This is a genomic window from Pseudomonas sp. zfem004 (genome assembly GCF_032621715.1).
Taxonomy (GTDB): Bacteria; Pseudomonadota; Gammaproteobacteria; order Pseudomonadales; family Pseudomonadaceae; genus Aquipseudomonas; species Aquipseudomonas sichuanensis.
In genome coordinates this window covers 57672-282762 of the sequence record NZ_JAVYJF010000002.1, presented here as the reverse complement: position 1 = coordinate 282762, position 225091 = coordinate 57672, and the positions used below count along the sequence as shown (strand labels likewise).

Genomic DNA, 225091 nt, shown 5'->3' with positions numbered 1-225091 from the left:
CTGGCGATCACCGTGACCATGATCAGCGTCGACCTGCTGGTGATGGCCGGCTACACCGGGCTGGCTTCGCGGGTTCTGCGCCTGCTGCGTACGCCTAAGCAGCAAAAGCGTATGAACCGTACCTTCGCCGGCTTGTTCATCGGCGCCGCGACCTTCCTCGCCACCCTGCGCCGCGCACCGATCTGAGTCATTTTTGCGGTGGCCGGTCGACCAGCCCCTTGAGCAGGTCGATCGGCAACGGGAAGACGATGGTCGAGCTCTTGTCCCCGGCGATGGTGCCCAGCGTCTGCATGTAACGCAGCTGCATCGCCCCAGGCTCCTTGCCCAGCATCTGCGCCGCCTGCATCAGCTTCTCCGAGGCCTGCAGCTCACCCTCCGCGTGGATCACCTTGGCCCGCCGCTCGCGTTCGGCTTCTGCCTGGCGGGCGATGGCGCGGATCATCGATTCGTTCAGGTCGACATGCTTGATCTCGACGTTGGCCACCTTGATGCCCCAGGCATCGGTCTGCGCGTCGAGCACTTCGCGGATATCGCCGTTGAGCTGCTCGCGCTCGGCCAGCAGTTCGTCCAGCTCGTGCTTGCCAAGCACCGCACGCAGAGTGGTCTGGGCCAGCTGGCTGGTGGCCGCGAGGAAGTCCTCGACCTGGATGATCGCCTTCTGTGGGTCGAGCACACGGAAGTACAGCACCGCGTTGACCTTGACGGAGACGTTGTCGCGGGTGATCACGTCCTGCGGCGGCACGTCGAGCACCACCGTGCGCAGGTCGACCCGCACCATCTGCTGGATCCCCGGAATCAGGATGATCAGCCCCGGGCCTTTGACCTGCCAGAAGCGCCCCAGCTGGAACACCACGCCGCGCTCGTATTCGCGCAGGATGCGCAGCGCCGACAGCAGCAGTAGCGCCACCAGCACGAGCAGTGTGCCGAAACCGAATTGCATGAACATCGTCACTCTCCTGGCGCCGTTGGCGCGGTGGCGCTGACTTCCAGCGTCAGGCCGTTGCGTGCGGTCACCCGCACATGCTGGCCGGGTGAAAGCGGTGTGGCGCACCGCGCCTGCCATTGTTCGCCCTGGGCCTGTACCGAGCCGCGGAACGGGTTGTCCGACTGCACCAAGGTCACTGTGACCAGGCTGCCCACCAGCCCAGCGTCACCACTGACCAGGGCCCTGCGGCGTGCCTTGATCGCCATGCCCAGCACGCCACCGAGCAACAATGCCGAGAGCACGGCCAGGCTGGCGATCAGCGCCAGCGGAATGCCGAAGCCGGGGGCGTCGGTGTCCATCAGGATGACGGCGCCGGCAACGAACGCGACGATGCCGCCGAAACCGACCACGCCGAAGCTGGGCAGGAACGCCTCGGCGACCATGAACGCCAGCCCGAGCAGGATCAGCGCCACGCCGGCATGGCTCACCGGCAGCAGCTGCAGCGCATACAGCGCCAGCAGCAGGCAGATGCCGCCGACCACCCCGCCGACCCCGGTGCCGGGGTTGATGAATTCGAACAGCAGGCCGTACACCCCGATCATGATCAGGATCAGCGCCACGCTGGGGTTGGTGATCACGGCCAGCAGGCGCGTGCGCCAGTCCGGCAGGTGCTCGACCACACTGGCGCCGACGGTTTTCAGCTGTACGGTCTGGCCGGCGGCAACCAGGCTCTGGCCATCGAGCTGGCGCAGCAGCTCCGGCAGGTCGCTGGCCACCTGGTCGATCACTTTCAGGCGCAGGGCCTCGCTGGCCGACAGGCTGACCGCCTCGCGCACGGCCTTTTCCGCCCAGTCAGCATTGCGCCCACGCAGTTGGGCCAGGCCACGGATGTAGGCCGCGGCGTCGTTGACCTGCTTGCGGGCGAGGGTGTCTTCGTTGTTGTCGGCGGCCTTCTCGGGTTTGCCAGGCATGCCGATCTGCACCGGCGTGGCGGCGCCAAGGTTGGTGCCGGGGGCCATGGCTGCGATATGGCTGGCGTACAGGATGTAGGTGCCGGCGCTGGCCGCCCGGGCGCCGCTGGGGGACACGTAGGTGGCCACCGGCACGGGGCTGGCGAGGATGGCCTTGATGATCTGGCGCATGGCGCTGTCGAGCCCACCGGGGGTGTCGAGGCGGATTACCAGCAATTGCGCGCCCTGCGCCTGTGCCTGTTCAAGCCCGCGCAGCAGATAGTCGGCGCTGGCCGGGCCGATGGCGTCGTCGATGCTCAGCAGCCACACGCAGCCCCCGGGCGCGGCGTGCCCGCCCGGGGCAAAGCCGAGCATCAGCAGCAACAGCAGCACGCGCCAGCCGTGAGCGATCACCTGTCGTCACCTCATGGAGGCCTGTGATGGAAGTTTAGCTGTGGCCGCTTGCCTGCGGCCTAAACTTCAAGGTGGGGGCGAAACCGGAGGTGCATCATGCGTATGGCCAAGACCCTTCAGCAGCGCCTGGACCAGGCCAACTGCGACTACGACATTGTTCCCCATCCACATTCGGCCACCAGCCTTGAGTCAGCCCGCACGGCAGGCGTACCTGCCGAACGGGTCGCCAAGTCGGTGATGCTCGATGACCGCCATGGCAACTACATCATGGCCGTGCTGCCGGCCAACCGGCACCTGGACATGACCGAGGTGCGGATGACCGGCGCCTGGCAGCTGACCCGTGAAAGTGCGCTACCGATGTTGTTCGGTGATTGCGAACGTGGCGCCGTGCCGGCACTGGGCGATGCCTATGGCATGAAAATGCTGCTCGATTCGAGCCTTACCCGCCAAGGCGATGTCTACCTTGAGGCGGGTGACCACGATCACCTGATTCACATGAGCATGGAGCAATACCTGAAACTGGTGCCGCACGCCGAAGTGCGCGAACTGAGCTGATGCTCGCAACCAACGCCGGGCTGGCGTCGTGGACGATCGGCCCGGCCCAAGGAGTGAACCATGGAAGCGCCGATCCACAAGTTTTCCGAACTGTTCAAGCAACTTGGCCTGCCCGACGACCCTGTCGGTATCGACCAGTTCATCACCAGCCACTCGCCCCTCAAGGGTGATGTGAAGCTGGTCGACGCACCCTTCTGGAACGATGCCCAGCGAGGCTTTCTGAGGGACAGCATCAATGAGGATGCCGATTGGGCGGAGCTGTTCGACCAGCTCAATGAAGCCTTGCGTCGCCCCCGTAAATAAAGCGCCGAGCGGCACCTGATGGGTGACGGGGCCGTTGCTATGCTCAGGAAAACAACAAGGGGATGGCGCGATGAAAGATCCCTACGCACCGGGTTTCTGGTGCACCGTGACGATCCTGGGCACCCTGACCGCCGGTTACTTCTACGGTATCCGGCACACCCAGCAGATGAACCAGGCCGTGCAGTTCCTGTATGCCGCCGCCGCCGTCACCGCGGCGGTTGCCTTGTGCGGGCTGGCGTGGATCGCCTGGGAACACCTGCACCTGAACAAGCGCGAAGTCGCCCAGGGCCGAACGTTGCTGACCATCTGGAACACCAAGGTCGCCCTGCGCCGGGTCGAAACCGTGTTCGACCGCTACTTCTGGGGCAGTTACTGGCATTCCGGGCGGACCTTCGAAGAGGTCATGGGCGAGCTCAAGGGCACGCCGCTGGAGCAGAGCCTCGACGCCCTCAAATTGCAGTGCCGTGAGCTCGACCGGGAAATTCACGATCACCAGCATCACTGGCTGGCCAATGCCCGCGACCTGTCCAGCGTAGCCACGGCCATGGCCCGCGAGCGCTATCAGCTGGACCTGTGCGACGCGCCGATACGTGATGGCGGCAATACCGCCGTGCTCAATCGCGATCTGGAAGTGCTGGTTTACACCTGGTCGGCGCGCCTGCGCAGCTTCGACCATCAGCTGGACGAGCTGGAGCGCGCCTATCACTAGAGAGGGGGGTCATTCGCCGCGGATGTACTGCTCCAGTTGCTGGATCAGGTTGGCCTGCTCGGCGATGGTTTCCTTCACCAGGTCACCGATCGACAGCAGCCCCAACAGCGCGCTGCCATCCACTACCGGCAGGTGGCGCAGGTGGCGATCGGTCATCAGTTGCATGCAGTGATCGAGTTTTTCCTTCGGCCCTACAGTGACCACCGGCGCGCTCATGATTTCGCGCACGGGCGTGGCGGCTGAAGAGCGCCCTTTGAGCACCAGCTTGCGGGCATAGTCGCGTTCGCTGACGATCCCCACCACCCGGTTGTCCTCCACCACCGGCAGTGCGCCGACGTTTTTCTCCGCCAGCATTTTCAAGGCATCCAGTACCGAGTCATCAGGGCCAATGGTGTAGACGGTCTGATGCTGGGCCTTGGTCTTGAGGATTTGTTCGACGTTTTTCATGCGAGCCTCGGTGGGTGAAAAAGCGCTGTGTCGGAGTAAATAAAGCATCCGGCACGGCGCTCTGCACGGCAATGCAGGAAACGGCATCGAGACGATTGAAAAACGTCATGGTTGCAGGCCCATGAAAAAAGGCGGCCAGAAGGCTAATGCAATTGGGGCCGCTTTGCGGCCCTTCGCGGGTAAACCCGCTCCCACAGGATTACGCGAAACCTGTGGGAGCGGGTTTACCCGCGAAGGGCTGCAAAGCAGCCCCATTAGTAGCGATGAAACGTTATCTGACCGGCATTAGCCCATAGGCCGCCTTAGCATTCCTGCGCAGTCTGCACTCAGACCAGGCCTTTGGGGCTCGGGCCGAAGCGGTTGTTGCCAGGGGTGCCGTCAAAGAACAGGAATACCAGGCCAACGATCGGCACCAGCAGCCACCAGCCGCGGTGATCGCTGTCGTGCAGGCGGCGCACTGCCACGGCAATGCTCGGCAGCATCAGCACCAGGGCGTACACCAGGCTCAGCAGCGGGTTGGTGCCGAGGACGTTATCGAGGTAGCCGAAGGCGATCGTGATCAGGAAGTTGATCAGCACGAACAACCAGTATTCCTTGCGGCGTGCACGGCCTTTGAACACTGCGTACTTCTTCAGGACTTCGAGGTAGGGAATGCCGTTGCTCACTCCGACGCTACCCGCGAAGCCACCGTTGGTGGCAGTGGCGGCCTGGGATGCGCCGCAGCCTGGGCAGCTCGCGGCCGATTGATGGATCTGTTTGGCGCAGCCACGGCAGAACACCATGCTCATTTGTTTTCCCTCACATTTGGATTAGCTTGCGGATTTCAGGCCGACCAGGCGCAGCAGCGAGATGCCTGCCATGACAACGCCGGCGATTGCCAGGCCGTTGCCGGGTTTGTTCTGGTTGATGCTGACGACACCGAGGACCAGGCTTGCGCTTGTGAGCAGGCCTGGGCCCAGGAGGGTTTCGCCCTCCCGGTCGAAATCATCGAACAGGGTCATGAAACACAGAATGCCAAGCATCAGGGAAACGCTACCCATCCACGGCGATTCGCTGCGGGCAGGTTTCGTGGAGGATGTTGCGTGCTGTGGAGCAACGCATTGGGGGGCAGGCAGGTGCCGTCTTGTGCAGCTGCATGGCACAGCCGCGGCAATAACCATTGCCATCGCAAATCCCTTTGTGGCGTTCGCCGAACGCATCCCTGTTCGCATACCGTGTCACCCGTCCGGGTGGCCGGCGCAGAGGTTACTATATATTTCATGAGTGGCGAAATAGTGGCGTCAGAAAATTCGCGATCCACCCCGTAGCAACGAAAAAAGGCGCCTGCAGGCGCCTTCCGGTTTTAACCCCGAGGCTCAGAGCTTCGGCATCTGCCCGATCCGCGCCACCATCTCGCTGACGATCTGCAAATCGAGCATGAACTGCTCCACGGTCTTGAACTCGTTGTCGTTGTGCCCGGTGTACTTCACGTCCGGCATGGCCAGGCCGAACTGCACGCCGTTGGGCAGGTCATGTACCGAGGTGGCGCCGGCAGAGGTGCCGAACTCGTGCTTCATGCCCAGGTTCTCGCTGGCCACCGCAAGCAGGGCCTTGACCCATTCGCCCTGCGGGTTGCGGTACATCGGCTCGTCCAGGCTGTAGTCGAACGCCACAGCGGTCTTGCTCTTGGCAGTCCAGCTGTCGAGCTTGCCGGAGATCTCGCCCTTGAGCGTGTCCAGCGCCTTGCCTTTGGGGATGCGCAGGTTCACCGCCAGCTTCAACGCCTTGTCATCCAGGCCGACGAAGGTCAGCGAGGTGGTCAGCGGGCCCATGAACGCATCCTTGAAGCCAACGCCGAGCTTGTTGCCCAGGTAGTCCAGGCCCCAGTTGTCGGCGGCGTAGCGGGCGGCGTCGGTGATGTGGTTGTGCTTGAGCGGCACCTCTTTGCCCAGGCCATTGAGGAACACCAGCATGCGCGCCACCGGGTTGACCCCCGACTCGGGCTCGGAGGAGTGCGCCGACACGCCGGTCACGGTCAGCAGCACCTGCTTGCCGTCGACCTTGGCGTCGATGCTGAAGTTGCCACCGTTGTGTTTGACGAAAGCAGCACCGGCCTTGTTCAGGGCCTTGGCCAGGTCGGCCGGCTTGTCGCTGAGCAGGGTCGCCACCGAGTTGCCGGGGATCTGGTTGGTGGCCAGGCCACCGGTCAGGTTCACCACCTCGGCGCCCTTGCCGCTACCGGCACGCTTGGCGAAGGTGGCCATGACCGTGCCGTAGCCTTTCTCGGCGATCACCACCGGGTAGCCGCCGTCCAGTGCCAGGTTGTAGTCGGGCGTGGCATTGCGTTCGAAGTAGTAGGGGATGGCGTCGCCGGTGGTTTCCTCGGTGGTGTCCACCAGCAGCTTGAACTGGCGGGCCAGCGGCAGCTTCTCGTCCTTGGCCACTTTCAGCGCATAGAGCGCGACGACGATGCCGTTCTTGTCATCCTCGGTGCCACGGCCGTACATGCGGTCGCCCACCAGGGTGACCTTGAACGGGTCGAGCTTGGTGCCGTCGGCCAGCTTCCAGTTGGCCGGGGTGACCGGTACCACGTCGGCATGGGCGTGGATGCCGATGACTTCCTTGCCTTCGCCGAGGGAGATCTCGTAGACACGGTTGTCGATGTTGCGGAAGGTCAGGCCGAAGCCCTCGGCCAGGGCCTTGATCTTGTCGGCGATCTTGAGGAACTCGGGGTTCTCGTGCTGCGCCACGCCCTCTTTGCGGTAGGTGGGGATCTCCACCAGCTCGCGCAGGGTTTCGGTGGCGGCCTTGCCGTACTTGATGCGGGTGTACAGGCCGAGCAGGCGGTTGATCTCGTCCTGTTGTTCGGCGGCCAGCGGCTTGCCGGCCAGGTACAGCTTGAGGGTTTCGTCGAGCTTGTCGGCCTTGGCCAGGTCACTGCCGGCCAGCTTGCCGAGGAATTGCTTGAAGTCGGCCGGGTCGCTGCCGTCGTAGGCCTTGATGATGGCGGCGGACTGTTGCTGGGACAGGTTGGCCTGGGCCGGGATCGAGAACATGGCCACGCTGGCCAACAGCAGCGACGCGGCGGATAGCTTGGTAAATGGCATGGTTGTGCGCATTCCTTTGCAAGTGTTGGAGGGTGCCCGTTTACGCAAACGGAAGATGCCCACGCTAACACCAAAGACTGCCTGCGGGGGAGAGGTGGCAATGTGCACTCAGTCGCAAATCGGCAGGCACAAAAAAAGCCCCGCCGGTGTGAACCGGGCGGGGCTTCTTTGCGCGCTGTCAGTAATGCAGGGGTGCCGCTGACAGCGTGAAATTCATGGCGCACTCGGCGGGATTCGAACCCACGACCCCTGCCTTCGGAGGGCAGTACTCTATCCAGCTGAGCTACGAGTGCAACGGGCCGCATGATACCCATCTGCGCAGGTGGCGTCCATCGCCTTGATATGAGGGTGTTTTTCCAGGGAGGCCGATCGCGGGACAAGCCCGCTCCCACGCAGGGAACCTGATCTATCCATATGCAATCTTGGTATTTCTCACGGCGCTGTTATGCCCGCTATCTTCTGGTCACAACTTGTTATAACAAGTCAGCCGACAGAGACGACCATGGCCGAACTGCTCCCACTTTCTCCCGTACCGCTCTACACCCAGCTCAAGGAATTGCTGCGCGAACGCATCCTCGACGGCAGCTACCCGCCGCACAGCCGCATGCCCTCGGAAAACGAGCTGGGCAAGGCCTTCGACGTCAGCCGCATCACCGTGCGCCAGGCCCTGGGCGACCTGCAGAAGGAAGGGCTGATCTTCAAGATTCATGGCAAGGGCACCTTCGTCGCCAAGCCCAAGGCGTTCCAGAACGTCAGCACCCTGCAGGGCCTGGCCGAGTCGATGACGCAGATGGGCTATGAAGTGCTCAACCGCCTGCGCAGTTTTCGCCATGTCCCGGCCAGTGCGCTGGTGGCGCAGCGGCTGCAGGTCGAGGAGGGCAGCCTGGTCACCGAGATCCGCCGCGTGCGCCTGATCAACCGCGAGCCGGTGTCGCTGGAAATCACCTGGCTGCCGCACAACGTCGGCGAGAAGCTGGAGAAGGCCGACCTGGTCACCCGCGACATCTTCCTGTTGCTGGAGAACGACTGCGGCCTCGCCCTCGGCCATGCCGACCTGGCCATTGATGCGGTGCTCGCCGACAGCGACCTGACCCAGGCGTTGGAGGTGGAAGAGGGCTCGCCGATCATGCGTATCGAGCGCCTCACCCACACCGCCGACGGCGCCCCGCTGGACTTCGAACACCTCTATTACCGTGGCGATGCGTTCCAGTACCGCCTGCGTATCGACCGCCAGAAGGGAGGCAAGGCATGACCATCCAGACCCAGGACTACGACATCGTCGTCATCGGTGGCGGCACCGCCGGGCCCATGGCCGCGATCAAGGCCAAGGAGCAGGACAAGACCTTGCGCGTGCTGTTGCTGGACAAGGCCAACGTCAAGCGCAGCGGCGCCATCAGCATGGGCATGGACGGCCTGAACAACGCCATTATTCCCGGGCATGCCACGCCCGAGCAGTACACCAAGGAAATCACCGTCGCCAATGACGGCATCGTCAACCAGGCTGCGGTGCATGCCTATGCCACCAAGAGCTTCGAGACCATCGAGCAGCTCGACCGCTGGGGCGTGAAGTTCGAGAAGGACGAAACCGGCGACTACGCGGTGAAGAAGGTTCACCACATGGGCGCTTATGTGCTGCCCATGCCCGAGGGCCACGACATCAAGAAGGTGCTGTACCGCCAGCTCAAGCGCGCCCGGGTGGAGATCAGCAATCGCATGGTGTGCACCCGCGTGCTGCTCGATGCCGAGGGCGCGGCGGCGGGGGTGCTCGGTTTCGACTGCCGCAGCGGTGAGTTCCGGGTGATCCGCGCCAAGGCGGTTGTGCTCGCCTGCGGCGCCGCCGGGCGCTTGGGCTTGCCGTCGTCGGGCTACCTGATGGGCACCTACGAGAACCCCACCAATGCCGGTGACGGCTATGCCATGGCCTACCACGCCGGGGCGGAGCTGGCGAACCTGGAGTGCTTCCAGATCAACCCGCTGATCAAGGACTACAACGGCCCGGCCTGCGCCTACGTCACCGGCCCCCTGGGCGGCTACACCGCCAACAGCAAGGGCGAGCGCTTCATCGAGTGCGACTACTGGAGCGGGCAGATGATGTGGGAGTTCCACCAGGAGCTCGAAGGCGGCAACGGCCCGGTGTTTCTCAAGCTCGACCATCTGGCCGAGGAGACCATCCAGAACATCGAGGAAATCCTGCACAGCAACGAGCGGCCGAGTCGAGGCCAGTTCCACGCCGGGCGCGGCACCGACTACCGCCAGCACATGGTCGAGATGCACATCTCCGAGATCGGCTTCTGCTCCGGGCATTCGGCCTCGGGGGTGTGGGTCAACGAGAAGGCCGAAACCAGCGTCAAGGGCCTGTACGCCGCCGGCGACATGGCTGCGGTACCGCACAACTACATGCTCGGCGCTTTCACCTATGGCTGGTTCGCCGGAGTGAATGCCGCGCAGTACGTGGCCGGGCGTGAATTCGCCGAGGTCGATACGCAGCAGGTCGAACGCGAACAGGCGCGGGTGTTCGCACCCTTGCAGCGTGAGCATGGCCTGCCGCCGGCCCAGGTCGAGTACAAGCTGCGACGCATGGTCAACGACTACCTGCAGCCGCCCAAGGTGACCAAGAAGATGGAAATCGGCCTGGCGCGCTTCGCTGAGATCGAACGCGATCTTGAGCAGATGAAGGCCAACAACCCCCATGAGCTGATGCGTGCCATGGAAGTTTCGGTGATCCGCGACTGCGCCGAGATGGCTGCGCGCGCGTCACTGTTCCGCAAGGAGAGCCGCTGGGGACTGTACCACCACCGGGTCGATTTCCCCGAGCGCAATGATGGTGAGTGGTTCGTGCATTGCCATCTGAAGAAGGGTGAGGACGGTGAGATGACCAGTTTCAAGAAAGCGGTGGAGCCGTACCTGATCCCGCTGGATGCCGAGGAACAGACCGCGTACGACCGGCTGCGTGTAAAGACCGATGCCGCCTAGGCGACACCGAACCCTGTGGGAGCGGGTTTACCCGCGAAACAGGCGACGCGGTGCATGGCACCGGCTTCGCCGGTGTTCGCGGGTAAACCCGCTCCCACAGGGACATGTGCAAGTTTCTAGATAAAGGGCGCCCAAGAAGGCCCCAAGGACCCCGTGAAAATGGCCTACCAACCCCAGGAAATCTTCTTTCGCAGCAGCGCCCCGGTGACCATCGACGAAGACAAGTGCATCGCCGAAAAAGGCTGCACGGTCTGCGTCGAGGTCTGCCCCATGGACCTTTTGGCCATCAACCCGGCCACGCAGAAGGCCTACATGGCCTTCGACGAATGCTGGTACTGCATGCCCTGCGAAAAAGACTGCCCCACCGGCGCGGTGAAGGTCGATATCCCGTACCTGCTGCGCTGAACCCGAACCAACCGCCATCCGGCCGAACCACCGGACGCCCACCTGCAATGCCCCTCGTTTCCCACCACCCATGCCGGGCGGCGGAGACGACTCCAATACCTAGAACGATTCGAGGGGAATACCCATGCGCCTTGTAGCAACCGTGGCCGGCCTTGCGCTGGCAATCACCGGCCTGAACGCCAGCGCCGAAACCATCCGTATCGCCATCGGCACCCAGGACACCACCATCAACTGCGCCACCGGCGGCCTGTTGATCCGCGAGCTGGGCCTGCTCGACAAATACCTGCCCCATGACGGCAAGTACAAGGACGCCCAGTACCAGGTCGAGTGGAAGAACTTCACCAGCGGCGCGCCGCTGACCAACGAGATGGTCGCCGGCAAGCTCGACTTCGGCGCCATGGCCGACTTCCCCGGCTCGTTCAACGGCGTCGCCCACCTCGACGCCGGCAAGCGCAGCCTGTTCATCAGCGTGCTGTCCGGCAGCGTGCATGGCAGCGGCAACGGCATCGTGGTGCCGGCCGCCTCCAGCGTGCAGTCGCTGGCCGAACTCAAGGGCAAGACCATCTCCGTGCCGTTCGCCTCCACCGCCCACGGCATGCTGCTGCGCGCCGTCGCCGCCCAAGGCTGGGACCCGCAGAAGGACGTGAAGATCATTGCCCAGGCCCCGGAGATCGCCGGCTCCGCCCTGCGCAGCAACCGCATCGAGGCCCACGCCGACTTCGTGCCCTTCGCCGAGCTGTTCCCCAACCGCGGCTTCGCCCGCAAGATCTACGACGGTGCCCAGGCCAACGCGCCGACCTTCCATGGCGCGCTGGTGGACGCCGACTACGCGAAAAAGTACCCGGAAGTGGTCACCGCCTACCTGCGTGCCAGCCTCGAAGCCGACCGCCTGCTCGCCGCCGAGCCCGAGAAGTACAGCGAGCTTATCGAAAAGGTCACCGGTATCGAGGCCGAGGTGAACTACCTGTTCCACGGCCCGCTCGGCCTGCAGACCCGCGACCTCACCTGGAAGCCTGAGTACCGCCAGGCCGTGGCCACCTCCTTCGACACCCTCAAGCTGTTGAAGAAGACCGACCGTGGCCTGGACACCGCGCAGTTCATCGACGACCAGTACATCCGCAGCGCTTACAAGCAGGCCGGGCAGGACTACGACAAGGCGCTGAAAAACTACGACCCGTTGCCCCTCAAGGCCGTTGATGCCGCCACCGGCAAAGCCATCACCGACTTCAGCCGCCTGGCGCAGATCTGGGTGCGCGGCGAGGCCAAGGTACGCCACTACGCCTCCCCGGAGGCCGCGCTCGCCGCCCTGGCCCAGCTGGAGCAGGAGGGCAAGGACATCCGCGCGATCTACGCCCAGGCCGCCGACAGCGGCATCAAGCTGCTGGCCAACCAGGCCTGGTTCGTGCGCAACGGCCAGGGCCAACTGGCGGCCTTCCTGCTCAAGGACCAGGCCGAGCAGTACGCCAAGGCCCATGGCGGCGAGGCGCTGGACTTCGTCCAGGCCAACCAAAAGCTACTGGCCCAGCGCTGACCGGGAGCCGCCGCCATGACCCGTGACCTTGCGCGCTGGCCCCTGCGCCTGGCTTCGCTGCTGGCCTGCCTGCTGTTCTGGCAACTGGCCGCGCGCCACAAGCTGGACCTGCTGCTGTTCACCTTCACCTACGTGCCTACACCCGGCGCGGTGCTCGACGCCGCCTGGCAACTGCTGGCCTCCAACGCCCTGCTGGCGCACCTGGGCAGCAGCCTGGCGCGGGTGTTCGCCGGCTACGGCGTGGCGGCGCTGCTGGGAGTGAGCCTGGGCCTGTTGATCGGCCGCTCGAAGTGGCTTGAGGACACGCTGATGCCGCCGCTGGAAGTGCTGCGGCCGATCCCGGCGGTGGCCTGGATCCCGCTGGCGATCCTGATGTTCCCCTCATCGGAGCTGTCCATGGTGTTCATCACCTTCACCGGCGCAGTGTTCCCGATCCTGCTCAACACCGTGCACGGCGTCGAGGCGATCGACCCGCGCCTGGTGGCCTCGGCGCGCAGCCTGGGCGCCGGGCGCTGGGCGATCCTGCGCGAAGTGGTGCTGCCGGGCGCGCTGCCGAGCATCGTCACGGGGCTGGCCATCGGCATGGGCACCTCGTGGTTCTGCCTGGTGACCGCCGAGATGATCGCCGGGCAGTTCGGTATCGGTTACTACACCTGGGAGTCCTACACCTTGCAGAACTACCCCGACATCATCGTCGGCATGCTGCTGATCGGCGTGCTGGGCATGGGCAGCAGCGCGCTGGTCAAACGCCTGGGTGCGCTGGCCACGCCCTGGATACGGAGGAGCGCTTGATGAGCAGCCATCAACAAGTGCCTGGGCGTATCGAAGCGCAGGGGTTGTCGATTCGCCTGGGCCATGGGCGTGACGCGTTCGAAGCGGTGCAGGCGCTGGACTTTGCCATCGCCCCGGGCGAGTTCGTGTGCATCCTCGGGCCGTCCGGCTGCGGCAAGTCCACGTTGCTCGGCGCCTTGGCCGGGCACCTGACGCCGGCCGCCGGCCAATTGCGGGTGGACGGGCAAGCGGTCGAGGGCCCTTCGCCGCAACGGGGCATGGTGTTCCAGCATCACACCCTGCTGCCGTGGCGCAGCGTGCTCGACAACGTCGCCTTCGGCTTGAAGATGCAGGGGCAGGGCAAGGCCGAGCGCCAGCATCAGGCCGCCGAGATGCTGCAACTGGTCGGCCTGGCTGACTTCGCCCAACGCTGGCCCAGCCAGTTGTCCGGCGGCATGCAGCAGCGCGCCGAGATCGCCCGGGTGCTGATCAACCGCCCGCGCCTGCTGCTGATGGACGAACCCTTTGGCGCCCTCGACGCACAGACCCGTGCGCGCATGCAGGAACTGCTGCTGGATATCTGGGCGCGCATCCGCACCACGGTGGTGTTCGTCACCCATGACATCGACGAGGCGCTGTTCCTTGCCGACCGCATCCTGGTGATGAGCCCCCGGCCTGGGCGCTTTATCGAAGACCTGCGGCTGGACTTCGCCCGCCCGCGGCGAGCAAGCCTGCTGACCAGCCCCGAATTCACCCACCTCAAACGCCATTGCCTGGCGCTGCTGCGCCATGAAGAAGGCCGCGAACTGCCGCGCCTGACACCGTTGGGCCTACCCGACACCGACCATCCTCCGCTGCGGATTGCGCTATGACCGAACGAATCACCGACAACCCCGACATCATCGACCTGCTGCCACGCCTGAACGACCTCGATGCCGGCGTGCGACGCATCGCCCTGATCGAACTGGCCGACCTGGAAGCCCCGGACGGCCTGCCCTGGCTCACCGATGCGCTGCTGGTCGATGCCGACGCCGACGTGCGCGCCGAAGCCGCGCGCTTGCTCGAAGCCTGGGAGGCGCCGGAAGTGGTGCAGGGCCTGTGCGCCGCATTGGCCGACCCCGCCGAGCCGGTGCGCCTGGCGGCCGCCCAAAGCCTGAGCGAGCTCAAGACCCAGGAGGCCGGGCAGCTGATCCTGCCCTGGGCCACCCATGCCGATGCCTTCGTGCGGGCCAGCGCGCTGCGCGCCCTGCGCGAACTGCGCCTGGAGGACGCCGCTGTGCCTGCGTTGAAGGCGTTGGCGGATGTGGATGCCAGCGTGCGCCGTGAAGCGGTGGGCATCCTGGGCTGGCTCAAGCATGCGCCGGCCTTGCCCGCGCTGGCGCAACTGGCGGCCGAAGAGCCGGATACCGAGGTGCGGCGCGCCGCCATTGGCGCGTTGGGCCTGGCCCGGGATGCCCGTGTGCTGCCGGCGCTGATCGGTGCCTTGGCCGATGAGGCCTGGCAGGTGCGTGAAGAGGCGGCGACCACTCTGGGGAAGGTCGGCCAGGCTGAAGCGGGCCAGGCCTTGATCGCGGCGCTGGCCGACAGCTACTGGCAGGTCCGCTTGCGCGCGGCGCGGGCCTTGGGCCGGCTGCGCCATGGGGCCGCGCTGGATGGGCTGGCGCAGTTGCTTGGCCATGGCATCGCCAACCTGCGCAAGGAGGCGGCGCTGGCGCTGGGGGAGCTGGGTGAAGCCCGGGCCTTGCCGGCGTTGCAGGCGGCCGAGGCCGACAGCGATCCGGAAGTGCGCAAGGCGGTGCGCATCGCCTTGGCGCAGTTGCAGGGGGCGGCGTGATGGACGTGCCCAGCGCCTTGCGCAACCGCCGCGAACGCGGTGAATTGCTGCTGCAGTGGGGCGAGGTTGAGCAGGTGATCAGCCACGCCCGGCTGCGCGGTGCCTGCCCCTGCTCACAGTGCCGGGCGGCGCGGCTGAAGGGCGCGATTTCGCTGGTGGGCGAGGATGTGCGGGTGGCGCGGATCGAGGCCCAGGGGTATGGGGTGCAGCTGGTGTTCAGCGATGGGCATGAGCGGGGGATTTATCCTTGGGCCTATCTTCGTGAGCTGGGCTGAAATCAATCGCGGGGCAAGCCCGCTCCCACGGGCCTGTCGCGGGGCAAGCCGGCTTCCATGGGCCTGTCGTGGGAGCGGGCTTGCCCCGCGATAGGGCCGGCACAGGCTTAAAGCGCAATCAACTCCGGCCGCAACCCTTCCACCCTTTGCACCACCGGCCGCAGATACCCGCCATCCCCGGTTATCTGGTGCAGCACCTTCTCGCGCAAGCCATGCAGCGCCACCCCGGTGCGTTGGCGCGGATGCGGCAGCCCAATCTCCACCACCGCCTTGATCCGCCCCGGCCGCGGTTCCAGCACCACCACCCGGTCGGCCAGGTAGGTCGCCTCTTCGGCATCGTGGGTCACCAGCAGAATGGTCACCCCCGAACGCTCACGTATCGCCAGCAACTCGTCCTGCAACTGCTGGCGGGTCAGTGCATCCAGGGCGCCGAACGGTTCGTCGAGCAGCAGGATGCGCGGGCTGGCCACCAGCCCCCGGGCGATCGCCACGCGCTGGGCCATGCCACCGGAGAGCTGGTGCGGGTAGGCCGATTCGAAACCGACCAGCCCCACCAGTTGCACGAACTCATGCACCCGACGGGCGCGCTCGCCCTGGGTGAGCTTGTCGTTGACCAACCCAAGGGCGATGTTCTGCTCCACCGTCAGCCAGGGGAACAGCCGGTGCTCCTGGAACACGATGCCGCGCTCGCCGCCGATACCACTGACGGGCTTGCCATCGACGCGGATCTGGCCGCTGTAGTCGTTGTCCAGGCCCACCAGCAGGCGCAGCAGGGTGGACTTGCCGCAGCCCGACGAGCCGACGATGGCGATGAATTCGCCTTGCTCGATCGACAGGTCGAAGTCGCGAATGGCTTCGAACGGCTGGCCGTCCACGCTGAAGGTCTTGCCGACTTTTTCGAAGCTGACCAGCGGCGGTGTGGCATCAGCTTGGTTGGCCGCGTGCAGGGCCGGGGTGATGAAGGCGTTCATGCGGATCTCCAGCGCGTGGCGCGCGATTCGAGGCGTTGGCCAAGGTGGCCGAGCAGGGCGCCGACCAGGCCGATCAGGACCATGGCGGCCATCACCTGGTCCATGCGGAACAATTGCTGGGCACCGATCATCAGGCTGGCGATGCCGCCGTCCGAGGGCATGAAGTATTCGGCGCCGATGGTGCCCAGCCAGGCGTAGATCAGCGACAGCCGCAGGCCGGCGAAGATCGCCGGCGCAGCGCCCGGCAGCACCAGCAGGCGCAGGCGTTGTACCAAGCCCAGGCGCAGCGCCTGGGCCGCCTCGCCCAGCTGCGGCGACAGGCTGGCGATGCCGCGCTGGGTGGCGATCAGCAGCGGGAAGAACGCCGCGAGGGCGACGAACACCAGCTTGGCGCCTTCCCCCAGGCCGAACCAGGCGGTAAGCAACGGGACCCAGGCAAACAGCGCCACCTGGCGCAGCGCCGACATGCTCGGGCCGAGCAGGCGTTCGCTGTATTGCGACAAGCCCAGCAGCAGCCCCAGGGCAAAGCCCGCGCCGCCACCGAGCAGCAACCCAGCCAGGGTGCGTTGCAGGCTAAGCAGCAAGGCTTCGCTCAGCGAGCCATCCTGCAGCCCGGCGTACAGGCTGCGCAGCACATCCAGCGGTGAGGCGAGGATGTTGGCGTCTACCCAGCCGAAACTGTTGGCAGCCTGCCACAGGGCCAACAACGCCGCTGGCAGCAGCAGGCTCTGCCAGCCCTTGGTAATGCCGCCACGCAGCTGCTCGCCGGTGGCCGGTTGCGGCCAGTACAGCAGGCTGCGCTCCAGGCGCGAGAAGCCCCGATCCATCAGCGCGCCGACCAGGCCGATCAGCAGGATGCAGAGGAACACCAGGTCGAGCATGAACAGCTGGCGGCCCCAGACCATCAGGTAGCCGATGCCTTCACTGGAGGCCAGCAGCTCGACCGCCAGCAGCGAGGTCCAGCCGGTGGCCAGGGCCAGGCGTACGCCGGCGAGAAAGGCGGGCAGGGCAGCCGGCAGCAGCAGGCGCAGGAACAACAGGTGCGCTGGCAGGCGCAAGGTGGCGGCGGCTTCGCGCAGCTTGGGTTGTGCGTCGCGCACGCCGACCAGGGTGTGCAGGGTGACCGGTACCACCACCGCCTTGACCAGCACCACCAGCTTGAGCACTTCGCCAATGCCGAAGAACAGCATGAACAGCGGGATCCAGGCCAGCGTGGGGATTTGCGCCAGGGCCACGAAGGTCGGCAGCACCAGTGTCTGCGCCCGCCGCGAAGCACCCAGCCAGGTGCCCAGCAGCAGGCCACTGGCGATGCCCGCCAGCAAACCCCACAGCAGGCGTTGCAAGCTTATCCACAGATGGCTCCACAACTCCCCGGAGCCAAACTCCAAGGCGCTCTGCCAGACCAGCGACGGCGCCGGCAGGATCTGCTCGCTCATCCAGTGCTCGTGGCTGGCCACCCCCCACAACGCCGCCAACAGCAACGGCACGACCCAAGGCAGGGCGGCATGGCTGTGCGTGGCGAAAGGGCCGTTCAGTGGCCCCAGAAGCCATCCGGGCTTGCTCAAAACTCCGCTCATCAGGCCATCTCCCAAACCGTTCCTTGTTTATTCATTTATGGAATTAAAAATTCACACAAATAACATTCAAGAGATAAGAGCATGCGCCCCCTGCATCGGGAAGCCCTGATCCGTTGCGTTTTCCTCATATTTTCCATGCGCTGTCTGCAAGCCGCCCCAAGACCCGCATGGCCGCTGATTTATGCCTTCTGGTTACTGAAGAATGACGTATTGATCTTTGTAGGTTCTAACCCAACCCGCCTAGCTTCTGGCCAAAGCGCCGGCCATCGCCGGTGGCAGCTTGCCAAGGAGCCTTGCCATGAAAACCCCCTTTCGCCATCTGCTCACTCCGCTGCTCGCCGGCTTGCTGAGCGCCTTGCCGCTGGCGGCGCTGGCCGCGCAGCCCGACGTGATCCGGATTGCCGTGCCCGACCTCAGCGCCGGCAGCAAGCCCAGCGCCGGTGGCGTGGTCGATGTGTTGCGCGACCAGCAGTTGCTGGAAAAAGAGTTTGCCAAGGACGGCATCCGTATCGACTGGCGCTTCTTCAAGGGCGCCGGCCCCGTGGTCAACGAGGCGTTGGCCAACGGCCAGGCCGACTTCGCCTACCTGGGTGACCTGGCCGCGATCATCGGCAAGGCCAATGGCCTGGACACCCGCGTGCTGTCGGCCGGGGTGCGCGGGGTGAAGAGCTACCTCGGCGTGGTGCCGGGCTCGGGCATCCACAGCCTGGCGGACCTCAAGGGCAAGCGCGTGGCGGTGTTCCGCGGTACCGCCAACCAGCTGTCGTTCGCCAGCGCCCTGGCCAGCCAGGGGCTGACCGAGCGTGAGCTGAAAGTCATCAACCTGGACTTCAACGCCGCCAACGCTGCGCTGGCGGCCAAGCAGATCGACGCCACCTGGGGCCTGTCCAACCTGTTGTCGCTGCGCGAACGCGGCCTGGTCGAGCTGCCGGTCAACTCCCGCGACCTCAAGGGCGCCGGCAGCACCCAGGCGGTGCTGCTGGGTACCGGCGACTTCATCCGCCAGCACCCCGAACTGGTGCAGCGCCTGGTCAATGCCCAGCTGCAGGCGGTGAAGTGGCTGCGCGACGAGCACAACCGCGACGCCTACATCGACCTCGTGGCCAACACCGCCAACTGGCCGAAGAGCATCCTGCGCGATGACCTGGCCGAGGAAAACTTGGCCGCCTATTTCGACCCGCGCCTGGACGCCGGCTTCGTCGGCCTGCTGCAACAGGGCGTGGACCTGGCCGCCAAGGAGCGCCTGATCCGCCGGGATTTCCAGGTAAGCGACTGGGTAGAACCGCGCTTCCTCGATGCCGCCCTGCAACAGGACCAGGCCGTGCAGGCCGCCCGCTGAATTTCAAACCCCGACAAAAACCCTGAGGACCACGACCATGAGCAACGCCGCACTGGCTAACGCGCCACACACCCTTGAGCTGGATATCCACCCCGTCGCCGGGCGCATCGGCGCCGAGATCCGTGGCGTCAAACTGTCCGCCGACCTCGACCCGGCCACCATCGACGCGATTCAGGCGGCGCTGGTGCAGCACAAGGTGATCTTCTTCCGCGGCCAGGACCACCTCGATGACATCGGCCAGGAGGCCTTCGCCCAGCTGCTGGGCGAGCCGATCGCCCACCCCACGGTGCCGGTGGTGGACGGCACCAGTTACTTGCTCCAGCTCGATGGCGCCGAGGGCCAGCGGGCCAATTCCTGGCACACCGACGTGACCTTCGTCGACGCCTACCCCAAGGCCTCGATCCTGCGCAGCGTAGTTGCCCCGGCCTCTGGTGGCGACACGGTGTGGGCCAACACCGCCGCCGCTTACCAAGAGCTGCCAGAACCCCTGCGGGCGCTGGCCGACCAGTTGTGGGCGGTGCACAGCAACGAGTACGACTACGCCAGCGTGAAGCCGGACGTGGACCCAGCCAAGCTCGAGCGCTACCGCAAGGTGTTCACCTCGACGGTGTACGAAACCGAGCACCCGGTGGTGCGGGTGCACCCGATCAGCGGCGAGCGGGCGCTGCAGCTGGGGCATTTCGTCAAACGCATCAAGGGCTATTCACTGGCCGATTCGCAGCACCTGTTCGCGGTGCTGCAGGGGCATGTGACGCGCCTGGAGAACACCGTGCGCTGGCGCTGGCAGGCGGGGGATGTGGCGATCTGGGATAACCGCGCGACCCAGCACTACGCGGTGGACGACTATGGCACCCAGCCGCGCGTGGTGCGCCGGGTCACCCTGGCGGGTGAGGTGCCGGTGGGGGTGGATGGGCAACTGAGCCGGACTACTCGCAAAGGCTGAGGCCATGAAAAGGGCCGCTTTGCGGCCCTTCGCGGGTAAACCCGCTCCCACACAGATTGCACTGAGCCTGTGGGAGCGGGTTTACCCGCGAAGGGCTGCAAAGCAGCCCCAATAAGTGCGATGAAGTGCTAACTGACAGGCATTAGCCACTTGCGGCTCTTCCCGTTCACTACGGGGTTTACTTGTCACCCTCGTGGGTCAGCTCCAGCACCCGATCCACCAGCTTGTAGATGCCGCCGGCGGCTTCGCTGATCGACTTGGCCAGCATGTAGGCCGGGGTGGTCACCAACTTGCGTTGGGTGTCTTCGACGATGTCATGCACATCGCACTCCTGGTGGGTGCCGCCCATCTTCACCACGGCTGCGCTGGTGCCGGCGTCGTTACCGATGGTGCAGACCACGCCCGGGCCATAGATCTTGGCGGCCAGGGCTGGCGAGATGCACATCAGGCCGACCGGCTTGCAGGCATCGGCGAAGGCTTCGGCCAGGGCCAGCACGTCGGGGTTCACGCTGCAATTGGTGCCTTCGACGGCGAAGTTGGAGAGGTTCTTCGCGGCGCCGAAACCGCCGGGTACGATCAGTGCATCGAAGTCTTCGACCTTGGCCTCGCGAATGTCCTTCACCTCGCCCCGGGCAATGCGTGCCGACTCGACCAGCACGTTGCGCGACTCGGGCATCTGTTCGCCGGTCAGGTGATCGATCACATGCATCTGCGCGATGTTCGGTGCGAAGCACTGCACCTGGGCGCCGCGCTGGTCGAGGCGCAGCAAGGTGATCACGCTCTCGTGGATTTCGGCGCCGTCATACACGCCACAGCCGGAAAGGATCACCGCAACTTTCTTCGTCATGCTCATTACTCCAGTGTCGAGGCGCTAAATGTCCTCTAGTTTGGCAGATGTGGCCATAGGGGTTAGGGCAGGCGCGGCCTAATCTCTTGCGACACCCTTGGAGACTGCCGCCGATGGACCTGATTCTGCTGGCTGTGCCGATGTTCTTTGTGCTGATCGCCGTGGAGCTGGTCGCCGACCGCGTGCGCGGCCAGCGCAACTACCAACTGGCCGATTCGATCAACAGCTTGAGCACCGGCGTGCTGTCGACCAGTACCGGCCTTTTGACCAAGGGCGTCGGGCTGCTCAGCTATGCCCTGGCCTGGGAACACCTGGCGCTGCTGCGCCCGCCGGCCGAGGCCTGGTGGGTGTGGGTGGGCGCCTTCGTGCTCTATGACTTCTGCTATTACTGGCTGCACCGCCTGGGCCACGAGCGCAACGTGCTGTGGGCGGCGCATTCGGTGCATCACCAGAGCGAGGAATACAACCTCACCACGGCGCTGCGCCAGACCAGCAGCGGCTTCATCTTCTCGTGGATCTTCTACCTGCCGCTGGCGCTGCTCGGCGTGCCGCCGGTGGTGTTCATCACCGTGGCGTCGCTGAACCTGCTGTATCAGTTCTGGGTGCACACCCGCCATGTGCCCAAGCTGGGCTGGCTCGAATGGGTGCTGATCACGCCGTCCAACCATCGTGTCCACCATGCGCAGAATCCTCGCTACTTGGATTGCAACTACGGCGGTGTGTTCATCTTCTGGGACCGGCTGTTCGGCACCTTCCAGGAGGAGGACGACGATGAGCCGGTGATCTTCGGCGTGACCACGCCGCTGGCCAGCTGGAACCCGCTGTGGGCCAACCTGCAGTTCTATGCGCAGCTCTGGGCGGATGCCCGGCGTACCGGCCGCCTGTGGGACAAGCTGCGCATCTGGTTCATGCCCACCGGTTGGCGCCCGGCAGATGTGGCGGCGGCTGACCCGCACCCCAAGCAGGACCTGGCGCGCTTTCGCAAGTTCGCCATCGCGCTGCACGGCATGCAGCAGCTGTACGTGGTTGTGCAGTTCGCGGTCTACGTGGCGCTGGGCAGTTACTTGATGGACGTGGCCGAGCGGGTGCCGTTCGCCGCGCTGTTGCTGGGCTGGGCGGTGATGGCGTTCGGTTTGTTCGCGTTGGGCGCGGCGCTGGAAGATCGGCCCTGGGCAGGGCGCATGGAGTTGCTGCGGCTGCTGCTGAATGCGCCGGCACTGTATCTGGCCGGCGCTTCGGGGTTAGTGCTGGTCACGCCCCTGGCCTGGGGACTGCTCCTGGCTTACAGCTTGCTCAGCTTGGGCTTCCTGGCCTTGTGCCGCCGCGCGGCGCTCGGCGCGCTGGGTACGGAAGCGCCGGCGCAGCCAGAGCAGCAGGCCCAGGCCCAGCAGGGTGCCGAGCACCCATAGCTCGTACTTCTTGATGCTGCCCAGCATGCCTTCGAGGATGGCGCCGAAGTGGTAGGCGGCAAGCCCCAGGGCCAGGGCCCAGACGGCGGCGCCAATGCCATTGAGCAGCAGGTAGCGGCGTGGCGGGTAGCCGGACAGGCCGATGGCCACCGGCATCACCGTGCGCAGGCCGTAGACGAAGCGAAAACTCAGGACCCACAGGTCGGGGTGGCGGCGGATGTGTTCCAGCGCCCGGTCACCCATGGCCTGCCAGCGCGGCTTGCGGGCGAGGATCTTGCGCCCGTGGCGGCGGCCCATGAAGTACCACAGTTGATCGCCTGCATAGCTGCCGCAGAACGCCACCAGCACCACCAGCTTGATGTCCATGTATTCGCGGAACGCCAGAAAACCTGCGAGCACGAGAATGGTCTCGCCTTCGAAGAACGTGCCGAGAAACAGGGCGAAATAGCCGAAATCGTTCAGGAATTGTTGAAGCATTTTCTGACGTGCTGGCGAAATGAACGCGCAGCCTACCCCTTCGTGCCCGTTCGGGAAAGTGTCCAAATGTGTCTCGACGTGAACATTTCCTACAAGGACAATGCCTGCGGCCACAAGTCGCAGGGTTGCCCTAGGGTGTAACACAGGCGTCATAATGGCCGCTTATAACTGTCGCGCTCGCCCGCCTGCGCGGGCTCAGGAGTCTGCCGTGAGCTTTACCCCCGCCAACCGTCTGTTTCCTGCCACCCGCCTGCGTCGCAACCGCCGGGACGACTTTTCCCGTCGCCTGGTTCGCGAAAACACCCTGACCGTCGATGACCTGATCCTGCCGGTATTCGTACTGGACGGCGAGAACCGCCGTGAAGAAGTCCCCTCGATGCCGGGCGTCGAACGTCTGTCGATCGACCTGCTGCTCGAAGCCGCACAGGGCTGGGTTGAGCTGGGCATTCCGGCGCTGGCGCTGTTCCCGGTAACCCCGACCGAGAAGAAATCCCTCGATGGCGCCGAAGCCTGGAACCCGGACGGTATCGCCCAGCGTGCCACCCGCGCCCTGCGCGCGCGCTTCCCGGAGCTGGGGGTGATCACCGACGTGGCGCTGGACCCGTTCACCACCCACGGCCAGGACGGCATCCTCGATGAAGAGGGTTACGTTCAGAACGACATCACCGTCGATGCCCTGGTGCGCCAGGCCCTGTCCCACGCCGACGCCGGCGCCCAGGTCGTCGCCCCGTCCGACATGATGGACGGCCGTCTCGGAGCGATCCGCGAGGCCCTGGAACTGGCCGGTCACGTCAACGTGCGCATCATGGCCTACTCGGCCAAGTACGCCAGCGCCTATTACGGCCCGTTCCGCGACGCGGTCGGTTCGGCGCTGAACCTGGGCAAGGCCAACAAAGCGTCCTACCAGATGGACCCGGCCAACAGCAACGAAGCCCTGCACGAAGTGGCCCTGGACCTGGCCGAAGGCGCCGACATGGTCATGGTCAAGCCGGGCATGCCGTACCTGGACATCGTCCAGCGGGTAAAAGCCGAGTTCAAGGTGCCGACCTTCGCCTACCAGGTCAGTGGCGAGTACGCCATGCACATGGCCGCGATCCAGAACGGCTGGCTGAGTGAAGCCGTGATCCTCGAATCCCTTACCGCATTCAAACGGGCAGGTGCCGATGGCATCCTGACTTATTTCGCCGTGCGCGCCGCTCAAATGTTGAGAGGGCAATAACGCCCTCACAGGAACCTCAGATGAATAACGAAGTGCTCACACCTGTCGCGATCAAGGATGCCCAGGCCGTGCCCGAAGAGATGGTGCAGACCCCGCCAGACCTGCCGCCGGCAGCAGAGGCCGAGCCTGCGCCCGTGGTCGAAAGCGTGGCCCCCGCGCCGGCGCCGGCCCCGGCAATCGCCGTGCCGAGCCTGGACGACAGCAGCCTGTACATTCATCGCGAGCTTTCCCAGCTGCAGTTCAACATCCGCGTGCTGGAGCAGGCGCTGGATGAGTCGTACCCGCTGCTTGAGCGGCTGAAGTTCCTGCTGATCTTCTCCAGCAACCTGGACGAGTTCTTCGAGATCCGCGTGGCGGGCCTGAAGAAGCAGATCAACTTCGCCCGTGAGCAGGCCGGGGCCGACGGCCTGCAGCCGCACCAGGCGCTGGCGCGGATCAGCGAGCTGGTGCATTTCGAGGTGGAGCGCCAGTACGCGATCCTCAACGACGTGCTGCTGCCGGAACTGGAAAAACACCAGATCCGCTTCATCCGCCGCCGTTACTGGACGACCAAGCTCAAGGCCTGGGTGCGCCGCTACTTCCGCGACGAGATCGCCCCGATCATCACCCCGATCGGCCTCGACCCGACCCACCCGTTCCCGCTGTTGGTGAACAAGAGCCTGAACTTCATCGTCGAGCTCGAAGGCGTCGATGCCTTCGGTCGCGACTCGGGCCTGGCGATCATCCCGGCGCCACGCCTGCTGCCGCGCGTGATCCGTGTGCCGGAAGAGGTCGGTGGCCCTGGCGACAACTATGTGTTCCTGTCGTCGATGATCCACGCTCACGCCGATGATCTGTTCCAGGGCATGAAGGTCAAGGGCTGCTACCAGTTCCGGCTGACCCGTAACGCCGACCTGGCGCTGGACTCCGAAGAGGTCGACGACCTGGCGCGCGCCCTGCGCGGCGAGCTGTTCTCGCGCCGCTATGGCGACGCGGTACGCCTCGAGGTGGCCGACACCTGCCCGAAACACCTGTCCGACTACCTGCTCAAGCAGTTCAGCCTGAGCGAGAGCGAGCTGTACCAGGTCAACGGCCCGGTCAACCTGACCCGCCTGTTCAGCATCACCGGCCTCGACAGCCACCCCGAGCTGCAGTACACGCCGTTCACCCCGGCGATCCCCAAGCTGCTGCAGAACGCCGACAACATCTTCAGCGTGATCGGCAAGCAGGACATCCTGCTGATGCACCCGTTCGAGTCTTTCACCCCGGTGATCGACCTGCTGCGCCAGGCCGCCAAGGACCCGCACGTGCTGGCCGTGCGCCAAACCCTGTACCGTTCGGGCGCCAACTCGGAGATCGTCGACGCGCTGGTGGACGCGGCGCGTAACGGCAAGGAGGTCACTGCGGTGATCGAATTGCGTGCACGCTTCGACGAAGAGTCCAACCTGCAGATGGCCAGCCGCCTGCAGGCCGCCGGCGCGGTGGTGATCTACGGGGTGGTGGGCTTCAAGACCCACGCCAAGATGATGCTGATCCTGCGCCGCGAGCAGGGTGAGATCGTGCGTTATGCGCACCTGGGTACCGGCAACTACCACGCCGGCAACGCCCGCCTGTACACCGACTACAGCCTGCTGACCTCCGACGACGCCCTCACCGAGGACGTCGGCAAACTGTTCAGCCAGCTGATCGGCATGGGCAAGACCCTGCGCATGAAGAAACTCTTGCACGCGCCGTTCACCCTGAAGAAGGGCATGCTCGACATGATCGCCCGGGAGACCCAGTTCGCCCTGGACGGAAAGCCTGCGCACATCATTGCCAAGTTCAACTCGTTGACCGACGCCAAGATCATCAAGGCACTGTACAAGGCCAGCCAGTCGGGCGTGCGCATCGACCTGGTGGTGCGTGGCATGTGCTGCCTGCGCCCGGGCATCCCGGGGGTATCGCACAACATCAACGTGCGCTCGATCATCGGCCGCTTCCTCGAGCACACGCGGGTGTTCTACTTCCTCAATGGCGGTGAGGAGCAGATCTACCTGTCCAGTGCCGACTGGATGGAGCGCAACCTCGACAAGCGTGTGGAGACCTGCTTCCCGGTGGAAGGCAAGAAGTTGCTGCTGCGGGTGAAGAAGGAACTGGAAGGCTACCTGACCGACAACACCCAGGCCTGGACCCTGCAGCCGGACGGGCGCTACGTGCGCAGCTCGCCGACCGGCAACCAGAACCCGCGCAGTGCCCAGGCGGCGCTGCTGGAGCGCTTGAGCAACCCGGTGCTGAACGTTCGCTAGGTGTGATGGCGAGCCGCTTTCCCTGTGGGAGCGGCTTTAGCCGCGAAGCAGGCGACGCGGTGGATGGCAGGTCAGGTCAATGCGTGGGAGCGGCGGTGCGCCGATGCGACTTGTCCCGCGATAGCGATGCTGAGGTTGGCATTGCTATCGCGGGGCAAGCCCGCTCCCATGATGGTCGTGCTCAGGCTTACCTGACGCTCAGCACGAACCCAACCCGAGCCAGCCACTCCGCCTCGTTGGCGAAGTCGGCCTGGGTCAGCTGGTTCTGCTCCAGCCAGCCGTCAGGGAACACAACCTCCAGGCTGTCATCAGCCGCTTGCAGTACCACCTGTGGCATCTGCTGGGTGCCGCGGATGTGGTGGAACAGGATGGCGAAGCGCAGCAGCACGCACAGGCGAATCAGCTTGACGCCTTCGTCGCCGAATTCGGCGAACTTGTCCTTGGGGATGTTGCGGCGGTGGCCACGCACCAGCAGGGCCATCATCTGCTGGTCCTCGCGGGAGAAGCCCGACAGGTCGGAGTGCTCGAGCAGGTAGGCGCCGTGCTTGTGGTAGTGATAGTGGGCGATGTCCAGCCCCACTTCGTGCACTTTCGCAGCCCAACCCAGCAGATCGCGCCAATTACCCTCTTCAAGGTCCCATGCCGCGGCTACCTGGTCGAAGGCGTGCAAGGCCTTGCGCTCGACGCGCGCGGCCTGGCCCTGGTCGACGTGGTAGCGCTCCATCAGCGAGTTCAGGGTGCGTTCGCGCACGTCTTCATGGTGGTGGCGGCCCAGCAGGTCGAACAGCACGCCTTCACGCAGGGCGCCGTCGCAGTGGTCCATGCGTGCCAGCTCCAGGGCGTCGAAGATGGCCTCGAGGATTGCCAGGCCCGCCGGGAAGATCGCCCGGCGGTCGGGCTTGACCCCTTCGAAGTCGATCTTGTCGGTTTCGCCCAGCTTGAACAGCTTGCGCTTGACCCAGGCCAGGCCCTCGGCGTTGACCTCGCCGTTGCCCAGGCCGCCGGCCTTGATCGCCGCGCCAATGGCCCGGATGGTACCGGACGAGCCGATGGCCTCGTCCCAGGTCAGGCGGTGCAGGGCGTTCTCGATGCTCATCAGCTCCAGGCGTGCGGCGGTGTAGGCCTGGGCATAGCGCGCCGGGGTGACCTTGCCATCGCGGAAGTAGCGCTGGGTGAAGCTTACGCAGCCCATCTGCAGGCTTTCGCGCAGCAGTGGCTCGAAGCGCTGGCCGATGATGAACTCGGTGCTGCCGCCGCCGATGTCGGCGACCAGGCGCTTGCCGGGGGTGTCGGCGAGGGTGTGGGAAACCCCCAGGTAGATCAGGCGCGCTTCTTCACGGCCAGAGATGACCTCGACCGGGTGGCCGAGAATGGCTTCGGCGCGCAGGATGAATTCATTGCGGTTACGCGCTTCGCGCAGGGCGTTGGTGCCGACGATGCGCACCGCGCCGGCCGGCATACCGTTGATCAGTTGGGCGAAGCGCTTGAGGCACTCCAGGCCCCGTTGCATGGCTTCTTCGCTGAGCTTGCGCTCCTCGTCGATGCCGGCAGCGAGCTGAACCTTTTCTCCGAGCCGCTCAAGAATGCGGATTTCCGTGTGATGGGCCTTGGCCACGACCATATGGAAGCTGTTGGAGCCCAGGTCGATGGCGGCGATCAGAGACAGGTTCTTCGCGGTGGTATGCGGCATGGTCTGGGGGTTCTCGGTCGTTAACCTGGCAATCGTGCCACGATCGTGGCCATCCGCCAACGCGCAGCACTGCAAGGCTTTGATGCATGGCAATGTGATAGCGATGTTATGACGGTGATATGACAGTTTCGATTCGTGGGGTCTTGCACAACTATAGATACAGTCAATCGTCCGTGGCTTCCTGTAGCCAGCCGGTGCCGCTATCATGGGCCACGTTTTTTTATTGCTTACGACCTTGGAGATTTCCATGAGCGACAAAATCAAACACGTCACCGACGCCAGCTTCGAAGCCGACGTACTCAAGGCCGAAGGTGCGGTGCTGGTCGACTACTGGGCTGAATGGTGCGGCCCATGCAAGATGATCGCTCCGGTACTGGACGCCATCGCCGAAGACTACGCAGGCAAGCTGGTCGTCGCCAAGCTGAACATCGACGAAAACCAGGAAACCCCGGCCAAGCACGGCGTGCGTGGCATCCCGACCCTGATGCTGTTCAAGAACGGCAACGTCGAGGCCACCAAGGTCGGCGCCCTGTCCAAATCGCAGCTGACCGCGTTCATCGACGCCCACCTGTGATGTAAAAAAGCCCCGCAAATGCGGGGCTTTTTTTATCTGCCGCCGTTGATCGGCGTGGGAGCGGGCTTGCCCCGCGATGGCGCCAGCCCAGATAAAAACCTGTCGATACGTGTGGTCAAAACCACTAGACGTCGAAAAAAGCAAGTGTTACATTCGGCCTCGCACTGCTTCTTTCAGTGCCCTCTGCACGCCGTCGCCGAAGCATCCCAATTCGAATCAGTACGCGATCCTGTCGCCATCTAGCGGCGCGGCCTCATTAAGCCAAAGCTTAACTCTCTCCCTTCTTACATGATTACGTCACTCCCCTTATGAACCTGACTGAACTCAAGCAAAAGCCGATTACCGATCTTTTGGAAATGGCCGAACAGATGGGCATCGAAAACATGGCCCGTTCGCGCAAACAGGACGTGATTTTCGCCCTGTTGAAGAAGCACGCGAAAAGCGGCGAAGAGATCTCGGGTGACGGCGTGCTGGAGATTCTCCAGGATGGTTTCGGTTTCCTGCGTTCCGCTGATGCCTCTTACCTGGCCGGCCCCGACGATATCTACGTTTCGCCCAGCCAGATCCGTCGCTTCAACCTGCGCACCGGCGACACCATCGTCGGCAAGATCCGCCCGCCGAAGGAAGGGGAGCGTTACTTCGCCCTGTTGAAGGTCGACACGATCAACTTCGATCGTCCGGAAAACGCGAAGAACAAGATCCTGTTCGAAAACCTGACGCCGCTGTTCCCGAACAAGCGTCTGAAGATGGAAGCCGGTAACGGCTCCACCGAAGACCTCACTGGTCGCGTCATCGACCTGTGCGCTCCAATCGGCAAAGGCCAGCGTGGCCTGATCGTCGCGCCGCCAAAAGCCGGTAAGACGATCATGCTGCAGAACATCGCGGCCAACATCACCCGCAACAACCCCGAGTGCCACCTGATCGTCCTGCTGATCGACGAGCGCCCGGAAGAAGTGACCGAGATGCAGCGCACCGTGCGCGGCGAAGTGGTCGCCTCCACCTTCGACGAGCCACCAACCCGCCACGTGCAGGTTGCCGAAATGGTCATCGAGAAGGCCAAGCGCCTGGTCGAGCACAAGAAAGATGTGGTCATCCTGCTCGACTCCATTACTCGTCTGGCCCGTGCCTACAACACCGTGATTCCGAGCTCCGGCAAGGTGCTGACCGGTGGTGTCGATGCCCACGCCCTGGAGAAGCCGAAGCGCTTCTTCGGTGCCGCGCGTAACATCGAAGAAGGCGGCTCGCTCACCATCATCGCCACCGCGCTGGTCGAGACCGGCTCGAAGATGGACGAAGTGATCTACGAAGAGTTCAAGGGTACCGGCAACATGGAGCTGCCACTGGACCGCCGCATCGCCGAGAAGCGTGTGTTCCCGGCCATCAACATCAACAAGTCCGGCACCCGCCGCGAAGAGTTGCTGACCGCCGACGACGAACTGCAGCGCATGTGGATCCTGCGCAAGCTGCTGCACCCGATGGATGAAATCGCCGCCATCGAGTTCCTGGTCGACAAGCTCAAGCAGACCAAGACCAACGATGAGTTCTTCTTGTCGATGAAGCGTAAGTAAGCTTCGGGTCTGGCTGTTATTGGGGCTGCTGTGCAGCCCATCGCTGGCAAGCCAGCTCCCACAAGGACCACATCGGACCCTGTGGGAGCTGGCTTGCCAGCGATGGGTCGCGTAGCGGCCCCAAGTCATTTTTGGCCTTTACCCCGCCAACGGCGCTACACTCTGCACCCCCGACCGATACGGCCAACACGAGGCTCATGCATGCAGTATCGCGATTTGCGCGACTTCATCCGTGGCCTGGAACAGCGCGGTGAACTCAAGCGCATCCAGGTTCCCATCTCCCCCGTCCTGGAAATGACCGAAGTCTGCGACCGCACCCTGCGCGCCAAGGGCCCGGCGTTGCTGTTCGAAAAGCCCACCGGCTTCGACATCCCGGTACTGGGCAACCTGTTCGGCACCCCCGAGCGCGTGGCCATGGGCATGGGCGCCGAGTCGGTCAGCGAGCTGCGCGAGATCGGCAAGCTGCTGGCGTTCCTCAAGGAACCCGAGCCGCCGAAAGGCTTGAAGGACGCCTGGTCGAAACTGCCGATCTTCAAGAAGGTCGTGTCGATGGCGCCTAAGGTGGTCAAGGACGCGGTGTGCCAGGAGGTGGTGGTCGAGGGCGATGACGTCGACCTCGGGCAACTGCCGATCCAGCACTGCTGGCCGGGCGACGTGGCGCCGCTGATCACCTGGGGCCTGACCGTCACCCGCGGCCCGAACAAGGACCGGCAGAACCTCGGCATCTATCGCCAGCAGGTGATCGGCCGCAACAAGGTCATCATGCGTTGGCTGAGCCACCGCGGCGGTGCCCTGGACTACCGCGAGTGGTGCGAGAAACACCCCGGCCAACCCTTCCCGGTGGCCGTGGCCCTGGGGGCGGACCCGGCGACTATCCTCGGTGCCGTGACCCCGGTCCCGGACACCCTGTCCGAATACGCCTTCGCCGGCCTGCTGCGTGGCAACCGCACCGAGCTGGTGAAATGCCGAGGCAGCGACCTGCAGGTGCCGGCCACCGCCGAGATCATCCTCGAAGGTGTGATCCACCCGGGCGAAATGGCCCCGGAAGGGCCGTACGGTGACCACACCGGTTACTACAACGAGGTGGACAGCTTCCCGGTGTTCACCGTCGAGCGCATCACCCATCGGCAAAAACCGATCTACCACAGCACCTACACCGGCCGACCACCGGATGAGCCGGCGATCCTTGGCGTGGCACTGAACGAGGTGTTCGTGCCGATCCTGCAGAAGCAGTTTCCCGAGATCGTCGACTTCTACCTGCCGCCGGAAGGCTGCTCGTACCGGATGGCGGTGGTGACCATGAAAAAGCAGTACCCAGGCCACGCCAAGCGCGTGATGCTGGGAGTGTGGTCGTTCCTGCGACAGTTCATGTACACCAAGTTCGTTATCGTCACCGACGACGATATCAACGCCCGCGACTGGAACGATGTGATCTGGGCCATCACCACGCGCATGGACCCCAAGCGTGATACGGTGATGATCGACAACACTCCCATCGATTACCTCGACTTCGCGTCGCCGGTGTCGGGGCTGGGGTCGAAGATGGGCCTGGATGCCACGCACAAATGGCCGGGCGAGACTACACGCGAATGGGGCCGGGTCATCGTCAAGGACGAGGCCGTCACCCGCCGTATCGATGAGCTGTGGGATCAGTTGGGAATAGATTGATGCAGGTAACCTTGCAGCCGTCCGGCGCGGTGCTGGCGGTGGAACCGGGCGAAAGGATTCTGGATGCGGCGCGGCGCCTGGGCTACGACTGCCCGAACAGCTGCCGTAACGGCAACTGCCATGTCTGCGCCGCGCTGTTGGTGGAAGGGCGTATCCGCCAGGAAGGCGTCATCCGCGATCACGGTGAGCTGTTCACCTGCATCGCCGAGCCGCTGGAGGACTGTGTCTTGCTGTGGGACGGTGTGCTGGCCCTGGGCGAGCTGCCGGTGCGCAAACTGGCCTGCACCGTCAGCGAGTGCGTCGACGTCGGTGGCGATGTCTGGCGTGTGCGCCTGCGCGCACCCGCTGGCAAGCCGCCGCGTTACCACGCCGGGCAATACCTGATGATCGAGCGTGAAGGCGCGGACAAGGCCGCTTTCTCGCTGGCCTCTGCACCCCATGGCGGGCGTGAGCTGGAGCTGCATGTGCTGGCGCGCGAAAGCAGCGCCGTGCAGTTGATCGAGCAGTTGCGACGCAATGGCTTGGCGCGCATCGAACTGCCCTTTGGTGATGCGCATCTGGCCGAGCTTCCCGATGGCCCGCTGGTGCTGATTGCCGCCGGTACCGGCATGGGCCAGATGCACAGCCTGGTCGAGCACTGCCGCGCCCAGGGCTTCAAGCACCCGGTGCACCTGTACTGGGGCGTGCGCCGGCCCGAGGACTTCTACCGGATCGAGCACTGGGCCGAGTGGGAGCGCCTGCCCAACCTGTTCCTGCACAAGGTGGTCAGTGACCTGTGCGGTTGGGAAGGGCGTTGCGGCCTGCTGCACGAAGCGGTCTGCGAAGACATCGACGACCTTAACCAGGTCCACGTCTACGCCAGTGGCTCGCCGAACATGGTCTACGCCACCCTCGATGCCCTGGTAGAAGCCGGCATGGACCCGCATCGCATGCGCGCTGACGTCTTCGCCTACGCGCCGCGCGGTTGAAACAACACGGCACGCCGCAAGGGCGTGCCGTTATTAATAACCAATTTTTTTCCGTTGATTATATGGCGTGGATTATTGCCGAGACGGTTAATAACTTTCGCTATACTCGAAACATTACTTCCCGTTCGGCGGAAGATTGAATGAAATCTTCCATCCAGGCTTGAGGCCGACGTGCGATCTACTTTAGGTTAGGCGCAGTGGCATTCGCGGGTAAACCCGCTCCCACAGGGCCGCCGTTGCTTTTGTGGGAGCGGGTTTACCCGCGAATACGTTGGCTCAGGCTCTGCAGTAATCGCGATAGAACGCGCACTTCAGTAGTTCACAGGAAATAATGGCGGCAGCTCATGTCGACACTTGAAAGTTTGTCCTGGCAAGTCTCATATCCCCCGTCACTCGATTTCGGGCAACAACTGACCCGCGAACAATTGCAGCACTCGATGCAGCAAACAATGGCCCAGCACACGGGTGGCCCGGTGTGGTTGTTCGCCTATGGCTCGTTGATCTGGCGCCCTGAGTGCAATTCGGTCGAGCGCCAGCGGGCGCGGGTGCATGGTTATCACCGTGGCCTTTACCTCTGGTCCCACGAACATCGCGGCACCCCGGAATGCCCTGGGCTGGTGTTCGGCCTTGATCGTGGCGGTTCGTGCAGCGGTTTCGCCTACCGCCTGGACGAGAGCAACCTGGACGATTCGCTGATGGCGCTGTGGCAGCGCGAGATGCCGTATCCGGCCTATCGTCCGCACTGGCTCAGTTGCCGCTTAGGCGACGGCAGCAAGGTGCAGGCCCTGGGTTTTGTGCTGGAAAGGCATCTGCCGTGCTACGCGGGCAACCTGCCAGACACCCTGTTGAGCCAGATCCTGGCCAGCGCTGCGGGGCGCTATGGCACCACGCGCGAATATGTGGAGCAGACGCTCAATGCCCTGCGCAGCCACCAGATGCCGGATCGCAACCTGGAGGCGCGGTTCAGGCGCTGCCATAACCTGCGCGAGGTCTGATCGCGGGGCAAGCCCGTTCCCACGCTATATGCCGCGACGCTCGTGGGAGCGGGCTTGACCCGCGATAAGGTCTACCGGGCGGTCACCACCAGCTTGCCCACCGCCTGGCGCTGCGCCAGGCGCTCGATCGCCGCCCCCCCTTCAGCCAATGCAAAGGTCTGCGACACCAACGGCTTCAGCTTGCCCTCGGCATGCCAGGCAAACAGCTGGCGGAAGTTGGCTGCGTTGTCCTCCGGCTGGCGTTGGGCGAACGCGCCCCAGAACACCCCGATCACTGCCGCGCCCTTGAGCAGCGCCAGGTTCACCGGCAGCTGCGGGATCGTGCCGCTGGCAAAGCCCACCACCAGCAGCCGCCCGTTCCACGCCAAGCCGCGCACGGCCTGGTCGAACAACGCGCCACCGACTGGGTCGTAGACCACATCCACCCCCTGGCCGCCGGTCAGGCGCTTGATCTCGTCCTTCAGGCTGGCCTGGCTGTAGTCGATCAGCTCATCGGCACCGGCTGCCTTGGCCACCGCCAGCTTGTCGGCGCTGCTGGCGGCAGCGATCACCCGAGCACCCAGGGCCTTGCCGATTTCCACCGCCGCCAGGCCCACGCCCCCCGAGGCGCCCAGTACCAGCAGGGTCTCGCCGGCCTTGAGCTGGCCACGCTGGGTCAGCGCGTGCATCGAGGTGCCGTAGGTCATGCCGAAGGCAGCCGCGGTGGTGAAGTCCATGCCCGCGGGGATCGGCAACACGTTGTAGAACGGCACCGCCACCTGCTCGGCGAAGGCGCCCCAGCCGGTCAGGGCCATGACCCGGTCACCGACCTTGAATGCACCGGCCTTCTCGCCGACCGCTGCGACCACGCCGGCCGCTTCACCACCGGGCGAGAACGGCAGGGGCGGCTGGAACTGGTACTTGCCTTCGATGATCAGGGTGTCGGGAAAGTTGACCCCGGCAGCATGTACCTCCAGCAGGATCTCGTTCTTCTTCGGCGAGGGGCTGGCGACCTCTTCCAGAACCAGGTCCCGCGCCGGGCCCAGGGCTTTGCACAACAAGGCTTTCATCAGGGCTATTCCTTTGCGTGTGGTGGCCGATAAGTGTAGGAGGGCCGTTTGGCCGGTCAACGAGCATGGCCCGCCCTGATGTGCCGGCATAAGCCCGGGCTTGGGTTTGCCCGGCGCGCTGGGTAAGCTGGCGCCAACTGTATTGAGGAGCGTAATTGGTGAAAGCGTGGATCTTGATGGTGCTGGCCCTGATGCTGCCAGCCGCGGCGATGGCCGAGGAGGCCAAGGAAGGGGCGCCCAAGGTGAGCTATATCAGCCTCAGCCCGCCCTTCGTCGGCAACTATGCCCTCGACGGCAGCCCCAAGCTGCGGGTGTTCAAGGCCGACGTTGCCCTGCGCGTGACCGGCGATGCCGCCGCCGCCGCGGTCAAGCACCACGAGCCGCTGATCCGCAACCAACTGGTGGCGCTGTTCACCCAGCAAGGTGTGGACAACATGAGCAACGTCGAAGCCAAGGAAAAACTGCGCCAGGACGCGCTCAAGCAGGTACAGCAGGTGATGGAAGCCGAAGAGGGCAAGCCGATCGTCGAGGACCTGCTGTTCAACAACCTTATCGTGCAGTAATCAACGGCCCAGGGCGATGATCGCCGCCCACTGAGCTGCGGTTACCGGCATCACCGACAGGCGGCTGCCCTTCTGTACCAGCGGCAGCTCCTCGAGGGCGGCCTGCTGTTTGAGCAGGCCCAGGCCGAGTACCTGGCGGAAGGTCTGCACATGCTCCACGTCCACGGCGCTCCAGGGGTTCTTGTCGGCGCTGGCCTTGGGGTCGTGATAGTGGCTTGCAGGGTCCAGCGCGGTCGGGTCCGGGTAGGCGGCGGCGCTGATTCGGGCAATGCCGGCCACGCCTGGTTGCGGGCAGCTGGAGTGATAGAAGAAAAACTCGTCACCGACGCTCATGGCCCGCAGAAAGTTGCGCGCCTGGTAGTTGCGTACCCCGTCCCAGCGGGCGCTGCCGAGCCTTGCCAGGCTTTCGATGGAGAGCTCGTCGGGCTCGGATTTCATCAGCCAGTAGGCCATGGATACTGCTCCTGAAAGGGTTTGAAATAACTCGTTGCATCAAACCGACAGCCGGTTGGCGTCAACGTTTGCGTGTGGGCTCACGTTGGCGGAAAATGCGCCGATTTTAAAGACAGACGCTCCGGCCGCCACCCATAAAGGCGCCGAGCATGGACAGTTTGCCTAGGGGGGCATTCGATGAAACAACGTAAACCGGACCTGCTCTGGATCCTCGCCTTCATTTTCGGCCTGGGCGTGGTGACTACCGGTTATGCGCAGGGCCTGTGGGAGCGCAAGCTGGACGCCGCCAGCCAGCAGATGCCGATCGACCCGGCGCAACAGCAGCGCTGATCCACATTATTCTCGCGCCTGATCACCTCGGCGCCAGGTACCTGTCACGGTCCGAGACCGTCCCTCGCAGCGGTACATCCCAGCTGGCCTGATCAAGGCGTTCGACTTTCTGGCATTCGTGCGCCAGCCCCAGCAACAGCGGTTTTTTCCAGCCCTTGCGCCGCCCCATGTAAGCCAGGCTGCGGTCGTAGAAGCCACCGCCCATACCCAGACGCCCCCCCACCTCATCGAAACCAACCAGCGGCAGCAGGATCAGGTCCAGCGCCCAGACGGGTCGTTGGCGCTTGCGCTCGATGATCGGTTCCGAGATCCGGAAGCGATTAAGCCTTAGTTTTTCGCCCTGCTCGAAACGCTGGAACACCATGCGCGTGCGTGGCCAGGCGTGCAGCACCGGCAGGTAGACGCGCTTGCCGCGCTTGTGTGCCTCGCGCAGCAACAGGCGCGGGTCGATCTCGCCGTCATTGGGCAGGTACAGGGCAATGTGGCGGGCGCGGCGGAACAACGGATCCTGCGCCAGCTGGCGGTACAGGCCAAGGGCGGCCTGGCTTTGCTGGGCGGGTGTAAGGGCGCGGCGCGCATTGCGCAGCAGGCGGCGAAGCTGGGGGCGGGTGAGCGGCGCGGTGTCGGTCATGGCACGGGCGTTCCCAGAGAAAACGAAATGCCCGCCGTGTGAGGCGGGCAGTTCTGAAGCAGGCTCCCCGACAAGACCGCTATCGGTGTAGCCCTTGAACCCGAAAGTTCAAGGTGGAGATTGCAGGGGGCGTTAAGGCTTTCCGTCGGGCGGACATGCACACCGGCCCCAGCGTGCAACCCCCGTGGTTGTGCGTATCGGCTCAGGGACATAACCGACTGGCGCATCCCCCAGGGAGTGGCGCCAGTATACCAATCTCAGTCGTTTTTGCTAACCGGATCGTCGGCCAGCGCCTGATCGACCCGTTCCAGCAGGTCGCGCACCTGCTCGCGGGTGGTGCCGCCACTGGCCGGCGCTTCCGGTCGGTCCTGGCGGTGCAACAGCTCGTGGGTGATGTTCAGGGCGGCCATGACTGCGATGCGGTCGGCGCCGATCACTTTGCCGCTGCTGCGGATCTCGCGCATCTTGCCGTCGAGGTAACGGGCGGCACCGACCAGGTTGTTGCGCTCCTCGGGCGGGCAGATGATCGAATATTCCTTGTCGAGGATCTGGACGGTGACGCTATTGCTTGAACTCATGAGTCTTGCTCCAGGGCCTTGAGGCGCAGGATCATCGATTCGATCTTGCGCTTGGCGATCTCGTTCTTTTCGATGAGGTGGGCGCGCTCCTCGCGCCAGGTTTTTTCCTGCGCTACTAAGAGTGCGTTTTGCCGTTTTAGTTGCTCGACCCGCTCGATCAGCGACTCGAACCGGCTCATCAGCGCTTGCAGGTCGTTCTCTTGCATGGGTTGCACTCGATTCGCTCCATCGTCGGCTCACCTTGCGATCATGCCCGCACAGTCGCCACGCGGCCAGTGCTGATGGTCTTGGCGCGCCTGCCGGTGCTAGGATACAAGGCCTTCATTCTAGTCATTGCGCCGTCTGGCGCCTAGCTGCCCATGCCCAATACCCAATCGCCCTACATCGCCTTCGCCATGCTGCTGTCGAGCAATGGCCACCCTGTCACCCCGGCCGAGCTGCATGGCCTGCTGATCGGCCGCAGCTGCGCCGGTGCCGGCTTCGATGCCGATGCCTGGCTGGCGGACGCGGCCCAATTGCTGGAAACCGAACCCGGCGACACGGTACGCAATGCCCTGGTCGGCCTGCAGGAGATGGTCAAGGCCGAGCTGACCGGCGAAGACGTCGCCATCGTGCTGCTGTTGCCTTCCGACGATGCCGCACTGAGCGACCGCGCCACCGCGCTGGGCCAGTGGTGCCAGGGCTTCATCACCGGTTTCGGTTTGAACGCCGGCGGCAAGGACCTGTCCACCGATGCCAAGGAAGTGCTCCAGGACCTGGTAGCCATCTCGCAAGTCCAGGAAGCGCTGGAAGAGTCCGAGGACGGCGAGAGCGACTACATGGAAGTCATGGAGTACCTGCGCGTCGCCCCGCTGCTGCTGTACACCGAGCTGGCCGCACCGGCCGCGCCCGCGCCCAAGCCATCGCTGCACTGATCGATTCGGGGTCGTTTGCCCATGAGCCACATACCCAAGGCGGAGTACGCCCGTCGGCGCAAGGCGCTGATGGCGCAGATGGTCCCCAACAGCATCGCCATCCTGCCCGCCGCCGCGGTTGCCATCCGCAACCGCGACGTCGAGCACGTCTATCGCCAGGACAGCGACTTCCAGTACCTCAGCGGCTTCCCCGAGCCCGAGGCGGTGATCGCCCTGATCCCCGGCCGCGAGCACGGCGAGTACGTACTGTTCTGCCGCGAACGCAACCCTGAGCGCGAGCTGTGGGACGGCCTGCGCGCCGGCCAGGACGGGGCGATGCGCGACTTCGGTGCCGACGACGCCTTCCCCATCACCGACATCGACGAGATCCTGCCCGGCCTGATCGAAGGCCGCGAGCGGGTCTACAGCGCCATGGGCAGCAACCCCGAGTTCGACCGCCGGTTGATGGACTGGATCAACGTGATCCGTTCCAAGGCCCGCCTGGGCGCGCAGCCGCCGAACGAATTCGTTGCCCTGGATCATCTGCTGCACGACATGCGCCTGTATAAATCGGCGGCGGAAGTGAAAGTGATGCGCGAGGCCGCGGCGATCTCGGCGCGGGCCCATGTGCGGGCCATGCAGGCCTGCCGCGCCGGGCTGCACGAATACAGCCTGGAAGCCGAGCTGGACTACGAGTTCCGCAAGGGTGGGGCGAAGATGCCGGCCTACGGCTCGATCGTCGCGGCCGGGCGCAACAGCTGCATCCTGCATTACCAGCAGAACGACGCGCCGCTCAAGGACGGTGACCTGGTACTGATCGACGCCGGTTGCGAGATCGACTGCTACGCCAGCGACATCACCCGCACCTTCCCGGTCAGCGGGCGTTTCTCGCCGGAGCAGAAGGCGATCTACGAACTGGTGCTCGCGGCCCAGGCCGCGGCCTTTGCGGTGATCGCCCCCGGCAAGCACTGGAACCATGCACACGAGGCCACCGTGCGGGTGATCACCGAAGGCCTGGTGGAGCTGGGCCTGCTCAAGGGCGAGGTGCAGGCGTTGATCGACAGCGAGGCTTACCGCGCCTTCTACATGCACCGCGCCGGGCACTGGCTGGGCATGGATGTGCACGACGTGGGCGAATACAAGGTCGGTGGCCAGTGGCGCGTGCTCGAACCGGGCATGGCCCTGACCGTCGAGCCGGGCATCTACATTGCCGCCGACAACCAGAACGTCGCCAAGAAATGGCGCGGCATCGGCGTAAGGATCGAGGACGACGTGGTAGTCACCAGGCAAGGTTGTGAAATCCTCACCTCGGGCGTACCGAGAACCATCGCCGAGATCGAAGCGTTGATGCTCGATGCCCGCAAGGCTGTGGCATGAATCGGGTCAACCTGGCGATCATCGGTGGCGGGCTGGTTGGCGCCAGCCTTGCCCTCACGCTCCAGGCCGGGGCCAAGGCCCGCGGCTGGAAAATCCTGCTGATCGAGCCGTTCGCCCCGGGCGACAGCTTCCAGCCCAGCTACGATGCGCGCTCCTCGGCGCTGTCCTACGGCACCCGGCAGATCTACGAGCAGTTGGGCCTGTGGCAGGCCATCAGCCGCCGCGCCGAGCCGATCAGCCAGATCCAGGTGTCCGACCGTGGCCGATTTGGCGCCACCCGCCTGGATGCGCTCGAAGAAGGCGTGCCGGCGCTGGGTTACGTGGTCGAGAACGCCTGGCTCGGCCAGTGCCTGTGGCAGGCCATCGACAACGAAGTGGTGAGCTGGCGCTGCCCGGCCGAGGTCAAGGCGATGCAGGCCATCGCCGGCGGCTACCGCCTGCAACTGGACGACGATACCTCGCTGGAATGCGACCTGGCGGTACTGGCCGACGGCGGCCGCTCGGGCTTGCGCGAACAGTTGGGCATTCACGTGCGCAGCACGCCCTATGACCAGAGCGCGTTGATTGCCAACATCACCCCAGGCGAGGCCCACCGTGGCCAGGCGTTCGAGCGCTTTACCGAGCAAGGCCCGATGGCATTGCTGCCGTTGCCGGAAAACCGCTGTGCGCTGGTCTGGACCCGCCAGGGCATGGACGCCCGACGCCTGGCCGAGGTTGACGAGCGCAGCTTCCTGCGTGAGCTGCAGGACGCCTTCGGCTACCGCCTCGGCGCCTTGCGCCAGGTGGGCGCGCGGCACCTGTACCCGCTGGCGCTGGTCGAGGCCCAGGAGCAGGTGCGCCCGCACCTGGTGGTGCTCGGCAACGCCGCCCACAGCCTGCACCCGATTGCCGGCCAGGGCTTCAACCTGTCGCTGCGCGACGTGCAGTCGCTGGCCGACGCGCTGCTGGCCGGCCCGCAACAACCGGGCGACCTGGCCACGTTGCAGGCCTACCAGCAGCGTCAGCGCCTCGACCAGGCGCTGACCATCGGCTTCTCCGACCAGGTCACCCGCGTGTTTGGCAGCAACCAGCCACTGATCACCACCGGGCGCAACCTCGGCCTGCTGGGCCTCGATCTGTTGCCACCGGCAAAAAGCTGGTTCGCCCGCCAGGCCATGGGCCTGGGCACCCGCCCTGACCCGCGGGGTCGCCCATGAGCGATCCCCGCAAGCTCGCGCGCAAGGCCCGCCTGCTGCGCTGGCTGCTCAACTGCTACCCGCCCTACCTGGGGGCCGGCATCCGCGTCCAGGCCATCAGCCCGGACATGCGCAGCGTCAAGGTGCGCATGAAGCTGACGCGGTGGAACCGCAACTACGTCGGTACCCAGTTCGGCGGCAGCCTGTACTCGATGGTCGACCCGTTCTACATGCTGCTGCTGATCGAGCAGTTGGGGCGCGAATACATCGTCTGGGACAAGGCCGCCAGCATCGATTTCATCTCGCCGGGCAAGGGCCCGGTGTACGCCGAATTCCACGTCGACGACGCGCTGCTGGACGAGATTCGCCAGCAGACCGCCAGCGGCAAGAAATACCTGCCCAGGTTGCAGGTGGAGATCCGCGATGGCGCCGGTGAGCTGGTGGCGCGGGTCGACAAAACCCTATATGTGCGGCTCAAGCCGCAAGCGAGGCAGGCGTAAGGCATGGAAATGCGCGCAGATCTGTTGATTGTCGGTGCCGGTATGGTCGGCAGCGCCCTGGCCCTGGCCCTGCGCCACAGTGGCCTGGAAATTCTCCTGCTCGATGGCGGCCCGCTGTCGGTCAAGCCTTTCGATGGCCAGGCACCGTTCGAGCCGCGCGTCAGCGCGCTGTCGGCGGCCAGCCAGCGCATCCTCGAGCGCCTTGGGGCCTGGGACGGCATCGCCCGGCGGCGGGTATCGCCGTACTCGGACATGCATGTCTGGGATGGCAGCGGCACCGGGCAGATCCACTTCTCGGCGGCCAGCGTGCACGCCCAGGTGCTCGGTCACATCGTCGAGAACCGGGTCATCCAGGATGGCCTGCTGGAGCGCCTGCACGACAGCGATGTCGGCCTGCTGGCCAATGCTCGCCTGGAGCAGCTGCGCCGCTCCGGCGACGAGTGGCTGCTGACCCTCGCCGATGGCCGCACACTGCGCGCGCCGCTGGTGATCGCCGCCGATGGCGCCAATTCGGCGGTGCGCCGCCTGGCCGGTTGCGAAACCCGTGAATGGGATTACCTGCACCACGCCATCGTCACCAGCGTGCGTTGCAGCGAAGCGCACCGCACCACGGCCTGGCAGCGTTTCACCGACGAAGGCCCGCTGGCCTTCCTGCCGCTGGATCGCGATGGTAAGCAGGACTGGTGCTCGATCGTCTGGTCGACCACTCCGGAGCAGGCCGAGCAGGCCATGGCGATGGACGACGCGGCGTTCCGCGCTGCGCTGGAGCGGGCTTTCGAGGGGCGTCTGGGCGACGTGCTTGAAGCGGACCCACGGGTGTGTGTACCGCTGCGCCAGCGCCATGCCAAACGCTATGTGGAGGAAGGCCTGGCGCTGATCGGCGATGCCGCCCACACCATTCACCCGCTGGCGGGGCAGGGGGTCAACCTGGGCTTCCTCGATGCTGCGGTGCTGGCCGAGGAGCTGGTGCGCGCCACTGAGCGTGGCGAGCGTCTGGCCGATGTGAAGGTGTTGAGCCGCTACGAGCGCCGGCGCATGCCACACAACCTGGCGCTGATGGCGGCGATGGAGGGCTTCGAACGGTTGTTCCAGGCCAACCCGTTGCCGTTGCGCTGGTTGCGCAACAGTGGCTTGAAGCTGGTGGAGCAGATGCCTGAGGCCAAGGCGATGTTCGTGCGCCAGGCGCTGGGGTTGTCCGGGGACCTGCCGGAGCTGGCCAGGGCTTGAGGCCCAATCGCGGGGCAAGCCCGCTCCCACAAACACGTGGGAGCGGGCTTGCCCCGCGATTGTTTGCAACATCTGGTAACTGCTGCGCAGGTGAGTCGCAAAATGGGAAACACTACCATTTGCACCTCTCAAACTCAGCGAGGAGTGCCCCCCATGTTGCCCCGCAAACCCCTACTGGCCGCCCTGGCCCTCACGCTGTTCGGCGGCACCGCCCAGGCAGCGGACGAAGTGGTGGTGTACTCCTCGCGCATCGACGAGCTGATCAAGCCGGTGTTCGACGCCTACACCGCCAAGACCGGCGTCAAGGTCAAGTTCATCACCGACAAGGAAGCGCCGCTGATGCAGCGCATCAAGGCCGAGGGCCAGAACGGCGTGGCCGACCTGCTGCTCACCGTCGATGCCGGCAACCTCTGGCAGGCCGAGCAGATGGGCATCCTGCAGCCGATCAAGTCGGACATCATCGACAACAACATCCCCGCGCAATACCGCGCCTCGTCCCACGACTGGACCGGCCTGAGCCTGCGTGCGCGGACCATCGTCTACTCCACCGAGCGCGTCAAACCCTCGGAGCTGAGCACCTACGAAGCCCTGGCCGACAAGCAGTGGGAAGGCCGCCTGTGCCTGCGTACGGCGAAGAAGGTCTACAACCAGTCGCTGACCGCCACCCTGATCCAGAACCACGGCGAGGCTGAAACCGAGAAGCTGGTCAAAGGCTGGGTCAACAATCTGTCCACCGACGTGTTCTCCGACGACACCGCGCTGCTCAATGCCATCGCCGCCGGCCAGTGCGACGTGGGCATCGTCAACACCTACTACTACGGCCGCCTGCACAAAGAGAAGCCAGACCTGCCGGTGAAGCTGTTCTGGCCCAACCAGGGCGACCGTGGCGTGCACGTCAACCTGTCGGGCATCGGCCTGACCAAGCATGCGCCGCACCCGGAAGCGGCGAAGAAGCTGGTGGAGTGGATGACCGGCGAGGAGGCGCAGAAACTGTTCGCCGACATCAACCAGGAGTTCCCGGCCAACCCGAAGGTGAAGCCTTCGGAAGAAGTGGCGGCCTGGGGCAGCTTCAAGGCTGACAGCATTCCGGTGGAAGTGGCCGGCAAGCGCCAGGCCGAAGCTATTCGCTTGATGGATCGGGCTGGCTGGAACTGAGTCCAGCGCCTTATTCTTGAGCATTCATCGCGGGGCAAGCCCGCTCCCACGTGGCCCGTGGGAGCGGGCTTGCCCCGCGATGCTATCTCACTGCAAAAGAGACCCCCGCCTTGCCCCACGCCCCCCAACGCCGCTGGTATCCCCCGGTCTTCCTCATCGCCGCGCTGGTGCTGCTGCCGCTGAGCGTCCTGCTGCTGTCCTGGCAGACGGTCGACCTGCAGATCTGGTCGCACCTGCTCGACACTCAGATGAGCCGCCTGCTGGGCAACACCCTGACCCTGGTGCTGGGCGTCGGTGTCGGCGTGACCGTGGTGGGCGTGAGCCTGGCCTGGCTCACCAGCCTTTGCGAGTTCCCCGGGCGGCGCTGGCTGGATTGGGCGTTGATGCTGCCTTTCGCCATTCCGGCCTATGTCCTGGCGTTCGTGTTCGTTGGCCTGCTGGATTTCGCCGGCCCCGTGCAGAGTGCCCTGCGCGAAGTCTTCGGGCCGATGCGCCTGCCCCGGGTACGCTCCACCGGCGGGGTGATCACCGTGCTGGTGCTGGTGTTCTACCCCTACGTCTACCTGCTGGCGCGCACAGCGTTCATGGCTCAGGGCAAGGGCCTGATGGAGGCGGCGCGGGTGCTTGGGCTGTCGCCGTTGCAGGCGTTCTGGCGGGTGGCATTGCCCATGGCGCGGCCGGCCATCGGTGCGGGTATCGCCCTGGCGCTGATGGAGACCCTGGCCGATTTCGGCGCGGTGTCGGTGTTCAACTTCGACACCTTCACTACCGCCATCTACAAGACCTGGTACGGCTTCTTCAGTCTGTCCAGCGCGGCGCAGTTGGCCAGCCTGCTGCTGCTGGCGGTGATGCTGGTGCTGTACGGCGAGCGTCGTTCACGCGGCGCCAGCCGCAGCGGCAACGAACGGCCACGGGGGCAGGCGCTCTACCACCTGCGCGGCATCAAGGCGTTCGCCGCCAGCAGCTGGTGCCTGCTGGTGTTCGCCTGCGCCTTCGTCATCCCGCTGCTGCAACTGCTGGTGTGGTGCTGGCAGCGGGGCCGGCATGACCTGGACGAGCGTTATCTCGGGCTGGTGCTGCACACCCTCTACCTGGGTGGCATGGCGGCGTTGATCACCGTCTGCGCCGCCTTGCTGCTGGCCTTTGCCCGGCGCCAGGCGCCGACCACCGGCATCCGCGCCGGGGTCGGCCTGGCGAACCTGGGCTATGCCTTGCCAGGCTCGGTGCTGGCGGTGTCGATCATGCTGGCGTTCAGTTACCTCGACAATCAACTGGTGATTCCCTTCTCGCAATGGCTGGGCGGGGCGGGTAAACCGCTGCTGCTGGGCAGCCTGTCGGCGTTGCTGCTGGCCTACCTGGTGCGCTTCGTCGCCGTCGCCTACGGCCCGCTGGAAAGCAGCCTGGAGCGCATCCGCCCGTCGCTGCCGGAGGCTTCACGCAGCCTTGGGGTCGCCGGGCCGAGATTGTTTTTCAAGGTGTATCTGCCGTTGCTGGTGCCGGGTGCCCTGAGCGCTGCGTTGCTGGTGTTCGTCGATGTGCTCAAGGAAATGCCGGCCACCCTGCTGATGCGCCCGTTCGGCTGGGACACCCTGGCCGTGCGGGTGTTCGAGATGACCAGCGAAGGCGAATGGGCGCGCGCCTCGTTGCCGGCGCTGAGCCTGGTGCTGGTCGGCCTGCTGCCGGTCATCGGTCTGATCCGCCGTTCGGCCCATCGTCCGGGGCAACCGCGCTGAGGGTGCCAGGCTGACAGCTTGCGGCTACAATGCGCGGCATTCGCAGCGGCGGCTCCTACAAGAACAGGTGATGACTGAACATCGCCGACTGCCGCCGCCTCGCCACGCCCGGAAGGAGAAACCCATGGGACAGCGTACGCCTCTGTATGACCTGCACCTGGCGCTCGGCGCCAAGACGGTCGATTTTGGCGGTTGGGACATGCCCCTGCACTACGGCTCGCAAGTCGAGGAGCACCATCAGGTGCGCAGTGACTGCGGGGTCTTCGATGTCTCCCATATGACCGTCATCGACATCGATGGCTGTGCCGCCACCCCTTGGCTGCAACATCTGCTGGCCAATGACGTGACCCGCCTCGACGCCCCTGGCAAGGCCCTCTACAGCCCGCTGCTGAACGCCGACGGCGGGGTGATCGACGACCTGATCGCCTACCGCACCGAGGACGGCTATCGCCTGGTGGCCAACGCGGCCACCCGCGACAAGGTGCACGCCTGGCTGCAGGCGCACAGCGCCGGGTTCGCCATCAGTTTCAAACTGCGCCCGGAGTTGGCGATCCTCGCCATCCAGGGCCCGCATGCCCGCGAAAAGGTCGCAGCCCTGCTCAGCCCCGCACGTGCGGCCCTGATCCGCGAGCTGCGCCCGTTCGAAGGCGTTGCCGAAGGTGACTGGTTCATCGCCCGCACCGGCTACACCGGCGAAGACGGCCTGGAGATCATCCTGCCCGGCGCGCAGGCCCCGGCGTTCTTCAACGACCTGGTCGGTGCCGGTATTGCCCCGAGCGGGCTGGGTGCCCGCGACACCCTGCGGCTGGAGGCCGGCATGAACCTTTATGGCCAGGACATCGACGAAGCCCACACCCCGCTAACTTCCAACCTGGGCTGGAGCGTTGCCTGGGAGCCGGCCGGCCGTGAATTCATCGGCCGGGCTGGCTTGCTGGCGGAAATCGAGCAAGGTGTGCAGGAAAAACTGGTCGGCCTGGTGCTGGAAGAGCGCGGCGTGCTGCGCGCCCATCAGGTGGTCCGCGTGTCCGGGATTGGCGAAGGGGAGATCACCAGTGGTAGTTTCTCTCCTACGCTGAGCAAGTCCATTGCCCTGGCCCGCGTGCCCATTGCTACCGGCGAACGCGCCGAGGTGGAGATCCGCGGCAAATGGTACCCGGTGCGGGTGGTCAAACCGACCTTCGTGCGCCACGGCAAGATCCTGATCTGACTACTTAAACGGCGGGCCAACCGCTGACCCAATCGAGGAATACAAGACTATGAGCCAAATCCCCGCCGACCTGCGCTTTGCCGATAGCCATGAATGGGCCCGTCTGGAAGCCGACGGCACAGTGACCGTGGGCATCAGCGACCACGCCCAGCAAGCCTTGGGTGACGTGGTGTTCGTCGAGCTGGCCGAAGTCGGCAAGGTGTTCGCCGCAGGCGACGCTGCCGGCGTGGTCGAGTCGGTGAAAGCGGCCTCCGATATCTATGCCCCGATCGGTGGCGAAGTGATCGCGGTCAACGAAGAGCTGGCCGACAGCCCGGAGCTGCTCAACGAAGAGCCCTACGAATCGTGGATCTTCAAGCTCAAGCCGAGCGACAAGTCTGAGCTGGACAAGCTGCTGGATGCTGCTGGCTACAAGGCTGCTATCGGCGAGTAAGCCTCTGGGGGCGCCTTGCGCCCCTATCGCGACACAAGGCCGCTCCTACAGGGGATCGCATTCTCCTGTAGGAGCGGCCTTGTGCCGCGAAAGGGCTGCGAAGCAGCCCCAGGCAAGCACAAGTTTTCCCGCACCATCGCCGATCCCTTCCTAGACTTGTAAGTCTCCATGAGAACTGGTCCAGGAAGAGATTGTCGCCATGTCACAGTCGCCGTCCCTGCATCAACTGCACGCACCCAACCCATTCCTCAGTCGCCACCTGGGGCCCGATGCCCAGGAGCAGCAGGCCATGCTCGACGCCCTTGGCGTCGCCAGCCGCGGCGAACTGATCGAACAGACCGTGCCGCCAGGCATCCGCTTCAACCGCCCGCTCGACCTGCCGCCGGCCCTCGATGAACAGGCCGCCCTGGCCAAGCTCGCCGGCTACGCCGCGCAGAACCAGCTGTGGACCAGCCTGATCGGCATGGGCTACCACGCCACCGTCACGCCCACCGTCATCCTGCGCAACGTGCTGGAGAACCCGGGTTGGTACACCGCCTACACGCCCTACCAGCCCGAGATCGCCCAAGGGCGCCTGGAAGCGTTGCTGAACTACCAGCAGATGGTGATCGACCTCACCGGCCTGGCCCTGGCCAATGCCTCGCTGCTGGACGAGGCCACGGCCGCCGCCGAGGCCATGGCCCTGGCCAAGCGCGTGGCGCGCAGCAAGAGCAACGCGTTCTTCGCCGACGAGCACTGCCATCCGCAAACCCTGTCGGTGCTCAAGACCCGCGCTGAAGGCTTCGGCTTCGACCTGATCATCGACTCTGTGGATAACCTCGCCAGCCACCAGGTGTTCGGCGCGTTGCTGCAATATCCCGACACCCATGGCGAAGTGCGTGACTTGCGCCCGCTGATCGACCAGTTGCACGGCCAACAGGCCCTGGCCTGCGTCGCTGCGGATATCCTCAGCCTGGTGGTGCTCACCCCGCCGGGCGAGCTGGGCGCCGACGTGGTGCTCGGCTCCACCCAGCGGTTTGGCGTGCCGATGGGCTTCGGAGGCCCGCACGCGGCCTATTTCGCCTGTCGTGACGACTACAAGCGGGCCATGCCCGGGCGCATCATCGGGGTGTCCCGCGATGCCCGTGGCAACACTGCGCTGCGCATGGCCCTGCAAACCCGCGAGCAGCACATCCGCCGCGAGAAGGCCAACTCCAACATCTGCACCGCGCAGGTGCTGCTGGCCAACATTGCCAGCTGCTACGCCGTCTACCACGGCCCCGAAGGCCTGCAACGCATCGCCCAGCGGGTGCACCGGCTGACCTTCATTCTGGCCGCCGGGCTTGAGAGCAAAGGCATCAAGCGCCTCAACCAGCACTTCTTCGACACCCTCACGCTCGACGTCGGCGGCACCCAGGCGGCGATCATCGAAAGCGCCGAGGCTGCCCGCATCAACCTGCGCATCCTCGGCCGTGGGCATCTGGGCGTGAGCCTGGACGAAACCTGCGACGAAGCCACGGTGCTCAAGCTGTTCGACATCTTCCTCGGCGTCGACCACGGCCTGGACATCGCTACCCTCGACCAGCAAGCCCTGCCCGAGGGCATCCCCGGCGCCCTGGTGCGGCGCACGCCGATTCTGCAGCACCCGGTGTTCAACCTGCACCATAGCGAAACCGAGATGCTGCGCTACCTCAAGCAGCTGGAGAACAAGGACCTGGCGCTCAACCAGTCGATGATTCCGCTGGGCTCCTGCACCATGAAGCTCAACGCCACCAGCGAGATGATCCCGATCACCTGGCCCGAGTTCGCCCTGCCGCACCCGTTCGCCCCGGCCGCCCAGGTGCTGGGCTACAAGGCGATGATCGACGAGCTGGAAAGCTGGTTGTGCGCCATCACAGGTTTCGACGCCATCTGCATGCAGCCCAACTCCGGCGCCCAGGGCGAGTACGCGGGGTTGGTGGCGATCACCCGCTATCACCAGAGCCGCCATCAGCCCAGGCGCACCCTGTGCCTGATCCCGTCATCGGCCCACGGCACCAACCCGGCGTCGGCGCAGATGGCCGGCATGGAGGTGGTGATCGTCGAGTGCGACGAGCAGGGCAACGTCGACCTCGACGACCTCAAGGCCAAGGCCCAGGCCGCCGGCGAACGGCTGTCCTGCCTGATGATCACCTACCCCTCGACCCATGGCGTGTACGAGGAGGGTATCCGCGAGATCTGCGAGGTGATCCACCAGCACGGCGGACAGGTGTACATGGATGGCGCCAACCTCAACGCCCAGGTGGGGCTGGCACGCCCGGCGGACATCGGTGCCGATGTTTCGCACATGAACCTGCACAAGACCTTCTGCATCCCCCATGGAGGGGGTGGTCCGGGCATGGGGCCGATCGGCATCCGTGCACACCTCAAGCCGTTCGTTGCCAGCCACCCTGTCGTGCCGGTGCCCGGGCTGGACCCGAACAACACCGCGGTCAGTGCCGCGCCATGGGGCAGCGCCAGCATCCTGCCGATCAGTTGGATGTACATCGCCATGATGGGGCCACAGCTGGCCGATGCCAGCGAGGTGGCGATCCTGTCGGCCAACTACCTGGCCAGCCAGTTGCGCGATGCCTTCCCGGTGCTCTACCGCGGGCGCAACCAGCGGGTGGCCCACGAGTGCATCCTCGACCTGCGCCCGCTCAAGGCGCTGACCGGCATCAGCGAGGAGGACGTGGCCAAGCGCCTGATGGACTACGGCTTCCATGCCCCGACCATGTCGTTCCCGGTGCCGGGCACCTTGATGGTCGAGCCTACCGAGAGCGAGTCGAAGGCCGAACTGGACCGTTTTGTCGAAGCAATGCTGGCGATCCGCGCCGAGATCGCGCAGGTGCAGGACGGCAACTGGCCCGCCGAGGACAACCCGCTCAAGCATGCCCCGCACACTCTGGCTGACGTGCTGGCGCCGTGGAACCGGCCCTACAGCATCGAGCAGGGCATCGCCCCCAGCGCTCACGCGCGCCAGCATAAATACTGGCCGGCGGTGAACCGGGTCGACAATGTGTATGGGGACCGGAACCTGTTCTGTTCGTGTGTGCCGGTGGAGGCGTATCGCTGAAATTGCCCATGCCCTGTGGAAGCAGCAATTTTGTGTCGCTTGTACTGGCGTCATCGCTGGCAAGCCAGCTCCCACAAGCCTGGGCTGATGCGGTCGGAGTGGGAGCCGGCTTGCCGGCGATTGGGCTGCAAAGCAGCCCCCCTGGATTACTCGGCTACGGCATTTTTGGCCAGGATTGCGTTGGCCAGTTCCATGTCGCTGGCCTGCACGCCCGGGTTGTCGGCGCGAACCTGGTTGATGGCAGCTTCCAGGAACGGCCCGCGAATCGCACCGTCACTGGCGACAAAGCTGCCGGCGTCATCCTGGGCGGCGACGATCAGCTTGTGGTCCTTGAAGGTCAGGTAGGTCGAGGCAGTGGTGGCACCCGAGGAGATGACGTTACGCCAGAACGTGTCGGCCATGGCGGAGCCAATGGGCAGCGCGAACAGGACGGTGGCTGCGATGGCTGTTTTGAAACGCATGATGAATCACCTCGGTCTTTGAGGGCTGTTTGAGATGCTGGTTGGATCATGCCTGCCCACGCCAAGTTCCCGTACACACAGGGGATTTATCACTTATCCACAGACCCGTAGCACCTCCTCCAGGGTGGTCAGCCCCTGCTCGACGCGGTCCTGGCCGCAGCGTTGCAGGTCACGCAGGCCGTCGGCCTGTGCTTGCCGGCGCAGGGCGGCCAGGTCGGCGCCCGGGGTGATCCGTTCACGCAGGCTGGCGCTGACCCTGAGCAACTCGAACAACCCTGTGCGGCCCTGGAAACCGCTGCCCCGGCACTGGCCGCAGGGCTGTCCCTGCGGGGCGCTGTCGCGGCAGGCCGGGCACAGCGTGCGTACCAGGCGCTGGGCCAGAACGCCGATCAGCGTGGCCTTGATCAGGTAGTCGGCCACACCCAGCTCCTGCAGGCGGGTGATGGCGCCGCAGGCATCGTTGGTGTGCAGGGTGGACAGCACCAGGTGCCCGGTCAGCGCCGCTTGCACGGCTACCTGCGCGGTCTCGGGGTCACGGATCTCACCGATCATGATGATGTCCGGGTCCTGGCGCAGCAGGGCGCGCACGCCGTCGGCAAAGTTCAGGTCCAGGCCCGGCTGGACCTGCAGCTGATTGATGGCGGGCTCCAGGCGTTCGATGGGGTCTTCGATGCTGCACAGGTTCACCTGTGGTGTGGCCAGGTGCCTGAGGCTGGCATACAGCGTACTGGTCTTGCCCGAGCCGGTGGGCCCGGTGACCAGCAGGATGCCCTGGCGCTGTTGCAGCAGCGCCTGCCACTGCTGCAGAAGCGAGCCGCCCAAGCCGAGGCGTTCGAGGGTGTCATGCCGTTGCCGGGGGTCGAACAGGCGTAGCACCAGCTTTTCGCCGAACGGCGTGGGCAGGGTGGAGAGCCGCAACTCGATGTCCGCTCCGCCCGGCAGACGACTTTTGAGCCGGCCATCCTGGGGCCGGCGTTTCTCCGCCACGTTCATCCGCCCCAGGTGTTTCAGGCGGCTGACCATGGCCAGCGCAACCGCCGCAGGGAAGGCGTAGACCGCGTGCAGCAGGCCGTCGATGCGCAGGCGCAGGTGGCCCTGGGCTTGGCGCGGTTCCAGGTGGATATCGCTGGCGCCTTGTTCGATGGCGTACTGCAGCATCCAGTCGACGATGTGCACGATGTGGGCGTCGTCGGCACTGGCTTGCTGATGGCTGGCGCCCAGTTCCAGGAGTTGTTCCAGCTCGCCCAGGCGCGGCGACTGCTGCTGGCCGGCACCCCGGACCGAGTGGGCCAGCCCGTAGAAGGTCGGTGCCAGCTGGCGCAGTTGCCTGGGGCTGGCCAGTACCCGGCGCACCCGCTTGCCAAGGCTCAGGGCCAGGTCGGCTTCCCACTCGCGCTGGTAGGGCTGGGCGCTGGCCACGGTAATGCTGCTGTCGTCCATGGCCACCGCAAGGATGCCGTGGCGCTGGGCGAATGCCGCAGAGACCAGGTTGCCAAGGCGGGCCAGGTCGATCTGTAGCGGGTCGATGTGCAGGAACGGCTGGCCAGCCTGGTGCGCCAGCCAGCGGCACAGACTATCCAGCCCGAGGGCCTGGCCTGGGTGCAGTGGGTCTGGCAGGGCCAGCCCGGCAATCAGTTCCAGAGGATGGTCGGTGGGATGGGACCTTGCCCGTTCGAGTGCCTGCAGGGCATCGCTGGCGGTGATGCGTTGCTCGGCCAGCAGGGCATCTAGCAGGCGGTTGAGGTCGAGGTCATGGCTGTCCTTGGCGAGCATGGCGGCGTCCTGGCCAGGTGAACGAAGGCCTGGAAAGGCTAGCCCGGGTGCCCCACCTTCGGTGCGGCAAAGGGTTTCCGGATCTTGCCGCCGGTGGCCTTCAGCTCACTGCCGCGTGCGCCAGGCGCGGCAGGTTGTTCAGGCTGACGTCGGCGACACAGACCAGGTTGCGCAACTTTTGCGCGATCACTTCGGCGCGGTGCCAGCTCAGGCCACCGATACCGATCTGCACGTCGAGCAGGTCGTCGCACTGGCTCACCTGCACGCTGTGCGGGGTGAGAAATTGCAGCGCGAACAGGTTCAGCACCCGGCACAGGGTGTCCGGCTCGGCTTCGGCCTGCAGGTGGTAGTGCACGGTGCTGTGTGCGGCCGTGGCGGCCCAGGCGTCGGTGCGGGGCGAAGTGAGGGGGCGTTCGAGTGCGTTCATGCTGGGTCTCCGCGAAAGTGCAGAAATTCTTGCACGTTCGGCGGGGCATATTTTCGCTATGATTCGGCCATTTAGCGTTTTGGCGAATTATATAATTCGTTTTATGGCGTATTGGAGAATCAATCATGCAAAGCGAACTGGACGCCTATGACCGGCGCATTCTCGAGGTGCTGCAGGCGGACGCTTCATTGTCCAGTGCTCAGGTCGCCGAGCGGGTCGGCCTGTCGCAATCGCCCTGCTGGCGCCGTATCCAGCGTCTGAAAGAGGAGGGGGTGATCCGTGGCCAGGTGACCCTGCTGGATCGCAAGAAGGTGGGGCTCAATACGCAGATCTTCGCCGAGGTGAAGCTCAATGCCCACGGCCGTTCGAACTTCGCCGAGTTCACCGAGGCGATCCGCGGCTTCCCCGAGGTGCTGGAGTGCTACGTGCTGATGGGCTCGGTGGATTTCCTGCTGCGTATTGTCACCCCGGACATCGAAGCCTACGAACGGTTCTTCTTCGAAAAGCTGTCGAATGTGCCGGGGATCCAGGAGGTCAATTCGATCGTGGCCTTGTCCGAGATCAAGTCCACGACCAGCCTGCCCTTAACGCGCTGAAGGCGACTTGAGCAGGTACTTCCAGGCGCGGTTCTGTTCGATGGCACGGGCCTGCTCGATGCGCGCTTCCAGCAGCTCGTCCTTGTGTTCATCGACCAGCGGTTGCTCGGCCAGCTCGTGCAGCTTGTTCAGCTCACCGTACAGACGGTCCTGCTGGGGCAGGTCGAGCACCTGGCGGGCATGGTGCATCCAGGCCTGTACGGACTCGATGCGCGGCAGCTGCTCGGCCAGATCTTCCGGGCGCTGTACGTACAGCGGCAGCTTGAGGGCGCGGGCTTCCTCGCCGAGCAGGTGCTGCAGCCAGCTGGCCAGCTGCGCCTTGCCTTGGCGTTCGCCACGGCCCTTGCGCTCGACGGTCCAGGCACGGGCGCTCAGCCAGCGCGCAGTTTCCAGGGAGAACTGGCCCCAACGCGGGTCTTCCAGCTCTTCGGTGAACTGCTCGGGCGCGGCGCGGCGGATGTCTTCGTCTTCGTTGCCGGCCTGCACCAGCGGGCGCCAGTCTTCCAGCAGGGCGTCGAGGCTGGCGCGCAGCTCGCGGGTGGCAGCGCGCGGCGCGGCCTGACCAAGGCTGCCAGTGAGCGCGCGCAGTTCGGCCAGGCAGCGCACCCAGTCCTGCAGCAGGCGCCAATGGCCGGTGTGGCGGTACTGCTCGGCCAGGCGCTGGCTGCTGCCGAGCAATTGCCAGGCGAGGGCGGCGAAGGCGTCGTCCACCGGCATTTCGGCATCCAGCTCGGCGCTCGGCAGGTCAAGCTCGTAGCTGCCTTCGTCGAGCAGGCGGTAGCCGCGTTCGGCCTTGCTGATGTCGCAGGGCATCAGTGGCAGCGTGGCGGCCAGTTCGGCGGCCAGCTCCAGCAGCGCTTCGGGCGCGCCTTCGCGCAGTTCGAGCTCCAGCTCGCAGATGGCTTCCTTGCGTTTGCCGGCGATCACGAAGCCTTGGTCCAGCGCAGCCTCGATCACCACCTTGGCCTTGCCGCGGCCCCAGGAAATCTCCGCGTACTCGCGGGTGAAGTCGGTGGTGAACAACGGCTTGATGGTTTTCTTGTCGAGCTCGGCCAGTTGCTCGGGCCAGCAGCTGGCGTCGAGCTTCTTCAGGTCGAGCTTGACCTTGTCCAGCTGCCACTCGTGCTCGTTGCGCTCGGACAGGCCGGCCACGCTCTTGCCGCGGCACTTGAGGGTCTGGATGATCACCTCGCCGTCACGGCGCAGGCGCAGGGCGACACGGGCGGCGGACAGCTCGCGCTCGGGGGTGTCGAAATACTGATTGAGCAGTTCGCGGGTCTGCCAGCCGGACTTGTTGCGCTTTTTCAGCAGCGGGTGCTCGCGCAGGGCGGCAAGGGTCTCGGGGCTGGCGCGGAGTTTGAGTTCGGTTTCTGTGTGCATCGCGGGCTCGGAAGGAGGGGACATCGTTGCCGGGCAGTCTACAGCACTTACGTCATGAATCATCGTGGGAGCGGGTTTGCCCCGCGATAGATGGCACCGGCTGCGCCGGTATCGCGGGGCAAGTCGCATCGGCGCACCGCCGCTCCCACGAAGGATGATCGATTTGCTTTGTCAGGCATCTGCATTGCTATGATGCCCCCATGCTTTTGAGGAGTCCGCGCATGCCGTTGCCGTCGCTGAAAGACCAGTTCTCCGCCCTGATCGCCGCCCCGTCGGTCAGTTGCACCCAGCCAGCGCTGGACCAGTCCAACCTCCTGGTCATCGACCTGCTGGCCGGTTGGCTGGGCGACCTGGGTTTCAAATGCGAGATCCAGCAGGTCAGCCCCGGCAAGTACAACCTGCTGGCCAGCCGCGGCACCGGCCCGGGCGGGCTGGTGCTGGCGGGGCACAGCGACACCGTGCCCTACGACCCGCAGCTGTGGAAAAGCGACCCGCTGAAGCTGACCGAAGTCGATGGCCGCTGGGTCGGGCTGGGCAGTTGCGACATGAAGGGCTTTTTCGCCCTGGTCATCGACGCGGTGATTCCGCTGCTGGAGCACGACTTCAAGCAACCGCTGCTGATCCTCGCCACCTGCGACGAGGAGAGCTCGATGTCCGGCGCCCGCGCCCTAGCCGAAGCCGGCCAGCCGCTCGGCCGCGCGGCGGTGATCGGCGAGCCCACCGGGCTCAAGCCGATCCGCATGCACAAGGGCATCCTCATGGACCGCATCGACATCCTCGGGCGCAGCGGCCATTCGTCGGACCCATCGCTCGGCCACAGCGCTCTGGAGGCCATGCATGCGGTGATGGGCGAGTTGATGGACCTGCGCCGCGGCTGGCAGGAAAAGTACCGCAATCCGCAGTTCACGGTGCCCACGCCAACCCTGAATTTCGGCTGCATCCACGGCGGCGACAACCCCAACCGGATCTGTGGCCAGTGCGCGCTGGAGTTCGACCTGCGCCCGTTGCCGGGCATGGATGTCGAGCAGCTGCGCGCTGCCATTCGCGGCAAGCTGGCGCCGCTGGCCGAGCGCCACGAGGTGCGCATCGACTACGCGCCGCTGTTCCCCGAGGTGCCGCCCTTCGAGCAGGCCGCCGACTGCGAACTGGTGCAACTGGCCGAACGCCTGACCGGCCATCGCGCCGAAGCGGTGGCCTTTGGCACCGAAGCGCCTTATCTTCAGCAGCTCGGCTGCCAGACCATCGTGCTTGGCCCGGGCGACATCGCCTGCGCCCACCAGCCTGGCGAGTACCTTGAAATGTCACGTATCGAGCCTACCGTGCGTCTATTGCGTGACCTGATCCGGCACTATTGCCTGAGCTAAACGTCCATTGAGCTGATTCGTTCCTGCCTAGAGGAGACCGCGCGTGACCGCAAGCCTGTTCCGACGATGACTTTCGAACGTTGTGCGCCTTTTCGTTCTCCGTTCACTTATCCACAGGCCTCGTCATGCCCGATTACGTCAACTGGCTGCGCCATGCTTCTCCCTACATCAACGCCCACCGCGACTGCACCTTCGTGGTCATGCTCCCGGGCGACGGTGTGGAACACCCGAACTTCGGCAATATCGTCCACGACCTGGTGCTGTTGCACAGCCTCGGCGTGCGGCTGGTGCTGGTGCACGGCTCGCGCCCGCAGATCGAAAGCCGCCTGGCCGCCCGCGGCCTGACCCCGCACTACCACCATGGCCTGCGGATCACCGACGCGGCTACCCTCGACTGCGTGATCGATGCGGTCGGCGCCCTGCGCCTGGCCATCGAGGCGCGCCTGTCGATGGACATGGCGGCGTCACCGATGCAGGGCTCGCGCCTGCGCGTAGCGTCCGGCAACCTGGTCACCGCGCGGCCGATCGGCGTGCTGGAGGGGGTCGATTACCACCACACCGGCGAAGTGCGCCGAGTCGACCGCAAGGGCATCAACCGCCTGCTCGACGAGCGCTCCATCGTGCTGCTGTCGCCGCTGGGCTACTCGCCGACCGGCGAGATCTTCAACCTGGCCTGCGAAGACGTGGCCACCCGCGCCGCGATCGAGCTGGGTGCCGACAAGCTGCTGCTGTTCGGCGCCGAGCCCGGCCTGCTGGATGACCAGGGGCAACTGGTACGCGAACTGCGCCCGCAACAGATTGCGCCGCACCTGCAGCGCCTGGGCAGCGATTACCAGGCGGAATTGCTGGATGCGGCCGCCGAGGCCTGCAAGGGCGGGGTGGCGCGCAGCCATATCGTCAGTTACGCCGAAGATGGCGCGCTGCTGACCGAGCTGTTCACCCGTGGTGGTGGCGGCACGCTGGTGTCCCAGGAGCAGTTCGAAGTGGTGCGCGAGGCGACCATCGACGATGTCGGTGGCCTGCTGGACCTGATCAGCCCGCTGGAAGAGCAGGGTATCCTGGTGCGCCGTTCGCGCGAGGTGCTGGAGCGGGAGATCGAGCAGTTCAGCGTGGTCGAGCGCGAGGGCATGATCATCGCCTGTGCGGCGCTGTACCCGATTGCCGATTCCGAGGCGGGGGAGCTGGCGTGCCTGGCGGTGAACCCCGAGTACCGGCATGGCGGGCGTGGCGACGAGCTGCTCGAACGCATCGAGGCGCGGGCTCGGCAGTTGGGGTTGAAGACCTTGTTCGTGCTGACGACCCGGACTGCGCACTGGTTCCGTGAGCGGGGCTTTGCGCCCTGTGGCGTGGAACAGCTGCCGGCGGCGCGGGCGTCGCTGTACAACTTCCAGCGCAATTCGAAGATTTTCGAGAAGCCGCTCTGACGCATGCTTGTTGGGGGCCTTTTCGCGGGTAAACCCGCTCCCACAGGTTATGTGCAAAGCCTGTGGGAGCGGGTTTACCCGCGAAGAAGACGTCGCCGCAGCTAAACAAAAACGCCGCCCCTGAGGGCGGCGTTTTCAGTTACACGGTATGCAGATACCAGTTGTACTCGAGGTCGGAGATCGAATGCTCGAACTCCTCCAGCTCGCTCTCCTTGCACGCGACGAAGATGTCGATGTACTTCGGATCGATGTACTTGTTGAGGATCTCGCTGTCGTCCAGCTCGCGCAGGGCATCGCGCAGGTTGTTCGGCAGGCTCTGCTCCAGCTGCTCGTACGAGTTGCCTTCGATCGGCTCACCCGGTTCGACCTTGTTGGTCAGGCCGTGGTGCACGCCGGCCAGCACGGCCGCCATCATCAGGTACGGGTTGGCATCGGCACCGGCGACGCGGTGTTCGATGCGCACCGAGTCCGGCGAACCTGTGGGTACACGCAGGGCCACGGTGCGGTTGTCCAGGCCCCAGCTCGGCGCATTGGGCACGTAGAACTGCGCGCCGAAGCGGCGGTACGAGTTGACGTTGGGGCAGAGGAACGCCATGGAGGCGGGCAGGGTCTCGAGCACACCGCCGACAGCGTGACGTAGCGCGGCGTTCTGCTCGGGATCCTCGCTGGTGAAGATGTTGTTGCCATCTTTGTCCAGCACGGAGATGTGTACATGCAGGCCGTTGCCTGCCTGGCCCGGGTAGGGCTTGGCCATGAAGGTGGTGTCCATTTCATGGTCGTAGGCGATGTTCTTGATCAGCCGCTTGAGCAGCACCGCGTAGTCACAGGCCTTGAGTGGGTCGGCAACGTGATGCAGGTTGACTTCGAACTGGGCCGGGGCGCTTTCCTTGACGATCGCGTCGGCCGGGATGCCCTGCTCTTTCGCGCCTTCGAGGATGTCCTGCAGGCAGTCGGCGTATTCGTCGAGGTCGTCGATCAGGTACACCTGGGTCGACTGCGGGCGCTTGCCCGAAATCGGCGAGCGTGGCGGCTGCGGGCGGCCGTTCACGTTCTCCTGGTCGATCAGGTAGAACTCCAGCTCGAACGCGGCGCAGATGGTCAGGCCCATGTCGGTGAACTTGCTCACCACCTGGCGCAGCACTTCACGCGGGTCGGCGAAGAACGGCTCGCCTTCGAGTTCGTGCATGGTCATCAGCAATTGCGCGGTAGGGCGCTTCTGCCAGGGCTCGTTGCACAGGGTGTCGGGGATCGGGTAGCAGATGCGGTCGGCATCGCCGATGTCCAGACCGAGGCCCGTGCTTTCGACGGTCGAACCGTTGATGTCGAGGGCGAAGAGGGAGGCCGGCAGGTTGATGCCTTTCTCGTAAACCTTGTGCAGGCTCGTGCGCTCGATGCGCTTGCCACGAACCACACCATTCATATCTGCAATCAGAAGGTCAACGTAGAGAACCTCAGGATGTTCCTTAAGGAACGCGTTCGCTTCGTTAAGCTGAACGGCACGCGGGGGTACCGACATGATGCAACACCTTTGTTGTTAAAAATATCAATCAAGGGGGGCTTGCAACCCCAGTCAATCGGAAAGACCGGGCTAAGTCAAGCCAGCCCCATGATGCCCTGAAATGGCACGTCTACGGCAGATTTGCTGCATATCGGGGCGTGCCATTATCCGCTATTTTCGTGCTGAAGGGTTATCCAGAGCGGGCCGTGTTTTATTTTTTACGGAGGAGTTGTGTAAAAAAATGAACAAGGCTAAGCTCGGTCACAACCCAGAACACAATAATACGAGGGTCACATGGTCCGCCTGTCGAGACCTGCCAGCGCCGCATGCACGGTGCGCTCAGGTACATCTCCCGGTTACCGTCCGATCATTGCACGCCTGCAACAGTGGGTGGCCGCAGTGGCCGCAATAATTGACGGTTCGCACAAAAAAACCATGCCTCGTAATGCGTTACTGCACGTCTTCCTTTCTATCTGCCCTTTGCTTTCACCACGGAGCCACTCTTATGGAGTGTATCCACTGGCGGCCTGCGCGCAGGTTTTTGCTTTAGCCAGGCACTCCATCCAGAATCAAGGCGCGGGCCTGTCCAGGCCCCTCGGCGCTGTGTGCGCCGACTTTGACCGACGCCAGGCGTCAATGGCAGCCGGTTCCCTGCAACCGGGCCACATTACCTCCTGAGGTATTTATGAGTAACAACCTCGACCAGCTCACCGATTGGTTGAAAGAGCACAAGATCACCGAAGTGGAATGCCTGATCAGCGACCTGACCGGCATCACCCGCGGCAAGATCTCGCCCACCAACAAGTTCATCGCCGAAAAAGGCATGCGCCTGCCCGAGAGCGTGCTGCTGCAGACCGTGACCGGCGATTACGTCGACGACGACATCTATTACGAACTGCTCGACCCGGCCGACATCGACATGATCTGCCGCCCCGACGAGAACGCGGTGTTTCTCGTGCCCTGGGCCATCGAGCCGACTGCCCAGGTGATCCACGACACCTACGACAAGAAGGGCAACCCGGTCGAACTGTCGCCGCGCAACGTGCTCAAGAAAGTCCTCAAGCTCTACGCCGACAAGGGCTGGCAGCCGATCGTCGCGCCAGAGATGGAGTTCTACCTGACCAAGCGCAGCGAAGACCCGGACTTCCCGCTGCAGCCGCCGGTGGGCCGTTCCGGCCGCCCGGAAACTGGCCGCCAGTCGTTCTCGATCGAGGCCGCCAACGAATTCGACCCGCTGTTCGAGGACGTCTATGACTGGTGCGAACTGCAGCAGCTGGACCTCGACACGCTGATCCACGAAGACGGCACCGCGCAGATGGAAATCAACTTCCGTCACGGCGATGCCCTGCACCTGGCCGACCAGATCCTGGTGTTCAAGCGCACCATGCGCGAGGCGGCGCTCAAGCACAACGTGGCCGCCACCTTCATGGCCAAGCCGATGACCGGCGAGCCAGGCAGTGCCATGCACCTGCACCAGAGCGTGGTCGATGCCGCCACCGGCAAGAACATCTTCTCCAATGCCGACGGCAGCATGAGCGAGCTGTTCCTCAACCACATCGGTGGCCTGCAGAAGTTCATCCCCGAGGCGCTGCCGCTGTTCGCCCCCAACGTCAACTCGTTCCGCCGCTTCTTGCCGGACACCTCGGCGCCGGTGAACGTCGAGTGGGGTGAAGAGAACCGCACCGTCGGCTTGCGCGTACCGGATGCCGGCCCGCAGAACCGCCGAGTCGAGAACCGCCTGCCGGGCGCCGACGCCAACCCGTACCTGGCCATCGCCGCCAGCCTGCTGTGCGGCTACATCGGCATGGTCGAAGGCATCGAGGCCAGCGCGCCGGTACAGGGCCGTGGCTACGAGCGCCGTAACCTGCGCCTGCCGCTGACCATCGAGGATGCCCTCGAACGCATGGAAATCAGCCGGGCACTGGAGCAGTACCTGGGCAAGAAATTCATTACCGGCTACGTCGCCACCAAGCGCGCCGAGCATGAAAACTTCAAGCGCGTCATCAGCTCCTGGGAGCGAGAGTTCCTGCTGTTTGCTGTGTGATCAACCCTGAGGCCGCCCAAGGCGCGGCCACCGGACCATGGAGAAGCACATGAGCGTCAACAACCCGCAAACCCGTGAATGGCAGACCCTGAGCGGCGAGCACCACCTTGCACCTTTCAGCGACTACAAGCAGCTGAAGGAGAAGGGGCCGCGCATCATCACCAAGGCGCAGGGTGTGCATTTGTGGGACAGCGAGGGCCACAAGATCCTCGACGGCATGGCCGGCCTGTGGTGCGTGGCGGTGGGCTATGGCCGTGAAGAACTGGTGCAGGCGGCAGAAAAGCAGATGCGCGAGCTGCCGTACTACAACCTGTTCTTCCAGACCGCCCACCCGCCCGCGCTGGAGCTGGCCAAGGCGATCACCGACGTGGCCCCTGCGGGCATGACCCATGTGTTCTTCACCGGCTCCGGCTCCGAAGGCAACGACACCGTGCTGCGCATGGTCCGCCACTACTGGGCGCTCAAGGGCAAGCCGCACAAGCAGACCATCATCGGCCGCATCAACGGTTACCACGGCTCCACCTTCGCCGGCGCGTGCCTGGGCGGCATGAGCGGCATGCACGAGCAGGGCGGCCTGCCGATCCCGGGCATCGTGCACATCCCGCAACCGTACTGGTTCGGTGAGGGTGGCGACATGACCCCGGACGAATTCGGGGTATGGGCGGCCGAGCAGCTGGAGAAGAAAATCCTCGAAGTCGGCGAAGACAACGTCGCCGCCTTCATCGCCGAGCCGATCCAGGGCGCCGGCGGCGTGATCATCCCGCCAGAGACCTACTGGCCGAAGGTCAAGGAGATCCTGGCCAAGTACGACATCCTGTTCGTCGCCGACGAAGTGATCTGTGGCTTCGGCCGCACCGGCGAGTGGTTCGGCTCCGACTACTACGACCTCAAGCCCGACCTGATGACCATCGCCAAGGGCCTGACCTCCGGTTACATCCCCATGGGCGGTGTGATCGTGCGTGACAAGGTGGCCAAGGTGATCAGCGAAGGCGGTGATTTCAACCACGGCTTCACCTATTCCGGTCACCCGGTGGCGGCGGCGGTGGGCCTGGAAAACCTGCGCATCCTGCGTGACGAGAAGATCATCGAGCACGCCCGCACGGAAGTGGCACCCTACTTGCAAAAACGACTGCGTGAGCTGCAGGACCACCCACTGGTGGGCGAAGTGCGCGGCCTGGGCCTGCTCGGCGCGATCGAGCTGGTCAAGGACAAGGCCACCCGCAGCCGTTACGAGGGCAAGGGCGTGGGCATGGTCTGCCGCAACTTCTGCTTTGAAAACGGCCTGATCATGCGCGCCGTGGGCGACACCATGATCATCGCCCCGCCGCTGGTGATTACCCATGCCGAGGTGGACGAGCTGGTGGAAAAGGCGCGCAAGTGCCTGGATTTGACCTACGAAGCGATCAAATGACGGTCTGCTAGGCTGGCGAGGTGACATTAAGTCATTACAAGGCCCTGGTTGTGTTGAAACAGCGCCTTGTAACTTGCCAGACTAACGGCTGTTTAGTCGCCCAGCGCGTGCACCGTGGGCCCTGGCTGCTGAACAGATGGCTTGATAATAAATTCTGGAGCATTACGCATGAAGAAATTGGGCAAGACGCTGCTGGCCGCCGCCCTGATGGGTGCCGTGGCGACCGCTGTTCAGGCTGATGACAACGTGCTGCACGTCTACAACTGGTCGGACTACATCGCCCCGGACACCGTGGCCAACTTCGAGAAGCAGACTGGCATCAAGGTCGTCTACGACGTCTTCGACAGCAACGAAACCCTCGAAGCCAAGCTGCTGGCGGGCAAGTCGGGCTACGACATCGTCGTGCCGTCCAACAACTTCCTGGCCAAGCAGATCAAGGCTGGCGTCTACCAGGAGCTGGACCGTTCCAAGCTGCCCAACTGGAAAAACCTCGACCCGGCCCTGCTCAAGGCCGTCGGCGATGCCAGCGACCCGGGCAACAAGTTCGCCTTCCCGTACATGTGGGGCTCCATCGGCATCGGCTACAACCCGGAGAAGGTCAAGGCCGCGCTGGGCGTGGACAAGATCGATTCGTGGGACGCCGTGTTCAAGCCTGAGAACATCGCCAAGCTCAAGAGCTGCGGCGTGAGCTTCCTCGATGCACCGACCGAGATGATCCCGGCCGCGCTGCACTACCTGGGCAAGCCAAGCGACAGCACCAAGAAGGAAGACCTGAAGGCCGCCGAAGACCTGTTCCTCAAGATCCGCCCTTCGATCACCTACTTCCACTCCTCCAAGTACATCTCGGACCTGGCCAACGGCAACATCTGCGTGGCCGTGGGTTACTCGGGTGACCTGGAGCAGTCCAAGGCCCGTGCCCACGAGGCCGGCGACAAGGTCAAGCTGAGCTACACCATTCCTAAAGAGGGTGCTGGCACCTTCTACGACATGGTCGCCATTCCGAAGGACGCCGAGAACGTCGAAGCGGCCTACAAGTTCATGGACTACCTGATGCAACCGGAAGTCATGGCCGGCATCACCAATGCCGTGCGTTTCCCGAACGGCAACAAGGCGGCTACCCAGTTCGTGGACAAGGACATCACCAGCGACCCGGCCATCTACCCGTCCGATGAAGTGAAGGCACAGCTTTACGCCATCAAGGCGCCGGAGAAGGCTGCCCAGCGCGACATCACCCGTAGCTGGACCAAGATCAAGTCGGGCAAGTAAGCCCGATGCGGGACCCTCTGGGCCGGGCCTTTGCGGCCCAGAGGCAGCTTTAGGCAAATAAGTTTGCGGCATCGTAGCCGTGAAGGTAAGTTGCGCGCCGGTTTTGCGTGAGCGGTCAGGTTTTCCGCCCGCAAAGGCACTGATTGTAAGGAGCCCCCACTTGTCTATTTCTGTATTGCGCAAGGCCTTGATGGCTGGAGCGGGCCTGACGCTGGCTTGCAGCGTCCAAGCGGCGCCCACGGTGCATTTCTACAACTGGTCCGACTACATCGGGCCGACCACCCTCGCGGATTTCGAGAAAGAAACCGGTATCAAACCGGTGCAGGACGTGTTCGATTCCAACGAAACCCTGGAAGGCAAGCTGCTGGCCGGCAAGACCGGCTATGACGTAGTGGTGCCGTCCAACCATTTCCTCGGCAAGCAGATCAAGGCGGGCGCGTTCCAGAAGCTCGACAAGGGTCTGCTGCCCAACTATGCCAACCTCGACCCGGCGCTGATGAAGCGCCTCGAGAAGAACGACCCGGGCAATCAGTACGCCGTGCCCTACCTGTGGGGTACCAACGGCATCGGCTACAACGTCGAGAAGGTCAAGGCGGTGCTGGGCACCGACAAGATCGACTCCTGGGCCGTGCTGTTCGAGCCCGAGAACATGAAGAAGCTCAGCAAGTGCGGTGTGGCCTTCCTCGACTCGGCCGACGAGATGCTCCCGGCGGTGCTCAACTACATGGGCCTGAGCCCCAACAGCACCGACCCTGAAGACTACAAGAAGGCCGAGGCCAAGTTGTTGGCCGTGCGCCCCTACGTGACCTACTTCCACTCTTCGAAATACATCACCGACCTGGCCAACGGCGACATCTGCGTCGCGGCAGGCTTCTCCGGTGACGTGTTCCAGGCCAAGGCCCGCGCTGCTGAAGCGAAGAAAGGCGTGAGCCTGGCCTACGCAATCCCCAAAGAAGGCGGCAACCTCTGGTTCGATGTGCTGGCGATCCCCAAGGATGCCAAGAACCTCAAAGAGGCCCACGCCTTCATCAACTATTTGCTGAAGCCTGAGGTTATCGCCCAGGTCAGTGATTACGTCGGTTACGCCAACCCGAACCCCAAGGCTGGCGACCTGATGGACCAGGCCGTGAGGACTGACGCCGCGGTTTACCCACCGCAGGAAGTGCTGGACAAGATGTTCGTCAACGCAGAGTTGCCACCCAAGGTGCAGCGTCTGATGACCCGCAGCTGGACCAAGGTCAAGTCGGGCAAGTAACAACAATCCAGGCCCGCCACGGCCCCTGTAGCTACAGGCCGTGTGGGCATATAAATCTTGTTGGGAGTTTCACTCATGGCAGTTGCCTCCGGTGCCTATAAGAAAGCCCTCGAGGGTGGCCAGCAACCCAAGCAGGTGCTGGTCAAGATCGACCGGGTCACGAAGAAGTTCGACGAAACCATAGCCGTGGACGATGTGTCCCTGGAAATCCGCAAAGGCGAGATCTTCGCCCTGCTGGGTGGCTCCGGTTCCGGTAAATCGACCCTGCTGCGCATGCTCGCCGGCTTCGAGCGCCCGACCGAGGGACGGATCTTCCTCGACGGTGTCGACATCACCGACATGCCGCCCTACGAGCGGCCGATCAACATGATGTTCCAGTCCTACGCGCTGTTCCCGCACATGACCGTGGCGCAGAACATCGCCTTCGGCCTGCAGCAGGACAAGATGCCCAAGGCCGAGATCGACGCCCGCGTGGCCGAGATGCTCAAGCTGGTGCACATGACCCAGTACGCCAAGCGCAAGCCGCACCAGCTGTCCGGTGGCCAGCGCCAGCGTGTGGCCCTGGCCCGTTCGCTGGCCAAGCGCCCCAAGCTGCTGCTGCTCGACGAACCGATGGGCGCGCTGGACAAGAAGCTGCGCTCGCAGATGCAACTGGAGCTGGTGGAGATCATCGAGCGCGTGGGCGTGACCTGCGTGATGGTGACCCACGACCAGGAAGAGGCCATGACCATGGCCCAGCGCATCGCCATCATGCACCTGGGCTGGATTGCCCAGATCGGCAGCCCGATCGACATCTATGAAACCCCGACCAGCCGCCTGGTCTGCGAGTTCATCGGCAACGTCAACCTGTTCGAAGGTGACGTGGTCGAAGACGCCGAAGGCCACGCGGTCATTGCCAGCCCGGAGCTGGAGCGCAAGATCTACGTCGGCCACGGCATCACCACCTCGGTGGAAGACAAGCACATCACCTACGCCCTGCGCCCGGAGAAACTGCTGGTCACCACCACGCAGCCAACCTGCGAGCACAACTGGTCGCGTGGCAAGGTTCACGACATCGCCTACCTCGGTGGCCACTCGGTGTTCTACGTCGAGCTGCCCAGCGGCAAGGTAGTCCAGTCGTTCGTCGCCAACGCCGAGCGTCAGGGCACCCGCCCTACCTGGGGTGACGAAGTGTACGTGTGGTGGGAAGACGACAGCGGCGTGGTACTGCGGTCATGAAACTGCGCAAGCTCAAGCGAGCCTTCCAGCGCCTGACCCCGGAGGGGCGGCACCTGGTGATCGGCGTGCCGTTCATCTGGCTGTTCCTGTTCTTCATGCTGCCGTTCTTCATCGTGTTGAAGATCAGCTTCGCCGAAGCCGACGTGGCGATCCCGCCCTACACCGAGATCTACAGCTACCTCGAAGGCAAGGTGCAGCTGGTGCTGAACCTGGCCAACTATGGCCTGCTCACCGAAGACGAGCTGTACATCTCGGCCTACCTCGGTTCGTTGAAGGTCGCCCTGTTCAGCACCCTGCTGTGCCTGCTGATCGGCTACCCGATGGCCTATGCCATCTCCAAGGCCAAGAAGGAGTCGCAGACCGTCCTGCTGCTGCTGATCATGATGCCGACCTGGACCGCGATCCTGATCCGCGTCTACGCCTGGATGGGCATCCTCAGCAACAACGGGCTGCTCAACAGCTTCCTGCTGTGGCTGGGGCTGATCGACCAGCCGTTGCAGATCCTCAACACCAACCTGGCGGTATATATCGGCGTGGTCTATTCGTACCTGCCGTTCATGATCCTGCCGCTGTACGCCAACCTGGTGAAGCATGACGAAAGCCTGCTCGAGGCCGCATCTGACCTGGGCTCGAGCACCTTCAACAGCTTCTGGAAGATCACCGTGCCGCTGTCCAAGAACGGCATCATCGCCGGCTGCATGCTGGTGTTCATCCCGGTGGTGGGCGAGTTCGTGATTCCTGAACTGCTCGGCGGCCCGGAAACCCTGATGATCGGCAAGGTGCTGTGGCAGGAGTTCTTCAACAACCGTGACTGGCCGGTAGCGTCCGCGCTGGCAGTGGTGATGCTGGCGATCCTGATCGTGCCCATCCTGCTGTTCAACCGCAGCCAGGCCAAAGAGATGGAGGGTCGGGCATGAAACGCTTCAGTTTCTCCAACCTGATGCTGGTCATCGGCTTGCTGTTCATCTACCTGCCGATGCTGATCCTGGTGATCTACTCGTTCAACGCCTCCAAACTGGTGACGGTGTGGGGCGGCTGGTCGGTGAAGTGGTACGTCGGCCTGCTCGACAACAGCCAGCTGATGGGTTCGGTGATGCGCTCGCTGGAGATCGCTTGCTACACGGCGGTCGCTGCGGTGGCGCTGGGCACCCTGGCGGCCTTCGTGCTGACCCGGGTCACCCGCTTCAAGGGCCGCACGCTGTTCGGTGGCCTGGTCACCGCGCCGCTGGTGATGCCCGAGGTGATTACCGGTCTGTCGCTGTTGCTGCTGTTCGTGGCCATGGCGCAGATGATCGGCTGGCCCCAGGAGCGTGGCATCGTCACCATCTGGATCGCCCACACCACGTTCTGCGCCGCCTACGTGGCGGTGGTGGTGTCGGCGCGCCTGCGTGAGCTGGACCTGTCGATCGAAGAAGCGGCCATGGACCTGGGTGCCAAACCGTGGAAGGTGTTCTTCCTGATCACCATCCCGATGATCGCGCCATCGTTGGCGGCGGGCGGCATGATGTCGTTCGCCCTGTCGCTGGACGACCTGGTGCTGGCCAGCTTCGTGTCCGGCCCCGGCTCGACCACGCTGCCGATGGAAGTGTTCTCGGCGGTGCGTCTGGGCGTGAAGCCCGAGATCAACGCCGTGGCCAGCCTGATCCTGCTGTCGGTGTCGCTGGTGACCTTCCTGGTCTGGTACTTCAGCCGCCAGGCCGAAGAACGTCGCCGCAAGGCGATCCAGCAGGCGATCGAAGAAGGCGCTGCTGCCAACGTTTCGCAGCCGCAGGTGCGTCGCCCGGCCCAGGCCACCGCACAGGCCTGACGCCATTCGCGAGTAAACTCGCTCCCACAGGTACAGCGGTGTCCTCGGACATGGCGCTATCCCTGTGGGAGCGGGTTTACCCGCGAATGCTTCACCCCCGGTTTCAAAGCCAGATGGTATCCCAATGCGGATACTCCCTGACACTTCCCACCAGCCCAGCCCGCAATGGATTGGCAACGATATACCTGGCAACCCATCTCACATCCTGGTCTCGACGTAGTGCCCTGTCCTGATAGCCGGGCTGCCATACCGGGTCCTGCTCAACCCCCGACTTATGCAAGGCGAGGCTCGAGCGCGATTTGAATCTGCGCATCAGGGTGGCAAGCGTCACCGAATGCAGTTCGATAAGCCAATGCAGATGGTCTGGCATGACTACCCACGCCAGTGATTGGCAAGCTTGTTCCTGGTCTGATTTGCGCAGTTCGTTGATCACGAGCCGGGCACTATGGAAATCCATGAACAATGGTTTTCGTTGGTGGGTGATAGTGGTGAGTAGATAGATCCTGCCCGGCTCGGAGAACCGTCCTCGGCGAAGCAGGTACGAATGGGCCAGGGCCATGCAAGTCGTCCTTGAATATGGGCTCGCCATGAACACTAGTGGCGCATTTTGAAACGACGCGTGGCAGATGTTTTCAGAATGTGGCCGCATGTCGTAGACCATTGATCCAGCTCGGCCCTGTGGGAGCGGCTTTAGCCGCGAAGCGGGCAACGTGGTGCTTGGCACCGGCTAAGCCGGTGTTCGCGGGTAAACCCGCTCCCACAGTTACCGCGCCAGATTTCAGAGTTGAAGCAAGACAGTTGCTCCCAAAGGGGAATTGCCCACAGCCCCATGCCGTTTGTCGATCCCTGATCTACGCTTCTCCCACGCGTCGTACAAACCCTTCGTACAAGCGAGGAGCCTGCATGTCGGTATCGCATCCGATCATGGTCGGTGGCCTGGGGCTGTTGTTGATGCTTTCGGGCTGTGACAAGGAAGAAGCCGCCCCGGTATTGCCCAGAGTTGCGGTGCAACAAGTCCAACCTACCGATTTCGCTGCCCGGGTCACCCTCACCGGCGATGTGCAGGCGCGGGTGCAGACCGACCTGTCGTTCCGCGTGGGCGGCAAGATCATTTCCCGCAGCGTCGATGTGGGCGACCACGTCAAGGCCAACCAGGTGCTCGCCCGCCTGGACCCGAAAGACCTGCAGAACACCGTCGACTCGGCCAAGGCCGAGGTGTTCGCCGAACAGGCGCGGGTGACCCAGAGCAGCGCTGCGTTCATCCGTCAGCAAAAGCTGCTGCCCAAGGGCTACACCAGCCAGAGCGAATACGATTCCGCCGAGGCCGCCCTGCGCAGCAGCCAGAGCGCGCTAAAGGCGGCCCAGGCGCAGCTGGCCAATGCCAACGAACAGCTTGGTTACACGGCGCTGGTGTCCGAGGCCGATGGCGTGATTACCGCCCGTCAAGCCGAAGTGGGGCAGGTGGTGCAGGCGACCATGCCGATCTTCAGCCTGGCGGTGGACGGCGACCGCGACGCGGTGTTCAACGTCTACGAATCCCTGCTGGTCAAGCCGCCCAGCGACGAAGGCGTGGTGGTCAGCCTGCTGGACAACCCTGCGGTGAAGGCCGAAGGCCGGGTTCGCGAGATCACCCCGACAGTGTCCGCCGAAAGTGGCACGGTGCAGGTCAAGGTGGCCCTGCGCAACGTGCCGGCCGGCATGCAGCTCGGTTCGCCGGTGACCGCCACCGGCAACGCCCAGGGTCGGCCGAGCATCGAGTTGCCCTGGGCCGCGCTGACCAAGGCGCTGCACGAGCCCGCGGTGTGGGTGGTGGGCGAGGGCGACAAGGTCGAACTGCGCAAGGTCCAGGTGTCGCGCTACCTCACCGGCAAGGTGGTGATCGCCGACGGTATCAAGGGCGGAGAGACCGTCGTGGTGGGCGGCGGGCAGTTGCTGCACCCCGGCATGCAGGTCGTCAAAGTCACTGCCAAGGACGGAGGGGCCGCGCCATGAAACGCCCGTTGTCGATCCTCTGCGCCAGCCTGTTGCTCGCTGCCTGCGGCGGTGAAGAAATGCAGCCGGAGATGATACGCCCCGTGCTGTCGACGCTGGTCGAGCCGCAAGTGCAATCGCAACTTGGGCGGTTCGCCGGCACCATCCAGGCGCGTTTCGAAAGCACCCTCGGTTTTCGCGTGTCCGGTCGTATCGCCCGGCGCTGGCTGGATGTCGGTGCCCGGGTGAAGCCCGGCGATACCCTGGCGACCCTCGACCCTACCGATCAACAGAACCAGCTGCGCGCCGCCGAAGGTGACCTGGCCAAGGTCCAGGCGCAGTGGATCAACGCCCAGGCCGACGCGCGCCGCCAGCAGCAGCTGTACGACCGTGGCGTGGGCGCCCAGGCCCAGCTGGACATCGCCCAGACCGACCTGAAGACCACCAGCGCGGCGCTGGAACAGGCACGCTCGGCGGTCAGCCAGGCCCGCGACCAGTTGGACTACAGCACCCTGCGCACCGACCATGCCGCCGTGGTCACCGCTTGGCAGGCAGAAGCCGGGCAGACCGTCAGCGCAGGCCAGGCCGTGGTCACCCTGGCACGCCCCGACGTCAAGGAAGCGGTGATCGACCTGCCGATCCCCCTGGCCGAGCAGTTGACCAAGAGCCTGACCTTCACCGTGGCCTCGCAGCTGGACCCGAGCATCAACACCACCGCCACCCTGCGCGAGCTCGAGCCCCAGGCCGACGCCACTACCCGCACCCGGCGTGCCCGGCTGACCCTGGCCAGTACCCCGGATGCGTTTCATCTGGGCACCGCGATCAGCGTCACCCTGAGTTCGGCGGTGAGCCCGCGCAGCGAGCTGCCCCTGACCGCGCTGCTCGAACGCGATGGCAAGACCCAGGTGTGGGTCGTCGACCCGCAACAGAAAACCGTGGCCGCCCGTGACGTCGCGCTGCTCGAACGCACCGCCGACCGCATCGTCCTGACGTCCGGCGTACAGCCCGGGGAGCGGGTGGTGACGGCCGGTGTGAACAGCCTCAAGCCTGGCCAGAAAGTGACCTTCGACGAGGACCCGCAATGAAAGGAAGCTTCAACCTCTCGGAGTGGGCCCTCAAGCACCAGTCCTTCGTCTGGTACCTGATGTTCGTCGGCGTGCTGATGGGCATTTTCTCGTACTTCAACCTGGGCCGTGAGGAAGACCCGTCCTTCACCATCAAGACCATGGTGATCCAGAGCCGCTGGCCGGGCGCGACCCAGGACGAAACCCTCTACCAGATCACCGACCGCATCGAGAAGAAGCTCGAAGAGCTCGATTCGCTCGACTACGTGAAGAGCTACACCCGCCCTGGCGAGTCCACGGTGTATGTCTACCTGCGCGACACCACCAAGGCCAAGGACATTCCCGAGATCTGGTACCAGGTGCGCAAGAAGATCCAGGACATTCGCGGGCAGTTCCCCCAGGGCATCCAGGGCCCGGCCTTCAACGACGAGTTCGGCGACGTGTTCGGCTCGATCTACGCCTTCACCGCCGACGGCCTGACCCTGCGCCAGCTGCGCGATTATGTGGAAGTGGCTCGCGCCGAAGTCCGTGAGGTGCCCAACATCGGCAAGATCGAGCTGATCGGCACCCAGGACGAGGTGCTCTACCTGAACTTCTCGACCCGCAAGCTGGCGGCCCTGGGCATCGACCAGCGCCAGGCCATGCAGGCCCTGCAACAACAGAACGCGGTGACCCCGGCCGGGGTGATCGAGGCGGGGCCGGAGCGCATCTCGGTGCGCACCACCGGGCAGTTCGCCTCGGAGAAAGACCTGGAAACGGTGAACTTGCGCATCAACGACCGATTCTTCCGGCTGGCGGACATCGCCGACATCGAGCGCGGCTACGTCGACCCGCCATCGCCGATGTTCCGCTTCAACGGCCAGACCGCCATTGGCCTGGCGATCGGCATGAAGGCCGGCAGCAACATCGAGGTGTTCGGCGCGGCGCTCAAGGAGAAGATGGACAAGGTGGTGCGCGACCTGCCGGTGGGCGTGGGCGTACACAACGTGTCCGACCAGGCCGTGGTGGTCAAGCAGGCGGTCGGCGGCTTCACCAGCGCGCTGTTCGAGGCCGTGGTGATCGTGCTCGCCGTGAGCTTCGTCAGCCTCGGCATACGTGCGGGCCTGGTGGTGGCCTGCTCGATCCCGCTGGTGCTGGCCATGGTCTTCGTGTTCATGGAGTACAGCGACATCACCATGCAGCGGATCTCGCTCGGCGCGCTGATCATCGCCCTGGGCCTGCTGGTGGACGATGCGATGATCACCGTCGAGGTGATGGTCACGCGGCTGGAGATGGGCGAGACCAAGGAGCAGGCGGCCACCTTCGCCTACACCTCGACGGCCTTCCCGATGCTGACCGGCACCCTGGTGACGGTGGCCGGCTTCGTGCCGATCGGCCTCAACGCCAGCTCTGCGGGCGAATACACCTATACCCTGTTCGCGGTGATCGCCGTGGCCCTGATCGTGTCCTGGGTGGTGGCGGTGTTCTTCGCCCCGGTGCTCGGCGTGCACATCCTCAACAGCAAGGTGAAGGCCCACGAGGCCAAGCCCGGGCGTGTCGACCGGGCGTTCGAGGGCGGGCTGCTGTGGTGCATGCGCAATCGCTGGCTGACCATCATCGGCACCATCGTGCTGTTCGCCTTGTCGCTGTTCTGCATGCGCTTCGTGCAGAACCAGTTCTTCCCGTCCTCGGACCGCCCGGAAATCCTCGTCGACCTCAACCTGCCGCAGAATGCCTCGATCGAGGAAACGCGCAAGGTGGTCGACCGCCTGGAAGCCAGGATCAAGGACGACCCGGACCTGGTGCGCTGGAGCACCTACATCGGCCAGGGCGCGATTCGTTTCTACCTGCCCCTCGACCAGCAGTTGCAGAACCCCTACTACGCCCAGCTGGTGATCGTCAGCAAGGGCTTCGAAGAGCGCCAGGGCATGATGGATCGCCTGCAGAAGCTGCTGCATGAGGAGTTCGTCGGCGTGGGCACCAACGTGCAGTCGCTGGAGATGGGCCCGCCGGTGGGGCGGCCGATCCAGTACCGGGTCAGCGGCAAGGACATCGACCAGGTGCGCCGGCATGCCATCGAGCTGGCCACCTTCCTCGACAGCAACGAGCACATCGGCGAGATGATCTACGACTGGAACGAGCCCGGGAAGGTGCTGCGCATCGAGATCGCCCAGGACAAGGCCCGTCAGCTGGGGCTGTCTTCCGAGGACGTGGCCAACGTGATGAACAGCATCGTCAGCGGCGTGCAGGTCACCCAGGTCAACGACAACATCTACCTGGTCAACGTGGTCGCGCGCGCCGAGGACAGCGAGCGTGGTTCGCCCGATACCTTGCAGAACCTGCAGATCGTCACGCCCAGCGGCGCGTCGATCCCCCTGCTGGCGTTCGCCACCGTGCGCTATGAGCTGGAGCAGCCGCTGGTGTGGCGGCGCGACCGCAAACCGACCATCACCATCAAGGCCTCGGTGGTCGGCGACATCCAGCCCACTGACCTGGTGGCCGAGCTCAAGCCGGGCATCGACGCCTTTGCCAGCAAACTGCCGGTCGGCTACGAGGTGGCCACCGGGGGTACGGTCGAGGAGAGCGCCAAGGCCCAGGGCCCGATCCGCAAGGTCATCCCGTTGATGTTGTTCCTCATGGCGACCTTCCTGATGATCCAGCTGCACAGCGTGCAGAAGCTGTTCCTGGTGGTCAGCGTGGCGCCCCTGGGGCTGATCGGCGTGGTCGTGGCGCTGGTGCCCACGGGTACGCCCATGGGCTTCGTTGCGATTCTCGGGATCCTGGCCCTGGCCGGCATCATCATCCGCAACTCGGTGATCCTGGTGACCCAGATCGACGAATTCGAGGAACAGGGCCTGTCGCCCTGGGAGGCGGTGCTGGAGGCCACCAACCATCGCCGGCGGCCGATCCTGCTGACGGCGGCGGCCGCCAGCCTGGGCATGATCCCGATTGCCCGCGAAGTGTTCTGGGGGCCGATGGCCTACGCCATGATCGGCGGCATCATCAGTGCAACGCTGCTGACGCTGCTGTTCCTGCCGGCGCTGTATGTGGCCTGGTACAAGATCCGCGAGCCGGAGAACAAAACCCAACACTGAACCCCTGTAGGAGCGGCCTTGTGTCGCGAACGGGCTGCGCAGCAGCCCCAGGATATCTGCATCATGCAAGATTGCTGGGGCTGCTTTGCAGCCCTATCGCGACACAAGGCCGCTCCTACAGGTCCTGCGTCAGTGGATTGAAATTCGGTTATATAAACATTCTTAAACAGTATTTTTAAGAATAACCCCGCCTCACTACTATGGCTCTCACGCCAGGCGCATATCCCCTTCAAACCTCTGCCCGGCACCCTTACTTCAAGGAGAACGAGCATGAGTGCATCACTGCGCAGCATCGACGGTCAGGACGAAGCCACCATCTTGCGAGAAATCCAGAGCGCCCTGCGCGACCTGCGCTTCGGCGCCGTGGAGATCACCGTGCACAACGCCCAGGTGGTGCAGATCGAACGCAAGGAGAAGTTCCGCCTGCAGCAGCCCGGCAACAAGGCCGGCTGATCACGCAACACCCCCTAATTAGAAAAAATGCCAATCGGGAGCTTCACCATGTCCATCCGCCGTTATGCGCTTGCCGCCCTGGCCAGCGCCGTTTTTGCCGGTTCCGCGATCGCCAAGGACTTCGAACTGTTGAACGTGTCCTATGACCCGACTCGCGAGCTGTACCAGCAGTACAACGCCGAGTTCATCAAGCACTGGCAAGCCGCTCACCCGGGCGACAAGGTGAAGATCCAGCAATCCCACGGCGGTTCGGGCAAGCAGGCCCGCGCGGTGATCGATGGCCTGCGTGCCGACGTGGTCACCCTGGCCCTGGCCGGCGACATCGATGAAGTCGCCAAGCTCGGCAAGACCCTGCCCGAGGACTGGCAGAAGCGCCTGCCGGAGGCCAGTACCCCGTACACCTCGACCATCGTGTTCCTGGTGCGCAAGGGCAACCCGAAAGGCATCAAGGACTGGGGCGACCTGATCAAGAAGGACGTCTCGGTGATCACCCCCAACCCGAAAACCTCCGGCGGCGCCCGCTGGAACTTCCTCGCCGCCTGGGCCTACGGCCTGAAAGCAGGCGGTAGCGAAGACAAGGCCAAGGCCTATGTGCAGGAGCTGTTCAAGCACGTACCGGTGCTGGATACCGGCGCCCGCGGCTCGACCATCACCTTCGTCAACAATGGCCAGGGCGACGTGCTGCTGGCCTGGGAGAACGAGGCCTTCCTGGCGCTGAAAGAAGACGGTGGCGCCGACAAGTTCGAGATCGTCGTGCCGTCGCTGTCGATCCTCGCCGAGCCGCCGGTGGCCGTGGTCGACAAGAACGCCGAGAAGAAGGGCAACGAGCAGATCGCCGAGGAATACCTCAAGCACCTGTACAGCCCGGCGGGCCAGAAGATCGCCGCCGAGAACTTCTACCGTCCGCGTGATGAGAAGGTCGCCGCCGAGTTTGCCAAGCAGTTCCCGAAACTGGACCTGGTGACCATCGACAAGGACTTCGGTGGCTGGAAGACTGCGCAGCCGAAGTTCTTCAATGACGGCGGTGTGTTCGACCAGATTTATCAGGCACAGTGATCGGCAATGGAAAGAGCGGGGGCCGCTTTGCAGCCCTATCTCGACACAAGGCCGCTCCTACAGGGGATACGCGTTCTACTTGTAGGAGCGGCCTTGTGTCGCGACGGGCTGCAAAGCAGCCCCAGGATTTCAGAAGCTAGCACCAGCCCGGGATCGTTTCCGGGCTTCGTGCGTTCAACCAGGGACCTTTATGTCACGTCGTATATCCCCCGTCATACCCGGCTTCGGGCTGACGCTGGGCTACACCTTGGTGTACCTCAGCCTGATCGTGCTGATACCGTTGGCGGCCATGTTCATCCATGCCTCGCAGCTGACCTGGGAGCAGTTCTGGAACATCGTCAGCGCGCCACGGGTCATCGCCGCGCTGAAGCTGAGTTTCGGCACCGCCCTGTTCGCCGCCATCATCAATGGCGTGATCGGCACCCTGCTGGCCTGGGTGCTGGTGCGCTACACCTTCCCCGGGCGCAAGATCATCGACGCGATGATCGACCTGCCGTTCGCCCTGCCCACGGCCGTGGCCGGTATCGCCTTGACCGCGCTGTACGCGCCGGCAGGCTGGGTCGGCCAGTTCGCCACCGACCTGGGCTTCAAGATCGCCTACACCCCACTGGGCATCACCCTGGCGCTGACCTTCGTCACCCTGCCGTTCGTGGTGCGCACGGTGCAGCCGGTGCTGGCCGACATCCCGCGTGAAGTGGAAGAGGCCGCCGCCTGCCTGGGCGCGAAACCCCTGCAGGTGTTTCGCCACATCCTGGCGCCGGCGCTGCTGCCGGCCTGGCTGACCGGCTTCGCCCTGGCCTTCGCCCGCGGCGTGGGCGAGTACGGTTCGGTAATCTTCATCGCCGGCAACATGCCGATGAAGACCGAGATCCTGCCGCTGCTGATCATGGTCAAGCTCGACCAGTACGACTACACCGGCGCCACCGCCATCGGCGTGTTGATGCTGGTGGTTTCCTTCATCCTGCTGCTGCTGATCAACTTGCTGCAGCGGCGCATCGAAACCCCTTGAAGGAGGCCCGCTAATGTCTTCATCGACCCTTGGCGCAAGCGCCGCCGCCAACGCCGCCCGGCGTGGCAGCGCCACTTCGCGCCGCGTGCTGATCACCCTGGCCTGGATCGTCTTTGCGCTGTTCCTGGCCCTGCCGCTGGTGATCGTGGTGTCCCAGGCCCTGAAAAACGGCTTCGGTACCTTCTTCGAAGCGATCTTCGAGGCCGATGCGCTGTCGGCGCTCAAGCTCACCCTGCTGGCGGTGGCCATCTCGGTGCCGCTGAACCTGCTGTTCGGGGTCAGTGCCGCCTGGTGCGTGAGCAAGTACAGCTTCCGTGGCAAAAGTATCCTGGTGACCCTGATCGACCTGCCGTTCTCGGTGTCGCCGGTGATCGCCGGCCTGGTCTACGTGTTGATGTTCGGCGCCCAGGGCCTGTTCGGTCCGTGGCTGCAGGACCACGACATACAGATCGTGTTCGCCCTGCCGGGCATTGTCCTGGCGACCATCTTCGTCACCGTGCCGTTCGTGGCCCGTGAACTGATCCCGCTGATGCAGGAGCAGGGCACCCAGGAAGAGGAGGCCGCGCGCCTGCTCGGCGCCAACGGCTGGCAGATGTTCTGGCACGTCACCCTGCCGAACATCAAATGGGGCCTGATCTACGGCGTGGTGCTGTGCACCGCGCGGGCGATGGGCGAGTTCGGCGCGGTGTCGGTGGTGTCCGGGCATATCCGTGGCGTCACCAACACCTTGCCGCTGCACGTGGAGATCCTCTACAACGAGTACAACCATGTCGCGGCCTTCAGCGTGGCCAGCCTGCTGCTGATCCTGGCGCTCTTCATCCTGCTGCTCAAGCAGTGGAGCGAGAACCGTATTAACCGCCTGCGCCACAGCGCCGCGGAGGAATGATTCATGTCGATCGAAGTTCGTAATGTCAGCAAGCGCTTCAACAGCTTCCAGGCCCTGAACGCCATCAACCTGGATATCCACAGCGGCGAGCTGGTGGCCCTGCTCGGCCCGTCCGGCTGCGGCAAGACCACCCTGCTGCGCATCATCGCCGGCTTGGAAACGCCGGATGACGGCAGCATCGTGTTCCACGGCGAGGATGTCTCGGGCCACGACGTGCGTGACCGTAACGTCGGCTTCGTGTTCCAGCACTACGCGCTGTTCCGCCACATGAGCGTGTTCGACAACGTCGCCTTTGGCCTGCGCATGAAACCCAAGGGCGAGCGCCCGAGCGAGAGCAAGATCGCCGAGAAGGTCCATGAGCTCTTGAACATGGTCCAGCTCGACTGGCTGTCCGACCGTTATCCCGAGCAGCTCTCCGGTGGCCAGCGCCAGCGTATCGCCCTGGCCCGCGCCCTGGCGGTGGAGCCCAAGGTGCTGCTGCTCGACGAGCCGTTCGGGGCGCTGGATGCCAAGGTGCGCAAGGAGCTGCGCCGCTGGCTGGCGCGCCTGCACGAGGACATCAACCTGACCTCGGTGTTCGTCACCCACGACCAGGAAGAGGCCATGGAAGTGGCCGACCGCATCGTGGTGATGAACAAGGGCGTGATCGAGCAGATCGGCTCGCCGGGCGAGGTGTACGAGAAGCCGGCCAACGATTTCGTCTACCACTTCCTCGGCGATTCCAACCGCCTGGCGCTCAGCGAAGGGCACCATGTGCTGTTCCGCCCGCACGAAGTGTCGCTGTCGCGTCATGAAACCGAAGGCCACCATGCCGCCGAGGTGCGTGACATTCGCCCGCTGGGCGCGACGACCCGGGTGACCTTGAAGGTGGAAGGGCAGAGCGAGCTGATCGAGGCCGAGGTGGTCAAGGACCACGACAGCCTGACCGGGCTGGCGCGCGGCGAGACGCTGTTCTTCCGGCCGAAGGTGTGGCAGAAGGTGGCTGATATCTGAGCCGCGCTTGATGATGAAAAACCCGGGCCTGGCCCCGGGTTTTTTATTGCCTGGACGGACGCAATCGCGGGGCAAGCCCGCTCCCACGCCATGTCTCTGCACCATGTTTCTGCACACGCGTGGGAGCGGGCTTGCCCCGCGATTGCGATAGGTGCCCACATGCCATTCAGGCATTTTTTGCATGCCTCTCAGGCATCTCAAACAATCGGCCCTGCTAGAGGCCGCTGGCGCTGTGGCTTGCGGCGAACCTGACAGAATTAATAGATAAAAAAGCTATAACTTTAACTTCAAACATTACTTTATAGCCTAAGCCCCTGCCGTCGATGATTCAGCCACACACCTGAATCGAGACCCCAGGAGTTCCAGCAATGGGTAATGTCCAGACGGCCGTCAGGGCCTTTGAGCAGCCATGGCACCCGGCGCCGGGCCACCTGGTCGAGCTCGGACGCACGCTGCGCCTGCCGCTTGGCCAGTTGCGCCTGCAGCGCACGCCGGTGAGCGGCCTCAAGCGCCGCGACAAGCTGGCGTTGGGCCTGCTGGTGCTGGCCCTGCATGGCGCCGCCGCCTACTGGATCAGCCAGGCGCCGACCCCGGCGCTGCCGGTGGTGCCGCCGCAGATCCCGCCCATGACCATCGAGTTCGCCGCGCCCGCACCGCCAGTCGTCGAGCCGCCGCCACCGGCCCCGGCACCGCCCGTGGTCGAACCGCCACCATCGGTGGTCGACGAGCTGGCCGCCAAGCCCAAGCCCAAGCCGAAACCCGTGCCCAAGCCTGTTGCCAAGCCGCAACCCAAGCCGCAGCCGAAACCGGTTGAAGCGCCGCCGCCAACGCCGGTGGCTGCCCCGGCACCGCCTGCGCCGGCCGCACCACCCGCGCCGGCCCCGGTGACCCCGGCTTCGGCCAACGCCGCGTACCTGAAGAACCCGGCCCCCGAGTACCCGCAGATGGCCCTGCGCCGCGGTTGGGAAGGCACCGTGCTGCTGCGCGTCGAGGTGCTGCCCAGCGGCAAGCCCGGGCAGATCCAGCTGCAGCAGAGCAGTGGCCGTGACGCCCTGGACGCCGCCGCGCTGGCCGCGGTCAAGCGCTGGAGCTTCGTCCCCGCCAAGCAGGGCGACGTGGCCCTGGCCGGCTGGGTCAGCGTACCCATCGATTTCAAGCTTCGTTAATTCGCCACCGCACAAAGGAAGGACACAACCATGAGCCTGTTGGCATCCCCCCTCGAATCCGTTGAAAGCGCCGTCATCTGGCTGTTGGTCGGTTTCTCCGTGGCCACTTGGGCCCTGGCCCTGGTCAAGGTCGTGCAGTTCGTGCGGCTCAAGCGCCAGGACAAACGCTTCCACCAGCAGTTCTGGGCCGCATCCAGCCTCGACTCCGCCGCCGAAATCAGCGACCAGCAACCCGGCCCCGCCGCCCGTGTCGCCCAGGCCGGTTACGCCGCCATCGCCGTCGGCGAACCCGGCCAGGCCAGTGACCTGAGCCAGGCCATCAATCATCAGGACCGCCTGGAACGCGCCCTGCGCCAGCAGATCGTGCGCGAGCGCCGCTCGCTGGAAACCGGCCTGGCGGTAGTCGCCAGTATCGGTAGCACCTCGCCCTTCATCGGCCTGTTCGGCACCGTGTGGGGCATCATGGAGGCGCTCAAGGGCATCAGCGCGGCCGGCTCGGCGAGCCTGGAAACCGTGGCCGGCCCGATCGGCGCGGCGCTGGTCGCCACCGGCGTGGGTATCGCCGTCGCGGTGCCGGCGGTGCTGGTCTACAACTACTTCCTGCGCCGCCTCAAGCTGACCGCTGCCGACCTCGACGACTTCGCCCACGACTTCTACAGCCTGGCGCAGAAGAGTGCCTTCCGCGTGCTGCTGCACCCGGCGCTGCAGCGCCAGCAGGCCGGCTTCAACCAACCTGTGAAGGAGGCCTCCTGACATGGCCTTCTCGACCCAGGACAGCGATGAAGTGTTGAGTGAAATCAACGTCACGCCACTGGTGGACGTCATGTTGGTGCTGCTGGTGGTGTTCATCGTCACCGCGCCGCTCTTGACCAACGCCATCCCCATCAACCTGCCCAAGACCGAGGCCGTGGCCCCGGTGGAGCAGAAGGACCCGCTGGTGGTGAGCATCGATGGCAGCGGCAAGCTGTTCATCAACAAGGACGAGATCCAGCCCGACCTGCTGGAAACCAACCTCAAGGCCGCCAAAGGCAAGGACGCCGAGCTGCGCGTGCAGCTGCAGGCCGACGATGGCGTGAACTACGGCGAAGTAGCCCGGGCCATGGCGGCCATCGAACGGGCCGGCATTACCAAGCTGGCGGTGATCACCGCGCGCTGACCGGCCATACCCTCTTCAGGCAAGTGCTTATGGGCCATTTTCCTTGGCAGGGGATGGCCCTTTTTTTTATTCGTGGGAGCGGGCTTGCCCCGCGATTGCAAGCGCCACGATGGATGGCACCGGCTGTGCCGGTGATCGCGGGGCAAGCCCGCTCCCACGCCGCATAGTCAAATAACGAATAAACAAATGAAAAAATATGATTTATGGATATATGTGACCAACTGTTAAGGTCACTTCCATCCAGCGGGGCCATCCCCTCGCGGCCCTGCAATCGAATCGAAGGAAGCGCTTTCAATGCTGGTTGTTTCTGTCGGTGGTAGCCCCAGTCTTCGTTCACGCTCCGGCGTGCTGCTAGAGCGCAGCCGCGACTGGCTGCAGGAGCGCGGCGTCGAAGTGGTGACCTTCCAGGTGCGTGAGTTCAACGCCGAAGACCTACTGCACGCGCGCTTCGACAGCCCGCAGGTGCGCCACTTCATCGAGCTGGTGGCCCAGGCCGACGGCCTGGTGGTGGCCACCCCGGTGTACAAGGCCTCGTTTGCCGGCGCGCTGAAGACCCTGCTCGACCTGCTGCCCGAGCGCGCCCTGGAACACAAGGTGGTGCTGCCGGTGGCCACCGGCGGCAGCATCGCCCACATGCTTGCCGTGGACTACGCGCTCAAGCCGGTGCTGTCTGCCTTGAAGGCGCAGGAGACCCTGCAAGGGATCTTCGCCGACGACAGCCAGATCGCCTACGGCGAAGGCAAGCGCCCTGCGCAGCTGGCCCCGGCCCTGGAGCAGCGCCTGCAGGATTCGCTGGAAACTTTCCATGGCGCCCTGGCGCGGCGGCCTCGGCCAGTCGCACCGGGTGTGCTCAACGAACGCCTGCTCAGTGCCCGCTGGAGCATCTGAGCCACTGATCCATCGCTTCACTGCTGTCCCACCTTACTCGCCCGTCAACGAGGCAAGCAGGTGCTACCCGAACCCAACTCGCACAGGAGAGCGCCATGCGCACAGTCTTCTTGCGTCGTGGTCTGGTCGCCCTGTTTGCGGCGGCTGTGTCCTTCGGCGCCATTACCCAAGCCCAGGCCGAGAGCCTGCGTATCGGTTACCAGAAATACGGCACCCTGGTGCTGCTCAAGGCCAAGGGCTCGCTGGAGAAGCGCCTGAAGGAACAGGGCATCGACGTGCAATGGACCGAGTTCCCCGGCGGCCCGCAGCTGCTCGAAGGGCTCAACGTCGGCTCCATCGACTTCGGTGTCACCGGCGAAACCCCACCCGTGTTCGCCCAGGCCGCAGGCGCCGATCTGCTCTACGTCGCCTATGAGCCGCCAGCCCCGCACAGCGAGGCGATTCTCGTGCCCAAGGGCTCGACGATCCAGTCGGTGAAAGAGCTCAAGGGCAAGAAAGTCGCGTTGAACAAAGGCTCGAACGTTCATTACCTGCTGGTGCGCGCCCTCGAAGACGCCGGCCTCAAATACACCGATATCCAGCCGGTCTACCTGCCGCCGGCCGACGCCCGCGCCGCCTTCGAGCGTGGCAGCGTCGATGCCTGGGTGATCTGGGACCCGTACCAGGCCGCCGCCGAGCAACAGCTGCAGGCCCGCACCCTGCGTGACGGCAAGGGCCTGGTAGACAACCACCAGTTCTACCTGGCCACCCGCAGCTACGCCACCCAGCACCCGGCGGTGATCAGCACCCTGGTCGAGGAAGTGCGCAGCGTGGGCCAGTGGTCCCAGGCCAACCCCCAGGAAGTGACCGACCAGGTCGCGCCGCTGCTCGGCCTGCCCGCCGACATCACCCTGACCTCGGTGAAGCGCCAGGGCTACGGTGCCGCGCCGCTGACCCCGGAGGTGATCGCCGCGCAGCAGAAGATCGCCGACACCTTCCAGGCCCTGAAGCTGATTCCCAAGCCCTTGAGCATCAAGGACGTGATCTGGACACCCCCCGCCAAGGTCGCCAGCGCGCCTTGACCGATTCGCCAGCGCCGGGGCCAGGCCCCGGCTCGAGCCACCCTTGAGGAGACAACTCCAATGAGCCTGAACATTTTCTGGTTCCTGCCCACCCACGGTGACGGCAAGTACCTGGGCACCAGCGAAGGCGCCCGCGCCGTCGACCATGGCTACCTGGCGCAGATCGCCCAGGCCGCCGACCGCCTCGGCTTTGGCGGCGTGCTGATCCCCACCGGGCGGTCCTGCGAGGACTCCTGGCTGGTCGCCGCGTCGCTGATCCCGGTAACCGAACGCCTGAAGTTCCTGGTCGCGCTGCGCCCGGGGATCATTTCGCCGACCGTGGCCGCGCGCCAGGCCGCCACCCTCGATCGCCTGTCCAACGGCCGTGCGCTGTTCAACCTGGTGACCGGTGGCGACCCCGACGAACTGGCCGGTGACGGCCTGCACCTGAACCACCAGGAGCGCTACGAGGCATCGGTGGAGTTCACCCGCATCTGGCGCAAGGTGCTGGAAGGCGAAAACGTCGATTACGACGGCAAACACATCCAGGTAAAGGGCGCCAAGCTGCTCTACCCGCCGATCCAGCAGCCGCGCCCGCCGCTGTACTTCGGTGGCTCGTCCGAGGCCGCCCAGGACCTGGCCGCCGAACAGGTCGAGCTGTACCTGACCTGGGGCGAGCCGCCGGCCGCCGTTGCCGAGAAGATCGCCCGGGTGCGCGAGAAAGCCGCCGCCCAGGGCCGTGAAGTGCGTTTCGGCATCCGCCTGCACGTGATCGTGCGGGAAACAAACGAAGAAGCCTGGGCTGCCGCCGACAAGCTGATCTCGCACCTGGACGACGACACCATCGCCCGTGCCCAGGCTTCGCTGGCGCGTTTCGACTCGGTCGGCCAGCAACGCATGGCCGCGCTGCACAACGGCAACCGCGACAACCTGGAAGTCGCTCCCAACTTGTGGGCCGGCGTCGGCCTGGTGCGCGGCGGTGCCGGCACCGCGCTGGTGGGCGATGGCCCGACCGTGGCGGCGCGGGTCAAGGAGTACGCAGACCTCGGTATCGATACCTTCATCTTCTCGGGCTATCCACACCTGGAAGAGTCGTACCGCGTCGCCGAGCTGCTGTTCCCGCACCTCGATGTGCAGCGCCCGGAGCAACCGAAAACCGGTGGCTACGTGAGCCCGTTCGGCGAAATGGTCGCCAACGACATCCTGCCCAAAGCCGTGTCGCAGAGCTGAGGGCCGGACCATGCGTGCTGATACCTCAACCTCCTGGGCCAAGCGCCTGGCGCCCTGGGCCCTGCCGGTGCTGCTGCTGGCGGTGTGGCAACTGGCGGTGGTCAGTGGCTGGCTGTCGACCCGCATCCTCCCCGCGCCCAGCGCGGTGGTGAGTGCCGGCGTCGAGCTGGTGCGCAGCGGCGATATCTGGACCCACCTGGCCATCAGTGGCTGGCGTGCCGGGCTGGGCTTCGCCATCGGCGGCAGCCTCGGCCTGTTGCTGGGCTTCATCACCGGCCTGTCGAAGTGGGGCGAGCGCCTGCTCGACAGCTCGGTGCAGATGATCCGCAACGTGCCGCACCTGGCGCTGATCCCGCTGGTGATCCTGTGGTTCGGTATCGACGAGTCGGCAAAGATTTTCCTGGTGGCGCTGGGGACCTTGTTCCCGATCTACCTGAACACCTACCACGGCATTCGCAACGTCGACCCGGCGCTGGTGGAAATGGCGCGCAGCTACGGGCTGTCGGGCTTCGGCCTGTTCCGTCAGGTGATCCTGCCGGGGGCGCTGCCGTCGATCCTGGTCGGTGTGCGCTTCGCCCTGGGCTTCATGTGGCTGACCCTGATCGTCGCCGAGACCATTTCGGCCAACGCCGGCATCGGTTACCTGGCGATGAACGCCCGTGAGTTCCTGCAGACCGACGTGGTGGTGCTGGCGATCGTGCTGTACGCCGTGCTCGGCAAGCTCGCCGACCTGGCCGCCCGTGGCCTGGAGCGTGTGTGGTTGCGCTGGCACCCGGCCTATCAAGTGGCCAAGAAGGAGGGCGCATGACCGTGCTCAAGGAACAGCCGCCACGCCTGTTGCGTGGCATCCCGCTGGCCTCTGACCGCCTGCGCAAAACCTTTGGCCAGCGCGAAGTGTTGAAGGGCATCGACCTGCACATCCCGGCCGGCCAGTTCGTCGCCATCGTCGGTCGCAGTGGCTGCGGCAAGAGCACCTTGCTGCGCCTGCTGGCCGGGCTCGACAACCCCAGCGCCGGCGAATTGCTGGCCGGTGCCGCGCCGCTGGCCGAGGCCCGCGAGGACACCCGGCTGATGTTCCAGGACGCCCGCCTGCTGCCGTGGAAGAAGGTGATCGACAACGTCGGCCTGGGCCTGTCCGGCGACTGGCGCCAACGGGCGCTGGATGCCCTGGAGGCGGTCGGCCTGGCTGACCGTGCCAATGAGTGGCCGGCGGCTTTGTCCGGCGGCCAGAAGCAACGGGTGGCCCTGGCCCGGGCGTTGATCCATCAGCCGCGCCTGCTGTTGCTGGACGAGCCGCTGGGTGCGCTGGATGCCCTGACCCGTATCGAGATGCAGCAACTGATCGAACGCCTGTGGCGTCAGCACGGCTTCACCGTGCTGCTGGTCACCCACGATGTCAGCGAAGCGGTTGCCGTGGCTGACCGGGTGATCCTGATCGAGGACGGCGCCGTCGGCCTCGACCTGCTGGTCGACCTGCCGCGCCCTCGGGCGCGTGGTTCGCACCGCCTGGCGAGCCTGGAAAGTGAAGTGCTGGACCGTGTTCTGTCCGCCCCGGGCACCCCGCCCGAGCCGGAACCTGTAGCCCCTTTGCCCACGCAACTGCGTTGGGCGCATTGAACCCCCGAAGCCAAACAAAGGAACTCAGCCATGACCATCAAAGCCATCAACGTTCGCAACCAGTTCAAAGGCACCGTGAAGGAAATCCTCGAAGGCCCGGTACTGTCGGAAATCGACGTGCAGACTGCTTCGGGTATCGTGACTTCGGTCATCACCACCCGTTCGGTGAAGGAGTTGGAACTGCAGGTAGGCAGTGAAGTGATCGCCTTCGTCAAATCGACCGAGGTGTCCATCGCCAAGCTGTGATGCTGCTGCTCGATATCGGGGCTGCTTCGCAGCCCTTCGCGGGTAAACCCGCTCCCACAGGGTCCGCGCAAGTTCTTGACCCTGCGCAGTACCTGTGGGAGCGGGTTTACCCGCGAAGGGGCCCCGATAAATTCAGCTCGAGCGCTTGGCCAGAAACGGCGGCAGGTACAGCCCCAGGTACGCCTCGAACACCCGCATCCCTTCCTCCGCCATGCGCGGGGTGATCTGCTCGTGCAGCTGCATTGAACGGGCATACACCCGATCGCTCAGCTCCATCGCCAAGGCGAACACATGCACATCCTGCGGCATCGCCGGCAACTGGAAATGCCGGTCGAACAGCTGGTGCATCAACTCGCCCAGTTCCAGATCGTGCTGGCGGTCAGCCTGGACCACTTCGCTCAGGCCATGCTGGGCCAGGATCAGTTGCCGCGCTGCGGCATCCTCGTTGTAGATGTCGAGCATGCGCTGCTCGATCAACCGTGACAGGCCATGCCAGGTGCTGAACGCCGTGCTGTCGATCGGTGCGCTCAAGGCTTCGCGAAAGGCCCGGTGCACATCGGCGGTCAGCGCTTCGAGCAGGGCCGGAACGCTGGCGAAGAAGTGGTACACCGACGACGGCGGGATCTGCGCCCGTTCGGCGACGCTGTAGATCGACAACCCCGCCACCCCTTGCCCAGCCAGCAGCTCGCGCGCCGCCGCCAGGATCGCTTCGATCCTGGCCTGGCTGCTGGCGCGCGGCTTGCGCGGGGTGGCGGGGCGGTTCATCAGTTGCTGATGGCCAGGATGCTGGCCTGGTAGGCGCCGACGAACAGGTCGAAGTCACCGACTTCTTCCTGTTCCAGCTCGGACTGCTTGGCGAGCGACTCGCGGGCGAGGGTTTCGAAGGCCTGTTGCTGTTCGCTGCCCAGCGGCTGCTGGCGGAACGTCTCGGCGTGCACGCGGCTCTGGCGCAGGGAGAACTCGATGAAGCTTTCATCGTGCTCGGTCATGCGCGCCAGGACCTGGGCCGACGGGGTCAGTTCAGGGTCATCGACCTTGGCCTGCTGGGCTTGCAGGGCCTTGGCGTGCTCGTTGCCGCCTTGGGCGCGGTCGAGCAGCTCGGCCATCTGGCCGATACGGGTGATGAGCTCGCTGGCCCAGTCCTTCAGCGCGATCGGCTGGCCGTTACGCTGCAGCGCAAGGCCCGGGCGGCGGCCTTCCTTGACCACGGTCAGGAAGTTGCTGGTGCACTGGCCGCATTCGCCGTTGTCCAGCGGCGGGCTGTCGTCTAGCGCACAGAGCAGCAGGAAGGCGTCGAGGAAGCGCGCTTCGGTGAGGTCGATGCCCACCGGCAGGAACGGGTTGATGTCCAGGCAGCGCACTTCGACGTACTGCACGCCACGGGAGATCAGGGCCTGGATCGGCCGCTCGCCGGTGTAGGTGACGCGCTTGGGGCGGATGTTCGAGTAGTACTCGTTCTCGATCTGCAGGATGTTGGTGTTGAGCTGCACCCACTCGCCATCCTTGTGCGTGCCGACCTCGACGTAGGGCGGGTAGGGCGTGCCCACCGCCTTGCGCAGGCTGTCGGTGTAGCTGGCGAGGTTGTTGTAGCAGGGCGTCAGGCCCGCCTGGGCGTTGCTCTGGTAACCCAGGTCGCTCATGCGCAGGCTGGTGGCGTAGGGCAGGTAGAGGGTGTCGGCGTCGAGCTCTTCGAGCTGGTGCGGGCGGCCGCGCAGGAAGCCTTTGTCCAGGGTCGGCGAGGCACCGAACAGGTACATCAGCAGCCAGCTGTAGCGGCGGAAGTTGCGGATCAGCGCGATGTAGGCCGAGGACTGGTAGTCGCGATCGTCCTCTGCGCTGCCTTCTTCGGCGCGCAGCAAAGGCCACAGCGCTTCAGGCAGCGAGAAGTTGTAATGGATGCCGGCGATGCACTGCATGGTGCGGCCGTAGCGCAGGGCCAGGCCCTTGCGGTACACGTGCTTGAGCTTGCCGATGTTCGAGGTGCCGTACTCGGCGATCGGGATGTCCTCCTCGGCCGGCAGCGCGCAGGGCATCGACGGGCTCCACAGCAGCTCGTCGCCCAGCTTGCTGTAGACGAAGCGGTGGGTCTGTTCGAGGCTTTCGAGCACCTTGGCCGGGTCGGCCAGGGCTGGGGTGATGAACTCCAGCAGCGACTCGGAATAGTCGGTGGTGATCTGCTCGTTGGTCAGCGCCGAACCCAGGGCTTCCGGGTGCGGGGTCTGGGCCAGGCGACCGTCGTGGGTCACGCGCAGGCATTCGCGCTCAATGCCGTGCAGGCACTGCTTGAGCAGGTCGAGGTTGTCGCCGAGCAGGCTCAGGCGGCGGTTGAGGAGGTCGCTCAAGATGGATTCCTTCACGCGTCAGTCGCCCCAATATGGGGGTAGAGATGACGGTCTACAAGGGTAGTTGGGAAAGGAACTGGCGTTGTCGCCTGGTTGCGCGGTTCCGGCACAGCCTGATCGCGGGGCAAGCCCGCTCCCACAGGGTTGTGGGAGCGGGCTTGCCCCGCGATGGCTTACAGCATTACGCCGAAAATACCGCAGATGATGCTACGTCAGCTAGAGAACCGCGAAGGTTCCCTGCGCCTTGGCCACCAACTTGTCGCCCTGGAGCACGTCGGCGTCGACCACCAGCGTGCGCCGCCCGGCATGCAGCACGCGGGCGGTGCACAGCACCTCACCCTCGCTGACGGCGCGCATGTAGTTGATCTTGCACTCGATGGTCACGCTCTGCTGGTCGAAACCATGGCTGGCCGAGCAGGCCAGGCCCATGGCGATATCGACCAGGCTGAAGATCGCCCCGCCGTGCAGCTTCTGGCCGCGGTTGCGCAACTGCGGCTCGAGCGCCAGGGCTACCTCGGCAACACCGGTGTCCAGGCGTTGCAGGCGGCAGCCGAGCAGTTGGCTGAAGGCGCTTTCGACGTACTCCTTGGGGACGTCCATCACTTCTTCTTCAACTGCTTGGCGTTGGCGAACAGCGAGGCCATGGCGTTGTTGGCCGGTGCTGCGGCGGTGGTTTCACGCGGGCGCGGTGCCTGCTGCTGGCGGTTGCCGCCATTGCCGCCACGGTTACCGCCACGGTTGCCCTCGACCTTCTCGCCGGGGGTGTCGCTCATGCGCATGGACAGGCCGACGCGCTTGCGCGGGATGTCCACTTCCATGACCTTGACCTTGACCACGTCGCCGGCCTTGACCGCTTCACGCGGGTCCTTGATGAACTTCTCGGACAGCGCCGAGATGTGCACCAGGCCGTCCTGGTGCACGCCGATGTCGACGAAGGCACCGAAGTTGGTGACGTTGGTCACCACGCCTTCGAGGATCATGCCCGGCTCCAGGTCCTTGAGGTCCTCGACGCCGTCCTGGAAGGTGGCGGTCTTGAACTCGGGGCGTGGGTCGCGGCCGGGTTTGTCCAGCTCTTGCAGGATGTCGGTGACGGTCGGCAGGCCGAAGGTTTCGTCGGTGAACTTTTTCGGGTCCAGGCGCTTGAGGAAGCCGCTGTCGCCGATCAGCGAGCGGATGTCGCGCTCGGTGCCGGCGGCGATGCGCTGCACCAGCGGGTAGGCCTCGGGGTGCACGGCGGAGGCGTCCAGCGGGTTGTCGCCGTTCATCACGCGCAGGAAGCCGGCGGCCTGTTCGAAGGTCTTTTCACCGAGGCGGCTGACCTTTTTCAGCGCGGCGCGGGTGGCGAACGGGCCGTTGGCGTCGCGGTGGGCAACGATGTTCTGCGCAAGCGTCGCGTTGAGGCCGGAGATGCGGGTCAGCAAGGCCACCGAAGCGGTGTTGACGTCCACGCCCACGGCGTTCACGCAGTCCTCGACCACGGCGTCCAGGCCACGGGCCAGTTTCACCTGCGACACGTCGTGCTGGTACTGGCCGACGCCGATGGATTTCGGGTCGATCTTCACCAGCTCCGCCAGCGGGTCCTGCAGGCGGCGGGCGATCGACACGGCGCCACGGATCGATACGTCCAGGTCGGGGAATTCACGGGCGGCCAGTTCCGAGGCCGAGTACACCGAGGCGCCGGCCTCGGACACCATGATCTTGGTGATCTTCAGGGCTGGATACTTTTTCACCAGCTCCGCGACCAGCTTGTCGCTTTCGCGGCTGGCGGTGCCGTTGCCGATGGCGACCAGCTCCACCGAGTGCTTGGCGCACAGGGCGGCCATGATCGAGATCGTGCGGTCCCAGTCGTTCTTCGGCGCATGCGGGTACACCGTGGTGTGGTCCAGCAGCTTGCCGGTGGCGTCGACCACGGCGATCTTGCAGCCGGTGCGCAGGCCCGGGTCGAAGCCCAGGGTGGCGCGCGGGCCGGCCGGGGCGGCCAGCAGCAGGTCGTGCAGGTTGTGGGCGAACACGTTGATCGCCTCGCCTTCGGCGTTGTCGCGCAGCTCGCCGAACAGGTCGGTTTCCAGGTGGGTGTACAGCTTGACCTTCCAGGTCCAGCGCACCACTTCGCCCAGCCACTTGTCGGCCGGGCGGTTGCGGTTTTCGATACCGACGTGGCTGCCGATCATCACTTCGCATGGGTGCAGGGTGCCGGGCAACTCTTCGCCGACTTTCAGCGAGGCGCTCAGCACGCCTTCGTTGCGCCCGCGGAAGATCGCCAGGGCGCGGTGCGACGGGGCAGTGCGCAGCAGTTCATCATGGGCGAAGTAGTCGCGGAACTTGGCGCCTTCTTCTTCCTTGCCGGCCACCAGACGGGCGCTGAGCACGGCTTCCTGCTTGAGGAAGTTGCGCAGTTTTTCCAGCAGGGCGGCGTCTTCGGCGAAGCGCTCCATGAGGATGTACTTGGCGCCTTCGAGGGCTGCCTTGACGTCGGCCACGCCTTTTTCGGCGTCGACGAAGCGCGCCGCTTCGCTTTCCGGGTTGAGCTGCGGGTCGTTGAACAGGCCGTCGGCCAGCTCGCCCAGGCCGGCTTCCAGGGCGATCTGGCCCTTGGTGCGGCGTTTCTGCTTGTAGGGGAGGTAGAGGTCTTCGAGGCGGGTCTTGGTGTCGGCGAGCTTGATTTCGCGGGCCAGTTCCGGGGTCAGCTTGCCCTGTTCCTCGATGCTGGCGAGGATGCTGGCGCGCCGGTCGTCGAGTTCGCGCAGGTAGCGCAGGCGCTCTTCCAGGTGGCGCAGCTGGGTGTCGTCCAGGCTGCCGGTCACTTCCTTGCGGTAACGGGCGATGAAGGGCACGGTCGAGCCTTCGTCCAACAGGCCCACGGCCGCTTCGACCTGTTGTGGGCGCACGCCCAGTTCCTCGGCGATACGGCTGTTGATGCTGTCCATGAGAACCACCTGACAAATAGTGAATGCAAGGCCGCGGGTGGCTGTTCAAGCCCGGCGGCGCTGGGTGAAAGGCGCGCATTATACCCATCGTGCCGGGCTTGCGGTGATGGCGCCGGGCCATGGGGCTTTGGCATGGAAGTGGCAGCATGGGAAAAATCTGCTAACAATGCACACGGCACGCGCTGCAATGGCTACGCCATAATGCGCGGCGATCTCAGAGGAGCAATTCATGACCAGCACCGCAAACGCCGCAGATGGCGACAAGATTCTCATCGTCGACGACGACCCAGGCCTGAGCAGCCTGCTGGACCGTTTTTTCACCAGCAAGGGCTTCCGTGTGCGCACCGTGCCCAACGTCGAACAGATGGACCGCCTGCTGGCCCGTGAGGTGTTCAACCTGGTGGTGCTCGACCTGATGCTGCCGGGCGAGGACGGCCTGTCCGCATGCAAGCGCCTGCGCGCATCGAACAACCAGATCCCGATCATCATGCTCACCGCCAAGGGCGACGAGCTCAGCCGTATCAAAGGGCTGGAACTGGGCGCCGACGACTACCTGGCCAAGCCGTTCAACCCCGACGAGCTGGTGGCCCGGGTCAAGGCCGTGCTGCGTCGCCAGTCGCCGACGGTGCCGGGCGCGCCGGGCAGCGAGGAAGAGACCGTCACCTTCGGTGACTACGAACTGTCGCTGGCCACCCGCGAACTCAAGCGCGGCGACGAAACGCACATGCTTACCACCGGCGAGTTCGCCGTGCTCAAGGCCCTGGTGATGCACGCCCGCGAGCCGCTGACCCGCGACAAACTGATGAACCTGGCCCGTGGCCGCGAATGGGATGCGCTGGAGCGCTCCATCGACGTGCAGATCTCGCGCCTGCGCCGAATGATCGAACCCGACCCGTCCAAGCCGCGTTATATCCAGACCGTGTGGGGCGTGGGCTACGTCTTCGTGCCGGACGGAAACGCCGGCAAATGAGCCAGCCGGCTCGTTGCGACGGTGCAGGGCGGCTCGCAGGAGCCGCCCTGTTTTCGTCTGTGGCGTGCGGCTTTTTTACGTTGCCCTTGCTGATTAGTAGTGATCGATGAAAACCCCTCTCTGGTTCCCGCAAAGTTTCTTCGCCCGCACCCTGTGGCTGGTGCTGATCGTCGTGCTGTTCTCCAAGGCGCTGACCTTGGTTTACCTGCTGATGAACGAGGACGTGCTGGTCGACCGCCAGTACAGCCATGGCGTGGCCCTGACCTTGCGCGCCTACTGGGCGGCGGATGAAGAGAACCGTGACAAGATCGCCGAGGCTGCCGGGCTGATCCGGGTTACCGGTTCCGGCGTGCCGGAAGGCGAGCAGCACTGGCCGTACAGCGAGATCTACCAGCGCCAGATGCAGGCCGAACTGGGTGATGACACCGAGGTGCGCCTGCGTATCCACGCACCACCGGCGCTGTGGGTGAATGCGCCGAGCCTGGGCCCGGGCTGGCTCAAGGTGCCGCTGTACCCTCACCCGTTGCGCGGGCAGAAGATCTGGAACGTGCTGGGCTGGTTCCTGGCCATCGGCCTGTTGTCCACCGCCTCGGCGTGGATCTTCGTGCGTCAGCTCAACCAGCCGCTCAAGCGCCTGGTGTTCGCTGCCCGCCAGCTGGGCCAGGGGCGCAGCGTGCGCCTGCCGGTCAGCGACACCCCCAGCGAGATGACCGAGGTGTACAGGGCGTTCAACCAGATGGCCGAGGACGTCGAACAGGCCGGGCGTGAGCGCGAGTTGATGCTGGCCGGTGTGTCCCATGACTTGCGCACGCCCTTGACCCGGTTGCGCCTGTCGTTGTCGCTGATGGACAACGACAGCGACCTCAGCGACGACATGGTCCGCGACATCGAAGACATGGATGCGATCCTCGACCAGTTCCTGGCGTTCATCCGTGACGGGCGCGACGAGCCGGTGGAGGAGGTCGACCTCAATGAGCTGATCCGTGAAGTGGTGGCGCCGTACAACCAGCCCAAGGAGCGCGTGCGACTGTGCCTGGAGCCGATCCCCCCGTTCGCGCTGCGCCGTGTGTCGCTCAAGCGCATGCTCGGCAACCTGATCGGCAACGCCCTGCACCACGCCGGCAAGGGCGTGGAGGTGGCGGCCTATGTGTCGGGCGACCAGAGCGCGCCGTACGTGGTGCTCAGTGTGCTGGACCGTGGCACGGGCATCGACGAGTCGGAGCTGGAGACCATCTTCAACCCGTTCATCCGTGGCGACCGGGCACGCGGTGGCAAGGGCACCGGGCTGGGGTTGGCGATCGTCAAGCGGATTGCCGCGCAGCATGGTGGCAATGTCGAGCTGCGCAACCGCTCGGGTGGCGGCATTGAGGCGCGTGTGCGGTTGCCGTTGGGGTTGTTGTTGCCGCGTAACGCTGTGTGAATGCATCGCGGGGCAAGCCCGCTCCCACGCCCTCGTCCAGTTGGATGGCGTGGGAGCGGGCTTGCCCCGCGATCGATTTCAGCCTTTGCCCTTGGTCCGGGTCTGATTCGGCCCGCCATTCTTCTCCAGGTGCTCGATGATCATCCCGGCCACATCCTTGCCGGTGGTCACCTCGATCCCTTCCAGCCCCGGTGACGAATTCACCTCCATCACCAGCGGCCCGTGGTTGGAGCGCAGGATATCCACACCCGCCACGCTCAACCCCATCACCTTGGCCGCGCGGATCGCCGTCATGCGTTCCTCGGGGGTGATCTTGATCAGGCTGGCCACGCCACCGCGGTGCAGGTTGGAGCGGAATTCGCCGGGCTTGGCCTGGCGCTTCATCGAGGCGATCACCTTGTCGCCGACCACGAAGCAGCGGATGTCGGCGCCGCCGGCCTCCTTGATGTATTCCTGGACCATGATGTTCTGCTTCAGGCCCATGAACGCCTCGATCACCGACTCGGCGGCCTTGGTGGTTTCGCACAGCACCACGCCGATGCCCTGGGTGCCTTCGAGCACCTTGATCACCAGAGGTGCGCCGTTGACCATCTGGATCAGGTCGGGAATGTCGTCCGGCGAGTGGGCAAAGCCTGTGATCGGCAGGCCGATGCCACGGCGTGACAGCAGCTGCAGCGAGCGCAGCTTGTCCCGCGAACGGGCGATGGCCACCGATTCGTTGAGCGGGTAGACACCCATCATCTCGAACTGGCGCAGCACCGCGCAGCCGTAGAAGGTGACCGAGGCACCGATGCGCGGAATCACCGCATCGAAGCCTTCCAGCGGCTTGCCGCGGTAGTGGATCTGCGGCTTGTGGCTGGCAATGTTCATGTAGGCCCGGAGCGTGTCGACCACCACCACTTCATGGCCCCGCTGGGTACCGGCCTCGACCAGGCGGCGGGTGGAATACAGACGCGGATTGCGCGACAGCACAGCGATCTTCATGCAGCACCTGTGACAGGGGAAAGGGTGGCCGGGAAGGCCGGTTTGTCCTGGACGTACTTGAGGCCGGGGTTGACGACCAACTGGCCGTGGATGAGCGCCTTGGAGCCCAGCAGCAGCCGATAACGCATGTTCTTGCGGCAGGCCAGGGTGAACTCCACTTCCCAGACCCGGTCGCCCAGTGCCAGGGTGGTGCGGATCACGTAGCGGGCCTGGGCCTGGCCGTTGGAGCTCTTGATGCTTTTCATGGTCACCAGCGGCGCCTCGCAGCGGCGGTGGCGCAGTTGCACCACCGAGCCCAGGTGCGCGGTGAAACGCACCCAGGGCTGGCCGTCGCGCTCGAAGGTTTCGACATCGGTGGCGTGCAGGCTCGAGGTGCTGGCGCCGGTGTCGATTTTGGCGCGCAGGCCGGCCAGGCCGAGGTCGGGCAGGGCGACCCACTCGCGCAGGCCGATCACAGTCAGGTGGTCAAATGTCTTCACGGAGCGTGCCCTGCGGATAAGGTGGTGAACTGTAATGACGGCACGGACTTTTTGCATCCGTCAGTCACGGTAGTACAGTTCCGTGAAAGACAGAATTCGAGGAAAAACCATGGCACAAAAGCCTGAAGACGATGACAAGGTCCGCCTGGACAAATGGCTGTGGGCGGCGCGCTTCTACAAGACCCGCGCGTTGGCCAAGGCGGCCATCGAGAGCGGCAAGGTGCACTGCCGGGGCGAGCGTTGCAAGCCGGGCAAGGAGCCACGGGTGGGCGACGAATTCCTGCTACGCACCGGCTTCGACGAGCGCACCGTGGTGGTCAAGGCCTTGTCGGCGGTACGCCGTGGCGCGCCGGAAGCGCAGACGCTGTATGAAGAAACCGCCGAGAGCGTGAAGCGCCGCGAGCAGGCGGCCGAGCTGCGCAAGGCCGGGGCGATGGGCGTGACCACCGACGGGCGGCCGAACAAGAAGCAGCGCCGGCAGATTCACCAGCTGCATGGCAGTTTCGAATAATGCATTCGCGGGGCAAGTCGTGGGAGCGGGCTTGCCCCGCGATGCGGGAGGTCAGGCGGTGCGCAACACGCTCATTCGCCCGACCAACGGCAACCTGCCCAGCAGGCTGAACAACGGCGCCGTCCAGCGCACCAGCGCCGCACTGGCCTTGGCCGCCAGCGGCGTGTGGCAGCTCCAACCCAATGCCAGCACCGCCATCAGCAACCCGCCGATGTAGTCGTCCTGCCCCCAGTGCGCACCCGCCACCAGGCGCGGCAGCATGAACAGGCAGGCCAGCGCCCAGATCACCAGGTGCTGCAGCAAGCGGCGGCTGAACAGGCTCATGAACAGCGCCCAGACCAGCAGCACCGAGGCATGGTCACCCGGGAAGCTCTGGCCGGAACGGTCCTTGAGCTCCCACTTGGCTTCCAGGTGCGGGTAGAGATCGCTCAGGTGAATGGCGTTGTCGAGGACCATCGACGGGCTTTTGTGTTGCCAACCCATTGCAGCGACCCACTTGGAAAACAGCGCACGAATCACCACTAAGAGTAAAAGGGTCACCAGGAAGCCGAAAAACGCCTGGCGCACCTGAATTGCCTTGAATACCCAGTCGCCGCGGATCAGCAGCGACAGCATGATCACCCCGACCAGGAGGTCGAACGGGCGAAGGCTGCCGACGGCCCAGATGGAGCGCCAGAGCACATGGTCGGCCAGCGGGGCGTTAAGGCTGTGGAACAGCCACTCGTCGAAAGTCAGGCACAGGTTCTGGCCAACGGGCCATAACCAGAAACACAGTAGTGCGATGGGCAGCAGCGTGCAGGCCGCCAAGGGTCCCCAGGACCACCTTGCTTGGAACAGTGGTCGATTATCCATAAAATACCTCGATCTCCAGCGGGAATTAGCGCGTTTTGAGCGCTCTATGACGGGCCTCTCAGCCTCCTGTAATTATTTTGACATCATTTTCAGATAGCCAGACAACCATGAGCGACTTGCCAGATACAGATTTCACCCAACGCTTCCTGTTCGACGACCGCGACGTGCGCGGCGAGATGGTCGCGCTGGAACGCAGCTACGCCGAGGTGCTGGCCAGGCACGAGTACCCGCGCCCGGTCCAGCATTTGCTGGGCGAGCTGATGGGCGCCGCTGCGCTGCTGGTGGGTTCGTTGAAGTTCGATGGGCTGCTGGTGCTCCAGGCTCAGTCCCAGGGCCCGGTGCCGCTGCTGGCCATCGAATACACCAGCGAGCACGAGATCCGCGGGCTGGCGCGCTATGAAGCCGAGCAGATCAACGACGATGCGACCCTTGCCGACCTGATGCCCGGCGGCCACCTGGTGCTGACCATCATTCCGGTCAAGGGCCAGCGCTATCAGGGCACCGTCGAGCTGGATGGCAAGAACCTGTCGGAGTGCTTCACCAACTACTTCGTCATGTCGCAGCAGGTGAATACCAGCATCTCCCTGGTCGCCGATGGCGTGCGCGCCCGCGGCCTGCTGGTGCAGCAACTGCCGGCCGAGATCCACAAGGACAGCGAGGAGCGCGACGAAAGCTGGGCCCACGTCAAGGCGCTGGCCAGCACCGTGAAGGCCGAAGAGCTGCTCGGCCTGGACAACGAAACCGTGCTGCACCGCCTGTACCACGAGGACGCGGTTCGCCTGTTCGATATCCAGCCGCTACGCTTCCGCTGCAGCTGCTCGCGCGAGCGTTCCGGCAACGCCCTGATCAGTCTCGGCGAACCCGATGCCAAGGCGCTGGTGGTCGAATGCGGCGGCAAGGTCGAGATCGATTGCCAGTTCTGCAATGAGCGCTATTTCTTCGATGCAAGCGATGTAGAGCAATTGTTTGCCGGTGGTGGCACCGACGCACCATCAGAAACTCAGCACTGAAACGGTTAACTACAGGACTTTCTCCTGTCGAATTGCGCAAAAGCGCAGTTCTGACAGGAGGGGCCTACTTTTTTTGGGCGTTTCTGGCATAATCCGGCCACTTTTTTCGCTGTAGTAGTTTTTTCAAAGCAACTACAAAACGTTTGGAGCACTCGGCCTCGGGCCGGATGGGGTATCTCATGACGCAAGCCAACAACACCGTGTACACCGACCTGAGCGTCGATGAGCTGGTAAAAGAAGCGCTGTCCCGCGGTGAAGGCGTGCTGGCCGATACTGGCGCGCTGGTGGTGGAAACCGGTCACCGTACTGGCCGTTCGCCGGCTGACCGTTTCATCGTCGAAGAACCTTCCACCCAGGACCAGATTGGCTGGGGCCCGATCAACCGCAAGTTCCCGGCCGACAAGTTCGATGCCCTGTGGGACCGCGTGGAGGCGTTCAACAACGCCCAGGATCACTTCGTTTCCTACGTTCACGTAGGCGCTGCGGCCGAGCACTACCTGCCGGTCAAGATGACCACCCAGACCGCCTGGCAGAACCTGTTCGGCCGTTGCCTGTTCATCAACCCCGAGCAGTACAACCCGGCTGGCCGTGGTGAGTGGCAGATCCTCAACGTCGCCAACTTCGAGTGCGTGCCTGAGCGTGACGGCACCAACTCCGATGGTTGCGTGATCATCAACTTCGCCCAGAAGAAGGTGCTGATCGCCGGCATGCGTTACGCCGGTGAAATGAAGAAAGCCATGTTCTCGGTGCAGAACTTCCTGCTGCCGGCCGCCGACGTGCTGCCGATGCACTGCGCCGCCAACATCGGCGAAGAGGGTGACGTCACCCTGTTCTTCGGCCTGTCCGGCACCGGCAAGACCACCCTGTCGGCCGACGAAAGCCGTTACCTGATCGGTGACGACGAGCACGGCTGGGGTGAGGGCGTGGTCTTCAACATCGAAGGCGGTTGCTATGCCAAGTGCATCGACCTCTCCGAGAAGAACGAGCCGGTCATCTGGAAAGCCATCAAGCACGGCGCGGTGCTGGAAAACGTCGTGATCGACGCCAACAAGCACGCCGACTACGCCGACGTGAGCCTGACCCAGAACAGCCGTGCCGCCTACCCGCTGGCGCATGTCGAGAAGGTCTCGGCAGAGAACCTGGGCGGCGAGCCGAACGCGGTCATCTTCCTGACCTGCGACCTGACCGGCGTACTGCCGCCCGTGTCGATCCTCAACAACGAGCAGGCGGCCTACCACTTCCTGTCCGGCTACACCGCGCTGGTCGGTTCCACCGAAATGGGTTCGGGCGGCGGCATCAAGTCGACCTTCTCCACCTGCTTCGGCGCGCCGTTCTTCCCGCGCCCGGCTGGCGTTTACGCCGAGCTGCTGATCAAGCGCATCAAGGCGTTCGGCTCCAAGGTCTACCTGGTCAACACCGGCTGGACCGGCGGCGGCTACGGCGTTGGCAAGCGCTTCAGCATCCCGACCACCCGTGGCGTGATCGCTGCCATCCAGAGCGGCGCTCTGGTGGGTGCCGAGACCGAGCACCTGGACATCATCAACCTGGACGTGCCGAAGGCCGTTCCGGGCGTCGAGACCGAGCTGCTCAACCCGCGCAACACCTGGGCTGACAAGGCTGCCTACGACGAAGCCGCCAAGGGCCTGGCCAAGCTGTTCATCGAAAACTTCAAGAAGTTCGAAGTTTCCGACGCCATCAAAGGCGCTGGCCCGCAGCTGTAAGCGGCTGCCGGTTCGAACGAGAAAGCCGCCCTTTAGGGCGGCTTTTTTGTGTCTGATAGTTTTGTGCTGGCTTTCACGGCGGGCGATGAAGAGGCGAGAAAGGCACACTCCAGCTCGAATATTCTGTTTCACTTAGGGCATCTGAATATCGAAACCGGGCAAGTCCAATGACCGAATCCCCTCAGCGCACCGCCTTCTCCCATTTCCATCCCATCCTCACCCGTCCCCAGGACAACGACCTCAACGGCCACCTCGCCGGCTCCACCGTGCACGGCTTCTTCGAGACGGCCATCCAGGCGTTCCTCGTCGAACAGGCCGAACTGGACCTGCGTGACGGCGAGCTGGCCGGTTTCGTGGTCAGTTCGGCGGCAGACTTCTTCGCGCTGCCTGGCTTCCCCGACGTGCTCGAAGTGGGCCTGGGCATCACGCGCCTTGCGGGCAGCACGGTGGAGTATCGCCTGGCGCTGTTCCGCCCTGGCGAGGCCGAAGCCTGCGCGGCAGGTACCTTGGTGCAGGTGTTCGTCGAGCGTGCTTCGGGGCGCCCGGCCGCATTGCCAGAGACGCTGCAGCTGATCCTCGCCGGGCTGTCGCTCAATCGTTGAGGCGGATGATCCCTTCGCGCACGGCAAACAGCACCAGCCCCGGCACGTCGTGGATCTGCAGGCGATGCATGATCTGCGAGCGGTGCGCCTCCACCGTCTTGATGCTCAGGCCCAGGCCGTCGGCGATGGAGCGGGTGGTTTCGCCACGGGCGATCAGCCGCAGGATCTCCAGCTGGCGGGTGGTCAGCGGCGTCTGCACCTGACCTGCCGGGCGTTTGCGGCTGTGCTTGAGGGCCTGGTCGATGACCATCGGCAGCACCGCCGATGACAGGTACTGGCCGCCGTGGCGCAGAGTCTGCAGGGCCTGCTCCAGCTCACCCACCGAGGCATTCTTCAGCAGGAAGCCATGGGCGCCGAGCTGCAGGCAGTTGAGCACGTGTTCCAACTCGGAGCGCGCGGAAAACATCAGCACACGGCTGGCCGGGGCGCGAATGAACAGTTCCTGCAGGGCTTGCTGGTTGTCCAGCTCACCACTCATGTCGAGCACCACGATATTCGGCTTGAGCTTCTCGGCAAGGTTCACGGCGGCCATGGCATCGTCGGTATCGCCGACCACGGCGAAGTCCTTTTTCTGTTCAAGCAGGGCGCGCAGGCCGGCGCGAAAGAGCGGCGAATCGTCGGCAAGCAGGATACGGCAAGGCATGGGTCAGGGCCTGTTTCGCAAGGGAAAGGGGGGCGGCAGGCCGGCTCGATCCGCAAGGGCACTGCGGCGCCGGGGGCGCAGTCAGTGCTTCTGATCATAAGCGTTCGAACACCGAGGGCAGCAACGGGCGCAGGGGCAGGTCCATTTCGTGGATGCTCTCGCTGTGCCCGATGATCAGTAAGCCGCCGGGGCGCAGCTGTGCCAGCACACGGCGCAGCACCTCGCGCTTGTAGGTCGGAGCGAGGCTGGACAGCAGGTTGCGCAGCAGGATGGCGTCGAACTGGCCGAGCCGTTCCGGCAGGGGTTGAATCAGGTTGATCGCCTCGAAGCCTACCTGCTCGCGCAGGGCGGGGGCGACGCGCAGTCGCCCGGCCATTTCACCTACCCCGCACAGGCAGTGGCGGGCCAGCCAGCCTTCCGGGAAGTAGCGGGCCTGGGCAATGTCGTAAATGCCGGCGGCTGCGTGCTCCAGCACCTGCGGATCGAAATCGCTGGCCAGCACCTGCCAGCCTGGGTGGCGGGCGTTTTCGGCGGCGACCATGGCCAGGCTCCAGGCTTCTTCGCCAGTGGCGCAGGCGGCGCTCCACAGGCGCACAGGGTGCTGATGTTCAGCCAGCCAGCCGGCCAGCCATTCGAAATGGCGGTGTTCGCGGAAGAAGTAGCTGTCGCGGGCGACCAGCAGGCGTAACAGGTGCTCGTGTTCTGTTGCGCCATGTTCGCTGTCGAGCAGGGCCAGATAGTGCTCGAAGTCTGCCAGGCGATGGGCTTTCAGTCGCTTGTGCAAGCGCGCTGCGACCACTGCCCGGCGGTCGTCGGCCAGATGCACGCCGGTCGCCTGCACAACCCGTTGGCGAATGCGTGCAAAGCTGGCTTCGCTGAGCAGTGGCGGGCGAGTGCGGGTGGGCATGCTTCAACCTCCCAGGGCAGAAGGCGAGCAGATGAAGGGGAGGCTGATCACGCGCATTCCCTGCGTCCTGTTCAAGGTGGAAGCAGGGAATGATAACTAGTGGCTACTGGCCTCCATATCGGGGCGGCCCCTAATCCTCGGGTATTGGCGCAAACGAAAAGGCCCCGCCGATGAGGGCGGGGCCTAGGCGCAAGGCTTAAGCCTGGCGATCAGTCGCGCCAGTGGCGCTTGTGCTTGCGGTGGCCGTAGTGGTGGCCGCGGTCGTAGTAACGGCGATCATCGTAGTCGCGGCGATAGCGGCGCGAATCGTGGCGCTCGTCTTCGTCGGCCTTGTTGCCCATGTAGTTACCCAATGCGCCACCGGCGCCGCCGCCGGCTGCCGCACCGATGTAGCTGCCGGTGGTGCCGCCCATGGAGCGACCGACCACGTTGCCGCCGGCTGCGCCCAGCGCGCCACCGATGGCCGCTTCGCCACGCTGGCGCTTGTCGGCACCCAGGGCACCGCCGGCAGCGCCGCCCAGGCCGGCACCGATGGCGCCGCCGGTGCTACCACCGATGGAGTTGCCCACCACGGAGCCCAGTACCCCACCCAATGCGCCGCCAATGCCGGCCTCGGTGGTGCCGCCTGCCATGGCCACGCCGCTGAGCAAGCTGAAAGACAACAACAGAATCGAGGAGTACTTCTTCATCAAGAGAGCCTCAGAGGGATGACGAGGCGGAATTTGAGGCTCGGCGAGGCGGCTGGCAATGGAAATCCGACGAGTAGCACGAGTTGTACACAATTCTCTAAGTTATTGAATTATGTATGAAACTTTCTCGAATTTCGGTGGTCTGAGGCCTTTATGACAAAGCCCTGATCCGTTGCGGACAGGGCTTTTTTTGTGGGTGTCGCCTGGGTGAAAAGAGACTGCGCAGAGTTCAGAGTGCAGATTCCAGCGTGGGAGCGGGCTTGCCCCGCGATAGGGCCTGCCGGCTGGACGAGGTTGACAGGTAGAGCCTATCGCGGGGCAAGCCCGCTCCCACAAGGCCCACCCTGGCAAGCACTAGATGATCCGCCCGTCGTCCCGCGCTCGCTCCAGCTTGATGGCAATGAACTTGGACGTCGGCGTATGGCTACCTTCGCCAATGCTCTCCAGCGGCACCAGCGGGTTCACCTCGGGGTAATAGGCCGCCGCCTGTCCGGCAGGAATGTCGAACGCCAACAGGGTGAAGCCATGCACCCGGCGCACGTGCTCATCCCCCCACAGCGACACGATGTCGACCTTCTGCCCCGGCTGGAAGCCCAGGCGGACGATGTCGGCTTCGTTGGCGAACAGTACGTTGCGCTGGCCGCGCACGCCGCGGTAGCGGTCGTCCATGCCATAGATGGTGGTGTTGTACTGATCGTGCGAGCGCATCGACTGCATGATCAGGTCCGGCAGCTGGCCGCTGGCGCGTACCCGTTCGTCGAGCAGGCTGTCGGGCAGCAGGTTGGCCTTGAAGTTGGCGCGGCCGGTGGCGGTTTTCCACTGGCGGCTGGCGGCGCTGTTGCCCAGGTAGAAACCGCCCGGCAGGCGCAGGCGCTCATTGAAGTCGGCAAAGCCCGGGATGGTGTCGGCGATCAGCGCGCGAATGCGATCGTAATCGGCCACCAGCCAGTGCCAGTCCACCGGCTGCTTGCCCAGGGTGGCAGCGGCGATGCCGGCGACCACGGCGGGCTCGGAGCGCATCTGCCTGGACAGCGGCTTGAGCTGGCCGTTGGAGGCATGGACCATGCTGAACGAGTCCTCCACCGTGACCGCCTGCGGGCCATCGCTTTGCAGGTCGATATCGGTGCGGCCCAGGCACGGCAGGATCAGCGCTTGCTTGCCATGGACCAGGTGGCTGCGGTTGAGCTTGGTGCTGATCTGCACGGTCAGCTCGCAATTGCGCAGGGCCTGGGCGGTGCGTTCGGTGTCGGGGGTGGCCTGGGCGAAGTTGCCGCCCAGCCCGATGAACACCTTGGCCCGGCCTTCGAGCATGGCGTGGATCGCCTCGACGGTGTTGTGGCCGTTGTGGCGCGGCACGCTGAAGCCGAAGCGCTTTTCGATGGCGTCGAGCAGGAACACCGGTGGGCGTTCGTTGATGCCCATGGTGCGGTCACCCTGCACGTTGCTGTGGCCGCGTACCGGGCACAGGCCCGCGCCGGGTGCGCCGAGGTTGCCGCGCAGCAGCATCAGGTTGACGATTTCCTGGATGGTCGGCACCGAATGGCGGTGCTGGGTGATGCCCATGGCCCAGCACATGATCACCCGCTTGCCTTTGCAGTACATGCGCGCCGACAGTTCGATGTCGGCCAGGGCAAGGCCGGACTGCGCCTCGATCTGCTCCCAGGGCGTGGCATCCACCACCGCCAGGTACTCGTCCACGCCATGGCCGTGCTCGGCGATGAAGGCGTGGTCGAAGATCGCCGGTTCGCCCTTGGCCTGCGCCTCGCGCTCCCACTGCAGCAGGAACTTGGCCATGCCGCGCAGCAGTGCCATGTCGCCGCCCAGGGCCGGGCGGAAGAACGCGGTGTTGGTCGGGCGATCGCTGTTGGTCAGCATCTCCAGCGGGTTCTGCGGGTGCTGGAAGCGTTCCAGGCCACGCTCTTTGAGCGGGTTGATGCACACCACCTGGGCGCCGCGCTTCACTGCGTCACGCAACGGGTCGAGCATGCGCGGGTGGTTGGTGCCGGGGTTCTGGCCCCAGACGAAGATCGCGTCGGCGTGTTCGAAGTCGTCGTAGGTGACCGTGCCCTTGCCCACGCCAACGCTCTGGCTCAGGGCAACGCCGCTGGCCTCGTGGCACATGTTCGAGCAATCGGGGAAATTGTTGGTGCCGTAGGCGCGCACGAACAGCTGGTAGAGGTACGCCGCCTCGTTGCTGGCCCGGCCGGAGGTATAGAACTCGGCCTGGTCGGGGCTGGCCAGGTTGTTCAGGTGGCGGGCGATCAAGGCGAAGGCCGCGTCCCATTCGATCGGCTGGTAGCGGTCGGTGACCGGGTCGTAGACCATCGGTTCGGTCAGCCGGCCCTGGTATTCAAGCCAGTAGTCGCTTTGCTGGCGCAGCGCGCTGACGCTGTAGCGGGCGAAGAAGGCCGCATCGACACGGCGCTTGGTGGCTTCCCAGTTGACCGCCTTGGCGCCGTTCTCGCAGAACTTGACCATGCCGCTCTCGGGGGAGTCGCCCCAGGCGCATCCGGGGCAGTCGAAGCCGCCATTCTGGTTGGTCTTGAGCAGGGCGCGCAGGTTCTTCAGGGCGTTGTCACTGCCGACCCAGGCCTTGGCCACGCTGCGCAGCGCGCCCCAGCCACCGGCGGGGCCGGGGTAAGGCTTGTAGCGAGGGGAAGAGGCGGGGGCGTTGTCCGGGAGTTTTTCGTACGAGGTCACGGCTGTTACTACTCCGCCGCTGGGCTGAATACCCGCGGTGCGCTGTGTTTGGGCAGGTGGATAAGGTTGAGGTTGTGCTTGCGTGCCCATTGCAGGGCAAGGCCGGTGGGCGCCGAGAGGCTGACCAGGGTCTGGATGCCGGCGCGCAGCACCTTCTGGATCAGTTCCAGGCTGCAGCGGCTGGTGACGATGGCCAGGCCACCCGTGGTGTCGATGCGCTGGCGCAGCAGGGCGCCGATCAGCTTGTCCAGGGCGTTGTGCCGGCCGATGTCCTCGCGGCCCAATAGCAGCTGGCCGTCGCGGTCCATGAACAGCGCGGCGTGCACCGCACCGCAATGCTGGCCGAGGGGCTGGAAGGCATCGATGCGCTGGCGCAGGTCCTTGAGCCAATGGGCCGGGGGCAAGGGGGCCCCGGGCAGTGTCTTCAGTTCGGGCAGCGCCTGCTCCAGGGCTTCGACACCGCACAGGCCGCAGCCGCTGGTGCCGGCCATCTGCCGGCGCTGGTTCTTCAAGTCCCAGAAGGCACGGCTGGAAATTTCCAGGTCGGCATACAAGGCCGAGCCGCTGCCGGAGAGCTTCACGTCATAGATTTCGTCAGTACCGCTGACGATGCCGCTGCCGACGCTGAAACCGACCGCGAAGTCTTCAAGGTCGGTGGGGCTGACCAGCATCACTGCCTGGTTGAGGCCGTTGTAGACGATGGCCAGTGCCACTTCCTCGGCCAGCGGCGTGCTGTCACGCGCAGCATCGGTGAGCTCGAGGTAGTCGTAGGTGTTGCTGGCGGCGGGCAGATCGAAGGACGAGGGCGCCGCGCAGACCGGAGGCTTGCTGTTCATCGGGGCGAATACCGGCGGCAGTTTGATGCCACAAGCCTAGGCCGCCGGGCAGGTGGCGTCTAATCGCTAGCGTCTATGCCGTGATAGACCGCGTCGATTGGTCGCACGGGGGCGGGGGGAGGGATATTGGCCTAGACTCCTGCTTCCACGGATTCACCCTCAAAGGAGCGCCACATGAGCCTGTTCAGTTTCGTGAAGGAAGCCGGTGAGAAGTTGATCGACCTGCTGACCCCGGGCAATGCCAATGCCGAGGAGCAGTTGAAGAAACACGTCGAAAGCGTTGGCCTGGGCAACCCGAACATCTCGGCCACTGTAGAGGGAGACAAGGTCATCCTCAAGGGCGAGGTCAGCAGCCAGGAAGAGAAGGAGAAGATCATCCTGGCGGCCGGCAACATTGCCGGTGTGGCGTCGGTGGATGACCAGATCGTCGTCACCGGGCCGATTGCCCAGGCGGCGCGGTTCGTCACGGTCGAGAAAGGCGACACCCTCAGCGCCATTTCCAAGAAGGTGTATGGCGACCCCAACAAGTACAACAAGATCTTCGAGGCCAACAAGCCGATGCTCAAGCACCCGGACAAGATCTATCCGGGGCAGGTGCTGCGTATTCCGGATTGATCATCATCGCCTGATCCGGCCCTTTCGCGGGTAAACCCGCTCCCACAGGTAACTGCACTGCATCCTGTGGGAGCGGGTTTACCCGCGAAGAGGCCCTCACAGACCAACCAGTAACTCCCGGTATTCCTCGACCGCCGCAAACTCCTGGGTATCCCGAGGCTCGGCCCGACTATCCGGCTGGCGCACCGCCAGCAAGTGCCCCACCCCGAACCGCCGGGCACTGCGCAGAATCGCCAAAGTGTCATCGATGAACAGGCTGCGCGCCGGTTCAAAACCGATGTCCGCCTGCAACGCGTCCCAGAACTGCGGGCTCTCTTTCGGGTAACCGTAGTCGTGCGAGCTGATCAACCGCTCGAAATACGGCGCCAGCTCCACCCGCTCCAGTTTCAGCGACAGCGAGTCGCGGTGCGCATTGGTGATCATCACCACCCGCTTGCCGGCCTTGCGGATGGCGGCGAGGAAGGTGTCGGCATCCGGCTTCAAGGCGATCAGTTCGGCGATCTCCCGCTTCAGCTCGCGGATCGGCAGGCGCAGCTCGCGGCTCCAGAAGTCCAGGCAGTACCAGTTCAGCGTCCCGGCATGCTGTTCGAACAGCGGCTGCAGCTCCATTTCGGCCATCGCCCGGCTCACCCCATGCAGCTCGGCGTAGCGCTGCGGCAGGTGCTGCAGCCAGAAGCGGTTGTCGTAGTGCAGGTCGAGCAGGGTGCCGTCCATGTCCAGCAGGACAGTATCGATGGCAGACCAGGGAAGAACGGGCATGGGAAACTCTCGATCAGGTGACAAGCCACGGTATAGTAACCCGTTCACGCCAAGGAGCCGCCCCATGCGCCAGAAACCCACCGTCCTCAGCCGCGAGATCGTCGCCAGCAGCCGCCTGTTCCGCGTCGAAGCCGTGCAGTTGCGCTTTTCCAACGGCACCGAGCGCACCTATGAGCGACTGGTCGGCCGGGGCAATGGTTATGGCGCGGTGATGATCGTGGCCATGCTCGATGCCGAGCACGCCGTGCTGGTCGAGGAATATTGCGGCGGCACCGATGAATACGAACTGTCCCTGCCCAAAGGCCTGATCGAGCCGGGCGAGGACGTGCTGGCCGCCGCTGACCGCGAGCTCAAGGAAGAGGCCGGTTTCGGCGCCCGCCAGCTGGAGCACCTGACCGAGCTGTCGTTGTCGCCCGGCTACATGAGCCAGAAGATCCAGGTGGTGCTGGCCAGCGACCTGTACGAGGAGCGGCTGGAGGGTGATGAGCCGGAGCCGATGCGCGTCGACAAGGTCAACCTGCGCGAGCTGTCGGCGCTGGCCATGCACCCGCAGTTCAGCGAAGGCCGGGCCCTGGCGGCGCTGTACCTGGCGCGTGACCTGCTGATCCAGCGTGGGGTGCTGAGCGTATGAACGATCTGCAACTGATGCAGCAAGTGGTCAAGCTCGCCCAGTCGGCCGGCGAGGCCATCCTGCCGTTCTGGCGCGCAGGCGTGGCCGTCGACACCAAGGCCGACGACTCGCCGGTGACCGCTGCCGACCTGGCTGCGCACCGGGTCATTGCCGATGGCCTGCAGGCGCTGGCGCCGCAGATCCCGGTCTTGTCCGAGGAAGACTGCGATATCCCGCTGCAAACCCGCGCCGCCTGGCAGCGCTGGTGGTTGGTCGACCCGCTGGACGGTACCAAGGAATTCATCGCCGGCAGTGAAGAGTTCACTGTCAACATTGCGCTGATCGAGAATGGCGAGGTGGTGTTTGGTGTGGTGGCGATGCCGACCAATGGCCGTTGTTACTTCGGTGGTCGCGAGCTGGGGGCCTGGCGTGCCGAGCGCGATGCCGAGGCGCAAGCGATCCAGGTGCGCAACACACCGCCACAGGATGGCCGCTTCACCGTGGTCGCCAGCCGCCGGCATTCCAGCCCCGAGCAGGAAGCGCTGCTGGCTGGCCTGAGCAGCGCTGTTGGTGAGCTGGAACTGGCCAATATCGGCAGCTCGTTGAAGTTCTGCCTGCTCGCCGAAGGCGCTGCCGACTGCTATCCGCGCCTGGCGCCGACCTCGCAGTGGGACACCGCTGCCGCGCAGGGCGTGCTGGAGGGGGCTGGTGGCGAGGTGATCGGGCTGGATGGCCAGGCGTTTCGTTATCCGCCACGGGAATCGTTGCTCAATCCGTTTTTCCTGGCGTTGCCCAAGGCTGCCGGGTGGCGGCAGGCATTGGTCGAGCTGGCAGGCTCGATCAATAGCTGAGGTCCTATCATGGGCACAGATTCTCTGATTTAGCAGGGCCCTGTGGGAGCGGCTTTAGCCGCGAACACCGGCAACGCCGGTGCCATCCACCGCATCGCCTGTTTCGCGGCTAAAGCCGCTCCCACAGGGGCGCGATGCGACTGAACAATGGTTCCTCTGCGCAGCCTCCTGCTGGGAATATCAACGGTGCAGCACGTACTGCCCACTGAACCTCACCGCAGGCTCGTCACTGCCTTCGTTGCTCACCACCGTCTCCAGCGTCAACCGCGCCCGCCCGCGGCGCTGGTACATGGTCAGGAACCGCTCCCAGGCTTTCTCGTCCGGCGCTGGGCAACGCGCCACGGCAGTACCGGTCACCGGCAGTGGATAACTGATCTGCCCCTCCTGGATGACGATGTGCCCGTCATCGATGCCCAGCTCACGCAAGCGCAGGTGCAGCCAGCCCCAACCCACCAGCACCGCGCCGCAATACAGGCTGCCGCCGAACATGGTGCTCTTGTGGTTGACGTTGGGGGCCAGCGGCAGCTGCAGGCGCAGGCAGTGATCGCGCCAGTCGATGACGGCCATGCCCATTTCGCGGGTCAGGGGAATGTCGCTGTGCAGTACGGCTTGCAGGTACTGGCTGTCGGTGCTCATTGACGGTTGTCCTCATGGTCGTCGTGCCCGCCGCTGGCGCCATCGAAGCTCATGCCATGCTTGCGCAGCTTGTCGTGCAGGGTCTTGCGCGGGATGCCGAGGGCTTCGGCCAGGCTGCGCATGGAGCTGTGTGGCTGGGCCAGTTCGGCGGCAATCAGCGAGCGTTCGAACTGCTCGACCTGTTCGCTGAGGTTGCCGCTCGGCACGGGCAGGTGAACGTCGTTGGGGGTGGCTGGCGGCTGCCCGTCGAGGGCCAGTTCAAGGCCCAGGGCGAAGCGTTCGGCGGCGTTCTGCAGTTCGCGCACGTTGCCCGGCCATTCGTGGCGCAGCAGCATGGCGCGCTGGGCCGGTTGCAGGCTGTGGGGCGCCAGGCCGTGGCGCTCGCTGGCGGCATCGGCGAAATGCTGGAACAGCACCAGGATGTCGTCGCCACGCTCGCGCAGGGCCGGGATGCGCAGCGGCGCGACGTTCAAGCGGTAATACAGGTCGGCGCGGAAGCGGCCCTGGTCGGCGGCCTGGCGCAGGTCTTCCTTGGTCGCGGCGATGATGCGGATGTCCAGCGGGATCAGCTGGTTGCCGCCCAGGCGCTCGACCACCCGCTCCTGCAACAGGCGCAGCAGCTTGACCTGCACATCCAGGCTCATGCTCTCGATCTCGTCGAGGAACAGCGTGCCGCCGTTGGCGAATTCGAACTTGCCGATGCGGCGCTTCTGCGCGCCGGTGAACGCCCCTGGCTCGTGACCGAACAGCTCGCTCTCGACCACCGACTCGGCCAGGGCGCCGGCGTTGATCGCCACGAACGGCCCATCGCGGCGGCTCGACAGGTCGTGCAGCGCACGCGCCACCACCTCCTTGCCTGCGCCGGTCTCACCAAGGATGAGCACGTCGGCGCGGGTGCCGGCGAGGGCGCCGATCTGCTCGCGCAGGCGCAGCATGGCCGGCGACAGGCCGACCAGGCGTGTGGCCAGTTGCTGGCGGTCGCTCAGGGCCAGGCGCAGGCTGCGGTTGTCCAGCACCAGCCGGCGCAGGGCCAGGGCACGGCGCACGCTGTCGAGCAGCGCATCAGTGGCAAAGGGCTTTTCCAGGAAGTCATAGGCCCCGGCACGCATCGCCTGCACCGCCAGCGGCACATCGCCGTGGCCGGTGATCAGCAGCACCGGCAGCTCGCTGTCGCGGGCGTGCAGTTGCTCCAGCAGCTGCAGGCCATCGATGCCGGGCATGCGGATGTCGCTGACCACCACGCCCGGCCAGTCGGCCTCGATGCGTGCGGCCAGGCCCTGGGCATCGGCCAGCGCCACGACCTTGAGCCCGGCCAGGTCGAGGGTCTGGCTCAGCGCCTGGCGCAGGTGCGGGTCGTCATCGACCAGGATCACCTGGGCGTGGCTGTCGATCAGTGTCTCGGTGGTCATGCCGAGGTGTCCTCCGAAGATTGCAGGTTGGCGCCGGGCTTGGCCACGCGCAGTTGCAGGGTCAGCAGGGCGCCGCCTTCCGGGTGGTTGGCCAGCAGCAGTTCACCGCCCAGGGCGCGCATCAGGCTTTCGCAGATGGCCAGCCCCAGGCCCAGGCCCTGGGTGCGGGTCTTGGTGGTGAAGAACGGCTCTTTGGCATGCTCCAGGGCTTGGCGGCTGAAGCCTGGGCCGTTGTCGCGAATGTACAGGTAGACGCAATCGTCCTGGCGCTCGGCACTTAGCCACAGCTTGCGTGGGTTGGCCTTTTCGGTGAGCGCGTCCAGGGCATTGGCCAGCAGGTTGCCGAGCACCTGGCGTAGGCGGGTTTCGCCGGCCTGCACCCACAGGGTGGCCTCCGGCAGGTCACGCACCAGCTCCACGGCCATGGCCCGGCGGCGCTTGGCCAGCAGTGCCAGGGCGTCGTCCAGCGCCGGCTGCAGGGCCACGCTTTCCGGAGCGTGACGGTCGCGGCGGGCGAAGGCGCGCAGGTGGGCGATGATCGAGGCCATGCGTCCGGTCAGTTCGCCGATCAGCTTGAGGTTGCCGCGCACGTCCTCGGAACGCTGGTGGTCGAGCAGGATCTCGGCGTTTTCGGCGTAGCTGCGAATTGCTGCCAGCGGCTGATTGAGCTCGTGGCTGATGCTCGCCGACATGGTGCCGAGCACCGACAGCTTGCCGGCCTGGACCAGCTCGTCCTGGGCGCGCACCAGCTCCTGCTGGGCGTTCTCGCGCTCCAGCACGGCGCTTTTGAGCCGGGTGTTGAGGCCTTCAAGGTCGGCGGTGCGCTCCACCACGCGGTTTTCCAGCTCATGGCGGGCGCGGGCTTCGAAGTCGATGCGGTCGATGTAATGGCGGCGGCGCTGCATCACCAGGCCGGCCAGCAGCATGGTCACCAGCAGCGCACCGGCGCCGATGGCCATGACCGTCTGCACCGAGCGGTCGACCAGGGTGCGCGGCGCGAGGATGCTGACCTGCCAACCGGTTTCCTTGATGTCGCGGGTCTGCGTGAGCCAGGCGTCGTGGTTCAGGCTCAACGGCTGCGGCGCCTGGGTCGGGTACGGCTGGATGGCAATGATCGCCTGGCGCTCGGCCTCGGTCAGCTCACGGGTGGCGCGAAAGCGCCAGTCCGGGCGCGAGGTGAGTACCACCACGCCGTTCTGGTCGGTCAAAAGCAGCTGCTCGGGGGTGCGGCCCCAGAGGGTTTCGGTGTGGTCGAGGTCGACTTTTACCACCAGCACGCCGATCACCCGCTCACGATCATGCACGGCGGCGGCGAAGAAGTAGCCGCGCTTGGCTGATGTCGTGCCCTGGCCGAAGAAGCGCCCCAGGTGGCCGTCCATGGCTTCGATGAAGTACGGTCGGAACGAGAAGTTGCGGCCGACGAAGCTGTCCTGCTTGTCCCAGTTGGAGGCGGCCAGGGTGTTGCCGCTGACATCCATCAGGTACATCACTTCGGCACCGGTCTGCTGGGTGATGTGCTTGAGCAGGCGGTTGGCGTTGGTCACCGCCTCGAGCTTGAACGGGTCGGCCAGCACACCGCGCAGGGCCGGCAGTTCGCCGAGGATCTGCGGCAGGGTCTCGTAGCGGTGCAGGGTACCGAGCAGGTTGGCGACGTAGAGGTCGAGGGTCTGGCGGTTCTGCGAGGCCAGTTCTTCCTGGTAGTAGCGCTCGGCCAGATGATGCAGGGGCCACAGCAGTGGGGTCAGGCACAGCGCCAGCAGGGCAAGGCTGCGCCAGCGGGGACGGCGAGGCGGCGTGGGTTTGGGAATCATCGGTAAAGGGCGCCAGAAGAGTCTGGCGCAATTATGCGCTAGTTCAGGCAGTCGATCAGCGCCTGATGCCAGTGCGGCTGCGCGACTTGCCATTGGCGCGCCAGACGCGAGCAGTCCAGGCGCGAGTTGAGCGGCCTTTGCGCGGGCGTGGGGTACTCGCTTGATGCGATCGGCAGCAGCTCGGCGCAAGGCAGGCCTTGTGCCTTGAGCTGCTGCGCGATGGCCTGGGCAAAGCCGAACCACGACGTTTCGCCCTGTGCGGTCAGGTGGTAGGTGCCCCAGGCGCCGGCCTGGCCCTGCTGCCAGCGTTCGATCAAGGCGAGGGTACTGGCGGCAATGGTGCCGGCCCAGGTGGGGGCGCCGATCTGGTCGTTCACTACCTTCAATTGCGGGCGTTCCTGCAGCAGGCGCTGCATGGTCAGCAGGAAGTTGCGCCCATGCCGCGAGTAGACCCAGCTGGTGCGCAGGATCAGGTGCTCGCCGCCGACTGCCGTGATGGCCTGTTCGCCGGCCAGCTTGCTGCGTCCATAGACGCCCAGCGGGTTAGGTGTGTCGTCCTCGTCATAGGGCAGTGCCTTGCTGCCATCGAAGACATAGTCGGTGGAGTAGTGGATCAGCGGCACGCCCAGGCGTGCGGCCTCTTCGGCAAGCACCCGAGGGGCTTCGGCGTTGATGGCGAAGGCCAGTTGCGGCTCGCTTTCGGCCTGGTCCACTGCGGTGTAGGCCGCGGCGTTGATGATCAGGTCGGGCTTCAGTTCGCGCAGCGGCGCGCGCAACTGCTGCGGGTGGGCAAGGTCGAGCTGCCCGCGGCCCAGCAGGTGGACCTCGCCCAAGCTGGCCAGCGCGCCTTGCAGTGCCTGGGCCACCTGGCCATTGTGGCCGCAGACGAGCACCTTCATGGCAGCAGGCTCCCTTCCTTGCTCAATTCGCTGAAGCGTTTACCCAGTTTGTCCTTGTCGGAAAGCGTTGGCGCTGCCCCCTGCAACTGCCAGTCGATGTTCAGGTCGGGGTCGTCCCAGCGGATGCAGTGCTCGGCACCGGGGTTGTAGTAATCAGTGGTCTTGTACAGGAAATCGGCCGACTCGCTCAGCACCACGAAGCCATGGGCAAAACCGGGCGGGATCCACAACTGGCGACGGTTTTCGGCGGACAGGCGCACCGCAACCCACTGGCCACAGGTGCTGGAGCTACTGCGCACGTCCACCGCCACGTCCAGCACTTCGCCATGGACCACCCGCACCAGCTTGCCCTGGGTGTTCTGCACCTGGTAGTGCAGGCCGCGCAACACGTTGTGCGCCGAGCGCGAGTGGTTGTCCTGGACGAAGCCGCCCTTGTACCCGGTCAGTTCGGCGAACACCCGGGCGTTGAAGCTTTCGAGGAAAAACCCCCGATCGTCACCGAACACCTTGGGTTCTATGATCAGGACGTCGGGTATGTCGGTAGCAATGATGTTCATGCAGATTCTTTGGCCAGTTTGCCCAGGTATTGACCGTATCCGGTCTTCTTCAGTTTTTCGGCCTTGGCCAACAATTCTTCACGGCTGATCCAGCCCTGGTTGAAGGCGATCTCTTCCAGGCAGGCCACTTTCAGCCCTTGGCGGTTCTCGATGGTCTGCACGTATTGCGAGGCGTCCAGCAGGCTCTCGTGGGTGCCGGTATCGAGCCAGGCAAAGCCGCGGCCGAAACGCTCCACGCGCAGGTCGCCGCGCTTGAGGTAGGCGTTGGTGATGTCGGTGATCTCCAGCTCACCGCGTGCCGAAGGGCGTACATCCTTGGCGATGCGCACCACATCGTTGTCGTAGAAATACAGGCCGGTCACGGCATAGCTGGACTTGGGCTGCAGTGGCTTTTCCTCGATCGACAGGGCATTGCCCTGCTCATCGAACTCGACCACACCGAAGCGCTCGGGGTCCTTGACCCAATAGCCGAATACGGTGGCCCCCGACTCATGTTTCACGGCGCGTTGCAGCTGTTCGGTGAAGCTCTGCCCGTGGAAGATGTTGTCGCCCAGGATCAGGCACACCGAGTCGTCGCCAATGAACTGCTCGCCGATCAGGAAGGCCTGGGCCAGCCCGTCCGGCGAGGGCTGTTCGGCGTAGCTGATGTTGAGGCCGAACTGGTGGCCGTCGCCGAACAGGTTCTTGTACTGCGGCAGGTCCTGGGGGGTGGAAATCAGCAGGATGTCGCGGATCCCGGCGAGCATCAGCACCGAAACCGGGTAGTAGATCATCGGTTTGTCGTAGATCGGCAGCAGCTGCTTGGAGACACCGAGGGTGATGGGGTGCAGACGGGTGCCGGAGCCACCGGCCAGAACGATACCTTTGGTCATGCGATCAAGTCCTTGATGTTGGAGTTGCCCAGGCGCTCACCTTGATAGCTGCCGTCTTGCACGCGGCGGCACCATTCAAGGTTGTTCAGGTACCACTGCACGGTCTTGCGCAGACCGCTTGCGAAGGTTTCTTCGGGGACCCAGCCCAGCTCGCGTTCAATCTTGCTGGCGTCGATGGCATAGCGCAGGTCGTGGCCGGGGCGGTCCTGCACGTAGGTGATCAGGTCCTTGTAATGCGCTATGCCGGCCGGGCGTTGTTCGGCGGCCAGCTCTTCAAGCAGCTTGCACAGCTCGAGCACCACGTCGATGTTCTTCTGCTCGTTGTGCCCGCCGATGTTGTAGGTCTCGCCGACCTGGCCCTCGGTCACCACCTTGAGCAGCGCCCGGGCGTGGTCCTCGACGTACAGCCAGTCGCGCACCTGCTGGCCGTTGCCATACACCGGCAGCGGTTTGCCGGCCAGGGCGTTGAGGATCATCAGCGGGATCAGTTTTTCCGGGAAGTGGTAGGGCCCGTAGTTGTTCGAGCAATTGGTCACCAGCACCGGCAGCCCGTAGGTGCGCTGCCAGGCGCGGACCAGGTGGTCGGACGCCGCCTTGCTGGCCGAATAGGGCGAGCTGGGCGCATACGGCGTGGTCTCGGTGAACAGGTCGTTTACGCCATGCAGGTCGCCATACACCTCGTCGGTGGAAATATGGTGGAAGCGGAAGGCCTGGCGCTGCGCCGCCGGCAGCCTGGACCACCAGGCGCGGGTGGCTTCGAGCAGGGCATAGGTGCCGACGATGTTGGTCTGGATGAAGGCCGCGGGGCCATCGATGGAGCGGTCCACGTGGGACTCGGCCGCCAGGTGCATGATCGCCTGGGGTTCGAAGCGCTCCAGCACCTCGGCGACCGTTGCCTGGTCGGCGATGTCGGCCTGGACGAACTCGTAGCGGCTGTTGCTGGCGATGGGCTGCAGCGATTCCAGATTGCCTGCGTAGGTCAGCTTGTCGAGGTTGAGCACCTCATGCTCGGTATTGCCGATCAGGTGGCGGATCAGGGCAGAGCCGATGAAGCCGGCACCGCCGGTGACGAGAATGCGCATGTGCAATGGCCTTTGCTGAGGGCTTTGGCGAAAAGCCTAGCTGGTTTGTTTGTGGCCGCTCGTCGTAAATCGTGCTGGCGCACGATGTCCGTCGCCTGATGCGAGCTGCCTCTTGAATAACGGCAACAGTAGTGGCGATATAAGCGGCAAAAAAACCGAGGTCCCCCGCATGCCCCTGAGCACCCTGATCCAGCGTTCGAGCCAGCCCAGCCCTTCACTCGGTGAAGCCCAGGCCCATGCCCTGCTGCGTTCGCATTATGACCTGCGGGGCGAGTTGCAGGTACTGGGTAGCCAGCAGGATGTGAATTTCCTCCTCGACAGCGTCCAGGGGCGCTATGTGCTCAAGGCCTGCCACGGCAGCTATGCCGAAGTCGAATTGCAGGCCCAGCACGCCGCCCTGGCGTACTTGCGCGAACGTGGCGTGCCGGTGCCGCAGGTGCAGCCGTCGCTTGCCGGTGAGGCGCTGCTGGCGCTTGAGGTCGATGGCCAACCCCTGCGGGTGCGGCTGCTCAGTTATATCGAAGGCCAGCCGCTGACCCGCCTCGAGCACCTGCCGGTGTCGGTGGTGGCTGAGCTGGGCAGGCTGTGCGCGCAGGTGGACCAGGCGCTGGCAGGTTTCGAGCACCCGGGCCTGGACCGCACCTTGCAGTGGGACCCGCGGCATGCCCAGGCACTGGTCGAGCACCTGTTGCCGGTGCTCACTGATCCGGCACGCCGTCAGCAGGTTGCGCAACTGGCCCGCCAGGCCGCAGACAGGCTGGCGCCGCTGGTCGGGCAACTGCCGACCCAGGCCGTGCATCTGGACATCACCGACGACAACGTGGTCTGGGCGCGCGACGGGCAACGGGAGTGGCAAGTGCAGGGGGTGATCGATTTCGGTGACCTGCTGCGCAGCTGGCGTATCGCCGACCTGTCGGTGACCTGTTCAGCACTGCTGCATCACGCCGAAGGCGACCCGCTGCGCATCTTGCCGGCGGTAGCCGCCTACCAGGCTGCCAACCCGCTGGAAACGGCCGAATTACAGGCACTCTGGCCGCTGGTGCAGCTGCGTGCCGCCGTACTGGTGCTCAGCAGTGAGCAGCAGTTGGCGATCGACCCGCTCAATCAGTACACCCGCGACAACATTGCCCACGAGTGGGAGATCTTCGACACAGCCTGCGCGGTGCCCGCCGCGCTGATGGAGGCGGCCATCCTGCAGGCGGCCGGCAAGCAGCCCGCTACCGCCGACTTCAGCGGTTGCCTGCCGTTATTGCCAGCGCTTGCTGGGCAGGTGGTGAGCCGAGTCGACCTCGGTGTGCTCAGCCCGCATTGCGAGGCCGGCAACTGGGAACAGCCGGGCTTCGACCAGCGCCTGCTGGCCACCCAGCCTGCGCCGGCCTGCAGCCTGCACGGCCAGTACCGACTCTCGCAAACCCACATCGACCGCCCCGAAGAGCCCGCCACCTGTGCCCTGGGCGTAGAGCTGAAACTGCTGCCCGGCAGCCTGCTGCAGGCCCCGGCCGAAGGTGTCTGGCAGCGTGCCGGCGACAACCGTGGCTGCCTGCGCACGGCGCACTGGAACCTGTGGCTGAACGGCCTGGAAGAGGCCCCGGCCGACGGCCAGGTGCTTGCCAGGGGCCAGGCGCTTGGCGCCACCTGTGGCTTCCTCAGTGTGCAGCTGTGCCTCGATGGCCAGGCCGTGCCGCCGTTTTTCGCCACACCCAGTGCTGCCGCTGCCTGGCTGACCCTGTGCCCTTCGCCTTCGGCGCTGCTGGGCTTTGATTGCGCTGCCGAACCCCTAGCCGACGCCCAGGCACTGCTGGCCCGCCGCGATGCCAGCTTCGCCCGCTCGCAGAAGCACTATTACGAGCAGCCGCCGCATATCGAACGCGGCTGGCGCAACTACCTGATCGACATGCAGGGCCGTTCGTACCTGGACATGCTCAACAACGTCGCGGTGCTCGGCCATGGCCACCCGCGCATGGTCGCCGAGTCGGCGCGCCAATGGTCACTGCTCAACACCAACTCGCGCTTCCACTACGCGGCCATTGCCGAGTTCTCCGAGCGCTTGCTGGAAGTGGCGCCGGAAGGCTTCGACCGGGTGTTTCTGGTCAACAGCGGTACCGAGGCCAACGACCTGGCGATCCGCCTGGCCTGGGCCTACAGCGGCGGGCGCGACCTGCTCAGCGTACTGGAGGCCTACCACGGCTGGTCGGTGGCAACGGATGCGATCTCCACTTCCATCGCCGACAACCCCCAGGCCCTGGAAACCCGCCCGGACTGGGTGCACCCGGTGGAGGCGCCGAACACCTTCCGCGGCCGTTACCGCGGCGCCGACAGCGCGGCGGACTACCTGCGCGATGTCGACGCCAAGCTTGCCGACCTCGATGGCCGTGGCCGCCAGCTGGCGGGCATGATCTGCGAGCCGGTGTACGGCAACGCCGGCGGCATCTCGCTGCCCAAGGGCTACCTGCAAGCAGCCTACGCCAAGGTGCGCGAGCGGGGCGGGGTGTGCATCGCCGACGAGGTGCAGGTGGGTTACGGGCGCCTGGGCGAGTACTTCTGGGGCTTCGAGGAGCAGGGCGTGGTGCCGGACATCATCACCATGGCCAAGGGCATGGGTAACGGCCAGCCGCTGGGGGCGGTCATCACCCGCCGCGAGATCGCCGAGGCGCTGGAGGCCGAGGGTTACTTCTTCTCCTCGGCCGGCGGCAGCCCGGTCAGCTGCCGCATCGGCATGGCGGTGCTGGACGTGATGCGCGACGAAGGGCTTTGGGACAACGCCCGTGACGTGGGACGGCATTTCAAGGCGCGGTTGCAGGCGCTTGTCGATAAGTATCCGCTGGCGGGGGCCGCCCATGGTTCGGGCTTCTACCTGGGGCTGGAGCTGGTGCGCGACCGGCAGACGCTGGAGCCGGCCACGCAGGAGACCATGCGCCTGTGCAACCGTCTGCGCGAGCTGGGGATCTTCATGCAGCCGACCGGCGACTACCTGAACATCCTCAAGATCAAGCCGCCGATGTGCACCACGCGGGCGAGCGTGGACTACTTTGTCGACAGCGTGGAGCGGATTCTCAACGAAGGGCTGTGAAATCGATTGTTATCGAGTTGAAGGTGTTTTTTATGCGAAATTGGTCTTCAATGCAGCTTTGAAAGCAGATATTTATCGGCTATAACTGTTCGCCATCAGCCGGTGGGACCGCTTTGCGGTCCTTTCGCGGCACAAGGCCGCTCCTACAGGGGACGCGATTTCCTGCAGGGGCGGCCTTGTGCTGTGAGAGGTGCGCGCAGCGCGCCCCGCCCTTTCCGCCAGTTGCCCAGAGGTTATCGATGAAAACCCTCAACACCACTCCCCGCGCCGACGGCTTCCACATGCCCGCCGAATGGGCCCCGCAAACCCAGGTGTGGATGGTCTGGCCGGAGCGCCCGGACAACTGGCGCCTGGGCGGCAAGCCGGCGCAGGCCGCGCACGTGACCCTGGCCAAGGCCATCGCTCGTTTCGAACCGGTCACCGTGGCGGCTTCCGCCGGTCAGTACGAGAACGCTCGGCGCCAGCTCGATGTGCCCAACATCCGCGTGGTCGAGATCAGCAACGACGACGCCTGGGTGCGTGACACCGGCCCGACCTTCGTAATCAACGACCAGGGTGAAGTGCGTGGCGTGGACTGGGGCTTCAACGCCTGGGGTGGCTTCGATGGCGGCCTGTACGCACCGTGGAACCGCGACGAGGAACTGGCGGCCAAGGTGATGGAAATGGAGCGCGTGCAGCGTTACCACACCGAAGGCTTCGTGCTTGAAGGCGGCTCGATCCATGTCGATGGCGAAGGCACCTTGATCACCACCGAAGAGTGCCTGCTCAACCGCAACCGCAACCCGCACCTGACCCGCGAGCAGATCGAAGACATCCTGCGCGAGCACCTGGCGGTGGAAACCATCGTCTGGCTGCCGGACGGCCTGTACAACGACGAAACCGACGGCCACGTCGACAACTTCTGCTGTTACGTCAGCCCAGGCGAAGTGTTACTGGCCTGGACCGATGATTCCAACGACCCCAACTACGCACGCTGCCATGCGGCCTACGATGTGCTGAAAAACAGCCGCGACGCCAAGGGCCGCGAGTTTGTGGTGCACAAGATGCCGATCCCTGGCCCGCTGTTCGCCACCGAAGCCGAATGCGCCGGTGTCGACCATGTGGCCGGCAGCCAGGAGCGTGACCCGTCGGTGCGCCTGGCCGGTTCCTACGTGAACTTCCTGATCGTCAACGGCGGCATCATCGCGCCGAGCTTCGACGACCCCGCCGATGCGCAGGCCAGAGCGATCCTGGCCAAGGTCTTCCCGGATCACGAAGTGGTAATGATCCCCGGCCGCGAGCTGCTGCTCGGTGGCGGCAACATCCACTGCCTGACCCAGCAGCAGCCGGCGCCGTTCAAGCGCTGATTCACGCTGAATGAAAAAGCCCGTCTTATGACGGGCTTTTTTGTTTGTGGCGACGTTCGGTGGCGGCGGGTGGCACAGCTCTTGTATTAGTTTTTCATTGTGTTTCAGAGAGATAGGCCCACGCCGTTCTGTAACAAACCTTACGTAAGTTAGCCGCTCACGGGCTTAGGGAGTGCGTGTTGAAATGAATGCAGCAAGTGAGTCGGCTATGCCCCCATCGGCAGTGAATCACCAAACGCTTGAAATACTGGCGCAGTGGTTGCGAGACCATGGATGCATCCGGGTCAGGAAGACCGACCCACGACGTCTGCTGAACGGGCGTTACCCGCAGGGCTTGATCAGCGATGCGGAGCTCGAAGCGCTGCTGGCTGTGTGGCACTGACCGGGTAGCAACCCGCCGCAACGAAAAACGCCACCGCAAAATGCGGTGGCGTTTTCGTTTGTGGCACAGGCCTGGCCGGTTTGGGCGCAATGGCCTTGCGGTGCTTGTACTGGCCTCATCGCCGGCAAGCCGGCTCCCACATGAGACGCGCATGGTTTGGGTTTATGCGGTCAAGGTGGGAGCTGGCTTGCCAGCGATGGCGTCAGAAGCTGTAGCTGCCGGTCACCACCAGGCTACGCGGATCGCCATACTGGATCTGCGCCGCGCTGGTAGCCGAATCGTAGTAGGTCTTGTCGGTGATGTTCTTCAGTGCAGCGCGCACGTCCCAGTCATGGGTGCGATAGCCGGCCAGGGCATCCCAACGGCCATAACCCGGCAGGATGATGGTGTTCTGGTTGTCGGCGTAGCGGTCACCCACCAGCGTCATGCCGGTTTCGGCATACCAGCCCAGCTCCGGCTTCCAGGTCACGAACAGGCTGGCGTTGCGCCGAGCCACGTCGTTGATGCGGTTGCCTTCCTGGCCATTGTTGTCCTCGACGATCTTCGCGTCCTGCAGGCCGATGCCGCCGCGTACATACCAGTTGCCGACCACATTGCCGGTGGCGGTCAGCTCGACGCCGCGCGAGCGCTGCAGGCCAGACATAAGGGTGATGTTCGGGTCGATCGGGTCGCGGGTGCGGCGGTTGTAAAGCTCCAGTTCGTAGAGCGCCAGGGTGGTGGTCAGGCGCTCGTCGAACCAGTCGCTCTTGACCCCGATTTCCTTCTGCCGGGTCAGCTCCGGGTCGGTCTCGTTGGTGTTGCCGGCCGCGCCAGGGGTAATGCCGATCAGGCCACCGCCGACGGGGGAGTAGGTCTTGCTCCAGGAGGCGTAGAAGGAGTGGTCGCGCCATGGCGTGTAGACCACGCCCAGGCGTGGGCTGAAGCTGTTGTCGTTCTGCTTCTCGGAGATATTGCGCAGCTTGTTGGTGGTCTCCACCTCGAACTGGTCGAAGCGCACGCCGGCAAGGATCTGCCACTGGTCGTTCAGGCGGATCTGGTCCTGCAGGTAGATGCCCCGGCTCTCGACCACCGTGTGGTTGTTGCTCGATACCGCCATGCGGCCGTTGTGCTGCAGGTTGCGGTTGGGGCTGTCCAGGTTCAGGGCCGGTACCGGGCGTGCGCCAGGGCCTGAGGTGGCGGCGTTGTACAGGGTCGGGTCGCGGCGCTGGCTGCCGAACTCCAGGCCCAGCAGCAGCTTGTGCTCCAGGCCCCAGGTGCTGACATCACCCTCGGCTTCGAGGTTGTTGAACAGGTTGCGGGTGTTCAGGTCCTGCTGCCAGCGCTGACGGGTGACCAGGTTGGTGCGCGGGGTGTAGGCGGTCTGGTAGGTGTTGTCGAACTCACTGTCGAGCTTGAACAGGCCCAGGGTGTGGCGCAGTTGCCAGTTGTCGCTGAGCTGGTAGTTCAGGCGCGAGCGCAGCGTCTGGGCGCGGTCGTCGATGTAGTCGCGCTGGGTATCGCCATAGGTGGCACTGCGGCTGACGTCCGCCGGGCGGCCGGTCAACGGGTTGCCGGGGATGCCGCGGTCCGGCGTGCGGTTGTAGCGGCTGTACTCGTACTGCACCAGCCAGTTCAGGTCGGGGTTCAACTGCCAGCTCATGGACGGGGCGAACAGTTGACGGTTGCCATCGACGCCGTGGCGGAAGCTGTTGCTGTCTTCATTGCCCATGTTCAGGCGCAGGCTGACGGTGTCGCTGGGGTCTGCGCTGAGGTCGGCGTAAAGGCTGCGCAGGTCCTGGCTGCCGCCCTGGGCTTCGATGGTCGAGCGGCGGCCATGTTCCGGTGCCTTGCTCACCCGGTTGACGATGCCGCCCTGGCTGCCTCGGCCATACAGCACCGCGGCCGGGCCCTTGAGCACTTCGACCCGCTCGATGTTGTGCAGGTCGCGCACGTACTGGCTGTCGTCGCGCACGCCGTCCAGGTAGAAGTCGTTGCTGGCCTCGAAGCCGCGGATGCGCACGCTGTCGAAACGCGTGTCGGCGCCGCTGCTGACGTTGGGAATGCCTTCCAGCGCTTCGCCCAGGGTGCTGCTGCCATAGTCCAGCACATTGCTGGTCTTCACCGTGTCGATGGCCTGGGGCACGTAGCGCACCGGGGTCGAGGTGCGGGTCGCGGTGCTCACTTCGCGTACCCGTGGGTTGTCCTCTTCGCGCTCGCTGTCGGCGGTGACAGCGGTTTCCGGCAAGGTGGTGGTGGCGGCACTGGCCAGGCCTGCGCTGAACAACAGCGAAAGGCCCAGGGTCAGGGGTGAAAGGCGGCAGGGGGCAGGCATTACAGGCATCCGTCTACGCAAGTGAGAAAATTGGCGCGAATGGTAATGCTTGCTATTTGCTGTTGCTTGCCTATTCGTAAGGACTTGTCTTTACGTTTGTATCACTTTGTAACTAGTCGTTTCTGGGGGCTTCGACCGGTACCGAACGTGCGCGTGCAGGTCGCCCATTTACATGACCGTTGTGCGAGTTCTCTCGAAAAAACCTGAAAGAGACAAATTTGCGCAGAAGCTGGGCATTAGTGCGTGGAAATGCACTGCTCCTGACCTTTTTTTTGGTTATATCGACCTGCATTTCACGATTTTTTGACATGTATAAGCAGGCGCAGCTAGGATTCGGCCTCTACGCCTGCTGGCCATGACTTGGCCATGCGGCTGCAAGGCCCGTTGCAGACCATCTGCGGGCCTTCCGGCCTGGATCCGCATAGCGTCGAACCTACGAAGGGGCGTTGGTTCCTGGCGTTCTCATGCAGAGCGTTTTTGATTAAGCAATAAGGAAAATAACATGTTGAAAACCAGGATCAGCCTGGTCGCCCTGGCGATGATCGCCGCGACCCAGGCACAGGCCAACGAGCAGGCCGAAAGCAAAGGTTTCATCGAGGACAGCCACGCCAACGTCCTTCTGCGCAACGCTTACATCAACCGTGACAAGAAGCACCGCACCGACGACCAGATCGAATGGGGCCAGGCTTTCATCGGTAACTTCTCTTCGGGCTTCACCCAGGGCACCGTCGGTGTAGGTGTCGACGCCTTCGGCCTGTACGCCGTGCGTCTGGACGGCGGCAAAGGCCACAACGGTGGTGGTGGCGTCGACTTCTTCAAGCCGCACAACACCAAGAACGCCGACGGCAACGCCAGCAGCCCCCACGACCTGGCCCGTGCCGGCGCAGCCGTGAAGTTCCGCATCTCCAACACCGTGCTCAAGTACGGTGACCAGATGCCGGCCCTGCCGGTGCTCAACTACGATGACGGCCGCCTGCTGCCAGAGAGCTTCACCGGTACCCTGATCACCTCCAAGGAGATCAAGGGCCTGGAACTGAACGCCGGCCGCTTCACCCAGGAAGCCCGCAAGAGCGCCGAAGGGCGTGACAGCGGTGGCCTGAAGTCGATCAACGTGCTGGGCGGTAGCTACAAGTTCACCGACAACTTCACCGCTGCGCTGTACACCGCAGACAACGAAGACGTCATGAAGAAACACTACCTGGGCCTGAACTACGTCTTCCCGATCGCCAGCGACCAGTCCGTGACCCTGGACTTCAACGGCTACAAGACCAGCATCGACAAGGAGTTCGTGCGTTCGGCCGAGCTCAACGGTAACTCCAACACCATCTGGAGCCTGGCGGCCACCTACGCCTTCGGCCCGCACTCGATCACCCTGGCGCACCAGCGCAGCACCGGCAGCACCGGCTACAACTACAGCGGCTACCAGAGCGCGGGTGGTACCAGCGACGGTGGTTCGACCATCTACCTGGCCAACTCCTACTGGTCCGACTTCAACGCCGAAGACGAGCGTTCCTGGCAGCTGGGCTACGGCCTGGACTTCGGCGCCTTCGGCGTACCGGGCCTGACCTACAAGGTCGCCTACGTAGTGGGTGACAACATCAACACCCGCAACCTGAAGAACCCGGAAGGCTTCGGCGAAGGCAAGGAGCGCGAGATCTTCAACCAGCTGCGCTACGTCGTTCAGGACGGCCCGGCCAAGGACCTGTCGATCAAGCTGCGTAGCTCGTTCCTGCGTACCAACAACGCGGTCCAGCAGAACGGCTACAACGACGACGGCAACGAAGTTCGCGTATTCGTCGAGTACCCGATCAGCATCTTCTGATCCTGATCTGGCGTCACTCGCAGCCCCGGCCTATGCCGGGGCTGTTTCTTTGTGGCGGGCCAGGTTCGCCGCAGATACCCCCTCGGCTTCCCCCATCTGCGGCGCAAAGCTGTCACTGCGCGCCATCCGCCACATCCGTGCATAGAACGCGTTATCGATCGAGCCGCTGAGCAATTCACCCGGTTTAAGGAACGCGTGCAGCTGCGAAAACAGGCTGATCTCACTGGGGCTGATACGCCGTGCCAGGTGCTTGGGCTTGAGCTCGGACGGGTGATCCAGCCCTGCTGCGGCGAGCATTTCGGCCAGGGCGTGCAGGGTGTTGCGGTGAAAACTCGCAACCCGCTCGGCTTTTTCCGGCACCACCAGCGCACGCTGGCGCAGCGGGTCCTGGGTGGCCACGCCGGTGGGGCACTTGTTGGTGTGGCAGCTTTGCGACTGGATGCAGCCGATGGCGAACATGAAGCCGCGTGCCGAGTTGACCCAGTCGGCGCCGATGGCCAGCACGCTGGCGATGTCGAACGCGCTGACGATCTTGCCGGCCGCGCCAATGCGCACGCGTTCGCGCAGGTTCAGGCCCACCAGGGTGTTGTGCACGAACATCAGGCCGTCACGCAGCGGCATGCCCATGTTGTCGGAGAACTCCCGGGGCGCCGCGCCGGTGCCGCCTTCCTTGCCATCGACGACGATGAAGTCCGGGGTGATGCCGGTGGCGAGCATGGCCTTGGCAATGCCCATGAATTCCCACGGGTGGCCCAGGCAGAACTTGAAACCTACCGGTTTGCCGCCTGACAGCTCGCGCAGCCTGGCGACGAACTGCAGCAGCTCCACCGGGTTGCGCAAGGCGCTGTGGGCGGCCGGCGAGATGCAGTCCTGGCCCTCGCGCACCCCGCGTGTGGCGGCGATCTCGGCGCTGACCTTGTGCCCCGGCAGGATGCCGCCATGGCCCGGCTTGGCACCTTGGCTGAGCTTGATCTCGATCATCTTCACCTGGCCCTCGCGAGCCTGTTCGGCGAAGCGTTCGGGATCGAAGCGCCCGTCCTCGGTGCGGCAGCCGAAATAGCCGCTGCCGATTTCCCAGATCAGGTCGCCGCCGTGTTTGCGGTGATAAGGGCTGATGCTGCCCTCGCCGGTGTCATGGGCAAAGCGCCCCAGGCGCGCGCCTTTGTTCAGCGCGGCGATGGCATTGGCACTGAGCGCGCCGAAGCTCATGGCCGAGATATTGAAGATCGACGCCGAATACGGCTGGGTGCACTGCGGCCCGCCGATGCGAATGCGAAATGACGCAGGATCGGCCTGTGGCACGGGCAGCATCGAATGGCTGATGAACTCGAAGCCCGGCTTGTACACATCGTTGAGGGTACCGAAGGCCTTCTCGGCGCTCTCGTTCTTGGCCCGGGCATAGACCAGCGAACGTTGTGCGCGGGAGAACGGCAGCTTGTCGTCGTCGCCCTCGATCAGGTACTGGCGAATCTCTGGGCGGATGGTCTCGATCAGGTAGCGGATATTGCCCAGGATCGGGTAGTTGCGCCGCACTGCGTGGTGGCTCTGGCGCAGATCATTGAGGCCGACCAGGCTGAGCAGCGCCGTCAGCAGGGTGAATGGCCACAGCCAGCTGTGCTCAAGCAGGAAGGGGATGCTGGCAAGGGTGAAGACCAGGCACAGGGCCAGGCAGGCATAACGGCTGGGGAGCGAATCGTTCATGGGTCCATCGCAGGCGGGATCACGCTGCCTAGGATAGGCAAAGCCTGTGCGCGGAAAACCAGGGGTTTCGGTAAAAGACTCTTGCATGGGCGTGGGGTGTGGCGTTTTCGCCGCAAGATCCTGCATCACTTGCATGCCTGCCTGCTTCTGTCCCCTGACCATACTTCCCCTCCAGGCGCCCGCTGGTCGGTTTGGTGGGTATGGTGTTGATAGAACGTATTCGGTGGTTATACTAACCACCGCTGCACAGCCCAAGGAAGGGTTCATGAACAGCCGCGAAATGATTTCGGTGATCGAGGCCGATGGTTGGTACCTGGTGCGATCCAAGGGCAGCCACCATCACTTCAAGCACCCCCACAAGACTGGGCTGGTGACCATCCCGCACCCGAAGAAGGACCTGCTGCCCGCCACTGCGGCCAGCATCCTGCGTCAGGCGCGGATCGGTTACGCCAGCTGATCAGGAGAATTACTGCCATGTTGTTCCCCATCGCCATCCTGCCCGGCGACGACCAGCACGCCTGGGGCGTGGAAGTCCCGGACATCCCGGGCTGCTTCTCGGCCGGTGAAGACCTCGATGACGCCATTGCCATGGCCCGCGAGGCCATCGAGGGCCACCTCGAACTGCTCGCCCAGGACGGCCAGGAAATCCCCAAGGCCAGCAAGGTGAGCGTTCATGCGGCCAACCCTGACTATGCCGGATGCACCTGGGCACTCATCGACATCGACATCACCCGCTACCTGGGCAAAGCCGAGAAGCTCAACATCACCCTGCCGGCCTACCTGCTCACCCGTATCGATGCCTACGTGAAGAGTCATCCAGAGCAGAAAAGCCGCTCGGGCTTCCTGGCCGAAGCGGCGCTGAGAATCCTGCAGGGCGACTGCAAATAACTACGTTGGGCCCGCTTTGGGCAGCTGTCAGGTACCCGCGGCTTCGCGGCGCAGGTTCAGCAAGTAGCCTTCGTTGCGGATGGTGAGGATCTGCGCGGCTTGGCCCGGGGCACGGCGCAACTGTTGACGCAGGCGGCTGATGCACATGTCCACCGAACGGTCGTCGGGCAGGTGCTCGCGGCCGAACGCACTGCGTGTCAGATGATCGCGGGATACCACGCGGTTATCGGCCTGCAGCAGTTCGTGCAGTACCCGGTAGTCGGAGCGTGGCAGGGTCAGGGAATGGCCGTCGGGGTGGGTGAGCAGCCGTTTGATGGGGTCCAGTTCAAAGCCTGCGAATCGCTGCGGCCGGGTTTCGCTATCGTCGGCGTTGGCTTCCAGTTGCAGGGGCCGGCGCAGCACTGCCTTGATCCGGGCGACCAGCTCGACGGGCTCGAAGGGCTTGGCCAGGTAGTCGTCGGCGCCTGCCTCCAGGCCAGTGATGCGGTCCAGGGTGTTGCCCTTGGCCGACAGCAGGATCACCGCCAGCCCCGGCAGCCCCTGCAACTGCCGGCAAAGGCTCAGGCCATCCTCACCGGGCAGCATCAGGTCCAGCACCACCAGGTCGACCTTGTGCAGGGCCAGTTGCGCGCGCATCTGCCCGCCATCTGCGGCCGGTAAAACCTGGTAGCCGGCATCACTCAGATAATCGCAGAGAAGTTCGCGAATCTCGTCGTCATCGTCGACAACCAGCAGGGTGGAGCTCATGGCGGGGTACCTGTAGAAATGCGAGCGGCAGCGCTCATTACGATCGACGTCATCCCCGCGCAGGCCGGCATGGCGGCAGTGCGCGAAGCGACGCAATCGTAACAAAAAATCATATGCGAATGCGAAGTCTTCGCAAATGCTGCCGATCGCCGCTAGCGAATCGGCCCAGGCGCTTCCAGCTGTTTCATCAGGTCGTCGTTCCATTGCCCTTCGACCTTCACGTGCGCAGCGGCACCCAGCATCACGGCCTCGATCAGGTTGTGATTGAGGTAGGTGTACAGGCCGGGCTGGCGGAAGGTGTACAGCGCCGCACCTGCGGCACCGCCGGGGATGAACCAGGTTTCCAGGTTGCGCTGCGGCGGGTTGGCGAACTTTCCGGCGGCCCACACATAGTCACCATGGCCGCCGATCAGGTGCGGGCGGGTGTCGCGGTTGGCTTGCGAATGGACGATCAGCACCGTTTCGCCGAGGTTGGCGGTGAGCGCGTGCTGGCCGGTGAGCGCACCGACGCTGCCATTGAAGACCACGTGCGTGGGTACGAGCCCCTTCATCACCTGGTACATGTCGGCGAAGCTCGCCGATGGGCTGGCGTAGCGCTTGTACTTGCCGTCCTTGTCGCGCGGGATGTAGTAGTCCTGCTCGCCGATGTACCAGACCTTGTCGTATTGCAGCGCACGCCCGTCGCCGTCCCTCAGGCCGTCCCGCGGCAGCACCATGATTGCGCCGTTCATGCCGCACACCACATGCCAGGGGATCATCACCCCGCCCGGCGCGCAGTGGTACACGAATACCCCGGCGCGGTCCGCCTTGAAGCGCAGCTTCACCTGCTCGCCGGGCTTCACATGGGTCAGCTCACCCCCGCCAAGCGCGCCGGTGGCGGCATGGAAGTCGATGTTGTGCACCATGCTGTTGCTGGCCGGGTTGACCAGGGTGAGCTCCACGTAGTCGCCCTCGTGCACCACCATCAGCGGGCCGGGCACCGAGCCGTTGAAGGTCATGGCATGGATGTAGGCCCCCTCGCTGTCGACCGGCAGTTCTTTCTCCTCGATCTCCATGCGGAACTCGACGATCCGTGGTTTGCCGGGCGCGCGCTGGCTGTGGGTATGTACCTGAGGTGGTGCAACCAGCTCGACCCGGATGCGTTCCAGCTGGGTCAGGTCCGTGGGCGGATTACTGCTTACCGGCGCCGCCGCCCGAGCCAGGCCGCTGGCCAGCACGGTGCTGCCAACCCCAAGCAATACACCCCCCGCCAGGACCCCGCGCCGCGTCAGGGCTACGCCTTGTTGCTCACTCATGGGACTTCTCCTTAAGTCGACGAAAGCCGTCGGCACAGGAATACCCATTTTAAAAACAGGGTTTATTGAGCCCAAACAAGAAATCGAGCGGGAGGGCAATCTGTCGCAATTGTGGCCGGTAGCTACTATGGAGTTACGCGGGCTGCCTCGTGCAGCGACTCAGGGAGCACAGGGAGTGAGCCGTTTCGTCAGTTTCGAGGTCAGCAATCACCGTCAGTATGTGATCAGCATCGATCACATCATTGCGCTTTATCCGCTTGCTCAGGAAAGGACGTTTGCCAAGGGAGGGATTGTGCTGATCAACGGGCTGGGGAAGGAGGGCAAGCATGTGGCGCTGGAGCTTAGTGGGCCGGAGATCAGGAAGCTGCATAAGGCGTTGTTGCTGGAGTGACGGGGACTGGAAAGTGTGTGCTTTACACTCAGAGAGCTGTGTTCTTACAAGGTGGCGATGGTGAAAATTGACGATATTGCTAAATTGGCTGACGCCGCCTCAAAGATAGTTGGTGCTCTGGCGTGGCCCATGGCCTTTATTGTGGCGTTTATATATTTTGCTCCCGCATTGAAGGCAGCATTTGCTAATGCGGATGAGTTTACGTTCAGCGGTGGTGGTTTCGAAGCAACAGTGAAACAAAAGAAGGCGGAAGTTTCCGCTGCCTTGTTTGCAGCATCTGTTTTTCGTCAACCAGCGGACAGCAGCGCGGTAGAGATTACCTACAAGGAAAAACAAGCCGCAAACCTGGTGGCCAGTTCCGTAGATGCTCAATCAATAAGGCGAGCTAGCAAAGCAAGGATTCTGTGGGTGGATAATGATCCAGAGAGCACTGTTTATGAGCGTCAGGCGCTGGAGGCCATGGGTGTCTCGTTCGTGACTGTCAGGAATGATGACGAGGCTATGGCAAGACTGAGGTCTAGCGTTTTTAACGTAATCATCTCTGACATGAATCGCCCGCCAGACATTCGAGCTGGGTATACGCTGCTGAAAAAACTCAAGAAAAATGAAATAAATTTACCGTTCATTATATATTCCAGTTCCGATGCGCAGAGTCTTGTCGAAGAATCTAATAGCTTAGGGGCATTTGGCTCAACGAATCAGCCTACCAAACTGTTTGCTTACGTGCTGTCTGCGCTGAACCTTTAGTGAAGGCAATGGCCACGCGTTTGTTCGGTCCTGACCGCAGGGGCATTGGATGAAAGGTTAATCATGTACGTATGGGCGGAAGACCTGAAGCTCAGTTGGCGAGCTGCCAGAACGGATCATGCTGCCAGTTGGGTGGGAAACCCATGGCTCGTAGGTTGGTTTCTGGAAAGTCTGCCAGTAGCTCGTGCAGCCGCCTGTCCCAGCTTGTGTGTGGGCTTACGCGCCGCATCAAAAGGTTAAGGATGCTCAACACGGTGAAGGCCCGTGCATGTTGTCCCGGTTGCTGCAAATAATGAGGCCAAAGGAAGGTAACGTTCCTTGGCAGCTCGGGACGAATGCCTAGTTCTCGGTTCCATAGCCGGGCATGGTGCGCGCAGATGTTTCGGATGGTGGTCAGTGTATGCAGCCAGGACTGCAGCAATGGACCTGGTAGGCCCAAACGTCGAGCGATGGCTTTTCTGTCGGAGTCCCGCGCTAGTCCTTTGAACAGGTGCGAGAGGTCGCCAAAGGTAATTTCTTCCATGGCTGCCCAGGCGGGCATCAGGTCAGGTGTGTCGTAGGTCAGTGCATAATGACGAGCATAGCTTTCCTTGGCACGCAGGTTTACGAGATGCTGCTTGCGGGCACCGGTTGTTTGGGAGGCATTGATACGCTGAGACTCGCGCTGATGGTCCTGACGTGCCTTGTCTTGTTTGCTGCGAATGCCGTCGAGCAGTTCCTGATGCCGATAGTTGGCCTGGAACAGCTGGCGCTGGAGGTACCAGTGAGCGCCATGGGTGGGGCCCATGTGATTGCTGGTGGCGGCGCGAGCTGCGACCTCTATGCGTTCGATGGCATCCATGACTAGGAGCCGCAAGCGACGGTCGAAGTCATACAGGCGTGTCAGGTCGCGGAGCCGGGTACCTGTTGTAAACGCGTGATTGGCATCATCGGGCACCTGGAACGGTCGCATGTAGGGAGTCAGGCGAAAGAAGCTGACTGATTCGAGAAAGCAGTGTGCCTTGGCCTCGTCTTGAATAGTAAGGCCGCGTTGCCTGAGCAGAGCCATCTGTTCAGGAATCTCGATGGCAGGTTTCTCGAAGGGTCTCATGCGTATCGACCAGGCAAAAAAAACCCGCTCAATTTGTGCGTGACTGCCGAAGCAACCATAGGCATGGCGGGTGTGTTGCGCGCAAGCTTATGCAGGGCTGCATGGTTTTGCAAGGTTTTTGGCACTGTTTTGCGGGGTATTTGGCACCGTGGTGACGAGCGGAAGACCGTGAAATGCTGTGCTAGGGCAGCGATTGTGTGGGGGTACCGATCGTGTTTTGGGGAGTGGTGTAACTGAACCAGCCAAAGGCGTCTCCGCGATGCTGTGGATAACCCCACAGCCGGTTTGCGTCGATTGATGTATCGCCAAATTGGCGATACGTTCAGGCCATGTCTACCAAATATTGATTTCGCGACAAGTGCCCCATCGAGTTCAGGGAGGGGGATCATCTGCTGCCCCAAAGTTCACCTTACGGGCGAGGGAGTGGATATGGTGAGCAGTCGGAGTCAGTGACGGTTACCCAAGACAGGGCACCTGCCAACGTGGTGTAAGAAGCCCTGGCTTGGGTTGCGACCAATCAGACCGATTGTTGAAGGAGTGGATCAAATGGCATCGATGAAACGTCCCCGTCTGAAGGCTGAGCAGCCTCGATCGGGCGCCAGCCTTGAGCTTACCTTTACCAATGCTCAGCATTTCACCCTAGATATGAGCGATGCGCTCAAGGCGTATCCGGGATTGGCGCCACTGTCCAAGCGAAAAGCGTTTGAAGGGGTCATATTGGGCGATGGGGGATGGTCGGTGGAGTGGCCGGCGCTGGATTTTCAGATTGGTGCGGATACCCTGCTGCTGGACGCACTTGCTCAGAACGCGTTTGCGGCACCAGGTGACGCTCGATCAGGCTGCCGAAGCGCTGGGAGTCAGCGCCCGAAGCATCAGTCGTTTTAGCAGTGGTCGTGAAGCCGTTCCGCGCACATTGGCGCTGGCTTGCTTGGGGTGGGAGAGTCTGGAGCAGAAAGCTGCCTGATAGGATGTTTTGAGTCCGGTTTCGCTGATCTGATCTGAGATTGCCGGGGCTCGCACTTCAGTCCGGGCCATCTTGCCGAAGTTGTAGTGCTGAACCCTATTGCAGCCTTAGCAGGTGAACGATGAAAGAAGGTATAGATTGGTGCACCGTTGTTTGGCAGGTGACGGGAGCCAACGGCAGCAGTGGGGCCAATGAGTACATGCCGTTAATAGTAGCGGTGCTGGCTGGATGTTTTACCGTAGCTACCGTCATCCTTGGTCGAATTTTTCAAGACTTTCTGGAAAGACGCAGTGTCAGAGCCTCACTTCTAGCAGAGGTGGCTGCTCTGAGAGATGTAGTCGAGATGCGAGGGTATCTAGGCGATCTGCGGGAAACTGCGGAAGAACTGAGGGGTGAGATTGGCGAACGCATGAGGGATGCAGGGAAGGCTTGGAAATTCGTAATCCCTATCCAGTCGGACTACAACCAAATCTACAAGGCGAACCTAGGGCGTCTAGGAGTCTTGTCGGAGCATGAGGCAGTATCCATTGTTCGGTTCCACCTTCTTGCGGAGAGTGTCCGTACCGACGTTTCCGAAGGCGGCATTCTCTATGAAGGCAGTGACGAGGCGGAAGATTTCGACGATGCAGCGGATTTGCTCGAGCAGGCGATGGTATTGGCCAGTGAACTGGTCATGAAGCGCTTGTCGTGGTGGAGGAGGCTGACCGCTAGATTGTGGGCACTTTGTGGGCGCTGAAGACGTTCTGAAAAGTGAAAAACTAAGGCCTGGAAAAGCGAAAGCCCCGCATTGCGGGGCTTCTAAGGTGGTGCCGGCACCAGGAATCGAACCCGGGACCTACTGATTACAAGTCAGTTGCTCTACCATCTGAGCTATACCGGCACAGGGGCGTCATTATAGCTATGGATTCGCGGCTGTAAACCACTTCTTGCAATCAATGCGTAACGCCCTAAGTCACCGAGGTGAAAGGAGAATTTTCCTACCAGCCGCGGTGGATGGTGGTAACGCTTGGTTCGGTCTTGCCGGGGTTGAAGAACAGCTTGTCGTTGTCGCAGCCGCGCTTGCGGCAGGGAGTGTCGACGTGCAGCGGCAGGCCGCGGTCGCCGCCGAGCTGCATGCCGGGCATGTTCCAGTCCAGCGGTGTTGGTTTGGCCGGTGGCGTGCTGCTGGCGCAGCCAGTCAGGGCCAGGGCGACGGTCAGCAGGGCGAAGGGCTTGGCGTGTTTCACGATGTTCGAATCCGTTCCAAGGTCAGTCTGTGTTCAAGAGGCGGCTGCAACGCCTACTGCTCCCTCGCGGGGACCAGTAGCTTGGGTATCGGCAGCTGTGACGCGCGTCCTGTTGATACGATGAGGCCATGCCCCTACGCGAACTATCACGGTTGTTGGCATCCCTGATCATTTTTCGCACAGCACAGGTAAATCACCGAGCGGGCGGTTCTGCGCGTCTTGGCTCGATTGGACAGTGCATGATCACGTGGACAGCCGGTGATGATACACCGAACGAGCCGATGACGCTTGGCTGTGCTGTGGTTGACTTGCCTGGACACGAGGCATGGTGTGTTCCTGATGCGTCATGAGTGGTTAATATAATTTACGCGTCGTTTGACGTGTTTTCAGAGTTTTGTTCGATACGCCTACAATTTAACCGCGTCTTTCTTTGTATTTTTTCTATCGTTTTGACTTTTTCGATTGCCTGAGCTAATTTGTTGTTCATTATGTTGAACGGTAAAGCTTTCAAGCTCCTCTCCACCTCCCGCCTGGTCTCCCGTGAACGTCACTGGACCGGCGACCTCTAGCGCCACCCTCCCACTACAGCCTTAAACGTTTCTGTCTTGCGCCGACGCCTGTGCGCTCGGCTGCTGTGTCGCCCATGGGAGGGCACCATGCGTTCCTGGATCTATCTGATCGTCGCCATCACCGCCGAGGTGATCGGCACGGCGTCGATGAAACTCGCCGCCACTCATTTCCCCGTGGCTGGGCATGCCGTGATGTACGTCATGATCTGCCTGTCGTATTTCTTCCTGGCCCTGGCGGTCAAGCGTGTGCCGGTCGGCGTGGCCTATGCACTGTGGGAAGGGATCGGCATCGTCCTGATCACCCTGGTCAGCGTGCTCTGGCTGGGCGAAAGCCTGGGCTGGGCCAAGGCCCTGGGGCTGGCGGTGATGATCGCCGGCATCCTGCTGATCAAGGCGGGTACCCGCAGCAAGCCTGTCGAGGTTGAAGGGGAGGCGTTGCCATGCTGATTCCATTTGCCTGGCTGGGCCTGGCCATCGTGCTGGAAGTGTTGGCCAACCTGCTGCTCAAGTATTCCGACGGTTTTCGCCGCAAAGGCCTGGGTGTGGCATCGATATTCTGCGTGCTGGCGGCCTTCACCGCGTTGGCTCAGGCGGTGCAGGACATAGAGTTGTCACTGGCCTATGCCATCTGGGGCGGCTTCGGCATCCTTGCCACCGTCGCCATGGGTTGGGCGCTGTTCGGTCAGCGTCTGGCTGGCCGTGGCTGGCTGGGGCTGGCACTGCTTCTCGTCGGCATGGGCCTGTTGAAAATGGCTTGAAATGCCCTATTCGAGGTGGTTTGCGGCCTACGGCTGAAATGCTTATGCACAAGCGGCATTTTCCGCTTGCGCGAAATGCATGCCGAATGGCCCTGCCACCGGTCTTTGCGCAAAGCCCTGTTTTTGCTGGTTTTCAGCCGGAATGCGGAATAAGCAAAGCGGCGCAAATAGCGCTTGGATCCAAGCGGGTGTGATTTTCATCACAAGCTTGTACACAGAGTTATCCACAGGTTGTCAGTGGCGTTCGGCCAACAACAGCAGGTTGCGCGGAGTCAGTGGGTATTCGCAGAACAGTCCTACGCGCACGCCATAACCTTGCTCTTGCAGGTATAAGGCCCGGTCGAGCACCAGCCACAGTTCCAATGGGCGGCGAAACAGGTTGCGCACCAGCTCCAGATTGCGCACTTGGGCCAGCCGTTGCCAGCCTTGCGACTCTAGGGCGGCCCAGTCTGTCGTGCCGCTGAGTTCGACCTGGCGCAGCGCGGCAAGGTCGCGGCAGTACTGCTCGAAGGGCTTCTTCAGCCAATCGACCGGCAGTGACGGTGTTGGCAGGTAAGCATCGGTGCCCCGCTGTTGGCGCTGCAACAGGTCGAAGCCCAGACGCCTGGCCATCGAGCTGTCGCGCTGGCGGCGTACCCGGGCGCTGGAGGTAACGGCCTCGCTGAGCGGCAGGCCCAGATCGCCGATCGACAACTGCAGGGCCGAAGCCTGTGCGGCTGTGGATATCGCCATGTACTGCTCGCCCTGGATGCGGTTGTAGCAGCACGGCGCCACGGCCAGTTGCGGGCAGCCTTGCTGGCTGGCCAGGTGCAGCAGGCGCACATGCAGATCACCACAGGCGTGCAGGGCCACCACGCTTTTGTCGCCATCCAGCTGCTGCATGCTGTCTGCGGCCATTACATCCTGATGAACATGCTGGACGGGCAGATGATGGTGGTCGCTCAACGCCTGGCCGGCGCTGACCAGTTCGGCGTCGTACTCAAGGCAGGTCAACTGCTGGCCGGCTTGCAGTAGGCGGCGGCCCAGGTGGCCCTTGCCCGAACACCAGTCCAGCCAGTGCCGGGTGGGCTCGCTGAAGCTCAGGCGGCGGCTGAAGGCCTCGATCTGCTGCCATTTGCGCCCAGGGACATTGGCGTCAAGGCGGTGGCCGGCCGGGTGCAGGCCCGCGTCGGGCAGTTCACCCACGGCAGACAACTGCCGGGCCAGGCTGGCCAATTGCGGGAAGGGGGCCGGGGCCGGAAGCTGTTCTGGGTGTTGCTGGACGGCTTCGGCTTGTTCCAGGGTGCGATTGCGCAGCCATGCGGACAGCTCGGGGTACTGGCTTTCCCAGCCCAGCTGCAGCTCGGTGAACGGCCGTGGGCGCCACAGCGGCTGGTGCTGCAGCAGAAAGTGGTCAAGGGCCTGGAAGCGCTCGAGGAGCTGGCTGCCTTGGAGGGGGAGTGTTGTGTTCATGCGAGCACCGCGGCGCAATTGAAAGGGGCCGCAAAGCGGCCCCGAGCGTGTTGCAGGTTAACGCCCCTGGCAGGCGTCCACGCGCAACCAGCGTTCAAGCAGCTTGAAGCCCTGCACCAGGAAGAACGAAATCACCAGGTAGAACACCCCGGCGGCGAAGAAGATTTCCACCGGCAGATAGGTGCGGGCGATGATGGTCCGCGCCATGCCGGTCAGCTCCAGCAGCGTCACGGTGCTGGCCAGGGCGCTGGCCTTGAGCATCAGGATCACTTCGTTGCTGTAGGCCGGCAGGCCGATGCGTGTGGCACGCGGCAGCATGATGTAGAACAGCGCCTTGCCCCGCGACATGCCCAGTGCCCGGGCTGCTTCGATCTCGCCCTTGGGGATCGCCTGCAGTGCGCCGCGCAGGATCTCGGCGATGTAGGCGGCGGTGTGCAGGGTCATGGTCAGCACCGTGCACCAGAACGGGTCGCGCAGGTACGGCCACAGCGCGCTGTCACGCACCGAGTCGAACTGAGCCAGGCCGTAGTAGACCAGGAACAGCTGCACCAGCAGCGGCGTGCCGCGGAAGAAGAAGATGTAGCCATAGGGCAGGGCGCGCACGTACCAGTGCCGCGAGGAGCGGGCGATACCCAGCGGGATGGCCAGGATCAGCCCGGCGATGACCGCGATGGCCACCAGCTCCAGGGTCAGGACCGCGCCTTCGGCCAGGCGTGGCAGCCACTTGATGATGACTTCCCAGTTCATTTATTCGGCCCTCATGAAGCCGCGGGCGGCGCGTTTTTCCAGGAAGTACATGCCGATCATGGCGACGATGGTCAGGCTCAGGTAGATGCAGGCGGCCACCGCGTAGAAGGTGAACGGTGCCTTGGTCACGGTCACGCCGATTTGCGCATGGCGCATGATTTCTTCCAGGCCGATCACCGACACCAACGCGGTGTCCTTCATCAGGATCATGAACAGGTTGCCAAGGCCCGGCAGGGCGATGCGCCACATCTGCGGCAGGATGATCCTCGACAGGATGCGGCCTTTCGACAGGCCCAGGGCCATGCCCGCTTCACGGTGGCCCTTGGGGATGGCCAGGATCGCGCCGCGGAATACTTCCGTGGCGTAGGCGCCGAAGCACAGGCCCAGGGCAATGACACCGGCGGCGAATGCGCTGAGTTCGAGCCCAGGCATGTTGAGCGCGTCGCCGAGGCTGTTCATCAGGCCGACGGTGCCGAAATAGATGAGCAAGACCCACAGCAGCTCGGGCACGCCGCGCACCAGGGTCGAGTAGAAGCCGCCAAGCCATTGCAATGACTTGATCGAGGAAGTCTTGGCCAGGGCGCCAAGCAGGCCCAGGGCCAGCCCCAGCAGCAAGGCGCAAAGCGCCAGTTTTACGGTCATCAGGGTGCCGGCCATCATGGCCGGACCGAATCCGTGCAGGTCGATATTCATGGGCAGCTTTGTTCAAGGGACCCGCACCGCGCATGGCGGTACGGGTCGGGAGGGCATCACTCGATGCTGAACGGGAAGTACTTGTCGTTGATCTTCTTGTACGTGCCGTCAGCTTTGATCTCGGCCAGGGCCTTGTTCAGCTTCTCGCGCAGCGGGTCACCCTTGCGCACGGCGATACCGATCTTGTCGCTGTCCACTACAGGTTCGCCTTTGAACTCGTAGTCTTTGCCCGCGTCGGACTTCAGCCACTCGTACTGCACGTACTTGTCGGCCAGGATGCCGTCAACGCGACCGGAGGTCAGGTCGAGGTAGGCGTTTTCCTGGGTGTCGTACAACTGAATGGACTTCAGCACGTCCTTGTAGTTGTCTTCAAGCCAAGTACCGGCCAGGGTGGCGCGCTGGGTGCCGATGGTCTTGCCCTTGAGGTATTCCTTGTCGGTCTTGAAGTCGACTTTTTTCGGTGCGATGAACTGCAGCTTGTTGGAGTAGTAGGGGTCGGTGAAATCCACCGCCTGCTTGCGCTCGTCGGTGATCGACAGCGACGACACCAGGAAGTCGAACTTCTTGGCGTTCAGGGCCGGGATGATGCCGTCCCAGTCGGAGGTCACGACGGTGCATTCGACCTTCATCTTGGCGCACAGGGCGTCGCCGATGTCCTTGTCGAAGCCGACGACCTGGCCGCTGGCGTCCTTGTTGTTGAACGGTGGGTAGGCAGCCTCGATACCCATGCGCAGTTTTTCTGCGGCCATGGCGTTGGCCGACATCACCAGGGTGGCAGCAGCGGCCAGGAGGAACTTCTTGTAAGTCTGCATGTATTGCTCCGTTAGCGGTGGCTGGACATGAATTGCTTGCAACGCGCCGAGGTCGGGTTTTCGAAGACCTGCTGCGGCGATCCCTGCTCTTCGACCAGGCCCTGGTGCAGGAAGACCACTTCACTGGACACCTGGCGGGCAAAGTTCATCTCGTGCGTCACCAGCAGCATGGTACGGCCTTCTTCGGCCAGGGCGCGGATGACGTTAAGCACTTCCTGGACCATTTCCGGATCGAGCGCCGACGTCGGCTCGTCGAACAGGATGACCTTGGGCTTCATGGCCAGGGTGCGGGCGATGGCGGCACGCTGTTGCTGGCCACCGGAAAGCTGGGCGGGGTAGCTGTGGCGCTTGTCGAAGATGCCGACCTTGTTCAGCAGCGCCTCGGCGTGCTCGGTGGCCTCGGCCTTGCTCTGGCCAAGTACGCGGCGCGGCGCCTCGATGATGTTGTCGAGGATCGACATGTGCGGCCACAGGTTGAAGTTCTGGAAGACAAAGCCGATCTCGCTGCGCAGGCGGTTGATCTGGCGGTTGTCGGCGGCGATCAGGTCGCCGTTTTTCTGCGCCTTGAGCTTGAGGGCTTCGCCGGCGACCAGGATTTCGCCCTGGTGCGGGTTCTCGAGCAGGTTGATGCAGCGCAGCAGGGTGGACTTGCCGGAGCCGGACGAGCCGAGGATGGAGATCACGTCACCGTCGCGCGCGGTCAGCGAAATGCCCTTGAGAATTTCCTGCTCGCCGTAGCGTTTGTGCAGGTTACGGATTTCCAGCGCGGGCGTGGCCTGGGCCATGTGCGGTCCTCATGTGTTCGGGTGCGTTCCCAGCTGTTGGCGGCCTTCCTGGCGAGCGCCACGCTAGCATAGCGGCGCAACAGCGGCCAACCGGGTCGCAAGGGGCTTCGGTCATTGGTGGGGCAGTTTGTCGCATCGTTGCAGTGGACTGTCGCGAGGATGTCCGCAATGGCGTTTTGCCCAGCACCGGAGCCTTGATGAAAAAAGGCGCGATGGTGCCAGCTTTGGCCCAAGCATGGAAGCGGTTTAGACCATTTACGCAGAAACAGGTAGCACCTCGTGGGAGCGGCGGTGCGCCGATGCGACTTGCCCCGCGATGGCTTCGGCAGGACTGAAGGTGTGCGGGCGGCGATCGCAATCGCGGGGCAAGCCCGCTCCCACATTGTCCTCCCTCGGTTTCCCATCAGGTTGTACCCATGGGTTGCGCTTTTTTGCGTTGGACTGGTGCGAGGGTGTTACCGAGGGGCACCTTTGGTGCGTTTGTAAGTGGGTATTTCAGTAATCCGGACTTGGCACGGAGATTTGACGGGCTTTCGGTCAAAGCCTGGCAGAAAGGCCGCAAAGCCAGCGAATTTGCGGGCGTCAGCCATTCCGGATAAATGGCATTTGAAAATGGCGCGCTTATTGCCAGTGGGAAAAGACCGAATGCGGCGACGCCTAAATCACCCCTTGGTGCGCTTCGTTTCCCCTTCATTCGGGTGGTCCACTCCTTACAAAGGTAGTTTTATGAGCGGTAACAATTCCAATGACCTCGCTCAGGGGCTCAAACAACGGCATGTGACCATGCTGTCCATCGCAGGCGTGATCGGCGCCGGCTTGTTCGTCGGCTCCGGCCACGCCATCGCCGCCGCCGGCCCTGCCGTGCTGCTGGCCTACGCCGCTGCCGGTACCCTGGTGGTACTGGTAATGCGCATGCTCGGTGAAATGGCGGTCGCATCGCCCGACACCGGTTCTTTCTCGACCTACGCCGACCGCGCCATCGGGCGCTGGGCCGGTTTCACCATCGGCTGGCTGTACTGGTGGTTCTGGGTGCTGGTGATCCCGCTCGAGGCCAACGCCGCCGCAGCCATCCTGCATGCCTGGTTCCCGGCCGTGGACCTGTGGGCGTTCTCGCTGGTCATCACCCTGGTGCTGACCGTTACCAACCTGTTCAGCGTGAAGAACTACGGTGAGTTCGAGTTCTGGTTCGCCCTGCTCAAGGTGCTGGCGATCATCGGCTTCATCGTCGTCGGTTGCGCGGCCATGTTCGGCATGGTCCCGAGCAGCCAGATCAGCGGCGTCAGCCACCTGTTCGATACCCAGGGCTTCATGCCCAATGGCCTGGGCGCCGTGCTGGCCGCCATGCTGACCACCATGTTCTCCTTCATGGGGACCGAGATCGTCACCATCGCCGCCGCCGAGTCGAAAGACCCGGGCAAGCAGATCAGCCGCGCCACCAACTCGGTGATCTGGCGTATCTGCCTGTTCTACCTGGTATCGATCTTCCTGGTCGTGGCCATGGTGCCGTGGAACGATCCGACCCTGGCCGAGAAAGGCTCCTACCAGACCGTCCTCAGCCTGATCGGCGTGCCGAACGCCAAGCTGATCGTCGACATCGTCGTGCTGATCGCCGTGACCAGCTGCCTGAACTCGGCGCTGTACACCTCCTCGCGCATGCTCTTCTCCCTGAGCAAGCGTGGCGATGCCCCGGCAGTCGCCCAGCGCACCACCAAGGCGGGCACCCCGCACTGGGCCGTGCTGCTGTCCACCGCTGCGGCCTTCCTGTGCGTGTTCGCCAACTTCCTGGCCCCGGCCGCGGTGTTCGAGTTCCTGCTGGCCAGCTCGGGCGCCATCGCCCTGCTGGTGTACCTGGTGATCGCCGTGTCGCAACTGCGCATGCGTGCCCAGCGTGAAGCCAGCGGCGAGAAGATCTCGTTCAAGATGTGGATGTTCCCGGGCCTGACCTGGGCGACCATCGCCTTCATCGTCGCCATTCTGGTGGTGATGGGGCTGCGTGAGGATCACCGCGTCGAGATCATCGCTACCGCGCTGCTGAGCATCGCAGTTGTGGCCGCAGGCTTGCTGGTGCACCGCAAGCGCGGCGCTGCCGGGCGCGTGGCGCTGGATAGCTGATGCGCAGTCGGTGAAATGAAAAGGCCGCGTCCTGTGAGGGGCGCGGCCTTTTTGTTTGTCTGTTCCTGCCTCTTCGCGGGTAAACCCGCTCCCACAGTGTTGAGCGTTGCCTGTGGGAGCGGGTTTACCCGCGAAGGCGGCGGTGCTGGTTCAGCCGAACTGCTTCTGCTGTTGCTGCCCCTTGGCCACCACTTCGGAAGCCGTGACATAGGCCGCCTGGAACTCATCGCTCTCAAGCCAGGCCATGGTCGCGTCCTCGTCGGTGCCGTCGAGCCATTTGCGGTAGGCAGTGAACACCATGACGATGTAGTCGGTGGCGTGTTCTTCCTTATGGCCCTTGAGCACCAGTGCCAGCAGCGGGTCCACCAGGAATACCGAGATCATCGGCACCAGGCCGTTTTCCTGGGCTTCTTTCATTTTGTCGAACAGGCTGTTGTAGCTGCCCGACTCCATGGCCTTGTTGAACACCTGCTCTACGCTGGCGCTTTCGCCGCTGCTGGCCTTGACCGCCTGGCCGCTGCGCACCATGCGGTTCTGCTTGGCCTTGGTGGCGGCGCGCTTGGCGCGTTTCTGTTGTTTGGTGTTGGTGGCCATGGGGCGGTCCTTGGAGGTATCGGGTAAAGGCGCGTATTGAAGCGCAGTTGCCCAGAAAACCCAAGGGCGAGGCGCCGCGTGGGAGCGGGCTGGCCCCGCGATGGCCGTTACACAGGGCTCGGGGCCGGCACCTCATCCTCCTCGAACCCCCGCGAAGCGCGGCCAACCAGCAGCGGATCCGGCGCATGCGCCACGCTGTGGTCCTTGCCCGGATAATCCAGCGAATGCAGGAAATGCCGGATGCAGTTGATCCGCGCGCGCTTCTTGTCGTCGGACTTGATCACCGTCCACGGCGCATCGGCGGTGTCGGTGTGGAAGAACATGGCTTCCTTGGCGGCGGTGTAGTCCTCCCACTTGTCCAGCGACTTGATGTCGATGGGCGACAGCTTCCAGTGCTTGAGCGGGTCGTCGCGCCTCGAGATGAAGCGGCGCAGTTGCTCTTCGCGGTTCACCGAGAACCAGAACTTGAACAGCAGGATGCCGCTGTTGCACAGCATCCGCTCAAGGTCCGGCGCCTGACGCATGAACTCCAGGTATTGCAGCGGCGAGCAGAAGTCCATCACCCGCTCGACCCCGGCGCGGTTGTACCAGGAGCGGTCGAAGAACACCATTTCACCGGCGGTAGGCAGGTGCTGGATGTAGCGCTGGAAGTACCACTGGCCTTGCTCCTGTTCGGAGGGCTTCTCCAGCGCGACGATGCGGGCACCACGCGGATTCAGGTGCTCCATGAAGCGCTTGATGGTACCGCCCTTGCCTGCTGCGTCACGGCCCTCGAAGAGGATGACGATGCGTTGGCCGGTTTCCTTCACCCAGTTCTGTACCTTCAGCAGCTCGATCTGCAGTGCGTGCTTGGCCTTGTCGTAGTCCTGGCGGCGCATGCGCGTGCGGTACGGGTAGCTGGCCGGCAGATGCGCCGAGGTACTGTCCTCGCTGCTGCCTTTGCGCGCGTTGGCCACTACCAGGGCGGCGGGTTGCTGGCTGACCTGGGTGATGGTCTCTGGCGTGGGTGCTTTGGCGGCGGGCTTGCGCTGGCGTGGGCGGCGGGTGCGGGTGACGGGCTTGGCGCCGCTGCCGGTGTCGGCAGGCGACGGCAGGAGGAGGGTGGCGGATTCTTCGCTCATGGAGGTCCTTGCGGGGTCGGTCGAATGTCCACCCTCCATGCTATGAGCCAGCAGGCGGTGACTTCTTGATATCGATCAACCGGACATGAACCAAGAAAACGCAGGCAACAAAAAACCCGCACTAGGCGGGTTTCTTGTGTCGCTTCGGGTAACTTTGCAACCACCAGAAGCTGAAGGTGGTGCCCAGAGACGGAGTCGAACCGCCGACACGAGGATTTTCAATCCTCTGCTCTACCGACTGAGCTATCTGGGCGACGAGGTGAATTAAATAGATTTCCAGACCGCTCGTCAACGACTTTTTTCAAAAAATTTAAATTAATTCCGTCGCTTACGTTTTCCGGGGTCATTCCGAGGGCGGAACGTAGCCTTCAGCCTTGGCGTAATCTTCACCGGCGAAGAACTTGTCCATCTCGGCCTGGATGAACTTGCGGTCCTCGGCGTTCATCATGTTCAGGCGCTTCTCGTTGATCAGCAGGGTCTGGTGCTTCTGCCAGTCGGCCCAGGCTTTCTGCGAGACGTGTTCGAAGATGTCCTGGCCCTTGGGGCCGGGGTAGGGCGCGCGCTCCAGGCCTGGCAACTCTTCTTTGTATTTGCGGCACATCACGGTGCGGGTCATGGGTTCTCTCCTGCAATCAGTTCGTCGGCCGCGCGTTGCAGCAGCTTCTTGACCGGGGCGGCGAGGCCCAGGCGCGGCGGGGTGGCGAGGTTATACCAGAGCCAGTCGGGCTCGGCCACGTGCGCGCCGACCGGGTCGACACGCACCAGCCATGGCTCGATGGCCAGCTGGAAATGGCTGAAGGTGTGGGTCAGGCCTTGCAGGGCCTGGCTGCCGGCCAGGCGCAGGCCGTGCTGGTAGGCGAGGTCGTCGAGCTGCTCGAGGCTGTCCAGCTCCGGCAGGCTCCACAGGCCACCCCACAACCCGGTGGAGGGCCGGCGGTAAAGCAGGATCGCGCCTTCATGGTTGGCCAGCAGCGGCATCAGGGTCTTGCGCTGCGGCAAGGCTTTGCGCGGCTTGGGCTCCGGGTAGCGGGTCTCTTCGCCGTGCAGATGGGCTTCGCAACCACGCTGCAGCGGGCAGATCAGGCAACTGGGCTTGCTGCGGGTGCACAGCGTTGCGCCCATGTCCATCATCGCCTGGGTGAAGTGGTTGACCCGCGTCATCGGGGTGAATCGCTCGGCGGTGGCCCACAGCTGGTTGGCCACTTTGGGTTCGCCCGGGTAACCGGCCTGGGCGGTGAAGCGGGCCAGCACGCGCTTGACGTTGCCGTCGAGGATCGGCGCGCGGATGCCCATGCTGATGCTGGCGATGGCCCCAGCGGTGGAGCGGCCGATGCCGGGCAGCTCGGTGAGCTGCTCGACACTGCGCGGAAACTCGCCGCCATGTTGCGCGACGACGATCTTCGCGGCCTTCTGCAGGTTACGTGCACGGGTGTAGTAGCCCAGGCCCGTCCACAGGTGCAGCACTTCGTCTTCCGGTGCTTCAGCCAGCGCCTGCACGGTCGGCAGCGCCTGCATGAAGCGGTCGAAGTAGTTGAGCACGGTGCTGACCTGGGTCTGCTGCAGCATGATTTCCGAGACCCACACCCGGTACGGGTTGATGCCCTGTTGCCAGGGCAGGTCGTGGCGACCGTGCTGGTCGTACCATTCCAGCACGGCGCTGGAGAACTGCTGGGGGCTCATCGCTTGAACAGCCCCTTGAGCGCATCTTTGAGTTCCGGGCTCACTTTGTCTCCGAGTTTTTCTTCGAGCTTTTCATCGATCTTGTCCTTCAAACGGTTACCGGCCAGCTTGGCGGCAACCTTGCCCAGGCCGTCCTGGTCCAGGCGGCAGGCCTTGGCGCCCAGCTCCAGCGGGCCACGGCAGCGCAGCGGCACTTCGATACCGGCAAAGCGCTCGTTGACCTGGCAGGCCGGGTCGGGCATGGCGCGCTGGTCGCCTTCGACCACCACGCCGACGTTGTAGTCCATGCCCAGCACGCGCAGGTCGAGGTCGCCATGGCCGTTGACGGTCAGGCCGGGAATGCGCGCCTTGAGGTCCGGGTTGCTGGCCACGCCATTGCGGATCACCAGGCTGCCGCGCAGCTCTTCGAACGGCGTGTCCTTGCCGCGCGGCTCACTGCCGAGCTGCTTGCGGTTGAGGGTGGCGATGGCCTGGCACAGTTGCTGTTCCAGGTTGGCGTTGACCAGCACGCCATCGTTGATGGTGAAGCTGGCGTTGCCGTTGAGGGTGTCGACCAGCGCTTTCTGGCTGTTGCCGGTGGCGGTCAGGTCGCTGGCAAGGGTCAGCAGGCCCTTGACTGGCGGCGCCTGGTCGGGGCTTTCGCGCTTGATGAAATGCTCCACCGGCACGCGGTTGATCTTGGTGTTCACCCCCAGTTGCGGCACGGCGGGGCGCACGTCGACCGTGCCCTTGGCTTCGAAGCTGCCGTTGTACAGGCCGCCGCGCAGGGTTTCGAGGGTGATCAGGCCACCCTGGCCGCTGGCCTTGAGCCGGGCGTCGCTGATGGGCAGCTTGTCCAGGGTCAGGGCGCCGAACGCCAGGTCGGCCTGCAGGTCGAGGGCGCGCAGGCGGTCCACCGGCAGCAGCTTGTCGTTGCTCCAGGCCACTTGCGTGGGGGCGTTGGGCAACGGGGTGGTGCCGGCACCGGCAGTGGCACTGGCTTCCTGCTGTTTCACCTCGGCCTGGCGTGCCGCGGTGGTGCCCTTGGCTTCCTCGCTTTTGGCTGGCAGGTAGCGGTCAGCGTCGAAGGTGTCTGCCTTGAGGTTTACCCGCAGGGCCTGCTTGGCGAAATCTTCCACGGCCACGCGGCCGGTGAAGGTGCTGTCGTCCAGCTTCACCGCCAGGTCTTCCAGGGCCAGGCTGCTTGGTGTGCCTTGCAGGCGGGCAACCAGCTCCAGCTTGTTGAAGGCGGCCGCATCGGCGGTGGCCGGCAGCGGGTGGCCGATGCCGTCGAGGAAAGTGCGCAGGTTGAACTGGGCGATGGACAGCCCGCCAGTTACCTGCGGCGCCTTGTCCAGGTCGCGCACATTCAGCTCGCCCAGGGCGCGCAGCTGATTGGCCGAGACCTTCAGGCTGCTCCACGAGGCGACATTGGCGGCCAGGTCGACCAGCACCTGGCCTTGCGCGGCAAAGGTCATGGTCTTGCCGGCCAGCGGCTCGCCCGAGGTTTCGCCGGACAGGCGCATGTCTTCAAGGTTGTAGCGCTTGAGCTTGCGGTCGAAGCGCAGTTCGCCGGTCAGCTCGGTGCGCGCCTTGATGTTCGGCTGGCTGGCGCTGAGGAAGGCGCTGGCCTTGAGCGGGATGTTCACGCCTTCGTGCACGGGGCCCGTGCTCAGCTGGATGCTTTCGGCGCCGTAGCTTTGGCCGGCCTTCTCGTCGGTGAACTGCACCCGGGCGTTGTTGACGGTCAGGCTGTCGATGTCGAGCTTGACCGAACGCTCGCTGGCTTCGGGCTTGGGCGGCTCGCTGGCCGGCGCTTCGCCTGGCGCGGTGGCCGGGGCGTTGGCAACGGCCGGGTCAGGCAGCGGCTTGCCGATGTCTTCCCAGTTGCCGTGGCCGTTGGCATCGCGGGTGAGGGTGAGGTTCAGGCCCTCGACCCGCACATCGCTCATCTGCACTTCGCGGCGCAGCAGCGGCAGCACGCGTACGGACAAACCGAGCATCTGCAAGTCGGCGAACGGCACCTTGGGGTTGTTCAGCGTGGCGATGCTCGCCTCGTGCAGCTCCAGGCCCAGCCAGGGGAACAGGCTCCAGCCGATGTCGCCGTTGAGCGTCAGCTCGACGTGGGCCTTGTCGCGGGCCAGTTGGCGGATTTCGTCTTTGTAGTCGTTGGGATCGAAGAGGTGCGTCAGGGCGAAGCCCAGCGCCACGATGATCAGCAACAACCCGAGAAGCGACAGCCCCAGGATTTTGCCGAACGCTTTCATGGGCGAGTCCTTGTAGTCCGATTGTGAAATTCAGCGGCGAGTATAGCGCTGTGGCACTTGGCGCTGCGTATCCGACATTTCGACAGTGGGCATGACGACAGTTCATTCATTGCCTGCTCGGTCCTCATCGCGGGGCAAGCCCGCTCCCACGCCAGATCACAAATGGCGTGGGAGCGGGCTTGCCCCGCGATGAGGCCAGAACAGGCGAATTACCGATTCAGCTGACGAAAAAAACGCGATATCAGATTGCTTTCATGCCACTGGCTGCTGGTAATCTTGCGCCGCTTTCGCAGCATCCGCGACCCATTGTCGCGGGGCAATGCCGCAAACGGCCGGCGCATCCCGGGGGAGACGCCACAGCAGAGCCGGGCCGGCAGCCCGCAAGCAGCCACCTACAAAAGGAACGATCCCATGAGCAGCAGTATCACGACGGAGATGCCGGTAAGCGTGCCCGGTTTCCTGTCGAAGGAGCGCATCATCGCCCGTCCGGGCTTCAACCGCTGGCTGGTACCGCCGGCGGCCCTGGCCATTCACCTGTGCATCGGCATGGCCTACGGTTTCTCGGTGTTCTGGTTGCCGTTGTCCCAAGCCCTGGGCGTCAGCGCGCCGGTGGCGTGCGCGGCGGACATGGGCTTCGTCGCCCGCCTGTTCAGCGCCGAGTGCGACTGGCCGATCTCCATGCTCAGCTGGATCTACACCCTGTTCTTCGTCTTCCTCGGTTGCTCGGCCGCAGTGCTCGGCGGCTGGCTGGAGCACGCAGGTCCGCGCAAGGCTGGCCTGGTATCGGCACTGTGCTGGTGCGGCGGCCTGCTGATCTCGGCGATCGGCGTGAAGACCCATCAGCTGTGGCTGATGTGGCTCGGTTCGGGGGTAATCGGTGGTATCGGCCTGGGCCTGGGCTACATCTCGCCGGTGTCGACCCTGATCAAATGGTTCCCGGACAAGCGCGGCATGGCCACCGGCATGGCGATCATGGGCTTTGGTGGTGGTGCCATGGTGGGCGCGCCGCTGGCGACCGCATTGATGGGCCACTTCGGCAGCGCCACTGAAGTCGGCGTGTGGCAGAGCTTCGTGGCCATGGCCGCGATCTACTTCGTGTTCATGACGGCCGGCGCCCTGGCCTACCGCGTGCCGCCCACCGGTTGGAAGCCAGAGGGCTGGACCCCGCCGGCGAAGAAGGCCAACGCCATGGTCACCGACCGCCACGTGCACGTGAGCGTGGCCTGGAAGACCCCGCAGTTCGCCCTGGTGTGGCTGGTGCTGTGCCTGAACGTCTCGGCCGGTATCGGCATTCTCGGCATGGCCTCGCCACTGCTGCAGGAAGTGTTCGCCGGCAAGCTGCTGGGCAACGAGCTGACCTTCAGCGAGTTGAACGCCGCGCAACTGGCGCAGATCGCCGCCATTGCCGCCGGCTTCACCGGCCTGCTCAGCCTGTTCAACATCGGCGGGCGCTTCTTCTGGGCGTCGTTCTCCGACTACATTGGCCGCAAGAACACCTACTTCGCCTTCTTCGCCCTGGGCGTGGGCCTCTACAGCCTGGTGCCGAACATGGGGCACATCGGTAACGTGGCGCTGTTCGTCGCGGCGTTCTGCATCATCCTGTCGATGTACGGTGGCGGCTTCGCCACGGTGCCGGCCTACCTGGCCGACCTGTTCGGCACGCAGATGGTCGGTGCCATCCACGGTCGCCTGTTGACCGCCTGGGCCGCCGCTGGCGTGCTGGGCCCGGTGCTGATCACCTACCTGCGTGAAGCGCAGCTGGCGGCAGGTGTGGAGCGGGCCGCGGCCTACGACATGACCCTGTACATCCTTGCCGGGCTGTTGGTGCTGGGCTTTGTCTGCAACATGCTGGTACGCCCGGTGGCCGACAAGTACTTCATGACCGAGGCCGAGCTGGCGGCGGAGCGTGCCCTGAGCCATGACAAGGGGGCCGACAGCGCGCGGTCGCTGGAATGGCATGCCGCGCCGGGCAGCCTGCCGTTGGTGCTGCTGGCCTGGGCCGTGGTGGTGATTCCGCTGGCCTGGGGGGTATGGATCACCCTGCAGAAGACGGCGGTGCTGTTCCACTGACGGTTGACAAAGCTGGCTGATTGGCTGGCAGTCTAGGCCTCATCGCGGGGCAAGCCCGCTCCCACGCTCTGTGGGAGCGGGCTTGCCCCGCGATGAGGCCGGCAAAACCGGCTTGTATAGACCTGTAAGCCTGTCATCCCCCCGCAATTGCTTGCCCTGCCATATGTCATCCGCGTTTCAAGCCGGCGCGTTCTGGGCCTATAATGGAGCCCTTTTCGCCCAATGATTTTGCGGAGCTGGTGATGGTCGAACGTAAGGCTTCCGTCGAGCGCAATACCCTGGAAACCCAGGTCAAGTGCTCGATCAACCTCGATGGCACTGGTAAGGCCCGATTCGATATCGGTGTGCCTTTCCTTGAACACATGCTCGACCAGATCGCCCGGCACGGGCTGATCGATCTGGACATCGAATGCAAGGGCGACCTGCATATCGATGACCATCACACCGTCGAAGACGTCGGCATCACCCTCGGCCAGGCGTTTGCCCAGGCCATCGGTGACAAGAAAGGCATCTTCCGCTACGGCCACGCCTACGTGCCGCTCGACGAAGCGCTGTCGCGCGTGGTCATCGACTTCTCCGGCCGCCCGGGCCTGCAGATGCATGTCCCCTACACCCGTGCCAGCGTCGGTGGCTTCGACGTCGACCTGTTCCAGGAGTTCTTCCAGGGCTTCGTCAACCACGCCCTGGTGACCCTGCACATCGACAACCTGCGTGGCCATAACACCCACCACCAGATCGAGACCGTGTTCAAGGCCTTCGGCCGCGCGCTGCGCATGGCCGTGGAGCAGGACGAACGCATGGCCGGGCAGATGCCATCGACCAAAGGGTGCCTGTAAATGCAGACCGTAGCCGTAATCGACTATGGCATGGGCAACCTGCACTCGGTGGCCAAGGCCCTCGAGCACGTGGGTGCCGGCAAGGTGCTGGTCACCAGCGACGCCGCCGTCATTCGTGAAGCCGACCGCGTGGTGTTCCCCGGCGTTGGCGCGATCCGCGACTGCATGGCCGAAATCCGCCGCCTGGGCTTCGACAGCCTGGTCCGCGAAGTCAGCCAGGATCGCCCGTTCCTCGGCATCTGCGTGGGCATGCAAGCCCTGCTCGAGCACAGCGAAGAGAACGACGGCGTCGACTGCATCGGCCTGTTCCCCGGCCAGGTGCGCTTCTTCGGCAAAGACCTCAAGGAAGACGGCGAGCACCTGAAAGTGCCGCACATGGGTTGGAACGAAGTCGGCCAGACCATCGACCACCCCCTGTGGCATGACATTCCCGACCGCGCGCGCTTCTACTTCGTGCACAGCTACTACATCAATGCCGGCAAGCCGGGCCAGGTCGTCGGCCGCGGCCACTACGGCGTCGATTTCGCCGCCGCGCTGGCCGAGGGCTCGCGCTTCGCCGTGCAGTTCCACCCGGAGAAGAGCCATACCCATGGCCTGCAACTGCTGCAGAACTTCGTCGCCTGGGATGGGCGCTGGTAAATGAGCAGGTCGCGGACCAAGGCACCGATCCTCACGCTGGCCCCCGAGCAGGAGCGCGAAGCGCTCGACAAGCTCAAGCGCTTCCTCGAAGACCGTTTCGAGCTGGAGCTGGGGTCGTTCGAGGTGGCCGAGGTCCTCGAGGTGTTTTCCAGAGAAGTTGCTCCGTATTACTACAACAGGGCGATTGCCGATGTTCAGCTGCACCTCAAGGAGCGGTTCGAGAGCATCGAAAGCGACCTGTGGGCGCTCGAGAAGCCCTGAACTCAACGAACAAGACAGGTTTCCAAGATGCTGATTATCCCCGCTATCGATCTGAAGGACGGCGCCTGCGTGCGTCTGCGCCAAGGCCGCATGGAAGACTCCACGGTATTCTCCGACGACCCGGTGAGCATGGCCGCCAAATGGGTCGAAGGTGGCTGCCGCCGCCTGCACCTGGTCGACCTCAACGGCGCCTTCGAAGGCCAGCCGGTCAACGGTGAAGTGGTCACCGCCATCGCCAAGCGTTACCCGAACCTGCCGATCCAGATCGGCGGCGGCATCCGCTCGCTGGAAACCATCGAGCACTACGTCAAGGCCGGCGTCAGCCACGTGATCATCGGCACCAAGGCGGTCAAGCAGCCGGAGTTCGTCGCCGAGGCGTGCAAGGCATTCCCAGGCAAGATCATCGTTGGCCTGGACGCCAAGGACGGCTTCGTCGCCACCGACGGCTGGGCCGAAGTGAGCACCGTGCAGGTCATCGACCTGTCCAAGCGCTTCGAGGCCGATGGCGTCTCGTCGATCGTCTACACCGACATCGCCAAGGACGGCATGATGCAGGGCTGCAACGTGCCCTTCACCAAGGCCCTGGCCGAAGCCACCTCGATCCCGGTGATCGCCTCGGGCGGCATCCACAACCTGGGTGACATCAAGGCCCTGCTGGACGCAAAAGCGCCGGGCATCATCGGCGCCATCACCGGCCGTGCCATCTACGAAGGCACCCTCGACGTCGCCGAGGCCCAGGCCTTCTGCGACAACTACCAAGGCTGAGGAACGACCATGGCACTGGCCAAGCGCATCATCCCTTGCCTGGACGTGGACAACGGCCGGGTGGTCAAGGGCGTCAAGTTCGAGAACATCCGCGATGCCGGTGACCCGGTGGAAATCGCCCGTCGCTACGACGAGCAGGGTGCCGACGAGATCACCTTCCTCGACATCACCGCCAGCGTCGATGGCCGTGACACCACCCTGCATACCGTCGAGCGCATGGCCAGCCAGGTGTTCATCCCGCTGACCGTGGGCGGTGGCGTGCGCACCGTGCAGGACATCCGCAACCTGCTCAATGCCGGTGCCGACAAGGTCTCGATCAACACCGCAGCGGTGTTCAACCCGGAGTTCGTGGGTGAGGCGGCCGACCGTTTCGGTTCGCAGTGCATCGTCGTCGCCATCGACGCCAAGAAGGTCTCCGGCCCGGGCGAAACGCCGCGCTGGGAGATCTTCACCCACGGCGGGCGCAAGCCTACCGGGCTGGATGCGGTGGAGTGGGCGAAGAAGATGGAAGGCCTGGGTGCCGGTGAAATCCTGCTGACCAGCATGGACCAGGACGGCATGAAGAACGGCTTCGACCTGGGCGTGACCCGCGCCATCAGCGATGCCCTGGGGATCCCGGTGATCGCCTCCGGTGGTGTGGGCAACCTGCAGCACCTGGCCGACGGGATCCTGGAAGGGCATGCCAGCGCGGTGCTGGCGGCGAGCATCTTCCACTTTGGTGAGTACACGGTCCCGGAAGCCAAGGCCTATATGGCTACGCGCGGGATCGTCGTTCGCTGAAACATTGATTGGGGCTGCTTTGCAGCCCTTCGCGGGTAAACCCGCTCCCACACAACGCTATCCCTGTGGGAGCGGGTTTACCCGCGAAGGGCCGCACAGCGGCCCCAATTGCATCACCCGTGAGTCTTGCCCAACAGCGCGTGATACAGCTCTGTATCTCCCAGAATCCCCACCAGCTTGTCGTTCTCCTGCAGCACCAGCTTGTTACCGGTCTGGTAACGAATCTGCAGTGCTTCGCGCATGCCGATGTCGGCATGCACCACGGTCGGCCGGCGATCCAGCCCTTCCACAGCCTGCCCCGGCACCCAGTTCTGCATGTCCAGCCCATTCTGCCCCTGGCGTGCGCGCTTGATCGAGTTGCCTTCGCCCAGGTCCAGCCACGAGTCGCCGCCCGGGTCCAGGCACACCGAGCCATTGACCCGTTTGCACTTGTCCAGGGTGCGCATCAGGCTGCGGCCGCACAGCACGTTCAGCGGGTTGGTGTGGGCGACGAAGGTGCGCACGTACTCGTCGGCCGGGTTCAGCACGATCTCCTCGGGCTTGCTGTACTGGATGATCCGACCGTCCTTCATGATGGCGATGCGGCTGCCCAGCTTCAGGGCTTCGTCCAGGTCGTGGCTGACGAACACGATGGTCTTGCTCAGCTTGCTTTGCAGGGCCAGCAGCTCATCCTGCAGGCCTTGGCGGATCAATGGGTCGAGGGCCGAGAACGGTTCGTCCATCAGCAGGATGTCGGCGTCCATCGCCAGCGCCCGGGCCAGGCCCACGCGCTGCTGCATGCCGCCGGACAGCTCGTCGGGCTTCTTGTTGCGCCACTGGGTCAGGCCCACCAGTTCAAGCTTTTCGTCCACCAGCTTGCGCCGTTCCTTCTCCGGGCGGCCCTGCATTTCCAGGCCGAAGCTGATGTTCTCGCGCACCGTCAGCCAGGGCATCAGGGCGAACTTCTGGAACACCATGGCGATGCGCTTGGTGCGCATCATCTTCAGCTCCGCCGGGGTGCAGTGGGCGATGTCGATGTGCTTGCCTTCGTGCTCGACGAACAGCTTGCCGCGGCTGACGGTGTTCAGGCCGTTGATGCAGCGCAAGAGGCTCGACTTGCCCGAGCCGGACAGGCCCATGAGCACGCAGATCTCGCCCTTGTTGATGTCCAGGTTGGCCTTCTCGACACCGACCACCAGGCCGGTCTGCTTGAGGATCTGTTCGCGGGTCTTGCCTTCGTCCAGCAGCGACAGCGCCTCGCGCGGCTTGCTGGAGAAGATGACGTCGACGTCTTCGAAACGAATGATGCTCATGCCTCACCCCTTACCGGCAGTTCCGGTTGCTTGCAGATACGGTCCAGCATGATCGCCAGCAGCACGATCGCCAGGCCCGCTTCGAAGCCGAGCGAGATATCGGCGGTGTTCAGTGCGTTGACTACAGGTTTGCCCAGGCCGTCGGCGCCCACCAGGGCGGCGATCACCACCATCGACAGCGACAGCATGATGCATTGCGTCACGCCGGCGGCGATGCTCGGCATGGCGTGGGGCAGTTCGATGCGGGTCAGCAGCTGGCGGCGCGAGCAGCCGAAGGCCTTGCCGGCGTCGAGCAGCTCCTGCGGTACGTCGCAGATACCCAGGTAAGTGAGGCGGATGGGCGCGGCGATGGCGAACACCACCGTCGAGATCAGCCCCGGCACCACGCCCAGGCCGAACAGGGTCAGCGTGGGGATCAGGTACACGAAGGTGGGTACGGTCTGCATCAGGTCCAGCACCGGGCGCATGCCGGTGTAGAACATCGGCTTGTGGGCGGCGACGATGCCCAGCGGCACGCCGATGGCCACGCACACCACGGTGGCGAAGCTCACTTGTGCCAGGGTTTCCATGGTTTCCTGCCAGTACCCCAGGTTGAGGATCAGCAGGAACGACAGGGCGACGAATACGGTAAGGGCCCATTTGCGCTGGATCAGGTGCGCGAGGGCGGCGAACAGGGCGATGAGCACGAACGGGTTGAACCAGGTCAGGGCGCCGGTGACCCCATGGATCATGAATTCCAGGCCCTTGGCGATGGCGTCGAAGTAATCGGCGCCATTCTGGGTCAACCATTCGACGAATGAGGCGATGTACTGCCCCAGGGGTATTTTCTGATCGATAAGCATGATAGCGAGCTTCCACCTGCAAAGATTGAAATCAGTTCGGGGTGGGCACGGTCCCACCCCGCGGTGTTGCCATAGCGCCTTGCGTTATTGCGTCAGTTTGGCCTTGGCCGCCTCAAGGCCGGGTTTGCCATCCACGGTCGTCACCCCTGCCAGCCAGGTGTCGAGCACTTGCGGGTTGTTCTTCAGCCACGCCTTGGCGGCTGCGTCGGCTTTCATCTTGTCGTCCAGCACCTTGCCCATCAGCTCGCTTTCCATGTCGAGGGTGAACGACAGATTCTTCAACAGCTGGCCCACGTTGCTGCATTCCTGCGCATAGCCCTTGCGGGTGTTGGTCAGCACGGTGGCCTTGCCGAAGTCGGGGCCGAAGAACTCATCGCCACCGGTGAGGTACTTCATGGCGAAGCGCTTGTTCATCGGGTGCGGTTCCCAGCCCAGGAACACCACCGCCTCACCCCGTTTCTGCGCCCGGTCGACCTGCGACAGCATGCCCGCCTCGCTGGACTGCACCAGCTTGAAGCCGGCGGTCTTGAGGCCGAAGGCGTCCTTGTCGATCATGCTCTGGATGGTGCGGTTGCCGTCGTTGCCCGGCTCGATGCCGTAGATCTTGCCTTCGAGTTCCTTCTTGAACTTGGGAATGTCGCTGAAGTCTTTCAGGCCCTTGTCATACAGCGCCTGGGGCACCGCCAGGGTGTACTTGGCGTTCTCCAGGTTGGCGCGCACGGTTTCGACGGTACCGGCATCGCGGTACTGCTTGATGTCGTTTTCCATGGTCGGCATCCAGTTGCCGAGGAACACGTCGAGGTCCTTGCCCCCGGCCAGCGACTTGTAGGTCACCGGCACCGAGATCATGTTGGTGTGGGTCTTGTACCCCAGGGCCTCGAGCACCACGCTGGTCATCGCGGTGGTCACGGTGATGTCGGTCCAGCCGACGTCGGAGAACCGTACCGTCTGGCACTGTTCGGGTTCTGCAGCCTGGGCCAGCAATGGAGCGGATAACATCGCAACCAGCAACAGCGAGGGTGAAGCTTTCATAGGTGGACTCCTGTGATTTTATCTTCGGGTTCGCGGGGGCCGTCGGCGCTTTCTAGGGTGCCGATCGGCCAGGCCTGCAGAGGGCAGGATGCGAGGCCGTGCAAAACGAGTCGCTTTCGATAATCCTCCAGCGTTCGGCAATCGCCTACTGGTGGCGTCGTATCCAGTACAGGACGGGTCGCATCCAGTACGGGCGATGTCGCAACTGGATTTTTCCACCCCCATGCCCAGGTTTTTACGCCCTTCGAGCGCTGCAAAACGCCGCGAACCGGTGCGGATCAGTGCGGCGCAGGCGGACAAAAGTACGTCGGTTGCAGACGGCGAGGGGGTGGGCAAAAGCCCGATGATGCGAGCATTCCAAGGCGGCTCGACGCTTCAGCCTAGCAGTTGTGCAAGGCGGCGTTTGGCGCGACCAGGCAAGCCCATCAAGAGGTGAAGCGACAATGGCCATCAGCGTGTTCGACCTGTTCAAGATCGGTGTCGGGCCTTCCAGCTCCCACACCGTCGGCCCCATGCGCGCCGGCGCCCTGTTCGTCCAGGGCCTGCGCCAACGCGGCGAGCTGGAGCAGGTGCGGCGCATCGAAGTGCGGCTGTATGGCTCGCTGTCGGCCACCGGTGTCGGGCACGGCACCGACAGCGCCACCATCATGGGCCTGATGGGCGAATGGCCCGACGCCATCGACCCGACCCAGATCACCCCACGCATCGCCGACCTGCGCGAAACCAACGTGCTCAAGCTCGACAGCCGCCTGCCCATCGAATTCGTCTGGGCCCGCGACATGCTGCTGTTGGACGAGAACCTGCCGTACCACCCCAACGCCATGACCCTGGTGGCCGAAGGCGAGGGCGGCGAACTGCACCGTGACACCTACTATTCGGTAGGCGGCGGTTTCGTGGTCGATGCCGCCCAGGCCGCCAGCGGCGTGCTCGACGCCGACCAGACCGTGCTGCCCTACGACTTCAACAGCGCCGCCGAGCTGCTGCGCCTGTGCAAGCAAAACGACCTGCGTGTGTCGCAATTGATGCTGGAGAACGAAAAGGTCTGGCGCAGCGAAGAAGAGATTCGCGCCGGCCTGCTCAAGCTCTGGAGCGCCATGCAGGAATGCGTGAGCAACGGCCTCAAGCACGAGGGCACCTTGCCCGGCGGCCTCAATGTGCGCCGCCGCGCCGCCAAGCTGCACCGCAGCCTGCAGGAAATCGGCAAACCCAACGTGATCGGCTCGACCATGAGCGCCATGGAGTGGGTCAACCTGTTCGCCCTGGCGGTCAACGAAGAAAACGCCGCCGGCGGGCGCATGGTGACCGCACCCACCAACGGCGCGGCGGGGATCATCCCGGCCGTGCTGCACTACTACATGCGTTTCTCCGACGTGGTGGACGAGTCCAACGTTGTCGACTTCTTCCTCGGTGCGGCAGCCGTCGGCATCCTGTGCAAGAAGAACGCTTCGATTTCCGGCGCCGAAGTCGGCTGCCAGGGCGAGGTCGGCTCGGCCTGCGCCATGGCCGCCGCGGGCCTGGCCGAGGTGCTCGGGGCCACCCCGGCGCAGCTGGAAAACGCCGCCGAGATCGCCCTGGAACACAACCTCGGGCTGACCTGCGACCCGGTCGGTGGCCTGGTCCAGGTGCCCTGCATCGAGCGCAACGCCATCGCAGCGGTGAAAGCGATCAACGCCGTGCAGATGGCCCTGCGTGGCGACGGCGAGCACTTCATCTCCCTCGACCAGGTGATCCGCACCATGCGTGACACCGGCGCCGACATGCACGACAAGTACAAGGAAACCTCGCGCGGGGGCCTTGCGGTCAGCGCCATCGAGTGCTGATGCGCCGTTTCTGCCCGCGCCCGGCCGCTGCGCCACATTTTGGCGCAGCGCTTGTCATCTACCGGTTGTCGGCTGTCGTTACCGGTAGGGTCGTTGTCGGTGACACTCAAGTCTGTCGCATCTGGGCAAGCTACCCAGCAGTGCTACCGAATTGCTCAGCCGATTCACCCGCAGGCGCTGGCGCGCCTGTTTGCGTTTAGGTCTACGCTCGATCCAGAGCCCGCTGCACGCCGCTTGTCGAGGTCGTTTTTGGGTTTTATTGGATGAGCGTTCAATTTCAGGCATGCCATTTGCGTTGAGATTGGCAAAGCCCCTGCATACGAAACGGGGCCATTACAAGAACAGTGCTCGCCTGAGGCACACCCTGCATTGTGTGAGGAGAAATCGCGATGACGTCGTACACCTCCGGGACCCCAACCCAGAACCGCACAGCACCCCAGTCCATTGGTTTTCTCCTGTTGGACAACTTCACCCTCATTTCCCTGGCGTCGGCAGTCGAACCGCTGCGCATGGCCAACCAGCTGTCCGGCCGTGAGCTGTACCGCTGGCACACCCTGACCGCCGACGGTGGCCAGGTGTGGGCCAGCGATGGCCTGCAGATCACCCCCGACGCCGCCATGCACAGCGCCCCGCCGATCGACACCGTGATCGTCTGCGGCGGCGTGGGCATCCAGCGCACCGTCACCCGTGAGCACGTCACCTGGCTGCAGGCCCAGGCCCGCCAGTCGCGCCGCCTCGGTGCGGTGTGCACCGGCAGCTGGGCGCTGGCCTGTGCCGGCCTGCTCGATGGTTTTGATTGCAGCGTGCACTGGGAATGCCTGGCCGCGATGCAGGAAGCCTACCCGCGGGTGAACATGAGCACCCGCCTGTTCACCCTCGACCGCAACCGCTTCACCAGCTCCGGCGGCACCGCGCCGCTGGACATGATGCTGCACCTGATCAGCCGCGATCACGGCCGCGAACTGTCGGCGGCGATTTCCGAGATGTTCGTCTACGAGCGCATCCGCAACGAACAGGACCACCAGCGCGTGCCGCTCAAGCACATGCTCGGCACCAACCAGCCGAAGCTGCAGGAAATCGTCGCGCTGATGGAAGCCAACCTGGAAGAGCCGATCGACCTCGACGAACTGGCGGTGTACGTGGCGGTGTCGCGGCGCCAGCTCGAGCGCCTGTTCCAGAAGTACCTGCACTGCTCGCCGTCGCGCTATTACCTCAAGCTGCGCCTGATTCGCGCACGGCAGTTGCTCAAGCAGACGCCGATGTCGATCATCGAGGTGGCCTCGGTGTGCGGCTTCGTTTCCACCCCGCACTTCTCCAAGTGCTACCGCGAGTACTTCGGCATTCCGCCGCGTGACGAGCGTGTGGGCTCCAACACCACCCAGCAGGTGGCGATGATGCCGATCCCGCAGGCCATGGCGCTGTCGCCGCACAGCGGCCCGCTGGCCGCCCTGAGCCAGGCGCGCAACGAGTCGACCTTCGCCAGCGTCAGGCTCTGATACCGCGTCGCTTTTTTCGCGGGTAAACCCGCTCCCACAGGTACTGCACCCTCTTCAAGAGCGATGCAGTACCTGTGGGAGCGGGTTTACCCGCGAAGAGGGCCTAAACGACAACATCGATCCTTCTGTTGATAATGATTCTCGACAACAGGTAACATCGCCGCCCCCGAAAGCACCCTGGCATACCACCCCGTGGCGGACGACAAACTGCAGCTCTACCTGGCCCACCGCCCGGCACTGGTTGATTACGCCACGCCCATCGTCGGCTGCCGCGCCCGCGCCGAGGATGTGGTGCAGGAAGCCTGGCTGCGCTTCAGCCGCCAGCCAGGCGATGCCGACATCCGCCACCCCGCCAGCTACCTCTACCGCATTGTGCGCAACCTGGCCCTAGACCAGACCCGCCGCACGGCCACGGAAAAGGCCCAGCCCGGCGGTGACGAGATCCTCGCCGAACTGCCCGCCAACGACGCTTCGCCCGAGCAGGCGGTCAGCCAGCAGAACGAGCTCGCCGCCATCAGTCGCGCCCTCGAAGCGCTGCCACTGCGTACCCGCACTGCCTTCGAAATGCACCGCCTCGGCGGTTTCACCCTGCAGCAGGTGGCCAGCCATCTGGACGTCTCGGTCAGCCTGGTGCACCAGCTGGTGCGCGATGCCCTGCGCCATTGCCTGGAGCAGCTGGAGGACGACCTGTGAAAAAACTTCAGGCTGCCGCGTCTTTTGCTCAACGGGCCGACTCTGTGCGACCCTTCGCGCCCCCGAGCCCCCAGGAGACTTGCCGGACATGACGCCCGCAGACCTCACCGCCAGCCGCCGCGAGCAGGCGCTGGACTGGCTCCTGCGCCTGCAGCAGGCCCCGCATGACCTGCCCCTGCGCGAGCAGTTCGAGCAGTGGCTGGCCGACGATGTCGGCAACCCCGAGGCCTACCGCAAGGCCGAGCGGCTGTGGCGGCTCAGCGGCCAGCTGGCGCCGGCGACCGCCGAGCTATGGCCTGCCAAGGCCGAGGTGGTCAGCCTGCCGGTACGGCGCAAAACCTCGCGGCGCTGGTGGCTGGGCGCCGCCGTGGCCGCTTGCCTGATGCTGGCCGTGGCCCCCACTCTCACCTTGCGCCTGCAGGCCGACTACCGCACAGCCCTGGGTGAAACCCGCGACATCACCCTGGCCGACGGCAGCGTGGTGCAACTGGACAGCGACACCGCCATCGCCGTGGACTATGCCGGCGATCACCGCGACGTGCACCTGCTGGCTGGCCAGGCGTTCTTCGAAGTGATGCCCGACAAGGGCAAGCCGTTTCACGTGCGCGCCGAAGGGGTGCGGGTGACGGTCACCGGCACCGCCTTCAATGTCGAGTCGAGGCCGGGCAGGGTGGGTGTGGATGTGCAGCATGGTTCGGTGCGGGTCGAGGACTCGGCCCGCGTGCTGGCTGCCGCGCTGACCGCCGGGCAACGCCTGCGCTACCTCGACGGCCAGGCCCAGGTGAGCACATTTGCGCCTTCGCAAACCGCGGCCTGGCGCCAGGGCCAATTGATCGCCGATGACCAGCCAGTGGCCGAGCTGGTGCGCGAGCTGGCGCACTACCTGCCGGGCAAGGTGCTGCTGCGCGACGACGCGCTGGGCGGCAAGCGCGTGACCGGCGTGTATGACCTGCGCAAGCCCGAAGTGGCCTTGCGTGCGGTGGTCCGGCCCCATGGCGGCGAGGTGCGCAGCTTTGGGCCGTGGCTACTGGTGCTGAGCAAGCCTTGAAACCGCCGGCCCTGACGCACGCCCTGTAGGAGCGGCCTTGTGCCGCGAAAGGGCTGCGAAGCAGCCCCAGGATCTCGGCTTCATGCGAAATAACCAGGGCCGCTTCGCAGCCCTTTCCGGCCGGTCCGGCGCCCCGGCAAGGCCGCTTCTACAACGGCCGATCTGCCCCGCCATAAAACTTTTTTCACAGTTTTCTGAAAAACCACTGAACTGCCCCGTCTTATCCCCCGCGCGCAACAACTGATATCGATTCGTATTCAATTTTGCAGCCCGGCGACTGCCGGGGCGGGGACGTGGGATGACTGAAATTACAAGCCGAAAGCCGCGCCAGGCGCGGGGTTGGTCGTTGCGCCTGACGAAAATCGCCGGTGCGGGCCTGCTCGGGCTTTGCTGCGCCGCAGCCGTTGCACCTGTTCACGCTGAAGATGAAACACCGCGGGCAGTGCTGGCCCAGGTCCATTCATTCGACATCCCCGCGCAGAAGCTGGCGATTGCCTTGATCAACTTTGGCCAGCAGAGCGGCCTGCAGGTAACGGTCGACCCCGACCTGCTGGAAAACCTGCACTCCACCGCCATCAGTGGCCAGCTCAGCAGCGAGGCGGCGCTGGCGCAGCTGCTGCAGGGCACTGGCATCACCTGGGACTACGAATACGGCGCCCTGTCCTTTCGCCTGCTGCAGGCCGACGCTGGCGCCATCGAACTGCACAACACCCTGATCCTCGGCGACACCGAGGAGAACAGCTTCATGGGCGCCACGGTGATCGACCGCAAGGCCATCCAGGCTTTCCCCGGTGCCAACGGCGACATCACCACGATGCTGCAGATGCACCCCAACGTGCAGTTCAGCACGGACCAGAAAAGCTCCAACACCCCCGGCGAGATCGACCCGGCCGACATCAGCATCAACGGCGCCAAGTTCTACCAGAACAACTTCATGATCGACGGCATCTCGATCAACAACGACCTCGACCCCGGCGCCCACGGCTACAACGAGACCCGCCAGTTCGACTCCTCGCCCAGCCGCTCCCACGGCATCGCCCTTGACGCCGACCTGCTCGAAGAGATCAAGGTCTACGACAGCAACGTGCCGGTGGAGTACGGCGGCTTCAACGGTGGCGTGGTCGACGCCATCACCCGGCGCCCGAGCCAGGACCTGCACGGCAAGATCTCCTACGCCATGAGCCGCTCGGAGTGGACCCGCTATCACATCAGCGGCGACGACCGGGAAAGCTTCGAGAACTCCTCCAGCGAGAAGAACCAGCCCGAGTTCAAGAAGACCACCCTGCGCGGCACCCTCGAAGGCCATTTCACCCAGGACTTCGGAGCGCTGCTCAACTTCTCGCAGAAGCGCTCGTACCTGCCGCTGCGCACCTACGCCAACGGTTACAACAGCCCCAACAACGACAACGAGCAGGAGCAGACCCGCGCCCTCGACAACTTTCTGCTCAAGACCTACTGGACGGTCAACGACCGCCTGAGCCTGGACGCCTCCATCGTCTACGCCCCGCAGGAGAACACCTACTTTCGCGAGGACGAGCGCAACTCCGGGTTCACCAACATCAACGGTGGCTGGCAGGGCTCGCTGAAGTCGGTCTACGAAGGCGACAGCGCGCGCTGGACCCAGCAGCTGGCGCTGACCAACCTGTATGCCTCGCGCGAGTCCGACAGTGACCAACTGATCAACTGGTACTGGTCCACCAGCAAGGACTGGGGCAACCCCGACCGCGCCACCGCCCGTAGCGGCGAGGGCGGCTATGGCGACCTGTACCAGACCCAGCGCGGTGTCGACTACAAGCTCAAGGCCGACTGGCAGACCTTCAACCTCGGCTCCTCGCTGCACACGGTAAGCACCGGCGTGGAGCTGGGCTATCAGCGCGCCACCTGGGAGCGTGAGGACGACGCCTTGTCGATCCCCACCTTCAGGCGCGACAACGGCACCACCTGCGGCAGCGATCCTTACTGCTCCATCGGCCGGCAGCTCAACAACCAGACCCGCCAATACGGTTCGGCGATGATGGTCTACGGTGCCGGCAAGCTGGACCTGCAGCAGAAGAAGTACGCCCTGTTCGCCCAGGACGAGATCGCCTACGGCAACCTCACCCTGCGCCCGGGCCTGCGCTTCGAGGGTGACGACTACATGGAGAAGAAGACCCTGGCGCCGCGTTTTGCCGGTGACTACGACTTCTTCGGCGACCGCAGCACCGTGCTGGTGTTCGGCGCCAACCGCTATTACGGGCGCAACCTGTTCAAGTACCGCCTCGCCGATGGCCGCCAGGCCTTCACCACGCGCTACACCCGCACCAACCAGGCGGCAGACTGGAAGTTCGCCAGCCGCAACCAGAACCTGAGCAACTTCAGGACCATGGACATCCCCTATGACGACGAGCTGATGCTCGGCCTCAACCAGCGCTGGTTCGACACCGAGTTCCAGCTCAAGTACATCAACCGCAAGGGCCATGACCAGATCTACCGCACCCGGCCGTACTACAACCTGGACGAGAAGGATGTACCGGTCGGCTACAGCAAGGACTATTTCACCTACCTGAACGCCGGCACCAGCGAGACCGAGAACCTCAGCCTGACCGTGACGCCCATGCAGCCGCTGCGCTTCAAGGGCACCAGCACCAGTGTGCAGTTGGCCCTGGACTGGTCGCGCAGCAAAGGCGCGCACGGCGCTACCTACGAGGCCGGTGTGGACCGCGAAGAGCTCGACAACGAGCCGGTGGTGTTCGACGGCAATCTGGTCGCCTACGAAGAGCTGCCGGCCAGTGACTTCAACCGGTCCTGGACCGCGCGCCTGGTGACCATCACCGACATCCCGCAGTGGAACCTCGCGGTCAGCAATTTCCTGCGCTATCGCGGCCCCTACGACCAGGTGGTCAAGGTCAGCCCCGACGCCGAAGTCGACGGCAAGACCTACAGCCGCTACGAAACCGTCGCCACCGCCGGCGCGCCGACCTGGGACATGCGCCTGGCCTGGGACATTCCCACCGGCAAGGAGCAGGCGTTCTTCGTCAACGTCGACATCACCAACGTCACCGACCAGGTCAACAAGATCGCCAGCCGCGAGTCGGTCAACGTGGTCACCTACGAGGTTGGCCGCCAGTACTGGCTGGAAGTCGGCTACCGCTTCTGACCGCCCACACGACAAGAGATGCCCTGATGAAAAAGCTCCTCGCCGGCCTGCTTGGCCCGCTGCTGCTCGGCGCCTGCGCGTCGCTGCCCGAACCTGACGCGCCGCTGCCCTGGGACAGCGGGGTGGTCCACGGCCAACTGGCCAACGGCCTGGCCTACCGCCTGGTGCGCGACACCTCGCAGGCCAATCGGCTGGACCTGCGCCTGACGGTCAAAGCCGGCTCCGTGGACGAAGCCGACGACCAGGTCGGCGTGGCGCACATGGTCGAGCACCTGGCCTTCCACAGCCGCGCCGGCGGCCAGCACAACCTGCGCCAGCGCATGACCGAACTGGGCTGGGTGCAGGGGCGCAACTTCAATGCCGTGACCAACTACGAACGCACCCAGTACCTGATCGGCCCGCCGGCCGGCGTGCGCCAGGCCCCGCAAGCCTTACAGGCCCTGGCCGACCTGGTGTTCGCCCGCGACTACACGGCGGCGGACCTGGAGCGTGAGCGGCCGATCGTCATCGAGGAGTGGCGCGGCGGACTGGGCGTGGCCCAGCGCATGAACGAGCAACGCACCGCTTCGCAGCGGGTCGGCTCGGCCTACCCCGGGCACCGCACCATCGGCAACGAGGCGGCCATCCGTTCGGCCAGCCTGGAAAGCCTCAAGGCCTACCAGGCGCGTTGGTACCTGCCCAACAACATGGTGCTGTCGGCAGTGGGCGACTTCGACCCGCAGCAGCTCAAGGCACAGATCGAGCAGGCGTTCGGTGACGCCAAGGCGGGTGATGTGCCCAGTCGGTCGCAGCGCGAACTGCCGCTGGATGACAAGCTCAAGGTATTCCGCCTGCAGGACCCGCAATCGGGCAGCAACCAGGTAGCGCTGCTGCTGCGTCTGCATGAACCGGACAGTCGCGGCACCACCCATGCCGCCCTGCGCGAACGCTTGATCGACCGCATGGCCCTGGCCGCCCTGGTCGACAGCCTGCGCCGCCAGCCCCGCGATGCCGCCGTGCGCAGCCTGACCGCGCAGAAGACCCTGATCGGCGAGCACTCCACGGTGCTGGGCATCGCGGCCGGCGTCGAGGGCCAGGCCCACACCCAGGCGCTGCAAGCCTTGCTGACCGAAATCGAGCGCCTGCGCCAGCACGGCCTGGGCAAGGCTGACCTTGCGCGTGAGCGTGCGCATATCCGCAACCTGGCGAAAAAGACCCTGGCCAACCAGGCCCCACGCACCTTCGAACAGTGGGTGGAGCAACTGAACAATGCCGCCGTGCAGGATCGCCCGCTGACCGATCGCGTGGCGGCCACCCGGCGCTACCAGGAGGTGCTGGGCAGTATCAGCCTGCGCGACCTCAACGCCCGCCTGAGGCTGTGGTTGGCCAGCCCCGACCGGGTATTGCAGATCAGTGCCCCGGGCACCTCGGCGGTGGCGTTGCCCAGCGCCGCCCAAGTGCAGGCGCAGCAACTGGCGCTGGCCGAACGCTCGCTGCAGGCCCCGGTGCGCAAGGCACCGGTCGTACCCGCCAAGCCTGCACTCACGCTGGCGACCGCGCCGGCAGCCGCCAGCATTATCGAGCGCAAGGCGTTTCCCGCCCAGCAGGTCGAGCACTGGCGCCTGAGTAACGGCGACCGCCTGGTCTGGCTCAAACGTGCCGGCCCCGACGGCAAGGCCGTGCTGCAGGCTGAATCTTCCGCCGGCTACCGCGTTGCCGATGCGCCGGCCTGGCGCTTGCAGATGGCCGCCCAGCTGGCCGTGCGCAGCGGCACCGTCGGCATGGCCCCGCAGGCCCTGGCCGACTGGCGCCAGACACAACGTGCAACGCTGAGCTTCGACCAGCAACCCCAGCGCCTGCAGCTGAGCCTGGGCGTACCGCCCGAGCAACTGCAGGCGATGTTGCAGAGCTACCGCGTCAGCCAGCTGGCGAGCATCGACCCGGCGCTGTTTGCCGACTCCCGCGACGAACTGCTGCAACGTATGCGCAGCCGCCCCGATGACGTGCGCAGCCGCCAGGAGGCCGCACAGCGCCAGCTCAAGTACGGCGCCGACCACTGGCAGGCGCCGGCGATTGGCGAGGTCGAAGCCCTGACCGTCAAGCAACTGGATGCCGACTGGCTACGCCTGGCCAGTGCGCCGGTGACCTACTACCTGATGGCCGACGTGCCTGCCGAGCGGCTGCAACTGCTGGTGCGCCAACTGCTGGCGACCATCCCCCGCAACGCGCTGCCTGTAGACAGCCAGTTCGCCCTGCAGCAGCCCGGCCAGCGCCGCGCCGACCTGGCCATTGCCCTGGAGCCGCGGGCGGTAGTGCAGGCCAGCAGCTACCACGAGCAGCCCTGGAGCCCGGACGCCGCCGTGCGTGTGGCGGTGCTGCGCGACCTGGCCAACCAGCGCCTCAAGGCGCAGCTGCGCGGTGAGGCCTCGGGCGTGTACCGGCTGAGTTTCGACAGTGAGTTGAACCCCGACACCCAGCGCGTCGAAAGCAGCCTGACGTTCACCTGCGACCCGGCGCGGGTCGATGAACTGTGGACCATGGCCCAGCGCACCCTGGCCAGCCTTGAGGTCGATGAAGCCTGGGTGGTGAGCGAGCGCCGCGAGCTGTTGCGCCAGGAAAGCAAACGCCGCGACGATGCCCAGACCCAGTTCAAGCGCCTGGTGCTCAGCGACCGCCGCTGGCAGGATCCGCGCTACCTGCAGACCCAGGCACAGCTGCCCGAGGCACTGACCCAGGCCGAGCTGCAGCAGCAGGCACGGCAGCTGTTCCCGCGCGCCAACCAGGTACAACTGCGCCTGCTGCCATCGGTCGCTGCACAGGAGCAGGCCCGTTGAACACCCTGCGCATCTTCTATCGCCTGTGCCGGCCGTTCTGGCGCGACCGTGGCCAGTGGATGGCCTGGCTGATGCTCGCTGCGGTGATCGGCCTGGGCTTGCTGGTGGTGCAGATCAATGTGCTGATCAACAGCTGGAGCAAGACCTTCTACGACACCCTTACCGCGTTCGACACCAGCGCGCTGTACGGGCTGGTGGGCCAGTACGCGCTGTACCTCGGCGCCTACGTGCTGATCTTCGTGTTGCTCGACTACATCCGCAAAGGCCTGGTGCTGCGCTGGCGCCAGGCGATGACCGGGCGCCTGGTCGATGCCTGGCTGGCCGACCAGGCGTTCTATCGCCTGGGCTTGAGCGGTGAGCCGGACAACCCCGACCAGCGCATCGCCCAGGACGTCGAGGTGATGGTCGACCTGTCCATCGAACTGGTGGCCTCGCTGGTGATCAACCTGGCCCAGGTCGGCGCGTTCGTGGTGATCCTGTGGAACCTCTCGGGGGTGCAGACCTTCAACCTGTTCGGTGAAACCTGGACCGTGCACGGTTATCTGGTGTGGATAGTGCTGGCCTACACCTTGTGCGGCAGCGTGTTGACCCATGTGATCGGCAGGCCGCTGCACCGCCTGAACTACGAGCGCGAACACCGCGAGGCCGACTTTCGCGCGAGCCTCTTGCGCAAGCGCGACCATGCCGAGCAGATCGCCCTGTACCGCGGCGAAGCCGTCGAGCGCCAGCAGCTGGCGCAGCGCTTTTCCGCTATCGCGCAGAACTGGCGACAACTGATGGGGCGCGAACGCGACCTGAGCCTGTTCACCGTCGCCTACCAGCGCCTGAGCCTGATCATCCCGGTGTTCGCCGCCTTGCCGGCGTTCATGGCCAAGGCCATCACCCTGGGCGGGCTGATGCAGATCCGCAGTGCCTTCAACGCGGTGCACGATTCGCTGAGCTGGTTCATCAAGCTCTACAACAAGCTGGTGCGCTGGAGCGCGGCGCTGGAGCGGCTCGACCAGTTCGAACAGGCCATCGCCGCCGCACGCCGGCAACTCGGCACGGCGCCGCGCGGCGAATGCCTGTGCACGCGCAACCTGACCCTGTGCCGGCCGGACGGCAGCGTGATGCTCGCCGGGCTGCACCTTCAGGCGCAGCCCGGTCACTGGCTACGTCTGGCCGGGCGTAGCGGGCTGGGCAAGTCGACCTTGCTGCGTACCTTGCAGGGGTTGTGGCCGTATTGCCAGGGCGACTGGCAACTGCCGCCGGGGCGCAGCCTGTTGTTGCCGCAAAAGCCTTATATGCCGCGCATGCGCTTGCGCGACCTGCTGGCTTATCCACAGCTGGACAGCTTCGCCGACTGCCGCTTGATCGATGCGTTGGGCAAGGTAGGTCTGGCCGCGCTGGCTGGGTGCCTGGACGACGAGCAGGAGTGGGAACGGGTGTTATCCGGTGGCGAGCAGCAGCGGCTGAGCTTGGCGCGGGCCTTGTTGTACCGGCCCGAGACGCTGTACTTGGATGAATCCACCAGCCAGCTGGACATGGCCAGTGCCAAGGCGCTGTTGCAGATGCTCAAGGGTGAACTGCCGGCCTGTACGGTGGTGGGGGTGACCCATCATGAAGGGGTGGCGGGGTTGTTCGATCGCACGCTCGAGCTGGCGAAGGTGCCGGAGGCGGTGTGAGCCTCGCGATAAGTCGGGGCTCTGACACCGCGTCGCCTTTTTCGCGGGTAAACCCGCTCCCACAGGTGCTGCATCGTTCTTGAAGAGGGTGCAGTACTTGTGGGAGCGGGTTTACCCGCGAAAAGGCCAATGAAAATTGGAAGTCAGGCGCGCTTGCTGTACTGCGCCAGTGCTGGCAGCAACTGCTTGTCGATGGCCTGGCGCACCGCCGGGAGAATAGTCGCGCTGCCGGTGTACATCTGCTCGACCATGCCCTTGAGCGCGCGCGCATTGGGTTCGGTCAGCCCGCGCACCACTACCTCGCAGGCCTGCTCGGCGCTGGCACCGGCCGGAATGTCGAAGCCCCGCGAGCGCAATTGGCCCAGCAGGTCGTCCTGATCAATCAGATCCGCATGCATCATGGCTGTTGTCCTCTGCTGCTGTTGTTTGCGACCGATTCTGTGTCGCCTGCGACAACCCGGCAAGGGCAGATTGTCGCGATGGCTGCTTTGGCTAAGAACAGGTCGTTTACGGCTAAATCGCGACACCGGGAAGCCAGCACACTGAAGTCATTCACGGCATTGAGGGTTTGGTCACCCTCGCTCTCGCACAGTGGATGTTGCTCGCTCTTGGCCCCGCAAGCTCACGGCTTTGCGGGGTTGTTTTTTTGGGGCTGCACAACGCCTTTTCGGTTATGCAACTGGGAACTCTGTGAGGCGACGGGGCTGTGTGAGTTTTGCTCTGCTACGGGAAACCAAACCTCGTAGGATCAGGGCATATGCGTAAGCTATTCAGTTTGATAATACCGGCAGGCACCGCCCTGCTCCTGTCGACAGCCTGTTCGGCAACACCACCACCGGCAGTCTCCATTGCCAGTGCGACGCCACAGCTATTCATGCTTGAGCCCACACCCGATCGCGACACACTGAAACGATCGGCGGATGGTCATCTGGCCCGCGTGCTGGCCGATCCGGCCAGTCAGGAAGTGACATTCATCAAGTTGAGCTCTGCGCTTGTCAACGGCCAGACCCATGACTTGGCGGTGACGATGCCCAATGGCAAGACTGCTCAGTTTCACTTGCGGGATTTCAGCACCATCACGGCCGGCATCGAGGGCTGGGTCGGTTACAAGCCATCAAATTGGAAATCGGCCCATGCATCGTCGTCGGCAGCGGAAATCGATATCGACCCGTTGTACTACCTGTCGCTTGCGCGGGAAGGGGATACGGTTGTCGGCAGCGTCATCGTCGACGGCCAGCGCTACCGGATAGATGACCTCGGCGCTGGCAAGCAGGTTCTGATCAAGGTCGACGAGTCGCAGTTGCCGCAAGGCGCCGAGCCATTGCAGGCGAATGTGGCTGGATCTGTCGATGACACCCCCGGCAAAGCTCCCAGTTCAGCCAACAGTGTTCTGCGCGTGCTGTTCTTGGTGACGAACCAACGAAAAGCTGCCACTCCAACATATAGGCTCGTGTTGGCTAACGCGCTCAATGATGCCAACCAGTACATGATCAACAGTGATGCCGGTATCACTTTCGAGTTGGCCGGGTTCTATGATGGGGAGTATGACGAGACAGGCAGAAGCTATACCCAGCAACTGAATGACATCCGTCTGGCTCAGCCATTTGCGGGAGAAGTGCTCAAGCGGCGGGAAGCTCTGGGTGCGCACCTCGTGTCAATGTATTCAACGGCACGTCAAAATTGTGGGATGGCTTGGCTCACTGCCTCCAAGGCTCAAGCACACTCGGTCATTTCGTGCCCAGCTTCCCTCGCACACGAGCTTGGCCATAATTTGGGCGTGAGTCACGGATGGACGGAAGGTGACGCACAGCGCAAACCACCCTATATGCATGGTTACCGTCACAATACGGCACCTACGTTTCGGACCATCATGACCGGCACCGCAGGCGCAATCCCGTTTTTTTCCAATCCTCGCTTGCAATACCAAGGGGTTCCGATGGGAACCACCAATCATCACGACGCCGCCCGGCGTTTCAACGAACGCAGGGAAACTGTCGAGAACTTCTACCCGCCTGCGATGGAGTTCACGCTGTACGAGCATGAGAACTATGAAGGGCGTTCTTGCACGATCGTGAATGTTGGATCGAAATCGTCTTCGGTATTGGCAAACTGTGGCCCTGGCTGGAATGACATGGTTTCTTCGGTGAAAATCCGAGGTTTCGTGCCAGGTGCGCGTGCAACACTCGAGAGCGGGGGTGAGACGCTTATCTGGAGCAAAGGGAATGCCGGGTATACCGGTGAATTGAATATCCCTTCGATGGATAAGGCCCCGATACTACCCCCTGGCATGGAACGAATCTGGGCGGGGCCTGCAAATGATCGCTTGCGGTTCGTGGGTAGCAGTTTCATGGGCCACTGAGCACGTTAGTGTCTCCCGTTGTTCAGATGAGCTGAACAACGGGTATCCCTCACGCCGGAAGGTTTATGGTCCTGCCAACATGCCTCGGTAGTACTTCCTCTTTCTGTTGATCGACGATGTTCTGCAAGCAGGTGATGGTGCCTTGCCCGAACGGCGCCGACTTCGGCCCCGCCAGGTCCACATGCAGCAGCATCTGCTCACTGGCTGCCAGCGCCTCGTCGAACCCCGCCCGGTGCAGGCTGTGGTACAGGTGCAGGCGCTTCTTGTCGAAGCCGATGATCTGCGTCTGCACCCACACCTCGGTATCGAGCTTCACCTCGTGCAGGTAGTTGATATGCGCCTCCAGGGTGAACAGCGAATGCCCGCTCTGGCCACGGGCGTCGGCGTCCAGGCCGATGCGCTCCATCAGCGCGTCGGTGGCGTAGCTGAAGATCAGCAGGTAATAGGCGTCGCGCAGGTGGCCGTTGTAGTCGACCCAGTCGGGCAGCACGGCTGTGCGATAGGTGGTCAGTGCGGGCATCGTCGTCTCCTCAGTCGCCGAAGGCCATGCCGTGCTTGGCCTTGCTGTTCTTCACCGCTTCCAGCACCGCCAGCAGGGTGTCGTCACGGTAGCGTTCCAGCGCGGCGATGCTGCGCTCGCCCAACTGCTCAGAGGTGCCGTCGACCACATCGTCGATCAGCTTGTCGGTCAGCTCCGGTGCCGGCAGGTAGGTCCAGGGCAACTGCAGCGCGGGGCCGAACTGGGCCATGAAGTGGCGCATGCCGGCATCGCCCCCGGCCAGGGTGTAGGTGAGGAAAGTACCCATGAACGACCAGCGCAGGCCTGCGCCGAAACGGATCGCGTCGTCGATTTCGCCGGTACTGGCGACGCCGTCGTTGACCAGGTGCAGGGCTTCGCGCCACAGCGCTTCGAGCAGGCGGTCGGCGATGAACCCCGGGACTTCCTTGCGTACATGCAGCGGGCGCATGCCCAGCGCGGTGTAGACAGTCTTGGCCGCCTCGATGGCTTCGGGGCTGGTGTTGCGGCCGCCAACGATCTCCACCAGCGGCAGCAGGTACACCGGGTTGAACGGGTGGCCGACCACGCAGCGCTCGGGGTGGGTGGCCGACTCGTAGAATTCGCTGGGCAACAGGCCCGAGGTGCTGGAGCCGATGATCGCGTTCGGCTTGGCGGCGGCGCTGATCCTGGCGTGCAGGTCGAGCTTGAGGTCCAGGCGCTCGGGCGCGCTTTCCTGGATGAAGTCGGCGTCGCGCACGCATTCCTCGATGGTGGCGACGAACCTGAGGTGGTCCTGCGCGGCGCCGGGAGCCAGGCCTTGTTTCTCCAGTGCCGGCCAGGCATTGGCGATACGTTTGCGCAGCGCCGCCTCGGCGCCGGGCGCCGGGTCCCAGGCGACCACATCCAGGCCGTGGGCCAGGGCGCGGGCGACCCAGCCGCTGCCGATGACGCCGCTACCCAGGGCGGCGAAGGTCTTGATGTCGGTGATAAAAGGCATATCGGGCTCTCTATGTTCTTGATATTGGCGCGGGCCCTGTGGGAGCGGGTTTACCCGCGAAGCAGACGCCGCGATGGATGGCACCGGCAACGCCGGTGATCGCGGGGCAAGCCCGCTCCCACGGCTCAGCGGCGCTTGAGGTTCATCTTTTCCCGGCCTTCTGCCGGGTTCAGCACGCGCCCACCCATGCGGGTGATGATCTCGGCGGCGCGCTCCACCAACTGGCCGTTGCTGGCCAGCACACCGCGGTCCAGGTACAGGTTGTCTTCCAGCCCCACCCGCACGTTGCCGCCCAGCAGCACCGCCTGGGCGGCCATCGGCATCTGCATGCGGCCGATGCCGAAGCCGGCCCAGGTCACGTCGGCGGGCAGGTTGTCGACCATGGCCTTCATCGTCGTGGTGTCGGCCGGTGCGCCCCACGGGATGCCCAGGCACAGCTGGAACAGCGGGTCGTGCAGCAGGCCTTCCTTGATCATCTGCTTGGCGAACCACAGGTGGCCGGTGTCGAAGATCTCGAGTTCGGCTTTCACGCCCAGTTCGGTGATGCGCTTGGCGCCGGCGCGCAGTTGCGCCGGGGTGGACACGTAGATGGCGTTGCCGTCGCCGAAGTTGAGGGTGCCGCAGTCCAGGGTGCAGATTTCCGGCAGCAGCGCCTCGACGTGGGCCAGGCGTTCCAGCGGGCCGATCAGGTCGGTGCCGGCGCCGAACTCCATGGGGGTTTCGCCCGGGCCGATCTCCAGGTCGCCACCCATGCCGGCGGTGAGGTTGACGATGATGTCCACGTCGGCTTCGCGGATGCGCTCCATCACTTCGCGGTACAGCGCCACATCGCGGCTGAAGCGGCCGGTTTGTGGGTCGCGGACGTGGCAGTGGACCACGGTGGCGCCGGCCTTGGCGGCTTCCACGGCGGCTTCGGCGATCTGTTTTGGGGTGACCGGGACCAGGTGGCTCTTGGCGACCGTGTCGCCAGCGCCGGTGAGGGCGCAGGTGATGATGACGTCGTGGTTCATGTTTATGTTCCTTGTGTGTCTGTCAGGGCCCTATCGCGGGGCAAGCCCGCTCCCACGCAGGTGGCGTGTACATATGTGGGAGCGGGCTTGCCCCGCGATGGGGCCGGATCAGTTGGCAGTGAGCTTGAGGTTGTCGGCGGCCGGCTTGCCGTCGAAGGTGGTCACACCTTCCAGCCAGCGGGCCTTGTCCTCGGGGTGGTCCTTGAGCCACTGGCGGGCCGATTCCAGCGCATCCTTGTGGTCGAGCAGCGGCTGCATCATGCGGCTCTCGTCCTCGGCGCTGAAACTGAGGTTGGTCAGCAGGCGGTGGGCGTTGGGGCAACGCTCGGCGTAGTCTGGCGCGGTCACCGTCCACACCGTGGCGCGGCCTTCGTCCGGGCCGAGGGCGTCCTGGCTGTCACCCAGGTAGACCATGTCGATGTTCACGTTCATCGGGTGCGGCGCCCAGCCGAAGAACACCACCGCTTCGTTGCGCCGCACGGCGCGGTCGACCGCGGCGAGCATGCCGGCCTCGCTGGACTCGACCAGCTGGAACTTGCCCAGGTCGAACTGGTTCTTGGCGATCATCGCCTTGATCTGGGTGTTGGCGCCGGAACCCGGCTCGATGCCGTAGATCTTGCCGCCCAGCTCTTTCTGGAACTTGTGGATGTCGGCGAACGTCTTCAAACCCTTGTCGGCGAGGTATTTCGGCACCGCCAGGGTAGCGCGGGCATCCTCAAGGCTCGGCTTGTCGAGCACCTTGACCTGGCTGGCCGCCACGAACGGGGTGATGGTCTGGGTCATGATCGGGTTCCAGTAACCCAGGAACATGTCCAGGCGCTTGTCGCGGATGCCGGCGAAGATGATCTGCTGCGAGGCGCTGGTCTGCTTGGTCTGGTAGCCCAGGCCATCGAGCAGCACCTGAGCCATGGCGCTGGTGGCGATCACGTCGGTCCAGTTGACCACGCCCAGGCGCACGTCCTTGCAGGCGGCGGGTTCGGCGGCGAAGAGCGGGGATACCACGGTGGAACTGAGGGCGAGGGACAACAGGCTGCGGCGGATAAAGCGTTGCATGGTGGCTCTCCATCGGCAGTGCATATTGTTATGGGTTCCGGCCTCTGCGGGCCGTGAGAACACGCTACGCTGGTGACGGGCCGGGAAATCGCACTCTGGCGACCAACACTTGCACGCAGGCGACCACTTTTGGTGGGGAGCATGGAATGTCGGAAACGCTGCATTTCCTCTTGTTGCCAGGCTTCTCGGCCATGGGCTTCATCAGCGCCATCGAGCCGCTGCGGGTGGCCAATCGCTTTCGTGGCGCGCTGTACCAGTGGCGCGTGCTCAGCCTCGATGGCGGGGCGGTGCAGGCCAGCAACGGCATGTCGGTGAATGCCGATGGTGCATTGGGCGAGGATGAACAGGTGCGCCTGCTGCTGGTGGTGGCCGGCTTCGAACCGCTGGCCTGTTATGGGCCGGCACTGCAGCAGGCGCTGCGCCGCCTTGACCATGAAGGCGTGGTGCTGGGCGGCATCGACACGGGCGCCATGGTGCTGGCCGAGGCCGGCCTGCTCGATGGTTATCGCGCCACCCTGCACTGGGAGGCACTCGAGGCCTTCAAGGAGCGCTATCCGCGCCTGCAGGCGACCCAGGAACTGTTCGAACTGGACCGCCGACGCATCACTTGTGCCGGCGGCACCGCGTCCATCGACCTGATGCTCGACCTGATCGCCCAGGCCCATGGCAGCGAGCTGGCGGTGCAGGTGTCCGAGCAGTTCGTGCTCGGCCGCATCCGCCCGCGCCAGGACCACCAGCGCATGCAGATCGCCAGCCGCTATGGGTTGCGTAACAAGAAGCTGGTGAAGGTGATCGGCGAAATGGAGCGCAATACCGAGCTGCCGCTCAACACCCAGGTGCTGGCCGAGGCGATACAGGTCACCCGGCGTCAGTTGGAGCGGCTGTTCCGCCTGCACCTGGACGACACGCCCAGTGGCTTTTACCTGCGCTTGCGCCTGGACAAGGCCCGGCAGCTGTTGCGCCAGACCGACATGAGTGTGCTGGAAGTGGCGGTGGCGTGCGGGTTCGAGTCGGCGTCGTATTTCACGCGGTGCTATCGGGCGCGGTTCGAGCGGTGCCCGAGGGAGGACAGGCTGGCCAAGGTAGTTTGATGTTCGCCTGCACCGGCCTCTTCGCGGGTAAACCCGCTCCCACAGGGACTGCGCAGGCTTCATGCACTGTGGGTACCTGTGGGAGCGGGTTTACCCGCGAAAGGGCCGGAGCAGGATTACTGCTGGCCAATCCCCTGCAGGTATTCGGAGCGCTCATCGCTACGCTGCGCTACACAGGTATTCCAAGCCGCCTCGAAGGCCTTGCTGCCAGGTTTCTCGGCATAGGTCTCGACCTTGCAGTCGGCATCGCGCAGCTGCGCCCACAGTTTCTCGGCTGCCTCCATGCGTCCGGTCAGCGCGCTGGCCTTGTCGCTTTCGTCCGCATATTGATCGCGGATGCGCTGGATCAAGTCGTCATAAGCAGCCTTCAGTTCGCGCTCGGCGGTTTGCTTGTTATAGGCCGCGCACGCATAGGTCTGCTGGTCGCTCTCGACGTTGTCGCAGGGCGTGCTTTCTTCCTCGGCGGCGTGGGCACCGCACGCGACGGCCAGCAGTACCAGCCATCTGATTGCTTTCATCGGTCATCTCCTGGAACGGGCGTTAACGAAGCCGACGGCGATTCTCGCCCAGAGTGACGGGCTCGAACAGTGAAGAAATGAATGCATTCGATCGGTTTTGGTGGATGTACCTGATAAAAATGCCAGTTTCTCGATGCTCGTTCTTCCCATAGCGTGATCAGGAGCCTGCCTATCGGAGTGACCGCCATGTTAAGCGAACGCAAAGCAATGTTCTGGCGAGGGATGATGATAATCAGCGCGACATTGCTGATGAATTGCACTGCCGCCGCACTTGAAAAGGAAGCGATCAAGGTTGCCTCGCCGCAAGCCGCGGTGGGATGTGACAGTGATTCGGAAACCTTCGCGGAATTCATGAAGCCAGGGTGGAATCTGCTACCTTTTTATCCAAATAATACGCAGCTGATGATCATCGGTTCCGACCCGCAGGCGTATCGCTATATGTCCTCGCGTAGTCCCTATAATGAAAATATTGATGACAGATGGCCGAACGCTGTTGTACCGGTCTTCCAAGCCATCGCTGCCGAACGCAGTGCGGTAAATTATTATGTGCCTTTCATCATAAATGGCGATTTGACCGAATTCGGTCATGGCGGGGAGCGGAGGACCACTCGGTTTTACTTGAAGAACTACTTGCCGGGCGGTGTCGGGGGGCCATTATTTCTGCCAGGGCTGGGGAATCATGACTATGACAATAATGTCAACGATTGCGAAAACAATGGCTGCGCGCGCGACTCTGTCTGTGATCTCATCACTTGGGTGCAGGCGATAAACCCCAAAGATGGCTTTGACTACCAGTACGTCTCCGGTAATCGCCACATAGGCTCTCTCGCCTATTCGGTGACGGTTGGGCGTGTCCATATCATCCAGCTGAATCAGGAACCCTTCTATACGCGTTCTTTCTCCACCGGTGGCAACTCCACTGGAAAACCGAGACGTTATTTCGACATCACGAGTTCCATGCAGTGGTTGCAGGATGATCTTCGGATTGCCTCGGAGCGGGGTGAAGCGATCATCATCAATATGCACAAGCCCACTGGCTGGGTCACGGATGATCTGAATGCCGCCTGGTTCGCTGAGCTCGTTAGCCACTATAACGTCACTGCCATCTTCGCGGGACATTTCCACAACAGCATTGGCCGTTATTCGAGCCGAGGCGATGTTCCTGTTTTTCTGAGTGGCGGATTGTTGGCGAAGAGCTATCTGCGCTTAAAATTTAACTGGACTAGTATGCAGTTGTCTGTAGAGCCGGTGTTGCTCGACCAAGGGCCGCGAGCGCCGTCCGTGGTGGACATACGAAGACAGGAGCGGAAAGAATATGTAGTAATTACGCTTTATGAGCATGAAAATCGTCAAGGGGCGAGTTGTAAGTTTATTTTGAGCGATCGCGAGACCAAGGCGGGTCAAGCTTTTCCTTGTTTGTTTAATTTTGGATATAGTAATTCTTCGGCCCGAGTTGACGGGTTTGCTGCGGGGTCAGAACTTTGCTTCATGGGGCGGATGGGAGAGACTCGATGCATAAGAGGGAATTATTCCGGGTCCTTTAACCTGGACACCTTCAATGGTACGCCGTCGCTGCCTAACGGATTGGTCATGAGTTCCAGCGGCGGAAGCATGAATGATAATTTGAAGGCTGCTGCCTATAATGTTGAGTGGAACACCATAGAGCTGTACGAGCACGAGAATTTTGGCGGGAAAAAATGCTCGATACGCGTTAGGCAGTATGAAGCCGTTGATGTCGAAAAGGACTGCGGGGCAGGGTGGAAATACAAAACATCCTCGGCCAAAATTCTTGGCTTTAAACCGGGTTCTATTTTCAGGTTTGAAACGGAAAATCGTATTTCCTTTTTTTGGGATTACAGAAGTACGAATTTTCAAGGCGATTTGGATATTCCAAGCTTCATCACGCCAGGGCCGCTTCCTTCAGGTGTAGAGTTTTATCAATCGGGACAAGTGAACGACCGAATCGAGATGGTTTGGCGCCCTCTATAGCTAGCGCTACTCACCCCCCCGATAGCTGCATAGCAGGCCCTCTCGCTCAGGGCCTGCGCCCTTTGTTCCTCGATTGACGCTTTCGGCAAACCCCCTGTCGTTTTTGCATCGGGGCGCCTCGGGCGGCAGGCATATGCTGGCCCCAAAGCGCCGACACAAGGTTTGGCGCCAGCAAACTCAATAAAAGGGGACAGCCTGATGAGCCCAGCCGAACTTCACGCCGACAGCATCGTCATCGACGGTTTGATCATTGCCAAGTGGAACCGCGAGCTGTTCGAAGACATGCGCAAGGGCGGGCTGACCGCGGCCAACTGCACCGTGTCGGTGTGGGAGGGCTTCAAGGCCACCGTCGACAACATCGCCGCCAGCCAGAAGCTGATCCGCGACAACAGCGACCTGGTGATGCCGGTGCGCACCACCGCCGACATCCGCAAGGCCAAGGAACTGGGCAAGACCGGCATCCTCTTCGGCTTCCAGAACGCCCATGCGTTCGAAGACCAGATCGCCTATGTAGACGTGTTCAAGCAGCTGGGCGTGGGCATCGTGCAGATGTGCTACAACACCCAGAACCTGGTCGGCACCGGCTGCTACGAGCGTGACGGCGGCCTGTCGGGCTTCGGTCGCGAGATCGTCGCCGAAATGAACCGCGTCGGCATCATGTGCGACCTGTCCCACGTCGGCTCCAAGACCTCCGAGGAAGTCATCCTCGAATCGAAAAAGCCCGTCTGCTACTCCCACTGCCTGCCGTCGGGGCTCAAGGAGCACCCGCGCAACAAGTCCGATGAAGAACTGAAGTTCATCGCCGACCACGGCGGCTTCGTCGGCGTGACCATGTTCGCGCCGTTCCTGGCCAAGGGCATCGACTCGACCATCGACGACTACGCCGAGGCCATCGAGTACACCATGAACATCGTCGGTGAAGACGCCATCGGCATCGGCACCGACTTCACCCAGGGCCATGGCCAGGACTTCTTCGAGTACCTGACCCACGACAAGGGCTACGCCCGTCGCCTGACCAACTTCGGCAAGATCATCAACCCGCTGGGCATTCGTACTGTCGGCGAGTTCCCCAACCTCACCGAGACCCTGCTCAAGCGCGGCCATTCCGAGCGCGTGGTACGCAAGATCATGGGCGAGAACTGGGTCAACGTCCTCAAGGATGTGTGGGGCGAGTAAGCCGCACTCCAAGCCTGAAAACCCCGGCCAGCAACGCCGGGGCCTCCCAACAAAAAATTTTATGGAGTTGAGTTTCCATGGCCAAGATCGCCCCGCAATTGCCAATCGAAGTCGACAGCGAGACCGGTGTCTGGACCAGCGACGCCCTGCCGATGCTCTACGTGCCACGGCATTTCTTCGTCAACAACCACATGGGCATCGAGGAAGTGCTGGGCGCCGACGCCTATGCCGAGATCCTCTACAAGGCCGGCTACAAGTCCGCCTGGCACTGGTGCGAAAAAGAAGCCGAGTGCCATGGCCTGGAAGGCGTGGCGGTGTTCGAGCACTACATGAAGCGCCTGAGCCAGCGTGGCTGGGGCCTGTTCAAGATCCAGGACATCGACCTGGATAAAGGCACCTGCAGCGTCAAGCTCGAGCACTCGGCGTTCGTCTATGTGTACGGCAAGTGCGGCCGCAAGGTCGACTACATGTTCACGGGCTGGTTCGCCGGCGCCATGGACCAGATTCTCGCTGCCCGCGGCAGCTCGATCCGCACCGTGGCCGAGCAGGTCTACGGCGGGTCGGAAGAAGGCCACGAAGATGGCCTGTTCGTAACAAAGCCGTTGTAAGCCGGAGATAGCGTCATGGCCTTCGAAGCAATGTTCCAGCCGATCCAGATCGGCAAACTGACCATCCGCAACCGTGTGCTCAGCACCGCGCACGCCGAGGTGTATGCCACCGACGGCGGGATGACCACCGACCGCTATGTGAAGTACTACGAAGAGAAGGCCAAGGGCGGCATCGGCCTGGCGATCTGCGGCGGTTCGTCCGTGGTGGCCATCGACAGCCCGCAGGAGTGGTGGTCGTCGGTCAACCTGTCGACCGACCGCATCATCCCGCACTTCCAGAACCTGGCTGACGCCATGCACAAGCATGGCGCCAAGATCATGATCCAGATTACCCACATGGGCCGTCGCTCGCGCTGGGACGGCTTCAACTGGCCGACCCTGATGTCGCCGTCGGGCATCCGTGAACCGGTGCACCGCGCCACCTGCAAAACCATCGAAGTAGAAGAGATCTGGCGCGTCATCGGCAACTACGCGCAGGCTGCGCGCCGCGCCAAGGAGGGCGGCCTGGACGGCGTCGAGCTGTCGGCGGTGCACCAGCACATGATCGACCAGTTCTGGAGCCCACGGGTCAACAAGCGTACCGACGAGTGGGGCGGCACCTTCGAAGGCCGCATGAAGTTCGGCATGGAGGTGCTCAAGGCCGTGCGCAAGGAAGTCGGTGACGACTTCTGCGTGGGCATGCGCATCTGCGGCGACGAATTCCACCCCGATGGCCTCAGCCACGAGGACATGAAGCAGATCGCCGCCTACTACGACGCCACCGGCATGCTCGATTTCATCGGCGTGGTCGGCTCGGGCTGCGATACCCACAACACCCTGGCCAACGTCATCCCCAACATGAGCTACCCGCCGGAGCCATTCCTGCACCTGGCGGCCGGTATCAAGGAAGTGGTCAAGGTCCCGGTACTGCATGCGCAGAACATCAAGGACCCGAACCAGGCCACGCGCATTCTGGAAGGCGGCTACGTGGACATGGTGGGCATGACCCGCGCGCACATCGCCGACCCGCACCTGATCGCCAAGATCAAGATGGGCCAGGTGGACCAGATCAAGCAGTGCGTCGGCGCCAACTACTGCATCGACCGCCAGTACCAGGGCCTGGACGTGCTGTGCATCCAGAACGCCGCCACTTCCCGTGAATACATGGGCGTGCCGCACATCATCGAGAAGACCACCGGCGCCAAGCGCAAGGTGGTGATCGTCGGCGCCGGCCCTGCCGGCATGGAGGCCGCCCGCGTGGCCGCCGAGCGTGGCCACGATGTGACCGTGTTCGAGAAGAAAGAGCAGATCGGCGGGCAGATCACCATCGCCGCCAAGGCCCCGCAGCGCGACCAGATCGCCGGCATCACCCGCTGGTACCAGCTGGAGTTCGCCCGCCTGAAGATCGACCTGCGCCTGGGCACCGCCGCTGACGTGGCGACCATCCAGGACCTGCGGCCGGACATCATCGTGCTGGCGGTGGGCGGCCATCCGTTCGTCGAGCAGAACGAGCATTGGGGCGCCGCCGAAGGGCTGGTGGTGAGCAGTTGGGACGTGCTCGACGGCAAGGTCGCACCGGGCAAGAACGTGCTGGTGTACGACACCATCTGCGAGTTCACCGGCATGTCGACGGCGGACTTCATCGCCGACAAGGGCAGCCAGGTCGAAATCGTCACCGACGACATCAAGCCGGGCGTGGCCATGGGCGGCACCAGCTTCCCCACCTACTACCGCAGCATGTACCCCAAAGAAGTGATCATGACCGGCGACATGATGCTGGAGAAGGTCTACCGCGAAGGCGACAAGCTGGTGGCGGTGCTCGAGAACGAGTACACGGGCGCCAAGGAAGAGCGGGTGGTGGACCAGGTGGTGGTGGAGAACGGCGTGCGTCCCGACGAGCAGCTGTACTACGCGCTCAAGGACGGTTCGCGCAACAAGGGCCAGATCGACGTCGAGGCGCTGTTCGCCATCAAGCCGCAGCCGATCCTCAGCCAGCCGGGCGAGGGCTACCTGTTGTACCGCATCGGCGACTGCGTGGCCCAGCGCAACGTGCATGCGGCGATCTACGACGCCTTGCGCCTGTGCAAGGATTTCTGATCGCAGAACCAACGCGGCATCTGTAGAGGAACACTGTGGGAGCGGGCTTGCCCCGCGATAGCGCCAGCCGGGGCAACCGGGTTGGCCGGCCGGACGCTATCGCGGGGCAAGCCCGCTCCCACAGGTTGCCCCACAGACCTGTGCCGCAAGCCTATTGCTGTTGTGGGAGCCTCCCATGTTGAACACCCTTCTACCCTTCCTGCTGTTCACCGCGCTGGCCCTGGCGGTGCTCGGCGCCCTGCGCCGGGTGCGCATGTGGCGGCGCGGCCGGCCGAGCAAGGTCGACCTGATCAAAGGCCTGCTGGCCATGCCACGGCGCTACCTGGTGGACCTGCACCACGTGGTCGAGCGCGACAAGTACATGTCCAAGACCCACGTGGCCACTGCCGGCGGTTTCGTGCTCTCGGCCGTGCTGGCGATCCTGGTGCACGGCTTTGGCCTGCACAGCAAGATCCTCGGTTATGCCCTGCTGGTCGCCACGGTGATCATGTTCAGCGGCGCGCTCTTCGTCTTCAAACGTCGCCTCGACCCACCTTCGCGCCTGTCCAAGGGCCCGTGGATGCGCCTGCCCAAGAGCCTGCTGATGTTCGCGGCGAGCTTCTTCATCGCGACCTTGCCGGTGGCCGGCATCCTGCCGGAAGGCACCGGTGGCTGGGTGCTGGTGGCGGTGCTTGGCGTCGGCGTGCTGTGGGGCGTGTCCGAGCTGTTTTTCGGCATGACCTGGGGCGGGCCGATGAAGCACGCCTTCGCCGGCGCCCTGCACCTGGCCTGGCACCGCCGCGCCGAGCGCTTCGGCGGCGGCCGTTCCACCGGCCTCAAGCCGCTGGATCTGGAAGACCCGAACGCGCCGCTGGGTGTGGAAAAACCGGTCGATTTCACCTGGAACCAGCTGCTCGGTTTCGACGCCTGCGTGCAATGCGGCAAGTGCGAGGCCATGTGCCCGGCATTCGCCGCCGGCCAGCCGCTGAACCCGAAAAAGCTCATTCAGGACATGGTCATCGGCCTGGCCGGTGGCACCGACGCCACGTTCGCCGGCAGCCCCTATCCGGGCAAGCCGATCGGTGAGCATGGCGGCCATCCGCACCAGCCCATCGTCAACGGCCTGGTCGATGCCGAAACCCTGTGGTCGTGCACCACCTGCCGCGCCTGCGTGGAGGAGTGCCCGATGATGATCGAGCACGTCGATGCCATCGTCGACATGCGCCGCCACCTCACCCTGGAAAAGGGTGCCACCCCGAACAAGGGCGCCGAGGTGCTGGACAACCTGATTGCCACCGACAACCCCGGCGGTTTCGCCCCGGGCGGGCGGATGAACTGGGCCGCCGACCTCAACCTGCAACTGCTCAGTGATGTGAAACGCACCGAGGTGCTGTTCTGGGTCGGCGATGGCGCCTTCGACATGCGCAACCAGCGCACCCTGCGCGCCTTCGTCAAAGTGCTCAAGGCCTCTGGCGTGGACTTCGCCGTGCTTGGCCTGGAAGAGCGCGACAGCGGTGACGTGGCGCGACGCCTGGGTGATGAAGCGACCTTCCAGCACCTGGCCAAACGCAATATCCAGACCCTGGCCAAGTACCAGTTCCAGCGCATCGTCACGTGCGACCCACACAGTTTCCATGTACTGAAGAACGAATACGGTGCCCTGGGCGGTGACTACCAGGTGCAGCACCACAGCACCTACATCGCCGAACTGATCGCCGCCGGCAAGCTCAACCTCGGCCAGCACAAGGGTGGCAGCGTCACCTACCACGACCCGTGCTATCTGGGCCGTTACAACGGCGAGTACGAGGCCCCGCGCGACGTGCTCAAGGCCCTGGGTATCGAGGTGCGCGAGATGCAGCGCTCGGGCTTCCGTTCCCGTTGCTGCGGCGGTGGCGGCGGCGCGCCGATCACCGACATCCCGGGCAAGCAACGTATCCCCGACATGCGCATGGACGATATCCGCGAGACCGAGGCAGAGCTGGTGGCCGTGGGTTGCCCACAGTGCACGGCGATGCTCGAAGGCGTGGTCGAACCGCGCCCACAGATCAAGGACCTCGCCGAGCTGGTCGCCGATGTGCTGATCGAAGACCAGGCCCCGGCCAGCGCCAAGTCGCCCGCCAGCAAACGTGAACCTGCGGAGGTGCACTGATGAGCGACATCATCCGCCGCGACCCACGCGCCGAGTGGATCGCCCGTAACCGCCTGCACCCGCTGCATGCGGCGATGCAGACGCAACAAACCAGCTGGATGGGCCCCAACGGCCTGATGCGCAAGAACCCCCATGCGATCGCTGCCGGCTTCATCGGCCCCAGCGGCCTCAAGCGCATCGACCGCAGCGGCGCCCAGCAGGGCACCGGTGTGGGCGGGCGGCGCACGGCCGCTGCCGAGGTACAGCTGCCGCTGCATCAGGTGACCGAGCCTGCGTTCTACATCGCCGTGGTGCCGGACATGGTCGGCGGTCGTCTCGGCAGCCACGACCGCGACCTGCTTGGCCTGGCCCACAGCCTGGCTGGCAGCGGCGGCGCGGTGCTGGCCGTGGTGTTCGGTGAGCACAAGGAAAGCAACTTTTCCACAGCTGGCGTCGATCGCCTGCTGGTCATCGAGGGCGAGGCCTTCGAAGGTTATGCACCGGAGCAACTGGTCCAGGGCCTGCGGGCTGTGGATAACCAGTTCGCGCCACGCCACTGGCTGTTGCCCGATAGCCGCACCGGTGGCGGCGAACTCGGCCGGCGTTTTGGCGCGGCCCTGGGCGAACGCCCGGCGACGCGGGTGTGGCAGGTCAAGGACGGCCAGTGCATCGGCCGTGCCGGCGCCGGCCAGCAGGATATCCAGCGCGACGTGCCACGCTTGATCCTGGCCGCTGCCGAATGCGCAGAGCCGGTGAGCGAAACCCGCCACGAAGCCTTGCCCGTGGAGTTGTCCACAGGCGTGGCGCGCAGTCTGTCGCGTATCGAGGACCTCGGCTCGGTGGCCGTGGACCCGGCCGCCATTGCCATGGCCGAGGCCGAGTTCATCGTCTCCGGCGGCAACGGCGTCAAGGACTGGGACCTGTACCACCAGGCCACCAAGGCCCTTGGCGCCACCGAAGGCGCCTCGCGCGTGGCGGTGGACGACGGCTTCATGCCGCGCAACCGCCAGGTAGGCGCCACCGGCACCTGGGTCACGGCGCGGGTCTACGTGGCTGTGGGTATCTCCGGCGCGATCCAGCACCTGCAGGGCATCGGCGCCTGCGACAAGGTGGTGGCGATCAACATGGACCCGGGCTGCGACATGATCAAACGGGCCGACCTGTCGGTGATTGGCGACAGCTCGGCGATTCTCAAGGCACTGATCGAGGCTGTGGACAACTACCGCAGCGGCGGCCAGCGCGACGCGGCATAAGGGCATGAGCATGAGTACGAAAGTCATCAGCCTGGTCTCGATTGGCGCCCACCCCAGCTCTGGCCGCGCACGCCGCGCCGAGCAGGACGCCCGCGCCGTGGAGCTGGGCTTGCAGCTGGCTGGGGATAACTTGCAGGTGGTGCATGCCGGTGATCCCCATGAAGAGGCTTTGCGTGCCTACCTGGGCATGGGGCTGGAGCATCTTGATGTCCTGGAGCAGCCCGCTGGCGCTGATGTATTGGGCGTGTTGGGCGACTACCTGCGCGATGCCGGCGCCCAGTTGGTGCTGACGGGCAGCCAGGCGGAGACCGGGGAAGGCTCGGGCATGTTGCCGTTTCTGTTGGCCGAGAAGCTCGGTTGGCCGTTGGTGGTCGGGCTGGCCGAAGTGGAATCGATCGAGAACGGCACCGCCCAGGTGTTGCAGGCGCTGCCACGGGGTCAGCGGCGCCGCTTGAAGGTACGTCTGCCGTTGCTCGCCACTGTGGATAACGCAGCTCCAAAGCCCCGCCAGAGCGCCTTCGGCCCGGCGAGGCGCGGGGTGTTGGCCCCCTTTGAGGTGGCGGTGGTGGACGACCCGGTACTGGGTGATGACGCCTTGCAGCCTGCGCGGCCACGGCCCAAGCGGCTCAAGGTGATCAAGGCCAAGAGCGGTGCCGACCGCATGAAGGCCGCCACGGCCAAGGCCAGTGGTGGTGGCGGCAAGGTGCTGAAGGATGTTTCGCCCCAGGAAGGCGCCGAGGCGATTCTCAAGCTGCTGGTGGAGGAGGGGGTGTTGCGCTGAGCAAACCCCGCCATTCAAGCCCTGCTTCCACAGGATTGCGCAGAGTTCGGCCTGGCGCTAACCCTGTGGGAGCGGGTTTACCCGCGAACACCGGCGAAGCCGGTGCCATCCACCGCATTGCCTGCTTCGCGGCTAAAGCCGCTCCCACAGGGTGCGCGTGAGCGTGCGGTGATAATTTTGCCCCCGAAATCTGTTCGCCAAGCTGTGGGTAAAGTGTTTGCGCTTCGCTACAGCCCTTTGAAATCAATGCCTTCAGTCGATTGATTAATTATTGACCAGGTCTTGCTCCAACTCTAACCCCTCAATTCCCCATCACTTGCCCACATTCGCTGTTAGCGGCCCTGTGGATAATCTGTTTGGACATGGCTACAGAGCCCGAATCATAGGGCTTGTAGAGGTTTGATCAAAAAGCGATCAAATCAACGTTCGAGGCCCGCCATGCCACTGAAATCAACGGGATAAGGTGTTTATCCACAACGGTTGTAGAACAGCCATCGCGCTTGTTCACAAACGCTGTTGGTCTCTCTGTGGACAAGGTGTTTGGTTGTTGCTGCAGCCCTTTGGATATATGGCCTGTAGCGATTTGATCATTTTTTGATCATTGTCTATCGGTTCCAGACCCTGTGGTTTTGCACAATCTGTGTGGCCCTGCCTGTGGATAAGTTGTTCGCTGCCTTCTCCAGGCCATGAATCACAAGGTCTGAAAGCGATTGCTCGAATTTTGACCAGCAGGCAATACCCACTACCCCTTATTTTTGCCAGTTTTACCGTTATCCCGGTGCGATTAGCCTAAGGTGGTCAAATCAGGGAGGCACTCCATGAGCCTTGTTCATTTGCTGGCAACTGACCGGCAGCGTTCTGTTCTCGACGATTCACGCGGTACCGCGAGGGCTTACACGGCATACGGGGCAACGATCCAAGGCGGGGCGATGAGCGCGTTCTGCGGCGAGCGCCTGGATGCCCTGACCGGTTGCTATCACCTGGGCAACGGACACCGGCAGTTCAACCCGGTGATCATGCGTTTTCATTCGCCAGATGCGTTTAGCCCCTTCGCTGAAGGGGGGCTGAATGCTTACGCTTACTGCGCTGGCGATCCCGTCAATCAAGCCGATCCAAGCGGGCGTTTCATCATCCCTACGTTGGTACAAGGAGCAGCCTTTCTCTCCAGCTTTATGACAGGTGGGGCTGGGTTAAACAGAAACTTCTACAATGCAGCGCAACGTCAGATCCATCTCATGCGCCCCGATCATCCCTACATACCTCCAACAACACAGGCTCGCGTCGCGAATACAGCGCATTTTTATGGTGCTGGCCTGATGGTCAACTCTGGTCGCGCGATTGGTCTGCTTGGCGGCCTGCCAGCTTCCCCGGCGACGGACCTCGCTATGTCCGGTGCAGTACAGAGCTCTATAGGCGCAACTACTGTCGGGGTGGGGACAGTTCTGATGATGAGACCCGTAGCCTCCAACTGGTGGAGAGACGCAGGCACATATGGCGTACCGCGTTGGAGGGTTGTGACGGAGGGGGTAATGGAGACCTTGGGGGTGGGGCTTGTCTGGGATGGCTTGCGTTACTTGGGACGGGGTATCGGGTCCGCTGGCAACAGGTTAAGCAACTGGGTGACACGGCCGTGGCGAACCCCGACAGAGCCGCCTGTGGAGCTTACAACCGTCAGCGCCGTTCGTCAGGGTAATTCGGGTTGAGATCCGTGCCTTGGCGTTGAAACCAAGGCACGGCGATGATCTTACTGCGCCTTCACTTCCTTCAAATAAGGCGCCGGCTCCGCCCCCAGGTTCTCCAGCATGCGCTGGCTGTACCAGTCGATGAAGTTCACCACGCCAAACTCGTAGGTCTTCGAGTAAGGCCCTGGCTGATAGGCGGTGGAGTTGATCCCACGTTGGTTCTCTTCGGCCAGGCGACGGTCCTGGTCGTTGGTGGCATCCCACACCTTGCGCATTTCTTCAGGGTTGTAATCCACCCCCTCCACCGCATCCTTGTGCACCAGCCATTTGGTGGTGACCATGGTTTCCTGCGCACTGATCGGCCACACGGTGAACACGATCATGTGGTCGCCCATGCAGTGGTTCCACGAATGCGGCAGGTGCAGGATGCGCATCGAGCCCAGGTCGGGGTTCTGGATGCGGCCCATCAGCTTCTTGCAGGCCACCTTGCCGTCCATGGTCATCGACACGGTGCCCTTGAGCAGCGGCATGCGCACGATGCGGTTACGCAGGCCGTGGCTTTTGTGCAGGTAAGGAATCTTCTCGGCTTCCCAGGCGGCGGCCGAGGCGGCCACGTGGTCCTTGAATTCCTGGCTGGCGCGCGGGTCGTTGGTGTCGTCCCACTCCAGCAGCGTCTTCAACAGCTCCGGGTGCGAACCGCTGCAGTGGTAGCACTCGCGGTTGTTCTCCAGCACCAGCTTCCAGTTGGCCTTCTCCATCAAGGTGGTTTGCACCGCCACCTTGGTGTTCTCCATGTCGTACGGTTCCATGTAGTGGTCGAGGGTGGCCAGGAACTCGTCGATGGCCGGCGGGTTCTCGGCCAGGCTGATGAAGATGTAGCCACCGGCCACCTTCACGTTCACGGGCTTGAGGCCGTACTGGTTCATGTCGAAGTCGGCGCCCATCTCGGTGCCGGCGAACAGCAGGCGGCCATCGAGTTCGTAGGTCCACTGGTGGTAGTGGCAGACCAGCTTGGCCACCTTGCCCTTGTCGCTGACGCACAGGCGCGAACCGCGGTGGCGGCAGACGTTGTGGAAGGCATGCACCTTACCTTCGGCACCGCGAATCACGATGATCGGGTTCTTGCCGATCTGCAGGGTGATGTAGTTGCCCTTGGTCGGGATCTCGCAAACCAGGCCGGCGATCAGCCATTCCTTGTGGAAGATCTCCTGCATGTCGATCTGGAACAGGCGCTCGTCGCTGTAGAAAGGTTGCGGCAGCGAGTAGGTGCGCTCGCGGGTCTGCAGCATCTCGGCGGTGGCTTTGCGTGCGGGTTCCAGTGGGTCGCCCAGGCTCAGGGTAGCGGTGACGTCCATCGTGTGGTCCTCGGGGCCGCGTGCGGCCGACAAAAGTGGCTAATCGTTGTTGTTTGCCGCAGGGCTGCTGCTTTGGATAAACAGCCTGTTGTTTTGCCGAGGAGTGTGCGTTCGAAGACGGCGGGAACCATATCCATGGGCGACATGGCCGCATCGAATTCCGACGCGCCAACCCTTGTAGCGTGGGGCTGGTCGCGATAAGCACGCCGATGTCGCGGATGGGAATGTACGCAGCCCTCGCGTTGCGCATTATCGGAGCCATAAGAAAGGCCGACAGTCGGCTGCTGGAGATGAACATGTCCGATACCTTCCTCAACCCGGTCACCACCCAGACCTGGGCCAATGGCCGCCACATCGTGCGCTGCGTCAAGGTCATCCAGGAAACCTGGGATGTGCGCACGTTCTGCTTCATGGCCGACCAGCCGATCATGTTCTTCTTCAAGCCCGGGCAGTTCGTCACCCTGGAGCTGGAGATCGAAGGCAAGCCGGTGATGCGCTCCTATACCATCTCCAGCTCGCCGTCAGTGCCCTACAGTTTTTCGATCACCGTCAAGCGCGTGCCGGGCGGGCTGGTGTCGAACTTCCTCCACGACACCATGCACGAAGGCGCCGAGCTGCCGGTGCACGGGCCGGTGGGGCTGTTCAACGCCATCGACTTCCCGGCGGGCAAGACCCTGTACCTGTCCGGTGGCGTCGGCATCACCCCGGTGATGTCCATGGCCCGCTGGTTCTACGACACCAACGCCAATGTCGACATGGTCTTCGTGCACAGCGCCCGCTCGCCGAAGGACATCATCTATCACCGCGAGCTGGAGCAGATGGCTTCGCGCATCCCCAACTTCAGCCTGCACATCATTTGCGAGAAGCACGGGCTGGGCGAGCCGTGGGCCGGCTATCGCGGTTACCTCAACCAGCGCCTGATGGAGCTGATCGCCCCGGACTACCTGGAACGCACCATCTTCTGCTGCGGCCCGACGCCTTACATGAGCGCGGTCAAGCGCATGCTCGAGGCGGTCGGCTTCGACATGAAGAACTACCACGAGGAGTCGTTCGGCGCGACACCGCCGGAGGCCAAGGCCGATGCGGTGGAGCACGCCGAAGCTGCGGCCGATGCGCCGGAAGTGGACGCGGCCGACCTCAACCTGGTGGAGTTCGTCGGCAGCGACAAGAGCATTCGCGTGGCCCCGGGCGAGACCGTGCATGCGGCGGCGGCCAAGGTCGGGCTGATGATCCCCAAGGCTTGTGGCATGGGCATCTGCGGCACCTGCAAGGTGCTCAAGCTGGGCGGCGAGGTGGAGATGGAGCACAACGGCGGGATCACCGAAGAGGACGAGGCCGAGGGCTATATCCTGTCTTGCTGCAGTGTGCCGAAGGGGGATGTGCGGATCGAGTACTGACCCGCACACGCGGCCTCACAGCAGCCCACGATACAGATCCGGGCGGCGGTCTTCGAGCACATGGTTGTAGGTGCTGATGCGTTTGTCGTCGGCCTCGGCCGGGGTGATATCCGCCAGCAGCAAGCGAGTGTGCTGGCTGCGATCGCCGCCTGCCAGCAGATGACCGTCGGCGTCCAACAGCGCCGTGCCGCCCACCCACTGTGTGCCCCGTTCCTCGCCGCAACGGTCGCAGGCCAGCACGAACAGGCGGTTCACCGAGGCATTGGCCTGGGCCCGGATCACCTCGGCCGGGCGCTGCGCCGGCAGGCTCGGCCCGAGCGGCCAGTTCACCGGCGCGCACAGCAACTGGGCGCCGCCCAACGCGGCCAGGCGCACCCATTCGGGAAACTCCAGGTCGTAGCAGATCATCATCGCCACTTTGCCGATGGCGGTGTTCACCACCGGTGGCGGCTGGTCGCCAGGGGTGAAAATGCGGGTTTCGCCATCCCACAGGTGGGCCTTGCGGTAGAAGGTGCGACGACCACAAGGCTCGATCAGCACACATGCATTGGCTACTGCGCCCCCGGCCAGGCGTTCGCAAAAGCCGCCTACCACGATCACCTGGTGCGTGCGGGCATGCGCCGCCCAGGCCGCCAGGGCGGGGCTGTCGCGCGTTTCGGCGTGGTCGTGGGCCTCCTGACGGTCGCGAAACAGGTAGCCGCTGAGCGCCAGTTCCGGCAGCACCACCAGCCTGGCGCCGGCCAGTGCGGCGTCGCGGATGGCGGCGAGCGAGCGTTCGAGGTTCAGGCGCGGCTGGCCAAGCTGCGGGGCCAGTTGCTGGCAGGCCACACGGTAGGTGCCGTTCATACGCGGTTCTCCTGGCGCCACAGGGCGGTTTCACGTTGGTTGTCGCGGTGGTAGGTAAAACACCCGTAGAGCAGGGCTGCCATGACGAAGCCCACTGGCGCGGCGAGGTCCACGCCCCCCAGGCTGGCAACCAGCCAGCCCTGGTAACCGCCCAGGCTGGCGAACGGCAGCATGGCCAGCAGCGCCCCCAGGTAGGCCAGCAAGCCAGGCAGTGCCCAGCGCCCGTAGATGCCTTGTGCGTCGAACAGTTCGGCGATCACATAGCGGCCCTGGCGCAGCAGATAGAAGTCGGTGAGGTTGATGGCGCTCCAGGGCAGCAGCAGATACAGCATCAGTTGCAGGAACAGGCTGAAGCTGTCCAGGTAGCTGGCCGGCAGGCTCAGGGTGATCAGATAGATCAGCACCCCCACCAGCACGATACCGACAATGCGTGGCCCGGCCCCAGGCGGTACCTCGCGCATGGCCGACAGGGCACTGGCGCCGGTGAGCATGGCGCCGTAGCAGTTGATGGCCATGATGCCGACCAGCGCCGGCACCGCCAGCAGCACGGCGACGTTGCCGAAGCCCGGCATGGCCAGGTCACCCAGGTGTTTCACGTAGCCGATCGGCCCGTCGGCGGGTAGTGCCGAGGCCAGCAGGGCGCCCAGCGACATCAGCCAGATGGCCGATGCGGCGGCGCCCAGATAGGTCCAGCCGACGGTGCGCCGGGCCGGGGTGTCGGCAGGCAGGTAGCGGGTATAGTCGGACACATAGACGGCGTAGCTGATCTGGTAGGCCGCGGCCACCGACAGCTGGCCGAAGAATGCAGCCCAGGAGAAGGGTACTTGCGGCTGTGCGCTATCGAGTTGCAGCCCACCCAGCGCGGTAAGGGTGAGCCAGCCGAACACGGCGATCAGCACGTAGGTGAGCCAGCGCTGCACCGCGTGCAGCAGGTCGTGGCCGACTACGGCGATGCACAATGCGATGGCCAGCAGCAGGCCCTGCCACAGCGGCGCCGGCCCCGGCAGCCACGGGCCGAGCGCTTCGCTTGCCAGCGTGAGGTTGAACACGTTGAAACCCACGTACACACCGACCACCACCGCGAATGGCAGCACCGCGCCATAGAGCCCGAACTGGGCCCGCGACTGGATCATCTGCGCCAGGCCCAGGCGCGGGCCCTGGTTGGCGTGTAATGCCATGCACAAGGTGCCGGCCGCGACCCCCAGCACGATCGCCAGAATGGCTTGCCAGGCCAGCAGGCCGGAGGACGGGCCGATGAAACCGGTGGCCATGGTGGTGAGCACGAAGTTTCCGGTGAACCAGAACGGCGCCAAGTGCCAGGCCTTGCCGTGCCGTTCACCGGCCGGGATTTGTTCGATACTTCGGGCTTCCATGTTCAAGACTTTTTTCGCGTGTATTGCACGAGCCATGGGAATTCCAGGTGTCATGGAATTTCACCGGAATTTACGGCGAAGTTCACGTGTGGACTGGTTGTTTGAGGTTATGTCAACTGGCATTTCTGATAGTCTCAGAATTCGAATTAATAGCGCGAAAGAGTATTTTGCTATGTAGGAATATTCCTATTTACTTCGGTTAATTAACTTATTCACAGTGAAGTGAGTAATAAACATGGCGGCTACACCCAACAGAATGCGAGCTGCTTTACTGGCCCGGGCCGACGCTGTCAGTGCCTTGATTCCGGACTTTCCATTCGACTATGCACGCTACCTGCAGGCCAAGGGCGCAAGCCCCCTGGGCAGTCTGCAGCCCGAGAACCTGGGCCAGGCAGTACTGGTGGTGGGGGCCGGTGTGGCGGGGCTCGTGGCCGCCTATGAGTGCATGCGCATGGGCTTGCGGCCGGTGGTGGTGGAGGCCAGCGGGCGAATCGGTGGGCGGTTGTTCTCCGACGGGGTCGGTAGTGTGCCGTTCGAGCGTGGGGCCATGCGCTTTCCGGTGTCGGGCAGGGCGCTGATGCATTACTTCGATAAAGTCGGCATGCGTGACAACAGTGAAGACTTCCCCAACCCGGGCAGCGTTGCAGCGGTCAGTACGGTAGTTGATTACGAAGGGAACAAGTATTACTTCGAGGGTGATGACGGGGAATTTCCCCGGCCAGAAAAGTTCAAGGCCATTGAAGACCGTTTCTTTGAAGAGTTCCTGGAACAATCCCCGATTCATTTTGCTGCCATGGAACGGGCAATGTCCGATGGTACGGTGGATCAAGACTTCATCAAGTCCACTTGGAACAATATGCTCGAACTGGGTTGGGATAACTTGAGTTTCCATGCGGCGATGGTCGAGCAGGCCAAGTGGTCGGCGGCGGATATCAACCTGTTCGGTCAGATCGGTTTCGGTACCGGTGGCTGGAATACCGACTTCCCCAACTGTTTCCTCGAAGTGCTGCGGGTGCTCTATACCGGGCTGGATGTTTCCCACCAGCTGATGCGCGATGGCGCCGATCAGTTGCCGCAGCGGCTATGGGCGGGCACCCCCGGCAGTTTTGGCGACGAGCATGTGTATTGGGATGCCCTCGAAACGGTGCAGACCTTGACCATGGCAGGCTTGCCTGGGCGCAACCCGCTGCGCCAGGAGGTCAGCCTGGTCAGCCGTCGCGAAGATGGCCAGTTCGAGGTGTACCTGCACGACCTGGAGCGGCAGGAGGACCACACGCAGACCTTTGCAGCGGTGGTCTACACCCCACACGTTCGCATCCTCGACAAGTTTCGCTACCGGCATGCCGACCCGCAACCCGCAGGCCCGGCGCTGCTCAGCCAGAAGCAGTGGGAAGCGGTGATGTACACCCACTACATGCAGTCGGCCAAGGTCTTCGCCCAGACCCGCAGCCCGTTCTGGAAGGCCCGTGACAGTGAAGGCCGGCAATTGATGAGCATCACCCTGTCGGACCGCCTGACCCGCGGCACCTACCTGGTGGACTATGGCGCCAGCAGCGGCAACTACACAGGCTCGGGGATCTTCCTGTCGTACACCTGGAACGACGACAGCCTCAAACTGCTGGGCAGCCAGGCGCACATGCCCAACGCCGAGCTGTGCACCACCCTGCTGGAGCAGGTCTATCCGCAGGTGGACCTGCGTGGGCAGTACCTGGGCAGCGACCCGTTCGCGCAGATCCAATGGGAAGCAGAGCCCTTCTACCTCGGTGCGTTCAAGATGAACCTGCCCGGCCAATACGAGTATCAGCGCCTGTTGTTCAGCCAGTTCCACGAGGGTGGCAACGGCGTTGCCAATGATGGCTTCATCCTGGCCGGCGACGATGTGTCCTGGACCGCAGGCTGGGCCGAGGGGGCGGTGACCACGGCACTGAATGCCGTGGACAAGCTGGCCAGCAAGTTCAATGGCGGGGTTGCGCCGCAGGCGGGGCCGATCTCGCAATGGGAACGGCTCAAGCCGATGGCGTTGGGGGGTGTGCCTGCCCAGCAGCAGCCGGCAGGGCTGCCGTGCCGTCTTATTCGTGCGCTGACGAACTGGCTGTGCCGGCCTGGCAGGCGCACATAGAGGGGCACGCGGAGGTTGAGGCCATTCGCCGGTGCCACGCCCCCCCCTATGGCCTTGACGGTCAGGTACGGAACCGCGCCACCAGCCCGTTGAGGTCCACCGCCAATCGCGACAACTCGGCACTCGCCGCGCTGGTCTGATGCGCGCCGGTGGCACTCTGCACCGACAGGTCATTGATGTTCACCAGGTTGCGGTCCACCTCGCGGGCCACCTGGGCCTGCTCCTCGGCGGCGCTGGCGATCACCAGATTGCGCTCGTTGATCTGCCCCACCGCCGAGGCGATGGTGTCCAGCGCAAGGCCTGCGCCCTTGGCGATGTTCAGGGTCGATTCGGCGCGCTCGGTGCTGGTGCGCATCGAGTCCACGGCCTGTTCGGTGCCACCCTGGATGCTGCCGATCATCCGCTCGATCTCGCTGGTGGACTGCTGGGTGCGGTGCGCCAGCGCCCGCACTTCATCGGCCACCACGGCAAAGCCACGGCCCGCCTCGCCGGCACGCGCCGCCTCGATGGCGGCGTTGAGCGCCAGCAGGTTGGTCTGGTCGGCCAGGCCGCGGATCACGTCCAGCACCTTGCCGATGTCGCGCGATTGCTCGGCCAGGTGGGTGATCAGCTTGGCGGTGGCCTGTACGTCGCCGCTCATGCGCTCGATGGCGCCCACGGTTTCCATGACCAGGTCGCGGCCATCGCCGGCCGAACGGCTGGCTTCGCTGGAGGCTTCGGAGGTGCTGACCGCGTTGCGTGCCACTTCCTCGACCGCGCTGGTCATTTCGGTGACGGCGGTGGCGGCCTGCTCGATTTCGTTGTTCTGCTGCTGCAGGCCGCGGGCGCTTTCGTCGGTGACGCTGTTCAGCTCTTCGGCGGCCGAGGCCAGCTGGGTGGCGGAGCCGGCGATCAACTGCAAGGTGTCGCGCAGCTTGTCCTGCATCTTGGCCATGGCCTGCAGCAGGCGCGCGGCTTCGTCGGTGCCTTCGGGGCGGATGCTGTGGGTGAGGTCGCCCTCGGCGATCTGCTCGGCGGCCTTGAGCGCTTCGTCGATGGGTTTGACGATGCTGCGGGTGAGCAGGAGGGCGAACAGCAGGGTCAGCACGGTGGCGGCAATCAGCAGGCCGATCACCAGGGCAAAGGCGCCGTTGTACTGGTCGGCGGCCTGCAGGTTGGTGTCGCGGGTCTGGTCGGTGTTGATGCGCACCAGGGTGTCCATGACCTTGTTGATCTGCTCGGAGTTGTCCAGCAGGTCGCGGTTGAGCAGGGTGCGCAAGCCTTCCAGGTCGCCGGCCTGGCTCAGGCTGCGCATGCGCGCTTCGAGCTGGCGGTACTGGCCGAGCAACTGGCCGTACTGATCGAACGCGGCTTTTTCATCGGCGGCGCTGATCAGCGGCTCGTAGGCATGGCGGGCCTTGTCGATCTGCGCGTTGCGCTCGTCGAGCAGGCGCAGGGTGTCCTGCTGGGTGGCCGGCTCGCGGTTGAGCAGCAGGCGGTAGGAGAGGGTGCGCAGGCGCAGGTTGAGCGCGGTCAGCTCGTCGAGGGTCTTGATGCTGGGCACGCTGATTTCTTCGATGGTCACGCCGGCCTGGCGGATGTTGCCCATCTGGATCAGCGAGAAGACACCCAGGCCGAGCATCAGCAGGCCGATCACCGAGAACCCGAGCAGGGCGCGCGGGGCGATATTCATGTTGCGTAGGGACATGGAGGCGGTATCCAAGGCAGAAAGGGGGGCCGCAGTCCGTGCGACGAAATGGGACCTGCCGGCGTATCGGTCGTGACCGGCCAGTCTTGATAGTGGCACGGTGAAATTGTGAGGCAGCTAACTAAATTCCTGACAGGCGGTTGACCCAGGCCGGAACAAGGGCGGCCGACACCGGTCAACCTGAGCAGGTAAAAACCTTTTGAATCCGATATTTAATGGCGAGGGCGCAGGTTTTTCCTTATCGTGTGCGCCCTTTGCAACAACCCGAGATAGACGCATGTTGGAAACTTCCCTGAATCAACTCGAGCAGCTGGTCACCGACCTGATGCACAAGAACGCACAACTGGCCGAACAGAACGCCAACCTGGCCCAGGAACTGGCCCAGGCCAAGGAAGAGAACGACAGCCTGCAGTTGTCGCTGATGGAACAGGAAGAGAAGCACGGCGCCACCGCTGCCCGCATCCAGGCCCTGGTCGACCGCGCCAGCGCGGGTGTCGTGAACGCATGAGGCTGCACGCGCAGCCGGTCAATGTCGTCTCGATCCTCGGCAACGACTATTCGCTCAAGGCGCCGGAAGGCCAGGAAGAGACCCTGGCCCAGGCCGTGCGCATGCTCAACGTCGCCCTGGCCGAGACCAAGCGCAGCTACCCGACCCTGATCGGTGACAAATTGCTGGTGCTGGCGGCCCTGAACCTGTGCTCGAAACAGATCGAGTTGCAGCGCGAACACGCCAAGACCCTGGAGCGCACCCAGGCGCAGATCGACGCCACCGTCGATGCCATCAGCCGCACCATCGGCGACCAGTAAAGCGCTCAAGCATCCCCTGTGGGAGCGGGTTTACCCGCGAAGACGATGGTGGTTTCACCGACGTCTTCGCGGGTAAACCCGCTCCCACAGTCTTTTTGTGCTGTCTCAGATCTCTGGAATAACTGGATACTTGAGTGTATACACTTCTCGCAAAACAATAATTAGCGGGAGTAGCAGGGCATGCGTATCTGGCGGCGGAGTATCCAGTGGCAATTGATCGCAAGCATGGGCGCGGCCCTGCTGGCGAGCATCCTGGTGGTGGTGGCGATCTACACCGTGGCGGTCAACCGCCTCACCGAGCGGTACCTGGTCGACACGGCGCTGCCGGCCAGCATCGAGGCGATCCGCAACGACATCGAACGCATGCTCGGCCGACCGCTGGTGGCCGCGGCGGACATCGCCGGCAATACCCTGCTGCGCGACTGGCTGGCAGCCGGTGAAGATCCTGCACAAGCACCGCGTTTCATCGAGTACCTGGAGGGTGCCAGGCAGCGCAACAAGGCCTTCACCACGATGTTCGCCGCCACTGCGAGCAACCACTACTACAACGAAAAAGGCCTGGATCGCACTCTCAGCCGCGCCAACCCCAAGGACAGCTGGTTCTACGGCTATATCGACAGCGGGGCCGAGCGCCTGGTCAATATCGATATCGACGGGGCCACCGGCGAATTGGCGCTGTTCATCGACTATCGGGTGGAAAAGGATGGCCAGTTGGTGGGCGTGGCGGGCATGGGCCTGCGCATGAGCGAGTTGTCCAAGCTGATTCACGACTTCAGCTTCGGCGAGCACGGCAAGGTGTTCCTGGTGCGCAACGATGGCCTGATCCAGGTGCACCCCGACCAGCAATTCAGCGGCAAGCGCAAACTCGCCGAGCAGCTCGATGCCGATGCAGCCAAAGCCGTGATGACGGGCGGGCAGGGCCTGCGCAGCAGCCGTTTCAGCCGTGACGGTGAAACCTACCTGGCCCTGGGCCTGCCCCTGCGTGACCTCAATTGGACCCTGGTGGCCGAAGTGCCCGAGGCCGAAATCTATGCCCAGATGCGTCAGGCCGTCTGGCTCACCAGCTTGATTGGCGGAGGCGTAGCGCTGGTGTCGCTGTTGCTGGTGGTGCTGTTGGCGCGTGGCTTGGTACGGCCGATCCGCCAGGTCACTGCGGCATTGGTGCAGATTGGCAGCGGTGCCGGTGACCTCAGCCACCGACTCGACGATTCGCGCCAGGACGAGCTGGGCGATCTGGCCCGGGGCTTCAACCGCTTCCTCGACAGCCAGCGCGGCTTGATCGGCGAAGTGCTGCGCACCACCGAGCGCCTACACCGATCGGTCGAACAAGTGACGCAAGTGGTGGACAACACCGCCGAACGCTCTGGCCGGCAGCAGGAAATGACCGAGATGGTCGCCACCGCCGTGCACGAGATGGGTTTGACCGTGCAGGACATTGCCCAGAATGCCGGCTCCGCCGCCGTGGCATCGCAGTCGGCGCGCGACGAAGCGCTGCAGGCGCGGGAAGTGGTGCGTCGGTCCATTCACAACATCGAAGGCATGTCTGGCGAGATCGGCAAGGCCGCCGATGCGGTCAGCCAGTTGGCCGACGAAGTCGCCTCGATCGATGAAGTTTTGGCGGTGATCCGCAGTATTTCCGAACAGACCAACCTGCTGGCGCTGAACGCGGCCATCGAAGCGGCGCGGGCCGGTGAGATGGGCCGTGGCTTTGCCGTGGTGGCCGACGAGGTGCGTACATTGGCCCGGCGCACCCAGGTGTCCACCGACGAAGTGCAGCAGATGATCCAGCGCCTCAAGCAGGGCGCGGGCACGGCGGTGTCGTCGATGCAGGCGGGGCAGCAGGCGACCGGCAATGGGGTGGAGTCCAGCCAGCTCACGGGCACGTCGCTGGGGGCGATCACCGATCAGGTGGAGCAGATCAGCGACATGAACCACCAGGTGGCCACGGCGACCGAGGAGCAGTCGGCGGTGACCGAGGAGATCAACCGCACGGTGCAGGGGATTTCCGACCTGGCGCGGCAGACGGCCAGCGAAGTGCAGGGATGCCGCGAGGAATGCCAGGCCTTGCGTGGATTGGCCGATGACCTGGCGCGGCAGATGGGTGGGTTCAGGCTTTAATCGGTGTTGGATTCTTCGCGGGTAAACCCGCTCCCACAGGGACAGCACTGACCTTAAGGTTAGTGGAGCACCTGTGGGAGCGGGTTTACCCGCGAATGCGGTGGATCAGGCGCCGACGATGGCGCGGATATCCGCCGCCAGTTCGCGCACCCGAGCCTCTTCGGTATCCCACGAGCACATGAACCGCGCCCCACCGCTGCCAATGAAGGTATAGAAGCGCCAGCCTTTATTGCGCAGCGCTTCGATGGCCGGCTCCGGCATCTGCAGGAACACCCCGTTGGCCTCTACCGGGAACATCAGCTCGACGCCCGGCAAGCCACTGACCAGCGACGCCAGCAGTTGCGCACACTTGTTGGCGTGACGGCCATGACGCATCCAGGCACCGTCTTCCAGCAGCCCGACCCACGGCGCCGACAAGAAGCGCATCTTCGAGGCCAGTTGCCCGGCCTGCTTGCAGCGGTAGTCGAAGTCTTCGGCCAGGGCGCGGTTGAAGAACAGGATCGCCTCGCCCACGGCCATGCCGTTCTTGGTGCCGCCAAAGCACAGCACATCGACGCCGGCCTTCCAGGTCAGCTCCGCCGGGGTGCAGCCGAGGAAGGCGCAGGCGTTGGTGAAGCGTGCGCCGTCCATGTGCAGGTTCAGGCCCAGTTCTTTACAGGTGGCGCTGATCGCCTTGAGCTCGTCGGGGCGGTATACCGTACCCACTTCGGTGGCCTGGGTGAGGGTCACCACGCGGGGCTTGGGGTAGTGGATGTCCTGGCGCTTGAGCGCCACTTCACGGATCGACTCGGGGGTGAGCTTGCCGTTGACGCTGGGCGCGGTCAGCAGCTTGGAGCCGTTGGAGAAGAACTCCGGCGCGCCGCATTCGTCAGTCTCGACGTGGGCGGTCTCGGAGCAGATCACGCTGTGGTAGCTCTGGCACAGCGAGGCCAGGGCCAGGGAGTTGGCGGCGGTGCCGTTGAAAGCGAAGAACACTTCGCAGTCGGTTTCGAACAGTTTGCGGAAGTACTCCGAGGCGCGCTCGGTCCACTGGTCGTCGCCATAGGCGCGTTCGTGGCCGTGGTTGGCCTTTTCCATCGCGGCCCAGGCCTCGGGGCAGATGCCGGAATAGTTGTCGCTGGCGAATTGTTGGTTGTTGTCGGTCATGACGCCTGTCCTTTTTTACGACGCAGGCACGCACTCTAAACCATCGATTTGGCGGTTGCCTATACAGGCCCAGGCCTGCGTCGCCTGTGCCGGCCCTTTCGCGGGTAAACCCGCTCCCACAGGGTGCAGCGCAATCCCTGTGGGAGCGGGTTTACCCGCGAAAGGGCCGGCACAGACAAACCCTGCAGCCAATGTCGTAAACGCGCCATTGCAAGGCGCGCGCAGGCATCTGTGCCCCCCGGCCCGGCCATACCATCGCTGCAAAGGGTGACAAGTCCCTCTACAGACAAGAAACGATCGCTGCCGGGAGATACATGATGTTCAGCAAGCAAGACCAGATCCAGGGTTACGACGACGCACTGCTGGCGGCGATGAATGCCGAGGAACAGCGCCAGGAAGATCACATCGAGCTGATCGCCTCGGAGAACTACACCAGCAAGCGCGTGATGCAGGCCCAAGGCAGCGGCCTCACCAACAAATACGCCGAAGGCTACCCGGGCAAGCGCTACTACGGTGGCTGCGAGCACGTCGACAAGGTCGAGGCGCTGGCCATCGAGCGCGCCAAGCAGCTGTTCGGCGCCGACTACGCCAACGTGCAGCCGCACTCCGGTTCGTCGGCCAACGGCGCCGTGTACCTGGCCCTGCTGCAGGCCGGCGACACCATTCTGGGCATGAGCCTGGCCCACGGCGGTCACCTGACCCACGGCGCCAAGGTGTCTTCCTCGGGCAAGCTGTACAACGCCGTGCAGTACGGCATCGACACCACCACCGGCCTGATCGACTACGACGAAGTCGAGCGCCTGGCCGTCGAGCACAAGCCGAAGATGATCGTCGCCGGTTTCTCGGCCTACTCGAAAACCCTCGACTTCCCACGCTTCCGCCAGATCGCCGATAAAGTCGGTGCCCTGCTGTTCGTCGACATGGCCCACGTTGCCGGCCTGGTCGCCGCCGGCCTGTACCCGAACCCGATCCCCTTCGCCGATGTGGTCACCACCACCACCCACAAGACCCTGCGCGGCCCACGTGGCGGCCTGATCCTGGCCAAGAGCAACGAAGAGATCGAGAAAAAGCTCAACGCCGCGGTGTTCCCCGGCGCCCAGGGCGGCCCGCTGATGCACGTGATCGCCGCCAAGGCCGTGTGCTTCAAGGAAGCGCTGGAGCCAGGCTTCAAGGCCTATCAGAAGCAGGTCATCGAAAACGCCCAGGCCATGGCCCAGGTGTTCATCGACCGCGGCTTCGATGTGGTCTCGGGCGGTACCGACAACCACCTGTTCCTGGTCAGCCTGATCCGCCAGGGCCTTACCGGCAAAGACGCCGACGCCGCCCTGGGCCGTGCCCATATCACCGTCAACAAGAACGCCGTGCCCAACGACCCGCAGTCGCCGTTCGTCACCTCGGGCCTGCGTATCGGCACCCCGGCCGTCACCACCCGTGGCTTCAAGGTGGCCCAGTGCGTGGCGCTGGCCGGTTGGATCTGCGACATCCTCGACAACCTCGGCGACGCTGACGTTGAAGCCGATGTGGCCAAGAACGTCGCCGCCCTGTGCGCAGACTTCCCTGTTTACCGCTGAGTGGAGTAAACGACCATGCAACGCTACTCGGGCTTCGGCCTCTTCAAACACTCCCTCAGCCACCACGAGAACTGGCAGCGCATGTGGCGCACGCCAACCCCTAAAAAGGTCTACGACGTGGTCATCGTCGGCGGTGGCGGCCATGGCCTGGCCACGGCCTACTACCTGGCCAAGGAACACGGCATCACCAACGTTGCCGTGATCGAAAAAGGCTACCTGGGCGGCGGCAACACCGCCCGTAACACCACCATCGTGCGTTCCAACTACCTGTGGGACGAGTCGGCGCACCTGTACGAGCACGCCATGAAGCTGTGGGAGGGTCTGTCCCAGGACCTCAACTACAACGTGATGTTCTCCCAGCGCGGCGTGTACAACCTGTGCCACACCCTGCAGGACATCCGCGACTCCGAGCGTCGGGTCAATGCCAACCGCCTCAACGGCGTCGATGGCGAGCTGCTCAACACCGCCCAGGTGGCGGCCGAGATCCCTTACCTGGACTGCTCGAAGAACACCCGCTACCCGATCCTCGGTGCCACCGTGCAGCGCCGTGGCGGCGTGGCCCGTCACGATGCCGTGGCCTGGGGCTTCGCCCGTGCCGCCGACGCCCTGGGCGTGGACCTGATCCAGCAGACCGAAGTGATCGGTTTCCGTAAAGAAAACGGCGCCGTGATCGGCGTGGAAACCAACAAAGGCTTCATCGGCGCCAAGCGCGTCGGTGTGGTCACCGCCGGTAACTCCGGGCACATGGCCAGGCTCGCCGGCTTCCGCCTGCCGCTGGAATCGCACCCGCTGCAAGCCCTGGTATCGGAGCCGATCAAGCCGATCATCGACAGCGTGATCATGTCCAACGCCGTGCACGGCTACATCAGCCAGTCCGACAAGGGCGACCTGGTGATCGGTGCCGGTATCGACGGCTGGGTCGGCTACGGCCAGCGCGGCTCGTACCCGGTGATCGAACACACCCTGCAGGCCATCGTCGAGATGTTCCCCAACCTCTCGCGCGTGCGCATGAACCGCCAGTGGGGCGGCATCGTCGACACCTCGCCGGACGCCTGCCCGATCATCTCCAAGACCCCGGTCAAGAACATGTTCTTCAACTGCGGCTGGGGCACCGGCGGCTTCAAGGCCACCCCAGGCTCGGGCAACGTGTTCGCCGCAAGCCTGGCCAAGGGCGAGATGCACCCACTGGCCGCGCCGTTCTCCATGGACCGTTTCTACAACGGTGCGCTGATCGACGAACACGGCGCTGCTGCCGTCGCCCACTGACCCGGAGACAACCGTCATGTTGCATATTTTCTGTCCCCACTGCGGCGAGCTGCGCTCCGAAGAAGAATTCCACGCTTCCGGCCAGGCCCACATCCCGCGCCCGCTGGACCCGGCCGCCTGCTCCGACGAGGAGTGGGGCACCTACATGTTCTTCCGCGACAACCCGCGTGGCATCCACCACGAGCTGTGGGACCACGTTGCCGGCTGCCGCCAGTACTTCAACGTCACCCGTGACACCGTGACCTACGAAATTCTGGAAACCTACAAGATCGGCGAGAAGCCTCAAGTCACCGCTGCCGGCAAGCAAAGCGCGGCATCCGCGACCGCCAAGGGCCAAGGGGAAAAAGTATGAGCCAGACCTATCGCCTCGCCAGCGGCGGCCGTATCGACCGCAGCAAGGTGCTGAACTTCACCTTCAACGGCAAGACCTACCAGGGCTATGCCGGCGACAGCCTGGCTGCCGCCCTGCTGGCCAACGGCGTCGACATCGTCGGGCGCAGCTTCAAGTACTCGCGCCCCCGCGGCATCATCGCCGCCGGTACCGAAGAGCCGAACGCCATCCTGCAGATCGGCTCCAGCGAAGCCACCCAGATCCCCAACGTGCGTGCCACCCAGCAGGCGCTGTACGCAGGCCTGGTCGCCACCAGCACCAACGGCTGGCCGAACGTCAACAACGACGTCATGGGCATCCTCGGCAAGGTGGGCGGCAGCATGATGCCGCCGGGCTTCTACTACAAAACCTTCATGTACCCGAAATCGTTCTGGATGACTTACGAGAAGTACATCCGCAAAGCCGCAGGCCTTGGCCGTGCGCCGCTGCAGAACGACCCGGACAGCTACGACTACATGAACCAGCACTGCGACGTGCTGATCGTCGGCGCAGGCCCCGCCGGCCTGGCAGCCGCCCTGGCCGCCGGCCGCAGCGGCGCCCGGGTGATCCTGGCCGATGAACAGGAAGAGTTCGGCGGCAGCCTGCTCGACACCCGCGAAACCCTCGACGGCAAGCCTGCCGCCGACTGGGTCAACGCGGTGATCAAAGAGCTGGAAAGCCTGCCGGAAGTGACCCTGCTTCCACGGGCCACGGTCAACGGCTACCACGACCATAACTTCCTGACCATTCACGAGCGCCTCACCGACCACCTCGGCGACCGCGCCCCGATCGGCCAGGTGCGCCACCGCGTGCACCGTGTGCGCGCCAAGCGCGTGGTACTGGCGCCCGGCGCCCACGAGCGCCCGCTGGTGTACGGCAACAACGATGTGCCGGGCAACATGCTGGCCGGTGCCGTGTCGACCTACGTGCGCCGCTACGGCGTGGCCCCAGGCCGCAAGCTGGTGCTGTCGACCAACAACGACCACGCCTACCGCGCAGCGCTCGACTGGCACGACGCCGGCCTGCAAGTGGTCGCGATCGCCGACGCCCGCCACAACCCACGTGGCTCGCTGGTTGAAGAAGCGCGTGCCAAGGGCATCCGCATCCTCACCTCCAGCGCCGTGATCGAGGCCAAAGGCAGCAAGCACGTCACCGGCGCCCGCGTGGCCGCCATCGATGTGCAGGCACACAAAGTCACCAGCCCAGGCGAGACCCTCGAGTGCGACCTGATCGCATCCTCGGGCGGTTACAGCCCGATCGTCCACCTGGCTTCGCACCTGGGCGGCCGCCCGGTATGGCGTGACGACATCCTCGGCTTCGTGCCGGGCGATGCGCCGCAGAAGCGCGAGTGCGTGGGCGGCATCAACGGCGTCTATGCCCTCGGTGACGTGATTGCCGATGGGTTCGAAGGCGGCGCCCGCGCTGCCACCGAGGCCGGTTTCAAGGCCACTGTCGGCACCCTGCCGAAAACCGTGGCGCGCAAGGAAGAGGCCACCGTGGCGCTGTTCCAGGTGCCGCACGACAAGGGCAGCAAAGGGCCGAAGCAGTTCGTCGACCAGCAGAACGACGTCACCGCCGCCGGTATCGAACTGGCCACCCGCGAAGGCTTCGAGTCGGTCGAGCACGTCAAGCGCTACACCGCGCTGGGCTTCGGTACCGACCAGGGCAAGCTGGGCAACATCAACGGCCTGGCCATCGCCGCCCGTTCGATCGGCATCACCATCCCGGAAATGGGCACCACCATGTTCCGCCCCAACTACACGCCGGTGACCTTCGGCGCGGTAGCGGGCCGGCACTGTGGCCACCTGTTCGAGCCGGTGCGCTTCACCGCTCTGCATGCCTGGCACGTCAAGAACGGCGCCGAGTTCGAGGACGTCGGCCAGTGGAAGCGCCCGTGGTACTTCCCCAAAGCCGGTGAAGACATCCACGCCGCCGTGGCCCGCGAGTGCAAGGCCGTGCGCGACAGCGTCGGCCTGCTGGACGCCTCCACCCTCGGCAAGATCGACATCCAGGGCCCGGACGCGCGCGAGTTCCTCAACCGCATCTACACCAACGCCTGGACCAAGCTCGATGTGGGCAAGGCCCGCTACGGCCTGATGTGCAAAGAGGACGGCATGGTCTTCGACGACGGCGTGACCGCCTGCGTCGGCGACAACCACTTCATCATGACCACCACCACCGGCGGCGCCGCCCGTGTGCTGCAGTGGATGGAGCTGTACCACCAGACCGAATGGCCGGAGCTGAAGGTGTACTTCACCTCGGTCACCGACCACTGGGCCACCATGACCCTGTCCGGCCCCAACAGCCGCAAGCTGCTCAGCGAGCTGACCGACATCGACATGGACAAGGAAGCCTTCCCGTTCATGACCTGGAAGGAAGGCAAGGTCGGCGGCGTGCCGGCCCGGGTGTTCCGCATCTCGTTCACCGGCGAGCTGTCGTACGAAGTGAACGTGCAGGCCAACTACGCCATGGGCGTGCTGGAGCAGATCGTCGAGGCCGGCAAGAAGTACAACCTGACCCCGTACGGCACCGAGACCATGCACGTGCTGCGTGCCGAGAAGGGCTTCATCATCGTGGGCCAGGACACCGACGGTTCGATGAACCCGGACGACCTGAACATGAGCTGGTGCGTGGGCCGCAACAAGCCGTTCTCGTGGATCGGCCTGCGTGGCATGAACCGCGAAGACTGCCTGCGCGACAACCGCAAGCAGCTGGTGGGCCTCAAGCCGGTCGACCCCAAGGTGTGGCTGCCTGAAGGCGCCCAGCTGGTGTTCGATCCCAAGCAACCGATCCCGATGGACATGGTCGGCCACGTCACTTCCAGCTACGCGGCCAACTCCCTGGGCTATTCGTTCGCCATGGGTGTGGTCAAGGGCGGCCTCAAGCGCATGGGCGAGCGGGTGTATTCGCCACAGGCCGATGGCAGCGTGATCGAGGCGGAAATCGTCTCCGCGGTGTTCTTCGATCCGAAGGGTGAGCGGCAGAACGTTTGATCACAGGATGATGCGACACGTGGGAGCGGGCTTGCCCCGCGATGCGATGGAGGCCTTGACGCCCCCATCGCGGGGCAAGCCCGCTCCCACGAGGTCAGTGTGATCCCTCGCACAAGAATTCAAGGCAGGTAAGAAATGAGCGCTATCAACGTCTTCCAGCAAAACCCCGGCCCTGATGCCAAGGCTCAGTCGCCACTGCACCACGCCGACCTGGCCAGCCTGGTCGGCAAGGGCCGCAAGAACGCAGGCGTCACCCTGCGCGAGAAGAAATTCCTCGGCCACCTGACCCTGCGTGGCGATGGCCACGACCCGGCCTTCGCCGGCGCCGTGCACAAGGCCCTGGGCCTGGAACTGCCGGTGGCCCTGACCGTGGTCGCCAACGGCGACATGTCGCTGCAATGGATGGGCCCGGATGAGTTCCTGCTGATCGTCCCCGGCGGTCAGGAAGTGGAAGTCGAGAACAAGCTGCGTGCAGCCCTCGACGGCCAGCACATCCAGGTGGTCAACGTCAGCGGCGGGCAGACCCTGCTCGAGCTGCGCGGCCCCAACGTGCGCGACGTGCTGATGAAATCCACCAGCTATGATGTTCACCCGAACAACTTCCCGGTGGGCAAGGCCGTGGGCACCGTGTTCGCCAAGTCGCAGCTGGTGATCCGCCGCACCGCCGAAGACACCTGGGAGTTGATGATCCGCCGCAGCTTCTCCGACTACTGGTGGCTGTGGCTGCAGGACGCATCGGCCGAATACGGCCTGGCCATCGAAGCTTAAGGAGTACACCGCATGAGTCGGGCACCGGACACCTGGATTCTCACTGCCGACTGCCCGAGCATGCTCGGCACCGTCGATGTGGTGACGCGTCACCTCTATGAGCAGCGCTGCTACGTCACCGAGCACCATTCCTTCGATGACCGGCTGTCGGGGCGGTTTTTCATTCGCGTGGAATTCCGCGCCCCCGACGGTTTCGACGAAGCCGCTTTTCGTGCCGGCCTGGCCGAGCGTAGCGAAGCGTTCGGCATGGCCCTCGAGCTGAGTGCACCCCATCACCGGCCCAAGGTGGTGATCATGGTGTCCAAGGCCGACCACTGCCTGAACGATCTGCTGTATCGCCAGCGCATCGGCCAGCTGGCCATGGACGTGGTCGCGGTGGTGTCCAACCACCCCGACCTCGAGCCCTTGGCCCACTGGCACAAGATTCCCTATTACCACTTTGCCCTCGACCCCCACGACAAGCCGGCGCAGGAGCGCAAGGTGCTTCAAGTGATTGAGGAGTCTGGTGCGGAGCTGGTAATCCTCGCCCGCTACATGCAGGTGCTGTCGCCCGAGCTGTGCCGCCGGCTGGATGGCTGCGCGATCAACATCCATCACTCGCTGCTGCCGGGGTTCAAGGGCGCCAAGCCTTATCACCAGGCGTACAACAAGGGCGTGAAGATGGTTGGCGCCACCGCGCACTACATCAACAACGACCTGGATGAAGGGCCGATCATTACCCAGGGGGTGGAGGTGGTGGACCACAGCCATTACCCCGAGGATCTGATCGCCAAGGGGCGGGATATCGAATGCCTGACCCTGGCGCGGGCGGTGGGGTATCACATCGAGCGGCGGGTGTTCCTGAACGCCAATCGCACCGTCGTACTCTGAACTGACGCCATCGCGGTGGTGCGGCACTCCGACAAGCCCGCTCCCACGCAATGGAATGCCCCCAAGCCAACCCTTGGGAGCAAGTCCACTGCGTGGGAGCGGGCTTGCCCCGCGATGCTTTTTGCGACACCCCTGCGCCGCAAACAGGTATCCCTCTGTCGCAACCAGTCACTGCGACAAGCCCCATCAGGCCCACAATTCCTGCATTCCAGAAACACATGCCGCCCATGGATGGCGGCGCTTCAACCAACGCTGCATAAATACAAATCAAGCGAGGTAAGAGCATGTCTGGCAATCGTGGAGTGGTGTATCTCGGCGCTGGCAAGGTCGAAGTACAGAAAATCGACTACCCGAAAATGCAGGACCCGCGCGGCAAGAAGATCGAACACGGCGTCATCCTCAAGGTGGTTTCCACCAACATCTGCGGCTCCGACCAGCACATGGTCCGTGGCCGCACCACTGCCCAGGTCGGCCTGGTCCTGGGCCATGAAATCACCGGTGAAATCGTCGAGAAGGGCAGCGACGTCGAGCGCATGCAGATCGGCGACCTGGTGTCGGTACCCTTCAACGTCGCCTGCGGCCGCTGCCGCTCGTGCAAAGAGATGCACACCGGCGTGTGCCTTACCGTCAATCCGGCCCGCGCCGGTGGCGCCTACGGCTACGTCGACATGGGTGACTGGACTGGCGGCCAGGCCGAGTACGTGCTGGTGCCCTACGCCGACTTCAACCTGCTGAAACTGCCCGAGCGTGACAAGGCCATGGAGAAGATCCGTGACCTGACTTGCCTGTCCGACATTCTGCCCACCGGCTACCACGGCGCCGTTACCGCTGGCGTTGGCCCTGGCAGCACCGTGTACGTCGCGGGCGCTGGCCCGGTCGGCCTGGCCGCTGCTGCTTCGGCACGTCTGCTGGGCGCTGCCTGCGTCATCGTTGGCGACCTGAACCCTGCCCGCCTGGCCCACGCCAAGTCCCAGGGCTTCGAAGTGGTCGACCTGTCCAAGGACACCCCGCTGCACGAGCAGATCGTCGATATTCTCGGCGAGCCGGAAGTGGACTGCGCCGTCGACGCCGTAGGCTTCGAAGCCCGTGGCCACGGCCATGAAGGCGCCAAGCACGAGGCCCCGGCTACTGTGCTCAACTCGCTGATGCAGGTGACCCGCGTTGCCGGCAGCATCGGTATCCCGGGCCTGTACGTGACCGAAGACCCGGGTGCGGTGGATGCTGCCGCCAAGATCGGTGCGCTGAGCATTCGCTTTGGTTTGGGCTGGGCCAAGTCGCACAGCTTCCACACCGGGCAGACCCCGACCATGAAGTACAACCGCCAGCTGATGCAGGCGATCATGTGGGACCGCATCAACATTGCCGAAGTGGTGGGCGTGCAGGTGATCAACCTCGACCAGGCCCCGGAAGGCTATGGAGAGTTCGATGCCGGCGTGCCGAAGAAGTTTGTGATCGACCCGCACAAGATGTGGGGCGCGGCGTGACGGATGTGAAGTGAAAAGAGCCCCTCGAGTCGAGGGGCTTTTTCATCCCAGCTTCAGCCATGACGCAGACCTCTGTGGGAGCCGGCTAACCGGCGATGAGGCCCGTCCAGGCAACTACCGACCCGGCTTGATTGCCTCGTTAAGTTTGCCCTGCATGACCAGCACTGAGCCCTTGTCGTCGGTCGCCAGTAAATTGTTGTTTTCGTTAAATTGGAGTTCGGCCATTGGGATGTCGGCGTTGCGGAAAATGGAGTGGTGGTCGCCGTCCACTTTAACGGTGATGAGTTTGCCATTTTGGTAGAAGAAGAGAGTGGCTGCGGTTTGCTTGTTCATGATGAATCTCTGGTTCTAGCGGTCGGTTTGGTAGAGGCCGCAGATATTGAATGTGTTGCCATGCAGAGAGTTTAGTTAATATTGGCCCTGGCAAATTCATTGAGTTTATTGAGGTAGGTTAGGTCTGTCGCTATTGTTTCTTGTTCTTCGCAGTATTTTAATGTATTGGCGGATATTTCGTTATGCTGAATAAGGTGTTCGCTGTATTGCTCTCGCAATTTTTTTTGCTGGGCCTTCTCCCCTCTGTCACTATTGGGTTTCAGTGAGTGTTGGTGCTCAAGGTCCAGCCTCTTTAATTTGTCCTTGCTAGAATTGAAGGGCTTTAAAATGTTATTTAGTCCTTGATTTCTTGCTCTCAAGGTCTTAATGGTTTCCGTGGTCAACGAGACGAGGTCTTGCACGCTAGCTATATCTCCTTCACTGAGTGGCGGAGCAGGAACATATTTCTTCTGTGTGCCAATCGTCATTACTTTCACGCGCTTACCGCTGAGCACCGGTAGCAATAATTTTTGTGCGGGATGTTGCAGAATTGCGGTCGGCACGACATGGCCAGTTGGGTCGGTATTGAGCACGGGATTGTTACCACAGTACGCATACGCATTGATTCCCCCAGCCCCAAACGGACTAAAGCTATCCGGAGAATGAAAACGCATGATAGCGGTGTTGAGAATTCGATAGCTGCCCAGCAGATACCAGCCAAATACATCAACGCGTTCGCCGTTATAGGCCAGTGTCGAATGAGGCTGATACTGCGGTGTGCAGTATCCGTAGGCTGCATATGAAGTCGGTGGCAAGACAACGCTAGCGTGCACGTTGACTACCGAGCCTTGCTGGTCGCTAGCCAGTAGTTTTTGAGCGACAGCCTGCGATGCAGGCTCGTGCTCGGCCAGCGGCTGTTCGGGCGTGCCGAGGAGTGTGATGGTTCGCAGCCCCTTCTTTACCGTTTTCAGGGCTCTGCCTTGGTGGAACAGTAATGTACTTTTCGCATTTTTATGCATGATGTTTCTCCAGGCATGGGTCTTGCCCGCTTGACTCACGGAGATATGGATAGCTTTGAACATTCCGCCGATAAACGGCGATCGGCACGGTCTGCCATGATATTTCCATAATCACTTGTGCCGTTTGCGAACAGCGTTGTGTGATTTCCGACTGCCATCGGCCATTTTTTAACGGTCGATGATTCCGGAAGTTTTCTGGGATCTGTATGAAAAGCCTTGATGCATCGGTGATGTTGCGTTGAAAAAAACCTGGTGCGCCTGTTCGGTCGGAATGCTCATTTATAACCCGCAAAGTCGAGCGCGACTCCGGCCGTTCCTCGGCTGTTTTCGCCTTGCCTGACCTTCGTCTCAAGACTTTTCATACAGACCCTATTGAGGATATTGATTAGAGGCCAGGCGCATGGCTACTGGCAAAAATGATAGGTAAGCGGAAACGCCCTACGTGGTCGCAGGATATTTCCCGCATACACTGGTAAGGCGATGGAAATATCCTACGCATCCTGTCGATGCGCGTCTGATTGTCCGGGAAAACACTGGCCACTAGGCTCTGCCGGTCGCTGAGGGTTCAGCGGCCGGGCGTGGAAACCCGAACATGCATTCCGGAACTTGTCGTTACGGCAGCTGTGCGCGGGAGGCTTTTGCCTACCGGGTTTTCCTGAATGCATCCGGGTTTCCACCCCGTGTACAGCTGCCACCCATTTGTGTGGAAACGAACGGGGCAGCAACACTGCATTCAGGTGATTGCCATGAAAAAAATCGTCCCCGACCCACCCGAAGACCTCCACGTCAAATTCGAACTCCCACCCGGTCAATCCCTCTCCACCGCCATCCTCGAAGGCGCCGTGCCCATCGAGGAGGTACTTATGAACGTCTGCCATTTCATGTTCATCGCCTACACCGACGGCTACCACGCCCAGGAACTGGCGACGGGAGGCGATTTGAAGAGGCTCCAGGCGTCGAGCCTGCAACACCTGACGGTGGCCTGGGGGCAGGTGGATGCGTTGGTGGGGGCCTTGCGGCAGGTGCCGGCCTCGAGCTTTTATCAGCCAGATTGATGTGACTGCGGCCGCTTTGCGGCCCATCGCCGGCAAGCCGGCTCCCACATGGACCGCGCCATCCTCAAGGCCTGCGCCATACCTGTGGGAGCTGGCTTGCCAGCGATGAGGCCAGCGCCGACCACCGGCCCGGAACAAAGGTTCAAACCCCCAGTCAAACCCCTCGTTTCCCGGCCATCCCGGCCGACGAGGTCCCTCCCGATGAAAGCACTCACCCTGGCAACCTTGATGACCCTGGCCGCAAGCCCGGTGTTCGCCTTCAACCTCAGCGACGTTGCCAACGCGGTTTCCGCCACGCAAAACCAGCAGCAGAGCGCCCCGGTGCAGGCTCCCGAAGGCCAGGCCAACCTGCTCAACACCTTGGGCAGCGAGTTGAAGATCACCCCCGAGCAGGCCATCGGCGGCGCCGGGGCGATGCTGGGGCTGGCGCGCAACAACCTCAGCGGCGACGACTATGGCCAGCTGACCAAGGCCGTGCCGGGGCTGGACTTGCTGTCGGGGGCCAGTGCGTTGGGCGGATTGAGCGGCCTGGGGCAGTTGCTGGGCAACGGCAAGACTGACTCGCCGTTGGGCAATGCGCTGGGTGGTGAGGTGCAGAACCGCAACGACCTGGATACCGCGTTCAAGGCGCTGGGCCTGGATACCGGGATGATCGGGCAGTTTGCGCCGTTGATCCTGCAGTACCTGGGGCAGCAGGGGATTGCCGGGTCGTTGTTGCAGAACCTGGGGAATTTGTGGGCGACGCCGGCGCCGTTGGCTCAGCCATCGGTCTAATTGCCTGACGCGGTCCCTGTGGGAGCGGGTTTACCCGCGAAGGCGGCGGCACATTCACCCTCGCATTCGCGGGTGAACCCGCTCCCACAGGCTCTATGTTCCTTCAAGCGATTTCGGTGAAGTCCACCAGGCGCACCGGCTTGCGAAAGCCCGCCGTCAGCGCCGCGAGGTAAGCCAACCCCAGGGCAAACCAGCAAAGTCCGATCACCAGCGTCAGCGCCGACAGGCTGGTCCACAGCCACAAGGTCAGGCCCAACCCCACCAGCGGCACCACGCCATAGCGCAGCAACCCCTTGAGGTTGCGATTCACGCTTTCGTTCACCAGGTGGGTCTTCACCACCGCCAGGTTCACCGCCGAGAACGCCACCAGCGCGCCAAAGCTGATCAGCGAGGCCAGGGTGGCCAGGTCGATCACCAACGCCAGCAGCGAGAACGCCGACACCAGCAGGGTAGCGAACACCGGTGTGCCGAAGCGCGGCGACAGATAGCCGAAGCTGCGCTGCGGCAGTACGCGGTCGCGGCCCATGGTGAACAGGATGCGCGACACCGCCGCCTGTGAGGCCAGTGCCGAGCCCAGGCTGCCGGCGACGAAGGCGGCGGTGAAGAAGTTGGCGAGGAACTGCCCGCCGGCCTTGAGCATCACTTCGTTGGCCGCCGCATCGGCGTTGGCGAAGTGGCTGCCCGGCAGCACCAGTTGGCTGACATAGGCCAGCACGGTGAACAGCAGGCCGGCGCCCAGGGTAGTGAGGATGATCGCCCGGGGCACGTCGCGACGGGCGTCCTTGCACTCTTCGGCCAGGGTGGAGACGGCGTCGAAGCCGAGGAACGACAGACACAGCACCGCCGCCCCCGCCATCAGCGCGCCAAAGCCCGGTGCGCTGCCATCACCGCGCAAGGGCGCCAGCAAATCCACCGGCTGCCCGGCCAGGCCCTGCCACGACAGGGCGACGAACACTCCGATGAAGACAATCTGCGCGCCGACGATCAGGTTGCTGGTCTTGGCCACCGAGTGGATACCGATCACGTTAAGCACCGTCACCAGGGCGATGGAGGCCAGCACGATGGCCCAGGCCGGGATGGCCGGGAAGGCGATGTTGAGGAACAGCCCGATCAGCAGGTAGTTGATCATCGGGATGAACAGGTAATCGAGCAGCAGCGACCAGCCGGCCAGGAAGCCCACGTTGGGGCCGAACGCCATGTTGGTGTAAGAGTACGCCGAACCCGCGACGGGGAAGCGCCGGACCATGAAGCTGTAGGAGGTGGCGGTGAACAGCATGGCCAGCAAGGTGACCAGATAGGCGCCGGCAGTGCGGCCACCGGTGAGCTCGGTGACGATGCCGTAGGTGGTGAAGATGGTCAGCGGGACCATGTACACCAGGCCGAAGAACACCAGGGCGGGCAGGCCCAGGACACGGCGCAGTTGCGCGGGGGCGGAGCAAGGTTGGGTTGCCATCGATCAATCCTGGCTTTTTTGTAGTTGTGGTTGATCGATTTTTATCCACCAGGGTGGCTGGTGACAAACAAAGAGTTGCTAATGTCGATTATTAATCTGGATTTTAATCGGGAATTTGCGCTGTTTTTGCTGGCCTCTTCGCGGGTAAACCCGCTCCCACAGGGTTGGCGCAGTTCCTGTGGGACCGGGTTTACCCGCGAAGAGGCCAGACCAGGCTTAGCGCATCTCTGCCCGCAGTTCCTCGATGCGCTGGTCCTTCTCCACCCACAGCTGGTTCACCCAGCTCTGCACGGTCTGGCGGAACACCGGGTCGTTCTCGTAATCGCCCGCACACAGCGCCGGGTCCAGCTCACGCACGCGAATGTCGATGATCACCCGGCTGATGCTGCCGTTGAGCAGGTCCCAGAACCCTGGGGCCTTGTTGCCCGGGTAGACGATGGTCACGTCCAGCAACGCATCGAGCTGTTCGCCCAGCGCCGCCAGCACAAAGGCCACGCCGCCGGCCTTGGGTTTGAGCAGATGGCGGTAGGGCGACTGCTGCTGGGCATGCTTGGCCTGGGTGAAGCGGGTGCCTTCGAGGTAGTTGACCACGGTCACCGGCTGGCGCTTGAACAGCTCGCAGGCAGCCTTGGTGATTTCCAGGTCCTTGCCCTTGAGCTCGGGGTGCTTGTCGAGGAAGGCCTTGCTGTAGCGCTTCATGAACGGGTAGTCCAGCCCCCACCAGGCCAGGCCCAGCAGCGGCACCCAGATCAGCTCCTTCTTGAGGAAGAACTTGAAGAACGGCACGCGGCGGTTGAGGCTTTCGATCAGCGCGGGGATATCGACCCAGGTCTGGTGGTTGCTGATGCACAGGTACGAGGTGTCCTGGCGCAGGGTGTCGACGCCGCGCACCTCCCATTGGGTGGGGATGCACAGGGCGAAGATGGCCTTGTCGACTTCCGACCAGCTTTCGGCCATCCACATCACCCCGGCGGAGGCATAGTCGCGCCCGCGCCCGGGCAGCACCAGCTTGAGCAGGGCGAAAACCAGCAGCGGGCCGATCATCACCAGGGTGTTGAGCAGCAGCAGGGTGGTGGTGAGCAGGCCAGTCAACAGGCGACGCATAAGGGAACTCTTGTTGTGTGAAAGGTACGGGCGGCAATGATAAGCAGCCCGGTGGCCTACGCCAAACGTCGTACGTCCATTAAGTGGCACAAATGTTTCACATTGTGTTGTTTAACCTGTGGCACCGAACCTATCCTGCCCGCACAGTCTAAGCACTGACCCCTCTCAAGGAAGCCTGTCCCGTGAAACCCTTGCTTGCCCTGCTGTCCCTGCTGGCGTTGCCGGTCATGGCCGCCGAGCCCACGCTCTACGGCCGTTACGAGAACATCAAGTTGCCGGAAATCGGCGAAACCCTGAAAGCCAAGATGGACACCGGTGCCTACACCGCGTCGTTGTCGGCCAAGGATATCGAGCTGTTCACCCGCGACGGTCAGGAATGGGTGCGCTTTCGCCTGGCGACCAAGGACGCCGATGGCAAGGTCTACGAGCATGAGGTTTCGCGCATCAGCAAGATCAAGAACCGCGCCGACGAGGACGAGGAGGGCGATGCCCCCGAGCTGTCCCGCCGCCCGGTGGTCGACCTGGAGCTGTGCCTGGGTGACGTGAAGCGCACCGTGGAGGTCAACCTGGTCGATCGCAGCAACTTCAACTATCCGTTGCTGGTCGGTGCCAAGGCGTTGAAGAAGTTCAAGGCGGCGGTGAACCCGGCCGAGAAATTCACGGCGGGCAAGCCGAGCTGCTGAGTCCTCAGTAAGCTCACCGGCCTCTTCGCGGGTAAACCGGGGCGCCGAACCGCCGCTCCCACAAAATTGTGCAATTCCTGTGGGAGCGGGTTTACCCGCGAAAAGGCCGGTGCGCACTACCCACATCCCGCTGCTTGCCACGGCCCTTGAATCCCCTAAGAATCCAGCTTTGCCCCCAGCAAGGCCGGACGCCATGCCCCACATCCTCATCGTCGAAGACGAATCCGCCATCGCCGACACTCTGGTCTACGCCCTGCAGGCCGACGGCCACAGCACCGAATGGGTGACCCTGGGCAGCGCCGCGGTCGAGCAACAGCGCCTGCGCCCGGCGGACCTGGTGATCCTCGACATTGGCCTGCCAGACATCAGTGGCTTCGAAACCTGCCGCCAGCTGCGCCGCTTCAGCGAGGTGCCGGTGATGTTCCTCAGCGCCCGCGACGCCGAGATCGACCGCGTGCTGGGCCTGGAAATCGGTGCCGACGACTACGTGGTCAAGCCCTTCAGCCCGCGCGAAGTGGCGGCCCGGGTCAGGGCGATCCTCAAGCGCATGGCGCCGCGCAGCGAGCCGGCCACAGACAGCACGCCGTTCCAGCTCGACAGCCTGGCCATGCGTATCGTCTATCGCAGCCAGGCGCTGGCGCTGACCCGTCACGAGTTCCGCCTGCTGCAATGCCTGCTCGAACAACCGCGGCGGGTGTTCAGCCGCGAGCAACTGCTCGATGGCCTGGGCGTGGCCTCGGACGTGGGCTACGAACGCACCATCGACAGCCATATCAAGAGCCTGCGCGCCAAGCTGCGCCAGGTGGCCGCCGACGCCGAACCGATCCAGACCCACCGCGGCCTGGGCTACAGCTACAGCCCGGAGCACGCCTGATGCGCCTGGGGATTCGCATCTTCCTGGTGTACTTCCTGTTCGTCGGGCTGGCCGGTTATTTTCTGCTCAACACCGTGCGCGAACAGATCCGCCCGGTGGTGCGCCAGTCCTCCGAGGAAACCTTGGTGGACACCGCCAACCTGCTGGCGGAAATCCTCCATGACGACGTCAAGCACGGCACCCTGAACCAGAGCCGCCTGTCGCAGGTGCTGCAGTCCTACGGCGAGCGCCGCCCCAGCGCGCAGATCTGGGGGCTGGCGAAGAACCAGGTCAGTCACCGCATCTATGTCACCGACGCCAAGGGCATCGTGTTGCTCGATTCCAGCGGCCAGGCCCTGGGCAAGGACTATTCGCGCTGGAACGATGTCTACCTCACCCTGCGCGGGCAGTACGGCGCGCGCTCGACCCGCAGCGACCCGGACGACGAAAGCACCTCGGTGATGCATGTGGCGGCGCCGATCCTCGATGACGGGCAGATCATCGGCGTGGTGACGGTGGCCAAGCCCAACAGCTCGCTGCAACCCTACATCGACCGTTCCGAACAGCGCCTGCTGAGCCTCGGGCTGGGGCTGATCGTGCTCGGCCTGTTGGTCGGCGCGGCGCTGTCGTGGTGGCTGACCCGCTCGCTGCGCCGGCTCACCCACTATGCCCAGGCGGTCAGCGAAGGCGAGCGCGCCGCCTTGCCGCACTACAAGGGCGGCGAGTTGCAGCAGTTGGCCACGGCGGTGGAGCGCATGCGTACGCAGCTGGAAGGCAAGGCCTATGTCGAGCGCTACGTGCACACCCTTACCCATGAGCTGAAGAGCCCGCTGGCGGCGATCCGCGGTGCCTCGGAGCTGCTCCAGGGCGCCATGCCGGATGAGCAGCGGGCGCGCTTCGCCGGCAATATCGAGCGTGAGAGCGAGCGCCTGCAGCAGATGATCGAGCGCCTGCTCAATCTGGCCCGGGTCGAGCAGATGCAGGCGCTGGAGGACGAGCAGCAGGTGGCGTTGGCGGCGCTGGTCGATGAGCTGCTGCTGGCCCATGGGGCGCGAATCGACAATGCCGGCTTGCAGGTGCGCCAGCGGGTGCCGGTGGATATCCGCCTGTGGTGCGACCCGTTTTTGATGCGCCAGGCGTTGGCCAACCTGCTGGACAACGCCCTGGACTTCACCCCGTCGGGCGGCGCCTTGCTGTTCGAGCTGGAGCGCGAGGGCGAGCGGGTGGCGCTGAGTCTGTTCAACCAGGGGCAGGCGATTCCCGAGTACGCGCTGGGGCGGGTGAGCGAGCGGTTCTATTCACTGCCAAGGCCGGATACCGGGCGCAAGAGCACCGGACTGGGGTTGAACTTCGTCGCCGAGGTGATGCAGCTGCATGGCGGCTCGCTGGCGGTGGACAACGTGCCAGGCGGGGTGCGGGTGAGGTTGTGGCTGCCGGCGCGGCGCCTGAGCTGACAACCACGCACTGTGGGAGCGGGCTTGCCCCGCGATGAGGCCAGCCCAGACAACCTCACTGCTTGATCGGGCCTCATCGCGGGGCAAGCCCGCTCCCACGGTTGCCATGCATGCAATCTCCACACAATCTCCACATTCCCTCCCTGAGGGCTCCACGCAGCGGGCAGACACTGGCTCCATCGCACACGGAGCCTCACCCATGAACAAGACCCTCGGATTCAAGCTCGGCACCATCGCCGTACTGATCCTGCTGTTGCTCATCCCGCTATTCATGATTGGCGGCCTCATCGACGAACGGCAGAGCCTGCGTGACGATGTGTTGCGCGATATCGCCCGCAGTTCCAGCTTCGAGCAGCAGATCAGCGGCCCGATGGTGGTAGTGCCCTACCGCAAGTACGAACGCCGCTGGATCGAAAAGGACGGCCAGAGCGTTCAGGAAACCTACACCCTCAATGGCAACCTGTACTTTCTGCCGGAAACCATGGATGCCGACATCGGCGTGGAGACCGAGCTGCGCGCCCGTGGCATTTACCAGGCCCGGCTGTTCCACGCCAAGGGCAGCATCAAGGGCCGTTTCAAGCTGCCCGAGCGCTGGGGCATCGACAAGGACTACGACGACTACCGCTTCGACAAGCCGTACCTGGTGGTGGGCATCAGCGATATCCGCGGCATCGAGAGCGGCCTGGAGCTGAAGTTCGACGACCAGCAACTGGCCTTCGAGGCCGGCACCGGATTGGACTGGATGCGCGCCGGCGTGCATGTGCCGCTGCCGCAGCTCGATGGCCAGCAGGCACGGGCCTTCGACTACGGCTTTGACATCGCCCTGCAGGGCACCGGCCAGCTGCATGTGCTGCCGGTGGGCCGCAGCAGCAGCGTGGCCATGCGCGCCAACTGGCCGCACCCCAGCTTCATCGGCAGCTACCTGCCGACCCGTCGCGATATCGACGACACCGGGTTCACTGCCCACTGGCAGACCTCGTTCTTTGCCACCAACCTGGAAGACGCCCTGGACCAGTGCGTCAGCCCGCAGACCTGCAACGTGTTCCTGGGCACCACCTTCGGCGTGAGCTTCGTCGACCCGGTGGACCAGTACCTCAAGAGCGAGCGGGCGATCAAGTATGCGCTGTTGTTCATCGCCCTGACCTTTGCCGGCTTCTTCCTGTTCGAGGTGCTCAAGGGCCTCAGCGTGCACCCGGTGCAATACATCCTGGTGGGCGTGGCCCTGGCGTTCTTCTACCTGTTGCTGCTGTCGCTGTCGGAGCACCTGGGCTTTGGCCTGGCCTATGGGCTGTCGGCGTCGGGATGTGTGCTGCTGATCGGCTTCTACCTGGCGCATGTACTGCGCAGCCTGGGGCGCGGGGTGGGCTTTGCGGCGGGGCTGGCGGCTCTGTACGGCATGCTCTATGGGCTGCTCAGCGCTGAGGACTATGCGCTGCTGATGGGCTCGCTGCTGTGCTTTGGTTTGCTTGGGGTGTTCATGGTGCTGACCCGCCGGCTGGACTGGTCGCGGGTGGGGAGGTTGGGATGAGGGAGGATAGAGAGGTGGGGCGGTGGTTGGCCGTTAAAATTGGAATGTTGTTTCCTGTAACACCGAGGTGAGGCCTTCGCGGGTAAACCCGCTCCCACAGGATCTGTACTGTACCTGTGGGAGCGGGTTTACCCGCGAAGAGGCCCTTCAGCCTTGCGGCGCAGTGGCTAGCATCGACGCCCGCTGGCTGACCTCGGCATACCACGCCGCCAACCCAGGCTGCTGCTCACGCCAGCCAAACTCCGGCTGGCGCAGATCCAGATACCCCAGCGCACAAGCCACGCCAATGGCCGCAAGGTCGAACCCCGAGGCCAGCTCCGCCAGGTGCTCCTGTTCAAGGTTGGCCAGGCTGCGACGAATCTTCTCGCTCTGGGCTTCGACCCAACCCGCCCACTGCTTGTCCGCCGGGCGCAGGAAGGTTTCATAGCGGGTACCCACCGCGGCATCCATGATCGCGTCAGCCTGGGAGGCCAGGGTCAGCCGGCGCCAGCGCGCCGAGCCCTCGCGGGGCAGCAGCGGGTTGCCGACGTGGCGGCTGTCGAGGTACTCGCAGATCACCCGGCTGTCATGCAGCACACTACCATCGTCCAGGCGCAGGGCCGGGATCTTGCCGATCGGGTTGCCCTGGTTGAGCTGCTCGTCGCCGCTTACCGGGCTGATGTTCACGCCTTGCAGGGTGACGTCGCCCAGTTGCCCGGTCTCGTGCAGCACCACCATGACCTTGCGCACGAACGGCGACAACGGCGAATGGAACAGGATCATGGCTCAGTTACCTTGCAGGCTGGGTGGCAGGCACACGCCCAGGCCGCCGATACCGCAATAGCCGTCGGGGTTCTTGGCCAGGTACTGCTGGTGGTAGGCCTCGGCGAAGTACACGGTCGGTGCCTGGGCGATCTCGGTGGTGATCTCGCCGAAGCCGGCCTTGCCCAGTTCGGCTTGGAAGGCTTCGCGGCTGGCCTTGGCTTCTTCGAGTTGCTGCGGCGAGGTGCAGTAGATGGCCGAGCGGTACTGGGTGCCGATGTCGTTGCCCTGGCGCATGCCTTGGGTCGGGTTGTGCAGCTCCCAGAACATCGCCAGCAGTTCGCGGTAGCTGACCTTGTTCTTGTCGAACACCACCAGCACCACTTCGGTGTGTCCGGTCAGGCCCGAGCAGACTTCTTCGTAGGTGGGGTTGGGGGTGAAACCGCCGGCGTAGCCGACCACGGTGCTGACCACGCCTTCGCGCTGCCAGAAGCGGCGCTCGGCGCCCCAGAAGCAGCCCAGGGCGAAGATGGCGAAGTCGATGTCGCCTTCGAAGAACGGGCCGAGCAGCGGGGTGCCTTCGAACACGTAGTGGAACTCGGGCAGGGTCATCGGGGTTTCGCGGCCAGGCAGGGCCTGTTCTGCGGTGGGCAGGACGTTTTTGTTCACCAGGATTTCCGAACGCAGGGTCATGGCCGTTCCTCTGTGTTTTTTCAGTGGGATAGGTGTTGGCCCTATCGCGGGGCAAGCCCGCTCCCACGCCGATTGAGATTCTGGCGTGGGAGCGGGCTTGCCCCGCGATAGGGCCCGAATGGCTTCTATAGTGCCCGAGGTTTAGGCCGCTGTCAGGCCAGCGGCCCACGCGGATAGCGGCGCAGCTTTTCGGTCAACTCGCGCCCGGGAATCGGCCGGTCGAACAGGTAACCCTGGCCGACGTCGCAGCGGTGCCTGCGCAGGAACGCCAGCTGCTCCGGCGTCTCGATGCCCTCGGCGACCACTTTGAGCTTGAGGTTGTGGGCCATGGCCACCACCGCCGAGGTGATCTCCATGTCGTCCTGGTTGTCGGGGATCTCGTTGATGAAGCTGCGGTCGATCTTGATGATGTCGATCGGGAATTTCTTCAGGTAGCTCAGCGACGAGTAACCGGTGCCGAAGTCGTCCATGGCCAGGGTCAGGCCCAGGGCCTTGAGCTCGTCGAGCTGGCGGTGGGTGTCTTCGCTGGCTTCGAGCAGCAGGCCTTCGGTCAGCTCCAGCTCCAGCAGGTGAGGCGGCAGCGCCTCTTCCTTGATGATGCTGCCGATCGAGCTCACCAGCTCCGGGTCGGAGAACTGCTTGGGCGACAGGTTGATGGCCACGTGCAGGTTGCCCATGCCGGCCTCGCGCAGCTCCAGGCTCATGCGGCAGGCCTGGCGCACCACCCACTTGCCGATAGGGATGATCAGGCCGGTTTCTTCGGCCACGCTGATGAACTGGTCGGGGCGGATCATGCCGCGCTCCGGGTGGTTCCAGCGCAGCAGCGCCTCGAGCCCGAGCAGGCGGCCGCTGCGCAGGCACAGCTTGGGCTGGTAGAACACTTCCAGTTCGTTCTGGGTCAGCGCCCGGCGCAGGTTGTTCTCGACGAACAGCTTGTAGCTGGCCTCGGCATTGAGCACTTCGGTGAACACCTGCACCTGGTGCTTGCCGTTGGCCTTGGCCTTGTGCAGGGCCAGGCCTGCGTTCTTCATCAGGGTGGCCGGGTCGCTGCCGTGCAGCGGTGCGCAGGCCAGGCCCACGGAGGCGGTGACGTTGATCAGCTGGTTGTCGACGAACATCGGTTTGTCGAGGGTGCGCAGCAACTGGTGGGCCACGCCCTGGCCGTCTTCGAGGGAGGTGTCGTCGAGCAGCACGGCGAATTCGTTGCTGGCGAAGCGCGCCAGGCTGCCGCCGCTGCTCAGGCTGTTGCGCAGGCGCCGGGCCAGGCTGATCAGCAGCTTGTCGCCGGTCTGGTGGCCGAGGCTGTCGTTGATCCGCTTGAAGTTGTCGATGTCCACCAGCAGCAGGCAGATCGGGCTGCTGCTGTCGCGGGCGAAGCGCTCGTCGAGGTTGCGGATGAACGCCGGGCGGTTGCCCAGGTTGGTCAGGTTGTCGGTGTAGGCCAGGCGCTCGATGCGTTGTTGCGCCAGCTTGGTCTGGGTGACGTCTTCGTAGATGCCGATGTAGTGCGTCAGCTCGCGGTTGTCGCCGTACACCTTGGAGATCGACAGCTGGCCCCAGTAAGGCTCGAGGTTCTTGCGCCGGCTCTTGAACTCGCCCTGCCAGCTGTTGCCCATGGCCAGGCTGGAGGGGGAGTCGAACAACAGCTCGCTCAGGTTTTCCAGCGCCGGCAGCTCGGCCAGGTGGTGGCCCTGGACTTCCTCGGTGCTGTATTGGGTGATGGCGGTGAAGCTGGGGTTCACGTACTCCACCACGCCGTCGCGGTTGACCAGCAGGAAGGCGCTGGCGCTCTGCTCCACGGCGCGCTGGAACAGGTGCAGCGCGCTGGCGGCGGTGCGCCGGTTGTGGTTGTTGATCACTTGCGCGAATTGGTCGGCCAGCTCGCCGGCAAAGGCGATCTCGTCCGACTGCCAGGCCCTTGGCCGGCCGGTCTGCTCCAGGCACAGCACCCCCACCACCTGGCCGTCGATGCGGATGCTGGCATCGAGCATGGCGTTGTCGTCGGTGGGGTAGAGCAGCTCGGCCATTTCGCGGGTGCGCGGGTCGTGGCTGGCGTTGTGGGCATCGATGGCGCGGCTGGCGTGCAGGGCTTCGAGGTAGTCGGGGAAGCGGCTGGCGTCGATCGGCGCGGGCAGGCGGTGCAGCCCCTCGTGGTGGTACCAGGCACTGATCGGCTCCAGGCGTTGATCGTGCAGGTACCAGATGCTGGCGCAGTCGACCTTGTAGATCTCGCAGGCGCTCTGGGTGATCAGTTCGGCGGCTTCGAGCAGCGAGTTGCCGATGCTGTAGCGCTGGCGGGCCAGGCGCAGGATCAGGTCCTGTTGGGCACGCACCCGCTCCAGGTGTTCGAGCTGTTCCTGCTGGGCGCGCTGATTGAGCTGCAGGGCCAGTTGCAGGCGGTTGTTGCGGGACTCGAGATCGTTTGCGTCGAGATCTGGGGAGTCGTCTTGCTGGTCGTCCATCACCGTCAGGTAGCCACGCAGCAGCTGGCGGTTGTGCTGCTTGTAGCTTTCGCCCGCTTCCAGCAGGCGCAGCGGCGTGGGGCCGGCGTGCAGGGTATAGCGCACGCGGTAGTGGCCGCGTCGGGCCAGTTGCAGCTGGATCTCGTCGTGCAGTTTGTAGCGTGCCTCCGGCTCCATGAGGCTGGCGTAGGGCGAGCCGATCAAGGCGCAGAGTTCGGCGGCGGCCAGGCCGAATTGCCGCTCGCAGGCGGGGTCGACGTAGAGCATGGCCCAGCTGGCTTCGTTCAGCCGTTCGAAACGCAGCATGCCGAGCCGCGAGGGCACGGGGAGCTGCGTGACGACCTCGGCCGCCACTCGGCTGGCGGCATCGGGTTGGCTTTTCATCGAAGACTCGCTTGAACAGGGAGCGCCGCCTGGAACGCGGCGCATCGGGCAAGGTTGCATCATGTCCCGTGGGCTGGCAAGCGGCCATACGGGATGCTGTGTGCAGGTTGTCGGCAAAACAGATGAAATCTGAAGCAAGGCGCAGTTTTAAGCGTGGGAGCGGGCTTGCCCCGCGATTACCTATCCCCGGGCGCTACGATTGAGGGCTTGTATCGCAATCGCGGGGCAAGTCGCATCGGCGCACCGCCGCTCCCACGTTTCAGGTCGCTGAAACGCTTCGAACAGGCAAAAAAAGCCCCGCCAAGTGGCGGGGTTGAGGTACGAGCGTGGCAGCTCGAAAGGGGGGCCTGCCTTCCCGAGGGAAGGCAGGCAAACAGCGGGTTACAGCAGCATGGTGCGGATGTCGCCCAGCACGTCGCCCAGGCGCTTGGTGAAGCGCGCGGCGGCGGCGCCGTTGATCACACGGTGATCGTAGGACAGCGACAGCGGCAGCATCAGCTTGGGCTGGAAGGCCTTGCCATCCCAGACCGGCTGCATGGTCGCCTTGGAGACGCCCAGGATAGCCACCTCAGGCGCGTTGACGATCGGCGTGAAGCCGGTGCCGCCAATGTGGCCGAGGCTGGAGATGGTGAAGCAGGCGCCCTGCATGTCGTCGGCCGAGAGCTTCTTGGTGCGGGCTTTTTCGGCCAGCGCCGCGGCTTCGGCAGCCAGTTGCAGCAGGCTCTTCTGGTCGACGTTCTTGATCACAGGGACCAGCAGGCCATCCGGGGTGTCCACGGCGAAGCCGATGTGCACGTACTTCTTGCGGATGATCGCCTTGCCGCTTGGCGCCAGCGAGCTGTTGAAGTCCGGCAGTTCCTTGAGCAGGAAGGCGCAGGCCTTGAGCAGCAGCGGCAGCACGGTCAGCTTGACGCCGGCTTTTTCGGCGACGGCTTTCTGC

General features: G+C 64.1%; 202 protein-coding genes, 3 tRNA genes, 1 other RNA gene and 5 pseudogenes (2 of these 211 only partly in view). 125 read left to right on the top strand and 86 right to left on the bottom strand.

Features of this window, described 5'->3' with window-relative positions; all coding sequences use genetic code 11:
- Positions 1 to 186, top strand: partial view of a LysE family transporter gene (locus RTH46_RS03530; protein WP_153785567.1) — the 3' end only. 447 nt of this gene lie to the left of the window's left edge; the window shows 186 of its 633 coding nt (coding positions 448-633); the start codon falls outside the window, past its left edge; the stop codon is at positions 184 to 186.
- A gap of 1 nt (position 187) precedes the next feature.
- Here RTH46_RS03530 and RTH46_RS03525 read toward each other — a convergent pair whose 3' ends face one another.
- Positions 188 to 946 carry a slipin family protein gene (locus RTH46_RS03525; RefSeq protein ID WP_153785568.1) on the bottom strand — a complete coding sequence of 253 codons (759 nt, stop codon included), beginning with the start codon at positions 944 to 946 and terminating at the stop codon, positions 188 to 190.
- Between the two features lie 2 nt (positions 947 to 948).
- Positions 949 to 2289, bottom strand: a complete 1341-nt coding sequence (locus tag RTH46_RS03520; protein ID WP_316905055.1) for a nodulation protein NfeD — start codon at positions 2287 to 2289, stop codon at positions 949 to 951.
- Positions 2290 to 2385: 96 nt separating this feature from the next.
- Here RTH46_RS03520 and RTH46_RS03515 point away from each other — a divergent pair, with 96 nt between their 5' ends.
- The 3 genes from RTH46_RS03515 (at position 2386) to RTH46_RS03505 (ending at position 3856) form a co-directional block, all read left to right on the top strand.
- Positions 2386 to 2844 carry an aminoacyl-tRNA deacylase gene (locus tag RTH46_RS03515; protein WP_110995727.1) on the top strand — a complete coding sequence of 153 codons (459 nt, stop codon included), beginning with the start codon at positions 2386 to 2388 and terminating at the stop codon, positions 2842 to 2844.
- Between the two features lie 60 nt (positions 2845 to 2904).
- Entirely contained in the window at positions 2905 to 3147 is a 243-nt protein-coding gene (locus tag RTH46_RS03510; protein ID WP_110995726.1) for a DUF2789 domain-containing protein, read from the top strand.
- A gap of 70 nt (positions 3148 to 3217) precedes the next feature.
- Positions 3218 to 3856, top strand: a complete 639-nt coding sequence (locus RTH46_RS03505; RefSeq protein WP_153785570.1) for an NADH:ubiquinone oxidoreductase subunit N — start codon at positions 3218 to 3220, stop codon at positions 3854 to 3856.
- A 9-nt stretch (positions 3857 to 3865) separates the two neighbouring features.
- Here RTH46_RS03505 and RTH46_RS03500 read toward each other — a convergent pair whose 3' ends face one another.
- From RTH46_RS03500 to RTH46_RS03480, 5 genes are all read right to left on the bottom strand, one after another.
- Positions 3866 to 4303, bottom strand: coding sequence for a CBS domain-containing protein (locus tag RTH46_RS03500; RefSeq protein ID WP_125462146.1), 438 nt, complete (start codon positions 4301 to 4303; stop codon positions 3866 to 3868).
- A gap of 326 nt (positions 4304 to 4629) precedes the next feature.
- A complete protein-coding gene (locus RTH46_RS03495; protein ID WP_153785571.1) occupies positions 4630 to 5091 on the bottom strand; it encodes a DUF805 domain-containing protein in 462 nt (153 codons plus the stop codon).
- A 21-nt stretch (positions 5092 to 5112) separates the two neighbouring features.
- The gene (locus tag RTH46_RS03490; protein ID WP_316905054.1) at positions 5113 to 5343 is read right to left on the bottom strand and encodes a hypothetical protein; all 231 of its coding nucleotides are present in this window, start codon (positions 5341 to 5343) and stop codon (positions 5113 to 5115) included.
- A gap of 315 nt (positions 5344 to 5658) precedes the next feature.
- Positions 5659 to 7389 (bottom strand): dipeptidase, encoded by a 1731-nt coding sequence (locus RTH46_RS03485; RefSeq protein ID WP_316905053.1) that lies wholly within the window; start codon positions 7387 to 7389, stop codon positions 5659 to 5661.
- 216 nt (positions 7390 to 7605) lie between these two features.
- Positions 7606 to 7682: transfer RNA gene (locus RTH46_RS03480), tRNA-Arg, on the bottom strand.
- Positions 7683 to 7891: 209 nt separating this feature from the next.
- Here RTH46_RS03480 and RTH46_RS03475 point away from each other — a divergent pair.
- The 8 genes from RTH46_RS03475 (at position 7892) to RTH46_RS03440 (ending at position 15178) form a co-directional block, all read left to right on the top strand.
- Entirely contained in the window at positions 7892 to 8641 is a 750-nt protein-coding gene (locus tag RTH46_RS03475) for a GntR family transcriptional regulator (protein ID WP_316905052.1), read from the top strand.
- Positions 8638 to 10362 (top strand): fumarate reductase/succinate dehydrogenase flavoprotein subunit, encoded by a 1725-nt coding sequence (locus tag RTH46_RS03470; protein ID WP_316905051.1) that lies wholly within the window; start codon positions 8638 to 8640, stop codon positions 10360 to 10362. Before RTH46_RS03475 ends, RTH46_RS03470 begins: the two co-directional genes overlap by 4 nt.
- 159 nt (positions 10363 to 10521) lie before the next feature.
- Positions 10522 to 10767, top strand: a complete 246-nt coding sequence (locus tag RTH46_RS03465; RefSeq protein ID WP_008096634.1) for a ferredoxin family protein — start codon at positions 10522 to 10524, stop codon at positions 10765 to 10767.
- A gap of 124 nt (positions 10768 to 10891) precedes the next feature.
- Positions 10892 to 12298, top strand: coding sequence for an ABC transporter substrate-binding protein (locus RTH46_RS03460; RefSeq protein ID WP_153785575.1), 1407 nt, complete (start codon positions 10892 to 10894; stop codon positions 12296 to 12298).
- A gap of 15 nt (positions 12299 to 12313) precedes the next feature.
- A complete protein-coding gene (locus RTH46_RS03455; protein WP_153785576.1) occupies positions 12314 to 13090 on the top strand; it encodes an ABC transporter permease in 777 nt (258 codons plus the stop codon).
- Positions 13090 to 13941: an ABC transporter ATP-binding protein gene (locus RTH46_RS03450; RefSeq protein WP_316905050.1), complete on the top strand. Its 852-nt coding sequence runs from the start codon at positions 13090 to 13092 to the stop codon at positions 13939 to 13941. Before RTH46_RS03455 ends, RTH46_RS03450 begins: the two co-directional genes overlap by 1 nt.
- Entirely contained in the window at positions 13938 to 14903 is a 966-nt protein-coding gene (locus tag RTH46_RS03445; protein ID WP_316905049.1) for a HEAT repeat domain-containing protein, read from the top strand. Before RTH46_RS03450 ends, RTH46_RS03445 begins: the two co-directional genes overlap by 4 nt.
- Positions 14903 to 15178 carry a DUF971 domain-containing protein gene (locus RTH46_RS03440; protein ID WP_153785579.1) on the top strand — a complete coding sequence of 92 codons (276 nt, stop codon included), beginning with the start codon at positions 14903 to 14905 and terminating at the stop codon, positions 15176 to 15178. Before RTH46_RS03445 ends, RTH46_RS03440 begins: the two co-directional genes overlap by 1 nt.
- Before the next feature lie 107 nt (positions 15179 to 15285).
- Here RTH46_RS03440 and RTH46_RS03435 read toward each other — a convergent pair whose 3' ends face one another.
- Entirely contained in the window at positions 15286 to 16149 is an 864-nt protein-coding gene (locus tag RTH46_RS03435) for an ABC transporter ATP-binding protein (protein ID WP_153785580.1), read from the bottom strand.
- Positions 16146 to 17726 carry an ABC transporter permease gene (locus tag RTH46_RS03430; RefSeq protein ID WP_316905048.1) on the bottom strand — a complete coding sequence of 527 codons (1581 nt, stop codon included), beginning with the start codon at positions 17724 to 17726 and terminating at the stop codon, positions 16146 to 16148. The genes RTH46_RS03435 and RTH46_RS03430 overlap by 4 nt, the downstream gene beginning before the upstream one ends.
- A 298-nt stretch (positions 17727 to 18024) precedes the next feature.
- On the opposite strand from RTH46_RS03430, the gene RTH46_RS03425 reads away from it, so the two are divergent.
- Both RTH46_RS03425 and RTH46_RS03420 read left to right on the top strand, forming a co-directional pair.
- The gene (locus RTH46_RS03425) at positions 18025 to 19065 is read left to right on the top strand and encodes an ABC transporter substrate-binding protein (protein WP_153785582.1); all 1041 of its coding nucleotides are present in this window, start codon (positions 18025 to 18027) and stop codon (positions 19063 to 19065) included.
- Positions 19066 to 19102: 37 nt separating this feature from the next.
- Positions 19103 to 20008: a TauD/TfdA dioxygenase family protein gene (locus RTH46_RS03420; RefSeq protein WP_153785583.1), complete on the top strand. Its 906-nt coding sequence runs from the start codon at positions 19103 to 19105 to the stop codon at positions 20006 to 20008.
- A gap of 178 nt (positions 20009 to 20186) precedes the next feature.
- Here RTH46_RS03420 and elbB read toward each other — a convergent pair whose 3' ends face one another.
- The gene (gene elbB, locus RTH46_RS03415; RefSeq protein WP_153785584.1) at positions 20187 to 20855 is read right to left on the bottom strand and encodes an isoprenoid biosynthesis glyoxalase ElbB; all 669 of its coding nucleotides are present in this window, start codon (positions 20853 to 20855) and stop codon (positions 20187 to 20189) included.
- Between the two features lie 113 nt (positions 20856 to 20968).
- On the opposite strand from elbB, the pseudogene RTH46_RS03410 reads away from it, so the two are divergent.
- Positions 20969 to 21595, top strand: a pseudogene (locus tag RTH46_RS03410) (sterol desaturase family protein); the annotation flags it as partial.
- 501 nt (positions 21596 to 22096) lie between these two features.
- On the opposite strand, the gene RTH46_RS03405 reads toward RTH46_RS03410, so the two are convergent.
- Positions 22097 to 22741 (bottom strand): DedA family protein, encoded by a 645-nt coding sequence (locus RTH46_RS03405; protein ID WP_178125765.1) that lies wholly within the window; start codon positions 22739 to 22741, stop codon positions 22097 to 22099.
- A gap of 208 nt (positions 22742 to 22949) precedes the next feature.
- Here RTH46_RS03405 and hemB point away from each other — a divergent pair, with 208 nt between their 5' ends.
- Both hemB and ppk1 read left to right on the top strand, forming a co-directional pair.
- On the top strand, positions 22950 to 23960 hold the full coding sequence (gene hemB, locus RTH46_RS03400; RefSeq protein ID WP_110995709.1) for a porphobilinogen synthase: 1011 nt from the start codon (positions 22950 to 22952) through the stop codon (positions 23958 to 23960).
- A gap of 20 nt (positions 23961 to 23980) precedes the next feature.
- Positions 23981 to 26224, top strand: a complete 2244-nt coding sequence (ppk1, locus tag RTH46_RS03395) for a polyphosphate kinase 1 (protein ID WP_153785586.1) — start codon at positions 23981 to 23983, stop codon at positions 26222 to 26224.
- Positions 26225 to 26411: 187 nt separating this feature from the next.
- Here ppk1 and ppx read toward each other — a convergent pair whose 3' ends face one another.
- Positions 26412 to 27914: an exopolyphosphatase gene (gene ppx / locus RTH46_RS03390; RefSeq protein ID WP_153785587.1), complete on the bottom strand. Its 1503-nt coding sequence runs from the start codon at positions 27912 to 27914 to the stop codon at positions 26412 to 26414.
- 247 nt (positions 27915 to 28161) lie between these two features.
- Between ppx and trxA the strand changes: the two genes are divergently transcribed.
- The 5 genes from trxA (at position 28162) to RTH46_RS03365 (ending at position 33687) form a co-directional block, all read left to right on the top strand.
- Positions 28162 to 28488, top strand: a complete 327-nt coding sequence (gene trxA / locus RTH46_RS03385; protein ID WP_153785588.1) for a thioredoxin TrxA — start codon at positions 28162 to 28164, stop codon at positions 28486 to 28488.
- A 308-nt stretch (positions 28489 to 28796) separates the two neighbouring features.
- The gene (rho, locus tag RTH46_RS03380) at positions 28797 to 30056 is read left to right on the top strand and encodes a transcription termination factor Rho (RefSeq protein WP_011536308.1); all 1260 of its coding nucleotides are present in this window, start codon (positions 28797 to 28799) and stop codon (positions 30054 to 30056) included.
- A gap of 201 nt (positions 30057 to 30257) precedes the next feature.
- Positions 30258 to 31724, top strand: a complete 1467-nt coding sequence (gene ubiD / locus RTH46_RS03375; protein ID WP_110995705.1) for a 4-hydroxy-3-polyprenylbenzoate decarboxylase — start codon at positions 30258 to 30260, stop codon at positions 31722 to 31724.
- A complete protein-coding gene (locus RTH46_RS03370; RefSeq protein WP_316905047.1) occupies positions 31724 to 32692 on the top strand; it encodes a CDP-6-deoxy-delta-3,4-glucoseen reductase in 969 nt (322 codons plus the stop codon). The genes ubiD and RTH46_RS03370 overlap by 1 nt, the downstream gene beginning before the upstream one ends.
- 344 nt (positions 32693 to 33036) lie before the next feature.
- Complete coding sequence (locus RTH46_RS03365) at positions 33037 to 33687, top strand: gamma-glutamylcyclotransferase (RefSeq protein WP_316905046.1); 651 nt, start codon at positions 33037 to 33039, stop codon at positions 33685 to 33687.
- Between the two features lie 71 nt (positions 33688 to 33758).
- Here RTH46_RS03365 and RTH46_RS03360 read toward each other — a convergent pair whose 3' ends face one another.
- A complete protein-coding gene (locus tag RTH46_RS03360) occupies positions 33759 to 34736 on the bottom strand; it encodes an NADPH:quinone oxidoreductase family protein (protein ID WP_316905045.1) in 978 nt (325 codons plus the stop codon).
- A gap of 158 nt (positions 34737 to 34894) precedes the next feature.
- Between RTH46_RS03360 and RTH46_RS03355 the strand changes: the two genes are divergently transcribed.
- Positions 34895 to 35299 (top strand): flagellar basal body-associated protein FliL, encoded by a 405-nt coding sequence (locus RTH46_RS03355; protein WP_125462169.1) that lies wholly within the window; start codon positions 34895 to 34897, stop codon positions 35297 to 35299.
- On the opposite strand, the gene RTH46_RS03350 is transcribed toward RTH46_RS03355, so the two are convergent.
- Complete coding sequence (locus RTH46_RS03350; RefSeq protein WP_316905044.1) at positions 35300 to 35752, bottom strand: EVE domain-containing protein; 453 nt, start codon at positions 35750 to 35752, stop codon at positions 35300 to 35302.
- A gap of 177 nt (positions 35753 to 35929) precedes the next feature.
- On the opposite strand from RTH46_RS03350, the gene RTH46_RS03345 reads away from it, so the two are divergent.
- On the top strand, positions 35930 to 36082 hold the full coding sequence (locus RTH46_RS03345) for a hypothetical protein (RefSeq protein WP_178125766.1): 153 nt from the start codon (positions 35930 to 35932) through the stop codon (positions 36080 to 36082).
- Positions 36083 to 36104: 22 nt separating this feature from the next.
- Here RTH46_RS03345 and RTH46_RS03340 read toward each other — a convergent pair whose 3' ends face one another.
- The 4 genes from RTH46_RS03340 to RTH46_RS03325 all read right to left on the bottom strand — a co-directional run bounded on the left by RTH46_RS03340 (position 36105) and on the right by RTH46_RS03325 (position 37497).
- Entirely contained in the window at positions 36105 to 36713 is a 609-nt protein-coding gene (locus RTH46_RS03340) for a 5-formyltetrahydrofolate cyclo-ligase (protein WP_316905043.1), read from the bottom strand.
- A gap of 60 nt (positions 36714 to 36773) precedes the next feature.
- Positions 36774 to 36953, bottom strand: a non-coding RNA gene (gene ssrS, locus RTH46_RS03335) — 6S RNA.
- A 17-nt stretch (positions 36954 to 36970) separates the two neighbouring features.
- Complete coding sequence (locus RTH46_RS03330) at positions 36971 to 37291, bottom strand: cell division protein ZapA (protein WP_153785593.1); 321 nt, start codon at positions 37289 to 37291, stop codon at positions 36971 to 36973.
- Positions 37288 to 37497 (bottom strand): TIGR02449 family protein, encoded by a 210-nt coding sequence (locus tag RTH46_RS03325; protein WP_110992146.1) that lies wholly within the window; start codon positions 37495 to 37497, stop codon positions 37288 to 37290. The genes RTH46_RS03330 and RTH46_RS03325 overlap by 4 nt, the downstream gene beginning before the upstream one ends.
- A gap of 153 nt (positions 37498 to 37650) precedes the next feature.
- Here RTH46_RS03325 and RTH46_RS03320 point away from each other — a divergent pair, with 153 nt between their 5' ends.
- From RTH46_RS03320 to gcvP, 10 genes are all read left to right on the top strand, one after another.
- Positions 37651 to 38205 (top strand): YecA family protein, encoded by a 555-nt coding sequence (locus RTH46_RS03320; RefSeq protein ID WP_153785594.1) that lies wholly within the window; start codon positions 37651 to 37653, stop codon positions 38203 to 38205.
- Between the two features lie 21 nt (positions 38206 to 38226).
- On the top strand, positions 38227 to 39561 hold the full coding sequence (gene pepP / locus RTH46_RS03315) for a Xaa-Pro aminopeptidase (RefSeq protein ID WP_125462174.1): 1335 nt from the start codon (positions 38227 to 38229) through the stop codon (positions 39559 to 39561).
- Positions 39558 to 40757: a 2-octaprenyl-6-methoxyphenyl hydroxylase gene (gene ubiH / locus RTH46_RS03310; protein ID WP_153785595.1), complete on the top strand. Its 1200-nt coding sequence runs from the start codon at positions 39558 to 39560 to the stop codon at positions 40755 to 40757. Before pepP ends, ubiH begins: the two co-directional genes overlap by 4 nt.
- Positions 40754 to 41236, top strand: a complete 483-nt coding sequence (locus tag RTH46_RS03305) for a DUF4442 domain-containing protein (protein ID WP_110992150.1) — start codon at positions 40754 to 40756, stop codon at positions 41234 to 41236. The genes ubiH and RTH46_RS03305 overlap by 4 nt, the downstream gene beginning before the upstream one ends.
- A 9-nt stretch (positions 41237 to 41245) precedes the next feature.
- Positions 41246 to 42463: a 2-octaprenyl-3-methyl-6-methoxy-1,4-benzoquinol hydroxylase gene (locus tag RTH46_RS03300; protein ID WP_178125771.1), complete on the top strand. Its 1218-nt coding sequence runs from the start codon at positions 41246 to 41248 to the stop codon at positions 42461 to 42463.
- Positions 42464 to 42616: 153 nt separating this feature from the next.
- Positions 42617 to 43618, top strand: coding sequence for an extracellular solute-binding protein (locus RTH46_RS03295; protein WP_316905042.1), 1002 nt, complete (start codon positions 42617 to 42619; stop codon positions 43616 to 43618).
- Between the two features lie 110 nt (positions 43619 to 43728).
- Positions 43729 to 45351: an ABC transporter permease gene (locus tag RTH46_RS03290; protein ID WP_153785598.1), complete on the top strand. Its 1623-nt coding sequence runs from the start codon at positions 43729 to 43731 to the stop codon at positions 45349 to 45351.
- A gap of 124 nt (positions 45352 to 45475) precedes the next feature.
- Entirely contained in the window at positions 45476 to 46558 is a 1083-nt protein-coding gene (gene gcvT / locus RTH46_RS03285) for a glycine cleavage system aminomethyltransferase GcvT (RefSeq protein ID WP_153785599.1), read from the top strand.
- 49 nt (positions 46559 to 46607) lie between these two features.
- Positions 46608 to 46991, top strand: coding sequence for a glycine cleavage system protein GcvH (gene gcvH / locus RTH46_RS03280; RefSeq protein WP_153785600.1), 384 nt, complete (start codon positions 46608 to 46610; stop codon positions 46989 to 46991).
- A gap of 199 nt (positions 46992 to 47190) precedes the next feature.
- Positions 47191 to 50064, top strand: a complete 2874-nt coding sequence (gene gcvP / locus RTH46_RS03275; RefSeq protein ID WP_316905041.1) for an aminomethyl-transferring glycine dehydrogenase — start codon at positions 47191 to 47193, stop codon at positions 50062 to 50064.
- A gap of 146 nt (positions 50065 to 50210) precedes the next feature.
- On the opposite strand, the gene RTH46_RS03270 is transcribed toward gcvP, so the two are convergent.
- The 3 genes from RTH46_RS03270 to RTH46_RS03260 all read right to left on the bottom strand — a co-directional run bounded on the left by RTH46_RS03270 (position 50211) and on the right by RTH46_RS03260 (position 52725).
- Positions 50211 to 50525, bottom strand: a complete 315-nt coding sequence (locus tag RTH46_RS03270; RefSeq protein ID WP_125462185.1) for a DUF2388 domain-containing protein — start codon at positions 50523 to 50525, stop codon at positions 50211 to 50213.
- A 93-nt stretch (positions 50526 to 50618) separates the two neighbouring features.
- Complete coding sequence (locus RTH46_RS03265; RefSeq protein WP_316905040.1) at positions 50619 to 52298, bottom strand: GspE/PulE family protein; 1680 nt, start codon at positions 52296 to 52298, stop codon at positions 50619 to 50621.
- 100 nt (positions 52299 to 52398) lie between these two features.
- Positions 52399 to 52725, bottom strand: a complete 327-nt coding sequence (locus RTH46_RS03260; RefSeq protein WP_316905039.1) for a hypothetical protein — start codon at positions 52723 to 52725, stop codon at positions 52399 to 52401.
- 125 nt (positions 52726 to 52850) lie between these two features.
- Here RTH46_RS03260 and RTH46_RS03255 point away from each other — a divergent pair, with 125 nt between their 5' ends.
- Complete coding sequence (locus RTH46_RS03255) at positions 52851 to 53321, top strand: Lrp/AsnC family transcriptional regulator (protein WP_110992159.1); 471 nt, start codon at positions 52851 to 52853, stop codon at positions 53319 to 53321.
- On the opposite strand, the gene RTH46_RS03250 is transcribed toward RTH46_RS03255, so the two are convergent.
- Positions 53310 to 54701, bottom strand: coding sequence for an inorganic triphosphatase (locus RTH46_RS03250; protein WP_316905038.1), 1392 nt, complete (start codon positions 54699 to 54701; stop codon positions 53310 to 53312). The genes RTH46_RS03255 and RTH46_RS03250 overlap by 12 nt on opposite strands.
- A 221-nt stretch (positions 54702 to 54922) precedes the next feature.
- Here RTH46_RS03250 and argE point away from each other — a divergent pair, with 221 nt between their 5' ends.
- Positions 54923 to 56065 carry an acetylornithine deacetylase gene (gene argE / locus RTH46_RS03245; protein ID WP_316905037.1) on the top strand — a complete coding sequence of 381 codons (1143 nt, stop codon included), beginning with the start codon at positions 54923 to 54925 and terminating at the stop codon, positions 56063 to 56065.
- 125 nt (positions 56066 to 56190) lie between these two features.
- On the top strand, positions 56191 to 57489 hold the full coding sequence (argA, locus tag RTH46_RS03240) for an amino-acid N-acetyltransferase (protein WP_153785606.1): 1299 nt from the start codon (positions 56191 to 56193) through the stop codon (positions 57487 to 57489).
- A 139-nt stretch (positions 57490 to 57628) separates the two neighbouring features.
- Here the strand turns inward: argA and RTH46_RS03235 are convergent, their stop codons facing one another.
- A complete protein-coding gene (locus RTH46_RS03235) occupies positions 57629 to 59005 on the bottom strand; it encodes a glutamine synthetase family protein (RefSeq protein ID WP_110992163.1) in 1377 nt (458 codons plus the stop codon).
- A gap of 667 nt (positions 59006 to 59672) precedes the next feature.
- Between RTH46_RS03235 and RTH46_RS03230 the strand changes: the two genes are divergently transcribed.
- The 7 genes from RTH46_RS03230 (at position 59673) to RTH46_RS03200 (ending at position 67988) form a co-directional block, all read left to right on the top strand.
- Positions 59673 to 61031 carry a glutamine synthetase family protein gene (locus tag RTH46_RS03230; protein WP_153785607.1) on the top strand — a complete coding sequence of 453 codons (1359 nt, stop codon included), beginning with the start codon at positions 59673 to 59675 and terminating at the stop codon, positions 61029 to 61031.
- 49 nt (positions 61032 to 61080) lie between these two features.
- On the top strand, positions 61081 to 62442 hold the full coding sequence (locus RTH46_RS03225; protein WP_153785608.1) for an aspartate aminotransferase family protein: 1362 nt from the start codon (positions 61081 to 61083) through the stop codon (positions 62440 to 62442).
- A gap of 168 nt (positions 62443 to 62610) precedes the next feature.
- Positions 62611 to 63708 (top strand): polyamine ABC transporter substrate-binding protein, encoded by a 1098-nt coding sequence (locus RTH46_RS03220; protein ID WP_316905036.1) that lies wholly within the window; start codon positions 62611 to 62613, stop codon positions 63706 to 63708.
- Between the two features lie 160 nt (positions 63709 to 63868).
- On the top strand, positions 63869 to 64963 hold the full coding sequence (locus RTH46_RS03215) for a polyamine ABC transporter substrate-binding protein (protein WP_316905035.1): 1095 nt from the start codon (positions 63869 to 63871) through the stop codon (positions 64961 to 64963).
- A 75-nt stretch (positions 64964 to 65038) separates the two neighbouring features.
- On the top strand, positions 65039 to 66181 hold the full coding sequence (potA, locus tag RTH46_RS03210) for a polyamine ABC transporter ATP-binding protein (RefSeq protein WP_232883229.1): 1143 nt from the start codon (positions 65039 to 65041) through the stop codon (positions 66179 to 66181).
- On the top strand, positions 66178 to 67098 hold the full coding sequence (locus RTH46_RS03205) for an ABC transporter permease subunit (RefSeq protein WP_178125767.1): 921 nt from the start codon (positions 66178 to 66180) through the stop codon (positions 67096 to 67098). The genes potA and RTH46_RS03205 overlap by 4 nt, the downstream gene beginning before the upstream one ends.
- Positions 67095 to 67988 carry an ABC transporter permease subunit gene (locus RTH46_RS03200; RefSeq protein ID WP_153785612.1) on the top strand — a complete coding sequence of 298 codons (894 nt, stop codon included), beginning with the start codon at positions 67095 to 67097 and terminating at the stop codon, positions 67986 to 67988. Before RTH46_RS03205 ends, RTH46_RS03200 begins: the two co-directional genes overlap by 4 nt.
- 103 nt (positions 67989 to 68091) lie before the next feature.
- On the opposite strand, the gene RTH46_RS03195 is transcribed toward RTH46_RS03200, so the two are convergent.
- Positions 68092 to 68547, bottom strand: coding sequence for an REP-associated tyrosine transposase (locus RTH46_RS03195; RefSeq protein ID WP_316905034.1), 456 nt, complete (start codon positions 68545 to 68547; stop codon positions 68092 to 68094).
- A 344-nt stretch (positions 68548 to 68891) separates the two neighbouring features.
- On the opposite strand from RTH46_RS03195, the gene RTH46_RS03190 reads away from it, so the two are divergent.
- The 17 genes from RTH46_RS03190 to RTH46_RS03110 all read left to right on the top strand — a co-directional run bounded on the left by RTH46_RS03190 (position 68892) and on the right by RTH46_RS03110 (position 85837).
- Complete coding sequence (locus RTH46_RS03190; RefSeq protein WP_153785614.1) at positions 68892 to 69980, top strand: efflux RND transporter periplasmic adaptor subunit; 1089 nt, start codon at positions 68892 to 68894, stop codon at positions 69978 to 69980.
- Positions 69977 to 71044: an efflux RND transporter periplasmic adaptor subunit gene (locus tag RTH46_RS03185; protein WP_316905033.1), complete on the top strand. Its 1068-nt coding sequence runs from the start codon at positions 69977 to 69979 to the stop codon at positions 71042 to 71044. Before RTH46_RS03190 ends, RTH46_RS03185 begins: the two co-directional genes overlap by 4 nt.
- A complete protein-coding gene (locus tag RTH46_RS03180) occupies positions 71041 to 74097 on the top strand; it encodes an efflux RND transporter permease subunit (protein WP_316905032.1) in 3057 nt (1018 codons plus the stop codon). Before RTH46_RS03185 ends, RTH46_RS03180 begins: the two co-directional genes overlap by 4 nt.
- A 270-nt stretch (positions 74098 to 74367) precedes the next feature.
- On the top strand, positions 74368 to 74550 hold the full coding sequence (gene oscA, locus RTH46_RS03175) for a sulfur starvation response protein OscA (protein WP_016712582.1): 183 nt from the start codon (positions 74368 to 74370) through the stop codon (positions 74548 to 74550).
- Positions 74551 to 74598: 48 nt separating this feature from the next.
- Complete coding sequence (locus RTH46_RS03170; RefSeq protein WP_316905031.1) at positions 74599 to 75606, top strand: sulfate ABC transporter substrate-binding protein; 1008 nt, start codon at positions 74599 to 74601, stop codon at positions 75604 to 75606.
- Positions 75607 to 75796: 190 nt separating this feature from the next.
- Positions 75797 to 76615 carry a sulfate ABC transporter permease subunit CysT gene (gene cysT, locus RTH46_RS03165; protein WP_110992174.1) on the top strand — a complete coding sequence of 273 codons (819 nt, stop codon included), beginning with the start codon at positions 75797 to 75799 and terminating at the stop codon, positions 76613 to 76615.
- A gap of 13 nt (positions 76616 to 76628) precedes the next feature.
- Positions 76629 to 77501, top strand: coding sequence for a sulfate ABC transporter permease subunit CysW (cysW, locus tag RTH46_RS03160; RefSeq protein ID WP_153785618.1), 873 nt, complete (start codon positions 76629 to 76631; stop codon positions 77499 to 77501).
- Positions 77502 to 77504: 3 nt separating this feature from the next.
- Positions 77505 to 78494 carry a sulfate/molybdate ABC transporter ATP-binding protein gene (locus RTH46_RS03155; protein WP_110992176.1) on the top strand — a complete coding sequence of 330 codons (990 nt, stop codon included), beginning with the start codon at positions 77505 to 77507 and terminating at the stop codon, positions 78492 to 78494.
- A gap of 368 nt (positions 78495 to 78862) precedes the next feature.
- Positions 78863 to 79660 carry an energy transducer TonB gene (locus tag RTH46_RS03150; RefSeq protein ID WP_316905030.1) on the top strand — a complete coding sequence of 266 codons (798 nt, stop codon included), beginning with the start codon at positions 78863 to 78865 and terminating at the stop codon, positions 79658 to 79660.
- Between the two features lie 30 nt (positions 79661 to 79690).
- Positions 79691 to 80413, top strand: a complete 723-nt coding sequence (locus RTH46_RS03145; RefSeq protein ID WP_153785620.1) for a MotA/TolQ/ExbB proton channel family protein — start codon at positions 79691 to 79693, stop codon at positions 80411 to 80413.
- Position 80414: 1 nt separating this feature from the next.
- Positions 80415 to 80816 (top strand): ExbD/TolR family protein, encoded by a 402-nt coding sequence (locus RTH46_RS03140; RefSeq protein WP_110992180.1) that lies wholly within the window; start codon positions 80415 to 80417, stop codon positions 80814 to 80816.
- A gap of 294 nt (positions 80817 to 81110) precedes the next feature.
- Positions 81111 to 81704, top strand: a complete 594-nt coding sequence (gene ssuE / locus RTH46_RS03135; protein WP_153785621.1) for an NADPH-dependent FMN reductase — start codon at positions 81111 to 81113, stop codon at positions 81702 to 81704.
- Between the two features lie 95 nt (positions 81705 to 81799).
- Complete coding sequence (locus RTH46_RS03130) at positions 81800 to 82765, top strand: sulfonate ABC transporter substrate-binding protein (RefSeq protein ID WP_279846166.1); 966 nt, start codon at positions 81800 to 81802, stop codon at positions 82763 to 82765.
- Between the two features lie 60 nt (positions 82766 to 82825).
- Positions 82826 to 83974 (top strand): FMNH2-dependent alkanesulfonate monooxygenase, encoded by a 1149-nt coding sequence (gene ssuD / locus RTH46_RS03125; RefSeq protein WP_153785623.1) that lies wholly within the window; start codon positions 82826 to 82828, stop codon positions 83972 to 83974.
- 10 nt (positions 83975 to 83984) lie between these two features.
- Entirely contained in the window at positions 83985 to 84782 is a 798-nt protein-coding gene (ssuC, locus tag RTH46_RS03120) for an aliphatic sulfonate ABC transporter permease SsuC (protein WP_153785624.1), read from the top strand.
- Positions 84779 to 85591, top strand: a complete 813-nt coding sequence (gene ssuB, locus RTH46_RS03115) for an aliphatic sulfonates ABC transporter ATP-binding protein (protein WP_316905029.1) — start codon at positions 84779 to 84781, stop codon at positions 85589 to 85591. Before ssuC ends, ssuB begins: the two co-directional genes overlap by 4 nt.
- Before the next feature lie 30 nt (positions 85592 to 85621).
- Entirely contained in the window at positions 85622 to 85837 is a 216-nt protein-coding gene (locus RTH46_RS03110) for a molybdopterin-binding protein (RefSeq protein ID WP_008095172.1), read from the top strand.
- A 132-nt stretch (positions 85838 to 85969) separates the two neighbouring features.
- Here RTH46_RS03110 and RTH46_RS03105 read toward each other — a convergent pair whose 3' ends face one another.
- From RTH46_RS03105 to RTH46_RS03090, 4 genes are all read right to left on the bottom strand, one after another.
- Positions 85970 to 86602: a TetR/AcrR family transcriptional regulator gene (locus tag RTH46_RS03105; RefSeq protein ID WP_153785626.1), complete on the bottom strand. Its 633-nt coding sequence runs from the start codon at positions 86600 to 86602 to the stop codon at positions 85970 to 85972.
- Positions 86602 to 88179 (bottom strand): glutamate--cysteine ligase, encoded by a 1578-nt coding sequence (gshA, locus tag RTH46_RS03100; protein WP_178125768.1) that lies wholly within the window; start codon positions 88177 to 88179, stop codon positions 86602 to 86604. The genes RTH46_RS03105 and gshA overlap by 1 nt, the downstream gene beginning before the upstream one ends.
- A 216-nt stretch (positions 88180 to 88395) precedes the next feature.
- Positions 88396 to 88779: a PaaI family thioesterase gene (locus tag RTH46_RS03095; RefSeq protein ID WP_110992188.1), complete on the bottom strand. Its 384-nt coding sequence runs from the start codon at positions 88777 to 88779 to the stop codon at positions 88396 to 88398.
- Entirely contained in the window at positions 88779 to 91106 is a 2328-nt protein-coding gene (locus tag RTH46_RS03090) for a Tex family protein (protein ID WP_316905028.1), read from the bottom strand. The genes RTH46_RS03095 and RTH46_RS03090 overlap by 1 nt, the downstream gene beginning before the upstream one ends.
- Before the next feature lie 229 nt (positions 91107 to 91335).
- Here RTH46_RS03090 and ompR point away from each other — a divergent pair, with 229 nt between their 5' ends.
- A complete protein-coding gene (gene ompR, locus RTH46_RS03085; RefSeq protein ID WP_110992190.1) occupies positions 91336 to 92076 on the top strand; it encodes a two-component system response regulator OmpR in 741 nt (246 codons plus the stop codon).
- 106 nt (positions 92077 to 92182) lie between these two features.
- Positions 92183 to 93496 (top strand): ATP-binding protein, encoded by a 1314-nt coding sequence (locus tag RTH46_RS03080; RefSeq protein ID WP_153785629.1) that lies wholly within the window; start codon positions 92183 to 92185, stop codon positions 93494 to 93496.
- Between the two features lie 78 nt (positions 93497 to 93574).
- Here the strand turns inward: RTH46_RS03080 and rimK are convergent, their stop codons facing one another.
- Together rimK and RTH46_RS03070 are read right to left on the bottom strand one after the other, a co-directional pair.
- Positions 93575 to 94480 carry a 30S ribosomal protein S6--L-glutamate ligase gene (rimK, locus tag RTH46_RS03075; RefSeq protein WP_110992192.1) on the bottom strand — a complete coding sequence of 302 codons (906 nt, stop codon included), beginning with the start codon at positions 94478 to 94480 and terminating at the stop codon, positions 93575 to 93577.
- Positions 94477 to 94959, bottom strand: coding sequence for an ATP-dependent zinc protease (locus RTH46_RS03070; RefSeq protein ID WP_316905027.1), 483 nt, complete (start codon positions 94957 to 94959; stop codon positions 94477 to 94479). Before RTH46_RS03070 ends, rimK begins: the two co-directional genes overlap by 4 nt.
- A gap of 109 nt (positions 94960 to 95068) precedes the next feature.
- On the opposite strand from RTH46_RS03070, the gene RTH46_RS03065 reads away from it, so the two are divergent.
- Positions 95069 to 95470, top strand: a complete 402-nt coding sequence (locus RTH46_RS03065; RefSeq protein ID WP_153785630.1) for an RNA-binding S4 domain-containing protein — start codon at positions 95069 to 95071, stop codon at positions 95468 to 95470.
- Positions 95471 to 95521: 51 nt separating this feature from the next.
- On the opposite strand, the gene RTH46_RS03060 is transcribed toward RTH46_RS03065, so the two are convergent.
- The gene (locus RTH46_RS03060) at positions 95522 to 96322 is read right to left on the bottom strand and encodes a phosphatase PAP2 family protein (RefSeq protein ID WP_153785631.1); all 801 of its coding nucleotides are present in this window, start codon (positions 96320 to 96322) and stop codon (positions 95522 to 95524) included.
- 107 nt (positions 96323 to 96429) lie between these two features.
- Between RTH46_RS03060 and hslO the strand changes: the two genes are divergently transcribed.
- The 3 genes from hslO (at position 96430) to RTH46_RS03045 (ending at position 99655) form a co-directional block, all read left to right on the top strand.
- The gene (gene hslO, locus RTH46_RS03055; RefSeq protein ID WP_153785632.1) at positions 96430 to 97332 is read left to right on the top strand and encodes an Hsp33 family molecular chaperone HslO; all 903 of its coding nucleotides are present in this window, start codon (positions 96430 to 96432) and stop codon (positions 97330 to 97332) included.
- A gap of 179 nt (positions 97333 to 97511) precedes the next feature.
- Positions 97512 to 99053: a phosphoenolpyruvate carboxykinase gene (locus RTH46_RS03050; protein WP_279846172.1), complete on the top strand. Its 1542-nt coding sequence runs from the start codon at positions 97512 to 97514 to the stop codon at positions 99051 to 99053.
- Between the two features lie 167 nt (positions 99054 to 99220).
- Entirely contained in the window at positions 99221 to 99655 is a 435-nt protein-coding gene (locus RTH46_RS03045; protein WP_125857109.1) for an acyl-CoA thioesterase, read from the top strand.
- Here RTH46_RS03045 and RTH46_RS03040 read toward each other — a convergent pair.
- From RTH46_RS03040 to fdhD, 5 genes are all read right to left on the bottom strand, one after another.
- Complete coding sequence (locus RTH46_RS03040; protein ID WP_153785634.1) at positions 99645 to 100298, bottom strand: response regulator; 654 nt, start codon at positions 100296 to 100298, stop codon at positions 99645 to 99647. The genes RTH46_RS03045 and RTH46_RS03040 overlap by 11 nt on opposite strands.
- Positions 100299 to 100392: 94 nt before the next feature.
- A complete protein-coding gene (locus RTH46_RS03035; RefSeq protein WP_316905026.1) occupies positions 100393 to 101205 on the bottom strand; it encodes a CheR family methyltransferase in 813 nt (270 codons plus the stop codon).
- A 209-nt stretch (positions 101206 to 101414) separates the two neighbouring features.
- The gene (locus RTH46_RS03030) at positions 101415 to 101894 is read right to left on the bottom strand and encodes a glycine zipper domain-containing protein (protein WP_125462220.1); all 480 of its coding nucleotides are present in this window, start codon (positions 101892 to 101894) and stop codon (positions 101415 to 101417) included.
- A 354-nt stretch (positions 101895 to 102248) separates the two neighbouring features.
- Positions 102249 to 104594 carry an FdhF/YdeP family oxidoreductase gene (locus RTH46_RS03025; protein ID WP_316905025.1) on the bottom strand — a complete coding sequence of 782 codons (2346 nt, stop codon included), beginning with the start codon at positions 104592 to 104594 and terminating at the stop codon, positions 102249 to 102251.
- An 8-nt stretch (positions 104595 to 104602) separates the two neighbouring features.
- Positions 104603 to 105430: a formate dehydrogenase accessory sulfurtransferase FdhD gene (fdhD, locus tag RTH46_RS03020; RefSeq protein WP_153785637.1), complete on the bottom strand. Its 828-nt coding sequence runs from the start codon at positions 105428 to 105430 to the stop codon at positions 104603 to 104605.
- Between the two features lie 174 nt (positions 105431 to 105604).
- On the opposite strand from fdhD, the gene lysM reads away from it, so the two are divergent.
- Positions 105605 to 106045 (top strand): peptidoglycan-binding protein LysM, encoded by a 441-nt coding sequence (gene lysM, locus RTH46_RS03015; protein WP_153785638.1) that lies wholly within the window; start codon positions 105605 to 105607, stop codon positions 106043 to 106045.
- A 96-nt stretch (positions 106046 to 106141) separates the two neighbouring features.
- Here lysM and yrfG read toward each other — a convergent pair whose 3' ends face one another.
- Positions 106142 to 106804 (bottom strand): GMP/IMP nucleotidase, encoded by a 663-nt coding sequence (gene yrfG, locus RTH46_RS03010; RefSeq protein WP_316905024.1) that lies wholly within the window; start codon positions 106802 to 106804, stop codon positions 106142 to 106144.
- Between the two features lie 64 nt (positions 106805 to 106868).
- On the opposite strand from yrfG, the gene nudE reads away from it, so the two are divergent.
- Complete coding sequence (gene nudE, locus RTH46_RS03005; RefSeq protein WP_153785640.1) at positions 106869 to 107435, top strand: ADP compounds hydrolase NudE; 567 nt, start codon at positions 106869 to 106871, stop codon at positions 107433 to 107435.
- Positions 107432 to 108265, top strand: coding sequence for a 3'(2'),5'-bisphosphate nucleotidase CysQ (gene cysQ, locus RTH46_RS03000; RefSeq protein WP_316905023.1), 834 nt, complete (start codon positions 107432 to 107434; stop codon positions 108263 to 108265). Before nudE ends, cysQ begins: the two co-directional genes overlap by 4 nt.
- 180 nt (positions 108266 to 108445) lie before the next feature.
- Here cysQ and RTH46_RS02995 read toward each other — a convergent pair whose 3' ends face one another.
- The 7 genes from RTH46_RS02995 to rfbB are packed head-to-tail and all read right to left on the bottom strand — an operon-like array spanning position 108446 to position 115531.
- The gene (locus RTH46_RS02995; protein ID WP_153785642.1) at positions 108446 to 108901 is read right to left on the bottom strand and encodes a YiiD C-terminal domain-containing protein; all 456 of its coding nucleotides are present in this window, start codon (positions 108899 to 108901) and stop codon (positions 108446 to 108448) included.
- A complete protein-coding gene (locus RTH46_RS02990) occupies positions 108898 to 110310 on the bottom strand; it encodes a sigma-54-dependent transcriptional regulator (RefSeq protein ID WP_153785643.1) in 1413 nt (470 codons plus the stop codon). The genes RTH46_RS02995 and RTH46_RS02990 overlap by 4 nt, the downstream gene beginning before the upstream one ends.
- Positions 110307 to 112121 (bottom strand): ATP-binding protein, encoded by a 1815-nt coding sequence (locus RTH46_RS02985; protein WP_125462229.1) that lies wholly within the window; start codon positions 112119 to 112121, stop codon positions 110307 to 110309. The genes RTH46_RS02990 and RTH46_RS02985 overlap by 4 nt, the downstream gene beginning before the upstream one ends.
- Positions 112122 to 112159: 38 nt before the next feature.
- Complete coding sequence (gene rfbD, locus RTH46_RS02980) at positions 112160 to 113020, bottom strand: dTDP-4-dehydrorhamnose reductase (RefSeq protein WP_316905022.1); 861 nt, start codon at positions 113018 to 113020, stop codon at positions 112160 to 112162.
- Positions 113017 to 113577: a dTDP-4-dehydrorhamnose 3,5-epimerase gene (gene rfbC, locus RTH46_RS02975; RefSeq protein ID WP_316905021.1), complete on the bottom strand. Its 561-nt coding sequence runs from the start codon at positions 113575 to 113577 to the stop codon at positions 113017 to 113019. The genes rfbD and rfbC overlap by 4 nt, the downstream gene beginning before the upstream one ends.
- On the bottom strand, positions 113574 to 114449 hold the full coding sequence (gene rfbA, locus RTH46_RS02970; RefSeq protein ID WP_316905020.1) for a glucose-1-phosphate thymidylyltransferase RfbA: 876 nt from the start codon (positions 114447 to 114449) through the stop codon (positions 113574 to 113576). The genes rfbC and rfbA overlap by 4 nt, the downstream gene beginning before the upstream one ends.
- A complete protein-coding gene (rfbB, locus tag RTH46_RS02965) occupies positions 114446 to 115531 on the bottom strand; it encodes a dTDP-glucose 4,6-dehydratase (protein WP_279846183.1) in 1086 nt (361 codons plus the stop codon). Before rfbB ends, rfbA begins: the two co-directional genes overlap by 4 nt.
- Positions 115532 to 115700: 169 nt before the next feature.
- Between rfbB and RTH46_RS02960 the strand changes: the two genes are divergently transcribed.
- From RTH46_RS02960 to RTH46_RS02950, 3 genes are all read left to right on the top strand, one after another.
- On the top strand, positions 115701 to 118601 hold the full coding sequence (locus RTH46_RS02960) for an aminotransferase (protein WP_316905019.1): 2901 nt from the start codon (positions 115701 to 115703) through the stop codon (positions 118599 to 118601).
- Between the two features lie 239 nt (positions 118602 to 118840).
- Complete coding sequence (aguA, locus tag RTH46_RS02955; RefSeq protein WP_153785649.1) at positions 118841 to 119947, top strand: agmatine deiminase; 1107 nt, start codon at positions 118841 to 118843, stop codon at positions 119945 to 119947.
- 184 nt (positions 119948 to 120131) lie between these two features.
- The gene (locus tag RTH46_RS02950; RefSeq protein WP_110992219.1) at positions 120132 to 120329 is read left to right on the top strand and encodes a hypothetical protein; all 198 of its coding nucleotides are present in this window, start codon (positions 120132 to 120134) and stop codon (positions 120327 to 120329) included.
- A 202-nt stretch (positions 120330 to 120531) separates the two neighbouring features.
- On the opposite strand, the gene RTH46_RS02945 is transcribed toward RTH46_RS02950, so the two are convergent.
- Entirely contained in the window at positions 120532 to 122640 is a 2109-nt protein-coding gene (locus RTH46_RS02945) for a TonB-dependent siderophore receptor (protein WP_316905018.1), read from the bottom strand.
- A 502-nt stretch (positions 122641 to 123142) separates the two neighbouring features.
- Between RTH46_RS02945 and RTH46_RS02940 the strand changes: the two genes are divergently transcribed.
- Entirely contained in the window at positions 123143 to 124462 is a 1320-nt protein-coding gene (locus RTH46_RS02940; RefSeq protein ID WP_153785651.1) for an OprD family porin, read from the top strand.
- Positions 124463 to 124492: 30 nt separating this feature from the next.
- On the opposite strand, the gene RTH46_RS02935 is transcribed toward RTH46_RS02940, so the two are convergent.
- On the bottom strand, positions 124493 to 126163 hold the full coding sequence (locus RTH46_RS02935; RefSeq protein ID WP_316905017.1) for an FMN-binding glutamate synthase family protein: 1671 nt from the start codon (positions 126161 to 126163) through the stop codon (positions 124493 to 124495).
- 265 nt (positions 126164 to 126428) lie between these two features.
- Between RTH46_RS02935 and RTH46_RS02930 the strand changes: the two genes are divergently transcribed.
- Positions 126429 to 126620 (top strand): type II toxin-antitoxin system HicA family toxin, encoded by a 192-nt coding sequence (locus tag RTH46_RS02930; protein WP_110992223.1) that lies wholly within the window; start codon positions 126429 to 126431, stop codon positions 126618 to 126620.
- A gap of 17 nt (positions 126621 to 126637) precedes the next feature.
- Complete coding sequence (locus tag RTH46_RS02925; RefSeq protein ID WP_153785653.1) at positions 126638 to 127051, top strand: type II toxin-antitoxin system HicB family antitoxin; 414 nt, start codon at positions 126638 to 126640, stop codon at positions 127049 to 127051.
- 27 nt (positions 127052 to 127078) lie between these two features.
- Here the strand turns inward: RTH46_RS02925 and RTH46_RS02920 are convergent, their stop codons facing one another.
- Both RTH46_RS02920 and nirK read right to left on the bottom strand, forming a co-directional pair.
- On the bottom strand, positions 127079 to 127798 hold the full coding sequence (locus RTH46_RS02920) for a response regulator transcription factor (protein WP_316905016.1): 720 nt from the start codon (positions 127796 to 127798) through the stop codon (positions 127079 to 127081).
- Between the two features lie 152 nt (positions 127799 to 127950).
- The gene (nirK, locus tag RTH46_RS02915) at positions 127951 to 129093 is read right to left on the bottom strand and encodes a copper-containing nitrite reductase (RefSeq protein WP_316905015.1); all 1143 of its coding nucleotides are present in this window, start codon (positions 129091 to 129093) and stop codon (positions 127951 to 127953) included.
- Positions 129094 to 129268: 175 nt separating this feature from the next.
- Between nirK and RTH46_RS02910 the strand changes: the two genes are divergently transcribed.
- Complete coding sequence (locus tag RTH46_RS02910; protein ID WP_125857131.1) at positions 129269 to 129484, top strand: hypothetical protein; 216 nt, start codon at positions 129269 to 129271, stop codon at positions 129482 to 129484.
- Between the two features lie 60 nt (positions 129485 to 129544).
- Entirely contained in the window at positions 129545 to 130231 is a 687-nt protein-coding gene (locus RTH46_RS02905; RefSeq protein WP_316905014.1) for a response regulator, read from the top strand.
- A gap of 91 nt (positions 130232 to 130322) precedes the next feature.
- Here the strand turns inward: RTH46_RS02905 and RTH46_RS02900 are convergent, their stop codons facing one another.
- Positions 130323 to 131321 (bottom strand): Abi family protein, encoded by a 999-nt coding sequence (locus RTH46_RS02900; protein WP_316905013.1) that lies wholly within the window; start codon positions 131319 to 131321, stop codon positions 130323 to 130325.
- Positions 131322 to 131867: 546 nt separating this feature from the next.
- Between RTH46_RS02900 and RTH46_RS02895 the strand changes: the two are divergent.
- Positions 131868 to 132285, top strand: a pseudogene (locus RTH46_RS02895) (DUF2442 domain-containing protein).
- A 121-nt stretch (positions 132286 to 132406) separates the two neighbouring features.
- Positions 132407 to 133021: a hypothetical protein gene (locus tag RTH46_RS02890; RefSeq protein ID WP_316905012.1), complete on the top strand. Its 615-nt coding sequence runs from the start codon at positions 132407 to 132409 to the stop codon at positions 133019 to 133021.
- Between the two features lie 68 nt (positions 133022 to 133089).
- Here RTH46_RS02890 and RTH46_RS02885 read toward each other — a convergent pair.
- Together RTH46_RS02885 and RTH46_RS02880 are read right to left on the bottom strand one after the other, a co-directional pair.
- Positions 133090 to 133165: transfer RNA gene (locus tag RTH46_RS02885), tRNA-Thr, on the bottom strand.
- Positions 133166 to 133262: 97 nt separating this feature from the next.
- Positions 133263 to 133511: a hypothetical protein gene (locus RTH46_RS02880; protein WP_153785697.1), complete on the bottom strand. Its 249-nt coding sequence runs from the start codon at positions 133509 to 133511 to the stop codon at positions 133263 to 133265.
- A 656-nt stretch (positions 133512 to 134167) separates the two neighbouring features.
- On the opposite strand from RTH46_RS02880, the gene RTH46_RS02875 reads away from it, so the two are divergent.
- Positions 134168 to 134527, top strand: a complete 360-nt coding sequence (locus RTH46_RS02875) for a multidrug/spermidine efflux SMR transporter subunit MdtJ (RefSeq protein WP_110992229.1) — start codon at positions 134168 to 134170, stop codon at positions 134525 to 134527.
- The gene (gene mdtI, locus RTH46_RS02870; protein ID WP_316905011.1) at positions 134521 to 134838 is read left to right on the top strand and encodes a multidrug/spermidine efflux SMR transporter subunit MdtI; all 318 of its coding nucleotides are present in this window, start codon (positions 134521 to 134523) and stop codon (positions 134836 to 134838) included. The genes RTH46_RS02875 and mdtI overlap by 7 nt, the downstream gene beginning before the upstream one ends.
- A 42-nt stretch (positions 134839 to 134880) precedes the next feature.
- On the opposite strand, the gene RTH46_RS02865 is transcribed toward mdtI, so the two are convergent.
- Genes RTH46_RS02865 through RTH46_RS02840 form a run of 6 tightly spaced genes read right to left on the bottom strand, consistent with a single transcriptional unit; the run spans position 134881 to position 139327 of the window.
- The gene (locus tag RTH46_RS02865; RefSeq protein WP_279846193.1) at positions 134881 to 135039 is read right to left on the bottom strand and encodes a hypothetical protein; all 159 of its coding nucleotides are present in this window, start codon (positions 135037 to 135039) and stop codon (positions 134881 to 134883) included.
- A 33-nt stretch (positions 135040 to 135072) separates the two neighbouring features.
- Positions 135073 to 136290 (bottom strand): methyltransferase, encoded by a 1218-nt coding sequence (locus RTH46_RS02860; protein ID WP_316905010.1) that lies wholly within the window; start codon positions 136288 to 136290, stop codon positions 135073 to 135075.
- A 57-nt stretch (positions 136291 to 136347) separates the two neighbouring features.
- Positions 136348 to 137037, bottom strand: a complete 690-nt coding sequence (locus tag RTH46_RS02855) for an ABC transporter permease (protein WP_153785699.1) — start codon at positions 137035 to 137037, stop codon at positions 136348 to 136350.
- Complete coding sequence (locus RTH46_RS02850; protein ID WP_153785700.1) at positions 137038 to 137730, bottom strand: ABC transporter permease; 693 nt, start codon at positions 137728 to 137730, stop codon at positions 137038 to 137040.
- Positions 137731 to 137786: 56 nt separating this feature from the next.
- The gene (locus RTH46_RS02845) at positions 137787 to 138542 is read right to left on the bottom strand and encodes an ABC transporter substrate-binding protein (protein WP_125462249.1); all 756 of its coding nucleotides are present in this window, start codon (positions 138540 to 138542) and stop codon (positions 137787 to 137789) included.
- Positions 138543 to 138553: 11 nt separating this feature from the next.
- Positions 138554 to 139327 (bottom strand): ABC transporter ATP-binding protein, encoded by a 774-nt coding sequence (locus RTH46_RS02840; RefSeq protein WP_028688471.1) that lies wholly within the window; start codon positions 139325 to 139327, stop codon positions 138554 to 138556.
- 726 nt (positions 139328 to 140053) lie between these two features.
- On the opposite strand from RTH46_RS02840, the gene gabP reads away from it, so the two are divergent.
- Entirely contained in the window at positions 140054 to 141439 is a 1386-nt protein-coding gene (gene gabP / locus RTH46_RS02835) for a GABA permease (RefSeq protein WP_125462250.1), read from the top strand.
- Positions 141440 to 141589: 150 nt separating this feature from the next.
- On the opposite strand, the gene RTH46_RS02830 is transcribed toward gabP, so the two are convergent.
- From RTH46_RS02830 to RTH46_RS02805, 6 genes are all read right to left on the bottom strand, one after another.
- The gene (locus tag RTH46_RS02830; RefSeq protein ID WP_153785702.1) at positions 141590 to 142033 is read right to left on the bottom strand and encodes a hypothetical protein; all 444 of its coding nucleotides are present in this window, start codon (positions 142031 to 142033) and stop codon (positions 141590 to 141592) included.
- A 107-nt stretch (positions 142034 to 142140) separates the two neighbouring features.
- Positions 142141 to 143154: a polyphosphate kinase 2 gene (gene ppk2 / locus RTH46_RS02825; RefSeq protein ID WP_153785703.1), complete on the bottom strand. Its 1014-nt coding sequence runs from the start codon at positions 143152 to 143154 to the stop codon at positions 142141 to 142143.
- A 177-nt stretch (positions 143155 to 143331) separates the two neighbouring features.
- A tRNA-Phe gene (locus tag RTH46_RS02820) sits at positions 143332 to 143407 on the bottom strand.
- Between the two features lie 90 nt (positions 143408 to 143497).
- Positions 143498 to 143770: an oxidative damage protection protein gene (locus RTH46_RS02815; protein WP_110992242.1), complete on the bottom strand. Its 273-nt coding sequence runs from the start codon at positions 143768 to 143770 to the stop codon at positions 143498 to 143500.
- Positions 143767 to 144834, bottom strand: a complete 1068-nt coding sequence (mutY, locus tag RTH46_RS02810; protein WP_316905009.1) for an A/G-specific adenine glycosylase — start codon at positions 144832 to 144834, stop codon at positions 143767 to 143769. Before mutY ends, RTH46_RS02815 begins: the two co-directional genes overlap by 4 nt.
- Complete coding sequence (locus RTH46_RS02805; RefSeq protein WP_316905008.1) at positions 144831 to 147080, bottom strand: AsmA family protein; 2250 nt, start codon at positions 147078 to 147080, stop codon at positions 144831 to 144833. Before RTH46_RS02805 ends, mutY begins: the two co-directional genes overlap by 4 nt.
- A gap of 411 nt (positions 147081 to 147491) precedes the next feature.
- On the opposite strand from RTH46_RS02805, the gene RTH46_RS02800 reads away from it, so the two are divergent.
- The 6 genes from RTH46_RS02800 to hisF all read left to right on the top strand — a co-directional run bounded on the left by RTH46_RS02800 (position 147492) and on the right by hisF (position 152431).
- The gene (locus RTH46_RS02800; protein ID WP_125462255.1) at positions 147492 to 149150 is read left to right on the top strand and encodes an OFA family MFS transporter; all 1659 of its coding nucleotides are present in this window, start codon (positions 147492 to 147494) and stop codon (positions 149148 to 149150) included.
- Positions 149151 to 149392: 242 nt separating this feature from the next.
- Positions 149393 to 149986, top strand: coding sequence for an imidazoleglycerol-phosphate dehydratase HisB (hisB, locus tag RTH46_RS02795; RefSeq protein WP_110992314.1), 594 nt, complete (start codon positions 149393 to 149395; stop codon positions 149984 to 149986).
- Positions 149987 to 150625, top strand: coding sequence for an imidazole glycerol phosphate synthase subunit HisH (hisH, locus tag RTH46_RS02790; RefSeq protein WP_110992246.1), 639 nt, complete (start codon positions 149987 to 149989; stop codon positions 150623 to 150625).
- Positions 150626 to 150886 carry a DUF2164 domain-containing protein gene (locus tag RTH46_RS02785; RefSeq protein ID WP_153785706.1) on the top strand — a complete coding sequence of 87 codons (261 nt, stop codon included), beginning with the start codon at positions 150626 to 150628 and terminating at the stop codon, positions 150884 to 150886.
- A 27-nt stretch (positions 150887 to 150913) separates the two neighbouring features.
- On the top strand, positions 150914 to 151651 hold the full coding sequence (gene hisA / locus RTH46_RS02780) for a 1-(5-phosphoribosyl)-5-[(5-phosphoribosylamino)methylideneamino]imidazole-4-carboxamide isomerase (protein ID WP_316905007.1): 738 nt from the start codon (positions 150914 to 150916) through the stop codon (positions 151649 to 151651).
- A gap of 9 nt (positions 151652 to 151660) precedes the next feature.
- A complete protein-coding gene (gene hisF / locus RTH46_RS02775; RefSeq protein ID WP_316905006.1) occupies positions 151661 to 152431 on the top strand; it encodes an imidazole glycerol phosphate synthase subunit HisF in 771 nt (256 codons plus the stop codon).
- 113 nt (positions 152432 to 152544) lie between these two features.
- On the opposite strand, the gene choV is transcribed toward hisF, so the two are convergent.
- The 3 genes from choV to RTH46_RS02760 all read right to left on the bottom strand — a co-directional run bounded on the left by choV (position 152545) and on the right by RTH46_RS02760 (position 155597).
- On the bottom strand, positions 152545 to 153723 hold the full coding sequence (gene choV / locus RTH46_RS02770) for a choline ABC transporter ATP-binding protein (protein WP_153785707.1): 1179 nt from the start codon (positions 153721 to 153723) through the stop codon (positions 152545 to 152547).
- On the bottom strand, positions 153720 to 154568 hold the full coding sequence (gene choW / locus RTH46_RS02765) for a choline ABC transporter permease subunit (RefSeq protein WP_178125776.1): 849 nt from the start codon (positions 154566 to 154568) through the stop codon (positions 153720 to 153722). Before choW ends, choV begins: the two co-directional genes overlap by 4 nt.
- Positions 154569 to 154649: 81 nt before the next feature.
- Positions 154650 to 155597: a choline ABC transporter substrate-binding protein gene (locus RTH46_RS02760; RefSeq protein WP_110992252.1), complete on the bottom strand. Its 948-nt coding sequence runs from the start codon at positions 155595 to 155597 to the stop codon at positions 154650 to 154652.
- Positions 155598 to 156040: 443 nt separating this feature from the next.
- Between RTH46_RS02760 and RTH46_RS02755 the strand changes: the two genes are divergently transcribed.
- The 7 genes from RTH46_RS02755 to RTH46_RS02725 all read left to right on the top strand — a co-directional run bounded on the left by RTH46_RS02755 (position 156041) and on the right by RTH46_RS02725 (position 168267).
- Positions 156041 to 157417 (top strand): L-serine ammonia-lyase, encoded by a 1377-nt coding sequence (locus RTH46_RS02755; RefSeq protein ID WP_279846203.1) that lies wholly within the window; start codon positions 156041 to 156043, stop codon positions 157415 to 157417.
- 389 nt (positions 157418 to 157806) lie between these two features.
- Positions 157807 to 158913 (top strand): GlxA family transcriptional regulator, encoded by a 1107-nt coding sequence (locus RTH46_RS02750; protein WP_110992254.1) that lies wholly within the window; start codon positions 157807 to 157809, stop codon positions 158911 to 158913.
- Positions 158914 to 159105: 192 nt separating this feature from the next.
- Positions 159106 to 159606 (top strand): sigma-70 family RNA polymerase sigma factor, encoded by a 501-nt coding sequence (locus RTH46_RS02745; protein ID WP_279846204.1) that lies wholly within the window; start codon positions 159106 to 159108, stop codon positions 159604 to 159606.
- Positions 159607 to 159694: 88 nt separating this feature from the next.
- Positions 159695 to 160654 carry a FecR family protein gene (locus RTH46_RS02740; RefSeq protein WP_316905005.1) on the top strand — a complete coding sequence of 320 codons (960 nt, stop codon included), beginning with the start codon at positions 159695 to 159697 and terminating at the stop codon, positions 160652 to 160654.
- Between the two features lie 298 nt (positions 160655 to 160952).
- Positions 160953 to 163790, top strand: coding sequence for a TonB-dependent receptor plug domain-containing protein (locus RTH46_RS02735; RefSeq protein WP_316905004.1), 2838 nt, complete (start codon positions 160953 to 160955; stop codon positions 163788 to 163790).
- A 26-nt stretch (positions 163791 to 163816) separates the two neighbouring features.
- Entirely contained in the window at positions 163817 to 166603 is a 2787-nt protein-coding gene (locus RTH46_RS02730; protein ID WP_316905003.1) for a M16 family metallopeptidase, read from the top strand.
- Entirely contained in the window at positions 166600 to 168267 is a 1668-nt protein-coding gene (locus RTH46_RS02725; RefSeq protein WP_316905002.1) for an ABC transporter ATP-binding protein/permease, read from the top strand. Before RTH46_RS02730 ends, RTH46_RS02725 begins: the two co-directional genes overlap by 4 nt.
- A gap of 143 nt (positions 168268 to 168410) precedes the next feature.
- Here RTH46_RS02725 and RTH46_RS02720 read toward each other — a convergent pair whose 3' ends face one another.
- Positions 168411 to 168668 carry a hypothetical protein gene (locus RTH46_RS02720; protein ID WP_125462261.1) on the bottom strand — a complete coding sequence of 86 codons (258 nt, stop codon included), beginning with the start codon at positions 168666 to 168668 and terminating at the stop codon, positions 168411 to 168413.
- A 356-nt stretch (positions 168669 to 169024) separates the two neighbouring features.
- Here RTH46_RS02720 and RTH46_RS02715 point away from each other — a divergent pair, with 356 nt between their 5' ends.
- Positions 169025 to 170626 carry a reprolysin-like metallopeptidase gene (locus RTH46_RS02715; protein ID WP_316905001.1) on the top strand — a complete coding sequence of 534 codons (1602 nt, stop codon included), beginning with the start codon at positions 169025 to 169027 and terminating at the stop codon, positions 170624 to 170626.
- A gap of 49 nt (positions 170627 to 170675) precedes the next feature.
- Here the strand turns inward: RTH46_RS02715 and RTH46_RS02710 are convergent, their stop codons facing one another.
- The 4 genes from RTH46_RS02710 to choX form a co-directional block, all read right to left on the bottom strand.
- A complete protein-coding gene (locus RTH46_RS02710; protein ID WP_316905000.1) occupies positions 170676 to 171146 on the bottom strand; it encodes a thioesterase family protein in 471 nt (156 codons plus the stop codon).
- Between the two features lie 10 nt (positions 171147 to 171156).
- A complete protein-coding gene (locus RTH46_RS02705) occupies positions 171157 to 172122 on the bottom strand; it encodes an L-carnitine dehydrogenase (protein ID WP_316904999.1) in 966 nt (321 codons plus the stop codon).
- A 125-nt stretch (positions 172123 to 172247) separates the two neighbouring features.
- On the bottom strand, positions 172248 to 173132 hold the full coding sequence (locus tag RTH46_RS02700) for a 3-keto-5-aminohexanoate cleavage protein (RefSeq protein WP_316904998.1): 885 nt from the start codon (positions 173130 to 173132) through the stop codon (positions 172248 to 172250).
- A 108-nt stretch (positions 173133 to 173240) separates the two neighbouring features.
- Positions 173241 to 174185 (bottom strand): choline ABC transporter substrate-binding protein, encoded by a 945-nt coding sequence (gene choX / locus RTH46_RS02695; protein ID WP_153785719.1) that lies wholly within the window; start codon positions 174183 to 174185, stop codon positions 173241 to 173243.
- 146 nt (positions 174186 to 174331) lie between these two features.
- Between choX and RTH46_RS02690 the strand changes: the two genes are divergently transcribed.
- A complete protein-coding gene (locus RTH46_RS02690) occupies positions 174332 to 175276 on the top strand; it encodes a GlxA family transcriptional regulator (protein WP_153785720.1) in 945 nt (314 codons plus the stop codon).
- 116 nt (positions 175277 to 175392) lie between these two features.
- On the opposite strand, the gene RTH46_RS02685 is transcribed toward RTH46_RS02690, so the two are convergent.
- On the bottom strand, positions 175393 to 175794 hold the full coding sequence (locus RTH46_RS02685; protein ID WP_153785721.1) for a lysozyme inhibitor LprI family protein: 402 nt from the start codon (positions 175792 to 175794) through the stop codon (positions 175393 to 175395).
- Between the two features lie 186 nt (positions 175795 to 175980).
- Here RTH46_RS02685 and RTH46_RS02680 point away from each other — a divergent pair, with 186 nt between their 5' ends.
- From RTH46_RS02680 to RTH46_RS26225, 8 genes and pseudogenes are all read left to right on the top strand, one after another.
- The gene (locus RTH46_RS02680; protein ID WP_316904997.1) at positions 175981 to 177783 is read left to right on the top strand and encodes a metallophosphoesterase family protein; all 1803 of its coding nucleotides are present in this window, start codon (positions 175981 to 175983) and stop codon (positions 177781 to 177783) included.
- Between the two features lie 198 nt (positions 177784 to 177981).
- Complete coding sequence (locus RTH46_RS02675) at positions 177982 to 178959, top strand: dipeptidase (RefSeq protein ID WP_003257506.1); 978 nt, start codon at positions 177982 to 177984, stop codon at positions 178957 to 178959.
- A gap of 77 nt (positions 178960 to 179036) precedes the next feature.
- Positions 179037 to 179567: a DUF5943 domain-containing protein gene (locus RTH46_RS02670; protein WP_153785723.1), complete on the top strand. Its 531-nt coding sequence runs from the start codon at positions 179037 to 179039 to the stop codon at positions 179565 to 179567.
- Between the two features lie 15 nt (positions 179568 to 179582).
- Positions 179583 to 181643 carry a dimethylglycine demethylation protein DgcA gene (dgcA, locus tag RTH46_RS02665; RefSeq protein ID WP_153785724.1) on the top strand — a complete coding sequence of 687 codons (2061 nt, stop codon included), beginning with the start codon at positions 179583 to 179585 and terminating at the stop codon, positions 181641 to 181643.
- 175 nt (positions 181644 to 181818) lie between these two features.
- Positions 181819 to 183771, top strand: a complete 1953-nt coding sequence (dgcB, locus tag RTH46_RS02660; protein WP_316904996.1) for a dimethylglycine demethylation protein DgcB — start codon at positions 181819 to 181821, stop codon at positions 183769 to 183771.
- Positions 183771 to 185003, top strand: coding sequence for an electron transfer flavoprotein subunit alpha/FixB family protein (locus RTH46_RS02655; protein ID WP_316904995.1), 1233 nt, complete (start codon positions 183771 to 183773; stop codon positions 185001 to 185003). The genes dgcB and RTH46_RS02655 overlap by 1 nt, the downstream gene beginning before the upstream one ends.
- A 10-nt stretch (positions 185004 to 185013) precedes the next feature.
- Positions 185014 to 185784, top strand: a complete 771-nt coding sequence (locus RTH46_RS02650) for an electron transfer flavoprotein subunit beta (protein ID WP_316904994.1) — start codon at positions 185014 to 185016, stop codon at positions 185782 to 185784.
- 815 nt (positions 185785 to 186599) lie between these two features.
- A pseudogene (locus RTH46_RS26225) lies at positions 186600 to 186905 on the top strand (RHS repeat-associated core domain-containing protein); the annotation flags it as partial.
- A gap of 623 nt (positions 186906 to 187528) precedes the next feature.
- Here the strand turns inward: RTH46_RS26225 and gbcA are convergent.
- Complete coding sequence (gbcA, locus tag RTH46_RS02640; protein WP_153785729.1) at positions 187529 to 188821, bottom strand: glycine-betaine demethylase subunit GbcA; 1293 nt, start codon at positions 188819 to 188821, stop codon at positions 187529 to 187531.
- A 296-nt stretch (positions 188822 to 189117) separates the two neighbouring features.
- Here gbcA and gbcB point away from each other — a divergent pair, with 296 nt between their 5' ends.
- Positions 189118 to 190218: a glycine-betaine demethylase subunit GbcB gene (gene gbcB / locus RTH46_RS02635; RefSeq protein WP_031314933.1), complete on the top strand. Its 1101-nt coding sequence runs from the start codon at positions 189118 to 189120 to the stop codon at positions 190216 to 190218.
- Positions 190219 to 190233: 15 nt separating this feature from the next.
- Here the strand turns inward: gbcB and RTH46_RS02630 are convergent, their stop codons facing one another.
- Both RTH46_RS02630 and RTH46_RS02625 read right to left on the bottom strand, forming a co-directional pair.
- On the bottom strand, positions 190234 to 191064 hold the full coding sequence (locus RTH46_RS02630) for a nitrilase-related carbon-nitrogen hydrolase (RefSeq protein ID WP_316904993.1): 831 nt from the start codon (positions 191062 to 191064) through the stop codon (positions 190234 to 190236).
- Positions 191061 to 192437, bottom strand: a complete 1377-nt coding sequence (locus tag RTH46_RS02625; RefSeq protein WP_256671299.1) for a purine-cytosine permease family protein — start codon at positions 192435 to 192437, stop codon at positions 191061 to 191063. Before RTH46_RS02625 ends, RTH46_RS02630 begins: the two co-directional genes overlap by 4 nt.
- A gap of 256 nt (positions 192438 to 192693) precedes the next feature.
- On the opposite strand from RTH46_RS02625, the gene RTH46_RS02620 reads away from it, so the two are divergent.
- Positions 192694 to 194556, top strand: coding sequence for a flavin monoamine oxidase family protein (locus RTH46_RS02620; protein ID WP_316904992.1), 1863 nt, complete (start codon positions 192694 to 192696; stop codon positions 194554 to 194556).
- Between the two features lie 61 nt (positions 194557 to 194617).
- Here the strand turns inward: RTH46_RS02620 and RTH46_RS26220 are convergent, their stop codons facing one another.
- The gene (locus RTH46_RS26220) at positions 194618 to 195481 is read right to left on the bottom strand and encodes a methyl-accepting chemotaxis protein (protein WP_390966494.1); all 864 of its coding nucleotides are present in this window, start codon (positions 195479 to 195481) and stop codon (positions 194618 to 194620) included.
- Positions 195473 to 196228 (bottom strand): annotated as a pseudogene (locus tag RTH46_RS26215) (MCP four helix bundle domain-containing protein); the annotation flags it as partial. The pseudogene RTH46_RS26215 and the gene RTH46_RS26220, both read right to left, overlap by 9 nt.
- Before the next feature lie 292 nt (positions 196229 to 196520).
- Here RTH46_RS26215 and RTH46_RS02610 point away from each other — a divergent pair.
- The 4 genes and pseudogenes from RTH46_RS02610 to RTH46_RS26205 all read left to right on the top strand — a co-directional run bounded on the left by RTH46_RS02610 (position 196521) and on the right by RTH46_RS26205 (position 199168).
- Positions 196521 to 196751, top strand: a complete 231-nt coding sequence (locus RTH46_RS02610; RefSeq protein ID WP_153785734.1) for a hypothetical protein — start codon at positions 196521 to 196523, stop codon at positions 196749 to 196751.
- A complete protein-coding gene (locus RTH46_RS02605) occupies positions 196748 to 197050 on the top strand; it encodes a cell division protein ZapA (protein ID WP_110992273.1) in 303 nt (100 codons plus the stop codon). Before RTH46_RS02610 ends, RTH46_RS02605 begins: the two co-directional genes overlap by 4 nt.
- A gap of 180 nt (positions 197051 to 197230) precedes the next feature.
- A pseudogene (locus tag RTH46_RS26210) lies at positions 197231 to 198304 on the top strand (cache domain-containing protein); the annotation flags it as partial.
- Positions 198305 to 198430: 126 nt separating this feature from the next.
- A complete protein-coding gene (locus RTH46_RS26205) occupies positions 198431 to 199168 on the top strand; it encodes a methyl-accepting chemotaxis protein (RefSeq protein WP_410478548.1) in 738 nt (245 codons plus the stop codon).
- 105 nt (positions 199169 to 199273) lie between these two features.
- On the opposite strand, the gene RTH46_RS02595 is transcribed toward RTH46_RS26205, so the two are convergent.
- Positions 199274 to 200314: a low specificity L-threonine aldolase gene (locus tag RTH46_RS02595; RefSeq protein WP_316904990.1), complete on the bottom strand. Its 1041-nt coding sequence runs from the start codon at positions 200312 to 200314 to the stop codon at positions 199274 to 199276.
- A 317-nt stretch (positions 200315 to 200631) separates the two neighbouring features.
- On the opposite strand from RTH46_RS02595, the gene RTH46_RS02590 reads away from it, so the two are divergent.
- The 7 genes from RTH46_RS02590 (at position 200632) to fdhA (ending at position 209636) form a co-directional block, all read left to right on the top strand.
- Positions 200632 to 201885 (top strand): serine hydroxymethyltransferase, encoded by a 1254-nt coding sequence (locus RTH46_RS02590; RefSeq protein WP_110992276.1) that lies wholly within the window; start codon positions 200632 to 200634, stop codon positions 201883 to 201885.
- Positions 201886 to 201900: 15 nt separating this feature from the next.
- Positions 201901 to 203151: a sarcosine oxidase subunit beta family protein gene (locus RTH46_RS02585; RefSeq protein ID WP_110992277.1), complete on the top strand. Its 1251-nt coding sequence runs from the start codon at positions 201901 to 201903 to the stop codon at positions 203149 to 203151.
- Between the two features lie 16 nt (positions 203152 to 203167).
- Positions 203168 to 203503 carry a sarcosine oxidase subunit delta gene (locus RTH46_RS02580; RefSeq protein ID WP_110992278.1) on the top strand — a complete coding sequence of 112 codons (336 nt, stop codon included), beginning with the start codon at positions 203168 to 203170 and terminating at the stop codon, positions 203501 to 203503.
- On the top strand, positions 203500 to 206514 hold the full coding sequence (locus RTH46_RS02575) for a sarcosine oxidase subunit alpha (RefSeq protein ID WP_153785738.1): 3015 nt from the start codon (positions 203500 to 203502) through the stop codon (positions 206512 to 206514). Before RTH46_RS02580 ends, RTH46_RS02575 begins: the two co-directional genes overlap by 4 nt.
- Before the next feature lie 135 nt (positions 206515 to 206649).
- Complete coding sequence (locus tag RTH46_RS02570) at positions 206650 to 207282, top strand: sarcosine oxidase subunit gamma (RefSeq protein ID WP_110992280.1); 633 nt, start codon at positions 206650 to 206652, stop codon at positions 207280 to 207282.
- 12 nt (positions 207283 to 207294) lie between these two features.
- The gene (gene purU, locus RTH46_RS02565) at positions 207295 to 208152 is read left to right on the top strand and encodes a formyltetrahydrofolate deformylase (RefSeq protein ID WP_153785739.1); all 858 of its coding nucleotides are present in this window, start codon (positions 207295 to 207297) and stop codon (positions 208150 to 208152) included.
- Between the two features lie 284 nt (positions 208153 to 208436).
- Positions 208437 to 209636, top strand: a complete 1200-nt coding sequence (fdhA, locus tag RTH46_RS02560; protein ID WP_012270123.1) for a formaldehyde dehydrogenase, glutathione-independent — start codon at positions 208437 to 208439, stop codon at positions 209634 to 209636.
- A 114-nt stretch (positions 209637 to 209750) separates the two neighbouring features.
- On the opposite strand, the gene RTH46_RS02555 is transcribed toward fdhA, so the two are convergent.
- Positions 209751 to 209969, bottom strand: coding sequence for a hypothetical protein (locus RTH46_RS02555; RefSeq protein WP_316904989.1), 219 nt, complete (start codon positions 209967 to 209969; stop codon positions 209751 to 209753).
- Between the two features lie 71 nt (positions 209970 to 210040).
- A complete protein-coding gene (locus RTH46_RS02550; protein ID WP_316904988.1) occupies positions 210041 to 210967 on the bottom strand; it encodes an RHS repeat-associated core domain-containing protein in 927 nt (308 codons plus the stop codon).
- Positions 210968 to 211713: 746 nt separating this feature from the next.
- Here RTH46_RS02550 and RTH46_RS02545 point away from each other — a divergent pair.
- The gene (locus tag RTH46_RS02545) at positions 211714 to 212022 is read left to right on the top strand and encodes a hypothetical protein (RefSeq protein WP_316904987.1); all 309 of its coding nucleotides are present in this window, start codon (positions 211714 to 211716) and stop codon (positions 212020 to 212022) included.
- A gap of 201 nt (positions 212023 to 212223) precedes the next feature.
- On the top strand, positions 212224 to 212796 hold the full coding sequence (locus RTH46_RS02540; protein WP_316904986.1) for a DUF2780 domain-containing protein: 573 nt from the start codon (positions 212224 to 212226) through the stop codon (positions 212794 to 212796).
- A 103-nt stretch (positions 212797 to 212899) separates the two neighbouring features.
- On the opposite strand, the gene RTH46_RS02535 is transcribed toward RTH46_RS02540, so the two are convergent.
- A complete protein-coding gene (locus tag RTH46_RS02535) occupies positions 212900 to 214249 on the bottom strand; it encodes an APC family permease (RefSeq protein ID WP_316904985.1) in 1350 nt (449 codons plus the stop codon).
- A 216-nt stretch (positions 214250 to 214465) separates the two neighbouring features.
- Positions 214466 to 215353, bottom strand: a complete 888-nt coding sequence (locus tag RTH46_RS02530; protein WP_153785745.1) for an acyltransferase — start codon at positions 215351 to 215353, stop codon at positions 214466 to 214468.
- A 182-nt stretch (positions 215354 to 215535) separates the two neighbouring features.
- Here RTH46_RS02530 and RTH46_RS02525 point away from each other — a divergent pair, with 182 nt between their 5' ends.
- The 4 genes from RTH46_RS02525 (at position 215536) to creD (ending at position 219871) form a co-directional block, all read left to right on the top strand.
- The gene (locus RTH46_RS02525; protein ID WP_153785746.1) at positions 215536 to 216036 is read left to right on the top strand and encodes an ATP-dependent zinc protease; all 501 of its coding nucleotides are present in this window, start codon (positions 215536 to 215538) and stop codon (positions 216034 to 216036) included.
- A 193-nt stretch (positions 216037 to 216229) separates the two neighbouring features.
- Positions 216230 to 216910 carry a two-component system response regulator CreB gene (gene creB / locus RTH46_RS02520; protein WP_279845977.1) on the top strand — a complete coding sequence of 227 codons (681 nt, stop codon included), beginning with the start codon at positions 216230 to 216232 and terminating at the stop codon, positions 216908 to 216910.
- The gene (gene creC, locus RTH46_RS02515) at positions 216910 to 218343 is read left to right on the top strand and encodes a two-component system sensor histidine kinase CreC (RefSeq protein WP_316904984.1); all 1434 of its coding nucleotides are present in this window, start codon (positions 216910 to 216912) and stop codon (positions 218341 to 218343) included. The genes creB and creC overlap by 1 nt, the downstream gene beginning before the upstream one ends.
- Positions 218344 to 218542: 199 nt before the next feature.
- Positions 218543 to 219871 carry a cell envelope integrity protein CreD gene (creD, locus tag RTH46_RS02510; protein ID WP_153786053.1) on the top strand — a complete coding sequence of 443 codons (1329 nt, stop codon included), beginning with the start codon at positions 218543 to 218545 and terminating at the stop codon, positions 219869 to 219871.
- Positions 219872 to 220018: 147 nt separating this feature from the next.
- Here creD and RTH46_RS02505 read toward each other — a convergent pair whose 3' ends face one another.
- The 4 genes from RTH46_RS02505 to aceF all read right to left on the bottom strand — a co-directional run.
- Positions 220019 to 220633, bottom strand: coding sequence for a glutathione S-transferase (locus RTH46_RS02505; RefSeq protein WP_153786052.1), 615 nt, complete (start codon positions 220631 to 220633; stop codon positions 220019 to 220021).
- A gap of 3 nt (positions 220634 to 220636) precedes the next feature.
- On the bottom strand, positions 220637 to 221305 hold the full coding sequence (gene msrA, locus RTH46_RS02500; protein WP_153786051.1) for a peptide-methionine (S)-S-oxide reductase MsrA: 669 nt from the start codon (positions 221303 to 221305) through the stop codon (positions 220637 to 220639).
- A gap of 152 nt (positions 221306 to 221457) precedes the next feature.
- Complete coding sequence (locus RTH46_RS02495) at positions 221458 to 224151, bottom strand: putative bifunctional diguanylate cyclase/phosphodiesterase (RefSeq protein WP_316904983.1); 2694 nt, start codon at positions 224149 to 224151, stop codon at positions 221458 to 221460.
- 381 nt (positions 224152 to 224532) lie between these two features.
- A protein-coding gene (aceF, locus tag RTH46_RS02490; RefSeq protein ID WP_316904982.1) for a dihydrolipoyllysine-residue acetyltransferase crosses the window boundary here: on the bottom strand, positions 224533 to 225091 show its final stretch. It continues 1076 nt past the right edge of the window; 559 of the gene's 1635 nt are visible here — the last part of the coding sequence; the start codon falls outside the window, past its right edge; its stop codon occupies positions 224533 to 224535.

Excerpts from the sequence above, each read along its gene's own strand:
- RTH46_RS03325 (WP_110992146.1), bottom strand. The coding sequence starts at position 37,497 with ATGCAAGAGAACGACCTGCAAGCGCTGATGAGCCGGTTCGAGTCGCTG.
- RTH46_RS02805 (WP_316905008.1), bottom strand. The coding sequence starts at position 147,080 with ATGAAAGCGTTCGGCAAAATCCTGGGGCTGTCGCTTCTCGGGTTGTTG.
- RTH46_RS03435 (WP_153785580.1), bottom strand. The coding sequence starts at position 16,149 with ATGAACGCCTTCATCACCCCGGCCCTGCACGCGGCCAACCAAGCTGAT.
- RTH46_RS02595 (WP_316904990.1), bottom strand. The coding sequence starts at position 200,314 with ATGACCGACAACAACCAACAATTCGCCAGCGACAACTATTCCGGCATC.
- rfbA (WP_316905020.1), bottom strand. The coding sequence starts at position 114,449 with ATGACCAAAGGTATCGTTCTGGCCGGTGGCTCCGGCACCCGTCTGCAC.
- ubiH (WP_153785595.1), top strand. The coding sequence starts at position 39,558 with ATGAATCGGGTCAACCTGGCGATCATCGGTGGCGGGCTGGTTGGCGCC.
- hslO (WP_153785632.1), top strand. The coding sequence starts at position 96,430 with ATGAGCGACTTGCCAGATACAGATTTCACCCAACGCTTCCTGTTCGAC.
- RTH46_RS02890 (WP_316905012.1), top strand. The coding sequence starts at position 132,407 with ATGAAAGAAGGTATAGATTGGTGCACCGTTGTTTGGCAGGTGACGGGA.
- RTH46_RS02630 (WP_316904993.1), bottom strand. The coding sequence starts at position 191,064 with ATGAACGGCACCTACCGTGTGGCCTGCCAGCAACTGGCCCCGCAGCTT.
- RTH46_RS03350 (WP_316905044.1), bottom strand. The coding sequence starts at position 35,752 with ATGGCCTACTGGCTGATGAAATCCGAGCCCGACGAGCTCTCCATCGAA.
- RTH46_RS02535 (WP_316904985.1), bottom strand. The coding sequence starts at position 214,249 with ATGGCAACCCAACCTTGCTCCGCCCCCGCGCAACTGCGCCGTGTCCTG.
- RTH46_RS03490 (WP_316905054.1), bottom strand. The coding sequence starts at position 5,343 with ATGGGTAGCGTTTCCCTGATGCTTGGCATTCTGTGTTTCATGACCCTG.
- RTH46_RS02865 (WP_279846193.1), bottom strand. The coding sequence starts at position 135,039 with ATGAAAATCACACCCGCTTGGATCCAAGCGCTATTTGCGCCGCTTTGC.
- creB (WP_279845977.1), top strand. The coding sequence starts at position 216,230 with ATGCCCCACATCCTCATCGTCGAAGACGAATCCGCCATCGCCGACACT.
- dgcA (WP_153785724.1), top strand. The coding sequence starts at position 179,583 with ATGGCCTTCGAAGCAATGTTCCAGCCGATCCAGATCGGCAAACTGACC.
- creC (WP_316904984.1), top strand. The coding sequence starts at position 216,910 with ATGCGCCTGGGGATTCGCATCTTCCTGGTGTACTTCCTGTTCGTCGGG.
- RTH46_RS03260 (WP_316905039.1), bottom strand. The coding sequence starts at position 52,725 with ATGAACGCACTCGAACGCCCCCTCACTTCGCCCCGCACCGACGCCTGG.
- RTH46_RS02700 (WP_316904998.1), bottom strand. The coding sequence starts at position 173,132 with ATGAACCACGACGTCATCATCACCTGCGCCCTCACCGGCGCTGGCGAC.
- RTH46_RS02800 (WP_125462255.1), top strand. The coding sequence starts at position 147,492 with ATGAGCAGCAGTATCACGACGGAGATGCCGGTAAGCGTGCCCGGTTTC.
- gcvT (WP_153785599.1), top strand. The coding sequence starts at position 45,476 with ATGGGACAGCGTACGCCTCTGTATGACCTGCACCTGGCGCTCGGCGCC.
- RTH46_RS02690 (WP_153785720.1), top strand. The coding sequence starts at position 174,332 with ATGTCGGAAACGCTGCATTTCCTCTTGTTGCCAGGCTTCTCGGCCATG.
- RTH46_RS03450 (WP_316905050.1), top strand. The coding sequence starts at position 13,090 with ATGAGCAGCCATCAACAAGTGCCTGGGCGTATCGAAGCGCAGGGGTTG.
- RTH46_RS03250 (WP_316905038.1), bottom strand. The coding sequence starts at position 54,701 with ATGCACACAGAAACCGAACTCAAACTCCGCGCCAGCCCCGAGACCCTT.
- RTH46_RS02900 (WP_316905013.1), bottom strand. The coding sequence starts at position 131,321 with ATGAGACCCTTCGAGAAACCTGCCATCGAGATTCCTGAACAGATGGCT.
- RTH46_RS03130 (WP_279846166.1), top strand. The coding sequence starts at position 81,800 with ATGCGCACAGTCTTCTTGCGTCGTGGTCTGGTCGCCCTGTTTGCGGCG.
- gcvP (WP_316905041.1), top strand. The coding sequence starts at position 47,191 with ATGTCACAGTCGCCGTCCCTGCATCAACTGCACGCACCCAACCCATTC.
- RTH46_RS02685 (WP_153785721.1), bottom strand. The coding sequence starts at position 175,794 with ATGAAAGCAATCAGATGGCTGGTACTGCTGGCCGTCGCGTGCGGTGCC.
- RTH46_RS02940 (WP_153785651.1), top strand. The coding sequence starts at position 123,143 with ATGTTGAAAACCAGGATCAGCCTGGTCGCCCTGGCGATGATCGCCGCG.
- RTH46_RS02750 (WP_110992254.1), top strand. The coding sequence starts at position 157,807 with ATGACGTCGTACACCTCCGGGACCCCAACCCAGAACCGCACAGCACCC.
- RTH46_RS03510 (WP_110995726.1), top strand. The coding sequence starts at position 2,905 with ATGGAAGCGCCGATCCACAAGTTTTCCGAACTGTTCAAGCAACTTGGC.
- RTH46_RS02580 (WP_110992278.1), top strand. The coding sequence starts at position 203,168 with ATGTTGCATATTTTCTGTCCCCACTGCGGCGAGCTGCGCTCCGAAGAA.
- RTH46_RS02860 (WP_316905010.1), bottom strand. The coding sequence starts at position 136,290 with ATGAACACAACACTCCCCCTCCAAGGCAGCCAGCTCCTCGAGCGCTTC.
- rfbD (WP_316905022.1), bottom strand. The coding sequence starts at position 113,020 with ATGAAGGTGCTCGTCTGCGGCCACAATGGCCAGGTGGCCCAGGCACTG.
- RTH46_RS02605 (WP_110992273.1), top strand. The coding sequence starts at position 196,748 with ATGAGGCTGCACGCGCAGCCGGTCAATGTCGTCTCGATCCTCGGCAAC.
- RTH46_RS02935 (WP_316905017.1), bottom strand. The coding sequence starts at position 126,163 with ATGAACGATTCGCTCCCCAGCCGTTATGCCTGCCTGGCCCTGTGCCTG.
- RTH46_RS03360 (WP_316905045.1), bottom strand. The coding sequence starts at position 34,736 with ATGAAAGCCTTGTTGTGCAAAGCCCTGGGCCCGGCGCGGGACCTGGTT.
- aguA (WP_153785649.1), top strand. The coding sequence starts at position 118,841 with ATGAAAACCCTCAACACCACTCCCCGCGCCGACGGCTTCCACATGCCC.
- cysQ (WP_316905023.1), top strand. The coding sequence starts at position 107,432 with ATGAACGATCTGCAACTGATGCAGCAAGTGGTCAAGCTCGCCCAGTCG.
- RTH46_RS03455 (WP_153785576.1), top strand. The coding sequence starts at position 12,314 with ATGACCCGTGACCTTGCGCGCTGGCCCCTGCGCCTGGCTTCGCTGCTG.
- RTH46_RS02950 (WP_110992219.1), top strand. The coding sequence starts at position 120,132 with ATGAATGCAGCAAGTGAGTCGGCTATGCCCCCATCGGCAGTGAATCAC.
- RTH46_RS02735 (WP_316905004.1), top strand. The coding sequence starts at position 160,953 with ATGACTGAAATTACAAGCCGAAAGCCGCGCCAGGCGCGGGGTTGGTCG.
- RTH46_RS02925 (WP_153785653.1), top strand. The coding sequence starts at position 126,638 with ATGTTGTTCCCCATCGCCATCCTGCCCGGCGACGACCAGCACGCCTGG.
- RTH46_RS02845 (WP_125462249.1), bottom strand. The coding sequence starts at position 138,542 with ATGCAGACTTACAAGAAGTTCCTCCTGGCCGCTGCTGCCACCCTGGTG.
- hisA (WP_316905007.1), top strand. The coding sequence starts at position 150,914 with ATGCTGATTATCCCCGCTATCGATCTGAAGGACGGCGCCTGCGTGCGT.
- RTH46_RS02495 (WP_316904983.1), bottom strand. The coding sequence starts at position 224,151 with ATGAAAAGCCAACCCGATGCCGCCAGCCGAGTGGCGGCCGAGGTCGTC.
- lysM (WP_153785638.1), top strand. The coding sequence starts at position 105,605 with ATGAGCCTGTTCAGTTTCGTGAAGGAAGCCGGTGAGAAGTTGATCGAC.
- RTH46_RS02670 (WP_153785723.1), top strand. The coding sequence starts at position 179,037 with ATGGCCAAGATCGCCCCGCAATTGCCAATCGAAGTCGACAGCGAGACC.
- RTH46_RS02680 (WP_316904997.1), top strand. The coding sequence starts at position 175,981 with ATGTTAAGCGAACGCAAAGCAATGTTCTGGCGAGGGATGATGATAATC.
- RTH46_RS02710 (WP_316905000.1), bottom strand. The coding sequence starts at position 171,146 with ATGCCCGCACTGACCACCTATCGCACAGCCGTGCTGCCCGACTGGGTC.
- RTH46_RS03255 (WP_110992159.1), top strand. The coding sequence starts at position 52,851 with ATGCAAAGCGAACTGGACGCCTATGACCGGCGCATTCTCGAGGTGCTG.
- hisF (WP_316905006.1), top strand. The coding sequence starts at position 151,661 with ATGGCACTGGCCAAGCGCATCATCCCTTGCCTGGACGTGGACAACGGC.
- RTH46_RS03065 (WP_153785630.1), top strand. The coding sequence starts at position 95,069 with ATGGCACAAAAGCCTGAAGACGATGACAAGGTCCGCCTGGACAAATGG.
- pepP (WP_125462174.1), top strand. The coding sequence starts at position 38,227 with ATGAGCCACATACCCAAGGCGGAGTACGCCCGTCGGCGCAAGGCGCTG.
- RTH46_RS02555 (WP_316904989.1), bottom strand. The coding sequence starts at position 209,969 with ATGAACAAGCAAACCGCAGCCACTCTCTTCTTCTACCAAAATGGCAAA.
- RTH46_RS02625 (WP_256671299.1), bottom strand. The coding sequence starts at position 192,437 with ATGGAAGCCCGAAGTATCGAACAAATCCCGGCCGGTGAACGGCACGGC.
- RTH46_RS03095 (WP_110992188.1), bottom strand. The coding sequence starts at position 88,779 with ATGGACGTCCCCAAGGAGTACGTCGAAAGCGCCTTCAGCCAACTGCTC.
- msrA (WP_153786051.1), bottom strand. The coding sequence starts at position 221,305 with ATGACCCTGCGTTCGGAAATCCTGGTGAACAAAAACGTCCTGCCCACC.
- ssuD (WP_153785623.1), top strand. The coding sequence starts at position 82,826 with ATGAGCCTGAACATTTTCTGGTTCCTGCCCACCCACGGTGACGGCAAG.
- RTH46_RS02505 (WP_153786052.1), bottom strand. The coding sequence starts at position 220,633 with ATGATCCTGTTCCATTCGCCGTTGTCGCCGTTCGTGCGCAAGGTCATG.
- gabP (WP_125462250.1), top strand. The coding sequence starts at position 140,054 with ATGAGCGGTAACAATTCCAATGACCTCGCTCAGGGGCTCAAACAACGG.
- RTH46_RS03460 (WP_153785575.1), top strand. The coding sequence starts at position 10,892 with ATGCGCCTTGTAGCAACCGTGGCCGGCCTTGCGCTGGCAATCACCGGC.
- hisB (WP_110992314.1), top strand. The coding sequence starts at position 149,393 with ATGGTCGAACGTAAGGCTTCCGTCGAGCGCAATACCCTGGAAACCCAG.
- RTH46_RS02620 (WP_316904992.1), top strand. The coding sequence starts at position 192,694 with ATGCGAGCTGCTTTACTGGCCCGGGCCGACGCTGTCAGTGCCTTGATT.
- choX (WP_153785719.1), bottom strand. The coding sequence starts at position 174,185 with ATGCAACGCTTTATCCGCCGCAGCCTGTTGTCCCTCGCCCTCAGTTCC.
- RTH46_RS02715 (WP_316905001.1), top strand. The coding sequence starts at position 169,025 with ATGCGTAAGCTATTCAGTTTGATAATACCGGCAGGCACCGCCCTGCTC.
- RTH46_RS02815 (WP_110992242.1), bottom strand. The coding sequence starts at position 143,770 with ATGACCCGCACCGTGATGTGCCGCAAATACAAAGAAGAGTTGCCAGGC.
- RTH46_RS02755 (WP_279846203.1), top strand. The coding sequence starts at position 156,041 with ATGGCCATCAGCGTGTTCGACCTGTTCAAGATCGGTGTCGGGCCTTCC.
- RTH46_RS03110 (WP_008095172.1), top strand. The coding sequence starts at position 85,622 with ATGACCATCAAAGCCATCAACGTTCGCAACCAGTTCAAAGGCACCGTG.
- RTH46_RS03320 (WP_153785594.1), top strand. The coding sequence starts at position 37,651 with ATGCCCAATACCCAATCGCCCTACATCGCCTTCGCCATGCTGCTGTCG.
- RTH46_RS03445 (WP_316905049.1), top strand. The coding sequence starts at position 13,938 with ATGACCGAACGAATCACCGACAACCCCGACATCATCGACCTGCTGCCA.
- rfbC (WP_316905021.1), bottom strand. The coding sequence starts at position 113,577 with ATGAACATCATTGCTACCGACATACCCGACGTCCTGATCATAGAACCC.
- RTH46_RS03465 (WP_008096634.1), top strand. The coding sequence starts at position 10,522 with ATGGCCTACCAACCCCAGGAAATCTTCTTTCGCAGCAGCGCCCCGGTG.
- RTH46_RS03145 (WP_153785620.1), top strand. The coding sequence starts at position 79,691 with ATGAGCCTGTTGGCATCCCCCCTCGAATCCGTTGAAAGCGCCGTCATC.
- RTH46_RS03305 (WP_110992150.1), top strand. The coding sequence starts at position 40,754 with ATGAGCGATCCCCGCAAGCTCGCGCGCAAGGCCCGCCTGCTGCGCTGG.
- ssuB (WP_316905029.1), top strand. The coding sequence starts at position 84,779 with ATGACCGTGCTCAAGGAACAGCCGCCACGCCTGTTGCGTGGCATCCCG.
- ubiD (WP_110995705.1), top strand. The coding sequence starts at position 30,258 with ATGCAGTATCGCGATTTGCGCGACTTCATCCGTGGCCTGGAACAGCGC.
- oscA (WP_016712582.1), top strand. The coding sequence starts at position 74,368 with ATGAGTGCATCACTGCGCAGCATCGACGGTCAGGACGAAGCCACCATC.
- RTH46_RS03495 (WP_153785571.1), bottom strand. The coding sequence starts at position 5,091 with ATGAGCATGGTGTTCTGCCGTGGCTGCGCCAAACAGATCCATCAATCG.
- RTH46_RS03525 (WP_153785568.1), bottom strand. The coding sequence starts at position 946 with ATGTTCATGCAATTCGGTTTCGGCACACTGCTCGTGCTGGTGGCGCTA.
- RTH46_RS02570 (WP_110992280.1), top strand. The coding sequence starts at position 206,650 with ATGAGCGCTATCAACGTCTTCCAGCAAAACCCCGGCCCTGATGCCAAG.
- RTH46_RS03405 (WP_178125765.1), bottom strand. The coding sequence starts at position 22,741 with ATGCTTCAACAATTCCTGAACGATTTCGGCTATTTCGCCCTGTTTCTC.
- RTH46_RS02720 (WP_125462261.1), bottom strand. The coding sequence starts at position 168,668 with ATGATGCATGCGGATCTGATTGATCAGGACGACCTGCTGGGCCAATTG.
- nudE (WP_153785640.1), top strand. The coding sequence starts at position 106,869 with ATGCGCCAGAAACCCACCGTCCTCAGCCGCGAGATCGTCGCCAGCAGC.
- cysW (WP_153785618.1), top strand. The coding sequence starts at position 76,629 with ATGTCTTCATCGACCCTTGGCGCAAGCGCCGCCGCCAACGCCGCCCGG.
- RTH46_RS03155 (WP_110992176.1), top strand. The coding sequence starts at position 77,505 with ATGTCGATCGAAGTTCGTAATGTCAGCAAGCGCTTCAACAGCTTCCAG.
- RTH46_RS03090 (WP_316905028.1), bottom strand. The coding sequence starts at position 91,106 with ATGGACAGCATCAACAGCCGTATCGCCGAGGAACTGGGCGTGCGCCCA.
- RTH46_RS03425 (WP_153785582.1), top strand. The coding sequence starts at position 18,025 with ATGAAAACCCCCTTTCGCCATCTGCTCACTCCGCTGCTCGCCGGCTTG.
- RTH46_RS02875 (WP_110992229.1), top strand. The coding sequence starts at position 134,168 with ATGCGTTCCTGGATCTATCTGATCGTCGCCATCACCGCCGAGGTGATC.
- RTH46_RS03150 (WP_316905030.1), top strand. The coding sequence starts at position 78,863 with ATGGGTAATGTCCAGACGGCCGTCAGGGCCTTTGAGCAGCCATGGCAC.
- RTH46_RS02985 (WP_125462229.1), bottom strand. The coding sequence starts at position 112,121 with ATGATTCCCAAACCCACGCCGCCTCGCCGTCCCCGCTGGCGCAGCCTT.
- RTH46_RS02760 (WP_110992252.1), bottom strand. The coding sequence starts at position 155,597 with ATGAAAGCTTCACCCTCGCTGTTGCTGGTTGCGATGTTATCCGCTCCA.
- RTH46_RS02655 (WP_316904995.1), top strand. The coding sequence starts at position 183,771 with ATGAGCGACATCATCCGCCGCGACCCACGCGCCGAGTGGATCGCCCGT.
- RTH46_RS02840 (WP_028688471.1), bottom strand. The coding sequence starts at position 139,327 with ATGGCCCAGGCCACGCCCGCGCTGGAAATCCGTAACCTGCACAAACGC.
- fdhA (WP_012270123.1), top strand. The coding sequence starts at position 208,437 with ATGTCTGGCAATCGTGGAGTGGTGTATCTCGGCGCTGGCAAGGTCGAA.
- RTH46_RS03035 (WP_316905026.1), bottom strand. The coding sequence starts at position 101,205 with ATGCCCACCCGCACTCGCCCGCCACTGCTCAGCGAAGCCAGCTTTGCA.
- trxA (WP_153785588.1), top strand. The coding sequence starts at position 28,162 with ATGAGCGACAAAATCAAACACGTCACCGACGCCAGCTTCGAAGCCGAC.
- RTH46_RS03105 (WP_153785626.1), bottom strand. The coding sequence starts at position 86,602 with ATGAACCGCCCCGCCACCCCGCGCAAGCCGCGCGCCAGCAGCCAGGCC.
- RTH46_RS02610 (WP_153785734.1), top strand. The coding sequence starts at position 196,521 with ATGTTGGAAACTTCCCTGAATCAACTCGAGCAGCTGGTCACCGACCTG.
- RTH46_RS03370 (WP_316905047.1), top strand. The coding sequence starts at position 31,724 with ATGCAGGTAACCTTGCAGCCGTCCGGCGCGGTGCTGGCGGTGGAACCG.
- RTH46_RS02920 (WP_316905016.1), bottom strand. The coding sequence starts at position 127,798 with ATGAGCTCCACCCTGCTGGTTGTCGACGATGACGACGAGATTCGCGAA.
- RTH46_RS02785 (WP_153785706.1), top strand. The coding sequence starts at position 150,626 with ATGAGCAGGTCGCGGACCAAGGCACCGATCCTCACGCTGGCCCCCGAG.
- ppx (WP_153785587.1), bottom strand. The coding sequence starts at position 27,914 with ATGCCGCATACCACCGCGAAGAACCTGTCTCTGATCGCCGCCATCGAC.
- RTH46_RS03365 (WP_316905046.1), top strand. The coding sequence starts at position 33,037 with ATGTCGACACTTGAAAGTTTGTCCTGGCAAGTCTCATATCCCCCGTCA.
- rfbB (WP_279846183.1), bottom strand. The coding sequence starts at position 115,531 with ATGCGCATTCTCGTCACCGGCGGTGCCGGCTTCATCGGCTCTGCCCTG.
- RTH46_RS03270 (WP_125462185.1), bottom strand. The coding sequence starts at position 50,525 with ATGCGTTTCAAAACAGCCATCGCAGCCACCGTCCTGTTCGCGCTGCCC.
- RTH46_RS02550 (WP_316904988.1), bottom strand. The coding sequence starts at position 210,967 with ATGCATAAAAATGCGAAAAGTACATTACTGTTCCACCAAGGCAGAGCC.
- ppk1 (WP_153785586.1), top strand. The coding sequence starts at position 23,981 with ATGAATAACGAAGTGCTCACACCTGTCGCGATCAAGGATGCCCAGGCC.
- RTH46_RS02930 (WP_110992223.1), top strand. The coding sequence starts at position 126,429 with ATGAACAGCCGCGAAATGATTTCGGTGATCGAGGCCGATGGTTGGTAC.
- RTH46_RS02850 (WP_153785700.1), bottom strand. The coding sequence starts at position 137,730 with ATGAATATCGACCTGCACGGATTCGGTCCGGCCATGATGGCCGGCACC.
- RTH46_RS02990 (WP_153785643.1), bottom strand. The coding sequence starts at position 110,310 with ATGACCACCGAGACACTGATCGACAGCCACGCCCAGGTGATCCTGGTC.
- RTH46_RS02650 (WP_316904994.1), top strand. The coding sequence starts at position 185,014 with ATGAGTACGAAAGTCATCAGCCTGGTCTCGATTGGCGCCCACCCCAGC.
- rimK (WP_110992192.1), bottom strand. The coding sequence starts at position 94,480 with ATGAAGATCGCTGTGCTGTCGCGCAATCCGCGTCTGTATTCCACCCGC.
- RTH46_RS03340 (WP_316905043.1), bottom strand. The coding sequence starts at position 36,713 with ATGACCGACACCGCGCCGCTCACCCGCCCCCAGCTTCGCCGCCTGCTG.
- RTH46_RS02740 (WP_316905005.1), top strand. The coding sequence starts at position 159,695 with ATGACGCCCGCAGACCTCACCGCCAGCCGCCGCGAGCAGGCGCTGGAC.
- purU (WP_153785739.1), top strand. The coding sequence starts at position 207,295 with ATGAGTCGGGCACCGGACACCTGGATTCTCACTGCCGACTGCCCGAGC.
- gbcA (WP_153785729.1), bottom strand. The coding sequence starts at position 188,821 with ATGGACGTCACCGCTACCCTGAGCCTGGGCGACCCACTGGAACCCGCA.
- RTH46_RS03185 (WP_316905033.1), top strand. The coding sequence starts at position 69,977 with ATGAAACGCCCGTTGTCGATCCTCTGCGCCAGCCTGTTGCTCGCTGCC.
- RTH46_RS03330 (WP_153785593.1), bottom strand. The coding sequence starts at position 37,291 with ATGAGTTCAAGCAATAGCGTCACCGTCCAGATCCTCGACAAGGAATAT.
- rho (WP_011536308.1), top strand. The coding sequence starts at position 28,797 with ATGAACCTGACTGAACTCAAGCAAAAGCCGATTACCGATCTTTTGGAA.
- fdhD (WP_153785637.1), bottom strand. The coding sequence starts at position 105,430 with ATGAACAGCAAGCCTCCGGTCTGCGCGGCGCCCTCGTCCTTCGATCTG.
- mdtI (WP_316905011.1), top strand. The coding sequence starts at position 134,521 with ATGCTGATTCCATTTGCCTGGCTGGGCCTGGCCATCGTGCTGGAAGTG.
- RTH46_RS02995 (WP_153785642.1), bottom strand. The coding sequence starts at position 108,901 with ATGAGCACCGACAGCCAGTACCTGCAAGCCGTACTGCACAGCGACATT.
- RTH46_RS02575 (WP_153785738.1), top strand. The coding sequence starts at position 203,500 with ATGAGCCAGACCTATCGCCTCGCCAGCGGCGGCCGTATCGACCGCAGC.
- ssuE (WP_153785621.1), top strand. The coding sequence starts at position 81,111 with ATGCTGGTTGTTTCTGTCGGTGGTAGCCCCAGTCTTCGTTCACGCTCC.
- yrfG (WP_316905024.1), bottom strand. The coding sequence starts at position 106,804 with ATGCCCGTTCTTCCCTGGTCTGCCATCGATACTGTCCTGCTGGACATG.
- gbcB (WP_031314933.1), top strand. The coding sequence starts at position 189,118 with ATGTCCGATACCTTCCTCAACCCGGTCACCACCCAGACCTGGGCCAAT.
- ssuC (WP_153785624.1), top strand. The coding sequence starts at position 83,985 with ATGCGTGCTGATACCTCAACCTCCTGGGCCAAGCGCCTGGCGCCCTGG.
- RTH46_RS03265 (WP_316905040.1), bottom strand. The coding sequence starts at position 52,298 with ATGCTCGCCAAGGACAGCCATGACCTCGACCTCAACCGCCTGCTAGAT.
- RTH46_RS03180 (WP_316905032.1), top strand. The coding sequence starts at position 71,041 with ATGAAAGGAAGCTTCAACCTCTCGGAGTGGGCCCTCAAGCACCAGTCC.
- potA (WP_232883229.1), top strand. The coding sequence starts at position 65,039 with ATGGCAGTTGCCTCCGGTGCCTATAAGAAAGCCCTCGAGGGTGGCCAG.
- cysT (WP_110992174.1), top strand. The coding sequence starts at position 75,797 with ATGTCACGTCGTATATCCCCCGTCATACCCGGCTTCGGGCTGACGCTG.
- RTH46_RS26205 (WP_410478548.1), top strand. The coding sequence starts at position 198,431 with ATGACCGAGATGGTCGCCACCGCCGTGCACGAGATGGGTTTGACCGTG.
- RTH46_RS02675 (WP_003257506.1), top strand. The coding sequence starts at position 177,982 with ATGAGCCCAGCCGAACTTCACGCCGACAGCATCGTCATCGACGGTTTG.
- RTH46_RS02540 (WP_316904986.1), top strand. The coding sequence starts at position 212,224 with ATGAAAGCACTCACCCTGGCAACCTTGATGACCCTGGCCGCAAGCCCG.
- RTH46_RS03505 (WP_153785570.1), top strand. The coding sequence starts at position 3,218 with ATGAAAGATCCCTACGCACCGGGTTTCTGGTGCACCGTGACGATCCTG.
- RTH46_RS03050 (WP_279846172.1), top strand. The coding sequence starts at position 97,512 with ATGACGCAAGCCAACAACACCGTGTACACCGACCTGAGCGTCGATGAG.
- RTH46_RS03440 (WP_153785579.1), top strand. The coding sequence starts at position 14,903 with ATGGACGTGCCCAGCGCCTTGCGCAACCGCCGCGAACGCGGTGAATTG.
- RTH46_RS03295 (WP_316905042.1), top strand. The coding sequence starts at position 42,617 with ATGTTGCCCCGCAAACCCCTACTGGCCGCCCTGGCCCTCACGCTGTTC.
- RTH46_RS03220 (WP_316905036.1), top strand. The coding sequence starts at position 62,611 with ATGAAGAAATTGGGCAAGACGCTGCTGGCCGCCGCCCTGATGGGTGCC.
- RTH46_RS03515 (WP_110995727.1), top strand. The coding sequence starts at position 2,386 with ATGCGTATGGCCAAGACCCTTCAGCAGCGCCTGGACCAGGCCAACTGC.
- gcvH (WP_153785600.1), top strand. The coding sequence starts at position 46,608 with ATGAGCCAAATCCCCGCCGACCTGCGCTTTGCCGATAGCCATGAATGG.
- RTH46_RS03230 (WP_153785607.1), top strand. The coding sequence starts at position 59,673 with ATGAGTAACAACCTCGACCAGCTCACCGATTGGTTGAAAGAGCACAAG.
- RTH46_RS03040 (WP_153785634.1), bottom strand. The coding sequence starts at position 100,298 with ATGCCTTGCCGTATCCTGCTTGCCGACGATTCGCCGCTCTTTCGCGCC.
- RTH46_RS03300 (WP_178125771.1), top strand. The coding sequence starts at position 41,246 with ATGCGCGCAGATCTGTTGATTGTCGGTGCCGGTATGGTCGGCAGCGCC.
- mutY (WP_316905009.1), bottom strand. The coding sequence starts at position 144,834 with ATGAGCCCCCAGCAGTTCTCCAGCGCCGTGCTGGAATGGTACGACCAG.
- RTH46_RS03475 (WP_316905052.1), top strand. The coding sequence starts at position 7,892 with ATGGCCGAACTGCTCCCACTTTCTCCCGTACCGCTCTACACCCAGCTC.
- RTH46_RS03225 (WP_153785608.1), top strand. The coding sequence starts at position 61,081 with ATGAGCGTCAACAACCCGCAAACCCGTGAATGGCAGACCCTGAGCGGC.
- RTH46_RS03200 (WP_153785612.1), top strand. The coding sequence starts at position 67,095 with ATGAAACGCTTCAGTTTCTCCAACCTGATGCTGGTCATCGGCTTGCTG.
- RTH46_RS03345 (WP_178125766.1), top strand. The coding sequence starts at position 35,930 with ATGAAACAACGTAAACCGGACCTGCTCTGGATCCTCGCCTTCATTTTC.
- RTH46_RS02545 (WP_316904987.1), top strand. The coding sequence starts at position 211,714 with ATGAAAAAAATCGTCCCCGACCCACCCGAAGACCTCCACGTCAAATTC.
- RTH46_RS02530 (WP_153785745.1), bottom strand. The coding sequence starts at position 215,353 with ATGCGTCGCCTGTTGACTGGCCTGCTCACCACCACCCTGCTGCTGCTC.
- ompR (WP_110992190.1), top strand. The coding sequence starts at position 91,336 with ATGACCAGCACCGCAAACGCCGCAGATGGCGACAAGATTCTCATCGTC.
- RTH46_RS03500 (WP_125462146.1), bottom strand. The coding sequence starts at position 4,303 with ATGAAAAACGTCGAACAAATCCTCAAGACCAAGGCCCAGCATCAGACC.
- dgcB (WP_316904996.1), top strand. The coding sequence starts at position 181,819 with ATGTTGAACACCCTTCTACCCTTCCTGCTGTTCACCGCGCTGGCCCTG.
- argA (WP_153785606.1), top strand. The coding sequence starts at position 56,191 with ATGCCCGATTACGTCAACTGGCTGCGCCATGCTTCTCCCTACATCAAC.
- RTH46_RS03430 (WP_316905048.1), bottom strand. The coding sequence starts at position 17,726 with ATGAGCGGAGTTTTGAGCAAGCCCGGATGGCTTCTGGGGCCACTGAAC.
- RTH46_RS03045 (WP_125857109.1), top strand. The coding sequence starts at position 99,221 with ATGACCGAATCCCCTCAGCGCACCGCCTTCTCCCATTTCCATCCCATC.
- RTH46_RS03470 (WP_316905051.1), top strand. The coding sequence starts at position 8,638 with ATGACCATCCAGACCCAGGACTACGACATCGTCGTCATCGGTGGCGGC.
- RTH46_RS03080 (WP_153785629.1), top strand. The coding sequence starts at position 92,183 with ATGAAAACCCCTCTCTGGTTCCCGCAAAGTTTCTTCGCCCGCACCCTG.
- RTH46_RS03140 (WP_110992180.1), top strand. The coding sequence starts at position 80,415 with ATGGCCTTCTCGACCCAGGACAGCGATGAAGTGTTGAGTGAAATCAAC.
- RTH46_RS02960 (WP_316905019.1), top strand. The coding sequence starts at position 115,701 with ATGCCCCTGAGCACCCTGATCCAGCGTTCGAGCCAGCCCAGCCCTTCA.
- RTH46_RS03060 (WP_153785631.1), bottom strand. The coding sequence starts at position 96,322 with ATGGATAATCGACCACTGTTCCAAGCAAGGTGGTCCTGGGGACCCTTG.
- creD (WP_153786053.1), top strand. The coding sequence starts at position 218,543 with ATGAACAAGACCCTCGGATTCAAGCTCGGCACCATCGCCGTACTGATC.
- hisH (WP_110992246.1), top strand. The coding sequence starts at position 149,987 with ATGCAGACCGTAGCCGTAATCGACTATGGCATGGGCAACCTGCACTCG.
- RTH46_RS03190 (WP_153785614.1), top strand. The coding sequence starts at position 68,892 with ATGTCGGTATCGCATCCGATCATGGTCGGTGGCCTGGGGCTGTTGTTG.
- ppk2 (WP_153785703.1), bottom strand. The coding sequence starts at position 143,154 with ATGAGCGAAGAATCCGCCACCCTCCTCCTGCCGTCGCCTGCCGACACC.
- RTH46_RS02585 (WP_110992277.1), top strand. The coding sequence starts at position 201,901 with ATGCAACGCTACTCGGGCTTCGGCCTCTTCAAACACTCCCTCAGCCAC.
- nirK (WP_316905015.1), bottom strand. The coding sequence starts at position 129,093 with ATGAGTGAGCAACAAGGCGTAGCCCTGACGCGGCGCGGGGTCCTGGCG.
- RTH46_RS02590 (WP_110992276.1), top strand. The coding sequence starts at position 200,632 with ATGTTCAGCAAGCAAGACCAGATCCAGGGTTACGACGACGCACTGCTG.
- RTH46_RS02855 (WP_153785699.1), bottom strand. The coding sequence starts at position 137,037 with ATGAACTGGGAAGTCATCATCAAGTGGCTGCCACGCCTGGCCGAAGGC.
- RTH46_RS02730 (WP_316905003.1), top strand. The coding sequence starts at position 163,817 with ATGAAAAAGCTCCTCGCCGGCCTGCTTGGCCCGCTGCTGCTCGGCGCC.
- RTH46_RS02830 (WP_153785702.1), bottom strand. The coding sequence starts at position 142,033 with ATGGCCACCAACACCAAACAACAGAAACGCGCCAAGCGCGCCGCCACC.
- RTH46_RS03205 (WP_178125767.1), top strand. The coding sequence starts at position 66,178 with ATGAAACTGCGCAAGCTCAAGCGAGCCTTCCAGCGCCTGACCCCGGAG.
- RTH46_RS03170 (WP_316905031.1), top strand. The coding sequence starts at position 74,599 with ATGTCCATCCGCCGTTATGCGCTTGCCGCCCTGGCCAGCGCCGTTTTT.
- argE (WP_316905037.1), top strand. The coding sequence starts at position 54,923 with ATGCCGTTGCCGTCGCTGAAAGACCAGTTCTCCGCCCTGATCGCCGCC.
- RTH46_RS03030 (WP_125462220.1), bottom strand. The coding sequence starts at position 101,894 with ATGAAGAAGTACTCCTCGATTCTGTTGTTGTCTTTCAGCTTGCTCAGC.
- RTH46_RS02705 (WP_316904999.1), bottom strand. The coding sequence starts at position 172,122 with ATGCCTTTTATCACCGACATCAAGACCTTCGCCGCCCTGGGTAGCGGC.
- RTH46_RS03195 (WP_316905034.1), bottom strand. The coding sequence starts at position 68,547 with ATGGCCCTGGCCCATTCGTACCTGCTTCGCCGAGGACGGTTCTCCGAG.
- elbB (WP_153785584.1), bottom strand. The coding sequence starts at position 20,855 with ATGACGAAGAAAGTTGCGGTGATCCTTTCCGGCTGTGGCGTGTATGAC.
- RTH46_RS02945 (WP_316905018.1), bottom strand. The coding sequence starts at position 122,640 with ATGCCTGCCCCCTGCCGCCTTTCACCCCTGACCCTGGGCCTTTCGCTG.
- RTH46_RS03235 (WP_110992163.1), bottom strand. The coding sequence starts at position 59,005 with ATGTCGGTACCCCCGCGTGCCGTTCAGCTTAACGAAGCGAACGCGTTC.
- RTH46_RS26220 (WP_390966494.1), bottom strand. The coding sequence starts at position 195,481 with ATGCAGGACAAGCTGCGCGACACCTTGCAGTTGATCGCCGGCTCCGCC.
- choV (WP_153785707.1), bottom strand. The coding sequence starts at position 153,723 with ATGAGCATCATTCGTTTCGAAGACGTCGACGTCATCTTCTCCAGCAAG.
- RTH46_RS03420 (WP_153785583.1), top strand. The coding sequence starts at position 19,103 with ATGAGCAACGCCGCACTGGCTAACGCGCCACACACCCTTGAGCTGGAT.
- RTH46_RS03485 (WP_316905053.1), bottom strand. The coding sequence starts at position 7,389 with ATGCCATTTACCAAGCTATCCGCCGCGTCGCTGCTGTTGGCCAGCGTG.